Source organism: Actinokineospora globicatena, from assembly GCF_024171945.1.
Lineage (GTDB): Bacteria > Actinomycetota > Actinomycetes > Mycobacteriales > Pseudonocardiaceae > Actinokineospora > Actinokineospora globicatena.
Genome location: NZ_JAMTCR010000004.1, coordinates 865,073 through 1,057,855, shown reverse-complemented (window position 1 = coordinate 1,057,855; position 192,783 = coordinate 865,073). Strand labels below are relative to the sequence as shown.

General features: G+C 72.1%; 166 protein-coding genes, 2 pseudogenes and 2 riboswitches (1 of these 170 running past the window's edge). Of the genes and pseudogenes, 73 read left to right on the top strand and 95 right to left on the bottom strand.

The window, feature by feature from the left end:
- Positions 1 to 552: 552 nt before the first annotated feature.
- Entirely contained in the window at positions 553 to 4,461 is a 3,909-nt protein-coding gene (gene hrpA, locus LV79_RS23620; RefSeq protein WP_253840348.1) for an ATP-dependent RNA helicase HrpA, read from the bottom strand.
- A 129-nt stretch (positions 4,462 to 4,590) separates the two neighbouring features.
- Between hrpA and LV79_RS23615 the strand changes: the two genes are divergently transcribed.
- The 4 genes from LV79_RS23615 to LV79_RS23600 all read left to right on the top strand — a co-directional run bounded on the left by LV79_RS23615 (position 4,591) and on the right by LV79_RS23600 (position 8,479).
- Positions 4,591 to 5,277 carry a response regulator transcription factor gene (locus LV79_RS23615; protein ID WP_253840347.1) on the top strand — a complete coding sequence of 229 codons (687 nt, stop codon included), beginning with the start codon at positions 4,591 to 4,593 and terminating at the stop codon, positions 5,275 to 5,277.
- Between the two features lie 5 nt (positions 5,278 to 5,282).
- Positions 5,283 to 6,308, top strand: a complete 1,026-nt coding sequence (locus tag LV79_RS23610; protein ID WP_372495429.1) for a HAMP domain-containing sensor histidine kinase — start codon at positions 5,283 to 5,285, stop codon at positions 6,306 to 6,308.
- 514 nt (positions 6,309 to 6,822) lie between these two features.
- Positions 6,823 to 8,043 (top strand): NAD(P)/FAD-dependent oxidoreductase, encoded by a 1,221-nt coding sequence (locus LV79_RS23605; RefSeq protein WP_253840346.1) that lies wholly within the window; start codon positions 6,823 to 6,825, stop codon positions 8,041 to 8,043.
- Positions 8,044 to 8,098: 55 nt separating this feature from the next.
- The gene (locus tag LV79_RS23600; RefSeq protein WP_253840345.1) at positions 8,099 to 8,479 is read left to right on the top strand and encodes a response regulator; all 381 of its coding nucleotides are present in this window, start codon (positions 8,099 to 8,101) and stop codon (positions 8,477 to 8,479) included.
- 57 nt (positions 8,480 to 8,536) lie between these two features.
- On the opposite strand, the gene LV79_RS23595 is transcribed toward LV79_RS23600, so the two are convergent.
- Positions 8,537 to 9,757, bottom strand: coding sequence for a GAF domain-containing sensor histidine kinase (locus LV79_RS23595; RefSeq protein WP_253840344.1), 1,221 nt, complete (start codon positions 9,755 to 9,757; stop codon positions 8,537 to 8,539).
- A gap of 178 nt (positions 9,758 to 9,935) precedes the next feature.
- Here LV79_RS23595 and LV79_RS23590 point away from each other — a divergent pair, with 178 nt between their 5' ends.
- Positions 9,936 to 10,352 (top strand): DUF6319 family protein, encoded by a 417-nt coding sequence (locus LV79_RS23590; protein ID WP_253840343.1) that lies wholly within the window; start codon positions 9,936 to 9,938, stop codon positions 10,350 to 10,352.
- 62 nt (positions 10,353 to 10,414) lie between these two features.
- Here LV79_RS23590 and LV79_RS23585 read toward each other — a convergent pair whose 3' ends face one another.
- Positions 10,415 to 11,188, bottom strand: a complete 774-nt coding sequence (locus LV79_RS23585) for an enoyl-CoA hydratase/isomerase family protein (protein WP_253840342.1) — start codon at positions 11,186 to 11,188, stop codon at positions 10,415 to 10,417.
- 132 nt (positions 11,189 to 11,320) lie between these two features.
- Here LV79_RS23585 and LV79_RS23580 point away from each other — a divergent pair, with 132 nt between their 5' ends.
- The 3 genes from LV79_RS23580 (at position 11,321) to LV79_RS23570 (ending at position 13,808) form a co-directional block, all read left to right on the top strand.
- Entirely contained in the window at positions 11,321 to 12,754 is a 1,434-nt protein-coding gene (locus tag LV79_RS23580; protein ID WP_253840341.1) for an SDR family NAD(P)-dependent oxidoreductase, read from the top strand.
- A 65-nt stretch (positions 12,755 to 12,819) separates the two neighbouring features.
- Positions 12,820 to 13,419, top strand: a complete 600-nt coding sequence (locus LV79_RS23575; protein WP_253840340.1) for a hypothetical protein — start codon at positions 12,820 to 12,822, stop codon at positions 13,417 to 13,419.
- Positions 13,420 to 13,502: 83 nt separating this feature from the next.
- Positions 13,503 to 13,808, top strand: a complete 306-nt coding sequence (locus LV79_RS23570; RefSeq protein WP_253840339.1) for a hypothetical protein — start codon at positions 13,503 to 13,505, stop codon at positions 13,806 to 13,808.
- Positions 13,809 to 13,972: 164 nt separating this feature from the next.
- Here LV79_RS23570 and LV79_RS23565 read toward each other — a convergent pair whose 3' ends face one another.
- From LV79_RS23565 to LV79_RS23530, 8 genes are all read right to left on the bottom strand, one after another.
- Positions 13,973 to 14,416: a response regulator gene (locus LV79_RS23565; RefSeq protein ID WP_253840338.1), complete on the bottom strand. Its 444-nt coding sequence runs from the start codon at positions 14,414 to 14,416 to the stop codon at positions 13,973 to 13,975.
- On the bottom strand, positions 14,413 to 16,002 hold the full coding sequence (locus tag LV79_RS23560) for a sensor histidine kinase (protein WP_253840337.1): 1,590 nt from the start codon (positions 16,000 to 16,002) through the stop codon (positions 14,413 to 14,415). The genes LV79_RS23565 and LV79_RS23560 overlap by 4 nt, the downstream gene beginning before the upstream one ends.
- A complete protein-coding gene (locus tag LV79_RS23555; RefSeq protein ID WP_253840336.1) occupies positions 15,995 to 17,182 on the bottom strand; it encodes a PP2C family protein-serine/threonine phosphatase in 1,188 nt (395 codons plus the stop codon). The genes LV79_RS23560 and LV79_RS23555 overlap by 8 nt, the downstream gene beginning before the upstream one ends.
- A gap of 117 nt (positions 17,183 to 17,299) precedes the next feature.
- Positions 17,300 to 18,295: a 1-aminocyclopropane-1-carboxylate deaminase gene (locus LV79_RS23550; RefSeq protein ID WP_253840335.1), complete on the bottom strand. Its 996-nt coding sequence runs from the start codon at positions 18,293 to 18,295 to the stop codon at positions 17,300 to 17,302.
- 55 nt (positions 18,296 to 18,350) lie between these two features.
- Positions 18,351 to 18,656 carry a hypothetical protein gene (locus tag LV79_RS23545; RefSeq protein ID WP_253840334.1) on the bottom strand — a complete coding sequence of 102 codons (306 nt, stop codon included), beginning with the start codon at positions 18,654 to 18,656 and terminating at the stop codon, positions 18,351 to 18,353.
- Positions 18,657 to 18,871: 215 nt separating this feature from the next.
- Positions 18,872 to 19,315 (bottom strand): hypothetical protein, encoded by a 444-nt coding sequence (locus LV79_RS23540; protein WP_372495416.1) that lies wholly within the window; start codon positions 19,313 to 19,315, stop codon positions 18,872 to 18,874.
- 65 nt (positions 19,316 to 19,380) lie between these two features.
- A complete protein-coding gene (locus LV79_RS23535; RefSeq protein ID WP_253840333.1) occupies positions 19,381 to 19,686 on the bottom strand; it encodes a hypothetical protein in 306 nt (101 codons plus the stop codon).
- 111 nt (positions 19,687 to 19,797) lie between these two features.
- Positions 19,798 to 20,223 carry a hypothetical protein gene (locus LV79_RS23530; RefSeq protein ID WP_253840332.1) on the bottom strand — a complete coding sequence of 142 codons (426 nt, stop codon included), beginning with the start codon at positions 20,221 to 20,223 and terminating at the stop codon, positions 19,798 to 19,800.
- Positions 20,224 to 20,391: 168 nt separating this feature from the next.
- On the opposite strand from LV79_RS23530, the gene LV79_RS23525 reads away from it, so the two are divergent.
- Both LV79_RS23525 and LV79_RS23520 read left to right on the top strand, forming a co-directional pair.
- The gene (locus LV79_RS23525; protein WP_253840331.1) at positions 20,392 to 21,000 is read left to right on the top strand and encodes an alpha-ketoglutarate-dependent dioxygenase AlkB; all 609 of its coding nucleotides are present in this window, start codon (positions 20,392 to 20,394) and stop codon (positions 20,998 to 21,000) included.
- 166 nt (positions 21,001 to 21,166) lie between these two features.
- Positions 21,167 to 21,454 carry a hypothetical protein gene (locus tag LV79_RS23520; RefSeq protein ID WP_092780111.1) on the top strand — a complete coding sequence of 96 codons (288 nt, stop codon included), beginning with the start codon at positions 21,167 to 21,169 and terminating at the stop codon, positions 21,452 to 21,454.
- A gap of 22 nt (positions 21,455 to 21,476) precedes the next feature.
- Here LV79_RS23520 and LV79_RS23515 read toward each other — a convergent pair whose 3' ends face one another.
- Positions 21,477 to 22,100, bottom strand: a complete 624-nt coding sequence (locus LV79_RS23515; RefSeq protein ID WP_253840330.1) for a hypothetical protein — start codon at positions 22,098 to 22,100, stop codon at positions 21,477 to 21,479.
- Between the two features lie 190 nt (positions 22,101 to 22,290).
- Between LV79_RS23515 and LV79_RS23510 the strand changes: the two genes are divergently transcribed.
- The 7 genes from LV79_RS23510 to LV79_RS23480 all read left to right on the top strand — a co-directional run bounded on the left by LV79_RS23510 (position 22,291) and on the right by LV79_RS23480 (position 30,809).
- On the top strand, positions 22,291 to 23,037 hold the full coding sequence (locus tag LV79_RS23510) for a response regulator transcription factor (RefSeq protein ID WP_285469900.1): 747 nt from the start codon (positions 22,291 to 22,293) through the stop codon (positions 23,035 to 23,037).
- A gap of 13 nt (positions 23,038 to 23,050) precedes the next feature.
- Positions 23,051 to 24,499, top strand: a complete 1,449-nt coding sequence (locus LV79_RS23505) for a sensor histidine kinase (protein ID WP_372495413.1) — start codon at positions 23,051 to 23,053, stop codon at positions 24,497 to 24,499.
- 109 nt (positions 24,500 to 24,608) lie between these two features.
- Positions 24,609 to 25,067 (top strand): hypothetical protein, encoded by a 459-nt coding sequence (locus LV79_RS23500; protein WP_253840328.1) that lies wholly within the window; start codon positions 24,609 to 24,611, stop codon positions 25,065 to 25,067.
- A gap of 83 nt (positions 25,068 to 25,150) precedes the next feature.
- A complete protein-coding gene (locus LV79_RS23495) occupies positions 25,151 to 27,016 on the top strand; it encodes a glycosyltransferase family 39 protein (RefSeq protein WP_253840327.1) in 1,866 nt (621 codons plus the stop codon).
- A gap of 130 nt (positions 27,017 to 27,146) precedes the next feature.
- A complete protein-coding gene (locus LV79_RS23490; protein ID WP_253840441.1) occupies positions 27,147 to 28,421 on the top strand; it encodes a bifunctional glycosyltransferase family 2/GtrA family protein in 1,275 nt (424 codons plus the stop codon).
- 53 nt (positions 28,422 to 28,474) lie between these two features.
- Positions 28,475 to 30,310: a glycosyltransferase family 39 protein gene (locus LV79_RS23485; protein ID WP_253840440.1), complete on the top strand. Its 1,836-nt coding sequence runs from the start codon at positions 28,475 to 28,477 to the stop codon at positions 30,308 to 30,310.
- 142 nt (positions 30,311 to 30,452) lie between these two features.
- Positions 30,453 to 30,809, top strand: coding sequence for an STAS domain-containing protein (locus tag LV79_RS23480; RefSeq protein WP_253840326.1), 357 nt, complete (start codon positions 30,453 to 30,455; stop codon positions 30,807 to 30,809).
- Positions 30,810 to 30,914: 105 nt separating this feature from the next.
- On the opposite strand, the gene LV79_RS23475 is transcribed toward LV79_RS23480, so the two are convergent.
- Positions 30,915 to 31,556, bottom strand: a complete 642-nt coding sequence (locus LV79_RS23475; RefSeq protein WP_253840325.1) for a phosphoribosyltransferase — start codon at positions 31,554 to 31,556, stop codon at positions 30,915 to 30,917.
- A 122-nt stretch (positions 31,557 to 31,678) separates the two neighbouring features.
- Between LV79_RS23475 and LV79_RS23470 the strand changes: the two genes are divergently transcribed.
- Positions 31,679 to 31,954: a GlsB/YeaQ/YmgE family stress response membrane protein gene (locus tag LV79_RS23470; protein WP_253840324.1), complete on the top strand. Its 276-nt coding sequence runs from the start codon at positions 31,679 to 31,681 to the stop codon at positions 31,952 to 31,954.
- A 112-nt stretch (positions 31,955 to 32,066) separates the two neighbouring features.
- Here LV79_RS23470 and LV79_RS23465 read toward each other — a convergent pair whose 3' ends face one another.
- Both LV79_RS23465 and nudC read right to left on the bottom strand, forming a co-directional pair.
- On the bottom strand, positions 32,067 to 34,244 hold the full coding sequence (locus LV79_RS23465) for an MMPL family transporter (RefSeq protein ID WP_253840323.1): 2,178 nt from the start codon (positions 34,242 to 34,244) through the stop codon (positions 32,067 to 32,069).
- A gap of 186 nt (positions 34,245 to 34,430) precedes the next feature.
- Positions 34,431 to 35,300 carry an NAD(+) diphosphatase gene (nudC, locus tag LV79_RS23460; RefSeq protein WP_253840322.1) on the bottom strand — a complete coding sequence of 290 codons (870 nt, stop codon included), beginning with the start codon at positions 35,298 to 35,300 and terminating at the stop codon, positions 34,431 to 34,433.
- Between the two features lie 161 nt (positions 35,301 to 35,461).
- On the opposite strand from nudC, the gene LV79_RS23455 reads away from it, so the two are divergent.
- From LV79_RS23455 to LV79_RS23440, 4 genes are read left to right on the top strand one after another with little or no spacing between them, the layout of a single operon-like run.
- Entirely contained in the window at positions 35,462 to 36,214 is a 753-nt protein-coding gene (locus LV79_RS23455; protein WP_253840321.1) for an SDR family oxidoreductase, read from the top strand.
- Positions 36,215 to 36,241: 27 nt separating this feature from the next.
- The gene (locus LV79_RS23450; protein ID WP_253840320.1) at positions 36,242 to 37,414 is read left to right on the top strand and encodes an acyl-CoA dehydrogenase family protein; all 1,173 of its coding nucleotides are present in this window, start codon (positions 36,242 to 36,244) and stop codon (positions 37,412 to 37,414) included.
- On the top strand, positions 37,411 to 38,466 hold the full coding sequence (locus LV79_RS23445) for an acyl-CoA dehydrogenase family protein (protein WP_253840319.1): 1,056 nt from the start codon (positions 37,411 to 37,413) through the stop codon (positions 38,464 to 38,466). Before LV79_RS23450 ends, LV79_RS23445 begins: the two co-directional genes overlap by 4 nt.
- A complete protein-coding gene (locus LV79_RS23440) occupies positions 38,463 to 38,648 on the top strand; it encodes a hypothetical protein (protein ID WP_253840318.1) in 186 nt (61 codons plus the stop codon). Before LV79_RS23445 ends, LV79_RS23440 begins: the two co-directional genes overlap by 4 nt.
- An 80-nt stretch (positions 38,649 to 38,728) precedes the next feature.
- On the opposite strand, the gene LV79_RS23435 is transcribed toward LV79_RS23440, so the two are convergent.
- Positions 38,729 to 39,511, bottom strand: coding sequence for a pirin family protein (locus tag LV79_RS23435; protein ID WP_253840317.1), 783 nt, complete (start codon positions 39,509 to 39,511; stop codon positions 38,729 to 38,731).
- Positions 39,508 to 40,011, bottom strand: a complete 504-nt coding sequence (locus LV79_RS23430) for a VOC family protein (protein WP_253840316.1) — start codon at positions 40,009 to 40,011, stop codon at positions 39,508 to 39,510. The genes LV79_RS23435 and LV79_RS23430 overlap by 4 nt, the downstream gene beginning before the upstream one ends.
- Positions 40,012 to 40,121: 110 nt before the next feature.
- On the opposite strand from LV79_RS23430, the gene LV79_RS23425 reads away from it, so the two are divergent.
- Entirely contained in the window at positions 40,122 to 40,565 is a 444-nt protein-coding gene (locus LV79_RS23425; RefSeq protein WP_253840315.1) for a MarR family winged helix-turn-helix transcriptional regulator, read from the top strand.
- Here the strand turns inward: LV79_RS23425 and LV79_RS23420 are convergent.
- A complete protein-coding gene (locus tag LV79_RS23420) occupies positions 40,562 to 41,344 on the bottom strand; it encodes a DeoR/GlpR family DNA-binding transcription regulator (protein ID WP_253840314.1) in 783 nt (260 codons plus the stop codon). The genes LV79_RS23425 and LV79_RS23420 overlap by 4 nt on opposite strands.
- A gap of 181 nt (positions 41,345 to 41,525) precedes the next feature.
- Here LV79_RS23420 and LV79_RS23415 point away from each other — a divergent pair, with 181 nt between their 5' ends.
- Positions 41,526 to 42,428: an ROK family protein gene (locus LV79_RS23415; RefSeq protein ID WP_253840313.1), complete on the top strand. Its 903-nt coding sequence runs from the start codon at positions 41,526 to 41,528 to the stop codon at positions 42,426 to 42,428.
- Here LV79_RS23415 and LV79_RS34080 read toward each other — a convergent pair.
- From LV79_RS34080 to cobN, 5 genes are all read right to left on the bottom strand, one after another.
- Positions 42,425 to 42,556: a hypothetical protein gene (locus tag LV79_RS34080; RefSeq protein ID WP_285469908.1), complete on the bottom strand. Its 132-nt coding sequence runs from the start codon at positions 42,554 to 42,556 to the stop codon at positions 42,425 to 42,427. The genes LV79_RS23415 and LV79_RS34080 overlap by 4 nt on opposite strands.
- 310 nt (positions 42,557 to 42,866) lie before the next feature.
- Complete coding sequence (locus tag LV79_RS23410; protein ID WP_372495408.1) at positions 42,867 to 45,440, bottom strand: bifunctional FO biosynthesis protein CofGH; 2,574 nt, start codon at positions 45,438 to 45,440, stop codon at positions 42,867 to 42,869.
- A gap of 74 nt (positions 45,441 to 45,514) precedes the next feature.
- Positions 45,515 to 46,054 (bottom strand): DoxX family protein, encoded by a 540-nt coding sequence (locus LV79_RS23405; RefSeq protein WP_253840312.1) that lies wholly within the window; start codon positions 46,052 to 46,054, stop codon positions 45,515 to 45,517.
- A gap of 29 nt (positions 46,055 to 46,083) precedes the next feature.
- On the bottom strand, positions 46,084 to 46,587 hold the full coding sequence (locus LV79_RS23400) for a hemerythrin domain-containing protein (protein WP_253840311.1): 504 nt from the start codon (positions 46,585 to 46,587) through the stop codon (positions 46,084 to 46,086).
- 844 nt (positions 46,588 to 47,431) lie between these two features.
- Positions 47,432 to 51,019 carry a cobaltochelatase subunit CobN gene (gene cobN, locus LV79_RS23395; RefSeq protein WP_253840310.1) on the bottom strand — a complete coding sequence of 1,196 codons (3,588 nt, stop codon included), beginning with the start codon at positions 51,017 to 51,019 and terminating at the stop codon, positions 47,432 to 47,434.
- A gap of 49 nt (positions 51,020 to 51,068) precedes the next feature.
- A riboswitch (cobalamin riboswitch) is annotated at positions 51,069 to 51,185 on the bottom strand.
- Positions 51,186 to 51,227: 42 nt separating this feature from the next.
- Here cobN and LV79_RS23390 point away from each other — a divergent pair.
- From LV79_RS23390 to LV79_RS23380, 3 genes are read left to right on the top strand one after another with little or no spacing between them, the layout of a single operon-like run.
- The gene (locus tag LV79_RS23390; RefSeq protein WP_253840309.1) at positions 51,228 to 52,382 is read left to right on the top strand and encodes a ferredoxin-like domain-containing protein; all 1,155 of its coding nucleotides are present in this window, start codon (positions 51,228 to 51,230) and stop codon (positions 52,380 to 52,382) included.
- Between the two features lie 2 nt (positions 52,383 to 52,384).
- A complete protein-coding gene (locus tag LV79_RS23385) occupies positions 52,385 to 53,011 on the top strand; it encodes a precorrin-8X methylmutase (RefSeq protein WP_253840308.1) in 627 nt (208 codons plus the stop codon).
- Complete coding sequence (locus LV79_RS23380; RefSeq protein WP_253840307.1) at positions 53,008 to 54,525, top strand: precorrin-2 C(20)-methyltransferase; 1,518 nt, start codon at positions 53,008 to 53,010, stop codon at positions 54,523 to 54,525. Before LV79_RS23385 ends, LV79_RS23380 begins: the two co-directional genes overlap by 4 nt.
- Positions 54,526 to 55,173: 648 nt before the next feature.
- On the opposite strand, the gene LV79_RS23375 is transcribed toward LV79_RS23380, so the two are convergent.
- The 4 genes from LV79_RS23375 to cbiE are packed head-to-tail and all read right to left on the bottom strand — an operon-like array spanning position 55,174 to position 60,252.
- Complete coding sequence (locus tag LV79_RS23375; RefSeq protein WP_253840306.1) at positions 55,174 to 57,606, bottom strand: DEAD/DEAH box helicase; 2,433 nt, start codon at positions 57,604 to 57,606, stop codon at positions 55,174 to 55,176.
- Positions 57,603 to 58,319 (bottom strand): cobalt-precorrin-6A reductase, encoded by a 717-nt coding sequence (locus tag LV79_RS23370; protein ID WP_253840305.1) that lies wholly within the window; start codon positions 58,317 to 58,319, stop codon positions 57,603 to 57,605. Before LV79_RS23370 ends, LV79_RS23375 begins: the two co-directional genes overlap by 4 nt.
- A complete protein-coding gene (cobM, locus tag LV79_RS23365; protein ID WP_253840304.1) occupies positions 58,316 to 59,059 on the bottom strand; it encodes a precorrin-4 C(11)-methyltransferase in 744 nt (247 codons plus the stop codon). The genes LV79_RS23370 and cobM overlap by 4 nt, the downstream gene beginning before the upstream one ends.
- A complete protein-coding gene (gene cbiE / locus LV79_RS23360; protein ID WP_253840303.1) occupies positions 59,056 to 60,252 on the bottom strand; it encodes a precorrin-6y C5,15-methyltransferase (decarboxylating) subunit CbiE in 1,197 nt (398 codons plus the stop codon). The genes cobM and cbiE overlap by 4 nt, the downstream gene beginning before the upstream one ends.
- A 140-nt stretch (positions 60,253 to 60,392) precedes the next feature.
- Positions 60,393 to 60,563, top strand: a riboswitch (cobalamin riboswitch).
- A gap of 28 nt (positions 60,564 to 60,591) precedes the next feature.
- Between cbiE and LV79_RS23355 the strand changes: the two genes are divergently transcribed.
- The 3 genes from LV79_RS23355 to LV79_RS23345 are packed head-to-tail and all read left to right on the top strand — an operon-like array spanning position 60,592 to position 64,579.
- Complete coding sequence (locus tag LV79_RS23355) at positions 60,592 to 62,598, top strand: putative cobaltochelatase (protein WP_253840302.1); 2,007 nt, start codon at positions 60,592 to 60,594, stop codon at positions 62,596 to 62,598.
- An 11-nt stretch (positions 62,599 to 62,609) separates the two neighbouring features.
- Positions 62,610 to 63,224 carry a cob(I)yrinic acid a,c-diamide adenosyltransferase gene (gene cobO, locus LV79_RS23350; RefSeq protein ID WP_253840301.1) on the top strand — a complete coding sequence of 205 codons (615 nt, stop codon included), beginning with the start codon at positions 62,610 to 62,612 and terminating at the stop codon, positions 63,222 to 63,224.
- Positions 63,218 to 64,579: a cobyrinic acid a,c-diamide synthase CobB gene (locus tag LV79_RS23345; protein ID WP_253840300.1), complete on the top strand. Its 1,362-nt coding sequence runs from the start codon at positions 63,218 to 63,220 to the stop codon at positions 64,577 to 64,579. Before cobO ends, LV79_RS23345 begins: the two co-directional genes overlap by 7 nt.
- Here the strand turns inward: LV79_RS23345 and LV79_RS23340 are convergent.
- Positions 64,576 to 64,965: a DUF6114 domain-containing protein gene (locus tag LV79_RS23340; RefSeq protein ID WP_253840299.1), complete on the bottom strand. Its 390-nt coding sequence runs from the start codon at positions 64,963 to 64,965 to the stop codon at positions 64,576 to 64,578. The two genes, LV79_RS23345 and LV79_RS23340, sit on opposite strands and share 4 nt — an antisense overlap.
- A gap of 63 nt (positions 64,966 to 65,028) precedes the next feature.
- Entirely contained in the window at positions 65,029 to 65,643 is a 615-nt protein-coding gene (locus LV79_RS23335) for a DUF6230 family protein (protein WP_253840298.1), read from the bottom strand.
- Positions 65,644 to 66,141: 498 nt separating this feature from the next.
- Here LV79_RS23335 and lepB point away from each other — a divergent pair, with 498 nt between their 5' ends.
- Entirely contained in the window at positions 66,142 to 66,744 is a 603-nt protein-coding gene (lepB, locus tag LV79_RS23330) for a signal peptidase I (protein ID WP_253840297.1), read from the top strand.
- 54 nt (positions 66,745 to 66,798) lie between these two features.
- Here the strand turns inward: lepB and LV79_RS23325 are convergent, their stop codons facing one another.
- Together LV79_RS23325 and LV79_RS23320 are read right to left on the bottom strand one after the other, a co-directional pair.
- Positions 66,799 to 67,617: a CbtA family protein gene (locus tag LV79_RS23325; protein WP_308208960.1), complete on the bottom strand. Its 819-nt coding sequence runs from the start codon at positions 67,615 to 67,617 to the stop codon at positions 66,799 to 66,801.
- The gene (locus LV79_RS23320; RefSeq protein WP_253840296.1) at positions 67,608 to 67,820 is read right to left on the bottom strand and encodes a CbtB domain-containing protein; all 213 of its coding nucleotides are present in this window, start codon (positions 67,818 to 67,820) and stop codon (positions 67,608 to 67,610) included. Before LV79_RS23320 ends, LV79_RS23325 begins: the two co-directional genes overlap by 10 nt.
- A 226-nt stretch (positions 67,821 to 68,046) precedes the next feature.
- Between LV79_RS23320 and LV79_RS23315 the strand changes: the two genes are divergently transcribed.
- The 6 genes from LV79_RS23315 (at position 68,047) to LV79_RS23290 (ending at position 76,785) form a co-directional block, all read left to right on the top strand.
- On the top strand, positions 68,047 to 68,610 hold the full coding sequence (locus LV79_RS23315; protein ID WP_253840295.1) for a histidine phosphatase family protein: 564 nt from the start codon (positions 68,047 to 68,049) through the stop codon (positions 68,608 to 68,610).
- A 445-nt stretch (positions 68,611 to 69,055) separates the two neighbouring features.
- Positions 69,056 to 70,897 carry a sensor histidine kinase gene (locus LV79_RS23310; RefSeq protein WP_253840294.1) on the top strand — a complete coding sequence of 614 codons (1,842 nt, stop codon included), beginning with the start codon at positions 69,056 to 69,058 and terminating at the stop codon, positions 70,895 to 70,897.
- A complete protein-coding gene (locus LV79_RS23305; RefSeq protein WP_253840293.1) occupies positions 70,894 to 71,550 on the top strand; it encodes a response regulator in 657 nt (218 codons plus the stop codon). The genes LV79_RS23310 and LV79_RS23305 overlap by 4 nt, the downstream gene beginning before the upstream one ends.
- 855 nt (positions 71,551 to 72,405) lie before the next feature.
- Positions 72,406 to 73,611 (top strand): UDP-N-acetylglucosamine 2-epimerase, encoded by a 1,206-nt coding sequence (locus LV79_RS23300; RefSeq protein WP_253840292.1) that lies wholly within the window; start codon positions 72,406 to 72,408, stop codon positions 73,609 to 73,611.
- 666 nt (positions 73,612 to 74,277) lie between these two features.
- On the top strand, positions 74,278 to 75,432 hold the full coding sequence (locus LV79_RS23295) for an MFS transporter (protein ID WP_253840291.1): 1,155 nt from the start codon (positions 74,278 to 74,280) through the stop codon (positions 75,430 to 75,432).
- A gap of 9 nt (positions 75,433 to 75,441) precedes the next feature.
- Positions 75,442 to 76,785 (top strand): GH1 family beta-glucosidase, encoded by a 1,344-nt coding sequence (locus tag LV79_RS23290; RefSeq protein WP_253840290.1) that lies wholly within the window; start codon positions 75,442 to 75,444, stop codon positions 76,783 to 76,785.
- On the opposite strand, the gene LV79_RS23285 is transcribed toward LV79_RS23290, so the two are convergent.
- Positions 76,778 to 77,773 (bottom strand): beta-ketoacyl-ACP synthase 3, encoded by a 996-nt coding sequence (locus tag LV79_RS23285; RefSeq protein ID WP_253840289.1) that lies wholly within the window; start codon positions 77,771 to 77,773, stop codon positions 76,778 to 76,780. The genes LV79_RS23290 and LV79_RS23285 overlap by 8 nt on opposite strands.
- A 419-nt stretch (positions 77,774 to 78,192) precedes the next feature.
- Positions 78,193 to 79,587, bottom strand: coding sequence for a CoA transferase (locus LV79_RS23280; RefSeq protein WP_253840288.1), 1,395 nt, complete (start codon positions 79,585 to 79,587; stop codon positions 78,193 to 78,195).
- A 162-nt stretch (positions 79,588 to 79,749) separates the two neighbouring features.
- Here LV79_RS23280 and LV79_RS23275 point away from each other — a divergent pair, with 162 nt between their 5' ends.
- Entirely contained in the window at positions 79,750 to 80,310 is a 561-nt protein-coding gene (locus LV79_RS23275) for a cadmium resistance transporter (RefSeq protein WP_253840437.1), read from the top strand.
- A gap of 3 nt (positions 80,311 to 80,313) precedes the next feature.
- On the opposite strand, the gene LV79_RS23270 is transcribed toward LV79_RS23275, so the two are convergent.
- Together LV79_RS23270 and icmF are read right to left on the bottom strand one after the other, a co-directional pair.
- Positions 80,314 to 81,171: a 3-hydroxybutyryl-CoA dehydrogenase gene (locus LV79_RS23270; RefSeq protein ID WP_285469948.1), complete on the bottom strand. Its 858-nt coding sequence runs from the start codon at positions 81,169 to 81,171 to the stop codon at positions 80,314 to 80,316.
- Positions 81,172 to 81,222: 51 nt separating this feature from the next.
- Positions 81,223 to 84,441: a fused isobutyryl-CoA mutase/GTPase IcmF gene (icmF, locus tag LV79_RS23265; RefSeq protein WP_253840287.1), complete on the bottom strand. Its 3,219-nt coding sequence runs from the start codon at positions 84,439 to 84,441 to the stop codon at positions 81,223 to 81,225.
- Between the two features lie 125 nt (positions 84,442 to 84,566).
- Between icmF and paaI the strand changes: the two genes are divergently transcribed.
- The gene (paaI, locus tag LV79_RS23260; protein WP_253840435.1) at positions 84,567 to 84,932 is read left to right on the top strand and encodes a hydroxyphenylacetyl-CoA thioesterase PaaI; all 366 of its coding nucleotides are present in this window, start codon (positions 84,567 to 84,569) and stop codon (positions 84,930 to 84,932) included.
- A complete protein-coding gene (locus tag LV79_RS23255; RefSeq protein ID WP_253840286.1) occupies positions 84,929 to 85,411 on the top strand; it encodes a nucleoside deaminase in 483 nt (160 codons plus the stop codon). The genes paaI and LV79_RS23255 overlap by 4 nt, the downstream gene beginning before the upstream one ends.
- A gap of 162 nt (positions 85,412 to 85,573) precedes the next feature.
- On the opposite strand, the gene LV79_RS23250 is transcribed toward LV79_RS23255, so the two are convergent.
- Together LV79_RS23250 and LV79_RS23245 are read right to left on the bottom strand one after the other, a co-directional pair.
- On the bottom strand, positions 85,574 to 87,640 hold the full coding sequence (locus LV79_RS23250) for an ATP-binding protein (protein ID WP_253840285.1): 2,067 nt from the start codon (positions 87,638 to 87,640) through the stop codon (positions 85,574 to 85,576).
- 122 nt (positions 87,641 to 87,762) lie between these two features.
- Positions 87,763 to 88,362 carry a hypothetical protein gene (locus LV79_RS23245; protein ID WP_253840284.1) on the bottom strand — a complete coding sequence of 200 codons (600 nt, stop codon included), beginning with the start codon at positions 88,360 to 88,362 and terminating at the stop codon, positions 87,763 to 87,765.
- 518 nt (positions 88,363 to 88,880) lie between these two features.
- Between LV79_RS23245 and LV79_RS23240 the strand changes: the two genes are divergently transcribed.
- Genes LV79_RS23240 through LV79_RS23230 form a run of 3 tightly spaced genes read left to right on the top strand, consistent with a single transcriptional unit; the run spans position 88,881 to position 91,395 of the window.
- The gene (locus LV79_RS23240) at positions 88,881 to 90,167 is read left to right on the top strand and encodes a class I SAM-dependent methyltransferase (RefSeq protein WP_253840283.1); all 1,287 of its coding nucleotides are present in this window, start codon (positions 88,881 to 88,883) and stop codon (positions 90,165 to 90,167) included.
- Positions 90,164 to 90,934 carry a DUF1295 domain-containing protein gene (locus LV79_RS23235; RefSeq protein WP_253840282.1) on the top strand — a complete coding sequence of 257 codons (771 nt, stop codon included), beginning with the start codon at positions 90,164 to 90,166 and terminating at the stop codon, positions 90,932 to 90,934. The genes LV79_RS23240 and LV79_RS23235 overlap by 4 nt, the downstream gene beginning before the upstream one ends.
- On the top strand, positions 90,931 to 91,395 hold the full coding sequence (locus tag LV79_RS23230; RefSeq protein ID WP_253840281.1) for a peroxiredoxin: 465 nt from the start codon (positions 90,931 to 90,933) through the stop codon (positions 91,393 to 91,395). The genes LV79_RS23235 and LV79_RS23230 overlap by 4 nt, the downstream gene beginning before the upstream one ends.
- Positions 91,396 to 91,656: 261 nt before the next feature.
- Here LV79_RS23230 and LV79_RS23225 read toward each other — a convergent pair whose 3' ends face one another.
- From LV79_RS23225 to LV79_RS23200, 6 genes are all read right to left on the bottom strand, one after another.
- Positions 91,657 to 92,388: a peptidylprolyl isomerase gene (locus LV79_RS23225; RefSeq protein ID WP_372495405.1), complete on the bottom strand. Its 732-nt coding sequence runs from the start codon at positions 92,386 to 92,388 to the stop codon at positions 91,657 to 91,659.
- Between the two features lie 196 nt (positions 92,389 to 92,584).
- Positions 92,585 to 93,826, bottom strand: coding sequence for an LCP family protein (locus tag LV79_RS23220; RefSeq protein WP_253840280.1), 1,242 nt, complete (start codon positions 93,824 to 93,826; stop codon positions 92,585 to 92,587).
- Between the two features lie 229 nt (positions 93,827 to 94,055).
- The gene (locus tag LV79_RS23215; protein ID WP_372495404.1) at positions 94,056 to 95,282 is read right to left on the bottom strand and encodes an SAM-dependent methyltransferase; all 1,227 of its coding nucleotides are present in this window, start codon (positions 95,280 to 95,282) and stop codon (positions 94,056 to 94,058) included.
- Positions 95,279 to 95,959: a DUF1365 domain-containing protein gene (locus LV79_RS23210; protein ID WP_253840432.1), complete on the bottom strand. Its 681-nt coding sequence runs from the start codon at positions 95,957 to 95,959 to the stop codon at positions 95,279 to 95,281. Before LV79_RS23210 ends, LV79_RS23215 begins: the two co-directional genes overlap by 4 nt.
- 68 nt (positions 95,960 to 96,027) lie before the next feature.
- Positions 96,028 to 97,305: an NAD(P)/FAD-dependent oxidoreductase gene (locus LV79_RS23205; RefSeq protein ID WP_253840279.1), complete on the bottom strand. Its 1,278-nt coding sequence runs from the start codon at positions 97,303 to 97,305 to the stop codon at positions 96,028 to 96,030.
- A gap of 21 nt (positions 97,306 to 97,326) precedes the next feature.
- Positions 97,327 to 98,043 (bottom strand): alpha/beta hydrolase, encoded by a 717-nt coding sequence (locus LV79_RS23200; protein ID WP_372495403.1) that lies wholly within the window; start codon positions 98,041 to 98,043, stop codon positions 97,327 to 97,329.
- A gap of 151 nt (positions 98,044 to 98,194) precedes the next feature.
- Between LV79_RS23200 and LV79_RS23195 the strand changes: the two genes are divergently transcribed.
- From LV79_RS23195 to LV79_RS23185, 3 genes are read left to right on the top strand one after another with little or no spacing between them, the layout of a single operon-like run.
- Complete coding sequence (locus tag LV79_RS23195) at positions 98,195 to 99,019, top strand: alpha/beta fold hydrolase (RefSeq protein WP_253840278.1); 825 nt, start codon at positions 98,195 to 98,197, stop codon at positions 99,017 to 99,019.
- Between the two features lie 19 nt (positions 99,020 to 99,038).
- Positions 99,039 to 99,608 (top strand): nucleotidyltransferase family protein, encoded by a 570-nt coding sequence (locus LV79_RS23190; protein WP_253840277.1) that lies wholly within the window; start codon positions 99,039 to 99,041, stop codon positions 99,606 to 99,608.
- 12 nt (positions 99,609 to 99,620) lie between these two features.
- Entirely contained in the window at positions 99,621 to 100,346 is a 726-nt protein-coding gene (locus LV79_RS23185) for a sugar isomerase domain-containing protein (protein ID WP_253840276.1), read from the top strand.
- Here the strand turns inward: LV79_RS23185 and LV79_RS23180 are convergent.
- Both LV79_RS23180 and LV79_RS23175 read right to left on the bottom strand, forming a co-directional pair.
- Entirely contained in the window at positions 100,343 to 101,026 is a 684-nt protein-coding gene (locus LV79_RS23180) for an ABC transporter permease (protein ID WP_253840275.1), read from the bottom strand. The genes LV79_RS23185 and LV79_RS23180 overlap by 4 nt on opposite strands.
- Positions 101,023 to 101,940: an ABC transporter ATP-binding protein gene (locus tag LV79_RS23175; RefSeq protein WP_253840274.1), complete on the bottom strand. Its 918-nt coding sequence runs from the start codon at positions 101,938 to 101,940 to the stop codon at positions 101,023 to 101,025. Before LV79_RS23175 ends, LV79_RS23180 begins: the two co-directional genes overlap by 4 nt.
- Positions 101,941 to 102,062: 122 nt before the next feature.
- Here LV79_RS23175 and LV79_RS23170 point away from each other — a divergent pair, with 122 nt between their 5' ends.
- Both LV79_RS23170 and LV79_RS23165 read left to right on the top strand, forming a co-directional pair.
- On the top strand, positions 102,063 to 103,208 hold the full coding sequence (locus LV79_RS23170; RefSeq protein WP_253840273.1) for a sensor histidine kinase: 1,146 nt from the start codon (positions 102,063 to 102,065) through the stop codon (positions 103,206 to 103,208).
- 91 nt (positions 103,209 to 103,299) lie between these two features.
- On the top strand, positions 103,300 to 103,899 hold the full coding sequence (locus LV79_RS23165) for a response regulator transcription factor (RefSeq protein ID WP_253840272.1): 600 nt from the start codon (positions 103,300 to 103,302) through the stop codon (positions 103,897 to 103,899).
- A 97-nt stretch (positions 103,900 to 103,996) separates the two neighbouring features.
- Here LV79_RS23165 and LV79_RS23160 read toward each other — a convergent pair whose 3' ends face one another.
- Positions 103,997 to 105,847 (bottom strand): ABC transporter ATP-binding protein, encoded by a 1,851-nt coding sequence (locus tag LV79_RS23160; RefSeq protein WP_301321409.1) that lies wholly within the window; start codon positions 105,845 to 105,847, stop codon positions 103,997 to 103,999.
- Positions 105,848 to 106,068: 221 nt separating this feature from the next.
- Between LV79_RS23160 and LV79_RS23155 the strand changes: the two genes are divergently transcribed.
- Positions 106,069 to 107,367, top strand: a complete 1,299-nt coding sequence (locus tag LV79_RS23155) for a glycosyltransferase 87 family protein (protein ID WP_253840270.1) — start codon at positions 106,069 to 106,071, stop codon at positions 107,365 to 107,367.
- Positions 107,368 to 107,393: 26 nt separating this feature from the next.
- Here the strand turns inward: LV79_RS23155 and LV79_RS23150 are convergent, their stop codons facing one another.
- Positions 107,394 to 107,603, bottom strand: a complete 210-nt coding sequence (locus tag LV79_RS23150; protein ID WP_092780245.1) for a helix-turn-helix domain-containing protein — start codon at positions 107,601 to 107,603, stop codon at positions 107,394 to 107,396.
- 187 nt (positions 107,604 to 107,790) lie between these two features.
- Complete coding sequence (locus LV79_RS23145) at positions 107,791 to 109,419, bottom strand: ABC-F family ATP-binding cassette domain-containing protein (RefSeq protein WP_253840269.1); 1,629 nt, start codon at positions 109,417 to 109,419, stop codon at positions 107,791 to 107,793.
- A gap of 183 nt (positions 109,420 to 109,602) precedes the next feature.
- On the opposite strand from LV79_RS23145, the gene LV79_RS23140 reads away from it, so the two are divergent.
- Positions 109,603 to 110,370 (top strand): SDR family oxidoreductase, encoded by a 768-nt coding sequence (locus LV79_RS23140; RefSeq protein WP_253840268.1) that lies wholly within the window; start codon positions 109,603 to 109,605, stop codon positions 110,368 to 110,370.
- A gap of 85 nt (positions 110,371 to 110,455) precedes the next feature.
- Here the strand turns inward: LV79_RS23140 and LV79_RS23135 are convergent, their stop codons facing one another.
- The 4 genes from LV79_RS23135 to LV79_RS23120 form a co-directional block, all read right to left on the bottom strand.
- Positions 110,456 to 110,842 (bottom strand): hypothetical protein, encoded by a 387-nt coding sequence (locus tag LV79_RS23135; RefSeq protein WP_253840267.1) that lies wholly within the window; start codon positions 110,840 to 110,842, stop codon positions 110,456 to 110,458.
- A 44-nt stretch (positions 110,843 to 110,886) separates the two neighbouring features.
- A complete protein-coding gene (locus LV79_RS23130; protein ID WP_253840266.1) occupies positions 110,887 to 111,558 on the bottom strand; it encodes an acVLRF1 family peptidyl-tRNA hydrolase in 672 nt (223 codons plus the stop codon).
- A 95-nt stretch (positions 111,559 to 111,653) separates the two neighbouring features.
- Positions 111,654 to 114,422, bottom strand: coding sequence for a S8 family serine peptidase (locus LV79_RS23125; RefSeq protein ID WP_253840430.1), 2,769 nt, complete (start codon positions 114,420 to 114,422; stop codon positions 111,654 to 111,656).
- Positions 114,423 to 114,682: 260 nt separating this feature from the next.
- On the bottom strand, positions 114,683 to 116,233 hold the full coding sequence (locus LV79_RS23120) for a deoxyguanosinetriphosphate triphosphohydrolase family protein (RefSeq protein WP_253840265.1): 1,551 nt from the start codon (positions 116,231 to 116,233) through the stop codon (positions 114,683 to 114,685).
- 157 nt (positions 116,234 to 116,390) lie between these two features.
- Between LV79_RS23120 and LV79_RS23115 the strand changes: the two genes are divergently transcribed.
- Both LV79_RS23115 and LV79_RS23110 read left to right on the top strand, forming a co-directional pair.
- Positions 116,391 to 117,521 carry a lycopene cyclase family protein gene (locus tag LV79_RS23115; RefSeq protein ID WP_308208959.1) on the top strand — a complete coding sequence of 377 codons (1,131 nt, stop codon included), beginning with the start codon at positions 116,391 to 116,393 and terminating at the stop codon, positions 117,519 to 117,521.
- Positions 117,522 to 117,617: 96 nt separating this feature from the next.
- Complete coding sequence (locus LV79_RS23110; RefSeq protein WP_253840264.1) at positions 117,618 to 119,303, top strand: bifunctional diguanylate cyclase/phosphodiesterase; 1,686 nt, start codon at positions 117,618 to 117,620, stop codon at positions 119,301 to 119,303.
- A gap of 620 nt (positions 119,304 to 119,923) precedes the next feature.
- Here LV79_RS23110 and LV79_RS34075 read toward each other — a convergent pair.
- On the bottom strand, positions 119,924 to 122,611 hold the full coding sequence (locus LV79_RS34075) for an AAA family ATPase (protein WP_285469910.1): 2,688 nt from the start codon (positions 122,609 to 122,611) through the stop codon (positions 119,924 to 119,926).
- Positions 122,612 to 122,841: 230 nt separating this feature from the next.
- Between LV79_RS34075 and LV79_RS23095 the strand changes: the two genes are divergently transcribed.
- Both LV79_RS23095 and LV79_RS23090 read left to right on the top strand, forming a co-directional pair.
- Positions 122,842 to 125,655: a polysaccharide lyase family 8 super-sandwich domain-containing protein gene (locus LV79_RS23095; protein ID WP_253840263.1), complete on the top strand. Its 2,814-nt coding sequence runs from the start codon at positions 122,842 to 122,844 to the stop codon at positions 125,653 to 125,655.
- 71 nt (positions 125,656 to 125,726) lie between these two features.
- The gene (locus LV79_RS23090; RefSeq protein ID WP_253840262.1) at positions 125,727 to 126,683 is read left to right on the top strand and encodes a CE1 family esterase; all 957 of its coding nucleotides are present in this window, start codon (positions 125,727 to 125,729) and stop codon (positions 126,681 to 126,683) included.
- Between the two features lie 104 nt (positions 126,684 to 126,787).
- Here LV79_RS23090 and LV79_RS23085 read toward each other — a convergent pair whose 3' ends face one another.
- The 13 genes from LV79_RS23085 to LV79_RS23025 all read right to left on the bottom strand — a co-directional run bounded on the left by LV79_RS23085 (position 126,788) and on the right by LV79_RS23025 (position 140,650).
- Entirely contained in the window at positions 126,788 to 128,947 is a 2,160-nt protein-coding gene (locus tag LV79_RS23085) for a M4 family metallopeptidase (RefSeq protein WP_253840261.1), read from the bottom strand.
- A 169-nt stretch (positions 128,948 to 129,116) separates the two neighbouring features.
- Entirely contained in the window at positions 129,117 to 130,931 is a 1,815-nt protein-coding gene (gene glmS, locus LV79_RS23080; protein WP_253840260.1) for a glutamine--fructose-6-phosphate transaminase (isomerizing), read from the bottom strand.
- 11 nt (positions 130,932 to 130,942) lie between these two features.
- Positions 130,943 to 131,218: a hypothetical protein gene (locus tag LV79_RS23075; protein ID WP_253840259.1), complete on the bottom strand. Its 276-nt coding sequence runs from the start codon at positions 131,216 to 131,218 to the stop codon at positions 130,943 to 130,945.
- 53 nt (positions 131,219 to 131,271) lie between these two features.
- Positions 131,272 to 131,814 carry a G/U mismatch-specific DNA glycosylase gene (gene mug / locus LV79_RS23070; protein WP_253840258.1) on the bottom strand — a complete coding sequence of 181 codons (543 nt, stop codon included), beginning with the start codon at positions 131,812 to 131,814 and terminating at the stop codon, positions 131,272 to 131,274.
- 362 nt (positions 131,815 to 132,176) lie between these two features.
- Positions 132,177 to 132,554 (bottom strand): metal-sulfur cluster assembly factor, encoded by a 378-nt coding sequence (locus LV79_RS23065; RefSeq protein WP_253840257.1) that lies wholly within the window; start codon positions 132,552 to 132,554, stop codon positions 132,177 to 132,179.
- Entirely contained in the window at positions 132,551 to 133,000 is a 450-nt protein-coding gene (gene sufU / locus LV79_RS23060; protein WP_253840256.1) for a Fe-S cluster assembly sulfur transfer protein SufU, read from the bottom strand. The genes LV79_RS23065 and sufU overlap by 4 nt, the downstream gene beginning before the upstream one ends.
- A complete protein-coding gene (locus tag LV79_RS23055) occupies positions 133,000 to 134,277 on the bottom strand; it encodes a cysteine desulfurase (RefSeq protein ID WP_372495427.1) in 1,278 nt (425 codons plus the stop codon). The genes sufU and LV79_RS23055 overlap by 1 nt, the downstream gene beginning before the upstream one ends.
- 66 nt (positions 134,278 to 134,343) lie before the next feature.
- Entirely contained in the window at positions 134,344 to 135,114 is a 771-nt protein-coding gene (sufC, locus tag LV79_RS23050; RefSeq protein ID WP_253840254.1) for a Fe-S cluster assembly ATPase SufC, read from the bottom strand.
- A 36-nt stretch (positions 135,115 to 135,150) separates the two neighbouring features.
- Complete coding sequence (locus LV79_RS23045; protein ID WP_253840253.1) at positions 135,151 to 135,480, bottom strand: non-heme iron oxygenase ferredoxin subunit; 330 nt, start codon at positions 135,478 to 135,480, stop codon at positions 135,151 to 135,153.
- A complete protein-coding gene (sufD, locus tag LV79_RS23040; RefSeq protein ID WP_253840252.1) occupies positions 135,477 to 136,637 on the bottom strand; it encodes a Fe-S cluster assembly protein SufD in 1,161 nt (386 codons plus the stop codon). The genes LV79_RS23045 and sufD overlap by 4 nt, the downstream gene beginning before the upstream one ends.
- Positions 136,638 to 138,086, bottom strand: coding sequence for a Fe-S cluster assembly protein SufB (sufB, locus tag LV79_RS23035; RefSeq protein ID WP_253840251.1), 1,449 nt, complete (start codon positions 138,084 to 138,086; stop codon positions 136,638 to 136,640). It abuts the gene before it with no gap.
- Positions 138,087 to 138,143: 57 nt separating this feature from the next.
- A complete protein-coding gene (locus LV79_RS23030; RefSeq protein ID WP_372495402.1) occupies positions 138,144 to 138,848 on the bottom strand; it encodes a helix-turn-helix transcriptional regulator in 705 nt (234 codons plus the stop codon).
- A gap of 101 nt (positions 138,849 to 138,949) precedes the next feature.
- Positions 138,950 to 140,650 (bottom strand): hypothetical protein, encoded by a 1,701-nt coding sequence (locus LV79_RS23025; protein ID WP_253840250.1) that lies wholly within the window; start codon positions 140,648 to 140,650, stop codon positions 138,950 to 138,952.
- A gap of 108 nt (positions 140,651 to 140,758) precedes the next feature.
- On the opposite strand from LV79_RS23025, the gene mptB reads away from it, so the two are divergent.
- The 4 genes from mptB to LV79_RS23005 all read left to right on the top strand — a co-directional run bounded on the left by mptB (position 140,759) and on the right by LV79_RS23005 (position 145,503).
- Positions 140,759 to 142,375 (top strand): polyprenol phosphomannose-dependent alpha 1,6 mannosyltransferase MptB, encoded by a 1,617-nt coding sequence (gene mptB / locus LV79_RS23020; protein WP_253840249.1) that lies wholly within the window; start codon positions 140,759 to 140,761, stop codon positions 142,373 to 142,375.
- Between the two features lie 11 nt (positions 142,376 to 142,386).
- Positions 142,387 to 143,313, top strand: coding sequence for an ABC transporter ATP-binding protein (locus LV79_RS23015; protein WP_253840248.1), 927 nt, complete (start codon positions 142,387 to 142,389; stop codon positions 143,311 to 143,313).
- Between the two features lie 34 nt (positions 143,314 to 143,347).
- Positions 143,348 to 144,142, top strand: coding sequence for an ABC transporter permease (locus LV79_RS23010; RefSeq protein ID WP_372495401.1), 795 nt, complete (start codon positions 143,348 to 143,350; stop codon positions 144,140 to 144,142).
- A gap of 404 nt (positions 144,143 to 144,546) precedes the next feature.
- A complete protein-coding gene (locus LV79_RS23005) occupies positions 144,547 to 145,503 on the top strand; it encodes a COX15/CtaA family protein (protein WP_253840247.1) in 957 nt (318 codons plus the stop codon).
- A 93-nt stretch (positions 145,504 to 145,596) separates the two neighbouring features.
- Here the strand turns inward: LV79_RS23005 and LV79_RS23000 are convergent, their stop codons facing one another.
- The gene (locus tag LV79_RS23000) at positions 145,597 to 145,914 is read right to left on the bottom strand and encodes a hypothetical protein (protein WP_253840246.1); all 318 of its coding nucleotides are present in this window, start codon (positions 145,912 to 145,914) and stop codon (positions 145,597 to 145,599) included.
- A gap of 151 nt (positions 145,915 to 146,065) precedes the next feature.
- Here LV79_RS23000 and LV79_RS22995 point away from each other — a divergent pair, with 151 nt between their 5' ends.
- Positions 146,066 to 147,037 carry a quinone oxidoreductase family protein gene (locus LV79_RS22995; protein ID WP_253840245.1) on the top strand — a complete coding sequence of 324 codons (972 nt, stop codon included), beginning with the start codon at positions 146,066 to 146,068 and terminating at the stop codon, positions 147,035 to 147,037.
- Positions 147,038 to 147,404: 367 nt separating this feature from the next.
- Here the strand turns inward: LV79_RS22995 and LV79_RS22990 are convergent, their stop codons facing one another.
- A complete protein-coding gene (locus tag LV79_RS22990) occupies positions 147,405 to 147,866 on the bottom strand; it encodes a MarR family winged helix-turn-helix transcriptional regulator (protein WP_253840244.1) in 462 nt (153 codons plus the stop codon).
- A 108-nt stretch (positions 147,867 to 147,974) separates the two neighbouring features.
- Here LV79_RS22990 and LV79_RS22985 point away from each other — a divergent pair, with 108 nt between their 5' ends.
- Entirely contained in the window at positions 147,975 to 150,023 is a 2,049-nt protein-coding gene (locus tag LV79_RS22985) for an MMPL family transporter (protein ID WP_253840243.1), read from the top strand.
- Between the two features lie 55 nt (positions 150,024 to 150,078).
- Here the strand turns inward: LV79_RS22985 and LV79_RS22980 are convergent, their stop codons facing one another.
- Positions 150,079 to 150,678, bottom strand: a complete 600-nt coding sequence (locus LV79_RS22980) for an FKBP-type peptidyl-prolyl cis-trans isomerase (protein ID WP_253840242.1) — start codon at positions 150,676 to 150,678, stop codon at positions 150,079 to 150,081.
- 240 nt (positions 150,679 to 150,918) lie between these two features.
- Between LV79_RS22980 and LV79_RS22975 the strand changes: the two genes are divergently transcribed.
- From LV79_RS22975 to LV79_RS22965, 3 genes are all read left to right on the top strand, one after another.
- Positions 150,919 to 151,878 (top strand): hypothetical protein, encoded by a 960-nt coding sequence (locus LV79_RS22975; RefSeq protein ID WP_253840425.1) that lies wholly within the window; start codon positions 150,919 to 150,921, stop codon positions 151,876 to 151,878.
- Between the two features lie 4 nt (positions 151,879 to 151,882).
- Entirely contained in the window at positions 151,883 to 152,518 is a 636-nt protein-coding gene (locus LV79_RS22970) for a hypothetical protein (protein WP_372495400.1), read from the top strand.
- A 76-nt stretch (positions 152,519 to 152,594) separates the two neighbouring features.
- Positions 152,595 to 153,269, top strand: a complete 675-nt coding sequence (locus tag LV79_RS22965) for an HD domain-containing protein (RefSeq protein WP_253840241.1) — start codon at positions 152,595 to 152,597, stop codon at positions 153,267 to 153,269.
- Positions 153,270 to 153,314: 45 nt separating this feature from the next.
- Here LV79_RS22965 and LV79_RS22960 read toward each other — a convergent pair whose 3' ends face one another.
- From LV79_RS22960 to LV79_RS22950, 3 genes and pseudogenes are all read right to left on the bottom strand, one after another.
- Positions 153,315 to 153,812 (bottom strand): peptidoglycan-binding domain-containing protein, encoded by a 498-nt coding sequence (locus tag LV79_RS22960; protein ID WP_253840240.1) that lies wholly within the window; start codon positions 153,810 to 153,812, stop codon positions 153,315 to 153,317.
- A 223-nt stretch (positions 153,813 to 154,035) separates the two neighbouring features.
- Positions 154,036 to 154,473 (bottom strand): annotated as a pseudogene (locus LV79_RS22955) (ATP-grasp domain-containing protein); the annotation flags it as partial.
- Positions 154,474 to 155,225: 752 nt separating this feature from the next.
- A complete protein-coding gene (locus tag LV79_RS22950) occupies positions 155,226 to 156,176 on the bottom strand; it encodes a heme o synthase (RefSeq protein ID WP_253840238.1) in 951 nt (316 codons plus the stop codon).
- 319 nt (positions 156,177 to 156,495) lie between these two features.
- Here LV79_RS22950 and tkt point away from each other — a divergent pair, with 319 nt between their 5' ends.
- From tkt to pgl, 6 genes are read left to right on the top strand one after another with little or no spacing between them, the layout of a single operon-like run.
- On the top strand, positions 156,496 to 158,613 hold the full coding sequence (gene tkt / locus LV79_RS22945) for a transketolase (protein WP_372495398.1): 2,118 nt from the start codon (positions 156,496 to 156,498) through the stop codon (positions 158,611 to 158,613).
- Entirely contained in the window at positions 158,610 to 159,719 is a 1,110-nt protein-coding gene (tal, locus tag LV79_RS22940; protein WP_253840237.1) for a transaldolase, read from the top strand. Before tkt ends, tal begins: the two co-directional genes overlap by 4 nt.
- Before the next feature lie 31 nt (positions 159,720 to 159,750).
- Entirely contained in the window at positions 159,751 to 161,376 is a 1,626-nt protein-coding gene (locus LV79_RS22935) for a phosphoglucose isomerase-related protein (protein ID WP_253840236.1), read from the top strand.
- Complete coding sequence (zwf, locus tag LV79_RS22930; protein ID WP_253840235.1) at positions 161,373 to 162,905, top strand: glucose-6-phosphate dehydrogenase; 1,533 nt, start codon at positions 161,373 to 161,375, stop codon at positions 162,903 to 162,905. The genes LV79_RS22935 and zwf overlap by 4 nt, the downstream gene beginning before the upstream one ends.
- 37 nt (positions 162,906 to 162,942) lie before the next feature.
- Positions 162,943 to 164,052 (top strand): glucose-6-phosphate dehydrogenase assembly protein OpcA, encoded by a 1,110-nt coding sequence (gene opcA, locus LV79_RS22925; protein ID WP_253840234.1) that lies wholly within the window; start codon positions 162,943 to 162,945, stop codon positions 164,050 to 164,052.
- Positions 164,049 to 164,765, top strand: a complete 717-nt coding sequence (pgl, locus tag LV79_RS22920; protein ID WP_253840233.1) for a 6-phosphogluconolactonase — start codon at positions 164,049 to 164,051, stop codon at positions 164,763 to 164,765. The genes opcA and pgl overlap by 4 nt, the downstream gene beginning before the upstream one ends.
- Positions 164,766 to 164,824: 59 nt before the next feature.
- Here the strand turns inward: pgl and LV79_RS22915 are convergent, their stop codons facing one another.
- The 3 genes and pseudogenes from LV79_RS22915 to pabB all read right to left on the bottom strand — a co-directional run bounded on the left by LV79_RS22915 (position 164,825) and on the right by pabB (position 168,988).
- Positions 164,825 to 165,802: a glycerophosphodiester phosphodiesterase family protein gene (locus LV79_RS22915; protein ID WP_253840422.1), complete on the bottom strand. Its 978-nt coding sequence runs from the start codon at positions 165,800 to 165,802 to the stop codon at positions 164,825 to 164,827.
- 9 nt (positions 165,803 to 165,811) lie between these two features.
- A pseudogene (locus LV79_RS22910) lies at positions 165,812 to 166,864 on the bottom strand (glycerophosphodiester phosphodiesterase family protein); the annotation flags it as partial.
- A 51-nt stretch (positions 166,865 to 166,915) separates the two neighbouring features.
- Positions 166,916 to 168,988, bottom strand: a complete 2,073-nt coding sequence (gene pabB / locus LV79_RS22905) for an aminodeoxychorismate synthase component I (protein ID WP_253840232.1) — start codon at positions 168,986 to 168,988, stop codon at positions 166,916 to 166,918.
- Positions 168,989 to 169,159: 171 nt separating this feature from the next.
- Between pabB and LV79_RS22900 the strand changes: the two genes are divergently transcribed.
- The gene (locus LV79_RS22900) at positions 169,160 to 170,551 is read left to right on the top strand and encodes a sensor histidine kinase (protein ID WP_253840231.1); all 1,392 of its coding nucleotides are present in this window, start codon (positions 169,160 to 169,162) and stop codon (positions 170,549 to 170,551) included.
- Positions 170,552 to 170,673: 122 nt separating this feature from the next.
- Positions 170,674 to 172,287 (top strand): methyl-accepting chemotaxis protein, encoded by a 1,614-nt coding sequence (locus LV79_RS22895; RefSeq protein ID WP_253840230.1) that lies wholly within the window; start codon positions 170,674 to 170,676, stop codon positions 172,285 to 172,287.
- A gap of 98 nt (positions 172,288 to 172,385) precedes the next feature.
- Here LV79_RS22895 and LV79_RS22890 read toward each other — a convergent pair whose 3' ends face one another.
- The 20 genes from LV79_RS22890 to LV79_RS22795 all read right to left on the bottom strand — a co-directional run bounded on the left by LV79_RS22890 (position 172,386) and on the right by LV79_RS22795 (position 190,773).
- Entirely contained in the window at positions 172,386 to 172,727 is a 342-nt protein-coding gene (locus LV79_RS22890; protein ID WP_253840229.1) for an RNA polymerase-binding protein RbpA, read from the bottom strand.
- 87 nt (positions 172,728 to 172,814) lie between these two features.
- A complete protein-coding gene (gene secG, locus LV79_RS22885; protein WP_092780350.1) occupies positions 172,815 to 173,048 on the bottom strand; it encodes a preprotein translocase subunit SecG in 234 nt (77 codons plus the stop codon).
- 211 nt (positions 173,049 to 173,259) lie between these two features.
- Positions 173,260 to 174,045 (bottom strand): triose-phosphate isomerase, encoded by a 786-nt coding sequence (gene tpiA, locus LV79_RS22880; RefSeq protein WP_253840228.1) that lies wholly within the window; start codon positions 174,043 to 174,045, stop codon positions 173,260 to 173,262.
- Complete coding sequence (locus tag LV79_RS22875; RefSeq protein WP_253840227.1) at positions 174,045 to 175,232, bottom strand: phosphoglycerate kinase; 1,188 nt, start codon at positions 175,230 to 175,232, stop codon at positions 174,045 to 174,047. The genes tpiA and LV79_RS22875 overlap by 1 nt, the downstream gene beginning before the upstream one ends.
- A gap of 12 nt (positions 175,233 to 175,244) precedes the next feature.
- Complete coding sequence (gene gap / locus LV79_RS22870) at positions 175,245 to 176,249, bottom strand: type I glyceraldehyde-3-phosphate dehydrogenase (protein ID WP_092780359.1); 1,005 nt, start codon at positions 176,247 to 176,249, stop codon at positions 175,245 to 175,247.
- Positions 176,250 to 176,832: 583 nt separating this feature from the next.
- Complete coding sequence (gene whiA, locus LV79_RS22865; protein ID WP_253840226.1) at positions 176,833 to 177,819, bottom strand: DNA-binding protein WhiA; 987 nt, start codon at positions 177,817 to 177,819, stop codon at positions 176,833 to 176,835.
- Between the two features lie 64 nt (positions 177,820 to 177,883).
- Positions 177,884 to 178,831 carry a gluconeogenesis factor YvcK family protein gene (locus LV79_RS22860; RefSeq protein ID WP_253840421.1) on the bottom strand — a complete coding sequence of 316 codons (948 nt, stop codon included), beginning with the start codon at positions 178,829 to 178,831 and terminating at the stop codon, positions 177,884 to 177,886.
- A gap of 71 nt (positions 178,832 to 178,902) precedes the next feature.
- Positions 178,903 to 179,787, bottom strand: a complete 885-nt coding sequence (gene rapZ, locus LV79_RS22855; protein WP_253840225.1) for an RNase adapter RapZ — start codon at positions 179,785 to 179,787, stop codon at positions 178,903 to 178,905.
- A complete protein-coding gene (uvrC, locus tag LV79_RS22850) occupies positions 179,784 to 181,736 on the bottom strand; it encodes an excinuclease ABC subunit UvrC (protein ID WP_253840224.1) in 1,953 nt (650 codons plus the stop codon). Before uvrC ends, rapZ begins: the two co-directional genes overlap by 4 nt.
- A gap of 117 nt (positions 181,737 to 181,853) precedes the next feature.
- Positions 181,854 to 182,876 carry a GDSL-type esterase/lipase family protein gene (locus LV79_RS22845; RefSeq protein WP_253840223.1) on the bottom strand — a complete coding sequence of 341 codons (1,023 nt, stop codon included), beginning with the start codon at positions 182,874 to 182,876 and terminating at the stop codon, positions 181,854 to 181,856.
- A gap of 155 nt (positions 182,877 to 183,031) precedes the next feature.
- Positions 183,032 to 183,550 carry a Rieske (2Fe-2S) protein gene (locus tag LV79_RS22840; protein ID WP_253840222.1) on the bottom strand — a complete coding sequence of 173 codons (519 nt, stop codon included), beginning with the start codon at positions 183,548 to 183,550 and terminating at the stop codon, positions 183,032 to 183,034.
- Between the two features lie 648 nt (positions 183,551 to 184,198).
- On the bottom strand, positions 184,199 to 184,546 hold the full coding sequence (locus LV79_RS22835; protein WP_253840221.1) for a type II toxin-antitoxin system PemK/MazF family toxin: 348 nt from the start codon (positions 184,544 to 184,546) through the stop codon (positions 184,199 to 184,201).
- Positions 184,533 to 184,751 carry an antitoxin gene (locus LV79_RS22830; protein ID WP_253840220.1) on the bottom strand — a complete coding sequence of 73 codons (219 nt, stop codon included), beginning with the start codon at positions 184,749 to 184,751 and terminating at the stop codon, positions 184,533 to 184,535. The genes LV79_RS22835 and LV79_RS22830 overlap by 14 nt, the downstream gene beginning before the upstream one ends.
- Before the next feature lie 69 nt (positions 184,752 to 184,820).
- The gene (locus LV79_RS22825; protein WP_253840219.1) at positions 184,821 to 185,228 is read right to left on the bottom strand and encodes a PH domain-containing protein; all 408 of its coding nucleotides are present in this window, start codon (positions 185,226 to 185,228) and stop codon (positions 184,821 to 184,823) included.
- 26 nt (positions 185,229 to 185,254) lie between these two features.
- Positions 185,255 to 185,752 (bottom strand): 6,7-dimethyl-8-ribityllumazine synthase, encoded by a 498-nt coding sequence (ribH, locus tag LV79_RS22820; protein WP_253840218.1) that lies wholly within the window; start codon positions 185,750 to 185,752, stop codon positions 185,255 to 185,257.
- Positions 185,749 to 187,017 carry a bifunctional 3,4-dihydroxy-2-butanone-4-phosphate synthase/GTP cyclohydrolase II gene (locus LV79_RS22815; protein WP_253840217.1) on the bottom strand — a complete coding sequence of 423 codons (1,269 nt, stop codon included), beginning with the start codon at positions 187,015 to 187,017 and terminating at the stop codon, positions 185,749 to 185,751. The genes ribH and LV79_RS22815 overlap by 4 nt, the downstream gene beginning before the upstream one ends.
- Positions 187,014 to 187,631, bottom strand: coding sequence for a riboflavin synthase (locus tag LV79_RS22810; protein WP_253840216.1), 618 nt, complete (start codon positions 187,629 to 187,631; stop codon positions 187,014 to 187,016). Before LV79_RS22810 ends, LV79_RS22815 begins: the two co-directional genes overlap by 4 nt.
- A gap of 12 nt (positions 187,632 to 187,643) precedes the next feature.
- Positions 187,644 to 188,639: a bifunctional diaminohydroxyphosphoribosylaminopyrimidine deaminase/5-amino-6-(5-phosphoribosylamino)uracil reductase RibD gene (gene ribD / locus LV79_RS22805; RefSeq protein WP_253840420.1), complete on the bottom strand. Its 996-nt coding sequence runs from the start codon at positions 188,637 to 188,639 to the stop codon at positions 187,644 to 187,646.
- A 513-nt stretch (positions 188,640 to 189,152) separates the two neighbouring features.
- On the bottom strand, positions 189,153 to 189,821 hold the full coding sequence (rpe, locus tag LV79_RS22800) for a ribulose-phosphate 3-epimerase (protein WP_253840418.1): 669 nt from the start codon (positions 189,819 to 189,821) through the stop codon (positions 189,153 to 189,155).
- A 31-nt stretch (positions 189,822 to 189,852) separates the two neighbouring features.
- A complete protein-coding gene (locus LV79_RS22795) occupies positions 189,853 to 190,773 on the bottom strand; it encodes an NAD(P)/FAD-dependent oxidoreductase (RefSeq protein ID WP_253840215.1) in 921 nt (306 codons plus the stop codon).
- Between the two features lie 49 nt (positions 190,774 to 190,822).
- Here LV79_RS22795 and LV79_RS22790 point away from each other — a divergent pair, with 49 nt between their 5' ends.
- Entirely contained in the window at positions 190,823 to 191,302 is a 480-nt protein-coding gene (locus LV79_RS22790; RefSeq protein WP_253840214.1) for an NUDIX hydrolase, read from the top strand.
- Positions 191,303 to 191,499: 197 nt separating this feature from the next.
- On the top strand, positions 191,500 to 192,783 hold the 5' portion of the coding sequence (locus LV79_RS22785; protein WP_253840213.1) for a peroxidase family protein. Its footprint extends 411 nt past the window's final position; 1,284 of the gene's 1,695 nt are visible here — the first part of the coding sequence; the start codon lies at positions 191,500 to 191,502; its stop codon lies off the right edge, out of view.

Below are 192,783 nucleotides of genomic sequence, written 5' to 3'. Positions count from 1 at the left end.
GGCGGCATTGGTCCGCCAGAACTCCAACGCCAGTATCACCGCCCCCGCCGGCGTGAACCGCCGCCGCGGATCCCATGCCACCCTCGCGGCGAACACCGCACCCAACTCCCGCACCTGGGCATCCGACAACCCGGTGATATTCTGCGACACGCAACAGCCTCTATCGGTCGACGTCTTCCGTGGTAGGAAAACGATCTTACCGACAGGGGCTGTTGCGCTACCCAGAACCCAACCGCAGCCACATCACGCCTGAATAACCCGCATAACCCTCATCGAGCTCTTCGCATTCTCGCGTCAATCCGATGGCGCAGCCGAGGCGTCTACCGCAGCGCAGCGGAGGCACGAGACCCGGACTTCCCCCAGCTCAACGCCTACTCAGCCACGGCCGCCAAGATCAACCCGGCCCAAAGTCCCCCGAATACACAGCCTACCGAGGGGACGCAACGGCAGGAGAGGCTGAAAGTCGCCCCTGTGGACAACCAGTGGCGTTGTGGACAACTCCCCCAGCCCACTCCCCCACCAAAGACCGCCCTTACCCCACCAGAGACCGCCCTACCCGCGCAACGCCTCAATGGCCTTCAGGATCCGCTTGTCCGACACCGCCACCGGTGTCCCCAGCGTCTGCGCGAAATAACTGACCCGCAGCTCCTCAATCATCCACCAGATCCCCCGAACCTCCGGAGTCTCCCGCGCGCTGGGCCGCAATTCCTCCACGGCCCCGTGATAAGCGTCCTCCAGGTCCTGCACCGTATGCATCCAGGCCCGGTCCCGATCCGGCCGCTCCGGCAACTTGTCCAGCCGCCGCTCCACCGCCCGCAAATACCGCTCCACGTCAAGCAACCGCTCAACCCCGGTAGCCGTCACGAACCCCGGGAACACCAGCCCAGCAACCTGTTCCTGAATGTCCCGCAACGGCTCCACAAAGATCGGCCCCCGAGTACGCGACAACCGCGCCTGGACCTCGTTCCACGCCAGCACAACTTTGCGCACCCGATCCAGCACGTCCACCGTCGTCTCGTTCAACGACTTCCGGACGTTGTCGCGCAGAGCCGTGAACGCCGCCTCGTTCCACACCGGCCCGCCAGCGCGCGTCATCAAGTGGTCCACCGCCGCATCAACACAGTCCGCCAGCAACGCTGGTACGCCGCCGTGCGGGTTGTGGGACAGGGCCAACTTGGCCTGGTTGGACAGCGAGCGAACCACGAATTTGGTCGGTGCGGGGACGTTGAGCAGCAAGAGCCTGCGTGTGCCTGTCCACATCGCCGCGCGTTGGTCGGTGGCGGTGTCGAGCATGCGGACCGCGACGGTGGGGCCTTCGTCGACCAAGGCGGGGTAGGCGGTGACGACAAGGCCGTTCTGCGCGGTGCGGGCGACCTTGGGCAGGGTGCCGATCGTCCACGTTGTCAGGCCGTGCTTCTCCAGGTCGACTGTCGCCTCGGCCAGGGACGCGCGTAGTTGGGACTTCAGTTGGTCCTTGAGCGCCACCAGGTCCTTGCCCTGCGCGAGGGTCTTGTCGCCGTCGACGACCTGAAACGTGGTGCGCAGGTGGTCTGGTACAGCGGACAGCTGCCACGCGTCGCGGGGGATGACAACGCCGGTCAGCGCCTTCAGTTCCCGTCCGATGGCCTCCGGCAGTGACTCCTCGACGTCGCCCAGCTTTCGGACGACAGCGCGGGCGAAGTCGGGGACGGGGACGAAGTTGCGCCGCAGCGGCTTGGGCAGCGAGCGGATCAGGGCCGTGACGACCTCCTCGCGCTGCCCCGGTACCTGCAGCGAGAACCCGTCGCCCTCCAGCTGGTTGAGGACCGCGATCGGCACCCGCGCGGTGACGCCGTCGTCCGCGCGGCCCGGCTCGAACCGGTAGGTCAGCGGTAACGTCAGGCCGCGCTGGCTCAGCGCGTCCGGGAAGTCCTGTTCGCGCACGTCGGCGGCGGTGTCGTTGACCAGCATGGTCTTGGAGAAGGTCAGCAGGTCCGGCGCGTCGTGCCTGGTCTTCTTCCACCAGGTGTCGAAGTGCCTGCCGGAGACCACCTCGGCCGGGATGCGCTGGTCGTAGAACTGGAACAGCGTCTCGTCGTCGACCAGGATGTCGCGGCGGCGGGCGCGGTGCTCCAGTTCCTCCACCTCGCGCAGCAGCGCCCGGTTGTCGCGGAAGAAGTGGTGCCGGGTCTGCCAGTCCCCCTCGACCAGTGCGTGCCGGATGAACAGCTCGCGCGAGACCTCGGGGTCGATGCGTCCATAGTGGACCTTGCGGTCGACCACCAGCGGCAGCCCGTAGAGGGTCACCCGCTCGGTCGCGACCACCGAACCCTGGCGGGCCTCCCAGTGCGGCTCGCTGTAGGTGCGCTTGACCACGTGCTCGGCCAGCGGCTCGACCCACTCCGGCTCGACCCGGGCGCAGATCCGGCCCCACAGCCGGGTCGTCTCCACCAGTTCCGCCGCGACCACCCAGCGCGGCGGTTTCTTGAACAGCGCCGAACCGGGGAACACCGCGAACTTCGCGTTGCGGGCGCCGATGTACTCCTTGCCCGCCGGGTCCCGGAAACCGATGTGCGACAACAGGCCCGACAGCAGGGCGATGTGGACGTTGCGCGGCTCGGCGGGCACCTCGTTCGGGGTGACGCCCAGCTGCTTGGTCACCTGCCGCAGCTGCGAGTGGATGTCCTGCCACTCGCGGATGCACAGGTAGTTGAGGAACTCGGCCTTGCACTGCTTGCGGAACCGGTTGCCGGACAGCTCTTTCTGCTGCTCCCGCACGTACTGCCACAGGTTGAGGTAGCTGACGAAGTCGGAGTCCTGGTCGGCGAACCGCGAGTGCTTCTCCGCCGCCGCCTGCTGCTTCTCCTGCGGCCGCTCGCGCGGGTCCTGGATGGACAGTGCGGCCGCGATGACCATGACCTCGGTGACGCAGCCCGCCTTGTCGGCCTCGATGACCATCCTGGCCAACCGGGGGTCCACCGGCAGCTGGGCGAGCTTGCGTCCCAGCGCGGTCAACCGCTTGGCCGGGTCCTTCTCCGCCGGGTCGAGCGCGCCGAGCTCCTGCAGCAGCTGCACGCCGTCGGCGATGTGGCGGCGGTCCGGCGGGTCGATGAACGGGAAGTCCGCCATCTCGCCCAGGTCGGCCGCGCTCATCTGCAGGATGACCGAGGCCAGGTTGGTGCGCAGGATCTCCGGGTCGGTGAACTCGGGCCGGGCCAGGAAGTCGTCCTCGGCGTAGAGCCGGACGCAGATGCCGTCGGAGGTGCGGCCGCAGCGGCCCTTGCGCTGGTTGGCCGAGGCCTGCGACACCGGTTCGATCGGCAGCCGCTGGACCTTGAGCCGGTTGCTGTAGCGGGAGATCCGCGCGGTGCCCGGGTCGACGACGTACTTGATGCCCGGCACGGTCAGCGACGTCTCGGCGACGTTGGTGGCCAGCACGACCCGGCGGCCGCTGTGCGCCTGGAACACCCGGTGCTGCTCGCCGCTGGACAACCGCGCGTACAGCGGCAGGATCTCGGTGTTGCGCAGGTTCCGACCGGCCAAGGCCTCCGCCGTGTCGCGGATCTCGCGCTCGCCGGAGAGGAACACCAGGATGTCGCCCGGTCCCTCGGCGCACAGCTCGTCGACGGCGTCGAGGATGCCCTGGGTCTGGTCGCGGTCCGGGTCGGCGTCGGGGTCCTCCGGGTCGACCAGCGGCCGGTACCTGACCTCCACCGGGTAGGTGCGGCCGGAGACCTCGATGATCGGGGCGTCGCCGAAGTGCCGGGAGAAGCGCTGCGGGTCGATGGTCGCCGAGGTGATCACGATCTTGAGGTCCGGCCGGGACGGCAGCAGCCTGGCCAGGTAACCGAGCAGGAAGTCGATGTTGAGGCTGCGCTCGTGCGCCTCGTCGATGATGATCGTGTCGTAGGCGGAGAGCAGCCGGTCGTTCTGGATCTCGGCCAGCAGGATGCCGTCGGTCATCAGCTTGACCAGGGTCCGGTCGCCCACCTGGTCGGTGAACCGCACCTTCCAGCCGACGGTCTCGCCCAGCGCGGTGCCGACCTCCTCGGCGACCCGCTCGGCCACCGTGCGCGCGGCGATCCGGCGCGGCTGGGTGTGCCCGATGAACCCGCGCACGCCACGGCCCAGCTCCATGCAGATCTTGGGCAGCTGGGTGGTCTTGCCGGACCCGGTCTCACCCGCGACGATCACGACCTGGTTGTCGCGGATCGCGTCGCGGATGTCGTCGCGCCGCTGGCTGACCGGCAGGTCCTCCGGGTACTTCAGCGCGGGCACCGACGAGCGCCGCCGAGCCACCCGGGTGCGCGCGGTCTCGACCTCTTCGGCGATCTTGGCCAAGGCGGCCCGCTTGCGCTGGGGGTCCCTGGTCTTGCGCAGCCCGTCGAGCCTGCGGGCCAGCCGCCGCTCGTCCCGCAGCATCAGCTCGGGCAGGGCGGCGCGCAGGTCGGCGGATCCGACCGTGGTGTCGGTGGTGCTCATTTGCCCCCCAGCCTAGGCAATGGTGCCCGCCGGTCTCACCCCGGTTTCCCCGCCGCACCGCGACCACCTGCACAGAACCTCCACACACCACCCCGCGTGGGCGCACACGCCGCACCTAGAGTGCCCCCCATGGGCAACAGGCGCCGGGTCCTCGTGGTCGAGGACGAGCACACCATCGCCGCATCGATCGCGGCCCGGCTGCGCGCGGAGGGCTACGACGTCGACCTAGCCCACGACGGCCCGGCCGGGGTGGACGCCGCCGAGCGGACCCGCCCCGACCTGGTGGTGCTCGACGTGATGCTGCCCGGGTTCGACGGGCTGGAGGTGTGCCGCCGGGTCCAGGCGCGCCGTCCGGTGCCGGTGCTCATGCTCACCGCCCGCGACGACGAGACCGACCTGCTCGTGGGCCTCGGGGTCGGCGCCGACGACTACATGACCAAGCCGTTCTCCCCGCGCGAGCTCGTGGCCAGGGTGCACGCGCTGCTGCGCCGGGTCGAGCGGGCCGGGCAGAGCGAGCCGGGGCAGGCGCCCACGGTCGTCGGCGACCTGGAGGTCGACGCGGTGCAGCGCCGGGTGCGGCGGGCCGGGGTCGAGGCGCACCTGACGCCGATCGAGTTCGACCTGCTCGCCTACCTGGCCGCCCGGCCGCGCGCGGTGCAGCCCAGGGAGCGGCTGCTGGCCGAGATCTGGGGCTGGGGCGAGCCTGCCGGGACCCGCACCGTCGACAGCCACGTCAAGGCGCTGCGGCGCAAGCTCGGCGCCGACCTGATCCGCACCGTGCACGGCGTGGGCTACGCGCTGGAGGTGGCCGGGTGACCGCCGTGCGGAGCCGGGCGCTGGAGCTGCTGGAACTGCTGCCCCGGCCGCTGGACCCGGTGCGCTCGATGAAGCTGAAGATCAGCATCCTGCTGGTCGCCTCCGGCACCGCGGGCCTGGCCTACTTCTGGGCCGACGTGGGCTGGATCCCGGCGTCGACCTCGGTCACCGCGATCATCGGCGCGGTCGCGGTGTCGCAGATCCTGGCGCACGGCATGACCAGGCCGCTGCGCGACATGACCGCCGCCGCCGGGGCGATGGCCAGGGGCGACTACTCGCGCCGGATCCGGGTCACCGCCCGCGACGAGGTCGGCGCGCTGGGCCGGGCGTTCAACCAGATGAGCGCCGACCTGGAGGCCGCCGACCGCAACCGGCGCGAGCTGATCGCCAACGTCTCGCACGAGCTGCGCACCCCGATCGCCGCGCTGCAGGCCGTGCTGGAGAACGTGGTGGACGGGGTGAGCGAGCCGAACCCGGCCACCATGCGCACCGCGCTGGCGCAGACGGTGCGGCTGAGCAGGCTGGTGACCGAGCTGCTCGACCTGTCCCGCATCGACGCCGGTGCGCACCCGCTGCCGCGCGAACCGCTGCCCGTCGAGCCGCTGCTGGCCGACGTGGTCGCCGAGGCCGAGGTCAACGCCGCGGCGGTCGGCCGGTCGGCGGTCCGGTTCACCACCACGGTCGCCACCGACGCCGTGACCGTCACCGCTGACGGCGAGCGGCTGCACCAGGTCCTGGTGAACCTGCTCGACAACGCCGTCCGCCACGGCCCACCCGACGGCCGGGTGTGGGTCACCGCCGCCCGCTCCCCCGCCGGGCTGCTGCTGGAGGTCAGGGACGAGGGCCCCGGCATCGCCGTCGCCGAACGCGACCTGGTCTTCCGCCGCTTCACCCGCGGCGAGAAGGCCCTCGGCGGCGGCACCGGCCTGGGCCTGTCCATCGCCCGCTGGGTCATCGAACTCCACGGCGGCACCATCGCCGTAGTCGACTCAACCCGCGGCTGCCGCATCCGCATCACCCTCCCCACCTAGCGCCCGCCGATCCACCGCCACGCGCCCACCCCAGCCCCGGCTGCCCTCCCCAGCCCGGCCACCCCCGCCCCAGCCTCGCCGCTCAACGCCCGCCCGCCCCTCGCCCGCCTCACCCATCCGGCCCTTGGCCGCCCACCGCACCACCGCACCACCGCACCACCGCACCACCGCACCACCGCACCACCGCACCACCGCACCGAGCCAAACCCACCACAGGCCCCGCACCAACGGCACGAGCGCCACCGCCCCCTCCGCCGCCGAAGTGCCACGCGCCAACCGAGTTATCCACAGCCCCCACCGCGACCCGCCCATCCCGTCGCCCCCGGCCCGTAGGCTGTATATCGGGGGCTGCTCAGGCCGGTTCGATCTTGGTCGCCGCCGCCCGAACCCACCCCACGAGCCGGATCCCGGCTCGATCACCCCCGGTCCGCGCGGTAGCGGGTGATCGACTGGTGGGCCGGGTGTCCGTGTCGGACGGACCGGGAGTGGGGGGCCGCTGGGTACGGTGGCGGGCGTGGCAACGGAGACCGACATCGTCGTGGTGGGCGCCGGGCTGGCTGGGTTGACCGCGGCCAAGACCCTGGTGGAGGCCGGGCGCGAGGTCGTCGTGGTGGAGGCGGACGAGGCGCCGGGTGGGCGGGTGCGCACGGACCGGAGCCGGGGGTTGCTGCTCGACCGGGGGTTCCAGGTGCTCAACGCGGGCTACCCGGCGGTGCGCGACCTGCTCGACCTCGACGCGCTGGACCTGCGGCCGTTCCTGCCCGCCGCGCTGGTCAGCGACGACGACGGCCTGCACCTGCTGGCCGATCCGCTGCGTGAGCCGAGCAAGCTGCGCGAGACGCTGCGGGCCCCGGTCGGGTCGCTGGCCAGGAAGATGATGCTCGGCGCGTACGCCGCCGCGTTGGCCGCCGCGCCCGCGAAGGCGTTGCGGGACCGCGACGACCGGCCGTTCCGGGTGCGGCTCGCCGACTACGGGATCACCGGCCCGCTCTACGACCGGTTCGTCCAGCCGTTCCTGTCCGGTGTGTTCCTGGACCCGGAGCTGACGGTGCCGAGCCGGTTCGCCGAGTTCGTCGTCCGCTCGTTCGCGCGCGGCGTGATCGGCGTGCCCGCGGCGGGGATGCGCGCGATCCCGGACCAACTGGCCGCGTCGCTGCCGACCGACGCGATCCGCTACAGCTACCCGATCCGCGAGGTCCACCCGGGACGGGTCACCGGCGAGTTCGGGACGGTCACCGCCCGGCACGTGGTGATCGCCGTCGGCGGCACGGCGGCGCACGCGTTGTCCGGCGGCCGGATCGCGGCGCCGCGCACGCGCGGGTGCCTCACCTACTACCACCTCGCGGACTTCCCACCCGTCGCCGAGGCGGCCATCGTGGTCGACGGCGCGCGGCGGGGTCCGGTGGTGAACAGCGTGGTGCTGACCAACACCGCCCCCGAGTACGCCCCGGGCGGGACGCTGGTGTCGTCGACCGTGCTGGGCACCGAGGACCCCGGCGAGCAGGCCGTCCGCGCACACCTGTCGGCCATGTACCACCGCGACACCACGACCTGGCTGCACGTCCGCACCTACCGGATCCCCGAGGCCCTGCCCGTGCACACCGGCCCGCTGCGCAAACCCGTCGCCCTCGGCGACGGCGTCTACGTCTGCGGCGACCACCGCGACACCCCGTCCCTGCAGGGCGCCCTGGTGTCGGGCCGCCGGGCGGCCGCCGCCATCCGCGCCGCGGAGTAGCCGAGACGATTCGGCTGCCGAAACGCGCCGCTGGCCGCACACTGTGGGGATGGGCGTGTCCGAACGAGCAATGCGGGTCCTCGTCGTCGATGACGACCAGGACCTCGTCGACCTGATGGAGATGTGCCTGACGACCTACCAGGGGTGGGACGTGCAGGCCGTGACCTCGGGCACGGAGGCCGTGCACCGCTGCCGCGAGCACGCCCCGGACGCGGTTCTGCTCGACGTCGACATGCCCATCCTCGACGGCCCCGGCGTCCTCGCCGCCCTGCGCGCCGACCCCGACACCTGCGCCGTCCCCGTCGTCTTCGTCACCGGCGCCGCCGAACCCGACCTCAACCAACGCCTCTGCGCCCTCGGCGCCGCCGCCGTCCTCTCCAAGCCCTTCGACCCCCGCCGCATCGGCGCCGAGGTAGCCCTCATCCTCGGCTGGTAACCCCGGCGCGCGTCCGATCTCCTACCGGACCCCAGCCTCTCCGGAGCGCGAGCCCGGCTACCACCAAGGTCGGCCCTCGTCCTGTGGCCCGTCCGCGGGTACCAGCACCTCGAACACACTCCCCCCACCGGACGCGGGCATGGCGCGGATCGTGCCGCCGTGGGCCTCCACGATTCCCCGGGTGATCGCCAGGCCGAGACCTGCGCTGCCCGCCTTGCGCTGCCGGGGGACGTCGAACTGGACGAACGGTTCGAAGATCGCGTTGAGCCGGTCGGCGGGCACGCCGGGGCCGTGGTCGCGGACGGTGATGGTGGTCCAGTTGCCGGTCCGCTCGGCGGCGACCTCGACCTTGGTGCCCGGTTCCGACACCCGGACCGCGTTGGCCAGGAGGTTGGTCAGGACCTGCACCAGCCGGTCGGCGTCGCCGCGGACGTGCAGGGTGTCGGCGCAGGTGACGACGACCAGGACCTGGCCGGTGCGGCTGGCGTGCGCCACCGAGTGCACGGCGTGGTCGACCACCTCGGCGAGTGACACCCGGTCGAAGGTCAGCCGCAGGTCGCCCTTGCGCATGTGGTGCAGGTCGAGCACGTCGGCGGACATCCGGACCAGGCGGTCGGCGTTGCGGGAGGCGATGGCGACGAGGTTGCGCACCCGCGGGTCGAGGTCGCCGAAGTCGCCGGAGAGGGCCAGTTCCAGCGAGCCGCTGATGGAGGTCAGCGGGGTGCGCAGCTCGTGGCTGACCACCGAGACGAAGTCGGTCCTGGCGCGCACGGTGTCGGCCTCCCACTGGGTGGCCTGCACGACCGCGCACTCCAGTTCCACCCACGCCGCGAGGTCGCGCAGGCACTCGCGGTCGGCGTCGTCGAGCACGCGGGGGACCATGTCGACCGCGCACAGCGTGCCGACCAGGTGACCGGACGGCGCCGCGATCGGCTGACCGGCGTAGAACCGGATGTGCGGTTCGCCGACGACGTGCGGGTTGTCGGCGAAGCGCGGGTCGAGGGTGGCGTCCGGGATCTCCATCATGGTCGGCTCGGCGATGGCGTGCGAGCAGAACGAGACGCTGCGGTGGGTCTGCTCGGCGTCGAGGCCCACGCACGACTTGAACCACTGCCGGTCCACGTCGACCAGGCTGACCAGCGCGATCGGCACGTCGAGCACCCGCTGCACGAGCCGGGTGATCCGGTCGAACCGCTCCTCGCGCGGGGTGTCGAGCAGCCGCAGCGCCTTCACCGCGGCCAACCGCTGGATCTCGGAGTCCCATCCCGCACCGGACACGCGCACCCTCCCTGTTCCCCTCCTCCGAGTATCGAGGCGCTGACCAGGCACTTCACCTCCCAACCGGAGATGCGCCCGATCGGGTGACGCCCGCGAGTACCCGACCCGGCGATCCCGCGCAGGCGAACGAGTGTTCTAATTCACCGGATTCACCACGCGTCGTGAGAGGGAGTGGATCTTGTCCACCGAGACCGAGACCGAGCAGGCGGAGACCGTGGCGACCGAGTCGTCGGTGCCCGCCGCCGCGCCCGAGCAGCCTGTCGTCGCGGAGGCGCCCACCAAGAAGCCGAGGGTGCCGCGCGCCCAGAGCACGGCGAAGAAGACCCGCACCGTCGAGCTCACCCTCACCGTCACCGGCACCGCCGATGGCGAGTGGCAGGCCGAGCTCAGCCAGGGCGGCAAGCGGGTGCTGCAGGGGCTGCAGGTCCCCGCGGCCGCCGTGTCCCGGGCCGCGGCCGAGCTGCACGAGGACATCTCGAAGACCATCGAGTCCGTCCTCGACACCGCGCGCGAGCAGCACCGCGCGCGGATGGAGGAGCTCGAGGCGGAGCTGTCCAAGGTCAAGGCGGCCCTGGCCGACCTGCAAGAGGGCTGACCCGCACAGCGGCACACGGGCCGTCCACCCACCCGGGTGGACGGCCCTTCGCGTTCCCGGGGTCAGTTGCCGGTGAAGGTGGCTCGCCCGGGGCCGTCGGCGAGGAAGGAGCGAACGCCTTCCCGCAGGTCGGCGGTGTCGTAGAGGGCGGCGGCGGTGGCCGTGGTGTGGGCGGTGGCCTGGGGGACGCCCCCGGCCTCGAAGTGCCGGAGGATGGCCTTGGTGGCGGCGTGCGCGCGGGTGGGGCCGTCGGCGAGCAGGGTGGTGTAGGACAGGGCGGCGTCGGCGAACCCGGCCTCGGGGAAGACCTCGTTGACGACGTTCCAGGAGTACAGGGTGTCGGCGTCGTACTTGTCGCCGGTCAGCACCATCTCCTTGGCGCGGGCGACCCCGGCGCGGGCGGCGAGGCGCTGGGTGCCGCCCATGGTCGGGGTGAGGCCGATGACGTTCTCCACCAGCCCGAACCGCGACTCCCGCACCGCCAGCAGCAGGTCGCAGGCCAGCGCGATCTCGAACGCCCAGGTGAGGCAGAGGCCGTGCGCGGCGAACACGGTCGGGCAGTCGAGCGCGGCGATCCGCTCCGGCAGCTCGATCATCACGTCGAACAGCGCCTTGGCCTCGGCCGCCGACCGCTGCGCCGCGAACAGCGCCACGTCGACCCCGCCGCTGACGATGTCGCCGCCCGCCTTGATCAGCACCGCCCGCGGTGGCCGGGCCTGCACGTCGTCGAGCGCCACCGCGAAGCTCTCGTGCAGCTCCACGGTGTAGAGGTTCAGCGGCGGGTTGTCCACCGTCAGCACGGCGACCCCGCCGACCCGCTCCACGACCACACCCACAGCGAACTCCCTCACTCGGTCGGTTCCGCCCTAATGGCTATCACGCACCGCCCCACCCCGCCGGACGCCCTGCGGCCCAGGGGGCGGCGACGCGCTTCTACAGTGGGGTCTTCACTCGAGTGGGGATGGGTCATGGTTGACGACGAGGTGGGGATCGACCCGCAGCGGTTGCGGGAGTGCCTCGCCGTGTTGGCGGAGGTCGACGGGTTGCCGCCGGAGCACCCGGACGCGGTCGCGGTGCGGCGGGCGACGGCGCGGATCTTCAAGGAGGTCCGCAAGCAGCGCAAGCAGGCCAAGCGCGCGGCGGTGACGGCGGCGGACGACGCGGTGACGGCGGCCACCGCGACCGGGGCGCCGAACCGGATCGACGACGAGACCCAGGGCATCCCGCTGGTGTCGAGCGCGCCGGGGGCGATCGCGGGCGTGTTGCAGCGCGCGCGGGCCTGCTACACCTGCAAGCGCCGCTACCACCAGGTCGACGCCTTCTACCACCAGCTGTGCCCGGAGTGCGCGGCGTTGAACCGGGGCAAGCGCGACGCGCGCACCGACCTGACCGGCCGCACAGCGTTGCTCACCGGCGGCCGCGCCAAGATCGGCATGTACATCGCGCTGCGGTTGTTGCGCGACGGGGCGCACACCACGATCACCACCCGGTTCCCCAGGGACGCGGTGCGCCGCTTCGCGGCGATGCCCGATTCGGCGGACTGGTTGCACCGGTTGCGGATCGTCGGCATCGATCTGCGGGACCCGGCGCAAGTTGTCGAGTTGGCGGACAGCGTTGCGGCGCGCGGGCCGCTGGACATCCTCATCAACAACGCGGCGCAAACCGTGCGCCGCTCCCCCGGGTCGTACGCACCGCTGGCCGCCGCGGAGCACGATCCGCTGCCGCACGGTCCGCTGCCCGAGGTGCTGACGCTGGGTGAGTCCAGCGCGGCCCACCCGGCGGCGTTGATCGCGGGCGAGCACACACCACACGACGTGCACCCGTTGACGGCGCTCGCGCTCACCGCGGGGTCGGCGAGCCCCGAGCGGGTCGCGGCGAACACCGCCATCGACGCGGGTGGGCTGGTGCCGGACCTGCACGACGTCAACAGCTGGACCCAGCGGGTGCACGAGGTCGACCCGCTGGAGCTGCTCGAGGTCCAGCTGTGCAACCAGACCGCGCCGTTCATCCTGGTGAGCAGGCTGCGCCCGGCGATGGCGGCGGCGCGGGCCAGGCGCAAGTACGTGGTCAACGTCTCGGCGATGGAGGGCCAGTTCAGCCGGGCCTACAAGGGGCCGGGGCACCCGCACACCAACATGGCCAAGGCCGCGCTGAACATGCTGACCCGCACCAGCGCCGAGGAGATGCTCACCGACGGCATCCTGATGACCGCGGTGGACACCGGGTGGATCACCGACGAGCGGCCGCACCCGACCAAGCTGCGGCTGGCCGACGAGGGTTTCCACGCCCCGCTCGACCTCGTCGACGGCGCCGCGCGGGTGTACGACCCGATCGTGCGCGGCGAGGCGGGCGAGGACGTCTTCGGCTGCTTCCTCAAGGACTACGCGCCTTCGGCCTGGTAGCCGCCGCAACCTCTTGCGCGCCAACACGTCTTTGTGGACAAGAAGACGGCGAAGGGGTGGGGACGATGAGCAAGCGGGCACTGGGTGGTTTAGCGGTCGGCGTGGTGCTGGCGGCGGGCGCGGTGGGGTGCACCTCGGTGCAGGCGGCGGACCAGAAGCCGACCGTGGCGACGACGTCCGCGGCGGAGAAGTCGAGCGGGTCGACCGACGCGGGCACCGACTCGGGGTCCACCGAGGAGAGCTCGGCGGCGACGGGCACGCGCAAGCCGACCACGTCCGCCAAGCCGACCACCACGCACAAGCCCACGACCACGACGACCACCGCGGCCAAGCCGATCACCACCGGCGCGAAGGTCGTCAGCTTCACCGTGGTCAGCAAGCCCGCCTGCCCGGTGCTGGCCAAGCCCGGCGCCCCGTACTCCTCCCCCGGCGCCCCCGTGGTGATCGCCTGGAAGGTGACCGGCGCGGACGGCGCGGCGATCTCGGTGGACAGCCCCGGGATGTACGGGTCCTACGGCAGCGACTACGCCGCCTCGGGCCAGCTGGAGCTGTCGTTCCCGTGCGACACCACGCCCGGCAAGACCACGCACACGTACACCGTGTGGCCCAAGGGCGCGAAGACGGTGTCGCAGTCGCTGACCGTCAGCGCGACCAACAACACATGAGCAGCGTCCACAGTGGAACCAAAGCCGCACGGGTGAACCGCGCCGGAACGGGTACCTCCCGGGTACGTCCTACCGAGAGGCCCGTGGTCACCGTGCGCAAGTACTTCCTCGAAGCGTTCCTCGCCACCGCGGGGGCCGCCGCCTGCGGCGCGGTCTCCTACCACTCCGGCGGCTCCACCACTTGGACGGTCATCGCCATGCTCCTCGGCGGCGTCGCCATCGCCTGCTTCGCCGCCAGCCTGACCTCGTCGACCCGCAAGCCCGACGCCCAGGACATCACCATCCCGACCCAGCGCCGCCGCCGCGGCCCGCGCAGGCTCGGCACCCGCCGCCTCTTCGGCAGCAGCCCCACCACCACCGCCGCCCCGCGCCCCCGCCAACTCAACTGACGCCGGGGCCCAGAGCCAGAGGCGAAACAGGGCGGATCGCCACAGCACGCTGGAACAGCCCTGGAAACGCGACCTGCCTCGAGCACGCCTAAACGACCCTCGCAGGGTCTCGTCGGAAGCCGCACGGGCGGCTCGACAGGTGCCGTGACCTGCGACAACAGGGCCTAGCGGGGCAGTTTCACCACGGTCACGAAGAACTCATCGATCTTGCGGATGATCTCGATGAAGCGGTCGAAGTCGACCGGTTTGGTGACGTAGGCGTTGGCGTGGAGCTGGTAGCTGCGCAGGATGTCCTCCTCGGCCTCCGAGGTGGTCAGGACGACGACCGGGATCATGCGGAGTTCGGCGTCGGCCTTGATCTCGGCGAGGACCTGCCTGCCGTCGAAGCGGGGGAGGTTGAGGTCGAGCAGGATCAGGTCCGGGCGGGGGGCGTCGGCGTACTGGCCCTCGCGGCGCAGGAAGCTCACCGCCTGCTCGCCGTCGCGCACCACGTGCAGCTGGTTGCGGATCTTGTAGTGCTCGAACGCTTCCCGCGTCATCAACACGTCGCCGTCGTCGTCCTCGACCAGCAGGACGTCGATGACCTTGATGGCGGTGGGGTCGGTCATGGTTGCGCCTTCTCCGTGGGGGTCTCGCCGAGGGTACTCGCCGCACCGGCGGGGTCGTCGGCGACGGGCAGGGTGAAGCGGAACCGGGTGCCGCCGCCCTCGGGCGGGTCGAGCCAGATCCGGCCGCCGTGGTACTCGACGATCTTGCGGCACATGGCCAGGCCGATGCCGGTGCCCGGGTAGGCGTCCTTGCCGTGCAGGCGCTGGAAGATCACGAAGACCCGCTCGGCGAACTCCGGTTCGATGCCGATGCCGTTGTCGGTGACGGTGAACAGCCAGTGCTCGCCGTCGCGCTCGGCGGAGATCCGGACCAGCGGCGGGTCGGTGCCGCGGAACTTGATGGCGTTGCCGATGAGGTTCTGGAACACCGCGGTCAGCAGCGGCGCCTCCCCCAGCACGGTCGGCAGCTCGCCGACCTCCACCACGGCGTCGGCGTCGGCGACCGCCTCGGCGAGGTTGACCTCCGCCTGGGCCACCAGGTCACCGGCGGCGACCGGCACCCGGTCGCGGGCGTGCCGACCGACCCGGCTGAACGCGAGCAGGTCGTTGATCAGCACCTGCATCCGCTTGGCGCCGTCCACGGCGAAGCCGATGTACTGGTCGGCGCGCTCGTCGAGCTGCCCCTTGTACCGGCGCTCGAGCAGCTGGCAGAAGCTGGCGACCTTGCGCAGCGGTTCCTGCAGGTCGTGCGAGGCGACGTAGGCGAATTGCTCCAGCTCGGCGTTGGACCGCTTGAGGTCCTCGGTGCGGGCGTCGAGCGCGGCGTTGACCTCGCGCTGCACCGACACCTCCGCCAGGATCCGCCGCCGCATGGAGTCGACGTCGCCCGCCAGCTCGGTGACCTCGCGGGGCCCGTTGACCCGCAGTTCGTGCTGGAAGTCGCCGTCGGCCACCCGGCGCACGCCGCCGGTCAGCTGGGCGATCGGCCCGGCGACCGCGCCGCGCAGCACGATCGCGACCAGCAGGAACACCAGCAGCAGCACACCGGCGATGCCCGCGCACACGATGACCAGGGTGTTCGCGGCGTCGGCCAGGTCCGCTCGGCCCGCCTCGCGCGCCAAGTCGAGTTCGCGCTGCAGCCCGCCGACGGCCGCGCGCACCGCGTCGAAGCGCCGCTTGCCCTCCTCGGACTGCTCGTCGCCGCTGACCCCGGAGTCCCGGATGCGGTCGATGGTGGGCTCGGCGTAGTCGACCCGCCAGCGCTCGACATCGGTCTCGATGGCGGTGATCCGGTCGAGCAGGTCGGCGCGGACCACGATGGTGCGGCGCAGGTTCTCGATCGCGGCGTGCTGCCGCTCGATCCCGGAGTCGTAGGGCTCCAGGAACTCCGCCTTGGCCGTCAGCGCATAGCCGCGCAGCCCGGTCTCCTGGTCGACGAGCGAGGTGTCGAGCCGCAGCGCGTGCTGCACCGCGGGGTCGACCCGGTCGACGATGGTGGTGCGCGCCTCGGTCAGGCCGACGATGGCCAGCGACCCGGCGACCACCGCGCCGACGAACACCAGCACCAGCACGCCGATCGCGACCGAGAGCCAGCGGCGCAGCGGCCAGCGGGACCCGCCGACCAGGCGCGGGACGAGCTCAGGCATCGGGGCCGCCCGCGATCCGGCTCAGCAGCACCGCGGCCACGTCGTCGACGAGGTCGCCGTCGTTGAGCCTGCACGCCTCGCGGATGAGGTCGTCGAGCACGGTCCGCCGCCAGCCCGGCCCGGCCGCCGCGAGCCCGCCGACCAGCTCGGCGAGCCGGGTGGAGCCGAGCCGCTCGGAGGTCGTGTCGTCCATGTGGCCCTCGATCAGCCCGTCGGTGTAGAGCAGCACCGACCAGTGCTCGCCCAGCTCCACCGTCGCCGACGGCCAGCTCGCCTTGGCGCGCACACCGAGCGGGACGCCGACGGGCGCGTGCAGCAGGCCCACCTGCCCGTCGGAGACCAGCACCGGCGGCGGGTGGCCCGCCAGGCGCAACCGGGCGGTGCGGCGGTCCGGGGCGACCGAGAGCATGCAGACGGTGGCGAACAGGCCGTCGAGGTGGCGCTCGTGCAGCAGGATCCGCTGCATGGTGGTGAGGACCTCGTCGACGGGGCGCTGCGCCAGCACCAGCGCGCGCCAGGCGACGCGGAGGTGGACGCCGAGCGCCGCCTCGTCCGGGCCGTGGCCGCAGACGTCGCCGATCACCGCGTGCACGGTGCCGTCCTCGGTCTCCACCAGGTCGTAGAAGTCGCCGCCGAGCAGCATCCGCTGGCTGCCGGGCTGGTAGGTGACGTCGCGGTCGATCAGCGGGTCGGTGAGCACCGGGGTGGGCAGCAGGCCGCGTTCGAGCCGGGCCTTCTCCTTGGCGTAGAGGCGTTCCTCGCGCAGCTGGCGCTGGATCTCCTCGCTGCGCACGCGTTCCACCGCATACCGGATGACTCTGGTCAGCAGGTCGCCGTCGACCTGGCCCTTGACCAGGTAGTCCTGGGCGCCCGCCGCGACGGCGGCCACGCCCTGCTGCTCGTCGGCCAGGCCGGTGAGCACGACGACGGCGACGCCGCCACCCGCCTGCTCCAGCTTGCGCAGCCCCTGCAGGCCGCTGGCGTCGGGGAGGCCGAGGTCGAGCAGCACGCAGTCCTGACCGGCCAGCAGCGGCTGCGCCTCAGCCAGCGACTGGGCCCTGGTCAGCCGGATGGGGGCGTCGACGTCGGCGAGCAACTCCTCCACCAGCAGCGCGTCACCGGCGTCGTCCTCCACCAACAGGACGCGAACCACGTCCCGCGACGCCACAACAGCATCCATACACACCGGCTCCAGGCACTCTGGGCGTCTCTTCAGTCGCCAGATGGTAGCCGTGGACCGATCCCGTGACCGGGGGGCGCGCCCTAAACGTGAAACTCGCGACCCCCTGGACCAGGCCTAGATCACCGCGCTGTAACCGTTGATCGCGGGCTGGCCACCCAGGTGGGTGTAGAGCACGGTGTCGGTGCTCGGGATCTCGCCGGTGCTGACCAGGTCGATCAGCGCGGCCATCGACTTGCCCTCGTACACCGGGTCGGTGATCAACGCCTCGGTGCGCGCGGCCAGCCGCATCGCCGAGAGGGTCTCCTCGTCCGGCACGCCGTAGGCACCGGCGTGGTAGCGCTCGTCCAGGATGACCTCGTCGGTCAGCTCGGTCTCGAGCAGCGCGGCGGTGCGGTGGGCGATGCGCTGCACGGCGGCGCGGGTCTCGGCGGGTTTGGCGCTGGTGTCCACGCCGATGACGCGGCGCCGCTCACCGAGCGCGGCGAACCCGGCCAGCATGCCCGCCTGGGTGCTGCCGGTGGCCGAGGCGACGACGATGGTGTCGAACCGGATGTCCGCCGCGCGCTCCTGCTCGACCAGCTCCGCCGCCCAGCGGGCGAAGCCGAGGCCGCCGAGCGGGTGGTCGGAGGCGCCTGCCGGGATCGGGTACGGCTTGCCGCCCGCGAGGTCGATCTCGGTGAGGACCTGCTGGTAGCTCTCCTTGATCCCGATGCCGAAGCCCGCGGTGACGAACCGGGAGGTGGCGCCGAGCAGGCGGCTCAACTGGACGTTGCCGACCTTGTCGTAGACCGAGTCCGGCCAGTCCACCCAGGACTCCTGCACCAGCACGCACTTGAGCCCGAGCCGCGCGGCGACGGCGGCGACGGACCTGGTGTGGTTGGACTGGACGCCGCCGATGGACACGAGGGTGTCGCACCCGGTCGCGATCGCGTCCGCGGCGAGGTACTCGAGCTTGCGGACCTTGTTGCCGCCGAAGGCGAGGCCGGAGTTGCAGTCCTCGCGCTTGGCCCAGACGCGCGCGCCGCCGAGGTGCTCGGTGAGCCGGGTCAGCGGGTGCAGCGGGGACGGGCCGAAGGTGAGCGGGATGCGGGGGTGGTCTGCCAGCGCCATGCGCCGACCATACCCCTGATGGGGGTTATGGCTGGGGTTATTTCGGGTGTACCGGTCACTCGGTGGTGCCCGCGCGGCGGTGGATGTCGGTGAGCAGCGCGGCCAGGCCCGGCGGCAGCTGGTTGGCCGCGTCGGTGGCGCCGGGCAGCCGGGTCGGGATGGGCGACTCGACGACCAGGTCGCGTTCGGCGGCCGGGTGCCGCCAGGTGCCCGCGTGCCCGGCCGGGCACGGCAGTTCCATCTGCGCCAACTCGGTCCCACCGCGACCGTCCGGTCGGGGCTGGTGCCAGCGGATGACGCCGTCGGGTCCGCAGTGGTGCGGGCACGGCGCGCCCGTGCGGTCCGGGGGATCAGGCGGCACGAGGCACCTGGCCGATCCCCCCGCACCGCGGGCAGAAGTCCTTGCGGTTGGGGGCGAGCCCGGAGCCGAGGCACTCCGGGCACTCCCCGGTCCGCACCGGGAGGCGAGGTTGACCGTGCACCGTCATGGTGTTCCGCGCGTGAGTCCGCATGGTCACCAGGATTCCGTACCGCGTCCGGTGACGCCAGTTCCCCCGCCGACCCGGATGGCCGGGCTCACGGGCGGGCCTCGTGGCCCTCGGCGCCCCTGGTGCGGCGGGCTTCCTTCATCTCGGACTCGTACACGTGCCGCCTGCCCTGGAGCAGCTCGTCGCGCGCCGCCTGCTCCGCGGCGCGCACCCGCGCGTAGTAGTCCTCGTCGTACTCCTCGACGATCTGGAAGGTCCACCGCCCCGGCAGCACGTTGCGCCCGACGAGCTCGGTGCGCAGCCGCTGGGCGATCCCGGCGTGCCCGGCCTTGTCGAACAGGTCGGCGGCGGAGCCGAGGTCGAAGTCGGCCGAGCCGGTGAGCTGGTGGAACGAGTACAGGTGCCCGCGGGCGCGTTCGACGGTCTCCAACGCCTCGCTGAGCTTGCCGACGGCCTCGACGGTCAGGTCGTCCACGCCGTGGGGGCGGCGGTGGGCGGTGTCGGGACCGTCCTCGGGGGAGTTCGCTGTCACGGCGTTTCAGTACCCGGTCGTGAGTGGGGACATGCGGGCAACGAGCGCTGAGGTGCCCGGATCGGTCACGGTGCCCGGCGGTCGAGCAGGCCGCGGGCGCGCACCAGGGCGGCGCGGGCGTCGATCTCGCGGTCGGCCATCAGGTGCCCGCGGGCGAGGCCGACCGCTTCGGCGGCGGAGAGCACCAGGCAGGTGTCGCCGGTGGCGGCGGTCCTGGCGAGCGCGCCGAGCAGGTCGTCGGCGATGACTCGGGCCGCCGCCGTACTCGGCGGGGTGATCAGTGCGGCGAGGGCGGTGTCGACCGCGCGGCGGAGGTCGAGACCGGGGGATGGGGTACCGGGGAAGGGCAGCGCGTCCAGTTGCCGTGTCATGAGTTCTCCCAGGGGTCCGGCGCTTCGTTGAGCCAGTCAGCTGAGATTGCCCGCTCAGGTGGCGGGGGCTGAACTCGGAGCGGCAGGGTCCACTCGTCCGGGTTAAGGACGTTAGATCGAACGGCGCTCGAAAGCCGTCGCCGGGCGGGGCAGCGGCAACGCGGGGGCGTCGAGCAAACCGGCCACGGCGTGGTCGAGCGCGGCGCGCGCGGACGCGGTGTCGGCGGCGGCGATGGCGGCGATGGCGTGGCGGACGTCAGCCACCGGACGGGTGAGCAAGCAGGTCTCCCCCGCGGCCGCCGTCCACGCCAGACCGGCCATCAGATCGGCGACGGCGCCGGGGTTCGCGGGATCGGCCTGCACGCGCTGGACCGCCTCGCGCAGACGCGATCCCGGGCGCACGGGCGTCCGCGCTTGGCGGACAGTGCGCTCCCGCACGGGAAGCGCGGTGGCGGACAGGCGCGGCGACGCCTGGGCCGCGGCGGGGTGGGGTAGCGGCGTCGCCCCGGCGCGGGGTGCGGTGATGGGTGTGGCCATGGGGGTACCTCGATCTCTCCCGGTGAACGCGGATGGGCGACAACGACTACCCCGATCGCGGCGGTGCGAAACCTCGTCCCGGTGTGAGGCGCGACGTCACCAGGGGCCAGTCTGCCAGACCGGCGCAAACCCAGTCGGTCGAACGCGTGTTCGACCACACTGCCCCGCATGTCCGTTCCGTTCCAGGCCTCGCTGCTGGATTCCGGCCCTGGCCTGGGAAATCTCGCCCAGGCGCACCGCACCGAGTTGGCAGGCGGGGCGTGGGTCGACGTCCTGCCCGGGTGGTTACGCGAAGCAGACACGCTGTTCACCACGTTGGTGCAAGACGTCCCGTGGCAGGCGGAACGACGCCGGATGTACGACGCGATCGTCGACGTACCGCGACTGCTGGCGTTCTACCGGGAGGGAATGGCACCACCGGATCCGATGCTGGACGCGGCAAAGGAAGCGCTATCCAGGCATTACCGGATCGTGTTCACCACGGCGGGCCTGTGCCTCTACCGCGACGGCCGCGACAGCGTCGCCTGGCACGGCGACCGCGTCGGCCGCGGGTCCACAGAGGACACCTGCGTCGCCATCGCCTCCCTCGGCGCCACCCGGGTCCTGGCCCTGCGCCCCAGAACCGGCGGCCCCGCCCTGCGCTTCCCCCTCGCCCACGGCGACCTCCTGGTGATGGGCGGCTCCTGCCAACGCACCTGGGACCACGCCGTCCCCAAGTCCACCCGCCCCACCGGCCCCCGGGTCAGCATCCAGTTCCGCCCCCGCGACGTCCTGTAGCCCCGCTGCGACCGGGCTCGACCAACGGGCATGGCCGGATCGGTCCCCGGGGCGCACGCGCACGCCCCTCCAGCGCGGGTCACTCCGCGCGATGGCCTCGACACCGACCGTCGGGCGGGAGTATCTTGAATCCTGATACTGGCTACGGCAACGGGGAGCGCCAAGGGTGGATGCCGGGGATGTGGGGCGGTTGCTGTTCGGGCGGCCGAGCAGGTTGCGGGTGGCGCTGTGGATCCACCAGCACGCCGGGCCGCGGTTCTTCCAGTCGGAGCCGCCGAAGACGGTGATCGCGCAGAGCGCGTGCGGGGTGGAGCTGACCAGGTTGGTGGACCTGGGGATGTTGACCGAGCACCGCGAGCCAGCCAACCGGCGGGTGTACTACGAGCGGACGCGCAGTCCACTGTGGTCGATCATCACCGCCGCGTCGAAGGTGGTGGACCCGGTCGACAAGTGACCGCCGGGCCCACCACCAGAGGTCACTCGGTCGGGGGCGCGCCCTCCGGGGCGGTGCCGTCCTCGCGGCGCGGCGGGACGCCCTGCTGCTGGCCACCCATGCCGCCCTGGCCCATGCCGGGGCCACCGGCGCCGCGCTCGGAGATCGTGGTCACCGTGGCGGTGTCGCCGGACTCGGTGGCGATGATGGTGACCGTGTCGCCCTGCTCGACGGACTGGCGGACGGTCGCGGAGTCGATCGTGTAGGTCTTGGTGTAGCCGTCGGTGCTCTTGGCGGTGACCGAGGTGTCGCTGATCTCGGTGACCTCCCCGGTCTGCAAGAGCCGGGTGCCGTACTTGCCGTCGCCCTCGGACACGGTGAACTCGCCGTGCAGGGCACCGGCAACCCCGCCCGCGCCACCCATGCCGCCGCGGCCGCCACCGGGTCCGCCCATCCCGCCGGGGCCACCCGAGCGCCCGCCCGCGTTGTCGGCGGTGGCGTCGCTGGCGGCGTACACGGCGAACCCGCCACCCGCGGCGATGCCCAGGGCGACCACCCCGGCGACGGCGGACTTCTTCCACGACCACCGCTGCTGCTGGGCGCGCTCCGGAACCGGCGCGCCCCAGGCGGCAGGCTGCTGCTCCGGTTGGGGGGTCTGCTCCGTCATGGTTCCTCCTGGGTCGTCCGCGGCCCGGTGGCCTCGGTAGCACCAACGATCGCGATCGACCCTGTGCGCACGCTGTGCCCCGGGTGGGCGTCCGCTATGACCGCCGGGGACCGACAGGAGGGAATCAGACACAGGTGGTACACAGGATCGGCACAGGTACCGCCCAACCGCGCTCGACAAGATCGGGGGCATGACCGTGAACACCTCCTCGAACACCTCTTCGCGGCCGGAGTTGCGCAGGCCCGACGGCCAGCCGGTGCGCGTGCTCGTCGTCGACGACGAGCCGACGCTGGCCGAGCTGGTGACGCTCGCGCTGCGCTACGAGGGCTGGGACGTGCGCAGCGCGCTGGACGGGTCGAGCGCGGTGCGGGTGGCGCGGGAGTTCAAGCCGGACGCCGTGGTGCTCGACGTGATGCTGCCCGACTTCGACGGCATCGAGGTGCTGCGCAGGCTGCGCGCCGAGGTGGACGGGATGCCGGTGCTGTTCCTGACCGCGAAGGACTCGGTGGAGGACCGGATCGCGGGCCTCACCGCGGGCGGCGACGACTACGTCACCAAGCCGTTCAGCGTCGAGGAGGTCGTGCTGCGGTTGCGCGCGTTGTTGCGCCGCACCGGGGTCACCGAGTCCGGTGGCGGTTCGGCTCTCGTAGTCGGCGACCTCACGCTCGACGAGGACACCCGCGAGGTGTTCCGCGCGGGCGAGTCGGTGACGTTGACGGCGACGGAGTTCGAGCTGCTGCGGTTCCTGATGCGCAACCCGCGCCGGGTGCTGAGCAAGACCCAGATCCTGGACCGGGTGTGGAACTACGACTTCGGCGGCCAGGCCAACATCGTCGAGCTCTACATCTCCTACCTGCGCAAGAAGATCGACGCCGGGCGCGAGCCGATGATCCACACGATGCGGGGCGCGGGTTATGTCCTCAAGCCAGCCGGATGAGCCGCGCGGGGCGATGTCCCTGCGCGCTCGGCTGATCGCCGAGCAGTTGGTGCTGCTGAGCCTGGTGCTGCTGGTGGCCGGTGTGGTGACCGTGTTCGGGTTGCGCGCCTACCTGGTCGACCAGCTCGACACCCAGCTGGCGGGCGCGAGCCAGCGGGCCGCGGACTTCCTGTCCCGCCCGCCGCGGCCGGGGTTCGACCCGAACCGCCCGCCGAGCGGGGCACCGGGGCAGGACCTCGGCACGATCAACGCGGCGCTGCGCGGCGGGCAGGTCATCTCGGCGCAGCGGCAGACCACCGCGGAGGAACCGGAGGACATCCCCACCTCGCTCCACGCCACGCTGGCCGCCCTGCCCGTCGACGGCGGCGCGCGCGACCGCGATCTCGGCGACCTGGGGCAGTACCGGCTGATGGCGGTGTCCACGCAGACCGGGGCCGTCGTGGTGACCGGGCGGCCGCTGGCGACGCTGGAGGCGACGCTGTGGACGGCGGGCCTGGTGCTCGGCGGTGTGTCGCTGATCGGCCTGACCATCGCGGGGGTGGCGGGGGTGTTGATCGTGCGGCGCACGTTGCGGCCGCTGGACCGGATGGCGGCGACCGCGCGCCGGGTGGCCGAGTTGCCGCTTGACCGCGGCGAGGTGGCGCTGTCGGTGCGGGTGCCCAAGGCGGACACCGATCCGCGCACCGAGGTCGGGCAGGTGGGCTCGGCGCTCAACCGGATGCTCGGCCACATCGGCGCGGCGCTCTCGGCCAGGCACGCCAGCGAGACCCGGGTGCGCCAGTTCGTCGCCGACGCCAGCCACGAGCTGCGCACGCCGCTGGCGGCGATCCGCGGGTACGCCGAACTGGCGCGCAGGCGCGGCGACGAGGTGCCGCCGGACGTGGCGCACGCGATCTCCCGGGTGGAGTCCGAGGCGCGCCGGATGACCACGCTGGTGGAGGACCTGCTCCTGTTGGCCCGGCTGGACTCCGGACGTCCGTTGCTCTATGAGACCGTCGACCTGTCCCGGCTCGTGCTCGACACCGTCGGCGACGCGAAGGTCGCTGGTCCGGACCACGCGTGGCGGCTGGAACTGCCCGCCGAACCGGTGCTGGCCGTTGGCGACCAGGCGCGGCTGCACCAGGTGCTGGCGAACCTGCTGGCCAACGGGCGCACGCACACCCCGGCAGGCACGACGATCACGGTGGCGCTGCGGGTGGACGGGCCGGAGGCGGTGCTCTCGGTGGTCGACGACGGCCCCGGCATCCCGGCGGAACTGCTGCCGGAGGTGTTCGAGCGCTTCGCCCGCGGCGACGAGTCGCGCTCGCGCGCCCAGGGCAGCACCGGGCTCGGGCTGGCCATCGTCTCGGCCGTGGTCGCGGCGCACCACGGGTCCGTCGCGGTGAGCAGTTCCCCAGGTCGGACCGCGTTCACCGTCAAGGTCCCGGCGGCGAGCGAGTCGATCGCGGCGGGCATCGGCTGATCACCACGATCGGGTGTCTTTCCGGCGATCACATGGCAAGCCCCGCAACAATTCCGGCGATGTGTTCTCGGCGGAAGGACTTGCGGTGAAAGGTTTTCACAGACTGGGTGTGTCGCTTGTGGTCACCGGTATCGCGTTCGGGACCGCGGTGACCCAGGCGACGGCCACACCCCACGCGAACACGGCACCCGGCACGGCCACGGCGCCCAGCACGAGTGCCGCGCCCCAAACCCCGGCGGCACCCCAGACCCCGGTGGCGCCCCAGACGACCAACGCGACCGGCATCTTCGTCTACTACGAGTTCGACGGCGGCCTCGGCATCGTGAACCCGGACGACGACTGGTGCTACCGGCTCGGTTTCACCGTGCGGCACATGGACAACGAGACCAACCGCACCGCGTTGCTGTTCCCGAACGACGACTGCCTCGGGCTGCCCACCGCGTCGATGCGCCCGTTCTCCACGCAGCCCTCCCCCGGGCTCGTCTCGGTGTTGTTCCGGCGCGGCACCAGCCCCCGCTGCGTCACGGTGAAGACCGCCTCCGACGCGTTCGGGCGGCACTGCAACTGAACGGGTAGCCGTCCCGGCGGGCGCACAGCCCCCGCACAGGCGGCGCACATCCTCGGCCAAGCACGCTGCTCGACCGTGGACGCATGACACTCGTCGCTGACCGGCCGGTGGCCGCCCCCACCCCGGGCACCGCGCGCACCCCGCTGCCGCGCAGGCTCTCCGTCGCCGTCCTGCTCCTCGGTACCGCCGCGCTCTACCTCTGGGACCTCGGCGCCTCCGGGTGGGCCAACGCCTACTACTCGGCCGCCGCGCAGGCGGGTGGGCAGAGCTGGTCGGCCTGGTTCTTCGCCGCCACCGACAGCGCGGGCGGCATCACCGTCGACAAGACCCCGTTCGCGGTCTGGGTGATGGGCGTGTCCGTGCGGGTGTTCGGGCTCAGCTCGTGGAGCGTGCTGGTCCCCCAGGCGCTGGCCGGTGTGGGCTCGGTCTGGTTGCTGTACCTGGCCGTGCGGCGGTGGTCCGGTCACCACGCGGGTCTCGTCGCCGGTTCCGCGTTGGCGCTGACCCCGGTGGCAGCGCTCATGTTCCGGTTCAACAACCCGGACGCGGTTCTGGTCTTGCTGCTCACCGCCGCCGCTTATGCCACGGTTCGCGCGACAGAACGCGCCAGTGTTCGGTGGTTGGTGCTCGCGGGCGCATTCGTGGGTTTTGGCTTCCTCACGAAGATGTTGCAGGCGTTCCTGGTGCTCCCCGCGTTCGGCCTGGTGTATCTGATCGTGGCGCCGACCTCCCTCGGCAAGCGGATCGCGCACCTGGCCGCCGCTGTGGGCGCGGTGGTGGTCGCGGGCGGCTGGTGGGTCGCGGTGGTCGAGCTGATCCCGTCGGGCAGCAGGCCCTACATCGGTGGCTCGCAGTCCGACAGCGTGCTGGAACTCGCATTGGGCTACAACGGTCTCGGCAGGCTCACCGGTGACGAGGTGGGCAGCGTCGGCGGTGGCGCGGGCTGGGGCAGCTCGGGGTGGGCGCGGCTGTTCGGCAGCGAGATGGGCAGCGAGATCGCGTGGTTGCTGCCCGCCGCGCTGCTGGCGCTGGTCGCGGTGGTGTGGTTGACCCGCCGCGCGGACCGGACCGACCGCACCCGGGCCGCGGCGCTGCTGTGGGGCCTGTGGCTGGTGGTGACCGGGGTCGTGTTCAGCCTGATGGACGGCATCATCCACCCGTACTACGCGGTCGCGTTGGCGCCCTCGGTCGCCGCGCTCTTCGGTATCGGCGCGGTCACCGCGTGGCGCAACCGGGCCGATCCGGCGGCGGTCGGGTTCCTGTCGGCGGGTATCGCGGTGACAGCGCTGGAGGCGTGGTTGCTGCTGTCGCACGACAGCGACTGGCTGCCGTGGCTCGCGCCGCTGGTGCTGGTCGGCGGGTTGGCCGCGGCGGCGCTGGTGGTGTTCGTGCCGGTGCTGCCGAAGGTGGCCGGGCGCGCGGTCGCGGTGTTCGCGCTGGTGATCTGCCTTGTGGCGCCGGGGATGTACTCGGTGGCGACCGCCGCGCAGGCGCACTCGGGCGCGTTGCCGTCCGTGGGGCCCGCCAGCTCGGGCGGGCCCGGTCGCGGCATGGGCGGCGGCACAGGTGGCGGCGGTGTGGGCGGTGGTATGGGCGGGCTGCTCGGCGCGCCGACCCCGAGCGCGGAGCTCTCGGCGGCCCTGGCGGCGGGCGCGGACCAGTACACCTGGGCGGCGGCGGTGATCGGGTCCAACAACGCGGCCGGGTACCAGCTCGGGTCGGGTGTCCCGGTGCTGGCGCTGGGCGGGTTCAACGGCACCGACCCCGCGCCCACGCTGGCGGGGTTCCAGCGGATGGTGGCCGACGGCGAGGTGCACTGGTTCATCGACAGCTCGTTCATGCGCGGCTCCTCCGGCAGCGACGACGCGCACGAGATCGCCGACTGGGTCGCACAGAACTACGAACCCACGACCGTCGGCGGCGTCACCCTCTACGACGTGAGCCGCTGAGATGAGCACCACCGCTGTCGTTTGCACAGCTGTCGTTCACCCAGCGAGCATTCACACAGGGCGCGCACAGCCACCGCACACCGACCACCCAGCGCGGCGCCCGATCGTCAACGGCATGACCCCCACCGAGATGGCAGCCGCCGACCCCGAGGTCGAGCGGGCCCTCCCCCAGCAGGTGGCCCGCGGCCCGGTGCACACCTCCGGCCCGGCGCCGGTGCTCGACGTCGTGGTGCCGGTGCACAACGAGGAGCGCGACCTGGAGCCGTGCGTGCGCAGGCTGCACGCGCACCTGCACGCGCACTTCCCTTACCGGTTCCGGATCACCGTCGCCGACAACGCCAGCACCGACGGCACCTGGGCGGTGGCCGAGTCGCTCGCCGGGTCGCTGCCCGGGGTGCGCGCGGTGCGGCTGGAGCAGAAGGGCCGGGGCCGGGCGCTGCACACCACCTGGCTGGGGTCGGACGCCGAGGTCCTCGCCTACATGGACGTCGACCTGTCCACCGACCTCAACGCGCTCTCGCCGCTGGTGGCGCCGCTGATCTCCGGGCACTCCGACGTGGCGATCGGCAGCAGGCTGGCGCGCGGCGCGCGGGTGGTGCGCGGCCCCAAGCGGGAGCTGATCTCGCGGGCCTACAACCTGCTGCTGCGCGGCACCCTGGCGGTGCGCTTCTCCGACGCGCAGTGCGGGTTCAAGGCGATCCGCGCGGACGTGGCCAGGGCGCTGCTGCCGCACGTGGCCGACACCGGCTGGTTCTTCGACACCGAGCTGCTGGTGCTGGCGCAGCGGGCCGGGTCGCGCATCCACGAGGTGCCGGTGGACTGGGTGGACGACCCGGACAGCCGGGTCGACATCGTGCGCACCGCGCTGGCCGACCTGCGCGGCATCGCCCGCCTCGGGCGCGGCTTGGCGACCGGCGGCCTGCCGATCGCCGAGCTGCGCGCGCAACTGGGACGCGGCGCCATCACCAGCGACCCACCGGGTGTCCCACGTGGACTGTTGCGGCAGGTGGTGCGGTTCGCCGCCGTCGGGGTCGTCAGCACGCTGGCGTACCTGGTGCTCTACGTGCTGCTGCGCGGCCAGGTCGGCCCGCAGGCGGCGAACCTGGTGGCGCTGCTGGTGACCGCCGTCGGCAACACCACGGCCAACCGGCGGCTGACCTTCGGCGTGCGCGGGTCCGCGGGCGCCGCTCGGCACCAGTTCCAAGGCCTGCTCGTGTTCGCCCTCGGCCTCGGCCTCACCAGCGGGGCGCTCGCGCTGCTGCACGGGCTCACCGCGCCGAGCGGGCTCACCGAGGTCGCCGTGCTCGTCTCGGCCAACCTGCTGGCCACCGTCCTGCGGTTCCTGCTGCTGCGCGGCTGGGTCTTCCGCCGTCCCACCGAACCCGTCCTGGAGAGCGCGCTGTGAGCACCGTGACGACCAAGACCGCGACGACCGAGTCCGCCGAGACCGCCCCGGCCGTGCCGGGCACCGCCACCGACCCCGTCCGCGCCACGACCACCGCCGCCCGGCGGCCGCGCTGGGAGGTGCCCGCCGCGATCGCGCTGCTGGTCACCACCGCGGTGCTGTACCTGTGGGACCTGAGCGCCTCCGGGATGGCCAACCAGTTCTACGCCGCCGCCGCGCAAGCGGGCACCCAGGACTGGAAGGCGCTGTTCTTCGGCTCCCTGGACGCGGGCAACGCGATCACCGTCGACAAGCCGCCCGCCGCACTGTGGCTGATGGCGCTGTCCGGGCGGGTGCTGGGCTTCTCGTCGTTCAGCATGCTGCTGCCGCAGGCGCTGGCCGGGATCGCGTCGGTGTGGCTGCTCTACCGCGCCGTGCGCCGCTGGTCGGGGCCGGGCGCGGGCCTGCTGGCGGGGGCGGCGCTGGCCGCGACCCCGGTGGCGGCGCTGATGTTCAAGTTCAACAACCCCGACGCGCTGCTGGTGCTGCTGCTGGTCGCGGCCGCCTACTGCACGGTGCGCGCGGCGGAGAAGGCGAGCCCGACCTGGTTGGTGCTGGCCGGCACCGCGATCGGCTTCGGGTTCCTCACCAAGATGCTGCAGGCGTTCCTGGTGCTGCCCGCGTTCGCGTTGGTGTACCTCGTGGTCGCGCCGACCAGCCCGGTGCGCCGGGCGTTGCACGTGCTGGCTGCCGGGGTCGCGGTGGTCGTCGCCGCCGGGTGGTACGTGGTGGTCGCGGACCTGTGGCCCGCCGCGTCGCGCCCGTACATCGGTGGGTCGACCGACAACTCCGTGCTCGACCTCGCCCTCGGCTACAACGGCCTCGGCCGGATCTTCGGTGGCGACGGCAACGGCGGCGGGGGCGGGGGCGGCGGCGGCGGGAACACCGGGTTCGGCGGCGAGACCGGCCTGTTCCGGATGTTCGGCGCCGCGTTCGGCCCCGAGGTGTCCTGGCTGCTGCCCGCCGCGCTGGTCGGGTTGGTCGCCGGGCTGTGGTTCACCCGCCGCGCGCCGCGCACCGACCGCACCCGGGCCGGGTTGCTGCTGTGGGGCGGCTGGACCGTGGTGACTGCGCTGGTGTTCAGCTACATGCAGGGCACCGTCCACCCGTACTACGCGATCGCGCTCGCGCCCGGCATCGCCGGTGTCGTCACGATCTCGGCCGTGGAGCTGTGGCGCGGCCGCGGTCACCTGCCCGCGCGGATCGTGCTGGCGTCGATGGTCGCGCTGACGGCGGGCTGGGCGTTCGTGATGTTGGGTTGGGACGGCACCTGGCTGCCGTGGCTGCGCTGGGTCATCGCGGTCGCCGGTGTGCTGGCCGCGGCGGCGATCGCGACGGGTGTCCACCTGGTGCGCGCGGCGGCGGTGCCGGTCGCGGTGCTGGCGTTGATCGCCTGCCTTGGCGCGACCTCGGTGTACACCGTGGCCACCGCCGCGACCGCGCACAGTGGCTCGATCCCGCTGTCCGGTCCGGTCTCGCAGGGCTCTGGGATGGGCGGCGGCATGGGCGGCGAGAGCGGCTCGGTCAGCCAGGAGCTGGTGACCGCGTTGCAGGAGACGACCGGCCGGTGGGCGGCGGCGAGCACCGGGTCGCAGGGCGCGGCGTCGCTGCAGCTGGCCAGCGGCCGCCCGGTCATGGCGATCGGCGGGTTCAACGGCGGCGACCCGGCACCCACGCTCGCGGAGTTCCAGGCGTACGTCGAGTCCGGACAGGTCCGCTACTACGTCGAGGGCGGCCGGGGCGGCGGCTTCGGCGGCGGCAGCGAGATCGCGAGCTGGGTTCAGGAGAACTTCGCCCAGGTCACGATCGGCGGCCAGACGGTGTACGACCTGGCGGTCCGCGCGGGCTGAGCCCGGCTGGGGTCTTTGGACCTGGGACAGCGGCGTCGGTGCCGCGTAGGCTGCCGTCCACTCGGTTCCGACGCCGCTGGGAGGCTCGCCGTGCTCGACAACGCGAGGGCCTCCCTGCCGTCCTGGTCGCACCGGCAAGGTGGTGGCGGCGATCGCTGAGCACCCGCCCCCACCCCGCGCCGAGCGCCTCGCCGACCGGGCCACCCCGGACGGGGTGGTGCCCCGTCAGGGCCGGTTGACCGGGCACGCCGACCTGAGCACCCGCCCCGACTTCGAGCAGTTGCTGGTGGCGCTGTGCACGCAGGCCACCGGCGATGTCCACTTGGACCTCGCCGAGCTGGACTTCATCGACGTGTCCGGTGTGATCACCCTGCTGCGCGCGGCGGGCACGCTGCCCGGGCGGAGCAGGCTGGTGCTGCGCAACCCCCCGGCGTCCATGCGGCGGATCCTGGAACTACTCGGTCCCGCTGTGGCCGAGGCCGGAGTCACGGTCGACTGACCGCAGGAAGCACCGCCGACAAACTCAGTGGCCGAGGCCGGGGTCACAGTCGACTGACCGCTGACAGCGCACGGGGTCACAGTCGACTGACGGTGACCGGTGGGGTCAGCGGGCGAGGAGTTCGCGGACCTCGGCGTCGCCGACCTGGGTGAAGTCCTGGTACCACTGGCCGACGGCGGTCAGGTCGTCCGGCGCGAGCGGGCAGATGACGTCGTCGGCGATCTCGGTGAGCCGGTCGACCACGTTGGCTGGGGCGACCGGCACGGCCAGCACGACCCGCTGCGCACCGAGTCCGCGCACGACCCGGACAGCGGCCTCCACGGTCGACCCGGTGGCGACGCCGTCGTCGACCACCACAACGGTGCGCCCGTCCAAGGAGTGCGGTCGCACGCCGCCGCGCAGCCGGTGGGACCGGTCGGTCAGGTCGGCCTTCACCCTGGCGACGGTGTCGGCGACGTCCGACCAGGACAGTTCCAGCAGGGCGAGCACCGGGTCGGCGCGGACCTCGACCCACTCGGTCCCGTGCCTGCCCTCCCCCACCGCGCCCACGGCGAGTTCGGCGGCGCCGGGCGCGCCGACCTTGCCCACGAGGACGACGTCGAGTTCGGCGGCGAGCAACTCGGCCACCACGGCGGCGACGGGAACGCCGCCGCGGGGCAGGCCGAGGATGACGGGGTCGTCATCGCGCAGGTACAGCAACCGCGCGCCGAGGACCTGGCCTGCGTGGACGCGGTCGGTGTAGTGCATTTCCCCAGTGTGCCCCCGGTGCCGGGTGGTCGCCGGGCGAAAAAAGTTCAGGGGAGCGCGTGAGATCGCCGAAGGCCGGGTATCTCATGGGCAAGACCCCACCGAGAGTTCAAGGAGCGGACATGACCGTCACCGGCATCTTCACCGCGCTGATCATCGGTTTGATCATCGGTGCCCTGGGACGCCTGGTGGTCCCCGGCAAGCAGTCGATCCCGATCTGGCTGACCATCGTGGTCGGTATCGTCGCGGCCTTCCTGGGCACCGCGCTGGCCAACGCGGTCGGTGTCGGCACCACCTCGGGCGTGGACTGGATCGAGATCATCTTCCAGGTCGGCCTCGCCGCGCTCGGTGTGGCCCTGGTGGCCGGGTTCTACGGGCGTAGCCACGTCCACCGGTAAGCGCGCACGGATCTAGCTGAACCTCCTCGCAGGGTTGGGACAGCAGGGCAGGGAACAGGGGAAAGGGCCCCGACCGGGATAGCCGGTCGGGGCCCTTTCACGTCCGCTCGGGTCAGCCGACCGGGTCGAGCTGGCGGGTCTGCTCGGCGTCGACCGGCGCGGGGACCCGGCGGGGCCGCAGCACCCGGGGCACCCACCAGTTGCGCTCACCGAGCACGCCCATCATCGCGGGCAGCACCACGGCCCGGATGAGGGTGGCGTCGAGCAGGATGGCGGTGGCCAGGCCGACGCCCATCTGCTTCATGTCGATGGTGCTCAGGGTGGCGAAGATGGAGAACACGCCGACCATGACCGCCGCGGCGCTGGTGACCACGCCCGCCGAGGACGTGATGCCCTTGGCGATCGCCGCGCGGGTGTCCAACCCGGACTCCCTGGCCTCGCGGATGCGGCTGACGACGAACACGTGGTAGTCCATGGACAGTCCGAACAGGACAACGAAGAGCATCAGCGGCAGCCAGGCGACGATGCCGCCGGTGGAGGTGAAGCCGAGCAGGCCCTCGGCCCAGGTGTTCTGGAACACCAGCACCAGCACGCCGTAGGCGGCACCGGCGGAGAGCATGTTGAGCGCGATGGACGACAGCGCGATGATCGGGGCGCGGAACGTCCAGGTCATGATGATGAAGGTCAGCAGCAGCACGATCGCGATGACCCAGGGCAGCGACTCGTTCATCGAGTCGACGAAGTCGTTCTCCCCCGCCGTCTGGCCGCTGACCGCGAACTCAGCGCCCGACACCGCGCCGACGGTCTGCGGCAGCGCGACAGTGCGCAGCCAGTTGAGCGAATTGTCCGCCTCGGGGCTGGCCGCCGACGACGAGATGGGCGCGTTGAGCAGGAACACCCGGCCGTCGCTCGACCGGTTGACCTCGATGTCGCGGTCGTGGGCGAACCCGGCGTCGGCCTTGATCCGCTCGGTCAGCGCGGTCACCGCGGCCTCGGTCTGCGCGACGTTGTCCGCCGGGGCCCGCACGCCGACCGCGTGGGTGGCGCCGGTGCTGGGGAACGCGGCGGTCATCCGGTCGTAGGACTGCATGATCGGGATGCTGCGCGGCAGGTCGGCGTCCGACGGCGAGTTGAGCTTCATGCTCAGCGCCGGGAGGGCCAGCGCGACCAGGGCGAGACCGGCGACGGTCAGGGTGATGGCCGGGCGGCGCAGCGACGGGCGCAGGATCGCCTTCCACACGCGGGGCTCGCCACCGCGGGCGGAGAGCCGCCACACGAACGGCACCCGGGGCTTGTCGATCCAGCGGCCGAGCTTGGCCAGCATCGCGGGCAGCACGGTGATCGAGCCGATGACCGCGGCGAGCACGACCAGGATGGAGCCGATGGCCATCGAGGTGAAGATGGCGTCGTTGGCGACGAACATGCCCGCCATGGCGACCACGACGGCGAACCCGGAGACCACGATGGCGTGCCCCGAGGTGGCGGCGGCCATCTCCACCGCGTCGAGGTGGGTGCGGCCCTTGGCGCGCTCCTCGCGTTCGCGGCGGACGTAGAACAGCGAGTAGTCGACGCCGACGGCCATGCCGATCAGCAGGATCATGCTCGAGGTGTTGTCCGAGGCCGGGACCAGCTGCGAGGCGAGCGCGGAGAGGCCCATCGCGGCGGCGACCGCCGAGAGCGCCAGCAGCACCGGGATGCCCGCCGCGATGACCGCGCCGAACGCGATCAGCATGATCACCAGGGTGACCGGGATGCTGATCAGCTCGGCCTTGGTGAAGTCGTCGCCGAGCGCGGTGGACAGCGCCTTGTTCAGCGACTCGCCGCCGACCTGCTCGACGAGCAGGTCGGGGTGCGCGGCCTGCACCGACGCCGTCGCGTCCAGCAGCGGCTGCAGGCGCTCGTCGGCGGTCTTGCTCTCGCCCGCGATGTCGACGCTGACCAGGACCGCGGTCCCGTTCGGCGCGGGCAGCGCCTCGCTGACGTCGCCGACCTCCTTGAGGCCCGACATCTTGGCGCGCACCTCGTCGGCGACCTTGGTCGCGGCGGCCTGGTCGAGCGCGCCGGAGCGGGCGGTGATCAGGACGTTCTCGGACGAGGGGCGGTTGAAGCCCGCGTCGTCGACCATCTTCTGGTAGACCGCGAGCTCGCCCTTGGCGTTGTCGTCGAAGTCGGTGGTCTTGGTGCCGACGATGTTGCCGACGCCGATGCAGACCGCGACGAACACCAGCCAGGCCGTGATGGCCCGCCAGGGGTGTTCCGCGCTCCACCGGGCGATCCGCACGGTCGCCATTGGTCTTGCCTGTGCCGTCCCGGCTGTGCCTGACATGTCTGGGTTCCCCCCGCTGACGGAAATGGACCTGCTGCTGTGTTGGGCAGAAGGCTGTCAGCGCGGCGGGCGCGGCGAATCAGGATTCGTCCCCGATCTTGACCAGGGGCCCACCCCCTAGGGGTGACCCCGGTCACCGGGGATGCCTTGTCAGTGTTGGGGACCGACCAGCCAGCGGTCCACTAGGAACGATTCCACCGAGTCCGGCCTGCGGTCACCGAGCGCGGCGACCTCGGCCCTGGTGAACCACCTGGCCTCCTCGAGTTCGTCGCGGTCGACGGCGATGTCCGGGGACACCGCCTCAGCGCGGAAACCGAGCATCAGTCCGGATGGGAACGGCCAAGCTTGGGAGGCCAGATACTCCACCGCGCCCACGGCGACGCCGGACTCCTCGGCGACCTCGCGCCGCACGGCGTCCTCCAGGCTCTCGCCGATCTCCACGAAACCCGCCAGGGTCGAGAAACCCCGGGCGCCGCGGTGACGGCCGAGCAGACAGCGGTCCTCGTGTTCGACCAGGACGATCACCGCGGGTTCGATGCGCGGGAACAGGAGTTTGCCGCAGCCGGAGCACTTGCGGACGTGCCCGGCGTGCGAGTCGACCGCGGCGGACCCGCAGGCACCGCAGAACCGCTGGTTGCGGCGCCAGTGCAGCAGACCGCGCGCGTAGGCGAGCCGGGTCGCGTCCTCCGGACCGAGGTCCGCGAACAGCCCGCGGATGTCGGCGGCGGTGTCCGCCCCCGCGGCCGCGAGGGCGGCCTCTTCGTCCATTTCGGACAAGTCGCGGGCGAACAGGCCGGTGTCGCCGTCGAGCCCGAGGAACACCGCGTCGTCGGTGGCGGCGGTGCGCACGGGTCGGCCGTCGCGGACCAGGCAGCGGTCGCGCCAGAACGCCAGCGCGTGGCCGTGCGGCCGCAGGGTGTCGAGCCAGGCCGCGTCGGTGCGGCGGGCGCCCGCCCGGTCCAGGGCCATGCCGCTGTAGGGCAGCACGCCGACCGGCGGGTTCGGGACAGAGTTCTCCACGCTGAGCCTCCATCGGTGGGTCTCCCCCCACCCTGGCACAGCGGTGCCTCGACGGGCGAACGGTTGTGCCGTGCCCGCGCGCCCCGGACGCGGCGGTGGACACCCCACGTGACCCGGGAGTAACTTCCGGTTCGCCGGGCCGTCGACCAGTGGAGGACTCTGTGACCCAGCGGATCGCGATCGTGACCGGGGCCGCGCGCGGGATCGGGGCGGCGATCGCCACCCGGCTGGGGCGCGACGGGTTCGCGGTGGCGGTGCTCGACCTCGACGCGGACGCCTGCGCGGGCACGGTCGCGGCGATCACCGGTGCGGGCGGCACGGCGCTGGCGGTCGGCGCGGACGTGGCGGTCACCGAGCAGGTCGAGGCCGCCGTGGCCAGGGTGGCCGCCGAGCTCGGGCCGCCGACGGTGCTGGTCAACAACGCGGGCGTCCTGCGCGACAACCTGATCTTCAAGATGACCGACGACGACTGGGACTCGGTCATCGGCGTGCACCTGCGCGGCGCGTTCCTGATGAGCCGGGCGGTGCAGCGGCACCAGACCGAGCAGCGGTACGGCCGGATCGTGAACCTGTCGAGCACCTCCGCGCAGGGCAACCGGGGCCAGGCGAACTACGCGACGGCGAAGGCCGGGGTGCAGGGCCTGACCAAGACGCTGGCGATCGAGCTGGGCAAGTTCGGCGTGACGGTGAACGCGATCGCGCCGGGGTTCATCGAGACCGACATGACGGCGGCGACGGCGGCCCGGCTCGGTGTGTCCTTCGAGGACTTCAAGTCCGGTGTCGCGGCGGCGATCCCGGTCGGCCGGATCGGGCAACCGGAGGACGTGGCCGCCACGGCGGCGTTCCTGGTCAGCGCGGAGGCGGGGTTCGTGACCGGCCAGGTCATCTACGTCTCCGGCGGACCAGCGGACTGAGTCGTGTCGCGGACGGGAGGAGCGATCGTGAGCGAGATCCAGGACCGGGTGGCCGCGCTGCTGGCGGCGAACGACCCGGCGACCACCGACCGGCTGGAGTTCCTGCGGGCGCGGTTCGACGCGGGCCTGGCGTGGGTGCACTTCCCGGTGGGGCTGGGCGGGATGGCCGCGCCGAGGGACGCGCAACCGGTGGTGGACCAGGCATTGGCCGCGGCGGGTGCCCCGGACAACAGCCCGCGCCGCATCGGGATCGGGCTGGGCATGGCGGCCCCGACGATCCTGGCGCACGGTACAGATGAGCAGCGCCTGCGCTTCCTGCGTCCACTGTGGACCGGCGAAGAGGTGTGGTGCCAGCTGTTCAGCGAACCCGGCGCGGGCTCGGACCTCGCCGCGCTGGGCACGCGGGCGCGGCGGGACGGCGACGACTGGGTGGTGACCGGGCAGAAGGTGTGGACGTCGAGCGCGCACAACGCTCGGTGGGCGATCCTGGTGGCCCGCACCGACCCGGACGTCCCCAAGCACGCGGGGATCACGTACTTCGTGTGCGACATGACCGCGCCGGGCGTGGACGTGCGGCCACTGCGGCAGATCACCGGTGAGGCCGAGTTCAACGAGGTGTTCCTGACCGACGTCCGCATCCCGGACGCGCACCGCGTCGGCGAGGTCGGCGCGGGGTGGCGGATCGCGCAGACCACCCTGATGAACGAGCGGGTGGCCATCGGCGGTCGGCCGGTGCCACGCGAGGGCGGCATGGTCGGCGTCGTCGCGGACACCTGGCGCGCACACCCGGAACGCCGGACGGCCGCGACGCACGACCGGCTGCTGGAGCTGTGGGTCGAGTCGGAAGCGTTGCGGCTAGCGGGAATCCGGTTGCGCCAACAGCTCGCGGCCGGCTCACCGGGCCCAGAGGGTTCGGCGATGAAACTCGGTTTCGCGCGGCTGGCGCAAGCGTTGTCCGGGCTGGAGGTGGAGTTCCTCGCCGAGGACGGCCTGCGCTACGACGACTGGACCCAACGGCGCCCAGCCATGGTCGACTTCACCGGCCGCGACGCGGGCTACCGGTACCTGCGCGCCAAGGGCAACTCCATCGAGGGCGGCACCTCCGAGGTACTGCGCAACATCATCGCGGAGCGAGTCCTGGGCCTCCCCACCGAGCCAAGGGTCGACAAGGACGTCCCGTGGAAGGACCTCCCCCGATGAACCTCCTCTACACCGACATCGAAGAAGACCTCCGAGCCAGCGTCGCCGACCTACTCAGCGACCGCGCCGCCCCCGCCACCGTGCTCGCAAGGATCGAGTCCGGGGCCGACACAGCGTTGTGGGGTGAGCTGGCGCGGATGGGTGCCACGTCGTTGCACGTGTCGGAGGGGTTGGGTGGGCAGGGCGCGGGTTACCGGGAGACGGCGGTGGTCGCCGAGGAGTTGGGGCGGTCGGTGGCGCCGGTGCCGTTCCTCGGGAGCGCGGTCCTGGCCACGGCCGTGCTGACGCACCTCGCCGACGACCCTGCCGCTCGTGCGCTGCTCGGTCGCCTCGCCCGGGGTGAGACGACGGCCGCGTTGGTGGTGCCGCTGTCGTCGTGGGAGTCGGTGCCGGACGGGCGTGGGCTGGTGCGTAGCGTCGCCGACGCGGCGGCGGCTGATGTGCTGGTCGTCCCGGTCGCGGGCGTGGTGCACCTGGTCGACGCGCGCGACGCCGTGGTCACGCCGGTGACCTCGCTCGACCAGACCCGGCCCATCGCCGACGTCGACATCACCGGCGCCCCGACCACTCCCCTGGCGGGTCCCGGCGACGACGCGGTGCGCGCGGCATTGGTGGCTGGTGCGGGGATCCTGGCGTCGGAGCAGGTCGGCCTCGCCCAGTGGTGCCTGGACACGACGGTCGCGTACCTCAAGGAGCGGCACCAGTTCGGCCGCCCGGTCGGCTCGTTCCAGGCGCTCAAGCACCGGGTCGCGGACCTGTGGCAGAGCCTGGTGGTGGCCCGCGCGGCCGCCCGGCACGCCGCCGACGCGCTGACCACCGGGGTCGACGTGGACATCGCGGTGTCGGTGGCCAAGTCGCTGTGCTCGACCGCCGCGGTGCGCGCGGCCGAGGAGTGCGTCCAGCTGCACGGCGGGATCGGCATGACCTGGGAGCACCCGGCGCACCTGTACCTCAAGCGCGCCAAGGCCGACGAGATCGCGCTCGGGACGCCCGGCAGGCACCGCGCGACCCTCGCCCCGCTGGTCGACCTGCCCCTACAGTCGACACCATGAGCGCATTCGGCGAGCTGTTCGGCAGCCAGAAGCTCCGCAAGGAGAGCCAAGACGACGCGGGCAACGGCCAGGACCCGGCGCTGGAGCGGGTCGAGGACCTGACCACCGGCCCGATCGACCTGGACGCGGGTGTCCTCTACGTCCGGCGCCCCACTCCCCCGAAGCCCGCCGACAGCGTCTGACCGACCCACCTGCCTGACCGACCCACACACCTGACCGACCGCGTGTGGCGGCCTCAGGCATGTGGGTCGGGTGCGGCTGGTCAGCCCAGGCGGACGGTGGCGTGCATCTCCCACACCAGGATCTCCGCGCCCTCCGGACCGGCGGTGACGCGCTGACCACCGGAGGCGGTGATGCGGGCGGCGTCGCCGGTGCCGAGCGGGCCGGAGCCCTCCAGGGTCACGGCGCCCTGCGGGACGAACACGTGCACGAACGGCGCGTCCGGCAGCGTGACCGTGCCACCGGGGGCGATCCGGGCGGCGTGGAGCGCGGCGTGCTTCTGGCCGATGCGGATCGCCGAGGCGCCGTCGTGCTCGGGCATCCCGGACGCGACGGGCACGAGACCGCCCGCGAGCAGCTCGCTGTCGATCTCCAACTGCTCGTAGCCGGGCGCCTTGCCCGACTCGTCCGGCACCACCCACATCTGCACGAAGTGCACCGGGTCGGCGTGCTTGGGCCCGCCGGACACCCGCCAGGAGTCGTTCTTCTCCGAGTGCAGGATGCCGGTGCCCGCGCTCATCCGCTGGGCCAGGCCCGGGTAGATGATGCCGCTGTGCCCCTCGGAGTCCTGGTGCACCAGCGCGCCGCGCAGCACCCAGGTGACGATCTCCATGTCCCGGTGCGGGTGCGTGTCGAACCCGGTGCCCGGGGTGACCACGTCGTCGTTGTTGACCAGCAGCAACCCGAAGTGCGTGTTGCGCCGGTCCTGGTGGTGGCCGAAGGAGAACGAGTGCTTGGAGTCCAGCCAGCCGATGTCGGTCTTGAACCGGTCCCCGGCGCGCCGGATGTCCACCGCGCTGCCGCCGGTCATGCTGGTGCCCTTCATACGACAACCTCCCCGTACATCTCGCCGAGCGGGTCGGCGATGAGCTCGACGCGGGCGCCGTCGGGGTCGCGGAAGTACACCGAGGTGCCGCTTTCCTCCAGGTAGGCCACGCCTGCGGCGTCGAGCCGCGCCTTGGCCGCCTGCCACTGCTCCGGCGCCATCGAGATCGCCAGGTGGTGCAGCCCGCCCAGGACCTCGGCGTACTCGCCGAGACCGAGGCCGGGCAGGTCGAAGAACGCGACCGCGTTGCCGTTGCCCACGTCGAAGAAGAAGTGGGTCGACCCCGGGTAGTCGCGGTTCTCGAACATCTCGGTCAGCGGGAACCCGAGGACACCCTGGTAGAACTCGACCGTCCGCCGCACGTCACCGGAGATCAGCGCCGTGTGGTGGATGCCGCGGGCGCTGCTCGGCGGGCGCTGACCGCGCTCGTGCAGCAGTTCCGCGCGCAGCCGGTCGCGCTCGGCGGTCAACTCGGCGACGCGGTCCTCGTCCAGTGCCATGGCCCTGCGCCTTCCTCTCCCCGACCAACTAGTTAATGAATTAACTACTGCGACTGTAGCCCGATGTAGTTGCGATGTCAACGAGCGCCGGGCCTGCCTAGACTGGGCCGGTGACGCCCTGGTTGGACGCCGCCCAGCAGCGGGACTGGCGCGCGCTCGTGGAGGGCGCGGGCCTGCTGCTGGCCCGCGTCGACAAGCACCTGCGCGACACCCACGGCCTGACGCTGGCCGAGTACGAGATCCTGGTGCACCTGTCCGAGGGTCACCTGCACATGTCCGAGCTCGCCACCCAGGTCAGCCACTCGCGGGCCAGGGTCACCCAAACCGTGGACCGCCTCGTCCGCGCAGGCCTGGTGTCACGGGCCCCCTGCCCCCAGGACCGCCGCGGCGTGCACGCGGCACTGACCGACCCGGGACGCGCCCGACTGGAGGCAGCCGCCCGCGACCACGTCCTGGAGGTGCGCAGACTCGTGGTCGACGTCCTCGCCCCCGACGAACTCACCGCCGTCGGTTCCGCGCTCGCCAAAGTCCGCGCGGCCGCTCAGGACACCTAGACGATGTGAACCTCTACGCCCGCGTCTTCGAAGGCGGCGACGGCGTCGCTGGGGGCGGCGGAGTCGGTGATCAGCAGGCGGATCGCGGTGACCGGGCAGATCTGGGCGAAGGCGTGCCTGCCGAGCTTGGAGCTGTCGGCGATGACGATGACGCGGCGGGCCCGCTCGGCCATCAGCCGGTTGATGCTGGCCTCGCCCTCGTGGTGGGCGTAGGCGCCGTGCACCGGGTCGACCGCGTCCACGCCGAGGAACACCACGTCCAGGGTGATCTCGTCGAGGATCCTGGTGGCCAGCGGGCCGCTGAGCTCGAAGGACTGCGGTCGGGCGACGCCGCCGGTGACCACGATCTTGACGTGCGGGCGGACCGCGAGCTCGTTGGCGATGTTGAGCGCGTTGGTGACCACGGTCAGCGCCGGTTCGTCGGACTGGTTGAAGTCGGGGCGGATGGCCAGCGCGCGGGCGATCTCGGTGGTCGTGGTGCCGCCGTTGAGGCCGACCACGGTGCCGCGGGCGACCATCGCGGCGGCGGCCTTGCCGATGCGCTCCTTCTCGGAGGCGTGCCGGGCGGTCTTGTAGCGCAGCGGCAGGTCGTAGGCGACGTTGTTGGCCACGGCGCCGCCGCGGGTGCGGGTGAGCAGCTGCTGCTCGGCGAGGTGGTCGAGGTCACGGCGGATGGTGGCCGCGCTCACCCCGAGTTCGTCGGCGAGGTCGTCGACGTCGACCTTGCCGCGCTGCCCGAGCATGTCCAGCAGCGTGCTGAGCCGCTCGTACCGGTCCACCCCTACCCACCTCCGCGCTCGGCCGCGCTCACTCGCGGCGTTGCAAGGTATCGCCCCGTGAACCCACATTCAACGACCGAAACGCTTGGCATCGGCTGACTGATCACGCAGTATTCGGTGCGCGTCCGAGCAGATTCGAGCGCTCGGCCGCCGGAAGACGGACGTCAAGGGAAGGAAGCGCATGGCAGCGGACCAGCACGTGGTCGCGGTGGACGTCGGAGGTACCTCGATCAAGGCCGCCTTGGTCGACCGGGACCTGCGCGCCGTCGAGACCCTGCGCGAGCCGACCAGGCGGGTGGGCGAGGTGGCCGACGTCGGCCAGATCGCCGAGCTGGTCAACCGGCTCGGCGCGGGCCACGACGTGGTCGGCGCGGGGGTCGCGGTGCCGGGCGTGGTCGACGACGAGCTGGGCCTGGTCCGCACGGCGGTCAACCTGGGCTGGCACGACGTGCCGCTGCGCGCCGAGCTGGAGTCGGCGACGTCGGTCCCGCTGCTGGTCCGCCACGACGTGCGCACCGGCGGCCTCGCGGAGTTCACCGTCGGCGCGGGCAAGGGCGCCGCGGACGCCATGTTCCTGCCGGTCGGCACCGGTATCGCCGCCGCCGTCCAGGTCGACGGCGCCATGCTGGGCGCCTCCGGCTACGCGGGCGAGATCGGCCACCTGATCGTCGACCCCGGCGGCGCCGTCTGCGGCTGCGGGGCCCGCGGCTGCCTGGAGACCCTGGCCGCCGCCCCCGCCTTCGCCCGCCGCTACGCCGAACGCACCGGCCGCACCATCACCGACGCCGCCGGAGTGGCGGGCCTGCTCGCCACCGACCCCGACGCCCGAGCCGTCTGGCGCGACGCCGTGGACGCCCTGGCCACCGCCTTGCAGGCCGCAGTGACCCTGTTCGGCCCCTCCGTCATCGTCATCGGCGGCGGCGTCGCGGAAGCGGGCGAGGCCCTGATCGCCCCCCTGCGCGAGGAACTCCTCAACCGCCTCCAATTCCAACGCCGCCCAGACGTCGTCCGCGCAGCCCTAGGCCAAGACGCAGGCCGCGTGGGCGCCGCCCTCCTGGGCTGGCAAGCCGCCGACAAGCTCTAACCCCCGACCGCGCCGCCCTCGTCCAGCGGCGCGGTCCCCCGATATCCGATCGTCCACTCAGGCGGGTTGTCCCGAATCCGGTCCCACCGGTCGGCCAGCGGACCGCGCCAGGTGGTCAGGTCGGTCACACAGCCGAGTACCGCGCAAGCGGCTGTCCGAGGCGACTGTGCCCGAGGCGGCGACCCCGACCGCGCGGTCGGGGTCCTCGGTGCCGAGCCGGTCGAGGAAAGGCCCAATGACCACCGTTCGCCCAGCGCGAACCCGGGTGGACTAGCCCGCCGCGGAGCCGTTGCTGGGCAAGATCAACTCCGCGACCGGGGCCCGCCCTCCCGGGGTCCGGGGTCCCATTTCTGAACTTAGCGCAGCGGTGGGTTTGTCAAGTGGGTCGAGCCTGGGCTGTGGATGGTTCGCGGGGTTGTGGACAGAGCGCCCGCAGGGTCAGAGCAGGGGCAGGAGGTTGGGCTTCCACACGCCGTCGGCGGCCAGGGCGGCTTCGCGGCGTTCGGTGGGGACCTCGCCGTAGGTGGTGGTGCGTTGTTTGGCGGGGCGGCCTGCCTTGGTGGCGAGGGCTTCGAGGTCGGCGATGGTCTTGTAGCTGCCGTTGTCGCTTCCCGCCATGCGGCTGATGGTTTCCTCCATCAGGGTGCCGCCGAGGTCGTTGACGCCGCCGCGCAGGACGTCGGCCACGCCCTCGTCGCCGAGTTTGACCCAGCTGGTCTGGATGTTGTGGACGCGGCCGTGCAGCAGGATCCTGGCCAGTGCGTGCACCGCCCGGTTCTCCAGGTGCGTCGGCCCCGGTCGCGCGATCCCGGCCAGGTACAGCGGCGCGTTGGTGTGCACGAACGGCAGCAACACGAACTCGCTGAACCCGCCCGTCTCGTCTTGCAGCGCGCCGATCAGCTTCAGGTGCGCCACCCAGTGCGCGGGCGTGTCGACGTGCCCGTACATCATCGTCGACGTGGTCGGGATGCCGAGCCGGTGCGCGGTCGTCACGACCTCGATCCACTCCGCGGTCGGCAGTTTGCCCTTCGTGAGCACCCAGCGCACGTCGTCGTCCAGGATCTCGGCCGCCGTACCGGGCAAAGAGTCCACACCGGACTCCCGGGCGGCGGTCAACCAGTCCGAAATGGACAGGTTGGACCTGGTGGCGCCGTTGACGACCTCCATCGGCGAGAAGGCGTGGACGTGCAGCCCGGGCGCGCGCTTGCGCACCTCGGCGGCGATGTCGAAGTACGCGGTGCCCGGCAGGTCCGGGTGGATCCCGCCCTGCATGCACACCTCGGTCGCGCCCACCGCCCACGCCTGCTCCGCGCGGGTGCCGACCTGGTCGAGGGAAAGGGTGTACGCGTCGGCGTCGGTGCGGCGCTGGGCGAACGCGCAGAACCGGCACCCGGTGTAGCAGACGTTGGTGAAGTTGATGTTGCGAGTGACCACATAGGTCACATCGTCACCAACGGCCTCCTTGCGCAGCGCGTCCGCCAACGCCGCCAACGCCTCGATCTCCGCGCCAGGGCCTGCGGACAACAACGTCAACGCGTCCGCGTCCGATAGCCCCGACGGGTTCCGCTCCGCGTGGCGCAGGGCAGTGGCGAACTCAGGCCGCACCGCTCCCCCAGCACCGACGACGCGGTCCGCGTGCACGACCTGCTCGCGCAACGACTCCCAATCGCCGTAGACGGAGTCGAAGTCGTCGCGGCGGTCGGCTGTGCGGCCGGTCGTGTCGATCGTGGCGTGCAGGTCGGTGCGACCGGAGTCGACCAGCGCGACCTCCGGTTCCTGCCACGGCCTGCCGACCAGCGGCGCACCCTCGACGGCCAGCCCGGTGTCCGGGTCGGCGAGGGCGGATACGTGCGCGGCCAGCCGCGGGTCCAGCCAGGGTTCGCCGCGCTTGAGGTACTCGGGGTAGATGGTCAGCCGCTCGGCGAGCCGGAACCCGGCGGCGGCGGTGCGCTCGGCGAGGGTGTCGATCTGCGGCCAGGGGCGTTCCGGGTTGACGTGGTCGGGCGTCAGCGGCGACACGCCACCCCAGTCGTCGATGCCCGCGCGCAGCAGCAGTTCGAACTCGCCGCCGATGAGGTTGGGCGGTGCCTGGATGCGCGCCTTGGGGCCGAGCACGACCCGGGCGACGGCGACGGTGGCGGCCAGTTCCTCGGCCTCGGCGTCGGGCATGCCGCGCATCGCGGTGTCCGGCTTGGCCCGGAAGTTCTGGATGATCACTTCCTGGATCCCGCCGTAGCGGCGGGCGACCTGGCGGATGGCGAACAGCGACTCGACCCGGTCGGCCAGCGTCTCACCGATGCCGATGAGCACGCCGGTGGTGAACGGCACCGCCGAGCGGCCCGCCTCCTCCAGCACCCGCAGCCGCACGGCGGGCTCCTTGTCGGGCGAGCCGTAGTGCGGGCCGCCCTTCTCCGACCACAGCCGCTCGGACGTGGTCTCCAGCATCATGCCCATCGACGGGGCGACCGGCTTGAGCCGCTGGAAGTCGGTCCAGCCGAGCACGCCCGGGTTGAGGTGCGGCAGCAGGCCGGTCTCCTCCAGCACCCGGATGGCCATCGCGCGCACGTAGGACAGGGTGTCGGGGTACCCGGCGGCCTCCAGCCACTCCGCCGCCGCCGTCCACCGGTCCTCCGGGCGGTCGCCCAGGGTGAACAGCGCCTCCTTGCAGCCCATGGCCGCGCCCTGCCTGGCGATCTCCAAGACCTCGTCCGGGCTCAGGAACGGCGCCGGGAGTCGACCCGGGACCGTCGCGAAGGTGCAGTAGTGACACCGGTCACGGCAGAGCCGGGTGAGCGGGATGAAGACCTTGCGCGAGTAGGTGATGATCCCGGCCCTGCCCACCTCGGCCAGCCCCGCGTCGCGCACCCGCGAGGCGGTGGCGAACAGGTCGGCCAGCTGATCACCCCTGGCGTGCAGCAGGATCTCGGCTTCGGTCTGGTCCACCGCGACGCCATCGCGGGCCCGGCGCAGGGCGCGGCGGAGCGCGGAGTCGGTGGGCACGGGCAGGGTCACGACACCTCCAGGGAGTGGCTTCGTCCAACCTATCCACCGTTATGGACGAAAAACCGGCCCTGGTGATTCCGGACTCAGCCGGGCAGCACTCCCGCGACGGCCTTCTTGGCCTTCCCGGGGGCGTTCGCGACGGCGCTGCCGACGGTGCCGCTGGTGTCGGAGATCCAGTCGCCGAGGTCGTGGGTGGCCCGCTTGGCCCGCCACGCGACCGACGGCTTGCCGTGCGTGTCGGCCGAGGCCAGCAGCAGGCCGCCGAGCAGCCCGACGTTCTTGAGGAAGTGCACCAGCTGCTGCTTGCGCTCGGCCGGGTCCTTCTCCTCCCAGAACGGGTGCGCGGCGACCGTGGTCGGCACCACGCTGGCCGAGAGCAGCAGCGCGGCCAGGCGCGGCACCTTGCCCAGCGCCAGCGCCACCCCGGCGGCGACCTTGACGGCCCCGTCGATGCGCACCAGCGTCACCGGGTCGGTGGGCACCTGGGCGGGGAGCTTGCCGCCCGCCTTGGCGAGCAGCGGTTTCGCGGCCTCGGCGTGCGCCTCGGGGGCACGCAGCGCGTTGATCCCCCCGCTGATGAAGATCGCGGCGAGCATCGGTCGAGCCAGCCTGCGCAGGATCATCGGTCTCGTCCCTCTCCTCGGTGGACCGCTCAGTCCACTCGGTGCTTGGTCTGCTCCACCAGGTCGCGCACGTGCGAGATGTCCCCGCACCCGGCCGACACCCGCGCGGCGCGCGCCTTGACGAAGATCTCCCCCAACTCCCGGCGCCGCTGCTCGGGCACAGCGTCCCGCGCGTCGTTGAGGATGGTCCGCTCTTCCTCGTCGAGGTGGTGGTTGATAGCCTTGACCAGCTCTTCGAGCTTCTCGTCCCACGCCTCGGACTCGGGGTCGCCGACCTCCATCAACGCCAACAGCGCCTGGTGGCCCTCGGCGTGCTCCTCGGCCCCGTGCTCGACCTCGTGGTCATCGATGTCCTGGAACCGCCGCAACGCCGGGTAGACCTCCCCCTCCTCGGCCTCCGCGTGCGCCACCAGCAACTCCGCCAGCTCCCGCAACGCCCCCAGCCGATCCGCCGAGTTGTCCCGCAACACCCGGAACAAGTCCTCGAACCGCCGGTGATCAGCCAGGATCAACTCGATCACGTCTCCGGCCACGCCGCACCTCCCACCCTCTCCGTCCACCCGGTCAATACCCCTCCCCGCCGGGGATCAACCCTCTCGGCCACGGTAGGACCGCCCCCACCCCCACCACCCCACACACCACCCCATCAGGCGACTACCACCAGAGCCCCCTTCTCCCAGGCCCCTCACCTCCCGGTTCCTTCGCCCTCTAGGCCCCCTCTAGCACCTTCGCCCCACTCACTTCCTTCACCAAGCCGCCCCGCGCCCCACCACCCCAGCCACTCCCCCGCCCCGCACCCCACCAGGCCCGGCCGCATAGCCACCCACGCCCCACCAACCCCAACCGCCTTGCCCCTAGGAGCCCGCCGACAACGTTGGCCCCCGAGACACCCGCCGACGACGTTGGCCCGCCAACGCCCAGCTGACAACGTTGGCCGCCCCGCGCTCCACCACGGCGCTGGTGCCAACTGCTCGATGGGGCGGACTTGTTTTGTGTGGGGGAGGACCACCCGTAGCGTCGTTGCGCGGACAGGGCCATGCTTTTCGGCCCCTGCTTTGCGGTCCTGCCACGGGTGGTCTCGGGGCCCCGCGCAAAACAAGTTCGCCCCATCGAGCTCGTCGCATTTCTCGCGCCTGTCCGATGCCGCAGGCGAGCCGTCTACCGCAGCGCAGCGAAGGCCCGAAACCCGGACTTCCGCAGCTCAACGCCACCCAACCACGGCCACCAAGATCAACCCGCCCCAAAGACCCCCGAATACACAGCCTACCGAGGGGGCGCGCCGAGCAGAGAGGCTGAAAGTCGACCCTGTGGACAACCAGGACCCATGTGGACAACCAGGTGGTGGGCCACCAAACCAGCCCACCACCCTCAGGCCACCTACTCCGACCCAGCCTCAATATCCCCCTCAACCTGCAAGTACAACTCCCGCAGCGCCGCCAATGTCTCCGGGTCCGGCTCCGCCCACATCTTGCGTTCGGCCGCCTCCAGCAGCCGTTCCGCGATGCCGTGCAGTGCCCACGGGTTGGACTCCGTCAGGAACTTCCGGTTCTCCGGGTCCAGCGCATACGTTTGCGCCAGTTTGTCGTACATCCAGTCAGCCACAACGCCCGTAGTGGCGTCATAGCCGAACAGATAGTCCACAGTAGCCGCGAGTTCGAACGCGCCCTTGTACCCGTGTCGCCGCATTGCCTCGATCCAGCGCGGGTTCACGACCCGAGACCGGAAGACGCGGTTCGTCTCCTCCGACAGCGTCCGCGTGCGGACGGCTTCCGGTCGAGTGCTGTCCCCGATGTACGCGGCGGGAGCGCGGCCGGTCAAGGCGCGGACGGTGGCGATCATGCCGCCGTGGTACTGGAAGTAGTCGTCGGAGTCGGCGATGTCGTGTTCGCGGGAGTCGACGTTCTTGGCGGCTACGTTGATGCGGCGGTAGGCCGCTTCCATGGCCGGGCGGGCGGCGACGCCGTCGAGGTCGCGGCCGTAGGCGAAGCCGCCCCAGACGGCGTAGACCTCGGCGAGGTCGGAGTCGTCGCGCCAGTTGTGGCTGTCGATCAGCGGGAGCAGGCCCGCGCCGTACGCGCCGGGCTTGGAGCCGAAGATGCGGGTGGTCGCGGTCCGGTCGTCAGCGTCGGCATCGGCCAGCACGTGGGCGCGGACGTAGTTGTCCTCATCGGACTCGTCGAGGTCCGCCACCAGGCGCACGGCGTCGTCGAGCATGTAGATGACGTGCGGGAAGGCGTCGCGGAAGAAGCCCGAGATCCGGACCGTCACGTCGATGCGCGGGCGGCCCAGTTCGGTCAGCGGGATGGCCTCCAGGGAGCTGACGCGCCGGGACGCCTCGTCCCACACCGGGCGAACTCCCAGCAGTGCCAACACTTCCGCGATGTCATCGCCGGAGGTGCGCATCGCGGACGTTCCCCACACCGACAGCCCGACCGAGCGCGGCCACTCCCCCGTGTCCTTGCGGTACCGGGCAAGCAGCGACTCGGCCATCGCCGAACCCGTCTCCCACGCCAGCCGCGACGGGATCGCCTTCGGGTCGACCGAGTAGAAGTTGCGGCCGGTCGGCAGGACGTTCACCAAGCCGCGCAACGGTGACCCGCTCGGCCCGGCGGGCACGTAGCCGCCGTCGAGCGCGTGCAGGACGTTGCCGAGCTCGTCGGTGGTCCGCGCCAACCGGGGCACGATCTCCTCGGCGGCGAAGGTCAGCACCGCCACCACGGCCGGGTTCTCCGAGCCGAGCACGTCCGCGCTGACCTGCCGCGCGTCGCCCCAGCCCGCGTCCTCCATCGCCTGGACCAGCGACAACGCGATCGCGTCGATCTCGTCGACCCGGGTTCGACTCTCCGAACCGTCCTCGGCCAGTCCCAGCGCCTCGCGCAGGCCGGGCAACGCGGCCGCCTGCCCGCCCCACATCTGCCGGGCGCGCAGCATCGAGTTGACCAGGTTGACCCGCGCGGCGCCGACGGGGGCGTCGCCGAGGGTGTGCAGGCCGTCGCGGATCTGGACGTCCTTGATCTCGCACAGCCAGCCGTCGACGTGCAGCAGGAAGTCGTCGAACTCCACGTCGTGCGGGCGGTCGTCGAGGCCGAGGTCGTGGTCGAGCTTCGCGGCCTGGATCAGCGTCCAGATCTGGGCGCGGATCGCGGGCAGCTTCGCCGGGTCCATCGCGGCGATGTTGGAGTGCTCGTCGAGCAGCTGCTCGAGCCGGGCGATGTCGCCGTAGCTCTCGGCGCGGGCCATCGGCGGAACCAGGTGGTCGACCAGGGTGGCGTGCGCGCGCCGCTTGGCCTGCGTGCCCTCGCCGGGGTCGTTGACCAGGAACGGGTACACCAGCGGCAGGTCGCCCAGCGCGGCGTCGGGGCCGCAGGACGCGGAGAGCCCGAGGTTCTTGCCGGGCAGCCACTCCAGGTTGCCGTGCTTGCCGAGGTGGACCATGGCGTGCGCGCCGAAGGTGGTCGCGATCCACCGGTACGCGGCGAGGTAGTGGTGGCTGGGCGGGAGGTCGGGGTCGTGGTAGATCGCGACCGGGTTCTCGCCGAACCCGCGCGGCGGCTGGACGATCAGCACCACGTTCCCGGCCCGCAGCGCGGCGAGGACGATCTCGCCCTCGGGGTCGGCGGAGCGGTCGACGAACAGCTCGCCCGGCGCCGGGCCCCAGTGCTCCTCCATGGCGGAGCGCAGGTCCTCGGGCAGCGTGTCGAAGTAGGCGCGGTACTCGGCGGCGGAGATGCGCACCGGGTTGCCGGTCAGCTGCTTCTCGGTGAGCCAGTTCGGGTCCTGCCCGCCAGCCTCGATGAGTGCGTGGATAAGAGCGTCACCGTCGCCGTTGGCCAGACCTGGCAGCGAGTCCTCCGCGCCGAGGTCGTAGCCCGCGTCGCGGAGCGCGTTCAGCAGACGGATAGCGCTAACGGGCGAGTCGAGTCCGACAGCGTTGCCGATGCGCGAGTGCTTCGTCGGGTACGCGGACAGCATCAGCGCGATCTTGCGTTCCGCGGGCGGGGTGTGGCGCAGCACCGCGTGCTTGACCGCGATCCCGGCGACCCTGGCGGCCCGCTCGGGGTCCGGCACGTACACCGATAGCCCGTCGCGGTCCTGCTCCTTGAACGAGAACGGCACGGTGATGAGCCTGCCGTCGAACTCCGGTACCGCTACCTGCGTCGCGGTGTCCAACGGGGACAGACCGTCGTCGCTCTCCAGCCAGCTCGCGCGGTCGGAGGTCAGCGCGAGGCCCTGCAGGATCGGGATGTCCAGGTCGGCGAGCGCGCCCACGTCCCACGCGCCGTCGTCGCCGCCAGCGCTAGCGGCGGCAGGCAGGGTGCCACCGGCGGCGAGTACGGTGACGATAAGAGCGTCGAGCGTGCCGAGGACCGACAACAGCTCCTGCGGCGCGGTCCGCAGCGACGCGCAATACACCGGTACAGCTACCGCTCCGGCGTCCTCGACAGCGTCAGCGAGCGCGGCGATGAACGCGGTGTTCCCGGCCAGGTGGTGCGCGCGGTAGTAGAGGACACCGACGCGCGGGCCCTCGGTGCGGCGGGCCTCGCGCTCCAGGTGCCCCCACGGCGCCAGCTCGACCGGCGCGGCGAACCCGGTGCCGGTGAGCAGGATCGTGTCGGACAGGAAGTGAACAAGCTCACGCAGGTTGTCCGCGCCGCCGTACGCGAGGTAGCGGTGGGCCTCGGCGACGACGCCGCCGGGGACCGTGGACAGCTCCATCAGCTCCGCGTCCGGCACCTGCTCACCCCCGAGGACGACGACCGGTCGCGGCCCCGCGAGCAGCGAGTCCAGGCCTTCCTCCCACGCCCGTCGACCACCCAGGAGCCGGACGACGACGATGTCGGCGCCCTCCAGCAGGCCCGGCAGGTCGTCGAGGTGCAGCCGGGCCGGGTTGGCCAGCCGGTACTCGGCGCCGCTGGCGCGCGCGGAGAGCAGGTCGGTGTCCGAGGTCGACAAGAGCAGGATCATGAGGCCCTTCCTGGGGTCCGCGCCCCGGGTCGTGGGTGGCGACGGCCGGAGTGTCCTGGCTCCCGGATCGCGGCTCGACCTGGCCTTCCGGCGGGCGCCGTGGCGTGTTCAGGCTCTGCTCCCCGGTGACAGTGGCGGGACCGCGCCGGATTCGCACCGGCTTCCTCCGCATGCCATCGCTGCTTCGGACTCACCCTATATTCGCCTGGTGCCTCCCTCCCAGCGCCGAACGGGCGCAGACGCCTGTCCCGGTGCGCTTGACGTGCACCGCGCGGCCGACGGCGGGCTGGCGCGGGTCCGGGTCCCCGGTGGCCGACTGCGCGCCGAGCAGCTGCACCGGCTGGCGGATCTGGCCGTCGACCTGGGTGATGGCGCCCTGGAGCTGACGTCGCGGGCGAACCTGCAGCTGCGCGGGCTGGCCGAGGGCGCCGAGCTGGACCTGGGCGCGGAACTGGCGGCGATCGGGCTGCTGCCGTCGCGGACCCACGAGAAAGTGCGCAACATCATGGCGTCCCCGTTGGGGCCCGGTGACCTGGTGGCCGAGCTGGACACGGCGGTGTGCGCGGAGAGTGAGCTGGCGGCCCTGCCGGGGCGGTTCCTGTTCGCCCTGGACAGCGGTGCCGGTGACGTGGCGTGGTCGCGCGCGGACCTCGCGGCCCTGCCGGTCGGCGACCGCGCAGCCTTGCTGATCGGCGGCGTCGACCACGGCATCCGGCTGGCGGTTGACCAGGTCGTCCCGGCGATGGTCGCCTGCGCGAAGGCGTTCCTGCGGGTCCGGGACGAGCAGTGGCGGATCGCCGAACTGCCGGACACGAGCGTCATCGTGGCCGCGCTCGTCGACCAGGAAGCCCAAGGTCAGCCGTTCGAGGCGCGCATCCCGGTGACGGTCTCGCCAACTGAGCGGGTGACGCCGGGCACACCACCCACCGGTGGGCCGATCGGACCGGTCGTGTTCGCTGACGGCGGTCTCGGTGTCGGGGCGGCGGTGCCGCTGGGGCGGTTGACGGCGGAGCAGGCGCGGGCGCTCGGCGATGTGGTGATCACGCCGTGGCGGGGTGTCGTCGTGCGCGGTGACCTGCCGGAACTCGGGTTGATCACCGACCCGTCGGCGCCGGGCATCGGGGTGACCTCGTGCGCGGGGCGGCCGCACTGCCACAAGGCGCTGGCCGACGTCCGGGCGGCGGCGCTGGCCGTGTCGGTTCCGGGTCGGGCCGTGCACTGGGCGGGGTGTGGGCGCCGGTGTGGACGCCCCGCGGGAGACGTGCTCGACGTGGTGGCCACAACGGACGGCTACCTCGTCGACGGCCGGGCGATCCCCGGCGAGCGGGTGGCCGAGGCGGTCGCCCAAGGAAGGCAGGACTAACGGTGACCGACTACATCAGGGACGGCGCGGAGATCTACCGCCGCTCGTTCGCGACCATCCGCAGTGAGGCCAACCTGGCCGGGTTACCCGAGGACGTGGCCCGCGTGGTGGTGCGGATGATCCACGCGTGCGGCATGGTCGACCTGGTCGACGACGTCGCCTACTCCCCCGACGTGGTCGCCTCGGCTCGGGCGGCGCTGCTGGCGGGCGCGCCGGTGCTGTGCGACGCGCACATGGTGGCGTCCGGGATCACCCGCAAGCGGCTCCCGGCGGACAACGAGATCGTCTGCACGTTGACCGAGCCCGGTGTGCCCGCGCTGGCCGCGGACCTGGGCAACACGCGCAGTGCGGCGGCGTTGGAGCTGTGGCGGGACCGGTTGGCGGGGTCGGTGGTGGCGATCGGCAACGCGCCGACCGCGTTGTTCCACCTGCTCGACATGATCGACGCGGGCGCGGGTCGCCCGGCCGCGATCCTGGGCCTGCCCGTTGGGTTCATCGGCGCCGCTGAGTCGAAGGACGCTCTAGCCGCGCACGGCGGCGGTATCCCGTACCTGGTTGTTCGCGGTCGACGTGGCGGTAGCGCCATGGCCGTGGCCGCCATCAACGCGATCGCGAGTGAGGCAGAGTGACTGGCACCCTCTATGGCGTCGGGCTCGGCCCCGGCGACCCGGATCTAGTCACGGTCAAGGCGGCTCGACTGATCGGCGCGGCCGACGTGATCGCGTACCACAGCGCTCGGCACGGTAGGTCTATCGCGCGTGGGGTCGCGGAGCCGTACTTGCGCGAGGGGCAGATCGAGGAGCAGTTGGTCTACCCGTTGACGGTAGAGACAACGGACCACCCCGGCGGTTACGCGGGCGCGATGGCGGAGTTCTACGAGCACGCCGCCACCAGGTTGGCCGCCCACTTGGACGCCGGTCGCGACGTCGTCGTCTTGGCCGAGGGCGATCCGCTGTTCTACGGCTCTTACATGCACATGCACAAGCGCTTGAGTGACCGGTATCCAACCGAGGTCGTCCCGGGTATCACCTCAGTTAGCGCTGCCGCTGCGGTCTTGGGTCGACCGCTGGTAGAGGGCGAAGAGGTCCTGACTGTCCTACCGGGAACGCTGCCTGGTGAGGCCCTAGCGGAACACTTGGCACGGACTGACTCGGCGGCGGTGTTGAAGCTGGGTCGCACATTCGGCAAGGTGCGGGACGCGTTCGAGCAGGCAGGCAAGCTAGACCGAGCCCTCTATGTAGAGCGGGCCACGTGGTCCGAGGGCCGGAGCCTCCCATTGTCCGAAGTGGACCCCGAGAGCGTCCCGTACTTCTCCCTGGCACTGCTACCCAGCCCGGTCAACGACGGCGTCAGCTCCACACGACCGGCCACCTCGGCCATCCCGGCTCCGGGCGAGGTCGTCGTGGTCGGCACCGGCCCGGCCGGTCGCCCGTGGTTGACCCCCGAAGCGCAGGAAGCCCTATCCCTGGCCGACGACCTGGTCGGCTACAAGACCTACCTCGCCCGCGTCCCGGTCAACCCGCGCCAACAACGCCACGCCTCCGACAACCAAGTCGAGGCCGAACGCGCCGCTTTTGCCTTGGACCTGGCCAAACGCGGCCGCCGAGTAGCCGTCATCTCCTCCGGCGACCCAGGCGTCTTCGCCATGGCCACCGCGGTCCTGGAAGTCGCCACCGACCCCCAGTGGCAGGACGTCCCGGTCCGCGTCCTCCCCGGCCTCACCGCCGCCCAAGCCGTAGCCAGCCGCGTCGGCGCCCCTCTGGGCCACGACTTCTGCGTGATCTCGTTGTCCGACCGGCTTAAGCCTTGGCAGGTCATCACTGGTCGTCTTGCTGCGGTGGCTGCTGCTGACTTGGTCATCGCGATCTATAACCCGGCTTCGAAGACCCGGACTTGGCAGTTGGCTGAGGCGCGGGATCTTTTGCTGCAGTACCGCAGCCCGGCTACGCCTGTGGTGATCGGGCGGGACGTGGGTGGGCCGGAGGAGTCGGTTCGGGTGGTCCCGTTGGGGGAGCTTGATCCTTCGACGGTGGATATGCGGTGTTTGCTGCTGGTGGGGTCGTCGCAGACGCGGCACCTTCGGAGGGCGGACGGGTCGGATGTGGTGTTCACGCCTCGGACATATCCGGGGTCGCTGGGGTGATGGGTTTGGTGTCCTCAGGGGGCTGGGTGTTCGCAGGGGAGGTTGGGTGTCTACAGGGGCTTTGGCTGTCCACATGGGGTTGAGTTGTCCACAGGGTCAACTTTCAGCCTCTCCTGCCTTGCGTCCCCTTGGGTAGGCTGTGTATTCGGGGGTCTTTGGGGCGGGTTGATCTTGGCGGCCGTGGGCGGCAGTGCGTTGAGCTGGGGGAAGTCCGGGTCTCGGGCCTCCGCTGCGCTGCGGTAGACGGCTCGCCTTCGGCATTGCAGTGAGGCGCGAGTTTCGAGCGAAGCTCGATGGGGTGAACTCATTTTGTGCGGGGCCCCGGGACCACCCTGGGAAGGGCTAAAAGCAGGGGGCCACAGAGCGGCCCTCCCCTGCCCCTGACGACGCTACGGGTGGTCCTCCCCCACACAAAACAAGTCCACCCCATCGAGCCGGCCTGACACCAGCGCCCTCGTGGAGCGCGGGGAGGCCAACGTCGTTTGGCGGGCGTGTCGGGGCCGACGGTGTTGGCGGGTGCTTGGGGGCCAACATCGTGGGGTCTTCGCCAGTCGTGGCGGGAGGGTTGGGACTGGGCGTGGGGACTTGGTGGAGCGTGAGGCAGCAAAGTGGGTGGGGACGTCGCCCGTTGTAAGGGAGCGTGAGGGTTTAGCGGCGGAGTTCTATGAGGGTGGTTAGGTCTGTGTCGGATAGTTCGGTCAGGGCGGTGTCGGTGGGGGTGAGGATTGAGTCGGCCAGGTGGCGTTTGGTGCGGAGGAGCTCGGCGATGCGGTGTTCTACTGTGCCTTCGGCTATGAGGCGGTGGACTTGGACTGGGCGGGTTTGGCCGATGCGGTAGGCGCGGTCGGTGGCTTGGTCTTCTACCGCGGGGTTCCACCAGCGGTCGTAGTGGATGACGTGGTCGGCGCGGGTGAGGTTGAGGCCGGTTCCGGCGGCTTTGAGTGACAGCAGGAACACGCCGAAAGCGCCGGTGGTGAAGTGGTCGACTAGGCGTTCTCGTTGGGGGACGGGGGTTGCGCCGTGCAGGAAGCCGCTGGGGATCTTGCGGTCGTGCAGGTGGCGTTCCAGGAGGCGGGCCATGGAGACGTACTGGGTGAACACCAGGACCGACGAGTCCTCGGCCAGGATCGTGTCGAGCAGTTCGTCAAGCAGGGTGAGTTTGCCGGAGCGCGCGGTCAGTCGGCCGTCGCGTTCACGCAGGTACTGGGCCGGGTGGTTGCAGATCTGCTTCAGCGACGTCAACAGCCGCAGCACGTGGCCGCGGCGCGCCATGCCTTCGGCGCCCCGGATCTCCACCATGGCCGAGCGGACGGCCGCCGTGTACAGACCGGCCTGTTCCCGGGTCAACGGCACCGGGTGGTCAGTCTCCGTCTTCGGTGGCAGTTCGGGCACGATGCCCGGGTCAGATTTGCGGCGCCGCAACAGGAATGGGCGGATCAGGCGAGCGAACACAGCCGCCACCTCAGGATCAGCCGCCACCGGCTCAGCCCATCGGACCCGGAACGACGCACGTGACCCAAGCAGCCCCGGCGTGGTCCAGTCCAGCAACGCCCACAGGTCGGTCAACGTGTTCTCCACAGGAGTACCGGTCAACGCCACCCGAGCCTGACCCGGCACAGTGCGCAAAGCCTTGGCAGTAGCCGAATCCGGGTTCTTCACGTGCTGCGCCTCATCCGCGATGACCAGCCCCCACGACTGCCCGGCCAATCGCGCGGCATCACGGCGCAGCACGGCATAAGTCGTCAGCACAATCCCTTTAGCAGCAAGTGTCCTGGACTGCCCGTGATACCGAGTCACCTGAATCCCCGGCGCGAACCGGGCGATCTCGCGCGCCCAGTTCCCCATCAGCGAAGCCGGGCACACCACCAGTGTAGGCTCCACAGTGGACCGGTGCAGGTGCAGCGCGATCACCGTGATTGTCTTACCCAGCCCCATATCGTCAGCCAGACAAGCCCCGAGCCCCAGTCGGGTCATCCGCGCAAGCCACCGCAACCCGCGCAGCTGGTAGTCCCGCAAGACCCCGACAAGACCGTCCGGCTGCTCGACCACCTCCTCGTCCGGCGCCTCGACCCGGGCGCGCAGCTCGTCGAGCCACCCGGTCGCCACCACTGGCACCTCGCGGCCGTCGACCTCGGTGTTCCCGGTGATCGACGCCGCCAGCGCCTCGGCGACGGTGAGCGGCCGAATCGCACGCGGCGTGACGGCCCCGTCGAGCAGCACCCACTGATCGCGCAGCCGCACCGCCTGGGCGTGGGTGGCCGCGAGCCGCTCGACCTCGGCCCGGGTCAGCGGGGTCCCGTCCAGGACGAGTTCCCACTCGGCCGTGGCCATCCCGTAGGCGGACTCGGTGCGGCCGATGACCGCGCGCCTGCTCAGCTCGGCCACCATGTGCCGGGGCCAGTGCACGTCGACGCCGATGCGGGTCGCGTTGACCAGCAGGTCGCCCACCTCGGCCTCGGTGAGCGCGAGGCGGTCCGGGACGTCCTGGGTGAGGAGCCTGCCCAGCGGCGGCCACCGGCGCGCGGCGCGGTGCAGCGCGTCGGTCAGCGCCGTCCGCGCCGCCTCGTCACCGCGCTCCGCGACCTCGGCCGCGTCCACCACGACACCGGCGGAGTGAACCTGGGGGACGCAGCTCCCGTCCGTGTCCAGTCGCAGTGAGAGCCGCAGGCCCGCGGGCAGGCGCAGCACGTCCTCCGGCGGCGGCCCGGCGATGGCCTCGACGAACATCCGGACCACGGCCAGCGGGTCGCAGGTGGTGACGTGCGCGCCGTCGGGCATCCGGTCGGCCAACTGCGCCAAGCGGTCGCGGTCGTCCTGGACCAGCGCGCCGCGGGCGACCTGCCGCAACGCGACGACGACAACGGCGCCCCAGAACGCGGCGGTGCTGTGGCAGCGGGGGTCTCGGCGGGCCTTGGCGAGCACCGGCACGGCGTCGGCGATCGGCACCCGCACCGCGGCGACCCGGCGGCCCGCCAGCACCAGTTCACCCAGGTCAAGCCCGTCCGGCAGCGCGTCGCCGTGGAAGGCGACCAGGTCGGCCGACTCGACGGTGGCCGCGCAGCGGTCGAGGCCGGGGATCACCGCAGCCAGGCCATGACCTGCTCGACGGTCTCGACCACGGCGACGTCGGGTGGCACCGGCCTGCGCACGACCACCACCGCGGTCCCCGACTCGGCCGCCGCGTCCAGCTTCGCCGCCGTGAGCGGTCCACCACTGTCCTTTGTGACCAGAACGTCGATGCGGTGAGACCGCAACAAGTCCAGCTCACCGTCCACTGTGTACGGACCACGATCCAGCAGAACCTCGGAGCGCGCGGGCATCGGCGGATCCGGCGGGTCGACGCACCGCACGAGGAACCACCGGGATGACCCGGCGAACGCGGCGAGCCCTTGCCTGCCAGTGGTCAGAAAGATCCGCTCCCCCAGACCTTCCGCGACCGCACAGGCCTGGTCCAGCGAATCCACCCAATGCCACCCAGGCCGCGGAGCCCACCCGGGACGGCGCAACATGAGCAGCGGAAGACCAGTGAGCTGAGCAGCGTGCGCGGCGGACGAGCTGATCCGTTCGGCGAACGGGTGCGTGGCGTCCACGACCGCGTCGACCTGTTGCGCCACAAGCCATTCGGCCAACTTCGCCGGTCCACCGAACCCGCCGACCCGCACCTCGCCGACCGGCAACCGGGGGTCGCGGACCCGTCCGGCCAAAGAGGACACCACGGTGTGGTCCTGGCAGGCTTCCAGGGCGGCCGCGAGCGCGCGTGCCTCCCCGGTTCCGCCCAGGACCAGGACCTTCACGGGCGGTCCCGCTCCGCTGAGTAGAGGTGGCTCTCGCAGAACCCGCCGGGGTCGAGCACCCGCCCGACGATGATCACCGCGGTTCTCTTGATCCCGGCGGCGTGCACCTGCGCGGCGATGTCGGACAACGTTCCCCGCAGCACGACCTCGTCCGCCCGGGACGCATAGGCGACCACCGCCGCCGGACATCCCGCGCCGTAGTTGGGGATGAGTTCGGCCACGACCTCGTTGACGCGCTGGACGGCCAAGTGCAGCACCATCGTGGCGCGGGACTGGCCGAGTGTGTCGAGGTCCTCCCCCGGCGGCATCGGTGTCGCCCGAGCTGAGGTCCTGGTCAGCACCACGGTCTGGCCCACCGCGGGCACGGTCAACTCCTGCCGCAAAGACGCTGCGGCAGCGGCGAAAGCGGGCACGCCCGGGGTGACGTCGTAGGGCACGCCCGCGGCGTCGAGCCTGCGCATCTGCTCGGCCATGGCGCTGAAGACCGACGGGTCACCGGAGTGCAGCCGGGCCACGTCGTGCCCGGCGGCGTGCGCGTCGATGAGTTCGGCGACGATCTCGTCCAGGGTGAGGTTCGCGGTGTCCACCTTCCGTGCGCCCGGCGGGCACACGGAGAGCAATTCCTCGGGCACCAGCGCACCGGCGTACAAACACACCGGCGACGACGCGATGATGTCCCGCCCGCGCACGGTGATGAGATCAGCGGCACCCGGCCCGGCACCGATGAAGTGCACCGTCATGCTTGCTCCTTCACGGCGACCCATTGCGTCACGGGCATGGCCTGCCGCCACCCGGTGAACCCGCCCACCGGTGCCGCCCGCCCCACCGACAGCCGGGTCAGCGTCCCACCGACCTCGCCGTGCCAGCGCGCGACGAGCACCTCGGACTCCAGCGTCACGGCGTTGACCACGATCCGCCCGCCCGGCCGGAGCGCGGCCCAGCACGCAGACAGCACGCCCTCGGCCGTCACACCGCCGCCGACGAACACCGCGTCCGGCGGCTCCAGCCCGTCGAGCGCCGCCGGAGCGGCCCCCCGGACCAGGACCAGGCCCGGCACGCCGAGCGCGGAGGCGTTGCGGGCGACCCGGTCGGCCCGGTCGTCGCGCGGCTCCACCGCGATCACCCGGCAGGCCGGGTGGGTCCGCGCCCACTCGATGCCGACGCTGCCCGACCCGGCCCCCACGTCCCACAGCAGCTGACCCGGCTCCGGCGCGAGTGACGACACCGTCACCGCCCTGACCTCGCGCTTGGTGATCTGGCCGTCGTGCTCGTAGACGTCGTCCGGCAAGCCGGGCACGCGCGGCAGCCGCCGGGCGCCCGGGTCGGCGACGCAGTCGACGGCGACGACGTTCAGCGGCGACACCCCGTCGAGATCGGTGCCGATCCGCTCCCCCGGTCCGCCCAGCTCCTGCAACACGGTCACCGCGCTCGCACCGAAGCCCCGGTCGCGCAGCAGTGCGACAACGGCGGCAGGTGTCGAGCCATTGGCGCTGAGCACGAGCACGCGGCGTCCCGGGTGCAGCACGGCGTGCAACCGCTCGACCGGTTTCGCAACGGCGCTGACCACGGCGACCTCTTCGACCGCCCAGCCCAGGCGCGCGCACGCCAGCGACACCGACGACGGGTGCGGCCACACGCGGACCTCGGTGTACCTGCTCAACGTCGTGCCGATGCCGTGGAACATCGGGTCACCGCTGGCCAGCACGCACAGCACGCGGTCGCGGTAGCGGTCGAGCAACCCGGGGATCGCGGGCACCAAGGGCGACGGCCACGCAACGCGTTCGGCCGTGACCTCCTCGGGGAGCAACGCCAGCTGCCGGGCCGCACCGATGACGACCTGCGCGCGGTCGAGCTCGGCCCGAGCGGCGGGCGCCAACCCGACCAGCCCGTCCGCCCCGATCCCGACCACGCTCAGCACGCCGATCCCGCCCACCCGCCCTCGCCCGATCCCGCCCCGTGCCGGTTCTCGACCCACCGGCGGTGGGCACCGGCCAAGACCCTAACCGACCCGAGATCCCCACCACGTGCCTTGGCCACCGCCCCCCGGGTCTGCGACGATGCCAGGCAGTCAACTGAAGAGCTCGACAGCAGGGTGAGCGAGGAAGCCGGTGCGATTCCGGTGCGGTCCCGCCACTGTGACCGGGGAGTTTCGTCCCCTCGCGCGCCACCGGGCGGTACCCGGGAAGGCCGGGGCGACGCGGTGATCCGGGAGCCAGGACACTCGGCCCCGCTGCCCCATCGATCCGGGCGCGGACCCGGAGTGAGGAACGACGTGTCCCGTCCAGCCCTGCCCGGCTACCCGTTCGCCGCGGTCGTCGGCCACGCCGACCTGCGGTTGTCCCTGTTGCTCAACGCGGTGCACCCCGGGATCGGCGGGGTGCTGGTGCGCGGCGAGAAGGGCACCGCCAAGTCGACCGTGGTGCGCGCGCTGGCGGCGCTGCTGCCCGCGGCCGAGGTCATCGCCGGGTGCCGCTTCTCCTGCTCCCCCGCCGCGCCCGACCCCGGGTGCCCGGACGGCCCGCACACCGACCCCGAGTCCGACACCCGCCCGGCGCGGCTGGTGGAGCTCCCGGTCGGCGCCACCGAGGACCGCGTCATCGGCTCGCTGGACCTCGAGCGCGCGCTGACCGAGGGTGTCCGCGCGTACCAGCCGGGGTTGCTGGCGGCGGCGCACCGCGGCGTGCTCTACGTCGACGAGGTCAACCTGCTGCACGACCACCTGGTGGACCTGCTGCTCGACGCCGCCGCGATGGGACGCGCGCACGTGGAGCGCGAGGGCGTGTCGATCTCCCACGCGTCGGCGTTCTTGCTGGTCGGGACGATGAACCCGGAAGAGGGCGAACTGCGGCCGCAGCTGCTGGACCGGTTCGGCCTCACCGTGGAGGTGCGGGCCGCGCGGGACGTGGACACCCGCACCGAGGTGATCCGGCGGCGGCTGGCCTACGAGGCCGACCCGGCCGGGTTCGCCGCCACCTGGTCCACTTCGGACGCGGAGCTGGCCACCAAGATCGTCGCGGCGCGCAAGGCGTTGCCGGAGGTCGTGCTGCCGGACCCGGAGTTGCGCCGGATCGCCGCGGTGTGCGCCGCGTTCGACGTCGACGGCATGCGGGCGGACCTGGTGGTGGCACGCACATCGGTCGCGCACGCCGCGTGGCGGGGCGCGCCCGAGGTCGAGGAGATCGACGTGGAGGTCGCCGCGCGGCTCGCGTTGCCGCACCGGCGCAGGCGCGACCCGTTCGACGAGCCCGGTCTTGACCAAGAGCAGTTGTCGCAGGCCCTGCGGGATGCCGCCGACGAGGCCGACCGGGACCCCGATGACACGCCGGATGGTGGCCCGGACGGCGGCGGCGCGCCAGAGCCGGACGACTCCAGTGGTGAGCCCAGCGGCGAGTCGCCCGGCAAGCAGGACACGGAAGCGCCGCAGGGCGGCGACCGGTCGCAGGCGGCTTCACGGCCGGATGAGGCTTTCCGGGCAAGGGTTCTGCAGATCGATGGCGTCGGCGAGGGCGCGCCCGGCAGGCGGTCGCGGTCACGCGCCAGCGGCGGTCGAGCACTGCGCGCGGCGCAGAACCAAGGCACCGGCATCCACGTGGTGGGCACGCTCACGGCCGCCGCGCCGTTCCAGCACACCCGCGGGCGCAGCGGCCCGGGTTTGGTGGTGCGCTCCGGCGATGTCCGGCGGGCGGTGCGGGAAGGGCGCGAGTCGAACCTCGTGCTGTTCGCTGTGGACGCTTCCGGGTCGATGGCGGCCCGCAAGCGCATGTCGGCCGTCACCGGCGCGGTGATCTCGTTGCTGCGGGACGCTTACCAGCGGCGGGACAAGGTCGGCCTGGTGACCTTCCGCGGCGCCGAGGCCGAGTTGGCGCTGCCGCCGACGTCCTCTGTGGAGGCCGCGGTGGCGCGCCTGCGTGACCTGCGGACCGGCGGCCGGACCCCGTTGGCGGACGGTTTGTTGCGCGCTCGCAAGACGCTGGAGATCGAGCGGATGCGGGACCCGCGCAGGCGCGCGCTTCTGGTGGTCGTGACCGACGGCCGGGCGACGGTGGCGGTGAACCGGGGTGGCCGGTCGTCGCACGACGCGGTCGGGGACGCCGTGCGCGCGGCCGCCGCGATCGCCGCTGATGGAGTGGCCAGCGTGGTCGTCGACTGCGAGAGCGGCCCGGTGCGGCTCGGCCTCGCCGACAAGCTGGCGCTCGCCCTGGGTGCGACCGGGTTGCGCCTGGAGGAACTGTCCGCCGACGCGGTCGCCGGTGTCGTCCGCGCCGCTCGCGCCGCCTGAGGGGAACCGCCATGCCGCAAGGGAAACCGGCCGTCGTCCCGCAGGACGGGCTGACCACCCGGCAGCGCCGCAACCGACCGCTGGTCGTGGTGCACACCGGGGAGATGAAGGGGAAGTCGACCGCCGCGTTCGGCCTCGCGCTGCGCGGGTGGAACCAGGGCTGGTCGATCGGGGTGTTCCAGTTCGTGAAGTCGGCGAAGTGGCGCGTCGGCGAGGAGTCCGCGTTCCTGGCGCTGGGCAAGCTGCACGAGGAGACCGGCGAGGGCGGTCCGGTCGAGTGGCACAAGATGGGCGCGGGCTGGTCCTGGTCGCGCAAGGCGGGCACCGAGGACGACCACGCCGAGGCCGCTCGGGAGGGCTGGGCCGAGATCTCCCGCAGGCTGGCCGAGGAGCGGCACGGGCTGTACGTGCTCGACGAGTTCACCTACCCGCTCAAGTGGGGCTGGATTGACGTCGACGAGGTCGTGGCGACCCTGACCGCGCGCCCGGGCCACCAGCACGTCGTGATCACCGGCCGTGACGCCCCGCAGTCCCTTGTGGACGCGGCGGACCTGGTGACGCACATGACCAAGGTGAAGCACCCGATGGACGCGGGCCACAAGGGCCAGAAGGGGATCGAGTGGTAGCGCGCGTCGTCATCGCCGCTCCCGGCTCCGGGAGCGGCAAGACCACGGTGGCGACCGGCTTGATGGCCGCGCTGCGCGGTCGCGGGCACGTGGTGGCGCCGTTCAAGGTCGGACCGGACTACATCGACCCCGGGTACCACACGCTCGCGGCGGGCCGGGCCGGGCGCAACCTCGACCCCGTCCTCGTTGGCACGCACCGGGTCGGACCGCTGTTCCGGCACGGCGCGGCGGGGGCGGACATCGCGGTCGTCGAGGGCGTGATGGGGTTGTTCGACGGGCGGGTCGGGCAGCACGTCGAGGAGGGTGGCCTCGGGTCGACGGCGCACGTGGCCGGGTTGTTGCGCGCGCCGGTGCTGCTGGTGGTCGACGCGCGCGGGCAGAGCACGAGCCTGGCCGCGCTGCTGCACGGTTTCCGGTCGTTCCGGCCGGGCGTCCGCATCGCCGGGGTGGTGTTGAACCAGGTCGGGTCGGACCGGCACGAGCAGGTGCTGCGCGAGGCGTGCGGCGAGGTCGGACTGCCGGTGATCGGGTCGGTGCGGCGCGCGGCCGAGGTCGACGTCCCGTCCCGGCACCTGGGTTTGGTTCCCGCGGCGGAGCACGGGAGCCACGCGACCCGCGCCGTGGCAGCGATGTCGGCGCTGATCGAGTCCTCGGTGGATCTGGACGCCGTGGTGCGTTTAGCCCGGTCAGCGGAACCGCTCGACGGTCCGCTGTGGTCAGCTCACGACGAGGTGACACCCGTCTCGGGGCGCCCCGTGGTCGCGGTCGCGGGCGGGCCGGCGTTCACCTTCGGCTACGCGGAGCACACCGAACTGCTCAAGGCAGCGGGAGCCGAGGTCGTGGTCGTCGACCCACTGCGCGACGAACGCCTCCCCGCGGGCACGACCGCGCTGGTCCTGCCCGGCGGGTTCCCCGAGGCGCACGCGGAAGCCTTGTCCGGCAACGAACTCCTCCGCCACGAGGTCGCCGCGTTCGCCCAGTCCGGCAGGCCGGTCCACGCCGAGTGCGGTGGCCTGCTCTACCTGGCCAAGCAGCTCGACGGGCACGCCATGTGCGGTGTCCTCGACGCCGACGCCACCATGACCCCGCGGCTGCTGCTCGGCTACCGCGACGCCGTCGCCACGGCCCCCTCGGTGCTGCACCCGGAGGGCGCCCGGGTCACCGGCCACGAGTTCCACCGCACCCGCCTGACCCCGGCGCACACCGACCGTCCCGCGTGGACCTGGCGCGACCACGCGGGTGTCGCGCACGGCGAAGGCTTCAGCACCGGTGCCCTGCACGCCTCGTACCTGCACACCCACCCGGCGGGCAACCCAGACGCCATCGCCCGGTTCGTCCAAGCGGGCGCCTGCTAGGCGGCGACGGGCTCGTCAGCGGGGGCCGCCTTGACCTTGCGCGGCGCCCACGACGCGGCCATCGCGCCGCCGAGTACACCGAGCAGCGACCCGATGAAGAACCCGCCCAGGTTGGTCAACGGGAACGCCGCGACGGACACCAGCACCGCGATCAGGCCCACGACGACCCGGGTCTGCGGGGTGAACCAGAGGCTGACCGCCAGCACCGCCATGATCGAGCCGAGCAGCAGCCCGGACACCCCGGCGATGCCGCTGGCCACCAGCACCTTGATCGGCGCGAGCGGCAACACGAAGATCGGGACGGCGCCGAGCAGCACGAACAGCCCGCCCCAGAACGGGCGGGTGTGCCGCCACGCGGTGAACGAACGCCAGAACCTGCCAACCACGGTGGACCTCCTCCGGACGGGGTGCCCGGCGGCGGCTCGACACCGCCGCCGGGACAGGGGGACTCAGCAGCCCGCGGCGCCGGGGACGACGCTGAGGCTGAGGTTGTCGAGCTTGAAGCTGCCCGCGATCTGCGCCGACAGGGCGTCCGCGCGCAGGTCGGAGATGTTGGCGGTGTTGGCCTGCAGGCCGAAGTCACCCGCGCCCTTGCGCACCTCCGCCGGTCCCTTGGACAGCGCGTTGCTGGCCACGCCGAGGTCCAGACCGGTGAACTCGCCGTCGCCGGTGAGGTTCTTGGCGTCGAGCAGCAGGTTGGACGCCGCCAACTCCTTGGTCGCCGGGTCGTCGTCACCCGCAGTGATCTTGAAGGTCACCTGGCCGACGATCGGGACGTTGGGAATGACGCCCGCGCACAGGCCGCTCAGCTGCGCCGAGCTGAACCCCGCGTAGGCGACGCCCTGGCTGCCCGCGTTGGTGACGGTCCCGGCGAACCCGGTGCCCGCCACGCTCTGCGAGGTCAGCGTGATCGGCACCCCGGACACCGCGAACGACGCCGCGAGCAGGCCCTGGGCCATGGCGGCGGTGATCGCGCCGATCACGCCGATCGCGGGGACGGCGACCAGGGCCGTGCGGCCCCACCGGGTCCGGCCCCGCTTGGCGGTCTTGGCTTCCTCTGTCATTGGACGCGAGCCTCCCTAGGTCGTCCGGCCGGCACCCAGTGCGCCGACCGCCCCTCGGCGCGCCCCACCCGCGGCCGGGCAGCCGCCAGCCGCGTTCGTCGTGAGCGAACGCCCAGGTGGGGGCTGCCGCGCGCCGTGCCGCGGGCGGGGATCGGGTACGCCGTGTTGCGTGGGTGGGCAGATGGTGCCCGGGTGTGCGCCAGCCCACAAGCACCCGTCCGAGCCGCCGGACCGGCCGACCGGGCGCCGTGTGTAACGGCGGGTAACAGATACCATGACACAGGTTAGCGACCACCCGCAATCTGAGTCAGATCGAACACCGACCGTGGCCGATGCCCTACAGAGGCGAGTCGGATTCACCTTCTCCCTCTACGGAGAGTTACCCCTGACCACAGGTAACAGTTACGCAACATCGCAGCATCCTGGTGTTCACCTGGTCCACTCGGCAGGGTTTCGTTACGCCCGACCGGACCAAGCACCGGCGCTGGGGAGGATCAGGTGGACGACGTGCCCGAGGACGCGAGGGTCCGGTCACGGTGGGCGAGGGCGGTGCTGATCACGCTCTGCGTCGCGGTGGCGCTCGTCGCGACGACGGCCGGGCTCGGTTTCGCGCTGTCGATGCGGGTCGAGGGCCGCAGCATGGCACCGACGCTGGCCGATGGCGAGCACGTCCTGACCAACCCGTTCGCGGGCGACTACACCCCCGCGCGGCTCGACGTCGTAGTGCTGTCGCCACCCGGGCGCGAGGCGCCGATGGTCAAGCGGATCATCGGTGTCCCTGGGGACCACGTGCGCGTGACCGACGGCCGCGTCCTGGTCCAACCCGGCGGCACCGGCCCGTGGCTGGAGGTGGTGACCAGCGCGGGTGACGCGTGGGGGCGTCCGCCGCGGGAGTGCTGCGAGTCGACGGGGCGCGGTGGCGTCGACGCCGAGGTGTCTGTCCCAACCGGACAGTACTGGGTCGTCGGCGACAACCCGGCCGTGTCGGAGGATTCACGGGAGTACGGCTGGGTTCCCGCCGACCGGATCAAGGCCCGGCTGTGGACGCGGCTCTGGCCACCAGCGGCGATCGGCGACACCCCGGAACTCCGGCCTGCCTAGGAATGGCTCCGGCCCCGCCCTCCATAGTGGAGGGCGGGGCCGGAGAGCACGCGATCAAGCGACGCGGGTGCGGGTCAGCCCCCGGTGCAGCAACGCGGCGAAGGTGATGCCGATGCCCGACCACAGCACCGCGGAGGTGCCCAGCGAGGCGATCCGGAACTCCCACAGCAGTGAGCCGGGGAAGCCGTCGGGCACCTCCTGGAACGTGGGCAGCAGCTTGGCGATCACGGTCACCACGACCGCGTAGCCGACACCACCGACCACAGTGGACCACCAGCCGCCGATCCTGGGCGCCAGCGCCCTGGCGGTGGCGACGGCGGACACCAGCAGCGCCAGCGAGATGGCGACCATCCCGAAGAACAGGCCGGTGCGGTCGCCGATGGTGTCGGGGTTGCCCACGGCGGGCGGGTTGGCCGGGTAGGTCAGGAACGGCACCAGCACCACGGCCAGGTAGCCCAAGCCGGCCACCGCGAGCGAGGTCGCCCGCGGGCTCAGCGAGCCCACGCGCCCGTAGGCGAACGCGAAGGCGAGGCTGAACAGGCCGCCGAGGCCCAGGCCGTACGCGACCGCGCCGATGCCCAGGCCGCCGGTGGACTGGAAGGCGCGCGAGACGACCTCTTCCTCCTCCTCGGCCGGTGCGCCGTGGTCGTGCGCGTCCCCGGTGGCGTGCTCCTCGCCGTGCGAGTGACCGCCGGAGCCCGCCTCCTCGATGGCGATGGAGCGCTCCACCGAGGGCTCGCCGAACGCGGAGGCGAACCCGAACGCGAGCAGCCCGCCGACCAGGCCCGCGAGCAGGCCCCAGACGAGCAGTGAGCGGACGGAGAGGGTGGCCGCCACCGGCGGCGCGTCGGTCTCGGTGTCGGTCAGTGGCACGGGAAGCCCAGCAGGTGGCGCGCGTCGTGGACCAGCTCGTGGACCGTGGTCCCCTCGAAGACCGCGAGGGCGCCCTGCTCGGCGCCGACGAAGTAGAGGGCGATCAGCGAGATGATCCCGGCGAACACCGCGTACGGCAGGATCTGCCGCACCGGGATGGCGGGGACGGGCAGGGCGGTGGGGATGGCAGCGGCTAGCGCCATGGGGAACCTCCTCGGGGCTTCACGCGGCCCGACGGGTGGAGCGGTCGACGGCGAAGGGTCTGACTGCCGGGTCCCGTAGGGCGGTGGTCCCCGGTCACAGTGGCGCGGCCGTGCCGGAGTCCCACCGGCTTCCTTCTACCATCATGGTCGATTCGGCAACGTAGGTCAGCGCGCGACGCGGTGTCAACGCGGTCCATGATCGACTCGGTGTTCTGGTGGGTGGGATATGTCATCGCTGCGGGTGGTGCTGGTCTGCCACGGCGCGACCAGGGCGACGAGGTCCGCCGGGTTCCCGCTCGACGAACCGTTGCTGCCCACCGCGATCACCGGCGCGGGCCCCGGGTTCGGGCACGTCGACAGCGCCCTGAGGGGGCCGACGTTGCGCTGCTTGCAGACCGCTGAGGCACTAGGGCTCGACGCCGAGCCGGACGAGCGGCTGCGCGACCTCGACCACGGCGACTGGAGCGGCCGGGCGCTCGACGAGGTCGCCGCCGCGGACCCGGCGGGCATGGCGCGCTGGCTCACCGACCCGGAGTCGGCCCCGCACGGCGGCGAGTCGCTCGCCGAGCTCGCCAGGCGGGTCGGCGGCTGGCTCGACGACCGCTCCCCCGGCGCGGCGCGCACCGTCGCGGTGACCCACCCGGCGGTCGTGCGGGCGGCCATCGGGCACGCGCTCGGCGCGGGTCCCGCGGCGTTCTGGCGGGTCGACGTGGCGCCGCTGTCGCGCACCACGCTGCGTGGTGGACCCGGTCGCTGGACGCTGCGCTGGATTGTCCGGGGCACCGGCTGAGGATCGGCGCGGGAGTCGGACTCGTCCCATTTCCGCAATGCGCTGACGCGATAACGGGAAATGGTGACGGCCGCAATCGCCTGCGCCATTTGGGCCGAACAGGCCATCAGCCGCGCGTATCGGCGGTGACCGAGCGGCACCGCGGGGTGCGGCGTCCGGGGGGCGCTGCCTCCTTTCCGGGCGCGCGGCCGACACCTCGGGTCGCCATTCGGCTACCCGGGGTGAGCGCCGCCATAAGGCCACCAACCGCGCCGCCGCGGCGAGAGGCGGCAACATCGCTGGTCAATTCGGGGGCATCGCCCGTACAGCCTTGCGCCGTGCCGCAATGTCGTGGACGCTCAACGCACCGATCACACCCGCGGATTTCCCCGGCGCGCCGCCGCGCGGGCGCCACCGGGTTCGTGGTCGGTCGCACACGGGACGGGACGGGCGCGCGGAGAGAGCGGTGACTGCCGTGGTGGAGGCTGGCGCGGGCCCCTCGGGCGGCCCGGACAGGGCCACGCCCGGGTCCGCAGGCACCCCTGCCCGGCAGGCCCCCGGCGCCCGCGCGGCCGCCGTGGTGACCGCCGCGCACCGGGACAACCTCTTCCGCGGCCTCGTCGACCGCGCCGCCGCCGCGGAGGTCTCCCAGGAGCGGATGCGGCACCTGCTCGACGCGGTGCTGTCGGTGGCCAGCGACCTGTCGCTGCCGGACGTGCTGCGCCGCATCGTCACCGCGGGCTGCGAACTGGCCGGTGCCCGCTACGGGGCGCTTGGCGTGCTCGGGCAAGACGGCCACCTGGTGGAGTTCACCCACACCGGGATGGCCGAGCGCACCGAGACCGAGATCGGGTCGCCGCCGGTCGGCAAGGGCGTGCTGGGGCTGGTGATCAAGCACCCGGAGCCGCTGCGGGTGCCTGACCTGGCGCAGCACCCGGACGCCGCCGGGTTCCCGGCCAACCACCCGCCGATGACCTCGTTCCTCGGGGTGCCGATCCGGGTGCGCGGCGAGGTGTTCGGCAACCTCTACCTCACCGAGAAGGTCGACGGCCGGGCGTTCACCCAGGAGGACGAGGACGTCGTGGTGGCGCTGGCCGCCGCGGCCGGGATGGCGGTGGAGAACGCCCGCCACTTCGACCGCAGCCACCGGCGGGAGCGCTGGTTGCGGGCGACCACCGAGGTCACCGCGGTGCTGCGGACCAGCCTGTGCGAGTCGGCCGGGATGGACCTGCTCGCCAGCCGGGCCAGGGAGACCGCGGGCGCGGTGCTGGCCTTCGTCGCGGTGCCCGCCGGACCGGAGTACCTGCGGATGAGCGCGGTCGACGGCGTGCTGGCCGACGAGCTGACCGGCGAGTGTGTGTCCACACTGGACAGCATCACCGGCGACGTGTTCGTGACCGGGCGGGCCAGGGTGCTCACCGAGGTCGCCAAGGCGACGCTGACCCGGTCGCCGACGACGTTCCAGCAGCTGCCGGACCGGATCAGCGAGCTGGGGCCCGCGGTGTTCGTGCCGCTGAGCGCCGGGGCGCGGCCGTGCGGGGTGCTGATGATCGCCCGCGAGCAGGGCGCGCCCCGCTTCGACGAGGACGACCTGCGGATGGTCACCGACTACGCCACGCACGCCGCGCTGGCCATCGACTTCGCCGACGCGCAGCAGGACCGGCAGCGGCTGGCGCTCTACGAGGAGCGCGACCGCATCGCCCGCGACCTGCACGACCTGGTGATCCAGCGGCTGTTCGCGATCGGCCTTGGGTTGCAGGGGCTCAAGCGGGCACCGGCGATCCCGGACGCGCCGGAGCGGCTGACCGGGTTCGTCGCCGAGATCGACCAGACCATCCGGGAGATCCGGCGCAGCATCTTCTCGTTGCAGCAGCCCACCGGTGGCCCCTACAGCCTGCGCGGCGAGGTGCTGCGGGCGATCTCCGAGGCGACGGTGACCCTCGGCTTCGAGCCGACGGTGCGGCTGGAGGGCCCGCTGGACTCGGTGGTGCCCGCCGATGTCGCGCTCGACCTGATGGCGACGTTGCGCGAGGCGCTGTCGAACGTCGTCCGGCACGCGGGGGCGGGCAGCGTCGCGCTGACGGTCTCCGTCGACCGGCACGCGCGCAGGCTGCGGTTGCTGGTGCAGGACGACGGGTCCGGGTTGCCCGCCGACATCGCCCACCGCGGCGGGTTGGCGAACATGGTGCAGCGCGCCCGCCGGTGGGACGGGGACTGCGTGATCGACTCGCCCGGGGTGGGCGGGACCAGGGTCGACTGGGACGTGCCGCTGGCCAGGCACGCCGAGAGCCAGGAGGGGCGTGGATGAGCATTTCCGTGTTCGTGCTCGACGACCACGAGGTGGTCCGGCGGGGGCTGCGGCAACTGCTCGAGGTCGAGCCGGACATCGAGGTGGTCGGCGAGGCGGCGACCGCGGCCCAGGCCCTGGCCAGGATCCCGGCGGTCCGCCCCAGGGTCGCCATCCTCGACGTCCGCCTCCCCGACGGCGAGGGCGTCTCGGTCTGCCGCGAGGTCCGCTCCGTCGTCGACCCGCCCCCCGCCTGCCTCATGCTCACCTCGTTCTCCGACGACGAGGCCCTCTTCGGCGCGATCATGGCGGGCGCCGCGGGCTACATGCTCAAACAGGTCAGCGGCGACGACCTCGTCTCCGCCGTCCGCACCCTCGCGGGCGGCGGCTCACTCCTGGACGCGGGCGTGACCGCCACCGTCCTCGACCGCCTCCGCGCGGGCCGCGTCGAAGACCCCCGCTACGCCACGCTGAGCCCGCAGGAACGCAAGATCCTCGACCTGATCGCCGAGGGCATGACCAACCGCCAGATCGCCGGAGCCCTGTACCTGGCCGAGAAAACGGTGAAGAACTACGTCTCCACCCTCCTGCACAAACTCGGCTTCGACCGCCGAACCGAGGCAGCGGTCTACGCCACCCGCCTCCAGCGCGGCATCGCTCCCGACCGGAGTTGACCGCCGATATTTCCGTCTTCTGGGTGACAGAAGTTATCCACATGTGGATCTCTGCGGGGGTTGGTTCAAGATCGACTGTCGGGGGGTGCCGGTAGACTGGCCCAGGGACGCCCCCCGGAGAGGGTGGGGGCCGGGCTGGGGTGGGACCGCGCGCGGGCGCGAAGCGGAGCGTTGGGGCTGGGTGGCTCGATAGCGCTAAGCGGGGCGGTAGGGCGAGGCTGGCGCGCGGGGGCAAAGCGGGGCGGTAGGGCTGACGCGCTCGGTAGCGCTATGTGGGGGCGGTGGCGCGGTAGACCAAGTGCGCGAAACGGGAGCGGTGCACGAAGTTGGCCAGGTTGAGCGTTGGCGCGGCGGGCCTGGGGCGCGAAGCTAAGCCAAAGCACGGTGGGCAGGTTCGCGAAGCGAGGCCATAGCGCGGTGGGCCATACGCGAACCGGTGGGCGATACAGGGCCGTCGCGCCGAAAGGCTCGAAGCTGGGGCAGTGGCGCGCGATGGTGCGGCGGCGGTGGGGCGGGCTAGAGCGAAGCGGGCCAGTCATCGGGATCCTGAGCGACGGCCGGTTCATGCCACGGGGACTAGCGCTTGGTCGGCACTGTCCGGCGGCTCGGTGGTGTGGCGCTGCGGGGCCTGGGCGAGTGATCGCGCCGAGGGGACGGTTCGGGGTGCCTGGCGGAGGGTGTTGTCAGGGCTTGGGGGCGGGGATCACGGGGGTTGGGTGTGCCTGACTGGGGCGGCGTGTCTTGGGGGTGGGGGACCTGGTGGGAGGTAACGTCGCTGGGGGTTAGGTCTATACCGCAGGCAGAAGACGGGGACGCGGCCGGGGGTGTCCACCGAACACCGGAAGGGGGCGCCCCGTGCCGAACACGCTCGTGCCGTTGCCCACGCCGCCCCCCGCTGGTCGCGCCCCCGAGGTGTGCCTGGTCGCGGGGGACGCGGCCGCGGCGGTGAAGTTGGCGCCGTTGGCCTCGGCGATGCGGGCGCGCAAGCAGGTGCGGCCGGTGCTGCTGGCGTGCGGTGATGACGCGCGGGCGGCGACGGAAGTGCTGTCCGGCTTCGGTTTGGCGACCGACGTGCTGGTCGAGTTGGTCCGCGACGGCCAGGGCACGCCGCAGGTCGCCGCGCAGTTGCTCACCGGGCTCGACCACGCGTTCGCGGACCGGCCGCCCGCCGCCGTCGTGGTCCAGGGCGACTCGGCGACCGCGTTCAGCGCCGCCATGGCCGCGTTCTGGCGACGCGTACCGGTCGTGCACTTGGACGCCGGAGTGCGCTCGTTTGACCTAACGGCGCCGTTTCCGCAAGAGGGCCACCGGCGGTTGATCGCGCAGGTGTCGTCGTTGCACCTCACGGCGACCCCGGACGCGGCGGCCAATCTCGCGCAGGAGTGCCACGGTGGCCCCAAGGTCGTCACCGTCGGCAGCACGGCCGTGGACGCCGGGTTCGACGCGCTGGACCGGTACGTGCGCCACCAGGACGCCCGCGTGCAGGCGGTGGAGAACGCCGTCGTGGCCGGGGAGGTGCGGCTCGGGCTGGTGGTGCTCGACGCCGCGCGGTGGCCGGACGAGACGGCGGCGTCGGTGCTGCACGGGATCGCGGACCTGGTGCTGGCCTGCCCGGACCTGGAGGTGGTGCTACCCATCGCGCGCGGGCACCTCCGGCACCTCGCTTACGACATGCTGGGCAGGCTGGTCCGCGTGACGATCACCGACCCGCTCCCCCAGCCGGAACTCGTCTGCCTGCTCTCCGTCGCCGCCGCCGTCGTCACGGACACCTCGACGCCCGCCGAACAAGCCCCCAGCTTCGGCGTCCCCGCCCTCCTCCTCGGCGGCGAACCCGGCACGTGGACCGAACCCCAGGCCGTCGGCCACCCGTGGACCGCCGGTGGCGACCGCGCCGTGATCGCCCGCATCACCGAGAAACTCGTCCTCACCCACGTCGAGCGCCTCACCGCCTCCCCCACCGACAACCCCTTCGGCGACGGCTTCGCCGCCATCCGCTGCGAACAAGCCGTCCAATGGCTCCTAGGCCTCCGCGACCGCCCCACCGAGTTCACCCCCCGCTGACACCCCCGCGCAAACCCTTGCTTTCAGCAGGCTCCCCGTTCTAACTTCCTCTTCCCCACCCAACCAAGCCCCACAACGCAGCCCCTCCAAGGCCCTGGTCCCCCACGCCCCAGCCCGCGGATCGCCCCGGCCCTACCCGACCACAGCAACTCCGGCATGCCTCGCGACCGACAGCAGTGTCACCGCCCCAGCCACTCCACCATCGCCGCCCATCACACCGCTCCACACCTCGCCCGCCCTCCCGAAACCCCCACCCCACCAACCAGAACACCACCCCACCCAGACCGAACAGCACCGACCCCACCGCCAGCCCCAAGCAGCCCCGCGCAGGTGAACAACCCCCACCCCGACACCCGCCGCAAACCGCCTCGCGCGCGCGAAAGCTCCGAGCCCGGCCCCCACCCTCTCCGGGGGGCGTCCCTGGGCCAGTCTACCGGGACCCCCCGACAGTTGATCTTGAAACGACCCCTGCGGAGATCCACATGTGGACAACTTCTGTCGCCCGCGGTAGTGGCGATTTTCCCACGGTGGAAGGGAAGTGGCAGGTGGACGACGAAGAGGGAGACACGATTGGGGTACTGGCGGGTGGGTCAAACAAAGTCATCCGAGGGGCGATCTTGGGTCCGCAGGACCGGCGCGACCGAGCAGGACTTGAGAGGGGGGTCGATGGGGCAGCCGCAGGTGGGTCGGTGGTGGACGGTGGCGTTCGGGGTGGCCACGGCGGCGACGTTCGTCGGGTGGTACGGGCCGTTGCAGGTGTTGTTGGCCAAGCAGGCCGAGGTGGCGGGTGGGGCGGGGAAGGAGACCGTGCTGGCCGTGGTGGCGGCGGTCGGGGCGGCGTGTTCGATGGTGGCCAACCCGGTGTGGGGGGCGTTGTCGGACCGGTCGGGGCGGCGGTTGCCGTGGATCATCGGCGGCGCGGTCGGCGGGGCGGGTGGGCTCGTCCTGCTCGGGACGGCGACCTCCACGGTGGGCATGATCATCGGTTGGGCGGTGGTGCAGATCGCCTTGAACGCGCCGTTCGCCGCGTTGAGCGCGGTGATCCCGGACCAGGTGCCCACCGACCGCCGAGGTCGGATCGGCGGGTGGTTCGGCCTGGCGCAGACACTGGGGATCATCGCCGGGACAGGTCTCTCGCTCAGCGGCGGAACAGTCCTCAGTGGATATATCGCGTGCGCCGCGGCGGTCGTCATCGGCTCAATCCCGTTCACCGTCATAGCGAACGAGCACGTCCCCAGTAGACAGTCCACAAAGGTCAAAATGACGCCGGACTTCCGATGGGCGTGGGCCACCCGGTTCCTCATCAACCTGGGCAACGCGATCGCCCTGCTCTACCTCCTGTACTACCTCAAGGACGAGGTCCGCCTCCCCGACCCCGACAGCGGCGTGTTCCTGCTGACCGCGATGTACGCCGCCGCCCTGCTCAGCACCGTGGTGGCGGGCGGGGTCCTGTCCGACCGGGGCGGCAGGCGGCGGGTGTTCGTCTGCGCCGCCGGGCTGATCATGGCGGCCGCCGCCGTGCTGCTGGCGGCGTGGCCCACCTGGACCGGAGCGGTCACGGCGGCCGTCGTGCTCGGGGTCGGGTTCGGCGCCTACACCTCGGTCGACTTCGCGTTGGTGACCGAGGTGTTGCCGACAGCGGCCGACCGGGGGAAGGATCTCGGGGTGATCAACGTGGCGAACGCGCTGCCGCAGGTGCTGGCACCAGTGGCCGCCGCCCCGCTCGTTGCGCTCGGCGGGTACCCGATGCTGTACGCCGTCGCCGCGGTGGTCGGCGTTGCGGGTTCAGTGCTGGTGTTCCAGATCAAGACAGTCCGCTGAGGAGGACGCATGCCGTTCCCAGGGTTGCCCGCCGACTTCCTGTGGGGGGTGGCCTCGGCCGCCTACCAGGTCGAAGGTGCCGTCGACGAGGGAGGCAGGGCGAGGTCGGTGTGGGACACGTTCTGCGCCGAGCCGGGCAAGATCCGCGACGGGCACACCGGTGCGATCGCGACCGACCACTACCACCGGTACCGCGAGGACGTCGCACTGTTGCGCGACCTCGGCGTCGGCGCGTACCGGTTCTCCGTGTCCTGGCCACGGGTCATGCCTGCGGGCAAAGTCAACCCGACCGGCCTGGACTTCTACGACCGCCTGGTCGACGAGCTCGTCGAAGCCGGGATCGCCCCCGCCATCACCCTCTTCCACTGGGACACCCCGCAATCGGTGGAGGACGCGGGCGGCTGGCTCGAACGGGACACCACCGAGCGCTTCGCCGACTACGCCGCCGTGGTCGCCGAGCGGCTCAAGGACCGGGTCGCGCTGTGGATGCCGCTCAACGAACCGGTCGTCGTCACCATGTTCGGCTACGCGCTCGGCAACCACGCCCCCGGCAAGTCCCTCGGATTCGGCGCGCTTCCCGTCGTCCACCATCTCCTTTTAGGACACGGACGCGCGGTACAAGCACTGCGAGCAGCGGGATGCACCGGGATCGGGATCGCCAACAACCACGGTCCAGTGTGGTCTGAAACAGACTCCGAAGTGGACGCCAACGCCGCGGAGACCTACGACACCATCGTGAACCGACTGTTCGCCGAATCGGTGCTGCTCGGCACCTACCCGGCCCCCGAACTCGCCGCCGCGATGCCGGGTCCGGTCGTCGAAGACCTCAAGGTGATCTCCGAGCCGCTGGACTTCTACGGCGTCAACTACTACCAGCCCACCCTGATCGGCGGGTCCACATCAGACACCGGCGAGGTGGAAGGTGCCATGCTCCCACCAGGTCTGCCGTTCGCGCCGCGACCGATCACCGGCTACCCCACGACCGACTTCGGTTGGCCGATCGTCCCAGATGGACTGCGCGAGACCGTCGCGACCCTCGTGGAACGCTACGGCGACGCGCTTCCGCCCCTCTACATCACCGAAAGCGGCTGCTCCTACCACGATCCCGACCCGGTCGACGGCCGAGTGCCCGACCCCGACCGCATCGCCTACCACGACGGGCACCTGCGAGCGCTGGCCGAGGCGGTCGCGGCAGGCGCGGACGTGCGCGGCTACTTCGCGTGGTCGGCGACGGACAACTTCGAGTGGGCAGCGGGCTACCGGGAGCGCTTCGGCCTCGTCCACATCGACTACGACACGCAGCGGCGCACCCCGAAGGACTCCTACCACTGGTACCGGCAGGTGGTCAGCTGACCCGCGCGGGCACCAGGGCGGGCATCCGGACCACCTGGGCGGCGTAGGTCAGCCCGGCGCCGAAGCCGACCAGCAGCGCGAGGCCACCCGGGTCGACCTGCCCCTCGGCGACCAGCCGCTCCATGGCCATCGGGATGGACGCCGCCGAGGTGTTGCCCGCCTCGACCACGTCCCTGGCGATCACCGCGTTGGGCGCGTCGAGCTTGCGGGCGATGGCCTCGATGATGCGCAGGTTCGCCTGGTGCGGCACGATCGCGGCCAGGTCGGCGGGGGTGATGCCCGCCCGCTCGCAGGCCAGCCTGGCCACCGGGTGGATCTCCGTGGTCGCCCAGCGGAACACCGCCTGGCCCTGCATGCGCATCCGGCCGCCGCGCGGGATCTCGATCAGCTCGGCGTTGGCCTCGGCGCCGTCGCTGCCCCACACGATCGGGCCGATGCCCGGCTCGTCGGCGGCGGCGACCACGGCGGCCCCGGCACCGTCGGCGAAGATGATCGACGTGCCCAGGTCGGCCGGGTCCACCCAGGTGGACATGACCTCGGTGCCGATCACCAGCACCCGGCTGGCCGAGCCCGCGCGCACGGCGTCGGCGGCGACGGCCAGCGCGTAGCAGAAGCCCGAGCAGGCGGCGTTGAGGTCGAACGCGGCGGCGGTGGCCGAGCCGAGGGCCTTGGCGACGGTGGCGGCGCGGACCGGGACGGGGCTTTGCGCGCTGCAGGTCGCGACGATCACCAGGTCGACCTCGCTGGCGTGCATGCCCGCCTGGGTCAGCGCCCGGGTGCCCGCGGTGACGGCCATCGTCTCCAGGTCCTCGCCCTTGACGACCCGGCGGGACACGATGCCGGTCCGCTCCCGGATCCACTCGCCGGTGCGGCCGAACCGCGCGGCGATCTCCGCGCTGCCCACGGCGGTCGCAGGCCGGTACGACCCGAGCCCGACCAGCCGGGCGCCGACCGCTCCGGCGCGTTGGCGCAAACCGATGACTGTCACCGGGACACTGTGGTCAACTACCCCCGGGTAACGCCTCGCCTGTGATGGATTTCTCACCAAAGGTGTTACGTGCCAGCGACTTCCCACCCGAACCGCCCAGTAGCACTCACCGGTACCCCACACGGGTGGCCCCTGTCCCGTGTGGACACTGGGCGCGCGGCGGTCGTTCAAGATCGAACCGCCGATCCACGACCGGGCCGCCGGGGGCAAGGCGGCGGACGGGTGGTTGGCGGGGAGCGGGCGTGCACCGCGGGTGAGTGTCCAGGCGGGAACGGGTGAGGCGGCCGTGCGGATCGGGTGGTGGTGCCGTCGCGCGCGGGCGGCGCACAAGATCGAACCGGCCTGAGCAGCCCCCGATGTACAGCCTGCCAGGAGGGGGTGACAGGAACAGGGCTTCGGGGGTGGGGGGTGTGGACAAGTCAGGGGTGGAAGGACCAGGGGCTGGTGGGGACGACGCAGCCGTCGTGGGTCAGGGCTTTGGCGAAGCGGGGGTCGGTGGCCAGGGAGGTGAGGTCGGTGCAGACGGGGACCGACAGCGGGGTGGTGCAGGCGCCGCGGCGGGCGTTGAGGGTGGCGGCGGCGGAGAGGAGGGAGGACTCGAGGCGGTGGCCGGTGTGGTGTTCGGCGCGGTGGACCAGGGCGGTGGTGATGGCGCGGGCGAGGATGACGCCCGCGTAGACGGTGACGACGGTCATCAGGGTCGGCGGCAGGCCCGCGTGCGCCTGGACGATCGGGTCGCTGCCCGGCGGTGGCCACGGGCCGAGCGCGGCACCCCAGTCGGTGGCGTGGGCGTGGACCAGGCCGGGGCGGACCGCGGTCAGGGCGTCGGCGTCGAGGGACCAGGCCTCGGCGCGACCGGCGGGCCAGTCGTGGGTGAACACGTCTGCGGTGGACACCAGGTCGCCGACGACGGCGCGGCCGGACGGGGTGGACACGTCGGCGACGACGGACCGCTTGCCCCGGTTCAGCGCGTGTTCCCTGGCCGGAACGTCCCCGACCATCGGCACCCCGCCGGCGGGCGGCTCCCCCACCGGCGGCTCGACCCGCACCACGGTCGCGCCGAGGAAGCCGAGCAGGTGACCGGTCATCCCGCCGTGGTCGCGGCGGCAGCACTCGACCACGCGCAGCCCGGACAGCGGCAGCGTCCCGTCCACCGGCGCGAGGTCGCCGCCGGGGATGCCCAGCGGGTGCGCGGTGTACGGGGCGAGGTCGTCGAGCGGCGGGTGCGCGACGCGGACCAGGGCCATGCCGGTGCCGCGGGCGCACTGCTCAGCCCGGTCGATCGGGGTCCTGGCCGCCACCAGGCCGAGTTCGGCGGGCAGCGGGCAGGTCGCGGTGTGCTCGCGGCGGTGGAACACCGGCCACCCGGCGGCGATCGCGGGCGGCCCGGCGCCCATCGCGTCCCAGAACCGGCGCCACACCGCCGCGTCGACCGCCTCGATCTCGTAGCCGATGCCCTCCACCGACACCAGCGGCGCCCCGCCCGGCCGGTGGATGATCTCCGGGCCCGCGGTGGCCGACGCGAGGTACTGCGACACCGCGAGCAGCGCGGCCTGCGCCGCCGAGGTGGTCGACTCGCGCACCGCGATCCCCCGCGCCCGGCCCAACTCGACCGCCACCGCGCCGGTCTCCCCCAGCTCGGTGGCCAGCAGGCAGGTGTAGTTGAGGTCGAGCCTGCGCGGGGCGCCGAAGCGCCTGCCGTTGACGTGCATGAGCCCGCACGCGGCCTGCACATCGATCTCCCCGGCCAGCGGCAGGTCGACCGGACCGGCCCAGGACGCGCCGTCGCACAAGGCGGAGGTCACCCTCGCCATCACCCCACTCCTGCGCGACACGGCCCCGAGATCGGCAACCACCTTCCCCAGAGACCCACCGGATCCGCGAGACGGGGAACCGTTCTCCACCTGAACGTGTGACATCCGAGCCGGGTGATCACCGCGCGTGCCCAGCGGCGGCGGTCTGTCATGCTGCGCGGCGTGGACCTGGCTGTCATCGGTCGGGCGGTGGTGATGTTCGCGGTCACCAACGTCGACGACGTCGTGCTGTTGGCGCTGTTCTTCGGCCAGGCCACCCGGCGGTCGGTGGTGGTCGCGGGCCAGTACCTCGGGTTCGCCGCGATCCTGCTGGCGTCGGTGCTGGTCGGCCTGGGCGCGGGCCTGCTGCCCGAGCACCTGCTCCCCCTGCTCGGCGTGGTCCCCCTGGCCTTGGGCCTGCGCGCGGCCTGGTCGGCGTGGCGGGACCGCGACGACGAGCCGTCCGTCCGGACCGGTCCGGGGCTGCTCGCCGTCGCAGGCGTGACACTGGCCAACGGCGGGGACAACGTGGGCGTCTACGCGCCGGTGTTCGCCGTCAGCGGGACAGCGGACACGGTCGTCTACGCCGCCGTGTTCCTGGTGCTGGTGGCCGTGTGGTGCGCCGTGGGGCTGTTCGTGGCCAGTAGGCCGGTCGTGGGACGCGCGCTGACCCGATGGGGACACGTGCTGCTGCCAGTGGTCCTCATCGGGATCGGCGTCCTCATCCTCTTCGACCTGCTGTGACCCCTAATACTGGTAGAAGCCGCGGCCGCTCTTCTTGCCGAGCAGTCCCGCGTCGACCATGCGCAGCAGGAGCGGCGGGGCGGAGTAGAGCTGCTCCTTGAACTCGGCGTAGAGCGAGTCGGCGATGGCCTTGGTGGTGTCCAGGCCGATCAGGTCGGTCAGCCGCAGCGGTCCCATCGGGTGCGCGCAGCCGAGCACCATGCCGTTGTCGATGTCCTCGGCGGAGGCGAAGCCGGACTCCATCATCCGGATCGCCGAGAGCAGGTACGGGATGAGCAGGGCGTTGACCACGAACCCGGCCCGGTCCTGCGACAGGATGACCTGCTTGCCCAGCGCGCCCTCGACGAACGCCTTGGCCCGGTCGCGGGTCTCGTCGGCGGTCAGCAGCGACGGCACCAGCTCCACCAGCTTGAGCACCGGCACCGGGTTGAAGAAGTGCACCCCGATGACCTGGTGCGGCCGCGAGGTCGCCATGCCCAGCTTCATGATCGGGATGGACGAGGTGTTGGACGCGAACACCGCGTCGGGGTCCTCGACGACCTTGTCCAGGGTGGTGAACACGTCGGTCTTGACCTGCTCGTTCTCCGCGACCGCCTCGACGGTGAGCTGCCGGTCGGCGAACTCGCCCAGGTCGGTGGTGAACCGCAGCCTGGCCAGGGCGGCGTCGCGCTCGTCCTCGGCCAGCTTGCCGTTGCGCACGCCGCGCGCCAGCGACGCCTCGACCCGCTTGCGGCCCGACTCCAGCGCGCCGCTGCTGACCTCGGCGACGACCACGTCCAGGCCCGCCCGCGCGCACACCTCGGCGATGCCCGAGCCCATCAGACCCGCCCCGACGACCCCGACCCGGCTGATCCCGCTCACCGCGACCTCATCTCCACTCGACACCCAGCACTCCGACAAACCAGGCCAGCATCACACATTGCGACGGTACTGCCCACCGACCTCGAAGAAGGCCTCGGTGATCTGCCCCAGCGTGCACACCCGCGCGGCGGCCATCAGCACGTCGAAGACGTTCTCGTCGGACGCGGCGACCTCGCGCAGCCGGACCAGCGCGGCGGTGGCCTCGTCGCGGTGGCGCTGCTGGAAGTCGCGGGTGCGGTCGACCTGGGCGCGCTTCTCGTCCTCGGTGGCGCGGGCCAGTTCGATCTCGACGACCTCGTCCTCCTCGCCCTTGGCGGGCAGGAAGGTGTTGACGCCGACCAGCGGGAGGCTGCCGTCGTGCTTGCGGTGCTCGTAGAGCATCGACTCGTCCTGGATGCGGCCGCGCTGGTAGCCGGTCTCCATGGCGCCCAGGACACCGCCGCGGTCGGAGATGCGGTCGAACTCGGTGAGCACGGCCTCCTCGACCAGGTCGGTCAGCTCGTCGATGACGAAGGAACCCTGCAGCGGGTTCTCGTTCATCGACAGGCCCCACTCCTTGTTGATGATGAGCTGGATGGCCATCGCGCGGCGCACCGAGGACTCGGTCGGGGTGGTGATGGCCTCGTCGTAGGCGTTGGTGTGCAACGAGTTCGCGTTGTCGTAGAGCGCGCACAGCGCCTGCAGCGTGGTGCGGATGTCGTTGAAGTTCATCTCCTGGGCGTGCAGCGAGCGCCCGGAGGTCTGCACGTGGTACTTGAGCTTCTGCGACCGCTCGGCGGCGCCGTAGCGCTCCTTCATGGCCACCGCCCAGATCCGGCGGGCGACCCGGCCGATCACCGAGTACTCGGCGTCCATGCCGTTGGAGAAGAAGAACGACAGGTTCGGCGCGAAGTCGTTGATGTCCATGCCGCGCGCGAGGTACGACTCGACGTAGGTGAACCCGTTGGCCAGGGTGAAGGCGAGCTGGCTGATGGGGTTCGCCCCGGCCTCGGCGATGTGGTAGCCGGAGATGGACACCGAGTAGAAGTTGCGGACCTTGTGCCGGATGAACCACTCCTGGATGTCGGCCATCATCCGCAGGCTGAACTCGGTGGAGAAGATGCAGGTGTTCTGGCCCTGGTCCTCCTTGAGGATGTCGGCCTGCACCGTGCCGCGCACGTTGGCCAGCGCCCACGCGGTCAGCTCGACCCGCTCGTCGCCGGTGGGCTGCCTGCCGTTGTCCGCCACGAACTTCTCGACCCGCTGGTCGATGGCGGTGTTGAGGAAGTACGCCAGGATCGTCGGCGCCGGGCCGTTGATCGTCATCGACACCGAGGTGGTCGGCGCGGTGAGGTCGAAGCCGTCGTAGAGGACCTTCATGTCCTCCAGCGAGGCGATGGAGACCCCGGAGGTGCCGATCTTGCCGTAGACGTCCGGCGGGGTGTCGGGGTCGCGGCCGTAGAGGGTGACCGAGTCGAACGCGGTGGAGAGCCGGGTGGCCGGGTTGCCCTCGGACAGCAGCTTGAACCGGCGGTTGGTGCGGAACGCGTCGCCCTCACCGGCGAACATGCGGGCCGGGTCCTCGCCCTCGCGCTTGAACGGGAACACCCCGGCGGCGAACGGGAACCGGCCGGGCAGGTTCTCCTTGCGCAGGAACCGGACCAGCGAGGCCTGGTCGTCGAAGCGGGGCAGCGCGACCCGGGGGACCTTGTTGCCGGACAGGGTCTCGCGCCACAGCTGGGTGCGCAGCTCCTTGTCCCTGACCCTGACCACGAGCTCCTCGGCGCGGTACTGCTCCACAGTGGACGGCCAGTCGGCGAGCAGGTCCTCGGTGTCGCGCTCGACCTTGCGGGCCACCTCGCCAGCGAGCCGGTCGACGTCCTCTGTGGACGCACCGGCCGCCTCGAGCGCCTTGTGCGCCAGGGTGAGCGCGGAGTGCTCGCGCACGGCGTCGACCTGCTGGTCGGTCTTGCGGTGGTAGCCGCGCACCGACTCGGCGATGTCGGACAGGTAGCGGGCGCGCTGGGGCGGGACGACGGTGGCCGCCGAGGTGGACACCTTGCCCTCGACGCGCGGGATGACGCCGTCGGTGAACGCGACGCCCTTGTCCGCCAGCAGGGTGCGCAGCTCCTGGTAGAGCGCGGTGACGCCGTCGTCGTTGAAGGTGGCGGCGCTGGTGCCGTAGACCGGCATGTCCTCCCAGGACTTGCCGAACGCCTCCCGGTTGCGCACCAGCTGGCGGGCCACGTCGCGGCGGGCGTCCTCGGCGCCGCGGCGCTCGAACTTGTTGATGGCCACGACGTCGGCGAAGTCGAGCATGTCGATCTTCTCCAGCTGCGAGGCGGCGCCGAACTCCGGCGTCATCACGTACAGCGAGACGTCGACGTAGGGCACGATCGCGGCGTCGCCCTGGCCGATGCCGGGGGTCTCCACGATGACCAGGTCGTTGCCCGCGGCCTTGGCGGCGGCGATCGAGTCGGCCAAGCCGTCGGGGACCTCGGAGCCCGCGCCGCGGGTGGCCAGCGAGCGGAAGAACACCCGGTCGCCGTCGAGGGAGTTCATCCGGATCCGGTCGCCGAGCAGCGCGCCGCCGCCGCGGCGGCGGGTCGGGTCGACGGCGATGACCGCGACGCGCAGCTTGTCCTGCTGGTCCAGGCGCAGCCTGCGGACGATCTCGTCGGTCAGCGAGGACTTGCCGGAGCCGCCGGTGCCGGTGATGCCCAGGACCGGGACGTGCTTGTCGGTGGTCAGCGCGATGTCGTCGGGCAGGGTGCCCGCCTCGATCCGGGAGATCGCCCTGGCCAGCGCGGCGTGGTCGCCCGCGAGCAGCACGTCCCGGGTGATGTCACCCGGTGGGGTGAAGTCGCAGGCCTCGACCATCGAGTTGATCATCTTGGCCAGGCCGAGGCGCTGGCCGTCCTCCGGGGAGAAGATGCGCGCGACCCCGCGCGAGTGCAGCAGCTTGATCTCGTCGGGGACGATCACGCCACCCCCGCCGCCGAACACCTTGACGTGGCCCGCGCCGTTCTCGGCGAGCAGCTCGACCAGGTAGCTGAAGTACTCGACGTGCCCGCCCTGGTAGGCGCTGATGGCCACGCCCTGCACGTCCTCCTGGATGGCGGCGTTCACCACCTCGCGGACCGACCGGTTGTGCCCGAGGTGGATCACCTCGGCGCCCTGGGACTGCAGGATCCGGCGCATGATGTTGATCGCCGCGTCGTGGCCGTCGAACAGGCTGGCCGCGGTGACGAACCGGACCGGGTTGACCGGACGGTGCAGCTCGGCGGACATGGGCCCTCCCGGGGGTGTGCGAGGTAGCCGATTTAGTTTGACGTCCTACTTTCGGACGGGCAAGTACCGTGTGGCTGAACTAACGGTCCTAGGATGGTCGGGTGATACCGGAACCGGTGACCAGGATGCTCGCCGACGACCTCGCGTCGTCCGCGCTGGGCATCAGGCTGCTCGACGCCGGACCCGGCACCGCGGCGGTGACCATGCGGATCACCGAGACCATGGTCAACGGGCACGGCATCGGCCACGGCGGGTACGTGTTCCTGCTGGCCGACACCGCGTTCGCCTGCGCGTGCAACAGCCACGGGCCGGTCACCGTCGCCGCGGGTGCCGACATCACCTTCGTCACCACCGTCCACCTGGGCGACGACCTGGTCGCCACCGCCACCGAGCGGACCACCTACGGCCGCAGCGGCATCTACGACGTCACGGTCACCCGAGGCGCCGACGTCGTCGCCGAGTTCCGCGGCAGGAGCAGGACACTGCGATGACCGCTGAGCGGATGACCGCCGAGCACTGGCTGGCCGAGGCCATCGACCTCGCCACCACCAACGTCGCCCGAGGCGGCGGCCCCTTCGGCGCCCTGGTCGTGCGCGGCGACGAGGTCATCGCCCGCGGCGTCAACCGGGTCACCGCCGACCTGGACCCCACCGCCCACGCCGAAGTGGTAGCCATCCGCACCGCCTGCCAAACCCTCGGCGACTTCCGCCTCCACGGCCTCACCCTGGTCTCCTCGTGCGAACCGTGCCCGCTGTGCCTCTCGGCCGCCCTCTGGTCCCGCCTGGACCGGGTCATCTACGCCGCCGACCGCGAGGACGCCGCCAAAGCAGGCTTCGCCGACAGCGAGTTCTACGACGTCCTCGCCCGCCCCCGCGACACCTGGCCGCTCAAAGTCGACCACCACCGCCCCGGCACCGAATCAGCCCCCTTCACCGCCTGGACCACCCGCCCAGACCGCACCGACTACTGACCCGACGACGACCGCGCACGCGCTCGCCTGAACGGGTGGGACCTCCTGCCGCGAGTTCGCATCACTAGGACGGCGGGTCCGAAGGGTTACCGAGGCTGTCAAAGCTCAAGAGGGCGAGGTTGAGAGGGCAGAGGTCGCGGCCGAGAGGGCGAAGGCACTCGCTCACCTGGGTCGGTCGGCGGTGGCGCGGTGGTCGGGGCCGGAGCGTTGGGGTGGGGCGGTGTGGCTGCGGGCGGGGAGGGTGAAGCAGACGGTGGTGCCGTCTGTTGGACCGGGTTCTATCCAGATCCGGCCGCCGTGGCGTTCGATTATGCGTTTGCAGGTGCTGAGGCCGATGCCGGTTCCTTGGTAGCCGGCGCCTGCTTCTTCGCGGTGGAAGAGGGCGAAGACCTTGTCGCGGGAGGATTCGTCGATGCCTATGCCGTTGTCGGTGGTGCGGATGGTGACCCAGCCGTCGGTGGACTCGGCGGTGATGTGGACCCGGGGGGAGACGTCGGGGGCGACGTACTTGACGGCGTTGCCCAGGAGGTTGGCCATCACCTGGCGCAGGAAGGTGGGTTGGGCGGGGATGGCGGGGAGGTGGTCGTGGGTGATGGTGATGTGGGCGCCGCAGGAGGTGCGGAGTTCGGTGGTGAGGTCGTCGACGAGGGTGCCGAGGTCGACCGACCGCAGGCTCAGCGGTTCGTGGCAGGCCTTGGCGTGGGCCAGCAGGTCGTCGATCATCGAGGTCATCCTGGCGGCGGAGCGGGTGATCGCGGCGACGGCCTTGACCTCGCTCGGCGACCGCTCCCCCAGCTCGGCGAAGACCTCGGCGTAGGCGGTGATCGCGGTCAACGGGCTCTTCAGGTCGTGCGCCACCATGGCGGTGAACCGGTCGAGCTCGTCGTTCGCCGCCGCCAGCTCGCTGTTGGCCAGCGCCAAGCGCTCCCGGGCCGCCTCACGCTCGGTGACGTCGCGCAAGAACGCGTGAAAGCGCTTCTCCCCCTGCCAGGTGAACGGCGCGAGGCTCAGCTCGACCAGCAACGCCGTGCCGTCCCGGCGCCTCGCGGGGACCCTGACCAGCCGGGTGTTGCCCAAAGCGGCGCGGGCCAGCAGGCTCTCGCCGTCGGCGCGCTGCGGGAACACCAACTCCTCCAGTCTGCGCCCACCCGCCTCGATCGACGACCAGCCGAACATCGCCTCGGCCGCCGGGTTCCACCGCGTGACCACGCCGTCCGGATCGGTGACCACGAACGCGTCCTGCGCGGTGTCGAGCACAGTGGTGAGCAGCCGTTCCCGGTCGGCCAGTTCCCGGCGCTGCGCCCGTTCCACGGTCACGTCGCTCATCGCCACGACCGCGCCGAGCGGACTCCCGTCGGCCCGCCGCAGCGCGCGCCCCGTGCACACGACCCGCACCGGCGGACGACCGGCGGGCGCGATGACCATCTCCTGGCCCGCGACCTCACCCTCGTGCAGCGCCCGGTACAGCGGGATCTGCGGCACCGGCAGCGGGGTGACGCCGTCGCGGTCGTAGAGGCTGTAGCGGCCCGCCCAGTCCTCGGCGTCGACCCCGGCGTCCGGCTCGATGCCGTGCCACTCGCGGGCGGCGCGGTTGAACATCGACAGCCGTCCGAACTCGTCGCACACCACGATGGCCACGTCGATCGACTCGTGCACCGCGTCGGTGAGCTGGCGGCGCGCCTCGAGCTGCTGGGCGTACTCCTCGGCCAGCGCCCGCGCCTGCTGGGCCTCCACCGCGAGCGCCTCGGTGACCCTGGCCTGCCTGCGCCGCTCGAACAGCGACAGCACGACCGTGGCGAGGTCCTCCAGCGCGGTGATCTGCTCGTCGGTGAACGCGCGGGCCTCGCTGTCGAACGCGCAGAGGGTGCCGAGCACGTGCCCGGCGGGGGTGATCAGCGGGACCGAGGCGTACCCGCGGACCCTGGCCAGCTCGCCGGTCACCCACGGGTTCGCGGAGAAGCGCTCGTCGGTGCTGGCGTCGGCGACGTGCACGGGGACGCCGGTGGCGACCACGACCTCGCACATGGCGGCCGAGCGCGGCGAGTCGGCGCCCTCGAACCCGAACGTGGTCAGCTGGCACTGGCGGTTCTCGTCGAACAGGTTCAGCGTCGCGGTCGGCACCGTGGCCAGCATCGCGGCGACCCGCACGACGGCGGCCAGCTCGTCGTCCGCGGGCGCGTCGAGCACCCCGTACTCGTGCAGCGCGGCGAGCCGCGCGGCCTCGTCCACCACGTGCGCCTCCCGAGCCGAAAAGCCGAGACCCCCACACGTATCCCATCGACCACACCAGGCAGACCTGAAGCTTTCGCACCCGACAATCGGCCGTTCGGGGGATGGCCGGTGACGCAGCGTCAGACCAGGGGCAGGAAGACCACTCCACCGACCATCGGGCCCACCACCGCGCCCACCACGACCTGCGCCACGGTGTGGTCGCCGAGCACCACCCGCGACCAGCACACCAGCGCGACGGGGAGCACCAGGAGCAGTGACCACGGACCGTGCAGCAGCGTCACCATCGCCACCGCTCCCCCGGCGACCGCCGCGTGCAGCGAGATCTTCCAGCGCCGGGTGATCGCGACGCACACCGTGAGGGTCGCGAACATCGACAACGACAGCGCCAACACCTCACGCGGGGCGTCGGCGACCACCAGGATCGCGATGCCCACGGCCGTGGAACCCAGGCCTACCGCGAGGGGGACGAACCGGTGCTCGCGATCGCGGACGTGGTGGGTGTCCCAACGGCCCGCCCTGGCACCGCGGACGATGAACACCATCGGCAGCACGCTGGAGAACAGCGCCACCTCCAATCCCCACAACAGCGTGCGCGCCACATCGCCGCCGGTGGCCGACCAGGCGACAACAAGCGGCAACAGCAACACCACGACCGCGGGCGAACACACCTCACTGACCACCTTGGCCAGCCGGTTCTCCCGGACAACGACCTCGTTCACCCGCACAGTGTCAATCACGACCCCACCCACCCGCATAGTGCCGACCGAACCCCACCTACGCAGCGTCGACCGCGGCGTCCAGTTCGATGCACACGTCGGACACGTGGCCACCGGCGATCACCCTCGTCGCCGCGGCCCAGACGCGGGTTATCCCCAAGGCCGCCGTTTGTCCACAGGTCCGGCACCAGGGGTATTGACAAGTCCGGCGGAGCGCTACGTTCAGAGATGGGGCCCCGGGCCCCGGGAGGGTGGGCCCCGAGAGCGAAGTTGATCTTGGCCGGGCTCGGTGGCCTGATGGTGACGCCCACGCTGGGGGGTGACGTACGGGCTGGTTGCCTGCGAGGCGTTTCGCCAGCAACGGCACCGCCCGCACAGCGCCGCCCCGACCGTCCGGTGTCGACCATGGCCGCACGATGTCGATCATGGCGCTCTTACGCGCGCGACCCATCCTCGGCGGTGGCTGGACCGAATGACCGGTGGTCGGTGTCAGCTCGGAAGATGGAAGATGGGAGTCGCGCGTGGCCACATCCCCAGTCGCCCCGGTGCTCGTCGAGGTCGCGGAGCGGGTGCTCGGTGGGCCGCTGCCCCTGCGGGTGCGTGCCTGGGACGGCAGCGAGGCGGGGCCGGAGGGCGGCCCGGTGGCGGTCGTGCGGGACCGGCGGGCGTTGCGGCGGTTGCTGTGGGACCCGAACGAGCTCGGGTTGGCGCGCGCGTACGTCTCCGGTGAGCTGGACGTCGACGGTGACCTCGGCGAGGCGTTGTCCCTGTTCTGGGCGATGGCGCGCGGCGGCGGGATCCGGGAGGTCACGGTCAAGGACAAGCTGTCGCTGGTCGGCACCGGCGTGCGGCTCGGTCTGGTCGGTCCCCGCCCGCGCCCACCGGCGGAGGAGGCCCGGCTCTCGGGCCGCAAGCACACCCGGCACCGCGACCGGGCGGCGATCGCGCACCACTACGACATGTCCAACGCCTTCTACGAGCGCGTGCTGGACCCCAACATGGCGTACTCCTGCGCGTACTGGACCTCGGACGCGCCCGACTACGGCGTGGAGGACGCGCAGCGGGACAAGTTGGAGCTGGTCTGCGTGAAGCTGGGGCTCCGGCCGGGCATGCGGATGCTCGATGTCGGCTGCGGGTGGGGGTCGCTGGCGATCCACGCGGCCAAGCACCACGGCGTGCACGTCACCGGCATCACGCTGTCCGAGCAGCAGCGGGACTTCGTGCTGGAGCGGATCGCGGCCGAGGGCCTCGGCGACCGGGTCGACGTGCGGCTGCAGGACTACCGCGAGCTGACCGACGAGCCGTTCGACGCGATCGGCACGCTGGAGATGGGCGAGCACGTCGGCGCCGAGAACTACCCCCAGTACGCCGAGACGCTGTTCAAGATGCTCAAGCCCGAGGGTCGGTTGCTGCTGCAGCAGATGTCACGCGGGGCCGTGGCGCAGGGCGGGGGGTCGTTCATCGAGACCTACATCGCGCCGGACATGAACATGCGGCCGGTGGGGCAGACCGTGGACATGCTGGAGGACACGGGTCTGGAGGTCCGCGACGTCGAGGCGCTGCGGGAGCACTACGTGTGGACGTGCCGGGCGTGGGGCGAGACGATCGAGTCGCGCTGGGACGAGCTGGTCGCGCTGGCCGGGGAGACGACCACGCGGGTGTGGCGGCTGTACATGGCGGGCAGCGCGTTGGCGTTCGAGGAGAACCGGATCGGGGTGCACCAGGTGCTGGCCGTTCGACCGACCGCGGCGGGAGTGGCCGGGCTGCCCCGGACCCGCGCCGAGCTGCTCGCCTCGGAGTCGGTGTGATCCTGCTCGTCGCGCTCGCAGTGGTGGTCGTCGTTGTCGGGGCGACCTTCGTCGTCAGCGTCCGGCGTGGGCGTTGGGACCTGATCGATACGGTGTGGGGACTGGGTTTCGCCGCTATCGCCGTGGTGGCGTGCGTTGTGTCCACAGGGGACTTGGCACAGCGGTTGACGGTGACGGCGATGGTCGTGCTGTGGGGCGTGCGGCTGGCCGCGCACATCCACCGGCGCAACCGGGGTAAGCCGGAGGACCGCCGGTACGTCGAGATCCTCGGCAACGCCAAGGGTGATCCGCGACTGCACATGCTGCGCCGGGTGTTCCTGCCGCAGGCGGCGATCATGTGGTTCGTGTCGCTGCCGGTGCTGGCCGCCGAGCACGGCAGGGTCACCGCGTTGACTTACGCGGGCGTCGCGGTGTGGCTGGTCGGCCTGGTGTTCGAGACCGTGGGAGACTGGCAACTGGCCCGCTTCAAGGCCGACCCGGCGACCAAGGGGACCGTGCTCGACACCGGGCTCTGGCGCTACACCCGCCACCCCAACTACTTCGGCGACGCGTGCGTGTGGTGGGGCGTGTACCTCACCGCGTGCCACTCGTGGCTCGGCGCCGCGACCCTGGCGTCGCCGGTCCTCATGACGTACCTGCTGGCCAAGGGCACCGGCAAACCCCTGACCGAGCGCCACCTGTCGTCCAGCCGCCCCGGCTACGCCGACTACGTGGCGCGCACGAGCGGGTTCTTCCCGCTCCCCCCGAAGAGAGGAACCCGCGCATGAAGACGGGCGACACCGCACCGGACTTCACCCTCCCCGACGACACCGGCACCCCGCGCACGCTGAGCGAGTGGCTGGAGACGGGCCCGGTCGTCCTCTTCTTCTACCCGGCCGCGATGACCGGCGGCTGCACCGCGGAGTCCTGCCACTTCCGCGACTTGGCCAAGGAGTTCGCCGAGGTCGGCGCGCACCGGGTCGGCATCAGCCCGGACGACGTGGCCAAGCAGGCCAAGTTCTCGGAGATCAACTCCTTCGACTACCCGCTGCTCGCCGACACCGACGGCACCGTCGCCACCCAGTTCGGCGTCCGCCGCCGCTTCGGCCCCCTGCTCACCAAGCGCATGACCTTCGTCATCGACACCGACCGCACCGTGCTCGCCGCCATCAAGAGCGAACTCCGCATGGCCGTCCACGCCGACAAAGCCCTGGAAACCCTCCGCGAACGCCTCTCCAAGACCGCCTAGCCGAGCAACGCCCCCCGATCCCGCAACGCCTTGCGAAGCAGGGTCAGCGCACTACCGCTCCAACCGTGCCGCACTGTCCACAGTGATCGGGTGCAGTACGGCGGTTCCTCGTCATTGACGGCAGCTGAAGCCAATCCACAAGGCGCGCTATGCGTGGGCACGGCAGCCGCAGGCGGCGAAGCATCCGAAGTCCTTGAAAGCCAACGGGTCGTGTCCCTTGTGGGGGCACGACCCGTTGGGTGTTTCATGGGGTCAGCGGGATCAGCAGCGGACGTGGGCGCGGAGGAGTTTGGTGGTCTTGACCGGGGTGCCGTCGACGGGGGCGGGGTTGTCTGCGGTGGGCTGGATGCCGCCTGCGGCTACCTTGTCGAGGGTCGCGAGGCCGCGGGCGTCAACCGAGCCGAAGACGGTGTAGTTGGCGAGGAGGCGGGAGTCGCCGTAGACGAGGAAGAATTGGCTGCCATTGGTGGCGGGGCCCGCGTTGGCCATGGCGAGGAGGCCTCGGGCGTAGACCTTGCGGGTGCCGGTGGTGTCACCCGGCCAGGTGGGCAGGTCGGTGGGGAGTTCGTCCTTGTACTTGTAGCCGGGGCCGCCCTCGCCGGTGCCGGTGGGGTCGCCGCACTGCAGGACCTTGAGGGTGGGGTAGGCGGTGAGGCGGTGGCAGGTGGTGAAGTCGTAGTACCGGTGCTCGGCCAAGTGCAGGAAGCTCTGCACCGTGCAGGGCGCCTTGGCCCGGTCCAGGGTCAGGCCGAGCGGGCCCTGGCTGGTGGGCAGGTCGACCTTGACCGTTCCCCGGCTCGGGGTGTGCCGCGGGTCGCGGGGCAGCCCCACCGGGCGGGCGGCGGGGTCGTCCGGGGTCTCGGTGTACTGGCACGGACCCTTGGTCACCTTCGGCGGCTGGTCGACCGAGGCCGACGCGGCACCGGGGACGACCACGGCGGCGGAGAGCGCCAACGCCGCGGCGACTACCCCGCGGATGAGCACGGACGTCACGAGTTCCTCCTAGTCGGCGGCCGGGTGTCGGTCGCCGACGGCGAGGGTAGGGCAGCCCTCCGTCACCAGAACAGGTGCGCACGACGGCACCCCGGCACGGCCGAACGGCCCAAACTCGGCGTTCCCGCACCGTTCCCCGCAGCCTCCGCGGCCGGACCACGCACGCAGGCGGCCCGGTCCACGGATCGCTACGGGGCTACTTCGGCGGCGCGACGATCGCCTCCGGCGGGACCTCGGCGTCGGTGCGCAGCGCGGTGAACAGCTTGCCCGCCTTGGCCTCGTCCCACACGATCGCCGACCCGACGCCCTTGACGCTCTTGGACCCGCCGAACGGGACGGTGGTCGTCAGCAGCCCGTCGCCCGCACCCATGGCGAACGCGAGGCTGGGCAGGTTGTGCAGGTGGTCGCCCTCGTCGATGGTCACCGCCGCGGGCGCGCTGGAGAGCAGCGGGATCACCCGGAACGGGTTGACCAGCGTGCCGAAGCTGGTGGCCTTGTCGGTCAGCGCGCCGATGAACTCGCGCTGCCGGATGACCCGGTCCAGGTCGGCGCGCGGCCCCTTGCGGGTGCGGACGTAGCCGAGCGCGTTGGCGCCATCGAGTTCCTGGCAGCCCGCCGGGAGGTTGATGCCCGCCAGCGGGTCCTCCATCGGGGCAGGCAGGCACATCTCCACGCCGCCGACCGCGTCGACCACGTTGGCGAAGCCGCCGAAGCCGATCTCGACGTAGTGGTCGAGCCGCAGCCCGGTCTCCAGCTCCACGGTCTTGGCCAGCAGCGGCGCGCCCCCGAAGGCGAACGCCGCGTTGAGCTTGTTCTGGCCCTTGCCCGGGATGTCGACCAGCGAGTCGCGCAGCAGCGACACCAGCGTCGGCTTGGTCGAGTTGTCCGGGATGTGCATCAGCATGATCGTGTCGGTGCGCTTGCCCTTGGCGTCACCGGTGGCCAGCCGCGCCTCGTCCTCGGCGGAGAGCTCCTCGCGGCTGTCGGACCCGACGATCAGCCAGTTGGTGCCCGCGCCCGCCGCGGGCCTGCCCTCGTAGTCGGTCAGCGCCTCGACCCGGTTGAGCGCGGTCTCCAGGTACACCCAGAGCCCGGCGAACAGCGCGACGACGACGGCCAGCGCGATCAGCGCGATCCGGCCCTTGCGCCTGCGCCGACGCGGGGGCGGTCCCCCGAAGCCCTTCTGGCCCGGCGGCTGACCGGGCGGCGGCGTGCGCGGCGGCTCCGGCTGGTAGGCGCGGGGCTGCTGCCGCGGCGGTTGCGGCCGGTCGGCGCGGTTCTGGCGCTGCTGGGGCTGGTAGGACGTCGGCTGGTACTGGGGCACCGAGGGTTCCGGCCGGTACGGCGGCGGCCGGTTGTCCGACCCGGGCTGCTCCATCTTCCTGGTCGGGTTGTAGCGCCGCCCCGGCTGCTGCCCAGGGCCCATCCCAGAACTCATCGGAGCCCACCCACCTGGCGCGTCACAGACCGACCCCTCACCCGTGGGATTCTCCCACCTCACCCGTCAGGACGCGGGACGACCGGGATGGGTTGCCCACCGGCGGCGCACCGCGCGCACACCGTAGCCGGCGGGCCCCACCAAGATCACCAGGGGGCGGCGATCACCCGGGGTCAGCGGGCCGATCGAGATCTGCCGGACTCGGCCACCCCTGGGGCACCCACCGCCCTCAACGCCCGATCGAGATCTGCCGAACCCCGATGTACCCGGAGGCGAACCCGGCCTCGCAGTAGGCCAGGTAGAACTCCCACAGCCGCCGGAAGGTGCCGTCGAAGCCGAGCGCGGCGATCTGGTCCCAGTTGGCCAGGAACCGCTCCCGCCACTGCCGCAGCGTCTCGGCGTAGTCGAGCCCGAAGTCGCGGTGCTGCCCGACCCGCAGGCCCGTCCCGGCCAGCGACCGCTCGATCGCCTCCGGTGAGGGCAGGATGCCGCCGGGGAAGACGTACTTGTGGATCCAGGTGTAGCCGCCGCGGGTGGCGCGCAGCCGGTCGTCCGGGATGGTGATCGACTGCAACCCGAAGCGCCCGCCCGGCCGCAGCAACCGGTCCACGGTCTGGAAGTAGGTGGGCCAGTACCGCTCCCCCACCGCCTCGATCATCTCCACGCTGACGACGGCGTCGTAGCTGCCGTGCGCCTCGCGGTAGTCGCGCAGCAGCACCTGCACCCGGTCGGACAGGCCTGCCTCGGCGACCCGGCGCTCGGCGAGGGCCTTCTGCTCGGCGGAGATCGTCAGCGACGTCACCCGCGCACCGCGCTGGGCGGCGCGGATGGCCAGCGAGCCCCAGCCGGTGCCGATCTCCAACACGTGCGTGCCCGCGCGGACCCCGGCGTAGTCGAGCACGCCGTCGAGCTTGCGGTGCTGGCCCGCGACGAGGTCGGTGGAGCCGGGTTCGAACAGGGCCGACGAGTAGGTCATGGTCTCGTCGAGGAACAGCTCGAACAGCTCGTTGGACAGGTCGTAGTGCCGGTGGATGTTGTCGCGCGACCCGGTGAGCGTGTTCTCCTCGGCGGCGGGCTGGCGGCGGTCGACGAGCCTGCGGAACACCTGCAGCGGCACCGGGATCAGCCGGGCCATCCGCGCCGAGAACACCGTCAGCAGCTCCGGCAGCGTGGAGCAGGTCCAGTCGCCGACCATGTAGGACTCGCCGAAGCCGATCTTGGAGTCGACGCCGAGGCGGTGGAAGAACGCCGAGGGCCGCAGCACCCGCATGACCGGGGACCCGGGACCGCCCGCGCCGAGGCGGTGGCCGCCGGGGAACACCACGCGCACCGGCAGGTCGCGCACGGCGTGCTTGAACAGCGCCTTGGCGATCCGCGCGCGGGTGGGGTCGCACGGCGGGGTGAACAGGTCGCCCCAGTCGTGGGCGTGGGCTGGGCGGGTGGTCAGCTCGGTCACTGGACTCCTTCTTGCCGGGCGTGTCGGGGACGGCGGACCACCGGGATCCGGCGCAGCCACAGCGCGATGCCGTGCACGCGGATCAGCGCGGTGACCCGCAGCGTCATCAGCGGTCGGCGCAGCACCATGCGGGCGACCTCGGCCGTGGTGGCCGGGCGGTGGCTCCCGGTGAGGGTGGCGGTGAACGGGACGGTTCCGCCTTGGCGCAGGGTGACTGTGAGCGAGAGCCGACTACCCGGGCGGGGTAACCGCATCTGGTAGTGGCCACCCATCTCCAGGAAGGGTGAGACGTAGAACTCCTTGTCCACCTCGGCGCGACCGGAGCCGTCGGTGCGCAGCAGGTAGCAGTGCCGCTCGCCGTAGGTGTTGTGGACCTCGGCGACAACGCACTCCAGCGCGCCCGCGGCGTCGTGCACCCAGTAGACGGTGAGCGGGTTGAACACGTGGCCCAGGACGCGGGCGTTGGCGAGCATGCGGACCTGGCCGGTGACCGTGATCCCCTGCCCCGCCAGCCAGCCGACGAGGTTGTCCTTGATGGACCGGTCGGGATCACCGAGGTGGTCGCGGGCCTCGAACCGGGCGAACGGCCGCAGCCACCGGGGCAGCCGGGGCAGGTCGTCGAGGTCGACGTACCAGAGGTACACCGGGTGCGCGAAGGCGTTGTCGACCCGCTCCATCCGGACGTGCCGGACGGTCGCGTCGTAGAGCCCCGGGGCGTGGCGGGCGGGGGCGTCGAGGGGAGCCGTCACGTGTCCCACCCGGACCCGAGGGAGCCGGCGGCACGGACACCCGACGCGCAGCCGTCCTCGTGGAAGCCCCAGCCGTGGTAGGCACCGGCGAAGGCGATGACGCCGTCGTTGAGCTCGGGCAGCCTGCGTTGCGCCGCCACGGACTCCGGGGTGTACACCGGGTGGTGGTAGGTCATCCGGTGCAGCACGGACCCCTCGGCCACCAGGTCGCTGGCGTTGAGCGTGACCACGTAGTCCTCGGGTTCGGCCAGGCCCATCAACCGGTTCATGTGGTAGCTCACCCGCACCGGGCCGTCGTGGGAGTCGCACGCGGGCTTGAGGTAGTTCCAGGACGCCCTAGCCCTCTCGGCACGCGGTAGCACTGACGGGTCGGTGTGCAGGATCGTCTCGTTGGTCGAGTACTCGATCGCGCCCAAGACCTCGCGCTCGGCGGCGGTCGGCTCGCCCAGCACGCGCAGCGCCTGATCCGGGTGAGTGGCCACGACGGCGTGGTCGAAGCGGTGCGCGCGGTTGGCGCCGTCGCGGACCTCGACGTGGTCGCCCTGCCTGCGCAGCGCGTGCACCGGCGTTGCGACCAGGACCGAGGTCAGCTGCTTGGCCACCAGGTCCACATAGGTCCGCGAGCCGCCGACCACGGTCCGCCACTGGGGGGACCCGCTGACCGAGAGCAGCCCGTGGTGCTCCAGGAACCGGAACAGGTACCGGGCCGGGTAGCGCATGCTCAGCTCCGGGCCGGACGACCACACCGCGGACACGACCGGGATGAGGAAGTGGTCCACGAAGTACTGGGAGTAGCCGCCGACCACGACGAACCCGCGCAGCGTGATGTCGTCCGGGTCGTCGGCGCGCAGCACCCGCCGCGCGTGCAGGTGGAACCGCTTCACCTCGGCCAGCATGGCCAGGTAGCGCGGGTTGAGCGCGTTGCGCGGCTGGGCGAACACGCCGGGCAACCCCCGGGCGCCCGCGTACTCCAGGCCGCAGCCGTCGCAGCGCACGCTCATCGACATCTCGGTGTCGCGGGTCACCACGCCGAGCTCGCCGAAGAGCCGCAGCAGGTTCGGGTAGGTGCGTTCGTTGTGCACGATGAACCCGCTGTCGACCTGGGTGCTCCCGCCGTCGGGCGTGGTCAGGTCGTGGGTGTGCGCGTGCCCGCCGAGCCGGTCGTCCGCCTCGAACAGCGTCACGTCGTAGCGGCGTTGGAGCAGGTAGGCGGCGGTGAGGCCCGCGACCCCACTACCGATGACCGCCACCCGCCGTCTGTCGCCACCGGCCACTGCTCCTCCTCCTGGTCGCCGCTACAGCGGCACCCGCAGCCCTCCCGGTGAGGGCTGACGCATGGCATTCGTAATCCGGGGGTCCCCCGGTTGGGTGGCGAGCGCGCCGAGGACGAAACCGGTCACCAGCCGGGTCCACTGGTCGGCGCGGCGCACCATCGCGTGCCGCTCGCCACGCACGTCGAACCTGGCCACCCGGTCGGTGACCTCCTTCGCGCGGCGGGCGTAGTCGTAGGACAGCCGCGGGTCGGTCATCCGGTCGAGGACGCCGTGCGCGATCAGCACCTCGCGGTCGGCCAGCTGCTCGACCGGCTCACCCTGGGGCGTCCACGGCGCGAGCGCGCAGACCGCGATGACCGACGGGTCGTCGGCGACGCGCAGCGCGACCCGGCCGCCCATCGAGTGGCCGACGAGGATCACCGGGACGTCGCCGTGGACCCGGCGGACCTCGGCCAGCGCCCACCTGGCGTCCTGGACGGGGTGCAGGTCCGGGGCGTTCCAGCCGCGGAAGCGGTTGCGCAGCACCCAGGCGACCACGCCGTGCTCGGCGCCGTGGCGGGCGATGTCCTTGGCGAAGGGCACCATCCGCAGGTAGGCGAGCTGGTGGCGGCCGACCCGCCCGTGGCCGTGCTCGCGGCCGCCGTGCAGGACCAGGACGACCGCGCGGACGCCCCCGGTGCCGGACCCGTACACGGTGATCTTGGGCTCGGGGCCCGCTGGAGTCGTCCTGGGTGTCACGACACAATCTTCGCGCACGCGCGCGATTCGGCTTGGTGGAGCGGAGCCGTGGGAACGGGGGCAACGGACCGTGGTCACCGAATCGCGGTCGGTGGCTCGCCGTCGGTGGACAGCGGTCGGGGGTGTCGGTCGCGGTCGGTAACCTGCCGCGGTGAGCGAGCACCGGCAGATCACCACCGAGGCGGGGACCTTCGACGCGCTGGGGGCGGGTCCGGCCGGTGGTCGGCCGGTGCTGCTGCTGCACGGCTTCCCGCAGGCCGCGTCGGCGTGGGAGCACCAGGTGGACGTGCTCGGGCACGCGGGTCTGCGCGCGATCGCCTTCGACCAGCGCGGCTACTCGCCCTCGATGCGACCGGACGACGTCGCGGACTACCAGGTGGACGCCCTCGTCGGCGACGTGCTCGCGGTGGCCGACGCGGTGGACATGCCCGAGTTCGACCTGGTCGGCCACGACCTGGGCGCGGTCGTGGCCTGGCACCTGGCCGCGGCGCACCCCGAGCGGGTGCGCACGCTGACGGCGGTGTCGGCGCCGCACCCGGCCGCGTTGGCCGCCGCGCTGCGCGAGGACGAGGACCAGCGGCAGCGCTCGCAGCACGTGCCGGTGCTCAAGGAGCGCTCGGCGGAGCGGCGCCTGCTCGCCGACAACGGCGCGGCGCTGCGGCAGCTGTTCGAGTGGCGGGTGCCGGAGTCGGACGTGACCGAGTGCATCGCACGGCTCTCGGAACCGGGCGCGATGACCGCGGCGCTGAACTGGTTCCGCGCCGAACGGTGGAATGTGGTCCCCGACCCGGTGACGGTGCCGACGATGTACGTGTGGGGCGGCGAGGACGTCGCGGTCGGCTCGACGGCGGCGCTGAGCTGCGGCGCGTGGGTCAGTGGTCTATACCGATTCGAGCTGGTCGAGGACGCGTCGCACTGGGTGCCGCAGGAAGCTCCCGACCTGGTCGCGGGCTTGCTACTCGATCATCTGCGGTAACTGCCTCTAGGCTGCCGCCATGGCGGTTTCGGGCGGCACGCGGGTGGCGGGGTTGCTGCTCGCCGCAGGCGGCGGGTCGCGCTTCGGGATGCCCAAGGCGTTGGCACCGTTCCGCGGCGGTCTGTTGGTGTCGCACGCCTTGCGCGCGTTGGCCGAATGCAAGCCCGTGGTGGTGGTGCTCGGCGCGGGGGCCGAGAAGGTGCCGCCGCTGCCCGCCACCGTCGTGGTCAACAAGGTCTGGACCACCGGGATGGGGTCGTCGCTGCGGCTGGGTCTGGCCGCGCTCACCGACACCGACGCCGACGCGGTCGTCGTGCTGCCGGTGGACACCCCCGGGATCACCACCGCCGCCGTCGCCAGGCTCGCCGCCCTCGCCGCGCCGGACGCGCTGGCCAGGGCCAGCTACGCCGGGGTGCCGGGGCACCCCGTCCTCATCGGACGCGCGCACTGGGCGGGGGTCGCCGAGCTGGCCGTCGGCGACACCGGCGCGCGGCCCTACCTGGCCGGGCGGCCGGTGGTCGACGTCGCATGCGCGGACGTGGCCGACGGCGCCGACGCGGACCGTCCCGACGAACTCAGGTCCACCTAGAAGGAGGCACACATGCCAGAAGACGCCTACGGCGAACAGGTCCTCGCCCACCTGGCGCGGGTGGGCGAGCACAACGCGGACGCGCTCGACGACGTGTCCGACCTCGTGCTCGCCTGCGTCCGCGCCGACGGGCTCGTCCTGACCGCCGGGGCAGGTCACTCGCTGGCCGCGGTCGCCGAGACGTTCTTCCGCGCGGGCGGGCTCGCCTGCGTGCGGCCGCTGTTCACCGAGGAGCTGCAGGTCTTCGGCGGGGCGCGGCGGGCGACGGCGGCGGAGCGGCGGCCGGGGCTGGCCAGGTCGGTGTTCGGGCTGGTCCAGCGCACCGGGCACGAGGTGCTGTTCGTGTTCTCCAACTCCGGGATCAACCACTACCCGGTGGAGCTGGCGGTGACCGCCCTGGAGGCCGGGTGCCCGGTGGTGGCGGTGACCTCGCCGGTCGCCTCGGCGGACACCCCGCCGCGGGCGGGCACGAAGCTCTCGCTCAACGCGACGATCATCCTCGACACCCTGACCGGCCCCGGTGACGTCAGCTACCCCGAGGCGTCCCCGGTGACCGCGTCGCTGTCCACGTTGAGCAACGCCTACCTGTGGAACCAGGTGCTGGCCAGGGTGTTCGACAAGGCCGCCGCCGCGGGCGTCGAGCTGCCGCTGTGGCGCAGCTCGAACGTCGACGGCGGCGACGCGGCGAACGCGAGCCTGCTGGAGCGCTACGGCGACCGGGTGCCCCAGCTCGGCTAGCCCCTGGGGTCCCACCTGGTGTGCCGCAGGCCGAGCACGCAGGCCACGGCGGTCCAGACCACCAGGGCCACCACCGGGCGCACCAGGTCCTCGCCGATCGCCAGCCGGGCGACCGCGCCGCCGGGTAGCGCCGTCGCCCACGGGTTGTCGCCGGCGATGGCCCAGATGGCGCCGCCGAGCGCGGCGAAGAAGAACGGCGCGGTGGTGATCTGCGCGGCCTCGGCCGTGGCGGTGAACGTGGCGGTGAGCAGTCCGACCGCCGCGTTCACCGCCACTCCCCCGAGGATGGCCACGACCAGCCCGAGCGGGTTGCCCGGCACCGGCGCTCCCGTGATCAGCACCGCGGCGCTGAGCACGACGCACTGCGCGACCCCCAGCACCACGAACGGTGTGAGGACGCCCGCGATGATCGCCAGATCCGAGAGCTCCCCGGAGCGCAGCCGCTTGAGCGAGAGGTCCTGGCGGCGGGCAGCGAACGCGCTCGTCGAGCTGATGTAGACGGTCAGCCCCTGCGCGCTGACCAGTTGCATGGCGAGCGCGATCTCCCAGTCCTGCCCGTCGGAGCTGATCAGGAACATGGCGCCGAGGACCAGCGGCAGCAGCAACGCCATCGCCGCGGTCGTCTTGTTGCGCAGCAGCTGCAGCACCTCGGAGCGGGCGAGCGCGATGACCGGGTTCATGCCGGGACCCCCTTGTCCTGGACGTTGTGGAAGACCTCGGTCAGCGAGGCGTGCGTGGCGCGCAGCCTGGCCAGTTGCAGGTCGCGGGCGGCGGCCCAGCCCAGCAGCACGGCCAGGTCGTCCTGCAGGGCGCGGGTGCGGATCTCGACCCGGCCCGCGGCGAACGCGTCGGGGTCGAGCGTGCCGACGAGGGTGGGCAGGTCGACGGCGGTGACACCGGGCGGGACGACGAAGGCGATCCGCGACGCCTCCCGGTCCAGCACGTCGACCAGGGTCCCGCTGACCGCGACCTGGCCCTCGTGCAGGATCGCCAGCCGGTGCGCCAGGTGCTCGGCCTCCTCCAGGTGGTGGGTGGTGAGCAGGACCGTGGTGCCCCTGGCGACCAGGTCGCGCACCAGGCCCCAGGTGCGCCTGCGGGACTCGGGGTCCAGGCCGGTGGTCGGCTCGTCCAGGAACAGCAGTTCCGGGTCGCCGAGGGTCGCCACGGCCAGGTCGAGCCGCCTGCGCTCGCCGCCGGACAGCGCGCTGGCCCGCACGTCGGCGCGGTGGTCGAGCCCGACGGCGGCCAGGGCGGCGTCCACATCGGTCGGCCGGGAGATCAGCGACTGCCACAGCCGCAGGGTCTCCAGCACGGTCAACGCCCCACCCGCGCCGCTGTCCTGCAGGAGGACGCCGGTGCGCGGGCGGATCCGGGCCCGGTCGGCGTCGGGGCGCAGGCCGAAGACCCGCACGGTACCCGCGCTCGGCGCGCGCAGGCCCTCCAGCACCTCCAGGGTCGTCGTCTTGCCCGCGCCGTTGGTGCCGAGCAGGGCGAACAACTCCCCCTGCGCCACATCGAGATCCACCCCGCGCACCGCCTCGAACGGGCCGTAGCGGCAGCGCAGCCCCCGCACCTCGATCACTGGGTTCCTCATGGGTCGAATCCTCTCCGACGCGGTGGGCGGCCGGTAGGAACACCGATCAGCGGCCACCGGGTGATCGACACGGGTCGGGTGTGACAAATGTCAGGCGGCGCGCGGTCCCCTACATTCACCCCGTGGACCGACTGGCGCGCAACACCCTGGACCGGTTCCGGCGCTACATCGTGGGCACCCTGCTGGTGACCTCGGGCGTGGTCGCGCTGGTGCTGCTGCTGGAGCTGATGAGCCTGCGCTACAGCGGGGCAGCCACGGCGGTGCTCGCCCCCGCCGGAGTGCTCGGCATCGCGGCGTACATGCGGATCAGCGGGGCCAGCATGCCCGGGCTGACCCGCGCCAGGGTCCGGCGCTGGGAGATCGTCGCGTCGTTCGCCGTCGCCCTGGGGGCGTGGTGGGTGGCGGCCTCGGAGGTGCCGCTGGGGTTCGCCTGGGCGGTGCCGTCCTCGCTGGTCGTCGCCGCGTACCTGCCGATGGTCGAGCACTGGTGGCGCTGGCCCGCGTCGGTGGTGGCGGGCCTGGTGATCGCGCTGTCGGGCCTGGTGATCGGGCGGCCCACCGAGCCGGAAGCCGTGTCCTGGGTGGTCGTCGTGACGCTGACGGTGCCGTTCTTCACCTTCTGCCAGTACCTGCAGGTGTGGCTGTGGTCCATGGCCCGCGACCTCGACCAGGCCAGGCGGGTGGCGGCCGAACTGGCGGTGGCCGAGGAACGCCTGCGCTTCGCCGCCGAACTGCACGACATCCAGGGCCACCACCTGCAGGCCATCGCGCTGAAGGGCGAACTGGCGGCGCGCTTGATCGGCCACGACGACGACGCGGCCCGCCTCCAGGCTTCCGAGGTGAGCGAGCTGGCCCGCACGGCGCTGCGGGAGACGCGCGCGGTCGTCCACGGCTATCGGCGCTCCAGCCTCTCCACCGAGATCAGCAACGCTGTGGACATCCTGCGCGCAGCGGGAATCGACGCGACTGTGCGAGGCAGCGCTACCGACGTACCGCCGCCGCTCCAGCCGCTCTTCGGGATCCTGGTGCGGGAGGGGACCACGAACATCTTGCGCCACAGTGCCGCCCAGTCGTGCACGGTAACGATCGAAGTGGACGGTGGACAGGTGAAGGTAGAGCTGCGCAACGACGGCGTGGACGACCGTTCGTCGGCACCGGGGAGTGGGTTGCAAGGACTACGGGAACGCTTCGCCACCGTCGGCGGGGTCGTGCGGGCGGAACGGGAATCCTCGACCTTCACCCTCACAGCCGAGGCGGTCACCCCGTGATCACCGGACACATGGCGATGGGACGATCCGGAGACCGACGCGTTTCACCTTGGTGGAAAAGCGGTCGGCGCATGGGCGGGGAGGGTGGCGCGTGACCATTCGGGTGGTGTTGGCGGATGACGAGGACCTGATCCGAGGCGCGCTGGCGGCGTTGTTGGAGTTGGAGCCGGACATCTCCGTGGTGGCGCAGGCCAGTGACGGGGTCGAGGCGGTGGCGGCGGTCGTCGAGCACCGGCCGGACATCGCGGTGCTGGACCTGGAGATGCCCCGCCAGGACGGGATCGCGGCGGCGGCGGAGATCGGGCCGGGCACGGCCGTCGTGATCGTCACCCGGCACGCGCGCCCCGGGGTGTTGCGCCGCGCACTGGCCGCGGGCGTCCGCGGTTTCGTCCCCAAGACCACCCCGGCCTCCCGCCTGGCCGCCATCCTCCGCGACGTCCACGCGGGCGCCCGCTACGTCGACTCCGAGATCGCCGCGAGCGCCCTGACCGAGGACACCTGCCCGCTGACCGCCCGCGAACTGGAAGTCCTCCGCCACACCAGAGCGGGCGGCTCCGTGCTCGACATCGCCACCACCGTCCACCTGGCCCACGGCACCGTCCGCAACTACCTCTCCTCCGCGATGACCAAACTCGCCGTCACCTCCCGCCACGACGCCGCCCGCATCGCCTGGGAAGAAGGCTGGATCTGACCTCCCCCAGCCCCGAAAACCACCGGTTCCGCCGCTCCCGAGACCCCCAGCCAGCCGTTCCAGAGGCCGCCCCCGCGACCCCAACCCCCACCCAGCCCTAGGTCGCGGCCCGAGAGGACCCGTCGGCGAATTGGGTGCGGTAGAGGGTGGTGTAGCGGCCACCTGCGGCGAGGAGGTCCTGGTGCGTCCCGCGTTCCGTGATGGCGCCGTCCTCCACCACCAGGATCAGGTCCGCCGCCCGCACGGTCGACAGCCGGTGTGCGATCACCAGCGCCGTCCGGTCCCGCAAGGCGTCGACCAGTGCCTCCTGCACCGCCGCCTCCGACTCCGAGTCCAGGTGGGCCGTGGCCTCGTCCAGCACCACCACCGCCGGGCGCGCCAGCAGCAGTCGGGCGATGGTCAGGCGTTGCCTTTCACCGCCCGAGAGCCGGTAGCCGCGTTCGCCGACCACCGTGTCCAGGCCGTCGGGTAGCGCTTCGACCACAGTGGACAGTCGGGCGGCGGCGATGGCGGCCGCGATCTCCGACGAGGTCGCCGTGGGGTTCGCGTACCGGAGGTTGGCCATGATGGTGTCGTGGAACAGGTGCCCGTCCTGGGTGACGACCCCGACCGTGCGGCGCAGGTCGGCGAAGGACAGGTCGCGGACGTCCACACCGGACAGTCGGACCGCCCCCGAGTCGACGTCGTAGAGCCGCGGCACCAGCCCGGCGATGGTCGACTTCCCCGCACCCGAAGGCCCCACCAACGCGATCAACTGCCCCGGCGAAGCGCGGAACGACACCCCGTGCAGCACCTCGTGCCCACCCCGGCGGTCCAGCACCGCGACGTCCTCGAGGGACGCCAGTGACACCTTCTCCGCCGCCGGGTAGCCGAACCGCACGTCGTCGAACTCCACCGACACCGGACCGGCGGGCAGCGGCGTCGGGTCCGGCTTCTCGGCGACCATCGGCGCCAGGTCGAGCACCTCGAAGACCCGCTCGAACGACACCAGCGCCGTCATCACGTCCACCCGGACGTTGGCCAGCGCGGTCAACGGCGAGTACAGCCGGGTCAGCAGCAACGCCAGCGCGACCACCGTTCCCGGCGCGATGGCCCCGGTCAGCGCGAGGTACCCGCCGAGGCCGTAGACCAGTGCCTGGGCCAGTGCGGACACCAGTTGCAGCCCGGTCAGGAACCAGCGGCTGGCCATCGCCGTGCGCACCCCGATGTCGCGCACCCGGGCCGCCCGCGCGCCGAACTCGGCCGACTCGTCGTCCGGTCGCCCGAACAGCTTCACCAGGGTCGCGCCCGGCGCGGAGAACCGCTCGGTCATCTGCGTGGTCATCGCCGCCGACAGCCCGGCCGCCTCGCGCTGCAGGTCCGCCATCCGCCGCCCCATGCGCCTGGTGGGCAGCACGAACACCGGCAGCAGCACCAGCGCCAGCACGGTGACCTGCCAGGACAACGTGAGCATCACGCCGAGCGAGAGCACCAACTGGATGGAGTTGCCGACCAGACCGGACAGCGTGGACGTGAAGGTCCGCTGCGCCCCGATCACGTCGTTGTTCAGCCTGCTGACCAGTGCGCCGGTCCTGGTCCTGGTGAAGAACGCCACCGGCATCCGCTGCACGTGCTCGAACACCGCGCGCCGCAGGTCGTGGATCAACCCCTCGCCGACCATCGCCGACTGGTGCCGCTCCGCCAACCCCAACCCGGCGCTGACCACGGCCAGCGCGGCGATCGCGACCGCGAGCCACACCACCGCGGACACCGCGTGCTTGCCCACGATCGCGTCGACCACCTGCCCGGCCAGCAGCGGCGTGGTCACCCCGAGCGCCGAGGACACCACGGTCAACACCAGGAACACCACCAACCGCGGCCGGTGCGGCGCGCTGAACCGCCACACCCGCCGCACGGTCCCCCGGCGCACCCCCTTCGGCGCGTCGGCGGCCCGCATCGCACCAGCCATCACCCTGCGCGGACTGTCCACGCGTCCCCTCTCGTCGGCACACGACCGGGCGCGGCCCGGCACCGGGTGCAACACCGGACCACCCCACGACGTTCCCCCAGCCGTCCCCGGTCAACCGGCGGTGTTCGGATCGCCCGGCCAGGTGCCGCCCACCCAGGTGCGGTCGTCCGGCGCTCGGTAGCCTGGGTGGGCCAAACGGCGCGAGGAGGACGGCGGAGGTTATGCAGGGGGCTCCCGCGCGTCGAGCGCTCTGGCTGGACCTCGCCCTCTACGGCGGCGCCCTGGTGTTCGCCCTCATCACCGCGTTCGCCTCGGAGTTCTACGGCTACCGCGTGTGGGGCAACTTCGCGATCGCGGGCTACTTCGCCGCTCTTGTGCTGACCGGGGGGATCGCCGTCACCGGACGGGGGTCGCGGTGGGTACCGGTGTGGGTGATCGCGGTGGTAGCGACCGCGGCACCGCTGCTGTACCTGGCGTTCCGGCGGTCACCGACGTTCACCTGGGGCCCGTGGCCGTGGTCTTTCCCCGCGCAGCCCGAAGTCTGGGTCATCGAACGATCGGCGCGGGACCTGTTCGCCAACGGCACCCCGTACACCGACCTGGCCACGCTCGGCCGGGCGCCGCACCCGGACGACTACACCCCGTACGGCCCGTCGATGACGGTGTTCGGGTTCCCGCGCGCGCTGTTCGGCGACCACCCGCTGACCGACGCCAGGGTGGCGTTCCTCGTGGTGACCGCCGCGGCGCTGGTGCTGGCCTGGTGGGCGATCGGCAAGCCGGTGCTCCCGGTGCGCGCCGCGCACCTGGTGGTGGCCAGCCCGTTGACCGCGCTCACCCTCGCCGCCGCCGGTGACGACGTCGCGGTGGTGGCGCTGATCGTGGCCGCGGCCGCGCTCGCCTACCGCGCCGACCCGGCCAGTGCGTGGGGCGCGGGCGCGCTCGGCGCGGTGCTGGTGACGATGAAGTTGACCGCGGTGCCCGCGGTCGCGGTGCTCGCCATCGGGGTCGCCGCGACCCGGGGGTGGCGCGCGCTCGGCGCGTTCAGCACCGCGCTCGTCGTGGTCGGGTCGGCCGTGGTGCTCCCGGTGCTGCTGGCCGACCCGACGTCGTTCGTCGAGCACGTGCTGAAGTTCCCGGTCGGTCTCGGCCAGGCGTCCTCACCGGCGTCCAGCCCGCTGCCGGGGCACCTGGTCGCCGGGCTCGGCCCGGTCGGGCACGCCGTCGCGCTCGTCCTGTTGGGACTGGCCGCCGCCGCCACGGCGACCTGGGTGCTCGTCCGTCCACCGAGGACGGCGGGGGACGCGCTGGCGTGCTCAGCGGTCGGCCTCGGACTGGCGATCGTGCTCGCGCCCGCGACCCGCTGGGGCTACCTGGTGTACCCCGCGGTGCTGGCGGGCGCCGCGATCGCGCTCGGCCGGACCCGGGACCGCGTGGACGTGGTCCGGGTGGGAACCGGGGTGCCCGCACCGGCCGAGGACTCCGGTGTGGACAGCCCGCCGGGTGGACCGCGCACGGCCTGAGCCGCCGCCGCCACACCCAGGCGGGGTTACTTCTTCTTCGTCCGCGTCGCCCCGCCTCGCCCGCGCAGCGTCACGCCCGACTCGGAGAGCACTCTGTGCACGAATCCATAGGAACGGCCGGTGCTTTCCGCGAGCGCCCTGATGCTGGCGCCCTTCTCGTACTTCTTCTTCAAGTCGGTGGCGAGCTTGTCGCGCAGGGCGCCAGTGATCCGGGCGCCTTTCTTGAGGTCAGCCACGTTGTCCGCCTTCCGTCACGTGTGGCCGGGGCCACGGGTGGCCCCTACCGCCGCAATGATCGAACACCGCCGCGCGAAATGCCAGACGAGACGCGCAAATGGTTGCTGCCGCCGCTGATCACCGGCGGCGGCAGCTCTGGGACTCAACGTGATCGGCGAATACAAGATCCCAGCAAAACGGCCAATTTCAGGCGAGCTGAACGAGTTCGAGGTACTCGGCCGACCAGTGGTCCTCGCTGCCGTCTGGGAGCAGGATCACCCGCTCGGGTTCCAGTGCCTCGACCGCGCCGGGGTCGTGGGTGACCAGCACGACCGCCCCGGAGTAGCGGCGCAGCGCGTCGAGCACCTGCTCGCGGCTGGCCGGGTCCAGGTTGTTGGTCGGCTCGTCGAGCAGCAGCACGTTGGCGGCGCTGGAGACCAGCCCGGCCAGCGCGAGCCGGGTCTTCTCGCCGCCCGAGAGGGTGCCCGCGGGCTGGTCGAGCTGCTCGCCGGTGAACAGGAAGGTGCCCAGCAGCGAGCGCAGCTGCTGCTCGCCGGTGTCGGGGGCGGCGTGCCGGATGTTGGCCCACACGCTGGCGGAGTGGTCCAGCGTCTCGTGCTCCTGGGCGTAGTAGCCCAGGCGCAGGCCGTGACCGGCGATGACCTCGCCGGAGTCCGGGGTCTCCATGGCGCCCAGCAGCCGCAGCAGGGTGGTCTTGCCCGCGCCGTTGAGGCCGAGGATGACGACCCGGGAGCCCTTGTCGATGGCCAGGTCGACGCCGGTGAAGATCTCCAGCGAGCCGTAGGACTTGCTCAGCCCCTCGGCGAGCAGCGGGGTCTTGCCGCAGGGCGCGGGCTCCGGGAAGCGGATCTTGGCGACCTTGTCCGACTGGCGGACGTCGTCGAGGCCGGAGACCAGCTTCTCGGCGCGCTTGATCATGTTCTGCGCGGCGACCGCCTTGGTGGCCTTCGCGCGCATCTTGTTGGCCTGCTCCATGAGCACGCCTGCCTTCTTCTCGGCGTTGGCCCGCTCGCGCCTGCGGCGCTTCTCGTCGGCGGCGCGCGCGTCGAGGTAGCGCTTCCAGCCCATGTTGTAGGTGTCGACCTCGCCGCGCATGGCGTCGAGGAACCACACCTTGTTGACCACGTCGCCGAGCAGTTCCACGTCGTGGCTGATGACCACCAGACCGCCGCTGTGGCCCTTGAGGAACCCGCGCAGCCAGGTGATCGAGTCGGCGTCGAGGTGGTTGGTCGGCTCGTCGAGCAGCAGGATGGTGCCCGCGCCGCCGCCCGCGCCCGCCTCGGAGGCGGCGAACAGGATCCTGGCCAGCTCGACCCGGCGGCGCTGACCACCGGAGAGGGTGCGCAGCGGCTGGGCGAGGATCCGGTCGGCGAGGCCCAGGTTGGAGCAGATCCGCGCGGCCTCGCTCTCCGCGGCGTACCCGCCGAGCGCGGAGAAGCGCTCCTCGAGCCGCCCGTACTTGCGCACGGCGTTGTCGCGGACGGAGTCGTCGGCGTGCTCGGCCATGGCCGTCTGCGCCTTCTCCATCTCGCGGAGCAGTTCGTCGAGGCCGCGCGCGGACAAGACCCGGTCCTTCGCGGTGACCGACAGGTCGCCCTCACGCGGGTCCTGCGGCAAGTAGCCGAGCTCGCCGGTGCGGCGCAGGTCGCCGCCGTAGGGCTCGCCCTCGCCCGCGAGCACGCGCAGGGTCGTGGTCTTGCCCGCGCCGTTGCGGCCGACGAGGCCGATGCGGTCGCCCGCCTGCACCCGGAGGGAGGCGTCGGCGAGCAGGATGCGCGAGCCCGCGCGCAGTTCGAGGTCAGTCGCGGTGATCAAGGGGAGCTCCGTGGGTGCGGGTGGTGGTGGGCAGGGGTGATCCGCTCGCGTGCCGTGACCCGCGAGCCCGCCCGCCCATCAGTCGGTGAGCACAGCCCTGCCTGCCCCAAACCCATCGTTGAGAACCACGGACCCAGTCTAGCCGCGCCGCGCGAGGGGTTTCCCGCCGGCTAGAGTCCCGGTATGGGAACCGCCGAGTACGCGGGCAGGGCCGCGCTGGTCACCGGGGCGAGCCGGGGCATCGGGCTGGCCATCGCGACGGAGCTGGCCAGACGGGGTGCGGCGGTCGCCATCAGCTCCCGCAAGCAGGACGACTTGGACGCAGCCGCCGCGTCGATCACGGCCGCCGCGCCGGGCGCGCGGGTACTGGCTGTGGCGGGGAACACCGGCGTCGACGCGGACCGCGAACGGGTGGTGGCGCGGACCGTCGACGAGCTGGGCGGGCTCGACGTGCTGGTGAACAACACCGGCATCAACCCGGTGTACGGGCCGCTGGTGGACGTCGACCTGGACGGCGTGCGCAAGATCTTCGACACGAACGTGGTCGCGGCACTGGGCTTCGTGCAGCTGGCGTACCACTCGTGGATGGCCGCGCACGGCGGCGTTGTGATCAACATCGCCTCGGTGGCGGGCCTGCGGTCCTCGGGGGTGATCGCGGCGTACGGGGCGAGCAAGGCGGCGCTCGTGCGGCTCACGGAGGAACTGGCGTGGCAGCTGGGACCGGGCATCCGGGTCAACGCCGTGGCCCCCGCCGTGGTGAAGACCCGCTTCGCCACGGCCCTGTACGCCGACCGGGAGGAAGAGGCGTCCGCGCCCTACCCGATGAAGCGCCTGGGCACCCCGGAGGACGTCGCGGACCTCGTCGCCTTCCTGTGCTCCGACCAAGCCTCCTGGATCACCGGCGAAACCGTGCGCGTGGACGGCGGCCTCCTGGCCACCGGCACCCTCTGACCCAACCCACCCGGCGGCTACCTGCTCGGCGGCCGAGGTCTGGGCGGCGCTGGACGCGAAGTCGCGCTGGTCTTGGCTGGGTTCGTTAGCTGCTGGGGGTGGCGGCCGGGGCGGAGGTCGGGGTGGCACTGGATGGGGTGGGGGCGGGTGGGGTGTTGGGGCGCCTGCCCTGGCCGCCGGGGCGGGGTGGGTGGGGGAAGTCGGGGCGGGCGTGGGGGCCGGGGCCGCCGTGGCGGGAGACGCCTGGAGCGGGGCGGTCGTGGCCGCCGGAGTTGCCGATGGCGTAGCCCGCGATGCCGCCGACGAGCAGGAGTACCACGCCCGCCAAGCCCGCGACCAGCAGGCTGACCGTCCTGGGCGGGGCCTCCACCACGGAGGCGGCCGGTGACTGGGCGACCGGGGGTGCCTCGGTCCGCGCGGGTTCGGGGGTGGGTTCTACCGCGGGCGCTGGGTCGGGCGGGGTCGTGCTCATGGGCATACTGTGCGCCTCGAAGCTGTGTGTCCGCTGTGAACGGTTCAGGGCCGGTCGCGGACGACGATCTCCAGGGCGAAGGCGCGCTCCACCGCGTCCTCCAGCACGGTGCGCCGCGGTTCGGGGACGTCGAGCACGCGATCGATGGCGAGATCGAAGACCGGCGCCAGCCCCCGGTCGGCCCGCAGCACGTCCAGCGACTGCCGATCCCCACCCAGCACCACGGCGTCGAGCTCGCCCACGCGCGGCACCAACACCTCCGCGATGTCCCGCGCGGCCGCCTCCAGCGCGTGCCTGGCCTGCCCCTCCCGCCGCCGGGCGAACCGCTGCTGCGACCACCCACCGGCGGCACTACGCCCGTGCACCAGGTGGCGGTCGGTGCGCGAGACCAACACCCGCCCCGGCTCAGCGATGCCGAGGCTGTGCCCGCCAAGCCGAACCAGCACAAGACCAACCCGCCGACTGACGGCGAGGTGGTCGAGCAGCGGACCGACCTCCAGCCCATCCCGCTCCCCCACCACCGCCAACGGCGGGAACGGCACCACTACCGAGGCCGTAGCCCCATCCGTGGCGGTACACACGACCGAGCCCGCGCTGAGGGACGTGTGGGTGACCCCGCGATGACGGTCACCGAAGCGGGTGAACCACCCCGGCACCCGCTCCACCGGCACCTCAACCGCCCGCCCACCACCCGCCACATCCCGCGTCCGCCCCATACCCAAGACGGTACGTCCGAACCAGGCTCGCGGGAGGACACGGCGAGGCCGCCCGGCACCGGGAGGGTGTCGGGCGGCCGTCGCCGGCTAAGGGGTCAGCCTGCCGGGGGTGGGGTCAGGTAGCCGTTGATGTGGAGGGATACCGCGCGGATCGAGCCGGTGTCGCCGCCCGCGGCGTCGACGACCTTGTAGGTCCAGGTGCCGTCGGCGATGACCGCGGCGAAGCCGGTCAGGGGGGTGGTGGGGCGCCAGCTTCCGGTGAACGGGGCGTTGGCGGAGGTCACCGACGAGAAGGCGGCGGTGGCCGAGTCGGCGAAGACGACCTTGCAGAAGTTGTTGCCGCCGCCTCCGCTGCGGCTGTGGATGGTGGCGACGGCGCCGTTGGGGGCCGTGAGGGTGCCGACGAGGTCGCCGACGAAGGTGTGGTCGAGGCCGACGGTGGTGGCGCCGGTCGCGGTGCTGCACGTGGCGCCGTCGACCGAGAAGCTCACCCGGGACGCGCGGCCGACGCCCGAGACCGGGATGGTGACGCTGGCGCCGAGCGGGTTGTTGTCCGGTACGGCCACGGGTGCGCCGCCGTAGGCGAAGTCCTGAACGGTCGGCGAGGGCCGTCCGACCGAGAACGTGAACGTCGCCTTGGTCGGGGACGCCGCCGCAGCGAAGGTCACCCTGGCGTCGAGCACGACCGGCGTGCCGACGGGGTGGCTCAGCGGGACGGTCACGGTGTATACCTTGCTGACCGTCTGTCCCTTCTGGACGGTGCCGTAGTTCTGCGAGCGCGGCGCGATGGTGACACCGGCCGTCGGCGAGGTCAGGACAACGCTCGTAGACACAGCGTCGGCGTCGCCGGTGTTGCGCACCGGCAGGGTCACCGAGACGGTGTCGCCCGGGTCGACCAGGTCGCCGCCGTCGGTCGGGGCGATGGTCGGGTTCTGTGCCAGGGCACGGGGTTGCGGGCTGGCGCCGGTGTAGGCGAGCACGCGGTCGGCGAGGATGATCCCGGCGCCGGTGCGGCCGTCGAACCCGGCGGGGCCGAGGTCGATGGCGGTGTTGACCAGCGCCTCCCGCACCTCCGCCTGCGCGATGCCGGGGTTGCCGGAGAGCACGAGCCCGGCGATCGCGGCGGCGTGCGGCGCTGCGGCCGAGGTGCCGAAGAACGGGTCGAAGCCGTCGACGCTGGTGAGCACGCCGTCGGCGGCGGTGATGTCGGGCTTGGCGCGGACCTCGCCACCGGTCGCGCCGAAGTTGCCCGGCGTGATCGGGGTTCCGTCGGCCTTGTAGAACACGCGGCGCGGGCCGTCGGAGGAGAAGCGCTCCAGCGGGGACGTCGCGCTGAACGAGCCGGGGTGCGGGCCGCGCGGGTTGGCCGGGTCACCCGGTTCCAGGTCGAACGGCAGCGGACCGGCGGCGGGCGCGGCGGCGACGCTGAACGCCTGCTTGGCCGCCGAGTGCCCCACGGTGACACCGGGGGTGTTGAACGCCTTCAGGCCGTCCGCCGAGTCGGAGAACCGACCGCGCAGAGCGGAAAGCGAGAAGTACCGGTTCTCGCCGTAGAACTTCACGACCGCCAGGCGCAGGCCGGTGCCGCCGAAGGTCGGCGTCTGCAGGATCTCGTACGGGTCCTGCTCGCCGTCCTGCACGTCCTGGCTGAAGGTGACCACGTTTCCGTTGCGGTCGAACAGGTACAGGTCGTAGTCGTTGGCCGACGCGCCCAGCGGGTCCGCCCAGTGCAGCGTCACCGGCACCTGCGCCGAGGACGCGGTGGAGATCGGCTGGAACACCTGGGTGGTCGCCGACGGGTCCCAGTCGTGCGCGGTGCCTGCGAACTTGCCGACGATGCGTCCGGAGTCGCGGAAGTCGCCCTCCCAGTGGCCGGCGGTGCCGTCGACGGTGTTGCCCTCGTTGCCCGCGGAGGAGAAGTAGAGCGCGCCGTCGGCGGTGACGTCGTTGACCGCGCGCGCGATCAGCCCGTCCTGGAACGGCGACTCGACGAAGTAGAGCACGTCGTCGACGATGATGTCGCAGCGCAGTTGTTGGCGCAGGGCGCGGATGTTGTCGGCGAAACTGGCCTCGCTGTTGAACGCCGAGGCGAACCCGAGCGCGGCGCCGGGCGCCAGGTCGTGCAGGATCTCGAGCATCGCGGTGCCCTCGTCGCCCTCGCCCTCCTGGGTGGGCAGCACGTCGACGGCGGGCAGCTCACCGGCGGCCTGCGAGGCGGCGAGCGAGTCGACGCCGTCGGAGAGCGCGCAGATCTTCACGCCGACACCGGTGACCCCGTACTCGGCGCGCGCGGTGTCGGCGTTGTGCGCGCGGTCGCCCTCGCTGGTGACCAGCGCCGCGGTGCCGCGCTGCTCCAGGGCGGACTGGACGCTCGCGGCGACCCTGGCTTCCTTCTGCTCCTTGGTCTCCTTCGTGGCGGGTGCCTTGTCCCGCTTGGCGGAGGCGGTGATCGCGCCGCTCGCGGTCTCGACCTTGCGGACGTCGGCGCGCCCGGAGATGCCGGTGAGCGCGGCGAACGGGACCTCGGCCCGGATCTCCCCCAGGCCCGCGGACACGGCGCGGATCCCGGCGCCGGACTTGGTGAGCGCGCCGAGCAGGTCGTCGGTGACCTCCTCGACGCTGATGTCGACGAGCACGGTGCCGGTCGCGGAGACCTTGACCCCGCTCTGCAGGTACGGGGTGGCCGCGGCGGCGGAGCGGTCGCGGCGCACCCGGGACTCGACCGCGAGCTTGCTGTCCAGTTTGGACTCGGCCTTGGTCTGGGTCTGCTTCAGCCTCTGCAGCGCCGCGATCTGGCGGGCGGAGTTCTCCTGGGCGGCGAGCGGTCCGGCGGGCAGCGCCTGGGCCGAGGCCGGGGTGGTCATCCCGAGCACGAGGGCGAAGGCGGAAACCCCCGCGGTCAGACCGGTTGAGGCGCGTTTGGATAAGAACGAGCGATCGGACGAACGCACGGGTCCTCCCCCGCTAGTGCGTGCCCCGACCCACGCCCACCGACGTCGGGAAGGCTCCCGACCAGGTGAACGTATGGTTCACACCAACGAGGTGACATCTACCGTTCGAGTGATACTCACCGTCCAAGTGTCACGCTCGGTATTTTTCCCACCGCTGCGGAACTGCCGGTGGCTCACAGCACGAAAGCGTCCGACCAGAACTGTCCGGTCCGGCCGGACAACGCCTCCAGCAGCGTCGCGGCCTGCCCGTCGGCGAGCGAGGCGGCGAAGTCGATCACGGCCCGGCCCCTGGCGAGGGCGAGCACCCCGGCCTGCCCCTCGGGGCCCTCCCCGGTCGCGCCGACCAGCGCGCGCGGGTGCTCGGCGGCCAACCAGTCGTACTCGACGCGGGCCAACTCGACCAGGTCGTGCAGCCTGCGCGGCAGCCGGTCGGCCTCGTAGCGGTCGCCGAGCCACTGGTCGAGCGCCTCGACCAGGGTGGTCAGCAGCCGGGCCTGGCCGCGCTGGTGCAGCGCGAGGTCCGGGCGCAGCAGCACGAACCGGCGGTGCACGAACTTGAGCACCTGCACCTCGTGCCACTGCCGGGGGCCGAGCAGCACGTGCCCGGAGCGGGTGGGCGGGTCGGCGACGACGTGCACGCCCGCGACCAGCCGCGCGGTCCACCCGGAGGAGAACCGGCCGAACGCCTGCTCGGCGGCGACCGAGCCGTCGAAGGGCATGGACAGCAGGTCGTCGACCAGTTCCGCGCGCACCCGCGACACCGCGGCGGCGAACGCCTCGTCGTCGACCACCCAGGAGTCGCGCGCGTGCAGCCGCCTGCGCAACCGTTCCAGGGACTGGCCGGGGCGCCGCCCGGAGGCCAGTTCGGCGTCGTCGAGCCGGGCGAACTCGGCGCGGTCGGCCTCCCACTGGCCCAGCTCCGCCGACACCGGCGCGTGCTGCAGCACCCCGATGCGGTGGAAGTCCTCCAGGTCGTGGATGGCGTAGGCGATGTCGTCGGCGTTGTCCATCACGGACGCCTCGACGGTCTGCTGCCACGGCGGCACCAGGTCGTCGAACACCGCGCGGGCCTGGCGCAGGTCGTCGAGCTCGGTGACGTAGGCGGAGAACTTGCTCGACCCGGTGCCGGGGCCCTCAGGTGGCTGCGCGGCGCCGCGCGGCGGGTCGGGCAGGTCGCGCGGGTGCGGGTCGGGGTGCGAGAGCCGGGTCCACGGGTACTTGAGGGTCGCGGCGCGCACGGCGGCGGTGAGGTCGAGCCCGGCGGCGGACGGTCCCCTGGTGTCGGTGGTGGTGATGATCCGGAAGCTCTGCGCGTTGCCCTCGAACCCGTCGGGCAGGCCGAAGCGGTGCCGGGCGAGCCGGTCGAGCACCTGTTCGCCGAGGTGGCCGAACGGCGGGTGGCCGAGGTCGTGGGCGAGCGCGGCGGCCTCCACCACGTCGGGGTCGCAGCCGCCGAGCCGGTCGATCAGCGCCGCGTGGTCGGGGTCGGCGGTGAGCCGCTCGGCGATGGCGCGGCCGATCTGGGCGACCTTGAGGCTGTGCGTGAGCCGGTTGTGCAGCAACCCGGAGCCGCTGGCGCTGACCACCTGGGTGACCCCGCCGAGCCGCGCGAAGAACGGCGAGGCGACGATCCGGTCGCGGTCGGCGCGGAACGGGTTGGCGGTGAGGTCCGTGCCGCCCCGGCCGTCGCGGCGCTCGACCCGGCGCTCGTGGAGATCCGACATGCCGCGAGCCTAGGTGCAGTCCCGGGGGGCTGGCGGGTGGGAGTCGTGATCCACACGTTCCCGGGTGCTTGGGTGGGAAGCCGGCAGTACTGGGGTTTTCCGGCCGCGGCCAGAGGTCGGACTGTCGTGGTGGGGCGGGGCGTGGTAGCGAGAGGGGGTGAGCCGGTTGGACGTGGTCGTGGTCGGTGGTGGCCCGGCGGGGTGGGCGGTCGCGGACGCCTGCGCGCGAGCGGGGCTGACGACCGCGGTGGTCGCGCCGGGCGGGCGACGGGTGTGGCCGGCGACGTTCGGCGTGTGGGCCGACCAGGTCCCAGCGGACCGGTACCCGGGTGTGCTGGCGACGCGGGTGCTGGCGGCGGGGCGGGTGATCGACCGGGAGTACCTGGTGCTGGACAACGCGGCGGTGTGCGCGCGGCTGTGGCGCGGGCCCGCGGTGTCGGTCGACGACGAGGTGGTGGGCGCGGAGTTCGGCCGCCGGGGCGCGACGGTGCGGCTGGGGTCGGGGCGGCGGTTGGCGTGCGCGGTGGTCATCGACGCGAGCGGTGCGCGGCGGGTGGTGTCCGGCGGCCCGGCCCCGGGGGTCCGCGTGGCGCAGACGGCGTACGGGGTCGTGGTGCCTTCGGCCGTCGCCGACGGGATTGTCCGTTCGGGTGACGCGGTGCTGATGGACTGGGGCAGGCCGCCGACGTTCCTCTACGCCGTCGGGGTGTCGGCCGACCGGGTGTTGCTGGAGGAGACGTCGCTGGCGGCCCGGCCCGGCACGGGGTGGGACGAGTTGCGGCGCAGGCTCGGCGAGCGGCTGGGGTCGGTGCCGGACGGGCCGGTGGAGCGGGTCCGGTTCCCGGTCGACCTGCCCCCGACGCCGCCGTGGCACCGCGGGTCGGTGCCGTTCGGCGCGGCGGCCGGGATGGTGCACCCGGCGACCGGCTACAGCGTGGGCGACGCGCTGGCCACGGCCCCGCTCGTGGCGGCGGCGATCGCGAGCGCGTTCGGGCGGGGTCCGGTCGCGGCGGCAGCGGCGGGGCGGGCCGCGGTGTGGTCACCCCGGGCTCGGGTCGTGCACGCGATGCGGTCGCACGGGTTGCGGGCTCTGCTGGCACTGCCGCCGGAAGGGCTCGCCGAGTTCTTCGACGTCTTCTTCGCGTTGTCCCCGCGGCTCCAGCGCGCGTACCTGAGCGGACGGGAGGACGTGGCGGGGACGGCGGCGGCGATGGCGGCGGTGTTCGGCGCGTCCCGGTGGGGAATTCGCGGGAAACTGCTGCTATCGCGCCATTCCCCACCAGGGTGACGGGCGCTCGGCGCTGGTTGGTGCTTCCGGGCACAGCTCGATGAACAGATGGTGACTAACCATCACCTGACGGCGGTCGCCGGGCACGATGTCAGGGTGACCGTCGCACCGGACGTCAGCTTCGCGTTCCAGCCGCTGCTCAGCACCCGTACCGGTGAGGCCATAGCCGTGGAGGCCCTGGCCCGACCGCGCACCGGTGACACCTACGACCTGCTGCGCGCCGCGGGCAAGGCGGGCAGGCTCGTGCAGACCGACATCTCCCTGGCCAGCCGGGCGGTGCTCGCCTCCGTCCGGCAGGACCCGCCGCTGCCGCTGCACGTCAACATCGTCGCCGCGACCGCGACCGCGCCGGACGAGCTGCTGCGGTTCCTGCGCCCCGCGCTGAACCAGACCGGGCGCAAGCCGCGCGACATCGTGCTGGAGATCACCCCGCCGTTCAGCCGGGTGCACCGCGCCGAGCTGATCCGCGGCCTCGCGGTGCTGCGCGAGGCGGGCTACGGGGTCGCCTTCGACGCCATCGGCGACGGCGACCTGCCGCTGTCGCTGCTCACCGACGTCGGCCCCGACCTGATCAAGCTGGACGCGCACCTGATCGCGGGGCTGCCCGACGACCCGGCGTGCCTGGCCGTCGTCGAGTGCCTGGCGCAGTACTGCACCCGCACCGGCACCCGGCTCGCGGCCGTCGGCGTCGAGTCCGAGGAGCAGTTGCTGTGCCTCAACCGGCTCGGGGTGCGGCTCGCGCAGGGCAACCTGCTCGCGGGCGCCAGCCAGGAGGGCGGCATCTCGCTGCCGCTGCCGCGCCCGGTCGCCGAGATCATCGAGCTGAACGCGACCACGGGGGCCGCACCGGTACCGGTGGTGTCGGACTACCTGCGGCCCGCGACCACGATGGCCCAGGACGCGACCTCCGAGGAGGTCCGCGACACCTTCGCCGACAACCCGGCGATCAGCGGCGTGGTGCTGGTCGACGCGGAGGGCAGGCCGGTGAGCACGCTGCCGCGCAGCCGGTTCCTGCTCGCGGTCACCGGCCTGTACGGGCACGCGCTCAACGCCAAGAAGCCCGCCGTGCGCCACGGCGACATCCCCCGCACCATCCGCGGCGACGCCAGCAGCCTGCAGCTGCTGGACCTGGTGGGCGACACCGACTGGGACCGGCACGGCGACGAGGTCGTGGTGGTCGACGCGGACCGGGTGTGCGTCGGCGTGGCCCGCATCTCCGAGGTCGTGCGCGGCGTCGCCGAGGCCAAGATCGAACAGGCCGCGGCGCTCAACCCGCTGACCCGGCTCCCCGGCAGCGACACCGTCGACCGCGACATCGACCGCCGCATCCACGCCGCCGAGATGTTCGTCGTCGCCTGGCTCGACGTCGACTCCTTCAAGCAGGTCAACGACACCGTCGGCTTCGCCGCGGGCGACGACCTCATCCGCCACATCGGCCGAGTCCTCGCCGACGCCGAACGCGACCTCAACGGCACCCGAGTAGCCCACGTCGGCGGCGACGACTTCCTGGTCGTCACCGACCTCGACGAGATCAGCGCCCTCGCCGCCCGCCTGGTCGACCGCCAGTGGGATGCGGAGGGCATGTCCGTGAGCGTCTCGCTGGCATCGTTGGTGTGCGCGGCGGGGTCGGTGCGGTCCTACCGGGAGGCTTCGCGGTTGTTGGCACCGCTCAAGAAGCGGGCCAAGTCCGTTCCTGGCTCTAGCTGGGTGTTGAGCCGGCCGGGCAGCGACCGAGTGGAGGTCCTCCGCGGCTCCCGCCCCGCCCACGCCCGCGTCGGGTAGTCCATTTGGGGTTTGGGCGAGTTCGGGTCTAGCGCTCTCGCTCTTGTCTGGCTTTGGGTGGCGGGGGGCCGGGTGGGGGTTGTCCACATGGGTCCTGGTTGTCCACAGGGTCGACTTTCAGCCTCTCCGCGCTCGCGTACCCCTCGGTAGGCTGTGTATTCGGGGGTCTTTGGGGCGGGTTGATCTTGGCGGCCGTGGGCGGCAGTGCGTTGAGCTGGGGATCTCCGGCTTTCGTGGCCTCCGCTGCGCTGCGGGAAACGCCTCGGCTGCGCCATCGGATTGACGCGAGTTTCGAGCTTTGCTCGATGGGGCGAACTTGTTTTGCGCGGGGCCCCTGAACCACCCGTGGCAGGACCGCAAAGCAGGGGCCCAAAAGCATGGCCCTGTCCGCGCAACGACGCTACGGGTGGTCCTCCCCCACACAAAACAAGTCCACCCCATCGAGCCAGCCTGGCACCAGCGACTCGGGTGGAGCGCGGGGCGGCCAACGTTGTCGGCGGGCGTGTCGGGCCAACGGTGTCGGCGGGCGGTTGGGGGCCAACGTTGTGGGGTCTTCGCCAGTCGTGACGGGTGGGCTGGGACTGGCGTGGGGGCTTGGCGGGGAGGGGTGGCGGGCGGCGTTAGGCGGGTGGGGTGGGGGTTAGTTCGGCGCGGTTGCGGATGCCTAGTTTGCGGTAGATGCGGGTGAGGTTGGCTTCCACGGCCTTGACCGAGAGGTGGAGTGCGGTGGCGATCTGGCGGTTGCTGGCGCCTTGGTGGAGGTGGTCGACGATCTGGGTTTCGAGGGGGGTGAGGGGGGCGTCTTGGGTGTCTAGTTTGGACAGTTCGGTTTCTATGCGGTCGATCCAGGGGGTGCAGCTGGCGGTGGTGTAGCGGCGGAGGGACTCGGTCATGGCTTCTCGAGCGGCGGCTTTGCGGCGGGCGCGGCGTTCCAGGGTGCCGAGGGTGAACCAGGCGCGGGCTAGTTCTAGGGGGTAGGGGTGGGTTGGGGGGAGGTGGGCGCGGAGGGTGTCGGCGGCGCCTCGGGGGTCGCCTGCGGTGGCGGCTAGGACGGCGGTGGCGCGGTCTAGACCTAGGGTGACGACGGGCCTGCCCTGGGCAGCGACCCGGGAGCGCGCGTCCCGCAACACCGCGTCAGCCTGGTCGGATTGTCCTGCCCAGGCAAGGGATTCCGCCAAGTCAGCGTCCACAAGGAACATTGCCGGGTCCGTGTAGCCGACCTCGCGCAGTGTCGCCAAGCAGCTGCCGAACAGCCGGGCGGCGGCACGATGCTCGCCGCGCAGCACGGCGACCCGGGCGCGCAGGCCGCTCGCGTACGCCGCCCACTCCCCGTCCCTGGCCTGTTCGTCGGCCTTTTCCGCCTGGGCCAACAGGGTTGTCGCCTCGTCGAGGCTGCCGGTGTTGAGCTCGGCGACGGCGCGCAGGGTCAGGCCGATGCCGGGGTTCTGGTCGACGTCGACGCGCAGGCGGGCCCCCCGGACGGCGGTGCGGCGGGCGTCAGCGCAGCGGCCCGCGCGTTCGTAGGCGGAGGTCAGCGAGTACAGGACCATGATCAGGTCGCGGATGCGGCCCGCCGCCTCGGTTTCGTGGCGCAGGCGTTCGAGCATGTCGACGGCCTCGGGGGTGTCGCCGCGGCGCAGGCAGATGATGGCGAGGTAGACGCGGGCGTAGACCACCGGTTCGGACAGCGGCAGGCCCGCGGTGTGCCGGGTCAGCCGCCTGCACAGGTCGGTCTCGGTGTCCGGTCCGGACGCGGCGGCGAACGGGATGCGCATGATGAGCGACCGGATGACCAGGGTCGGGTCGTCGGCGCGGGGGGCGAGCACGTCGGCCTGGTCGAGGTACGCCAACGCCTCGGTGGTGCGGCCGGTGTGGGCGGCGAGTTCGGCGCGGCGCAACAGCAACGCGCAGCGCAACCCGGGGTCATCTCCCGCATCGGCGGCGACCTCGTCGAGCAACCCGGCGAAGGCCACGATGTCGCGCCCGGCGAGGTCGAACAGCAGCAGCCGGGCCCATGCCCTGGTCGGTCCGACGGCGATGCGCACGACGGCACGGCACAGGTCGGCGGCGGACGCGGTCAACCCGGCCTCGGCGGCGGCGCGGGCGGCACCGAGCAGGCGTTCGGCGCGGATGCTGGGCGCGGGTGTGCGGTGCGCGGCGAGTCGCAGCAGGTCGGCGGCGGTGGCGGGCGCGCCCCGGGTGGTGGCCAGCCGGGCCGCCTCCACCAGTTCGGCGGCGATCGGCGCGTCCGGACGGGGGGTGGCCAACGCGCGGTGGCGGGCGCGTTCGATCGGGTCGGTGACCAGGGCCGCCATCCTGGCGTGCGCGGCGGTCCACTGCGCGGCGGTGGCCTCGGCGGCGACCACCTCGGCCACCAGCGCGTGGCTGAACCGCAGCGCCCCGTCCTCGTCGGCGACCAGCACCCCGGCGGCGACGGCGGCGTCGAGACCGGGGTCGCCCAGCGGCAGCAGGTCCAGCCCCGGCCGGACCGCAACAGTCACCAATCGCAGCACGTCCCAGGCCTGCGCGGGCAACGGTGCGAGTCGGTCGACCACCAGTTCGCGCAGCTTGCCCGGCACCGGCAGCGGTTCGTCCGCGCCGACCGAGCCGCCGTGCCTGGCCAGCGCGCGGCCCAGTTCGAGCGCGTAGAACGGGTTGCCCGCGCTGGCGGCGACCACCCGGCCGACGGTGGCCGACGACAGCGGCCGGACGAGCCTGGTGCGCAGGAGCTCGGCGACAGCGTCGGCGTCGATGCCGGTCAGCTCCACCTCGGTCACCGGGGACGGGGCCAGGTCCGCGGTCGTCGGCGACCCGTCGGCGCGCTCGGCGACCAGCACCCAGACCCGGTTGTCGACCACCCGGCGGGCGGCGAAGGCCAGCACCTCGGCGCTGGCCGGGTCGAGCCATTGCGCGTCGTCGAGCACGAGCAGCACCGAGTGCCGCTCGGCCAGTTCGCGGAGCAAGTCGACCACGGCCAAGCGCAACGCGAGCGGGTCGACGGGATGTTCGGGGGCGGATCGCAAGAGTGCGGTGTCCAGGGCGGCCCGGAGGTGGGCGGGCAGCTCGACGACCGGCAGCACCTTGGCGAACAGGTCGTAGAGCGCGACGTGCGGCAGGTCGCGGTCAGCGGCGGCCGGGCTGGTCCGCAGCACCAGGTCGGCCCCGGCCCCGGCGACGAGCACGTCGAGCAGCAGGGACTTGCCGATCCCGGCGGGCCCGTGCAGCACCAGACCGCCCCCGTCGGCGAGCGCGCTCCGACAGCGGGCGATCACCTGCGCCCGGCCCAGCACCGGGGGGACGGCCACCACCCAGTGAACGTACCCAACCACTCCCGATCCCGGCGAGACCGAACTACGTCATCGGCGGAAGTGGGACAGCGCACCCGGGCTCCCGGACCAGCGGACGCCCAAGACCGAGGAGTGGGTGATGGCACCCGAGAAGATCCTTATGCCCGTGCAACGCGGGACGGGGGACCCCGCGTGTCAGCCGCGGCAGGCGTTGATCATCAGCGCGGCGGACCAGCGGTGAGGCGGAGCGCATGGCGGTGTCCCGACGGGGGTTCCTGGTGGTGGGGTCGGCGGTGGTCGTCGCGTTGGGGCTCGACATGCCCGCGGTGGCGGCCGCACCGTACGACGGGATGCGGGGCCGGTGGCGCGACCTGCTCACCGGTGTCGGGTACGACCCGGCGGTCGCCCCGTTCACGGCCGCGTTGGCGGCGACCGGCGGTTCGGCGACGAGGTACCTGGCCGACATGACCCCCGAGGGGGACTCACTCTGGGAAGACCACCCGATCGACGGGGACTCGGGCAACGTGACCGCCTGCTTCACCCGGTTGCGCACGATGGCACTGGCCTGGGCGCAGCCGGGCACGGGCCACACCGGCTCGTCGACGACGGCGACGGCGGTGCTCGACGGGCTGCGGTGGATGCTGGACAACGCGTACGGCCCGACCGGGGCGCCGTACGACAACTGGTGGGACTGGGAGATCGGGTCCCCGCAGCGGCTGCTCGACATCTGCTGCCTGCTCACCGTGCCCGCCCCGGACCTGGCGGACGTCCTCGCCGCGGTGGACAACCACGTCCCGGTCTCGCGCCTGGCGACCTACAAGGACAAGAGCACCGGCGCGAACCGGGTGGACCTGTGCCAGGTGATCGCGCTGCGCGGGGTGCTCGGCGCGCGACCCGCGAGCATCGCCGCCGCCCGCGACGGGCTGTCCCCGGTGTTCCCGACGGTCCTCACCGGCGACGGGCTCTACGCGGACGGCTCGTTCCTCCAGCACACCTGCGTGCCCTACGCGGGCGGCTACGGCGCCGTGCTGCTCGGTGGCCTGGCCAAGGTGCTGCACCTGCTCGCGGGCTCGACCTGGGCGGTGACCGACCCGAACCGGCAGGTGCTGTTCGGCTCGGTGGACACGGCGTTCGCCCCGTTCATCCACAACGGACTCATGCTGGACGCGGTCTCGGGACGCGGCATCGCCCGCGAGGACCAGGACGACCACCAGCGCGGGCACAACGTCATGGCGTCGACCCTGCTGCTGGCGAACACCGGGTTGGCCGCGGTGGCCGAGTCGGACCGGTGGCGCGGTCTGGTGAAGGGCTGGATCACCCGCGACACCCACGCGCCGTACCTGGCCGACATGGCGGTACCGGACCTGGCGCGCGCGGTGGCGCTGCTCGCCGACGGCGGTGTGCCCGCCGCGGCGCACCCGTCGTCGAGCCGGGTCTTCGGGGCGATGGACCGCGCCGTGCACCGGCGTCCGCTGTGGACCTTCGCGGTGTCGATGCACTCCGAGCGCACCACGTTCTACGAGACCGGCAACGGCGAGAACCTGCGCGGCTGGCACACGGGCAGCGGCATGACCTACTGGTGGGGCGACGACTACGGCCTCGGTCAGTACACCGACGCGTTCTGGCCGACGGTCGACCCCTACCGGTTGCCAGGTGCGACCGCCTCGCGCAAGTCGCTGGCCGACGCGGCGGGCGGCACGTGGAACGCGACCAAGCCGACCAACACCTGGGCGGGCGGCGCCAGTGACGGCGTCGCGGCCGCGGTCGGCCAGCACGTGACCGGGTTGCAGTCGACCCTCACCGGCCGCAAGTCGTGGTTCTTCCTCGACGATGCCGTGGTGTGCCTCGGCGCGGGCATCACCGCGACCGACGGCGCGTCCGTCGACTCCGTTGTGGACAACCGGAACCTCGGCGCGGCGGGCACGCACGCGCTGGTCGTGGACGGCGCGACCCAACCGACGACGCTGCCCTGGTCGAAGAAGTTCACCGGGGCGCGGTGGGCGGCGATCGCCGGGTTCGGCGGGTACGTGTTCCTCGGTGGGGCGACCGTCACCGCGTCCCGCGCGGCGCGCACCGGTTCCTGGAGCGCCATCGACGACAGCGGCTCGGACGACCCGATCACCCGCCGCTACCTCGCGCTGTGGCACGACCACGGCACCGATCCTGTTGACGCCTCCTACGCCTACCTGGTCCTGCCTGGCGCGTCGAGCGTTGCCACGTCCGCTCGCAGCGCGTCACCTGGCGTGGCCGTGGTGGCGAACACGGCCGCTGTACAAGGGATCTCGGCAGGACCGGTGCGCGCGGCGAACTTCTTCGCGGCGGGCGCGTGCGGGGCGATCACCGCGAGCGGGCCGTGCTCGGTGTTGGCCCGCCAGGACGGGCCGGTGCTGTCGGTGGCCGTCGCCGACCCGACCCGGACGGCACCAACGGTGATCGTCACCTTGCCCGACAACGGTTTCACCGCGGCCTCGGCGGATCCCGGGGTGACCGTGCTGCAGACATCGCCGACCACAAAGCTCCTGGTTGGGGTCGGTGGCACGCTCGGCGGCAGTCGCACGGTCCGACTCGGCGCGGGTTCGCCGGTGTCGACCGGCACGGCATGGGCCATCGCCGCGGCCGCCGACGCCTACGTGCGCGACGGTGGCTCCGCGAGCCAGAACTTCGGCACCGGGCCGCTCACTGTCAAGACAGCGGCGGCCGGGTACAACCGACGCGCGTTCGTCCGGTTCGACCTCGCCCTGCCCACCGCGCCGAAGCGAGCCGTGCTGTGGTTGCACGGCAGGGTCAACGACGACGACAACACCCACTCCACGGTGACCGCGCACCGGGTGACCGGGCCGTGGACGGAGACCGGCGTGACGTGGGACAACCAGCCCACCCTGGGGTCGGTGCTGGCCACCGCCCGGATCAGCCGCACACCGGACTGGATCGGGCTGGACGTCACGGCCGCGTTGACCGCGAACCCGAGCGTCATCACGTTCGGGCTGTCGGCGGGCCAGTTCGCGGTCCAGCTGGACAGCCGGGAGGCCACCGCGAACCAGCCGGTGCTGCAGATCGTGACCTGACCGCACTCAGTCCTATCGGGACGATCCCCGGCCGGGGACGTCCACCGCACTCGCCAACCCATTGAGGTGCCATGAGATCACTCACCACCGCGCTCGCCATCGCGCTCTGCGCGGCCACCACGGCGGCCGTCGCACAGACAGCGGCCGCCGCCCCTCCGCACAACTCCACCATCCCCTCGACGGGGTGCCAGTACACCTCGACCACACTCCCCCTCGGCCAGTCCGTGGCGCAGACGATCGTGACCAGTGGCCAGACCCGCCAGTACCTGATCCACCTGCCCACGACCTACCAGCCGGGACAGGGCAAGCCGCTGGTGTTGGCGTTCCACGGGCGCAAGGGGGACGGCCACGACATCGAGGCCTACTCGGAGATCGACGCGCTCGACACCATCGCGGTGTACCCGATCGGGGCCAAGGGGGAGGACGACGAGCGGGCCTGGCAGGGGGCGCCCTACGCGGCGCCGGTGGACGACGTGCAGTTCGTCAGGGATCTGCTCGACTCGGTGCAGGCCACCCTGTGCGTCGACCCGTACCGGATCTACGCCGTGGGCAAGTCCAACGGTGGCGGGTTCGTGTCCCTGCTCGCTTGCAAGCTCCCCCAACGCATCGCGGCGTTCGGGGTCGTCGCGGGGGCCTTCTACCCGGGCACCCTCTCCGCCTGCGGTAACCCGACCGCGCCGGTGCCGATCATCGACTTCCACGGCACCGCGGACTCCGTCATCGCGTACAACGGCGACAGCAGCAACCACGGCCAACCGCTGCCCACGGTCATGAGTTGGGCGCAGTCCTGGGCCAACCGCAGCTCGTGCTCGCCCACGCCCGCGACGGCCCAGCTCAGCAGCGAGGTCGTCGGGTTCGCCTGGGGTTCGTGCCTGCCGCACAAGGAGGTGCTGCACTTCAAGATCGTTACCGGGGACCACACCTGGCCGGGTGCGCCGGTGTCGAGCGGGCCGGGCAAGACGACCCAGCAGATCAAGGCGACCACCGCGATCTGGAGCTTCCTGACCAGCCACCCGCTCATCCCCTAGGACGGCGGTGACCTCGGCGACCCAGCGCAGTGGTCCTGGGTCGCCGAGGTCGGGCTCCTCCCCGGCGGGGGCCAAACACGCCGGGGAGGAGGCTTGCGGACGGGTCAGCCGACGCTGACGTCGTCGAGGAGGAAGTTGGTCGCGAGGTAGGCGTCCTCCACGCCGGAGAAGCGGATCGTGACGGTCTGGCCCCGGTACGCCGAGAGGTCCACCGCGCGTTGGACGTAGGCGGTGCCCGCGTTGGCGTTCGAGTACGTGACCGCCGTGGTGCCGTTGAGTTGGACGCGCAGCACGTCGTAGGCGGTGCTGCCGGTCTCCTGCGTGGTGACCTTCAGCCAGAACCGGAGCGCGGGCGCGCCGGTGCTGGGCACCCTGACCTGCTGGCTGATGGCCTCACTGGCGGCCCTGCCGTTGCCGAGCAGCCACGCGTAGTACGAACCGCTGCGCGCGGTCTGCTGGGTGCTGTTGGTGACCACAGCGGACTCGCTCCACCCGGTCTGGCCGGACTCGAAGCCGCCGTTGGTGACCGCGTTGCCGGTCGGCGGGACCGTCGTCGTGGTCGGCACGGACGTCGTGGGCCGGGTGGTCGTGGTCGGACCGGTGGGGCTGGTCGTCGTGGTCGGGCGGGTGGTGGTCGTGGTCGGCGCCGGGAGGGCGGTGCCGACGCTGACGGCGGCCCAGGCGACGCTGACCAGGTAGCGCTCCTGGCTGTTGGTGCCGTACAGGTCGGCGGCGGCCTGCAGGGTCGCGGTGCGCGCCCCGGCGTAGTTGGTCGTCGAGGTCATGTACGTGCTCAGCGCGCGGTAGAACACCGCCGCGGCCTTGTCCCGGCCGATGCCCGCGAACGTGGTGCTGTTGCAGGTGCCGCCGACGTGCGGGAGCCCGCCGATGGTCTTGTTCCCGGTGCCCTCGGAGGCCAGGTAGAACCAGCGGTTGCCGATGCCCGACGAGTAGTGCACGTCGACCTGGCCCGCGGTGGAGCGCCAGCAGCCCAGCGAGTTGCCGTCGGCGGCCGGGTTGTCCATCCGGCGGAAGTAGCCCGATGGCATGCGCAGCTTCTCGCCGATGTAGTAGTCGGCCGGGTCGTTCGGGTTGGCCGCGGAGAACTCGACCATGGTGCCGAAGATGTCGGACGCGGACTCGTTGAGACCGCCCGACTCCCCGGAGTAGTTGAGGTTCGCGGTGGCCGCGGTGACGCCGTGGGTCATCTCGTGGCCGACGACGTCGATCTGGGTCAGCGGCGTGTTCTGGTTGGTGGAGCTGCCGTCGCCGAAGACCATGCAGAAGCAGCTGTCGTCGTAGAAGGCGTTGAGCAGGCCGGATCCGATGTGGACGTACATCGTGTGGCCCTGGCCGTTGTTGCGGATGCCGTTGCGGCCGTAGGCGTTCTTGTAGAAGTCCCAGGTCTTGGCCAGGCCGTAGTACGCGTCGACGGCGATGGTCTGCCGGTTGCCCAGCTGCCCGGTGCCCCACACGTTGTCGGCGTCGGTGTAGGCCGTCGCACGCGCGGCCGGGCTGTTCTCGGAACCGCCGTTGCCGTCGAGCACGCGGGTGTTGCCCCGGGTCGTGTCGGTCAGGGTGTAGCCGCCGGACCCGCTGCTCGTGCTGATGTCGACGGTGCCGACGTGGTAGCCGTTGCCGGTCGCCTTGTGCCGCTTCTCGTAGCGGTCTAGTAGCACGCCGCTAGCGGCGTCGGTCACGACGACCTCGGCACCGCCACCCTCCACTGTGGTCCGGTAGGCCAGGACGGGCTTGCGGTTCACCGCGTAGACGACCAGCTCGGGCTTGGCCGCGCCGTCCTTGTTCTCCGCGGTCAACGCGGGCGCCAGCGCGGCGGCCCTGGTGGAGGCGATGGTGGGCGTGACCGACGGGACGGTGATGGTCTCGGTGCTCGCCCGGTCGACGGCGGCGATCCGGTTGTCGGCGGCGCGGTGCAGGACCAGGTCGCCCCCCACGACCGGCAGGCCGTCGTAGGTGCGGTCGTAGCGCACGTGGCGGGTGCCGTTGTTGTCGACGACCACGTCCTTGGCGACGAGCTTCTCCTTGGCGCCCAGCCCCAGGTCCCTGGCGGCCGCGGCGGCCTCGGCACCGGCGCGGTCGAGCTCGGCGGCGCGCTGCTGCGGGCTCAGCGCCCTGGCGCCGGGGGCGGACTGGTCCTGCGCGGCACCGGCCTGGGTGGCGGTCACCGCGATGACCGTCGCGCCCACGGCGGTCGCCGCGGCCACAGCCGCGGCGACCAGCGCCCGGCGACCCTTGCGTGACATGTCGTCTCCTCCACCGGCCCGTGTGGACGGGAGCGCGCACCGTCCACGGTGCAGTGGACGAGGTGGGCTGGCGGACCGGTGGGCGAAAACTAGGTGTCAGATCCGCGTGAATGAATACATGGATTGCCCGGCAAGGGGTCGGCAAGGGGTGGACAAGGGGCGGTCCCGATCACTCCACCGTGACGCTTTTGGCCAGGTTGCGCGGTTTGTCGATATCGCGGCCGAGCGCCGTCGCGGTGTGGTAGGCCAGCAGCTGCAGCGGGATGGTCAGCAGGATCGGGTCCAGTTCCGGCTCCCCGCGCGGCACCCGGATGACCTCGTCGGCCAGCCCGTCGGGCAGGTCGGCGTTGGTGACGGCGATGACCGGGCCGCCGCGCGCCTTGACCTGCTCGATGGTGCCGATGTTCTTGGCCACCAGGTCGTCGGCGGGCACGATGACCACGCTGGGCATCTCGGCGTCGACCAGCGCCAGCGGGCCGTGCTTGAGCTCGGCGGACTGGTAGGCCTCGGCGTGGATGTAGGAGATCTCCTTGAGCTTCTGGGCGCCCTCGCGGGCCACCGGCCAGCCGCGCACCCGGCCGAGGAAGAACATGTGCCGCGCGTGGGCGTACCGCTTGGCGATCCTGGCGATCTCCGCGTCGTCGGCGAGGACCCGCTCGACCTGGCCGGGCAGCGCGCGCAGACCGGTCACGACGCGTGCTCCCGCGGCCGCGCTCAGGTCACGGACCCGGCCCAGCAGCAGGGCGAGCATGGCGAAGGAGACGGTCATGTTCGTCAGCGCCTTGGTGGAGGCGACCGACACCTCCGGTCCGGCGTGCAGGAACACGCCGCTGCCGCACTCGCGGGCGATCGCGCTGCCGACGACGTTGACCGCGCCGATCACCCGGCCGCCCTTGCGCCGCAACTCCTGCACGGCGGCGAGGGTGTCGATGGTCTCGCCGGACTGGCTCACCGCGACGTAGAGCGCGTCCGGGTCGACCACCGGGTTGCGGTAGCGGTACTCCGAGGCAGGTTCGGCGTCGGCTGGCACGCGCGCCAACTCCTCCACCAGGGCGGCACCCATCTGGCCCGCGTAGTAGGCGGAGCCGCAGCCGAGGAACTTGACCCGCTTGATGGCGCGCAACGCCATCGGGTCCAGGCCGAGCCCACCGAGGTGCGCGGTGGCGAACCGCTCGTCGAGCCGCCCGCGCAGCGCCCTGGCGATCGCCTCGGGCTGCTCGGTCATCTCCTTGCGCATGAAGTCGGTGTGTCCGCCGAGTTCGTAGTCGTCGGCGGCGTGCTCGACGGTGGTCGGCGTCTTGCTGGTCCGCCTGGCCTCCACAGTGGACGTGCGGAACCCGGCCGCGGTGACCGTCGCCAGCTCGCCGTCGTCGAGGAACACGACCTGCTGGGTGTGGTGCACCAGCGCGGCGACGTCGGAGGCGATGAACATCTCGCCGTCGCCGATGCCCAGCACGATGGGGCTGCCGTTGCGGGCGACCACCAGCTCCCCCGGCCGGTCGCGGTCGAGCACCACCAGGCCGTAGGTGCCCTCGACCCCGCGCAGCGCGGCCCGGACGGCGTCCTCCAGCGTGTCGGCCCGCTCGCGGGCGATCAGGTGGGCCAAGACCTCGGTGTCGGTCTCGGAGACGAACTCGACGCCTGCTGCGGTGAGCTGGGTGCGCAGCTGCTCGGCGTTCTCGATGATCCCGTTGTGCACCACCGCGATCCGGCTGTCGGCGTCCAGGTGCGGGTGAGCGTTGCGGTCCGAGGGCTCACCGTGGGTGGCCCAGCGGGTGTGCGCGATGCCGACCGTGGCGGGGTTGTCGGTGAGCTTGTCGCGCAGGTCCTGGACGCGTCCGGCGGTCTTGGTGACCACGATGGCGCCGTCGTCGAACACGGCGACCCCCGCGGAGTCGTAGCCGCGGTACTCCAGCCGGTGCAGCCCCTCCACCAGCACGGGCGTCGCCGGACGCACCCCCAGGTAGCCGACGATTCCACACATAGCTTCGCTCCCTAGCCGTAGATGATCCGCCGTAGCTGCCGCTCGCTCAGGACCGGGGCAGCCACCGGGCGCGCGGCCAGCTCCCCGGCCACCCGCGCCCAGATCTCGGCGTTGCGCACCTGCCCGCGCCGCAGCTCGGTGTGCCTGCGGCGCACGTACTGCTCGACGGTCTCCCCGAAGTACGCCAGCACGTCGGAGACGACCCGCGCCGCGATCCCCGGCGGGAGACCGGTGGTCCCCGCGACGTACCGGACGAGGTCGACGGGTGGTTCGCTCACGCCAGACACTGGCACTGGTTCGACCGCCGAGGCAACTCCTGTGCCCGATATCGGGCACGGGGTCAGCCGAGCGAGTCGCGCAGCTGCCCGAACTCGGCGGCGAGGTCCGGGAGCTGGTAGTGCGCGTTGAGCCCGCTGGGGTTGGGCAGCACCCACACCCGCACCGACTCGAACAGCTCCGCCTGCGGCCCGATGACCGCCTTGGGCGCCGCGAACGCCACCCGGTAGGCGGTGATGCCGACGACCGCGACCACCCGGGGCTCGTACTCGGCGACGAGGCGGCGCAGCCGGTCACCGCCGAGGGTCAGCTCGTCGTCCGAGAGCTCGTCGGCGCGCGCGGTGGCCCTGGCGACCAGGTTGGTGACGCCGAGGCCGTAGGTGGGCAGCAGGTCCTGCTCACCGGGGTCGAGCAGCCGAGGGGTGAAGCCGGACAGGTGTAAGGCGGGCCAGAACCGGTTGCCCGGCCGGGCGAAGTGGTGGCCGGTGGCACCGGAGTACAGGCTCGGGTTGATCCCGCAGAACAACACCGCCAGACCGGCACCGATCACATCGGGCACGGTCCGGTCCCTGGCCGCCACGAGCTCGGCGCGAGTAGGTCGAGGCACGCCCCCCATGGGAACAGAAGTCGATCACCCCCGCCACCGACGAACGTCGCCGCACCCCTCCGACACCCCAAGTCCCACCGACCGGACCCGTTGCCCCACAGCCCCTTCGCGCACCCACCCCACCCACACCCGCTCACCACGAGTTGTGACAACACCACAAGAACCCCGCCCAGTCCTGTGGACAACCCACCACCCGACCATATCGTCCGATGTGGACACTAACCGGCCGTTACCCACCCGACGGCGGCCACGCACTCCTCGGACCTGCCGAAGATGTTCTGGTACCAGGCGGGTCGAACCGCCCAGGGAACCGGAACGGCCCGCCTCCGGGAAGGGGGCGGGCCGTTCGGGGAAGGCGCGGGTCAGACTGTGAAGCCGAGGGCGCGGAGTTGTTCGCGGCCGTCCTCGGTGATCTTCTCGGGGCCCCAGGGGGGCATCCAGACCCAGTTGATGCGGAAGTCGTCGACGAGGCCGCCGCTGGTGAGGGCGGCTCGGGTCTGGTCCTCGATGACGTCGGTCAGCGGGCAGGCCGCCGAGGTGAGGGTCATGTCGATGGTGGCGGTGTTGTCCGGCTCGACGCGGATGTCATAGACCAGGCCGAGGTCGACGACGTTGATGCCGAGTTCGGGGTCGACCACGTCGCGCATGGCCTCCTCGAGGTCGTCTAGGGAGGCCACGTCCGCGCGGGGGGCCTGGGTGGGCATCCCGGCGGCGCCGCGCTGGACGTCTGGGTCGGTCATGCCGGTCCTCCTTCGGTGCGGGCGCGGGTAACCGCGTCCTTGAACGCCATCCAGCCGAGCAGGGCGCACTTCACCCTAGCGGGGTACTTGGCGACCCCGGCGAAGGCGATGCCGTCCTCGAGCACGTCCTCGTCCGGTTCCACCGTGCCCCGCCCGTGCATCAGCTCCACGAACGCGTCGAGCTTGACCATCGCCTCGGCCACCGGGCGGCCGACCACCAGGTCGGTGAGCACCGAGGTGGACGCCTGGCTGATGGAGCAGCCCTGGCCGTCGTAGGACACGTCGGCCACCGCGTCGCCGTCGAGCCTGACCCGCAGCGTCACCTCGTCCCCGCAGGTCGGGTTGACCTGGAAGGACTCGGTGTCGAACGGGTCGCGCAGGCCGCGGCCGTGCGGGTTCTTGTAGTGGTCCAGGATGATCTCCTGGTACATCTGCTGCAGCTGCATCAGGCGACCCCGAAGAAGCGGCGCGCCTCGCGCACCCCGGCCAGGAACGCGTCCACGTCCCGCAGGTCGTTGTACACGTAGAAGCTGGCCCGCACCGAAGCCGGGACGCCGAGGCGGCGGTGCAGCGGCCACGCGCAGTGGTGCCCGACGCGCACGGCGACGCCCTGGTCGTCGAGCACCTGGCCCACGTCGTGCGGGTGGATGCCGTCGACGACGAACGACACCGCTCCCCCGCGCGCGTGCCCGTCGACCGGGCCGATGACCCGGATGCCCGGGATCTCGGCGAGGCCGTCGAGCGCGGCGACGGTGAGCAGGTGCTCGTGCGCGGCGACCCGGTCCATGCCGACGGCGGTCAGGTAGTCCACAGCCGCGCCGAGCGCCACCGCCTGCGAGGTCATCGGCGTGCCCGCCTCGAAGCGCTGCGGCGGCGCGGCGAAGGTGGACCGCGCCATCTCCACCATCTCGATCATCGACCCGCCGGTGAGGAACGGCGGCATGGCCGCCAGCAGCTCCCGGCGGCCGTAGAGCACGCCGAGCCCGTACGGGCCGAGCATCTTGTGCGCGGAGAACACCGCGAAGTCCACGTCGAGCGCGTGGAAGTCGACCACCGAGTGCGGCACCGACTGGCACGCGTCGAGCACGACCAGCGCGCCGACCTCGCGGGCCCGCGCCACCAGCGGCTCGACCGGGTTGACGGTGCCCAGCACGTTGGACTGGTGGGTGAACGCCAGCACCTTCGTGCGCGCGTTCACCACCTCGTCCAGGGTGGACAGGTCGAGCCTGCCGTCGTCGGTCACACCGAGCCAGCGCAGGGTCGCCCCGGTGCGCTGGGCCAGCTGCTGCCACGGAACCAGGTTCGCGTGGTGCTCCATCTCGGTGGTGACGATCTCGTCGCCGGGACCCAGGACGAACCGGGCCGCCTCAGGTCCGGCGGTGGCCGCGTTGCCCATGGCGTAGGCGACCAGGTTGATGCCCTCGGTGGCGTTCTTGGTGAACACCAGCTCACCCGGGGTCGCGCCGACGAAGGCCGCGACCCTGGCGCGGGCCGACTCGTAGGCGTCGGTGGCCTCCTCCGCGAGCTGATGCGCGCCGCGGTGCACGGCGGCGTTGTGCTCGGAGAGGAAGGCCCGCTCGGCGTCGAGCACCTGGGTCGGGCGCTGCGAGGTGGCCCCGGAGTCCAGGTACACCAGCGGTTTGCCGTCGCGCACGGTGCGGCCGAGGATGGGGAAGTCGGCGCGCAGGGCGTCGACGTCCAGCGGTGCGGTCACTGCGGTCACTGCGGTCACTGCGGTCACCTGACCGGTACCCCCTTCTGACTTAGACCTGTACCCGGTGCAACGCGCTCAGACGCCCGCGGCTTCCTGGCTGCCGGTGTACTTCACGTAACCCTCGGACTCCAGCACGTTCGCCAGTTCCGACCCGCCGGACTCGACGATGCGGCCGCCCGCGAAGACGTGCACGAAGTCGGGGGTGATGTGGCGCAGGATGCGGGTGTAGTGCGTGATCAGCAGGACGCCGGTCTCGCCGGAGGCCTTGAACCGGTTCACCCCGTCGGACACCACGCGCAGCGCGTCCACGTCGAGGCCGGAGTCGGTCTCGTCGAGGATGGCGATCTTGGGGCTGAGCAGGGCCAGCTGCAGGATCTCGTGCCGCTTCTTCTCGCCGCCGGAGAAGCCCTCGTTGACGCTGCGCTCGGCGAAGGCCGGGTCGATCTCCAGTTCGGTCATCGCCGCCTTCACCTCCTTGACCCAGGTGCGCAGCTTCGGCGCCTCGCCGCGCACGGCGGTGGCCGCGGTGCGCAGGAAGTTCGACATCGACACGCCGGGGACCTCGACCGGGTACTGCATGGCCAGGAACAGGCCCGCGCGGGCGCGCTCGTCGACGCTCATCGCGAGCACGTCGTCGCCGTCGAGGGTCACCGACCCGGAGGTCACCTCGTACTTGGGGTGCCCGGCCACCGCGTAGGACAGGGTGGACTTGCCGGACCCGTTGGGGCCCATGATCGCGTGGGTCTCGCCTGCCCTCACGGTCAGGTCGACGCCCTTGAGGATCTCCTTGGCGCCGTCGTCGGTCGCGACCGAGACGTGCAGGTCCTTGATCTCCAGGGTGGCCATGGTGGTTCTTCTTCTCCTGTGCGGAAAGGGTGTCAGTCAGTTCGGGGGGTGGTTCACGGCGCGGGTCACGTCGACGAGGACGTCGTCACCGGTGATGGTGACCGCGTAGACGTCGACCGGTTCGGTGGCCGGTGGCGCGGAGGGGGCGCCGGTGCGCAGGTCGAAGCACGACCCGTGCAGCCAGCACTCCAGGCCCTTGCGGGACAGCTCGCCCTCCGAGAGCGCCACGGCGGCGTGCGAGCACTCGTCGCGCAGCGCGTGGACCTCGTCGCCGCGGCGCACCAGCACCACGGCGACGTCGTCGACCTCCAGGGCGACCGGCTTGCCGTCGTCCAGCTCGGACAACGCACAAGCTCGGGTGTTCATACCCCGACGGCTTCCAGTTCGGCCTCGATCGCGGCCTCGAGGCGCTCGCGCACCTCGGGGACCTGGATCTTCATCAGCAGCTCGTGGAAGAAGCCGCGCACGACGAGCCTGCGGGCCTGGTCCTCGGGGATGCCGCGGGCCTGCAGGTAGAACAGCTGCTCGTCGTCGAAGCGGCCGGTGGCGCTGGCGTGACCGGCACCGGCGATCTCGCCGGTCTCGATCTCCAGGTTCGGCACCGAGTCGGCGCGGGCACCGTCGGTCAGCAGCAGGTTCCGGTTGAGCTCGTAGGTCTGCGTGCCCTCGGCCGCCGCGCGGATCAAGACATCGCCGATCCACACCGTGTGCGCGTCGTTCCCTTGCAGCGCACCCTTGTAGACCACGTTCGAGGTGCAGTTGGCCTGCGAGTGGTCGACGAAGGTGCGGTGCTCGAAGTGCTGACCGGCGTCGGCGAAGTAGAGCCCGTTGAGCTCGACCTCACCGCCCTTGTCGGCGAACGCCGCCGTCGGCGACACCCGGACCAGGTCACCGCCGAGGGTGACCACCGTGTGCCGCAGCAGCGCGTCGCGGCCGATCCTGGCGTGCTGCGCCGTCACGTGCACCGCGTCGTCCGCCCAGTCCTGGATGGACACCACGGTGAGCTTCGCGCCGTCGGCCAGCACGAACTCCACGTTGTCGGCGTACACGCCGGAGCCGCGGTGGTCGAGCACGACGACGGCCTCGGCGAACCGCTCGGCGCGCACCTGCAGGTGCCCGTAGGCGACCTGCCCGGCGCCCGGCCCGGTCACGGTCACCAGTACCGGCGCGGACGCCTTGGTCTCCTTGGCCACCGTGAGGACCGTGGCCGCGGTGAACGAGCTGTACGCCTGGGCCGCGACCCGGTCGGCGGGCGTGCCCGCCGCGCCGAGCCGGGAGTCCCCGCGCTCGACGGTCTCCACGGTGACCTCGGCGGGCGCGTCGACCACGACGGTCGCCGAGCCGGTCGCCTCGACCCCGGTGTGCAGACCGGCGAGCCGCTTCATCGGGGTGAAGCGCCAGATCTCCTCGCGCCCCGACGGCACCTCGAACGCGTTCACGTCGAACGAGGTGAACCACTCCGCACGGGACGACTCGGGAACGACCGCCCCGTGCGAGTGGGACTTCTCAACTGCCGCGGTCATTTAACCGACCGCTCCTTCCATCTGGAGCTCGATAAGACGGTTCAGCTCGAGCGCGTACTCCATGGGCAGCTCGCGCGCGATGGGCTCGACGAACCCGCGCACGATCATGGCCATCGCCTCGTCCTCGGTCAGGCCGCGCGACATCAGGTAGAACAGCTGGTCGTCGCTGACCTTGGACACCGTCGCCTCGTGCCCCATCGCCACGTCGTCCTCGCGGACGTCGACGTAGGGGTAGGTGTCGGAGCGGCTGATCTGGTCGACCAGCAGCGCGTCGCACTTCACCGTGGACTTGGCGTGGTGGGCGCGCTTGTTGACCTGCACGAGACCGCGGTAGCTGGTGCGGCCGCCGCCGCGGGCCACCGACTTGGAGATGATCGTCGAGGACGTGTGCGGCGCCATGTGCACCATCTTCGCGCCCGCGTCCTGGTGCTGGCCCTCACCGGCGAAGGCGATGGAGAGCACCTCGCCCTTGGCGTGCTCGCCCATCAGGAACACCGCCGGGTACTTCATGGTCACCTTGGAGCCGATGTTGCCGTCGACCCACTCCATGGTCGCGCCCGCCTCGGCCTTGGCCCGCTTGGTGACCAGGTTGTAGACGTTGTTCGACCAGTTCTGGATGGTGGTGTAGCGGCAGCGGGCGCCCTTCTTCACCACGATCTCCACGACCGCCGAGTGCAGCGAGTCCGAGGAGTAGATCGGGGCGGTGCAGCCCTCGACGTAGTGCACGTAGGCGTCTTCGTCGACGATGATCAGGGTGCGCTCGAACTGGCCCATGTTCTCGGTGTTGATCCGGAAGTAGGCCTGCAGCGGGATCTCGACGTGCACGCCCTTGGGGACGTAGATGAACGAGCCGCCCGACCACACGGCGCCGTTGAGCGCGGAGAACTTGTTGTCCCCGTGCGGGATCACCGAGCCGTAGTACTCCTCGAACAGCTCCGGGTGCTCCTTGAGCGCGGTGTCGGTGTCGAGGAAGATGACACCCTGCTTCTCGAGCTCCTCGTTGATCTTGTGGTAGACCACCTCGGACTCGTACTGCGCGGCGACACCGGAGACCAGGCGGGCCTTCTCGGCCTCGGGGATGCCCAGCTTGTCGTAGGTGTTCTTGATGTCCTCCGGCAGGTCCTCCCAGGACTGGGCCTGCTTCTCGGTGGAGCGCACGAAGTACTTGATGTTGTCGAAGTCGATGCCGGACAGGTCGGCACCCCACCTCGGCATCGGCTTGCGGTCGAACAGGCGCAGCGCCTTGAGCCGGGACTCGAGCATCCACTCCGGCTCGCTCTTCTTGGCCGAGATGTCCCGGACCACGGCCTCCGACAAGCCGCGCTGGGCAACCGCGCCCGCGCTGTCGGAGTCGGCCCAGCCGTACTCGTACCGCCCGAGCGTCGCCAGGGTCTCGTCCTGGGTGAGCGGCTGGGGTGTGGTGGTGCGCTGCTGCGCAGCGGCAGTCATGGGACTTCCCTCCATCCGGGATCTGTCGTGCTGTGGTGCTGTGTGCCCGCGCCGGGCCTAGGGGACCGAGTGCGGGACGTGCGTGGTGCACGCCGCGTCGCCCCTGGCGATCGTGGCCAGGCGCTGCACGTGCGTGCCGAGCAGGTCGGCGAACGCCGCCGTCTCGACCTCGCACAGTTGGGGGAACTCGGCGGCGACGTGCGCCACCGGGCAGTGGTGCTGGCACAACTGCTCGCCTGCGCCGACGCTGCGCGTCGAGGACGCGTAGCCCTCCCTGGTCAGCGCCGTGGCCAGGGCCTCGGCGCGACCCGCCGGGTCCTGCGGCGCGGTCACCGCCGCGCGGTGCCGGTCGACCAACGTGGCCACCCGGCGCTGCGCGAACGCGCGGACCGCTTGCTCCCCCCCGCTCTCGGCGAGGAAGCGCAGCGCGGAGATCGCGAGGTCGTCGTAGGCGTGCCCGAACCGCGACCGTCCGGCCTCGGTGAGCAGGAAGAGCTTCGCCGGTCGGCCGCGGCCCCTGGCACCGACGCGGGGCGCGTCACGCGTGTACGCCTCCCCGTCGGCGACCAGTGCGTCCAGATGCCTGCGGACGGCGGTCGGGCTCAACCCCAGCGCCTCGGCGATCGCGACCGCCGTGACCGGCCCCTGCTCCAGCAGCAGCCTGGCCACGCCCTCGCGGGTGCGACCCTCGGCCTGCTGCCCGGCCGCGGCGGGGGCGACGGCCTCCGCGGCGGCCCGCGGAGCGGGAGCGGTCTTTTTCACAACACAAGTGTGTCTTATTTACCGGGGCAGGTCAAAGACGGGGGTCGGTGGCGGTGACCCGGCTCACAAGCGCCGTTCGGGTGACATCCGGTCGGCCCCGGTCAGCCCGCCGCCCCGGCGGCCGCCGCCTGGCGTTCGAGCACCACCATCAGGGTGTACAGCTCGCGCGCGGTGGCGCCGAAGTGCACCCGGTCGGCACGCATCGCGACGGCGAAGGCGGGTGCGGTGACCGCGGTGGACCTGGCGGCGGCGAGCCGGTCACGGGCCGTGGCGGTGTCGCCCCGGTCGAGCGCGGCCCGCGCGGCCGAGCCCAGCGCGTGGCGCCGGGCCGCGGCGGGCAGGTCGTGGGCGGCGAGCCAGCCGTCGATCTCGGCGACGACGTCGAGGTCGGGATCGGCCCCGGCGTGGTCGGTGACCGCTGCCCAGGCGAGCGCGGTGGCGACCGGGGTGCCCGCCGCCTCGAAGGTGGTCACCGCGGTCTTGGCGGCGGTCAGGGCGAGGTCGGCGTTGCCGCGCTCGCCCTGGATCTTGGCGTACCAGAGCGCGAGGTCGCCGCGGGCGGCCAGCCGGGAGCGGTCGAGCTGCTCGTCGACGAGCCCGTCGCGGTCGACGCGCAGGTCCACCGCGGCGAGCAGGTCCTCGGCGACCGCGAGGGCTTGGTCGGCGGTCACCTGCCAGGGCGGGTGCGCGCGTTCGTTGGTCAGCGAGCGCAGCGCCAACGCGCCCGCGGCGTCGGGCAGTGACAAGTCCGGCGCCCCACCGAGGACCCGCTCGCTGACCCAGGTGTCGATCTGCCGGTCGCGGCTGACCTCGCTCAGCGTGGCCAATAGCCCGCTGTCGCCGAGCTGCCGGTTGACCGCGGCGCGCCGGACCGACCGCAGGGCGACGATCACGGCGGGCAGGGCACCGACCACCGCGAACACCAACAGGTCGGACACCGGGTGGAACAGGACGACGCTCGCGGTCAGCACCAGCGCGGCGAGCACGAGGGCCTTGGTGGCGCTGCCGACGACGATCAGGAGCAGCAGCGCAGGCCCCCTGGCGATGCCCCGGCCGATGAGGGTCGCGATCACGGTGAACGCGATGAAGACGAGCACGAGGGCGCGGTACCAGCCCCACCCGACCAGCTCGGGGGTGTCCGCCCACCCGGCGACGACCTCGGCGCCGACCGGGCTGGCCGCGAGCACGGCCACCGCGAGGGCGCCGTTGAGCTCGGCCGACCTGGCGCTCCAGCGGCGCGGTCGCAGCAGCGGCGCCCTGGTCCGGTCGGTGGCGGCGAGGTAGACCGCGATCATGACCGCGCCCAGCAGCCGCAGCCCGGTGTCGACGAGGTCGCCGCCGGGCATCGGCACGCCGAGGACGAACGCGAAGGGCACCAGCGGGGCGACTCGGGCGGCGAACCGCCACCGCGCGTCCGGCCGGGTGCTGTCGCGCACGGCCAGCTCGATCTGCGCGGCCGCGCTGTGGCCGATGGTCAGGAAGTGGTGCAGCGCGAAACCGAGCAGCAGCGGGACGGCGGTGGTCGCCATCAGCTCCGGGTCGGGCAGCCGGAACAGGGAGAACGTGGCGACGGCCGCGAGCAGGCCGAAGCCGGAGAGCCCCAGGACGAACGCGGCGGCGGCCACCCACCAGCCGGGGTCGGCGTCGGTGACCAGACCCGCGGTGCAGGCGAACGCGACGGCGGCGGCGAGGTCGACCCACGGCGGCGGCTTGGTCCAGTCGGCGCGCTCGAGGCGCTTCACCACGGCGAGCAGCCCCGCCACGCCCGCCAGCACCAGGGATAACAGGGTGGGACCCACCATCTCGACCGCCTTTCCCGCGCCGCGCCCACGGTTGATCATGACGGTAGCGGGCGACCGCCGGGCCCAGGTCCGATCGGCCGGGATCGGCCTGCCGCTACCCTTCCGGACGTGGTGGCGGGAGACACGACCCGGGCGGTGCGCGCGGGTGGGCAGCCGGGTGGGGTGGAGTCCGGCCCCCTCGACGAGCGGGAGCGGCGGCAGCTCGACGTCGTGCGCCGCTTCGGCACGGTCGGCTCGCTGCTGCTGACCATCGGCTCGCTCGGCGCGGGCGCGGCCCCGGTGTTCAACCCGGTGTTCCGGCTGCCGGTGCTGGGCCTGTTCAGCCGGATGACCACGGTGGCGCTGGCGTTCGCGTTCACCGGCGTGTTCATGATCGTGCTGGCCTGGCTGGCGCTGGGCAGGCTGTCGCGGCCGGGTCGGGCGCGCGCGGTGTCGGTGCCGCAGATGGCCAGGACGCTGGTGATGTGGATCGCGCCGCTGGTGTTCACCGTGCCCAGCTTCAGCCGCGACGTCTACAGCTACCTGGCGCAGAGCGAGATCGTGGCGATGGGCCAGGACCCGTACACGGTCGGCCCGGCGCAGGCGCTCGGCGTGAACCACCCGCTGACCCAGGGCGTGCCGACGATGTGGCGGGAGACCCCGTCGCCGTACGGGCCGCTGTTCCTCACCCTCGGCAAGGCGGTCAACTGGCTCACCGGCGACCACGTGGTGCTCGGTGTCGCCGCGCACCGGGCGCTGGCGCTGCTGGGCCTGGCGATGGTCATCTGGGCGCTGCCCCGGCTGGCCCGCCGGTTCGGGGTGAGCCCGGTCAGCGCGCTGTGGCTGGGCGCGGCGAACCCGCTGGTGCTGTTCCACCTGGTCGTCGGCGTGCACAACGAGGCGCTGGCGATCGGGCTGATGCTGGTCGGGTTCGAACTGGCGCTGCGCCGGATGCCCAAGGTCACCCCGGACGGGCCGTTCCCGCCGTGGCAGCGCGGCGAACTGCTCTGGTACGCCGTCGGCGCCGCGGTGATCACCCTGGGCGCGGCGGTGAAGATCCCGGCGGCGCTGGCGCTCGGCTTCCTCGGCGTGATGATCGCCCGGCGGATGGGCGGCACCTGGAAGAACGTGCTGGCGGTGGCGGGCGGGCTCGGCGTGGTGTTCGCCGTGGTGCTCACCGCGACCTCGCTGGGCAGCGGCCTCGGCTACGGCTGGGTGGCCACGCTCAACACCGCCGCCACCATCAAGAGCTGGATGGCGCCGATGACCGCGCTCGGCTTCGGCGCCGGGTGGCTGGGCATCGTGCTGGGCCTGGGCAACCACATCGACGCCGCGATCACCGCCAGCCGCACCGTGGGCGCGGTGATCGGCCCGCTGATCGCGGCCAAGCTGCTGCTGGACTCGCTGCGCTGGAAGCTGCGCCCGCTGACCGGCCTCGGCGTCGGGCTGGGCGCGGTGCTGGTGTTCGGCGCGACCGTGCAGCCGTGGTACCTGCTGTGGGCGGCCGTCCCGCTGGCCGCCGGGGCGGGCAACACCCGGTTCCGCACCGCGGCGATGGTGGTCAGCGCGGGCCTGGCGGTGGCGCTCGGCCCCACCGGCGCGACCTTCGACGGCCGGGTGTTCGTGCTGCCCTACGCCTACATCGGGGCGATCACCGTGACGCTGGTCGCGGTGACCCTGGTCCGCAAGCACATCCCGCGTGCCGAGTGGACGCCCGCCGGGGCCGTGACGGCGCCCACGTCCTAGGCTTGACCACTGTGAACACGCCAGCCGTCGAGGTGTCCGACCTGGTCAAGTCGTATGGGTCGACCACGGCGGTGGACGGCGTCGGGTTCGAGGTGACCCCCGGGTCGGTGCTGGCGCTGCTGGGCCCCAACGGCGCGGGCAAGACCACGACGGTGGAGATCTGCGAGGGCTTCCTGCGCCCCGACTCCGGCGCGGTGCGGGTGCTCGGGCTCGACCCGGTCGCCGACAGCGCCCGGCTTCGGCCGCGCATCGGCGTCATGCCGCAGGGCGGTGGCGCGTACCCGGGTGTACGCGCGGGCGAGATGCTGCGGCTGGTGGCCGCGTGCGCCGCGAACCCCCTCGACCCGGCCTGGTTGATCGACACGCTCGGTCTCGCAGGCTGCGCCCGCACCCCGTACAAGCGGCTCTCCGGCGGTCAGCAGCAGCGGCTGTCGTTGGCCTGCGCCCTGGTCGGCCGCCCGGAGCTGCTGTTCCTGGACGAACCGACCGCGGGCATGGACCCGCAGGCGCGCCGGTTGGTGTGGGAGCTGGTGGCGGCGCTGCGCGCGGACGGCGCCAGCGTGCTGCTGACCACGCACCTGATGGAGGAGGCCGAGGCGCTGGCCGACCACGTGGTGATCATCGACGGCGGCCGGGTGGTCGCCGAGGGCAGCCCGGCGCAGCTGACCGAGGAGCGCCCGGAGGCCCAGGCGCTGCGGTTCCGGGCGCGCTCGGGGATGGACACCGGGTTGCTGGTGGCCGCGCTGCCCGAGGGCTGCCTGGTGACCGAGCCCTCCCCCGGCGGCTACCTGGTGACCGGGACCGTCGACCCGCAGGTGGTGTCGACGGTGACCGCGTGGTGCGCCCAGCAGGGCGTGCTCGCCGAGGAGCTGCGGGTGGGCAGGCGCAGCCTGGAAGACGTGTTCCTGGACCTGACCGGGCGGGAGCTGCGCTCGTGAGCCCGTGCCCGCCGACCGGACGAGAGCCGCGCCTGTGACCGACCTGCCGCCGACCGGGCGGTTCGCCCCCGGCACCTTCACCCCCGCGCCCGGCGCGGGCGCCCCGCTGCGGATGCTGCTCACGCACGCCCGCACCGAGGCCGTGCTGACCATGCGCAACGGGGAGCAGGTCCTGCTGACGCTGCTGATCCCGTTGGCGCTGCTGATCGGCCTGACCAAGGTCTCGGTGGTGGACCTGCCGGAACCGAGGGTCGACTCCCTGGTGCCCCGGGTGTTCGCGCTCGCGGTGATGTCGACGGCGTTCACCGGGCAGGCGATCGCGCTGGGCTTCGACCGCCGCTACGGGGTCGTCAAGCGGCTGGCGGCGACCGCGCTGCCGCGCTGGCTGCTGGTCGGCGGCCGGGTGCTGGGCTGCCTGGCGGTGGTGGCGCTGCAACTGGTGGTGCTCGGCGTGGCCGCGGCGCTGCTGGGCTGGTCACCGTCGGCGGTCGGTCTGGTGTGGACGGTCGTGCTCGCGGTGCTGGGCACGCTGTCCTTCGGCGCGATCGGCGTGCTGCTCGGCGGGGCGCTCAAGGCCGAGGTGGTGCTGGCGCTGGCCAACGTCATCTGGCTGGTGCTGCTGCTCGCGGGCGGCGTCGTGCTCACCGCCGACACCCTGCCCCCCGCCATGGCCGACGCCGTGCGCCTGCTCCCGTCCGCCGCCCTGACCGAGGGCCTGACCGACGCCCTGTTCCGCGGCACCGCCCCCGCCCTGTCCACAGTGGCCACCCTCACCGCCTGGGGCACCGCCGCCGCCCTCCTGGCCACCAAGACCACCAAACTCACCTAGCCGGGTCGGCCCCGACCCCTGCCAACCCAGCCACCGCACGGCGAGCCACCCCCACCAGCCGGACACGACACGACACCGTCCTCCGCCAACCCAACCGCCGCACGGCGAGCCGACGCCGCCAAGCCGGGAACGATGCCGGGCGGGGATGTGGGGGCGGGTGGTGGGAGGGAGTGTTACGAGGCTGCCGCCGGCGCGGGTCGTGGGGGTGACCGGTCCGACGGCAGCCGGGAAGGCGGGTGGGGGAGTCCGCACTTCCGCGACGGAGTGTAGTTCGCCATGATCACCGCGTGGGGTCCTTTCGCGAGCATGACCACACTTTCGCCGATCGACCGGTGGTGAGACCCGGCGCACGCTAGGACGGGGCCTGACCACGACTCTCAGTCACCTCGGCCTACCATCGCCCGGTGCCGCTGGAGACGCTGAAGGCCCGCATCGACGCCCTGCCCACCCCGAGCACGCGCGTGCAGCGGGCCGTCGCGATCGCGGTCGTGGTGACCCAGGCGCTGATCGCGGTGACCGGGTCGGTGGTGCGGGTGACCGGGTCGGGCCTGGGGTGTTCGACGTGGCCGCAGTGCCAGCCGGGGAGCCTGGTGCCGGTGTCGCACCCGGAGTTCGCGGCGCTCAACCAGTGGATCGAGTTCGGCAACCGGTTGTTGACCGGGGTGGTGGGCATCGTCGCGTTCGCCGCGTTCGCGTTGGCGTACCTGGCCCGGCCGCGGCGGGCGCGCTACCTGCGGTTGGCGCTGGCGATGCCGGTGGGCGTGGTCGTGCAGGCGGTCCTGGGCGGGCTCACGGTGCGCTTCGACCTGCTGTGGTGGACCGTCGCGGTGCACTTCCTGGTGTCGGCCGTGATGGTGTGGCTCGCGGTGATGCTGGTCGACGCCGTGGACCCCGAGCGGGCGGCGACCGGGCGGGTGCGGGTGCCCTCGGCGTTGCCGGGGCTGCTCACCGGCTCGGTGGTCGTGCTGGTGGGGCTGCTGGTGGCCGGGACGATGGTGACCGGCGCCGGTCCGCACGCGGGCGACCCGGAGACCCCCAGGTTGGCCATCCCGGTGGAGACGCTCGCGCACGTGCACGCCGCGTTCCTGTTCGTGTACCTGGGGATGCTGCTCGCGGCCGGGGTGCTGCTGCGCGTCGGCGGTTCCGACCGGGCGCTGTGGCGGCGCTACGGGGCGCTGGTGGCCGTGGTGGTCGCGCAGGGCGCCCTCGGGTTCGTGCAGTTCTGGACCGGGGTCCCGGAGCTGCTCGTCTCGCTGCACGTGCTCGGCGCGATGGCGGTCGTGGCCGCCACCTCGGCGCTGTGGTGCGCGACCCGCGACCGCGCCGCCGTCGCGGCCCCCGCGCAGCCCGTGCCCGCCTGAGCACTCACCGGTCGAGAGCACTCCCCCAGTAGCGGCCACTCCCCCGGTCGAGCGAACTCCGGTCGGGCGAAATCCGGCGCCCTGACGGGTGGTCTACCCGCGGAAGCGGGAGGCCATCTTGGCCCGGTGGCCCGGACCAATCCGGGTGGCCGCCACGGTCTCGCGGTCCCAACTGGCCCCCTCCAGGCCCTCCACCCGGTCCACCAGCGCCGCACCGGCCTCCGCGCTGGGTACCAGCACGTCGCCCACCGCGCCGTCCTTCCCGATGAGCACCACCCGGACCCCAGCCCGGCCGATACCCTCGACGACACCCCGGGACGGCGTACCGTGCGCCGCGACGAAGGCGGCGGCGGAGCGAAGTGCCGCGTCCGGGACCCGCGTGCTTGTGTTCTCCTGCGCTGAGTTCGCCATGCCCCGAGCCTAGGACGTTGGCGACCACCACACCCGACTCCGTGAGCCGACGCACTCGCGGAGCGCGGGCGATAGGGGTACCCCAGAACGCGCGGCCCCGGTCGGCCGTGAACGGGGATGGCGGATTTCCCGACGCAGAAGGAGAACGACTGTGCCCAAGGCGATCGTGGTTTCGGAGAACGGCGGCCCCGAGGTCCTCACCGCGGCGGAGGTGGACATCACCGGGCCGGGCGCGGGCGCGCTGCTGGTCCGGGTCGCCGCGGCCGGGGTGAACTACATCGACACCTACCAGCGCGGGGGCGCCTACCCCGTGCCGCTGCCGTTCACCCCGGGCCTGGAGGGCGCGGGCACGGTCGAGGCGGTCGGCGACGACGTCACCGGGTTCGCCGTCGGCGACCGGGTGGCGTGGACGCACTCGATCGGCAGCTACGCCGAGCAGGCCGTCATCCCGGCGACCTGGGCGGTGCGGGTGCCCGACGGGGTGGACGACGAGGCGGCGGCCGCGGCGCTGCTGCAGGGGCTGACCGCGCACTACCTGGTCGCCTCCACCTACCCGGTGGCCGAGGGCGACACCATCCTGGTGCACGCGGCCGCGGGCGGGGTCGGGCTGCTGCTCGTGCAGTTGGCGAAGGCGCGCGGTGCCAGGGTGATCGGCACGGTGTCCACACCGGACAAGGAGCGGCTGGCCCGCGCGGCGGGGGCCGACGAGGTCATCCGCTACACCGAGCAGGACTTCGTGGCGCGCACGCGGGAGCTGACCGGTGGCGAGGGTGTCGCGGCCGTCTACGACGGTGTCGGGGCGACGACCTTCGACGGCAGCCTGGCGGTGGTGCGGCGCCGCGGTGTGCTGGCGTTGTTCGGGGCGGCCAGTGGTCCGGTGCCGCCGGTGGACCCGCAGCGGCTCAACGCGGCGGGTTCGGTGTTCCTCACCAGACCGACGTTGGCCGACTACCTGGCCACCCCGCAGGAGAACCAGTGGCGGGTGGACGAGGTGTTCGGCGCGCTGCTCAGCGGCGCGCTGCGGGTCGAGGTGACCGGGCGCTACCCGCTCGCCGACGCCCGCCAGGCGCACGAGGACCTGGAGGGTCGGCGGACCACCGGGAAGCTGCTGCTGATCCCGTGACGGCGGGTTCCCGCTGAGCCGAACAAGTAAAGAAGCCACCGAACAGGAGCAATGCCGGTGAGCGTCGGGGCGAGGACCGCCCGCGTCAGTGGACCAGCAGGGAATGGTGCACCCGCGGGCGGTCTCGGAATTCCGGCCACCATTGCGCCGGTCGCCGCACAAGCGCGGTTCTCGGCCAGAAAACGCACAGTGATCTGCATTACACAGGCACCGGAAATCGGCCGTGAATGGACTTGCGGGCCCAGCGATCACCGGAGTCCGCACTGCCGCGAAAAGAGCAGCGGCTTGGTCGGTGCGGAAGCGCGGGACGCGACCGCGGTTCAGCTCCGGGCGGTCCACCCGGGTCCCGGGTGGCCAGAGCCCCCGACTACCCGCGAGGGTCGGGGCGCGCCGCGGTGGACCGGTCCACGCCGAGCGCGGTGACCAGTTCGACCAGCTGCAGCCGGAAGGCCTCGTAGTCGCGCAGCGCCCCCAGCACCTCGGGCTCGTCGCGCTCGGCCCGCAGCGCCTCGGCGTGCACGTCGCGCCCCCGGTCGGTCAGCGTCACGACGGTGCGGCGGCGGTCGACCGGGTCGGTGCCGCGCTCGACGAACCCGGCGCGGTGCAGCCGCTCCACGGTCCTGCTCATCGTCTGGTCGGTCACCTTGGCGCCGTGCGCGAGCTCGCGCTGGGTGCGCGGCCCCTCGCGCAGCAGGTGCAGCGCGATCAGCCCGGCGTGGGTGAGGCCCCGGGTGGCCAGGAACTCCTGCCACGAGTGCTCGACCAGCCGCGCCGCGACTGAGAGCAGTCGTCCGGTCGGCCACGAGGCCACCGGGTCCGGTCCGGCCACCCGTCCTCCCCCGCTCGGAGTTGCGTTGTTCAGCGTGCTGAACAATAGTGTTCCCGGGCGATGTGCCCCGGCCAGCCCACCACCCATCCCCACCAGCACAGGGACGCGATGACAGACAACCGTACCCGCGCCCGCGCCGCGCGCTGGATCCTGCCCGCACTGCTGATCGTCGGCTGGCTCGTCGTCGGCGGCATCGGCGGTCCGCTGCAGGGCCAGTTGAGCACGGTGCAGACCAACGACAACGCCGCGTTCCTGCCCGAGTCCGCCGAGTCGACCAGGGTCGGCGAGCTGCAGAAGGGCTTCGCCGAGGTCAACGCCCTGCCCGCGGTGCTGGTGTTCGAGCGCCCCGGCGGCCTCACCGGCGAGGACCAGCAGGCGATCACCGCCGCTCTCTCCGAGGTCGCGAAGGTGCCCGGCGTCGGCCCGGTGACCCCGCTCAAGCTGTCCACACAGGACAACGAGGCCGCCCAGTCGGTCGCGCTGCTGCCCACCGGCGGCGAGAAGCCCCGCGAGGTCGTCGCCGACATCCGCGAGCGGCTCGCGGGCCTGCCGGACGGGCTGGCCGCGCACGTGACCGGGCCCGGCGGGCTGATCGCCGACTTCACCGCCGCGTTCGGCGGGATCGACGGCCTGCTGCTCGGCGTCACCGCGGCCGTGGTCGCGCTGATCCTGGTGGTCGTCTACCGCAGTCCGGTGCTGCCGCTGGTGGTGCTGCTGACCGCCGGGCTCGCGCTCTGCCTGGCCGTCGCCGTGGTCTACGCGCTGGCCAAGGCCGGTGTGCTGCTGCTCAACGGGCAGAGCCAGGGCATCCTGTTCATCCTGGTGTTCGGCGCCGCGACCGACTACGCGCTGCTGCTGATCGCCCGGCTGCGCGAGGAGCTGCGCAGGCACGAGAGCAAGGGCGCGGCCATGCGGGCCGCGCTGCGGGCCGCCGCCGGACCGATCGCGGCGTCGGCGGGCACGGTCATCGCCGGACTGCTCTGCCTGCTGATCTCCGACCTGCGGTCCAACTCCAGCCTCGGCCCGGTCGCCGCGATCGGCATCGCCGCCTCACTGGCCGCCGCTCTGACGTTCCTGCCCGCCGTGCTGGTCCTGCTGGGTCGGGCCGCGTTCTGGCCCGCGCGACCGAAGCACGGCACGGTCGACGAGGAGCAGCCGCGCCGCGGGGTGTGGCCCAGGGTCGCGGGCCTGGTCGGGCGCCGTCCGCGCGCGGTCTGGCTGCTCAGCACGCTCGTGCTCGCGATCGGGGTCGGGTTCCTGCCGCAGCTGCGGGCGGACGGCGTGGCGCAGAGCGAGCTGTTCCTCACCGAGGTCGACTCGGTCACCGGCCAGCAGGTGCTGACCCGGCACTTCCCCGGCGGCACCGGCTCGCCCGCGATCCTGGTGACCGCGGCGTCCTCGGCGCAGGAGGTCGTGCGACTGGCCAAGGACACCGAGGGCGTCGCCGACGCGGCCGTGCGCGGGGCGAAGATCGTCGACGGGAAGGTCGAGATCAACGCGGTGCTCAAGGACGCCGCCGACAGCCCCAACGCGCTCGACACGGTGCAACGGCTGCGCGAGCGGACCAGGGACGTCGGCGGCACCCTCGTCGGCGGCGCGACCGCGGGTCAGCTCGACGTGCGCACCAGCTCGCTGCACGACCGGAAGATCATCATCCCGGTGGTGCTCGCGGTGATCTTCCTGATCCTGGCGCTGCTGCTGCGCGCGCTGCTGGCGCCGCTGCTGCTGATCGCCACCGTGGTGCTCTCGTTCGCCGCGACGCTGGGGGTGAGCGCGCTGGTGTTCAACCACGTGCTCGGCTTCCCCGGCGCCGACCCGAGCGTGCCGCTGTTCGCGTTCGTGTTCCTGGTGGCGCTGGGCATCGACTACAACATCTTCCTGATGACCAGGGTGCGCGAGGAGTCGCTGGCGCACGGCACCAGGGAGGGGGCGCTGCGCGGGCTGACCGTCACCGGCGGCGTGATCACCTCGGCGGGGGTGGTGCTGGCGGCCACGTTCGCCGCGCTGGCGGTGCTGCCAATCCTGTTCCTGGCGCAGATCGCGTTCCTGGTCGCGTTCGGCGTGCTGCTCGACACGCTGCTGGTGCGCTCGCTGCTGGTGCCCGCGCTGACCGTCGACATAGGACGCAAGGTGTGGTGGCCGAGCAAGGTCGGCTGAGACGCGCAGGGGCGCGCCCGGTGCGGGCGCGCCCCTCGGCAGAGCAGATCGGTGATCAGGTGACCTTGACGGCGTCGATGACGAACACCAGCGTCTCGTTGGGCGCGATGCCGTTGCCGCCCTCGCCGTAGCCCTTGTCCGGCGGCACGACGAGCAGCCTGCGGCCGCCCTGCTTCATCCCGAGCAGGCCCTCGTTCCAGCCGTCGATGACCTGGGCCTTGCCGACGTTCTCCAGCGGGTAGGGCTCGCCGCGGTCCCAGGACGAGTCCTTCTCCTGCCGGTTGGACCAGGTGACCAGCAGGTAGTGGGTGTCCATGGTGACGCCCGCGGTGACCGCGGCGCCGGTGCCCTCGACCAGGTCCTTGCTCTGCAGCGTCTTCGGCGCGGCGCAGGCGGGCGGGATGGTGATCTTCGGCTTGCTGCCCGGCGCGCCCTCGACCAGGATGTCGTCGACCGAGCACTCCTGGCCGCCGGTCTGGGTGGACACCGCCGCCGAGGCGGTGGTGGTCGGCGCGGCGCTGCTCGAGGTGGGGCGCGGCTTCGCGCTCGCCGCGGGATCCCCTGGCGGCCGGCTGGAGGCCTGCTCGGAGTTGGCGCAGGCGGTGAGGCTGATCCCCACCGCGACCGCGATCATGAACTTGCCGACGTTGCGCATGGCGGGCAGCTTAAATGCCCCGATCACCCCCTGCGCGGGGTGGCCCTACCGCACCGGTCGCGGCCGGGGTGCGGTTCCCACCGCCCTCACCCGATGTTCGCAACCAATTCCCGCCCCGAGCAGCGTAAAGTCACAGCAAGCCCCCGTTCGGACACCCTTCGCTGCCGTGCGGGTGCGCCCAGGGAGGTGACCACCGTGCCCGCGGACGGCAAGAGCCTCCGCGCCCACCCCATCCAAGAGATGTTCTGGACCCGCACCGGTCTGCTGCTGACCGTGCTGCTCGTGGTGTCCGGGCTGTCGATGTGGGTGTCGGGCGAGCTCGACCCCGGCCTCGGCCGCAACCTGCTCACCGCGCTGGGCACCGGCACCCTGGTGTCCGCGGTGGTCGGCTTCGGCCAGACCCTGATCACCGCGAGCGCCGCCCAGCGCGCCATGGTCACCCCGGTGATCGAGGAGAGCCGCAAGGCGCTGCGCGAGCTCTCGGCGGAGTACCGCTCGCTCAACCAGGAGTTCTTCCCCACCCACGTGTTCGAGGCGAGCACCGAGCCGGACCCGGCGTTCAACGCGCTGATCATGTCCGACCTGCGCCAGACCAGGCAGCTGTGGTTCCGCGGGTTCTCCGGCCGCTACGCCGCGGCCAGGATGCTGCTCTCGCCAGCGCAGTGGGAGGTGCGCGCGGTGCTCGCCGACCCACGCGAGCGCGGCGCGATCAGCGGCCGGGCCCGGCACCTGGCCCGGCACCAGGGCGCCAGCGCGGACTTCGAGAAGATCCAGCTGACCCTGCACGAGGAGATCCGCATCGGCCTGGTCGGGTTGTACCTGGCGCGGGCGCGGTGCGCGGGCATCGACGTGACCGTCATCGCCGATCCCCCGCTCGACCGGGTCGAGCTGTTCGACGACTGCGTGTGGATCACCCTCTACAGCGCGGTCGCGGGCGCCCCGTCGCTCTACCCGCGCACGCTGCGCTTCTCCGAGGGCTCCTTCATCTACGACATGCAGCGCGCCGAGTTCGCCCGCGTGCACGCCGCCCGCGACGCGCACCGGTTCGTGCTCACCCCCGACACCACCCGCGCGGAGTTCTGCGCGCACTTCGGGGCGATCACCGGCTCCTCCCTGTCCGAGGCCGAGTTCCTCGACCTGGAGGCGAAGTTCCACCAGTTCCGCCACGAGTTCTCCACCAAAGCCGAGCTTGAGAGCTGATGCCGTGACCTCCCCGGTGCCCGCGCTGTCCCAGCTGGCGCAGCGCATGCGCGAGATCGATGTCCCAGAGCGGCCCTGGTCCGCTGTCCACAGAGGAGTGTCGGACTGGGTGGACGGCGCGGTGCTGCGCGCGGTCCTGCGCCGCCACCTCGCCGACCTCGACCCCCGGCACACCGAGGCGCTGGTGGCCCGCTCGCGCGAGACCACCACGCACTTCGCCTGGTGCCTGCGCGACCACGTCGACGAGCCGTTCACCTTCTGGCTGCACGAGTACAAACCGCGCCACGAGTGGCGGCCCGGCTACGCGGACTCGGTGCACAACCACCGCTACCACTTCTGCACGGTGATCCTGCGCGGCGGCTACCGGCACGAGCGCTACGCCACCACCACCGACCCCGACTCCGGCCTGATCACCGGCGTCCGGCTGACCAGGCGCACCGAGTGCCTGGCTGGCGACTCGGGTTTCCTGACCGCGCACGACTTCCACCGCATCCCGTGCGCGCAGGACGGCACCATGACGTTCCTGGTCAAGTCGCGCCCGGTGCGCCGGTGGAGCCTGTCCTGGGACCCGAGCACCGGGATCGGCCACCGGCACGTGCCGGTGGAGTCGCGGCTGGGAGAGCTGACCAGCAGGCTGTGACGAAGGCAACCGTGCCCGCACGCGCCTGCCTATACCATCGCCCCACCCGTTTGTCCAACGGAAGGGGAAGGTCGGCATGTCCGCCTCGAGCACCGCCGCAGTGTCCGACACCACGGCCACCATCGCGCGACCCGCGATCACCGCCGTCGAGCGCCACGTCCGCGCCCTGTGCGAACGGCACGCGGCGCGGCTGCAGTTCCACGGCTGGCACCACGTCAGCTTCGTGCGCGACAAGGCCGCGGAGTTCGCCGCGGGCAACGGCTCCGACGTCGCCATCGTGGAAACCGCCGCCCTGGTGCACGACGTCAACTACCTGGTCCGCCGCAACTCCACCGCCGCGGCGGGCAGCGGCCTGCGCCTGTCGATCCTCGCCGGGGCCGGTGTCGCGCCGGAGGCCGCGCGGTGGATCGACGCCATCGTCGACGAGGCCGAGATGCGCACCCGCCACCGCGACATCACCCGCGAGGCCCAAGCCCTCAGCGACGCCGACACCCTGTTCAAGGCCCTCCCGGTGACCCCCGTCGTGCTGGCCCACCGCTACCTCGCCGAGAACGGCGTCAGCCTCCGCGAACTCGCCAACAAGATCGTCGGCGAACAACGCGACCCGCACGCCGAGGGCTACTACTTCTACTCCCCCGCCGCCGCGGCCGCCTACTCCCGCTGGGCCACGGCGAACCTGGAACTGTGGCAGTGCATCCAGGAATCCCTCGACGACCCCACCGTCTCCCGCCTCCTCACCGCCGTCGCCTGAGCACCAGGGCGGGGTTCCCGCACCGGACCCCCGCCCTGGCCGCGCTCAGCAGGAGAACGCGCCGGTCACCGCGACAGCCCGACCCAGCGCCGCCCAGGTCCGCGGCCCGACGATCCCACTGGCCTTGATCCCGGCCCGCCGCTGGAAGTCCCGCACCATCCCCTGCAACCTCGGCCCGTACCAGTCCTCCACCCCGGACGCGCCCTGGTAGGGGGAGATCACCAGCAGGTAGGTCCGCAACTGGTCCACCGCCCGCTTGTCCCGAGACCCAGGCAACACCTGCGGCCGGTGCCGAACCCCGATGTCACTGGCGGTGTAGGTGTCGGCCAGCAACGCGTTCCACGTCTTGGGTCCGACGATCCCACTCGGGTTGATCCCGCTCTTGCGCTGGAAGTCCCGCACCGCGGCCTCCGTGTTCCGCTGGTAGTTCCCCGTCCCCACCAACCCATACCCGCGCTGCCGCAGGCCAAGCTGCAACGCCAACACCGCGCTGCCCTTCTCCCCCGGCTTCACCTGCGGCAACCGCGACGCGAAAACCCCCACGCTGTAATCCGCCTGCGTGCACGCCGCGGCCGTACTCGCCCCCGCCACCCCCAACACTGTCGACAACACCACAGCCACCCCCACAACAACCCCCGCACGCTTCCCCATGCGCCCCATCATTTTCCTCTCCCCAATCCCGTTTCCGCCTTCCCCCCGAACACGCCCACCCCCCGCCCCAGGTTGGTCACAGAACGGCCACGCTTCCCGCCCCACCACGGTGCCCTCAACACCCACCGAGGAACGGCCTATCCGCCTCCCGAACCTCACCAACAGGCCCTGCCGACCGCAGGACGGTGTCGAGCGCGCCTCCCGGCTCGGCCTGGTAGGTCCGCGAGAACCACGCCATGTTTGCCTCCACCACCGCCACATCCCGACCTGGCGCTCCCGGGGGCCCGACCAGCCCGATGTCGAGCACGACACCGCTGGGCAGCGTGTCCCCGACCCCACTGAGGAACTCGGCAGCGAACCCGAGCACCCGCGCACCTCGCACGTCCCGCCCGAGCGGCTCCGGGTCGAGCCGCCCCCACGTCGCGTACCTGGACCCGGCCCGCACGACCCCGTCCAGCACGAACAACCGGAACTCGGCCGCGAACTCGACCACCGAGCTGACCTGCACCACGGTGTCCCCAGGCAACCCACCCGTGACCCGCGCCAGCTCGGCAGCGGTGTAGACCCCCCGCCGCGAACTCCTTGCTCACCGGCGGCTTCACGAACTCGCGCTCAACGACCCCCAACGCCTCCAAAAGCGCCATCTGCCGCACACGCCGGGCCAGGTAGTGCTGAGGGACCGAGGGCAACCACCCGACAGCAGGCTCCAACAACCCGATACCGCCGACCCTGGCCGCGAACTTGGGGCCACCGTAGTAGTGGCACGCGTACCCAAGCCCAACGAGCTCCAGCCCCCCAACCACCATCCCCCGCCCACGCGCCGCGTCAACCAGTGCCCCCACCCCACCAACCGCCGTCGGCGAAACCACCAACGCCCGCCCATTCGCCTCCATGCGGCTCACTAGATCACCCCACCCCCAGCTGACGACGCTGGCCCCAGCCCCTCATTGCCACCCGACACCCCTAGTCGACGACGTTGGCCCCAAGACCGCCGGCCGACGACGTTGGCCGCCCACCGCTCCACCAAAGGCGCTGGTGCCAGGCAGGCTCGATGGGGCGGACTTGTTTTGTGTGGGGGGGACGGCACCCGTAGCGTCGGTAGCGGACAGGGCCATGCTTTTCGGCCCCTGCTTTGTGGTCCTGCCACGGGTGTCGTAGGGCCCCCACGCAAAACAAGTTCGCCCCATCGAGCTCTTCACCTACTCGCGCCTAGATGCAATGCCGCAGGCGAGCCGACCCTGCTCGCGATGCCGCAGGCGAGCCGACCCCCGCAGCGCAGCGAAGGCCACTAGAACGGCTGAAGGGCTAGAACGGCCAGCCGGTGATGGGCAGCGAGATCGCCGAGTCGACGGCCAGGGCCACGAATACCGCCGTCAGGTACGTGTTCGACAGGTGGAACAGCTTCATCGGGTTGGTCGGCTTGTCCTGGCGCACCGCGTTGTAGAGCTTGTGGGCGAACAGGAGGAACCAGACACCGGCGAGGAGGGCGAAGGCCGAGTAGACCCAGCCGGTGGCGGGGACCAGGAGCAGGGTCCAGGCGACCATGACCCAGGAGTAGATGACGATCTGCTTGGCGACGTGCTGCGGGGTGGCGACCACCGGCAGCATGGGGACGCCCGCCTTGGCGTAGTCGTCGCGGAACTTCATGGCCAGGGCCCAGAAGTGCGGTGGGGTCCAGAAGAAGATGACGCCGAACATGACCAGGGCCTGCCAGCCGACGTCGCCGGTGACCGCGGACCAGCCGATGACCACCGGCATGCACCCGGCGGCGCCGCCCCACACGATGTTCTGCGACGTCCGTCGCTTGAGGAGCATCGTGTAGACGAGGACGTAGAACAGGATGGCGCCGACGGCCATGGCGGCGGCGAGCAGGTTGGTGGTGGCGTAGAGCCAGCCGAAGGACAGGACGCCGAGCACCAGGCCGAACACCAGTGCGTTGCGGGTCGGTACGGCGTGGCGGGCCAGCGGGCGGGCGGACGTGCGCTTCATCACCGCGTCGATGTCGGCGTCGACCACGCAGTTGAGCGCGTTGGCGCTGCCCGCGGCCATGGTGCCGCCGATGAGCGTGTTGAGCACCAGCCACGGCGACGGGATGCCGCGCGCGGCCAGCAGCATCGCGGGCACGGTGGTCACCAGCAGCAGCTCGATGATGCGCGGCTTGGTCAGCGCGACGTAGGCGCGCAGCACGGCGCGGGTGTCGGTGCGGCGGCCCGCGGGTGCGGGGGTGTCGACGGGCACGGGGGACACCGACGACATCTCGCTCCTCGTTGGTCCTCAGGATCCGCCCGCGACCTGGTGTAACCCCGGTCACCGCGATCGATTCCACGCCGCGGGAACGGCCGCGGCACCGAGGGAAATGTTAACCGCGCGGTATCCGGGTACCCGTATCGGGTGGCCGGGTGTCGCCAGGGGACGGTCGGAGATCACACCACCGCCCCCCGGCGACTAGGCTGGTCACGGACCAGGAGTGACACGCGGATCCGCCGGAGTCGCCGGTTACCGGGATCGATCCAGCCCGGGTGCGGAAGACTGTGCGCGACGATTCCGCCAGACGTGGAAGTAGGAGCCGAAGTCCGTGTCCGTCAGTAGTGAACTGCCCGCCGACCTGACCGAACTCACCCGAGCGACGCTGCCGCAGGACTGGACCGACCTCGACCGCAGGGCGGTCGACACGGCGCGGGTGCTGGCCGCGGACGCGGTCCAGAAGGTCGGCAACGGCCACCCCGGCACGGCGATGAGCCTGGCCCCGGTCGCGTACGCGCTCTACCAGCGCGTGATGCGGCACGACCCGACCGACCCGCACTGGATCGGCCGCGACCGGTTCGTCCTCTCCGCCGGTCACTCCAGCCTCACCCAGTACATCCAGCTGTTCCTCTCCGGCTACGGCTTGGAGCTCGACGACCTCAAGGCGCTGCGCACCTGGGGCTCCAAGACCCCGGGTCACCCGGAGGTGAACCACACCAAGGGTGTGGAGATCACCACCGGTCCGCTCGGCCAGGGCTTGGCCTCCGCGGTCGGCATGGCGATGGCCGCGCGACGCGAGCGGGGCCTGTTCGACCCAGAGGCCGCGCCCGGTGAGAGCGTCTTCGACCACCACGTCTTCGTGATCGCCTCCGACGGCGACATCGAGGAGGGCGTGACCAGCGAGGCCTCGTCGCTCGCGGGTCGCCAGGAGCTGGGCAACCTCACCGTCGTCTACGACGACAACAAGATCTCGATCGAGGACGACACCGCCGTCGCCCTGTCGGAGGACACCGCCAAGCGGTACGAGTCCTACGGCTGGCACGTGCAGGTCGTCGAGGGTGGCGAGAACGTCACCGGCATCCTCGAGGCGCTGGCGGCGGCGAAGGCGGAGACCGGGCGCCCGTCGTTCATCCTGCTGCGCACCATCATCGGCTTCCCCGCGCCGACGCTGCAGAACACCGGCAAGGCGCACGGCGCCGCGCTGGGCACCGACGAGGTCGCGGCGGTCAAGAAGATCCTCGGCTTCGACCCGGAGCAGACCTTCGAGGTCGCGCCCGAGGTGCTCGCGCACGCCCGCGAGGTCGTCAAGCGCGGCGAGGCGGCGCACGCCGAGTGGCAGACGTCGTTCGACGCGTGGAAGGCCGCCAACCCGCAGCGGCACGCGCTGCTGGTCCGCGCGCAGGCCTACGAGCTGCCCGAGGGCTTCGACGACGCGCTGCCCACCTGGGAGCCCGACGCCAAGGGCGTCGCCACCCGCAAGGCCTCCGGTGAGGTGCTCAACGCCATCGGCGGGCTGCTGCCGGAGCTGTGGGGCGGCTCGGCCGACCTGGCGGAGAGCAACAACACCACCATCAAGGGCGCCGACTCGTTCGGTCCGCCCTCGGCCAAGACCGCGCACTGGAACACCACCCCGTACGGCCGCACGCTGCACTTCGGTGTCCGCGAGCACGCCATGGGCTCGATCCTCAACGGCATCGTGCTGCACGGCCCGACCCGCCCGTACGGCGGCACCTTCCTGGTGTTCAGCGACTACATGCGCCCCGCGGTCCGGCTGGCCGCGCTGAGCAAGCTGCCGGTCACCTACGTGTGGACGCACGACTCGATCGGGCTCGGCGAGGACGGTCCGACGCACCAGCCGGTGGAACACCTGGCCGCGCTGCGGGCGATCCCCGGCCTGATCGTGTTGCGCCCGGGTGACGCGAACGAGACGGCCGCCGCGTGGCGGGCGACCCTGTCGCAGCACGAGGCGCCGGTCGGCCTGGCGCTGACCCGGCAGAACCTGCCGGTGCTCGAGGGCACCAGGGAGAAGGCCCGCGAGGGCGTCGCCAAGGGCGCCTACGTCCTGCGCGACACCGAGGGCACGCCGGACATCGTGCTGATCGGCACCGGTTCCGAGCTGCAGATCGCCGTCGAGGCGGCCGACGTGCTGGCCGAGGACGGCGTGGCGGCCCGGGTCGTCTCGGTTCCCTCGATCGAGCTGTTCGACGCCCAGGACCAGGCCTACCGCGAGTCGGTCCTGCCGCCGTCGGTCAAGGCGCGCGTGGTGGTCGAGGCCGGGATCGCCCAGCCGTGGCACCGGTTCACCGGCGACGCGGGCGAGATCGTCTCGATCGAGCACTTCGGCGCCTCGGCCGACTACCAGACCCTCTACCGCGAGTTCGGCATCACCACCGAGGCCGTCGTCGCGGCGGCCAAGCGCTCCATCGACAAGACTGGAGGCGAGAAGTGACCGACAACCTCAAGAAGCTCTCCGACGCCGGGGTCTCCATCTGGCTCGACGACCTGTCCCGCGAGCGGCTGACCTCCGGCAACCTCGCCGAGCTGATCCGGGACAAGCACGTGGTGGGCGTCACCACCAACCCGACGATCTTCGCGGGGGCCCTGTCCGACGGGCAGGCCTACGACGCGCAGGTGCGCGAACTGGCCGCGCGCGGCGCGTCGCTGACCGACGCGGTCCGCGAGCTGACCACCACCGACGTGCGCAACGCCTGCGACCTTTTCCGCGACGTGCACCAGGCCAGCGGCGGCGTCGACGGCCGGGTCTCCATCGAGGTGGACCCCGGCCTGGCGCGCGACACCGACGCCACCGCGACCGAGGCGCTCGACCTGTGGAAGACCGTGGACCGGCCGAACCTGCTGGTGAAGATCCCGGCCACCGAGGAGGGCCTGCCCGCGATCACCCAGACCCTCGCCGAGGGGGTCAGCGTGAACGTGACGCTGATCTTCTCCGTCGAGCGGTACCGGGCGGTCATCGAGGCCTACCTGGCCGGGCTGGAGCAGGCCAAGGCCAACGGGCACGACCTGCGCGCGATCCACTCGGTCGCGTCCTTCTTCGTGTCCCGTGTGGACAGCGAGGTGGACGAGCGGCTCGACGCGATCGGCACCGACGAGGCCAAGGCGCTGCGCGGCGAGGCCGCGGTGGCCAACGCCCGGCTCGCCTACGCCGCGTTCCTGGAGCTGTTCCAGGGTGCGCGGTGGGAGGCGCTCGCCGCTGACGGCGCGAACCGCCAGCGTCCACTGTGGGCGTCGACCGGGGTGAAGAACCCGGACTACTCCCCCACGCTCTACGTCGACCAGCTGGTGGTGTCCGACACGGTCAACACCATGCCGGAGAAGACGCTGCACGCGGTCGCCGAACAGGGCAAGATCACCGGTGACACCGTCACGGGCACCGCCGGCGCTGCCCAGGCGATCTACGACCGGCTCAGCGCGGTCGGGATCGACGTCTCCGACGTGTACCGCACCCTGGAGGTCGAGGGTGTGCAGAAGTTCGACAAGTCGTGGGCCGAGCTGTTGGAAACGGTCCAGGGACAGCTAGACGCAGCCAAGAGCTAGCACGAGGACCCAGGAGAGGCTGACGCCGCAGATGGCAGCGCACCCCGGAGAAGTCGCAATAAGCATCGTTGACGAGCGGCTCGCCGAGGAGGCGGCCCCGCTCGTGCGTCAACTGGTCGAGGACCGGGTGGCGTCCCGGCTCACCGCGCAGGACCCCACGCTGTGGGGGCCCGACGCCGAGTCGGAGGCGCGCGTCCGCCTCTCCTGGACCTCCTTGGCCACCACCTCGCGCCCGCTGCTCGCCGAGATCGACGCCCTGCGCGCCGAACTGGCCGCCGAGGGCATCGATCGGGTGGTGCTGGCGGGCATGGGCGGCTCGTCGCTCGCGCCCGAGGTCATCACCGCCACCGCCGGGGTCCCGCTGGTCGTGCTGGACACGACCGACCCCGGTCAGGTCGCCGACGCGCTCGCGGGCGAGCTTGCCCGTACCGTGCTGGTGGTGTCGTCCAAGTCAGGGTCCACTGTGGAGACCGACAGCCACCGCCGGGTGTTCACCGCGGCGTTGGCCGAGGAGGGCCTGGACCCGGCCCGGCACATCGTCGTGGTCACCGACCCCGGCTCCCCGCTGGAGAAGACGTCGGTGGAGGCGGGGTACCGCAGGGTCTTCCAGGCCGACCCGGACGTGGGCGGCCGGTACTCGGCGCTGACCGCGTTCGGTCTCGTGCCCGCCGGGCTCGCGGGCGCGGACATCGCCGGGCTGCTCGACGACGCGGAGGCCGCGGTCCCCGTCCTGTCGGGTGACAGCGAGGACAACCCGGCGCTGGTGCTGGCGGCGGCCCTCGGCGCGGCGCACGCGCGCGGCGCGGAGAAAGTCGTGCTGGCCGACACCGGTTCCGGCATCAAGGGTTTCGGCGACTGGGCCGAGCAGCTGGTGGCCGAGTCCACCGGCAAGAACGGCACCGGTCTGCTGCCGGTCGTCGTGGAGGGACCGCAGTCGCCCGGGTTCTCGAACGCCGGTGACGACGCGACGGCCGTCTCGATCGGATCGCCCGCCGACGGCGCGAAAGTGGGCACCACCGGCAGCCTGGGTGGGCTGATCCTGCTGTGGGAGTACGCCACGGCGGTGGTGGGCAAGCTGCTCGCCATCAACCCGTTCGACCAGCCCGACGTGGAGGCGGCGAAGAAGGCGGCCAGGGCGCTGCTCGACTCGTCCGATGCCCCGCAGCCCTCGCCCGCGTTCGTGTCCGGGCCGGTCGAGGTTCACCCGTCCGAGGGTTTGTTGCCCGAAGGGACCGACAGCCTGGCAGGTGCGGTGCACGCGCTGCTCGCCAGCGCCCCCGCCGCCGGGTACCTCTCGGTGCAGGCCTACCTGGACCGGCTCGACGACGCGTCCGCGGTGCTGCTGCGCACGCTGCTGGCCAGGGCGTCCGGTCTGCAGACCACGTTCGGGTGGGGGCCGCGGTTCCTGCACTCGACCGGGCAGTACCACAAGGGCGGTCACCAGAACGGGGTGTTCCTGCAGATCACCGGCGCGGTGGAGCAGGACCTCGCGGTGCCGGAGCGGCCCTACACGCTGGGCGGGTTGCAGGTCGCGCAGGCGCTGGGCGACGGCCAGGTGCTCGCCGGGCACGGCAGGCCGGTGCTGCGGCTGCACTTCACCGACCGCGCGGCCGGGTTGGCGCGGCTGGTCGAGGCGCTGGCGGAGGTCGGTCGGTGACCCGCTCCTGGGTGAACCCGCTGCGCGACGAGCGGGACAAGCGGCTGCCGCGCATCGCCGGGCCGTGCGGGCTGGTGATCTTCGGCGTGACCGGTGACCTGTCGCGCAAGAAGCTGATGCCCGCGATCTACGACCTGGCCAACCGGGGCCTGCTGCCGCCGGGCTTCTCCCTGGTCGGGTTCGCCCGCCGGGAGTGGGAGGACCAGGACTTCGGGCAGGTGGTCTACGAGGCGGTCAAGCAGCACGCCAGGACCCCGTTCCGCGAGCAGGTCTGGGACCGGCTCGCCGAGGGCTTCCGGTTCGTGCAGGGCACCTTCGACGACGACGCGGCCTTCGACCGGCTCGCCGAGACCGTCGCCGAGCTCGACGAGCTGCGCGGCACCAGCGGCAACCACGCGTTCTACCTGTCCATCCCGCCCGGCGCGTTCCCGGTGGTCACCCAGCAGCTGGCCCGCTCCGGCCTGGCCAAGCCGCAGAGCCAGGACCAGTGGCGGCGGGTGGTCATCGAGAAGCCGTTCGGCCACGACCTGGCCAGCGCCCGGCAGCTCAACAAGATAGTGAACGACGTGTTCCCCGAGGACTCGGTGTTCCGCATCGACCACTACCTCGGCAAGGAGACGGTGCAGAACCTGCTGGCGCTGCGCTTCGCCAACCAGCTGTTCGAGCCGATCTGGAACGCCAACTACGTCGACCACGTGCAGATCACCATGGCCGAGGACATCGGCCTCGGTGGTCGCGCCGGGTACTACGACGGCATCGGCGCCGCCCGGGACGTGATCCAGAACCACCTGCTGCAACTGCTGGCGCTGACCGCGATGGAGGAGCCGGTCTCCTTCCGCCCCAAGGCGTTGCGCACCGAGAAGTCCAAGGTGCTCGAGGCGACCAAGGCGGTGGGCCCGTTCGGCGAGACCACCGCGCGCGGGCAGTACCTCGGCGGCTGGCAGGGCGGGCAGAAGGTGCCCGGCCTGCTGGAGGAGGAGGGGTTCGACAAGAACTCCACCACCGAGACCTACGCGGCGATCACCCTGGAGGTGAACACCCGCCGCTGGGCCGGGGTGCCGTTCTACCTGCGCACCGGCAAGCGGCTGGGTCGGCGGGTCACCGAGATCGCGGTCGTGTTCAAGCGCGCCCCGCACCTGCCCTTCGACGACACCGCCACCGAGGAGCTGGGGCAGAACGCCCTGGTGGTGCGGGTGCAGCCGGACGAGGGCGTGACCATGCGGTTCGGCTCGAAGGTGCCGGGCAACGCCATGGAGGTCCGGGACGTGTCCATGGACTTCAGCTACGGCCACTCGTTCACCGAGTCCTCCCCGGAGGCCTACGAGCGGCTGCTGCTCGACGTGCTGCTCGGCGAGCCGTCGCTGTTCCCGGTCAACCAGGAGGTCGAGCTGTCCTGGGAGATCCTGGAGCCGGTGCTCAAGTACTGGAAGACCACCGGCAAGCCGGAGGGATACCCCGCCGGGACCTGGGGACCTGAGGCCGCCGAGAAGATGCTGTCCCGCACCGGCCGTCATTGGAGGCGACCGTGATCATCATTACCCGTGTCGACACCCCCGGGGGCCGACGGTGATCATCGACCTGCCCTCGACCACCACGTCGCAGGTCAACTCGAAGCTGGTCCACCTGCGTGAGCAGGGTGGCGCGACCACCCTGGGCCGGGTGCTCACCCTGGTGATCGTCACCGACGACGGCGCCAAGACCGAGGACGCGATCGACGCCGCCAACGACGCCAGCCGGGAGCACCCGTGCCGGGTGATCGTGGTGGCCAGGGGCGCGCGCAAGGCGGCGGCCCGGTTGGACGCCCAGATCCGGGTCGGCGGGGACGCGGGTGCCAGCGAGGTGCTGGTGCTGCGGCTCTACGGCGCGCTCGCCGACGCGGGCGCCAGCTGCGTGATCCCGCTGCTGCTGCCGGACGCGCCGGTCGTGGCGTGGTGGCCGTTCGAGGCACCCGCGCGGCCCGCCGACGACCCGATCGGGCGGCTGGCGCAGCGCCGGATCACCGACTCGGCGGCGGAGCGCAACCCGATCAAGGCGTTGGAGGTCCGGCAGAAGCACTACGCCGAGGGCGACACCGACCTGGCGTGGACCCGGTTGACGCTGTGGCGCGCGGTGCTGGCCGCCTCGCTGGACCTGCCGCCGTACGAGAAGGTCACCGACGCGACGGTGACCGGTGAGGCCGACTCGCCGTCGACCGACCTGCTGGCCGGGTGGCTGGCCGCCCGGTTGAAGGTGCCGGTGCGCCGGGCGAAGGCGGCCAACGGGCAGGGCATCGTGTCGGTGGCGCTGGAGCGCAAGTCCGGCCCGGTGGAGCTGCTGCGCCCGGACGGCAAGGTGGGGACGCTGACCCAGCCGGGCCAGCCCGCCCGCCGGGTGGCGCTGCAGCGGCGCGAGGTCCGCGACTGCCTGTCCGAGGAGCTGCGCAGGCTCGACCCGGACGAGCCCTACGAGGAGACCCTCAACGCGCTGGCGAAGGTGGTGCGCGGTCGGACGCCGGTGAAGACGCCGACCAAGGCCCCGCCGGTCGCGGACGACACCCCGGTGGTGACGGCGGCGACCGCGGAGGCGGTGCTGTCGGCGAAGGACTCCGGCGAGGGCAAGAAGACCAGCGCGGCGAAGAAACCACGCGCGACCAGTTCCACCAAGCAGCCCGCGCGGGCGAGCAAGGGGAAGCCATGAACCACCGCGTGATCGTCTACACCGACCCGCCGCTGCTGGCCAGCGCCACGGCAGCTCGGCTGGTCACGGCCATCACCGACCTGCAGGCCACCCAGCCCTCCGTCGCGATCGCCCTCACCGGCGGCCGCACCGGTACCGCGGTGCTCGAGCACCTGCGGGTCAACACGGCGGCCACGGCGATCGACTGGTCCACTGTGGACATCTTCTGGGGCGACGAGCGGTTCCTGCCCGGCAAGCACCCGGACCGCAACGAGACCCAGGCGCGGGCCGCCCTGCTGGACCACATCAAGATCCCCAAGACCCGCATCCACGCGGTCGCCCCGTCCGACGGCCCCTACGGCGACGACGCCGAACTGGCCGCGGCCGCCTACGCCAAGGAACTCGACGGCGTCACCCTCGACATCCTCCTGGCAGGCGTCGGCGAGGAGGGCCACACCCTCTCGGTGTTCCCCGACTCCCCCGCCGTCCACGAGACCGAGGCCACCGTCGTCGCCGTCCGCGACTGCCCGAAACCACCACCGGTCCGCATCTCCCTCACCCTCCCCGCCGCCCGCCAGGCGTCGCAGGTGTGGCTGATGACCACCGGCACCAGCAAAGCCGAAGCCGTCACCACAGCGCTGTCCGGAGCATCTGAGGTGGACCTCCCCGCCGCAGGCGCCAAGGGCCGCGACCTGACCCTCTGGCTGCTGGACAAGGCAGCCGCCGGGCGCTGACAGTCCCTACGCGACAGTGGCCGCACCTCGCTCGAGGTGCGGCCACTGTCATTTCCGGGCTAGCGCAGCCCGTTGCGCTTGGCTACGGCGATCAGGAGGTCCGGGTCGTCGGAGATGATGCCGTCTACGCCTAGGTCGATGACGCGTTGCAGGGTGGGTTCGTCGTTGACGGTGTAGGGGATGGCCTTGAGGCCCCTGCGGTGCAGGCCTGCCACGTCGGGGCCGTGGAAGTAGGACGGGTCCTGGCGCAGGTACCAGTCGGGGTTGACCACGGTGGCCTGGGCGGGGTCGTGGACCTGCCAGTTGGCCGAGACCGTCGACGCGCCGGACTGGCGGATCAGTGTGGCCAGGTCGCGGGACTTCCACCAGTCGAGGCCGCCGGTCCACGGGGACTTCACCGCAGGGTTGCCGTAGACCGCCTGCAGCGAGCACTCGTCCGCGATGGTCGCGCACTCGGCCGGGCCGTACTGCCACACGAGCGCGACGGTCTCCAGGCGCGGCTGGATGCGCTTGGCGAGCTGGATCGTGCGCCAGTCGAACGACTGCAGGGTCGTGCGGCCGAGCACCCCGGCGCGGGTGATCTCGCCGACCACCTTGCGGGTGAACACGTCGTAGGGCGCGGTGTCGTCGGCGGTGGGGCTGATCTTGGTCTCGATGTTGAACCGGATGTCCTGGCGCACCTTGGCGACCGCGAACACCTCGGCCAGGGTCGGGATGCGCTCACCGGGGACGGCGACCTGGCGCGGGAACTCCGCGAGTGTCTTCGAGCCGCAGTCCAGGGTCTTGATCTGCGCCAGGCTCAGGTCGCGGACCCGCTTGCCCACATACGGGAACTCACGATCGCCCGCGCTGACCGGGGCGGTGTCGACGCAGTGGGAGCCGTTGATGGTGCGGTCGTGGATCACCACAACCGCGCCGTCCTCGGTGATGCCGGTGTCGAGCTCCAAAGTGGACACGGCGGGCACCGACAGCGCGTAGCGGAACGCCGCCAGGGTGTTCTCCGGTCGGACCGCCCGCGCGCCGCGGTGGCCCTGCACGTCGAACGGTGCCGCATAAGCCTTGGGCAGCGTGAACCCGCGCTTGGCCAGCAGCCCGCGCAGCAGGTCGGGGTAGTCGGTGATCAGGCCGTCGACGCCGTCGTCGATCAGCTTGGCCATGGTGGGGACGTCGTCGACGGTCCACGGGATGACCTTGATGCCGTTGCGGTGGGCGTGGCCCACCAGTTCGGCGGTGACGTAAGGCCGGTAGCCGGGGTCGTTGACCGAACCGCCCTGCGGGAAGCCGTGCACCGGGGAGAACGCGGTGGCGCCGAAGGTCTTGATGGCCTTGACCGGGTCGCCGCCGAAGTCATCGATGTCGAGCCCGCCCAGCCACGGCGACTTGCCCGGCTGGCCGGTCTGCAGGAAGTCGTAGTTGGTCAGCGCGACGACGGGCAGCCGGGGCGCGACCTGGCGCATGCGGATCAGCGCGCCCCAGTCGAAGCTCTGGACGCTCACCCGGCGCGACACCCCGGCGGTCTCGATCTCCCGCGCGGTGATCTGGACGAACTTCTCCCGCGGCGCGGTCTCCTGCGGGGCGCCCGCCTCGACCTTGGTCTCGATGTTGAACCGCACGTCGTCGGCGCCGTAGCGCTTGACCAGCGCGAAGACCTCGCGCAGCAGCGGCACCCGGGAGCCGGGGGTCAGCTCCTGGCGCGGGAACCCGGCCAGCGGGGTCGAGCCGCAGTCCAGCGTGCGGACCTGGGCGAGGGTCAGGGTGTTGACGTACTTGCCGACGTAGGGGAACTCCGCGTCGCCGGGGGTGGCGGGCGCGGTGTCGCGGCACTTGCGGCCGTCGACGCGGCGGTCGTGGGTCACCACGGCCTGGTCGTCCTCGGTGATCTGCACGTCGAGCTCCAGCGTGCTGACACCCAGGCGCAGGGCGTTGCCGAAGGAGCTGAGGCTGCTCTCCACGCGCAGGCCGAGGCCGCCGCGGTGGGCCTGCAGGTCGAACTCGCGCTGGTGCGGGTGCGCGGCCGCCGAGCCGGGCACCAGGGCGAGGCAGGCCAGGGCCGCCACCGCCGCCGCACCGGCGCGCGCGAACAGGGAAGGGGTCGTCATGGCCGGATGGTGGCAACCCGAAGGAGACGGGCCGTGACGGGCGGGTGGCCCTCAGCCGAACGACCGACCGCCGGTGGCCGGGACCCGGCCGGGGAACCGCGCGCCGAGCACGTCCACCATGGTCTTGGCCTTCACCGCGGTCTCCTCGAACTCCGCGGCCGGGTCGGACAGCGCGATCACCGCGCCGCCGACGCCGAAGGACACCGCGCCGGGCCGCACGATCATGGTCCGGATCACCACGCTGAGGTCGGCGGCGCCGGTGAGCGAGAAGTAGCCGATGGCGCCGGAGTAGACCCCGCGCGGACCGCGCTCGAGCTGGTCGATGATCCGCATGGTGCGCTCCTTGGGCGCGCCGGTCATCGACCCGCCGGGGAACGCCGCGCGCACGCACCGCACCGCCGACACGCCCTCGGCCAACCGCGCCCGGACCGTGCTGACCAGCTGGTGCACCGTCGGGTAGGTCTCCACCTCGAACAGGCCGGGCACCTCGACCGAGCCGACCTCCGCGTAGACGCCGAGGTCGTTGCGCACCAGGTCGACGATCATCAGGTTCTCGGCGTGGTCCTTCTCCCCGGTGGCAAGGTCGTGGCGCAACCGCTCGTCCTCGGCGGGGGTCGCGCCGCGCGGCCGGGTGCCCTTGATCGGCCGGGACTCCACGACGCCGTCGGCGGTGATCGCGAGGAACCGCTCGGGCGAGGTGCTCAGCACCGACAGGTCCCCCGCCCGCAGCAGCGCGCCGTAGCGGGCAGGGTTGGCGCGGCGCAGGACCCGGTAGGTGTCCCACACGTCGAGATCTGCGGACGCGGTCAGCTCGTTGGTCAGGCACACCTCGTAGGTCTCGCCGTCGCCGATGGCGCGCTGGCACTCGGCGATCATCGCCAGGTACTCGTCGCGGTCGTGCCTAGCGGCCAGGTCGACCTCGATCGCGGGCGGAACCGGTAGCGCTAACGCGGGCGCGGAGGCCAACCGGGCGGCGGTGTCAGCGAGCCACGTCTGCGCTGCCTGCTCATCACCGGCGAGCGCGAGCAGGTAGACCTCACCGGTCTCGTGGTCGAACGCCACGGCGCGGTCGGCGAAGACCAGTCGCGCGTCCGGGTCGAGCGCGCGGTGCGCCTGGTCGCCGCCGCACTCGGCCTTCAGCTCGTAGCCGAGGTAGCCGACCCAGCCCAGGGCGAAGTCGAACGGCAGCGGCGGCGCCGACACCGGGTGCGCGGCGAGGTCGGCGTCGAGCCAGTCCAGGAAGCCGCTCTCGAGCACGGTGACCCCGTCGGCCGCGGTGACCGTCACCGTGCCCGCCACGACGTCGGCCGTGGCGACCCTGGCCAGCGGCCCGCTCGCGTCACCGAGGAAGGAGAACCGGCCGTCGGCGGCGGAGTCCAGCCAGAACGCGTGCGCGGAGTTCCCGTAGAGCGCGGCGAAGGCCTCCTCGGCGGTGACCGGCAGCGTGGTGCGGGCCACCAGCACCCTGGCCACCGGCTCGGGCCGGGCCGGGGGCGGCGCGGGCACCGGCGACGACCGGACGGCCACCGACTCCCGCGGGTGCCGCGTCCACCAGTTCCTGGTCATCGCCTCGAAGTTGGCCAGCAGGTCCACGCCGTACTCGGTGGCGACCGACTCGGGGTGGAACTGGACGCCCCAGGCCGGGCGCTCGCGGTGCCGCACGCCCATCAGGACGCCGTCGTCGCTCCACGCCGTCGCCTCCAACGCGTCCGGCAGGTCTACCGCGGCCAGTGAGTGGTACCGCACAACCCGCATCGGGGAGGGCAGTCCGTGGAACAGATCACGCCCGTCGTGGTGTACCTCCGATAGCCGCCCGTGTCGCACCTGAGGGGCGTGCTCGACCCGAGCGCCCGCGAGGAGGCAGAGCCCTTGGTGGCCGAGGCACACCCCCAGCAGCGGCTGCCGCGCGGCCGCCAGCACGGCCCGGCTGAGGCCGAAGTCACCCGGCAGGCCAGGATGTCCTGGTCCGGGCGAGATGACCACGTTGTCGAAGTCGACCAGCCCGCCGAGGTCCCAGTCCTCGTCGTTGCGGACCACGGTGGGCCGGGCACCGTCGAGGCGGGCGAGTGCCTGGTACAGGTTGTAGGTGAAGGAGTCGTGGTTGTCGACGATGAGCGTGCGCACCGCGGGCGGCTCCTCCCCTCTGCTCCGATCGGGCACCGTGCGTTTGCTCCCGCACAGTTGTTGGGCGGGCGCCGTCCCGGGGCCGGTGTTGTCTGTCTTGATGGGTGACGACAGCACACACGTGGCTTTCCGTAGAGCAGCGCGCGGCGGGTCGTCGCAGGAAGGCGTTCCATGCCACAGCGCCACCGCGGGCAGGCCAAGGACCGGGAGAATGGTAGCGCCCGCGAGGTCGTCCCCTCACCGCGCGCGGGCGGGCACGACAGCCGCCCGCACCCCGACCCGGCCGACGGCGCCGCTGCGGTCCCGAGTCCCGGCCGAGCAGGAGGTGCCGCGGTGGTCACCCCCATGCTGACCCCGGACAGCGTCGGCCACGACGCGCCGGTCGCGGTCACCGCCCCGGCGGCCCGGTCGCGGCTCAGCGCCGCCCGGCTGCCCCGGCTGCGGCTGCCGCCGAGGCTGGCCGACCTGCGCGACAACCGCCTGTTCCGCGCGTACGGCTCCGACGTGGTCGCCCTGGTGGTGGCCGCGCTGGACGTGTGGCTGGGCACCGAGGCCGACGTCGCCACCTACATGGTGTGGCTGTCCTGGCTGGCGGTGCCCGCGATGCTGCTGCGCAGGCACCTGCCGTTCGTGGCGGTGCTGCTGACCGTTCCCGGCTTCTTCGCGGGCTGGGCGCAGCTGGCGGCGATGATCGCGCTCGGCGCGCTGGCCAGGCGGCACCTGGTGAGCTGGAAGACCGCGGTGGGCGCGGGCCTGGTCGGGCTGAGCAGGTTCATGCTCTGGCCGTGGTCGGACTTCGTGGCGCTGACCTGGCGCGACCACCTGCGCGACGTGGTCTACGGGGTGCTGGTGGCGGGCATGCCGGTGGCCATCGGGCTGCTGTTCGCGGTGCGCCAGGAGCTGTCCACCCGGATCAAGGAACTGGCCCGCAGCCGGGAGCGGGAGAAGCGGCTGCACGCGGCGACGGTGCGCTCGGCCGAGCGCGCCAAGCTGGCCAGGGAGATGCACGACGTGGTCTCCCACCAGGTCACGCTGATCGCCATGCAGGCGGGCGCCATGCAGGTCGACGTGCGCGACCAGGCCACCAAGGACGCCGCGGAGACCATCCGGTCGCTGAGCACCAGGACCCTGGAGGAGCTGCGCGAACTGGTCGGGGTGCTGCGCTCCGGGGTGGACGACGACGAGGCCCAGCCCGGCGTGGAGGACATCGGCGACCTGGTCGAGGGCACCGACGTCCGGCTGGTCGTCGACGCCTGCCCGGCCGAGCTGCCCGGGCCGGTCTCGCGCGCGGCGTTCCGGACCGTGCAGGAGGCGCTGACCAACGTCCGCAAGCACGCGGCCGGGTCGCGGGCCTCCGTGCGGGTGGTGGCCGAGCCGAACGCCCTGGTCGTCGAGATCAGCAACGACCCGCCCCAGCGCAGGCACGCGGGCACCCTGCCCTCCGGTGGCCACGGTCTGCTCGGCCTGCGTGAGCGCGCAGGCCTGCTCGGCGGCAGCCTGGACGCAGGCCCCACCGCCAACGGCGGGTTCGAGGTAAGAGCGCGCTACCCGCTGGCGGGCTGACCAGCCCGATAGCGCAATCGGGGCATGTGGGTTGTTTCGCCTCAAGTACCACTGGTGACCGCCGAAGGGCCGGGCGTTCTGAGTCCAGACCGCGGACAACCGCGCTAGTGGAACGGTGGCACATGCTGAAGCGATTCTCGGACCTGCGGGTCGGTGTACGGGTGGGCGCGGCGATGGCCGTGCTGCTGGTGCTGCTGTGCGCCTTGGCCACGGTGGCGGTCACCAGCATGGAGCGCGAGCGCGAATCGGCCCAGGCCATCGCCCGCTCCCGGCAGCTGACCCAGCTGGCCATGCAGGTCAAGTTCCGGTCCGCGGACTTCAACGGCTGGCAGACCGCCTACGCCTTCGACGTGATGCGGACGGTGCCCGACGCCACCTCCGACACCGTCGGCTCCCGCAAGACCTTCCTGGCCGCCGCGGACTCGTTCCGCAAGGAGCTGGCGCAGCTGCAGTCCTTCGGCGTCGACGCCGACCAGGGCACCGAGGTCACCGCCATCACCGGCCTGTTCGACGACTTCATGAAGCTCGACCAGCAGATCGTGGCCGCCTACCGCACCGGCGTGTGGGCCGACTACCTCAAGGCCAACGAACTGGTCGCGGTGGACGAGATCGAGATCTTCAACAAGATCGCCGCCAAGATCGACGTGCTCGTCGCCGACGTGGAGCAGGAGTCGGCCGCGACCATCGCGACCGCCGAGACCCGCGCCGACGAGGGCGTGTTCACCACCATCGTGCTGGCCATCGCCGCGTTCCTCGCCGGGTTCGCGCTCACCCTGCTGCTGGTCCGCTCCATCACCCGGCCGCTGGGCAAGCTGCGCGCCGGGCTGGCCGGGATCGCCGGTGGCGACCTGACCGAGCGCATCGACAACACCCGCGCCGACGAGCTCGGCGAGGTCGCCCGCGGGTTCAACCAGCTCGCCGAGCGCACCCAGGAGCTCATCGGCCGGGTCGCCGCCCGCGCCGAGGAGGTCGCCGGTGCCTCGCACGAGCTGACCTCGGTCAGCGGCAAGCTCGCCGAGACCGCCGGGGAGACCAGCGTGGAGGCCAACTCGATCAACGCGACCGCCACCGAGGTGTCCAACATGGTCACCGCGATGGCCAGCGCCTCGGAGCAGATGCGCGCCGCGATCGACGAGATCACCCAGAACGCCAGCCGGGCCGCCGACGTGGCCACCGACGGCGTGCGCGACACCCAGACCGCCAACGAGGCCGTCGCCGCCCTCGGCGACGCCACCGCCGAGATCGGCGCCGTGGTCAAGCTGATCAGCTCGATCGCCGAGCAGACCAACCTGCTCGCCCTCAACGCCACCATCGAGGCGGCGCGGGCCGGGGAGTCCGGCAAGGGCTTCGCCGTGGTCGCCGGGGAGGTCAAGGAGCTGGCGCAGCAGACCGCGACGGCCACCGAGGACATCATCCGCCGGATCAAGGCCATCGAGCAGGGCAGCGCGGAGGCCACCTCGGCCATCCACCAGATCGGTCAGGTCGTCAGCTCGATCTGCGACACCCAGACCGTCATCGCCGCCGCCGTCGAGGAGCAGACCGCGACCACCGCGGAGATGAGCCGCAACGTGCACGAGACCGCCAACGCGGTGGTCCAGATCGGCAACGGCATCGGTGGCCTGGCCACCGCGACCGAGGACACCAGCTCAGCGGCCAGCGCGGCCAAGCGCACCGCCGAGACGCTCAGCGAGGCCTCCGCCGACCTGCGCACCCTGATCAGCGCCTTCCGCTACTGATCGCCGCCCACCCCTGATCGACCCCCGCTACTGGGTCGACCGCGCACGAACGACGGCCCCGGGTCCAGTGGACCCGGGGCCGTCGTTCGTGTGTTCGCTCAGCCCTCGCGCTTGGCGCGGAGCTTGGCCAGCGCCTCGGCGAGGATGGCCTCGCCGTCGGCGTCCGAGCGGCGCTCCTTCACGTACGCGAGGTGGGTCTTGTACGGCTCGTTGCGCGGTGCCTTCGGCGGCGCCTGCTCGTCGAGGCCCGCGGGCAGGCCGCAGCGCGGGCAGTCCCAAGACTCCGGCTTCTCCGCCTCCAACGCGAACGACGGCTTCGACTCGTGCCCGTTGGCGCACCAGTACGACACCCGCTGCCGAGGCGCGGACTCCCCGCGCTCGGACTCACCCATGGGACCAGCACCGACCCGGGTACCCCGGATCGCGTTACCACCGGCCATTGATGTTCACACCCCCACCACGTGGTCGGACGCGGGGCTGTGCCGCATCCGTGTTGTCTTCATGGCCCGCCGATCCGCCGACGCGGATCAGCTGATCTTGACCAGCAGGCCGAGGCCGATGACGCAGATGATCCACACCGCGCCGACGAACAGGGTGACCCGGTCCAGGTTCTTCTCCACGACGCTGGACCCGGACAGGCTGGACTGCATACCGCCACCGAACAGCGAGGACAGGCCGCCACCGCGACCCCGGTGCAGCAGCACCAACAGGATCAGCAGAAGGCTGGAGGCGATCAGAGCGATCTGCAGCGTCAGAATCATCGGGTCCTCGCGGTCGTGTGGTTGAGGCCCCAGATTACCCGGTGACCCGCCCGTGTTCGACCACCGCCCCGACGTGGCGTGCCCACCCCGTTACCAGTTTCCCGGGAACTCGCGGTGACATGGCCGTCTGCACGTGCACGTGCACGGTCCGGAAAAGCGACCAGGGCACTGGGAATGACCATTCCCAGTGCCCTGAACTGCGACAACAGCGCTACGGCAGCGGTCCGCCCGCGGCCATCGCGCACAGTTTCGTGAACTCGTCGGCCTGCAGGCTGGCCCCGCCGACGAGCGCGCCATCGATGTCGTCCTGGGCGACGAGTTCGCCGATGTTCCCGGATTTCACCGATCCGCCGTAGAGAACCCGCACCGTCGCGGCCACCTCGTCGCCGTGCTTCTCGGCGAGCGCGGCCCGCAGCGCGCCGCACACCTCCTGGGCGTCGGCGGCCGTGGCGACCTTGCCGGTGCCGATGGCCCACACCGGCTCGTAGGCCACGACGACCTTGGCGACCTGCTCGGCCTTGAGGCCCTTGAGCCCGGCCACGAGCTGCGCGACGCAGTGCGCCACGTGCTCGCCCGCCTCCCGCACCTCCAGCCGCTCACCGAGGCACAGGATCGGCGCGATGCCGTGCTTGAGCGCGGCCTTGACCTTGCTGTTGACCAGCTCGTCGGTCTCGTCGTGGTACTCGCGCCGCTCGGAGTGCCCCACGGTGACGTAGGAGCAGCCCAGCTTGGCCAGCATCAGCCCGGACACCTCGCCGGTGTAGGCACCGGAGTCGTAGCGGGAGATGTCCTGGGCGCCGTAGCGAAGCAGCAGCTTGTCGCCGTCCACCATGGTCTGGATGGACCGGATGTCGGTGAACGGCGGCAGCACCGCCACCTCGACCTTGGCGTAGTACTTCTCCGGGAGCGAGAAGGCGATCTTCTGCACCAGGGAGATGGCCTCGAGGTGGTTGAGGTTCATCTTCCAGTTGCCCGCGATGAGCACCTGCCTGGCCATCAACCCTCCAGGGTGGAGACGCCGGGCAGGTCCTTGCCCTCGAGGAACTCCAGGGAGGCGCCGCCGCCGGTGGAGATGTGCGAGAACCCGTCCTCGGGCAGCCCCAGCAGCCGGACCGCGGCCGCCGAGTCACCGCCGCCGACGACGGAGAAGGCGTCCGCGGCGACGATGGCCTCCGCGACCCCCCTGGTGCCCTCGGCGAACGGGGCGAGCTCGAACACGCCCATCGGGCCGTTCCAGAACACCGTGCCCGCGCCCGCGATGACCTCGCGGTAGCGCTCGACGGTGATCGGACCGATGTCCAGGCCCTTCCAGCCCTCGCGGATGTTGGCCGCGAGCACGGTGTGGGTGTTGGCGTCAGCCGAGAACGCGTCGGCGATGACCACGTCGGCGGGCAGCAGGATCTTCTCCGGGTGCTCGGCGAGCAGCCGCTTGCAGGTGTCGATCATCTCGGCCTCGAGCAGCGAGTCGCCCACCCCGAGGCCCTCGGCCGCGAGGAAGGTGAAGCACATGCCGCCGCCGACGAGGATCGCGTCCACCTTCGGCAGCAGCGACTCGATGACCGCGAGCTTGTCCGACACCTTGGAGCCGCCCAGCACCACCACGTACGGGCGGGCCGGGTCACCGGTGAGCGTGCGCAGCACCTCGACCTCGGCGAGCACCAGACCACCGGCGTACGCGGGCAGCTTGGCGGCCACCTCGTAGACCGAGGCCTGCTTGCGGTGCACCACACCGAAGCCGTCGGAGACGAACGCGTCGGCCAGCGCGGCGAACTCGGTGGCCAGCGCGTCCCGCTCGGCGGCGTCCTTGCTGGTCTCCCGCGCGTCGAAGCGCACGTTCTCCAGCAGCGCGACCCCGCCGTCGGCCAACCCGGCGACGGTGGCCTTGGCGGACTCGCCGACCACGTCGGTGGCCAGCGCGACCTCGCGGCCGAGCAGCTCACCGAGCCGCGCGGCGACGGGGGCGAGCGAGTACTTCGCCTCGGGGGCGCCCTTGGGGCGACCGAGGTGCGCGGCGACGACCACCCGGGCACCGGCCTCGGCGAGGCGGGTGATGGTGGGCAGCGACGCGCGGACCCGGCCGTCGTCGGTGATCGTCTCGCCGTCGAGCGGGACGTTGAGGTCGGCGCGCACGAGCACGCGCCGACCGGTCACGCCCTCGGCGAGCAGGTCGTCGAGAGTCTTCAAACCGGGACCCCTCTACAGCTTCGAGGCGACGAGCGCGGTCAGGTCGGCGAGGCGGTTGGAGTAGCCCCACTCGTTGTCGTACCAGCCGACGACCTTGACCAGGTTGCCGCTGACCTTGGTCAGCGGCGCGTCGTAGATGCACGACGCCGGGTCGGTGACGATGTCGGCGGAGACGATCGGGTCGGTGTTGTAGCGCAGGATGCCCTTGAGCGGACCGTCGGCGGCGGCCTGGTAGGCGGCCTGCACCTCGTCGAGGGTCACGTCGCGGCCCAGGGTGACGGTCAGGTCGGTCGCCGAGCCGGTCGGCACCGGGACGCGCAGCGCGTAGCCGTCGAGCTTGCCGTTGAGGTCGGGCAGCACCAGGCCGATCGCCTTCGCGGCGCCGGTCGAGGTGGGCACGATGTTGAGCGCGGCGGCCCTGGCCCGGCGCAGGTCGCTGTGCGGGGCGTCCTGCAGGTTCTGGTCCTGGGTGTAGGCGTGGATCGTGGTCATCAGACCGCGCTCGATGGTGAACGCGTCGTGCAGCACCTTGGCCAGCGGGGCCAGGCAGTTGGTGGTGCAGGAGGCGTTGGAGATCACCGTCTGCGAGCCGTCGTACTGGCCCTCGTTCGCGCCGAGCACCACGGTCAGGTCCTCGCCCTTGGCGGGCGCGGAGATGATGACCTTCTTGGCGCCACCCTCGTCGACGTGCTTGCGCGCGTCGGCGGCCTTGGTGAAGAACCCGGTGGACTCGACGACGACGTCGACACCCAGGTCCTTCCAGGGCAGCTTGCCCGGGTCGCGCTCGGCGAGCGCCTTGATGGTGGTGTCGCCGACCTTGATGCCCTCGGCCGTCACCGAGACGTCCTGGGGCAGCCTGCCCAGGATGCTGTCGTACTTGAGCAGGTGGGCCATGGTCGCGACGTCACCGAGGTCGTTGAAGGCCACGATCTCGATGTCGTGGTCGCTCGCCTGCACGGCTCGCCAGAAGTTGCGACCGATCCGACCGAAACCGTTGACACCTACGCGAACCGTCACCTGGGTCTCCTCGTTTCTGCGACTGGTTGGCCGGGCCGGGGACGGCCCGGCGGAACATCCGCCCTCCCGGGAACCCTAGCGTTCACCCGGCCGCGCGCAGGTCAGGAGGTCAGCGGTCTCTCTTTATCGAATCAGACCGCGCCGCCTGGGACAACTGTTCGACGACCAGACAGTCGGACGCGCGAGGACCCCGGGTGTGACCGAATCGCCGGGGTTCGGAACCAATCAAGTAGGCGCCGCGCGGGAAACAGCGGAGTGGAGTCCGCCAGCCCCCACGCCGGGCGGACTCCACCCCACTCCCCCCACGGGTGCCCCTCCCCCAAGCGGCACCCGCGCTCCCGGTGGTCAAGAGGTCACCGGCAGCGGCCCGGATACCTGGGGAGACCCAGATCACAAGATGGGGTGACGGTTGGTCCACAACCAACACCCTGGCCAGGAAGCCGACCTCCCCAGCCGGGAACGATGCCGGGAGACCCAAAGGTGGTGCAGGCCAGGAGGCCGCCCCACCAAGCCGGGAACGATGCCGGGCGGGGACGAGGGGGCGGGCGGCGGGAGGGAGTGAGTCAGGGAGTGAAACCGACGCTCAGGCGTCGGCTTCGAGCATGTCCGGGGTGACCGCGGACTCGGTGTCGGGCAGGCCGAGGTCCTTGGCGCGCTTGTCGGCCATCGCCAGCAGCCGTCGGATCCGACCGGCGACCGCGTCCTTGGTCATCGGCGGGTCCGAGAGCTGGCCGAGCTCCTCCAGCGACGCCTGCTTGTTCTGCAGCCGCAGCTCCCCCGCCGCGGTCAGGTGGTCCGGGGCGTCGGGGCCGAGGATCTCCATCGCCCGCTGCACCCTGGCGGCGGCGGCGACGGCGGCCCGCGCGGAGCGGCGCAGGTTGGCGTCGTCGAAGTTGGCCAGCCGGTTGGCCGTCGCCCGGACCTCGCGCCGCATCCGGCGCTCCTCCCAGGCGAGCACGCTGGAGTGCGCGCCGAGCCTGGTCAGCAGCGCGCCGATGGCGTCGCCGTCGCGCACCACGACCCGGTCGGCGCCGCGCACCTCGCGGGACTTGGCGGCGATGCCCATCCGGCGGGCGGCGCCGACGATGGCCAGCGCGGCCTCCGGCCCGGGGCAGGTGATCTCCAGCGCGGACGAGCGGCCCGGCTCGGTGAGCGAGCCGTGCGCGAGGAAAGCACCGCGCCAGGCGGCCTCGGCGTCGCACACCCCACCGGAGACGACCGGGGCGGGCAAGCCGCGCACCGGGCGGCCGCGCGGGTCGAGCAGACCGGTCTGCCTGGCGAGGCCGTCGCCGTCCTTGACCACCCGCACCACGTACCTGGTGCCCTTGCGCAGACCACCCGAGGTGATCACGTGCACGTCGGCGTGGTGGCCGTAGAGCTCGTGGATCTCCTTGCGCAGCCGCCGCGCCGTCGCGCCGGTGTCCAGTTCGGCCTCGACCACCACCCGGCCCGCGACGATGTGCAGCCCGCCCGCGAACCGCAGCAGCGAGGACACCTCGGCACGGCGGCAACAGGTCTTGGCCACGGCCAGCCTGCTCAGCTCGTCCTTGACAGCGGCGGTCATCGCCACAGGGTCCTCCTCTCCCGGCCCCGGTTCGGGCGCCGGTACATCCCACCACGAGCGCCGGGTGCGGTCAGCGCGCCCTCACCGACGCGATCGCCCGGCGCAGGCAGGCCGCCAGGGCGGCCGGGTCGTGCCGGTCCGGTCGCGCGGGGGCGGCGACCGGGTCCAGCCACATGTCCGCCCCCAGCACGGAGGCCGCACGTCGCAGCCGGTCCGGGGTGGACACCGAGTCCGCGTCGGCGATGACCGCGTCGACCCGCAGCCGGGGCGCGTGCTCGCAGAGTACGTCCAAGTGGCGCTCCGGGGAGAACCCGGCGGTTTCCCCCGGTTGGGGGACGAGGTTGAGCACCACGACCCGCGCGGCGGCGGTCCGCACGAGCGCCTCGTGCAGTTCCGGCACCAGCAGGTGCGGCAGGACGCTGGTGAACCAGGAGCCGGGCCCGAGCAGCACCACGTCCGCGTCGAGCACCGCCGCGACCGCCTCGGGGCAGGCCACCGGGGGCTCGGTCTTGCGGTTGGCGTTGTGCAGCCGGATCCGCCGGACCCGGCCGGGGGTGGTGGCCACCGCGACCTGGCCGCGGATGCGCCGGACCGTGTCCGGGTCCTCCTCGAGGCCGGTCACCTCGGCCTCGATGTCGAGCGGGTCGGTGGACATCGGCAGCACCCGGCCGGTGACGCCCATCAGCGCGGCCGCCTCGGCCAACGCCCGGACCGGGTCGCCGACGACCTCCAGCAGGCCCGCCAGCAGCAGGTTCCCCACCGCGTGGCCCGCCAGCGCGCCGGTGCCGCCGAAGCGGTGCTCGAAGACGGCGGGCCACGGTCCACCGGCACCGGCCAGGGCCGTCAACGCCTTGCGCAGGTCGCCGGGGGGCAGCAGGCCGAGTTCGCGGCGCAGCCTGCCGGATGAGCCGCCGTCGTCGGCGACGGTGACCACGGCGGTGACGTCGTCGGTGATCAGCCGCAGCGCGCTGAGCGTGACGTGCAGGCCCCGGCCGCCGCCGAGCGCCACCGCCCGCAACGGCCGCCGCGCCGCCGGGTCGGTCGCTGGCGCTGGGTCTCGCGGTGTCCCCGTCCGGTCGGGGTCCGCTGTCACTCGCGCCCCAGGTCGCGGTGCACGACCTTGACCGCCATGCCGTCCTCGTCGGCCAGCCGCCTGGCCAGCTCCTCGGAGATCGCCACGCTGCGGTGCTTGCCGCCGGTGCAGCCGATGGCCAGGGTCAGGTACCGCTTGCCCTCGCGCCGGTAGCCGGCGCCGATCAACCGCAGCAGCTCGTGGTAGCGGTCGAGGAACTCGTCGGCGCCCTCCTGGCTGAGCACGTAGTTGCGCACGTCGGAGTCGCGGCCGGTCTGGTCCTTGAGCTCGGGGATCCAGAACGGGTTGGGCAGGAACCGCACGTCCATCACCAGGTCGGCGTCCATCGGCAGGCCGTACTTGTAGCCGAAGGACAGCACGGTGACCCGGGTGGTGGCCGCGGCGTCGGAGCCGAACGCGTCCTCGATCTTGGCCCGCAGCTGGTGCACCGACAGGGTGGAGGTGTCCAGCACCAGGTCGGCCTCCTCGCGCAGCGGGCGCAGCAGCTCGCGCTCGGCGCCGATGCCGTCGATGAGCCTGCCCTCGCCCTGCATCGGGTGGCCGCGGCGGACGTGCTCGAAGCGGCGCACCAGCACGTCGGTGGTGGCCTCCAGGAACAGCACGCGGGGCCGGTAGCCCTTGGCGTCGAGGTCCTTGATGATCGAGGAGAGGTCCTCGGTGAACGCGCGGCTGCGCACGTCCATCACCACCGCGACCTTGGTGATCACCCCCTGCGCCTGGGCGCCGAGCTCCACCATGGTGGAGATCAACTCGGGCGGCAGGTTGTCCACCACGAACCAGCCGAGGTCCTCGAGGCACTTGGCCGCGGTGCTGCGCCCGGCCCCGGACAGTCCGGTGACGACGGCGACCTCGATGCCGGGGCCACCCGTATCGGTGCTCACTGCTGTTGTTCCTCTGCCTTCGCCTGCGCGGCGGGTTCCCCCGCCAGCGCCCTGTGCACTGCCTTGGCGGTGGTCGCCCCGATGCCGGGCACCCCGCTGATCTCGTCGATGCTGGCCGCCCGCAGCCGTTTCAGCGAGCCGAAGTGCTTGATCAGCACCGCCTTGCGGCCCTGGCCGAGGCCGGGGATCTCGTCGAGCGCCGAGACGGTCATGTTCTTGGACCGCTTCTGCCGGTGGTAGGCCACGGCGAAGCGGTGCGCCTCGTCGCGCACCCGCTGCAGCAGGTAGAGCGCCTCGCTGGTGCGCGGCAGGATCGCCGGGTCGGGGTCGGCCGGGAGCCAGACCTCCTCCAGCCGCTTGGCCAGCCCGATCACCGCGACGTCGGTGACGCCGAGGTCGGCGAGCACGTCGGCGGCGGCGTTGGCCTGCGGTCCTGCGCCGTCGACCACCAGCAGGTTCGGCGGGTAGGCGAAGCGCTTGGGCTTGCCGGTGTCCGGGTCGATGCCCGGGGTGGGGTCCTGGCCGCCGGTCTCGCCGCGGTACTTGGCGAACCGGCGCCGCACCACCTCGGCGATCGAGGCGACGTCGCCCTCGGTCGCGGCCTCGCGCAGCGCGAAGCGGCGGTACTCGGACTTGCGGGCCAGGCCGTCCTCGAAGACGACCAGCGAGGCCACCACGTCGCTGCCCTGGATGTGGGAGATGTCGACGCACTCGATGCGCAGCGGCGCGGTGTCGAGCCCGAGGTTGTCCTGCAGCTCCTGCAGCGCGGCCGAGCGGGCCGTCAGGTCACCGGCGCGGCGCAGCTTGTGCTGGGTGAACGCCTCCTTGGCGTTGCGCTCGACGGTCTCCATCAGCGCGCGCTTGTCGCCGCGCTGCGGCACCCGCAGCGCCGTCCGCGACCCGCGCAGGCCGCTGAGCCAGTCGGTGACCGCGTCGGCGTCGTCGGGCAGCTCGGGGACCAGGATCTCCCTCGGGACCGGGCTGCCCTCCTCGGCGAGCTCGACCTGGTCGCCGTAGAACTGGCTGAGGAACCGGTCGACCAGCGCGCCGACCGGCGACTCGCCCGCGTCGTCGAGCCGGTCGATCACCCAGCCGCGCTGGCCGCGGACCCGGCCGCCGCGCACGTGGAAGACCTGGACCGCGGCCTCGAGCTCGTCGAAGGCGAAGGCCACCACGTCGGCGTCGGTCCCGTCGCCGAGCACCACGGCCTGCTTCTCCAGCGCCCGCTTGAGCGCGCCGATGTCGTCGCGCAGCCGGGCGGCCCGCTCGAACTCCAGCTCGGCGGAGGCGGCGCCCATCTCCTTCTCCAGCCGCTTGACCATCACGTCGGTCTTGCCGGAGAGGAAGTCGCAGAAGTCCTCGACGATGCCCCGGTGCTCGGCCTCGTCGACCCGCCCGACGCACGGCGCCGAGCACTTGTCGATGTAGCCGAGCAGGCAGGGCCGCCCGATCTGGCCGTGCCGCTTGAACACGCCCTTGGAGCAGGTGCGGGCCGGGAACACGCGCAGCAGCAGGTCGAGCGTCTCGCGGATCGCCCAGGCGTGCGCGTAGGGGCCGAAGTAGCGCACGCCCTTCTTGCGCGGACCGCGGTAGACGTGCAGGCGGGGGTAGTCCTCGTTGAGGGTGGCGGCGAGGACGGGGTAGGACTTGTCGTCGCGGTAGCGGACGTTGAACCGCGGGTCGAACTCCTTGATCCAGTTGTACTCCAGCTGCAGCGCCTCGACCTCGGTGGACACCACGGTCCACTCGACGCCGCCCGCCGTGGTCACCATCTGCCTGGTGCGCGGGTGCAGGGACGACACGTCGGCGAAGTACGAGTTCAACCGGCTGCGCAGGCTCTTGGCCTTGCCGACGTAGATGACCCGGCCCCCGGGTTCGCGGAACTTGTACACGCCGGGGGCGTCCGGAATCGTCCCAGCCGACGGTCGGTACGTGGACGGATCAGGCACAGCACCAACCCTACGGCCGACCCCCGACAGTCACCGCACCCACCACCGACCCGGCGCGGTCCGGCGGACGCCGACGGCCCCCGGTCCGGGTGGACCAGGGGCCGTCGACGCGCGGGGTCAGGCTACGGCGTGCAGGTTGCCGTCGGTGCCGACGAGGCAACGGGCGGACGAGGTCGCGGCGCCGATGAACTCGGTGAGGCAGCGACCGAGTTGGGCGTGACCGCGGGCGTTGGGGTGGAAGGATTGCTGGGCCATGTGGATGCCGACGGAGTCGAGGCCGCCGAAGACCCAGGCGTACGGGTCGACGAGGACGCGGTTCTGCCACTCGGCCGCGGTGCTGTCGCCGCCGCTGCAGGCCTCGTGGTTCTCGGTCGCGCGCGAGAGGTCCAGGTAGGACAGTCCGGTGCGGGCAGCGATACCGCGGTATGTGTCGGCGAACTGCGGGACGGCCTCGGTGCGGCCGTAGGCGGCGTCCGCGAGTCGCAGCGGGCAACCCTGGGGGCCGTGGTTGACCGCGTCCATCTTCTCCGTCACCGGTGAGGCGTAAGAGGTGATGACGAACTTGTAGCTGCCGTCAGCGTAACCGGCTTGGCGCATGGCGGTTTTGACGTCGGCCACCGCGCGTTCGACCTTGGGTGCCATCGCGGCGAGGCGGGCGGGCCACTGGACGCGGAGGTCCTTGGCGCAGCCGGAACCGAAGGGGTTGAACCACTTCTTGATGCACCCGACGAGGGTGTCGGCGAAGGCGGGGTCGTCGTTCGCGCCGACCTGCAGCACGACGGCGACGACCCGGTTGGCCTTGGCGACGTCGATGAGCCTGCGCGCCTGGGAGCCCTCGGTGTAGTGCGTGGTGTCGGCGAGGGAGACGTTGGCGGCGTCCGCGCCGGAGCAGGCCAGGTTGATGGTGCGCTGCGCGACCTGGGTCTTGTGGATCAGCGCGTTGGCCGAGCGGTGGCACCAGTTGCCGCCCTCGCCCCGGGTGCCCGGCTCGTAGTCGCCCGCGCCCTCCCCGGAGATCGCGCTGTCACCGAGGGACACGACGGCGGTGGGTCGCTCGTCGGCGGCGGCCTGCGGCGCCGCGAGCAACCCGGCGGCCAGCACCACCCCCGCGACGAGGCCCAGGACACGGATGGACGGCATGGGGGCCTCCCCGGATCAGGTGATGGTCGTCTCTGACCCAACCACGGCGGATCCGGTGAATCCATAACCCGAACGGACCTGGGTCCGGAGGCCGTCCGGCCCACCCCTACCGTCCACTGTGGAGCCTTCGGTCGACAGGGGTGGACCGGGGTTGCTCAGCCGAGCAGCACGCTGTCGCCGCTCACCTTGACCGGGACGGTCTTGAGCCCGGTCTGCGCCTGGCCGCTGATGCGCGCGCCGGTGGTCGCGTTGAAGGTGCTGAAGTGCCGCGGGCAGCTGATGACGCCGTCCTTGGGCGGGTCGACGGTCGCCCCCTGGTGCGGGCACGACGGGTCGAACCCCGCCACGGTGTCCCCGGAGCGCACGAGCAGGATCTGCCCACCCGCCGGGTTGGCCACCAGCACCCCGCCACCGTCCGGGATGGCCGCGACGGTGCTCAGCGCCCCGGCCGCCCCACCGCCGGTCGTCCCGCCCGTGGTCGCTCCGCCGGTGGTGGCCCCGCCGGTGCTCGGGGTGCCGCCTCCGGTCGTCTGGCCGCCCGAGGTCTCACTGCCGGAACTGCACGCCGCCAGCACACCGGGCGCCACCAGGGCGACCATCAGGCCGCACAACACCTGCCTCCGGCTCCGCTCGCTCCGACCGGCCGTCGGGGTGGTGGGATCGACAACAGTCACGCTGGGCCTCCTCACTCAAATCAGTCCAGGCATACACCGACCCCAACGCGACCGCCCCCCGACCGGTTCACCATTCGGGGGTATTCACAGTGCCCGCACAGAAACCCACTCCCCCACCAACACCCGAATCCCCCACGCGCGACCCCACCTCTTGCCCCCACTGGACCCGCTTCACGCTCTGCCTCTACCAGGTCCGCTTCGCGCTCCTGCCCCCACCACGCCGCTTCGCCCGCTTCGCGCCCGCGCGCGGTCCCACCCCCGCCCAGCCCCCACCCTCTCCGGGGGGGGCGGCCCTGGTCCAGCCTACAAGGACCCCCCGACAGTCGATCTTGAACCGACCCCCGCGGAGATCCACATGTGGACAACTCCTGTCACCCAGAAGACGGAATTACGAAGGCCGACGGCGCCGCCCGCAGGCGCGAGTCAGTGCCGGACAGTCGGGTGCTTGAAACTGCGAAACGAGCAGGCCGAACCCCGAAAGTCGCGCGGCGCCGGAACCTGAAAACGAGGACGCCGAGGCTGGAAGGAGGCGCGCCCGGAAGACCCCACAGGACGGCGCGACAAGGCAGGCAGAGCAGCGTGAGAGGCTGGCAAGACGGCACGGAAAGGCCGACAGCGCGGCGCGGGAAGGTGAACAGAAGAGGCGCGTCAGAGGCCGAGGTGGACGCGGAGTGCGTCGTCGAGCGTGGTCAGCAGGCGGGCGGGCACGCGGCCGAGGCGGCGGCCGATTCGGCCGGTGGCGACGGAGCGGATCTGCTCGGCTTGGGCCTTGGAGTCGGCCACCAGGCCGCAGTCGGCGGCGGGGAGCAGGACCTGGAACGGGAACACCCGGGCCGTGTTCGACGTGATCGGCACGACCGTCACCACACCGCGGCCCGCGCGCGTGGCGGCGTGGTTGGCGGCGTCGTTGCTGACGATCACCGCGGGGCGGACCTTGTTGGCCTCGGAGCCGCGGCTGGGGTCGAGGTCGACCAGGTGGATGTCACCGCGCCGCATCGGCGACCGTCGACTCCCACAGCGCGGCGTCGTCGGCGGCGTCCCACTCGGCGAACGCCTGGGCGTACTCCTCGCGCATGGCGGACTCGCGCAGCAGCCCGATGGCCACCTGGATGACCGAGGACCGGGTGGCGACGTCGAACCGGGACAGGTACTCGTCGATGAACTGGACATCGACCTCCGGCAGGCTCACACTCAGCTTCACACCACCGATGCTACCCCGGTTCCCACCACCCGTGCCACCCACTGCCCCCAGCCACCCACCAGCAGAGACCTACCCAGCGGCCCCGGCCCCGGTGGCGGCCCGGTGCAGCCCGCGCAGCTCGCGGATGGCGGCGACCGCGCGCGCCCCGTCGATCGCCTGCACGGCCATGACCGGCACGTACTCGTCGTCGGGCAGTTCGAGCCGCGCCCAGGCCGCGCCGTCGGGGAAGCTGATGCCGACCACCGCCGACCACGGGTAGCGGGTGCGGCCGAGCAGGTTGCGCACGGTGATCCCGGCCTCGTCGGCGGTCACCTTCGGCCAGGTCAGCCAGAGCACGCCGAGCGCGAGCAGCACCCCGATGCCGACCATGGCGACCTGGTCGGACACCTGGAAGTACACCCCGGTGCCGCTGTCGCGCAGCAGGATGGCCACGACCGCGAACACCGCGATGAACACCACCGCGATGGGCACGGTCACCAACCACACCTTGCGCGGCCGGGCGGTCACTCGAAACCCCTCTCCGTCCACGGCTGGCGCAGCCCGCGCACCACCAGGGCGGTCTCCAGGGCCGCGGCGCACGCCTCGTAGCCCTTGTCCTCGGCCGCGCCCGGCACCCCGGACCGGTCGACGGCCTGCTCCAGGGTGTTGACGGTGAGCACCCCGTTGCCGATCGGGGTGGACTCGTCGAGCGCGACCCTGGTCAGACCCGCGGTGACCGCGTCGCAGACGTACTCGAAGTGCGGGGTGCCGCCGCGCACGACCGCGCCGAGCGCGACCACGGCGTCGTGGTGGCGGGCCAGTTCCTGGCACACCACCGGCAGCTCGACCGCCCCGGGCACACGGACCACGGTCGGTTCCTCGATGCCCGCCTCCTGCGCCGCCACCAGCGCGCGGACCAGCAACTGCTCGGTGATCTCACCGTGCCAACGGGTCACCGCGATGCCGAGCCGGATGCCGGTGCAGTCGGGGACGCCCCGCTCCGGCCTGCCCTCGCCGCTCACGCGTCCTCCCCAGCGGTGCCGACGACACCCGCGGAACCGATCTCGTACTGCTCCAGGTTGCCCAGCTCGTGGCCCATCCGGTCGCGCTTGGTGCGCAGGTACCGCAGGTTCTCCGGGTTCGGCCACACCGACAGCGGCACCCGGTCGACCACGGCGAGGCCGTAGCCCTCCAGGCCGACCCGCTTGGCCGGGTTGTTGGTGAGCAGCCGCATCGACTTGACCCCGAGGTCGACCAGGATCTGCGCGCCGGTGCCGTAGTCGCGGGCGTCGGCGGGCACGCCGAGCGCCAGGTTCGCGTCGACGGTGTCGGCGCCGTCGTCCTGCAGCTGGTAGGCCTGCAGCTTGTGCATCAGGCCGATGCCGCGGCCCTCGTGCCCGCGCATGTAGAGCACCACGCCCCTGCCCTCGGCGGCGACCGCCTCGAGCGCGGCGTCGAGCTGGGGGCCGCAGTCGCAGCGCAGCGAGCCGAACACGTCGCCGGTGAGGCACTCGGAGTGCACCCGGACCAGCACGCTCTCCCCGTCGCCGAGGTCGCCGTAGACCAGCGCGACGTGCTCGATGCCGTCGAGGCGGCTGTCGTAGCCGACCGCGCGGAAGGTGCCGTGCGCGGTCGGGATGCGGGCCTCGGCGACCCGGTCGACCTGCTTCTCGGTGCGGCGGCGGTAGGCGATCAGGTCGGCGATGGTGATGATCGCCAGGTCGTGCTCGGCGGCGAAGACGACCAGCTCGTCGTAGCGGGCCATGTCGCCCTCGTCCTTCTGCGAGACGATCTCGCAGAGCACACCGGCCGGTCGCAGCCCGGCCATCCTGGCCAGGTCGATGGCGGCCTCGGTGTGCCCGGGGCGGCGCAGCACGCCGCCCTCCTTGGCGCGCAGCGGCACCACGTGGCCGGGGCGGTTGAAGTCCTTGGCGGTGGACGCCTCGTCGGCGAGCAGCCGGATCGTGTGCGCGCGGTCCACGGCGGAGATGCCGGTGGACACGCCCTCGGCGGCGTCGACGGTGACCGTGTACGCGGTGCCGCGGGCGTCCTGGTTGGTGTGGAACATCGGCGGGAGGTCGAGCCGGGCGCAGTCGGTCTCGGTCAGCGGCACGCAGATGTAGCCGGAGGTGTAGCGGACCATGAAGGCCAGCAGCTCCGGGGTGCACTTCTCGGCCGCGAAGATGAGGTCGCCCTCGTTCTCCCTGTCCTCGTCGTCGACCACCACGACGGCCTTGCCGTCGGCGATGTCGGCGATGGCGCGTTCGATGGCGGCGAAGTCGCTCACCTGCGGTCCCCCTCTTCGGCGGCCAGGTGTGGCCCGGCCAGCTTCTCCACGTACTTGGCGATCACGTCGACCTCGAGGTTCACCCGGTCACCCGGCTCGCGCAGGCCCAGGGTGGTGGCGCGCAGGGTCTCCGGGATCAGGCTCACGGTGAACCAGTCCGGCCCGACCTCGACCACGGTGAGCGAGACGCCGTCGACGGTGATCGAGCCCTTCTCCACCACGTAGCGGGCCAGGTGCGCGGGCAGGCCGAAGCGCACCAGGTCCCAGTGCTCGGACGGCGCGCGCGACACCAGGTCGCCGGTGCCGTCCACGTGGCCCTGCACGATGTGCCCGCCGAAGCGCTGCCCGACCGCGGCGGCGCGCTCCAGGTTGACCGCGTCCCCGGCGGCGATCCCGGCGAGGCTGCTGCGGACCAGGGTCTCGCGCATCACGTCCGCGGTGAACGCCCCGTCGCCGTGGTCGACCACGGTGAGGCAGACGCCGTTGACCGCGATCGAGTCACCCTGCTTGGCGTCGCTGGTGACCAGCGGCCCGGCGATGGTGACGCGCGCGGCGTCGGCGAGCTGCTCGACCGCGACGACCGCGCCGCGTTCCTCCACGATCCCGGTGAACACCGGTGTTCCTCCTCAGTCCCGGACCGGGACGGCGGAGACCCGCACGTCCGGTCCGCTCATGGTGACCTCTTCGACGGTCAACCGGTGTGCCTCGGTGATGGTCGACACGCCGGAAGCGCCCAACGCCCCGGGGCCCGCGCCGAGCAGGGCGGGGGCCAGGTAGAGCAGCACCCGGTCGACCAGGCCCGCCGCGGTGAACGCCCCGGCCAGCGTCGGGCCGCCCTCGAGCAGCACGTCGACGATGCCGCGGGCGTGCAGAGCGGCCAGCACCTCGACCGGGTCGTGGGTGCGCGCCAGCAGCGTCCCGGCGGAGTCGTCGAGCACCTTGGCGGTGTCGGGCAGGTCGGCGTGTCCCACGACTACCCGCAACGGTTGCCGGGGCTCCGGTGTTCCGTCGTTGGCGCGAGCGGTCAGCGCGGGGTTGTCGGTGAGGACGGTTCCGGTACCGACGACGATGGCGTCGACCCGCCTGCGCAGCTCGTGGACCTCGGCTCTAGAGACCGCCGAGCTGATCCACCGGCTGGTCCCATCGGCGGCGGCAACCCTACCGTCGAAGGTCGCGGCGTACTTCCACGTCACGTGCGGCCTACCGTGGCGGACGGCGTGCAACCACGCGCGCAGCGGTCCTTTGCTGACCTCGTCTTCGAGCAGACCGCCCTCTACGACGACCCCGGCGCCGCGCAGTGTTCTAGCGCCCCCCGATGCGACCGGGTTCGGGTCGGACACCGCATAGACCACGCGCGCGACCCCGGCGGCGATGAGCGCGTCGGCGCACGGCGGGGTGCGGCCGTGGTGCGCGCAGGGCTCGAGGGTGACCACGGCGGTACCGCCCCTGGCCCGCTCCCCCGCGTCCGCCAGCGCCACCACCTCCGCGTGCGGCCCACCGGGCGGCTGGGTGGCCCCCGCACCGACCCGCCGACCCGCCGCGTCGAGCACGACACAGCCCACCGGCGGGTTCGGGCTGGTCAGCCCACGAGCGCCCTCGGCGAGCACCACCGCGGACCGCATCGCCGCGACCAGGCTCTCCTCCACGCCGGACAGTCTCCCAGTCCGGCACGACGTCCCCGCACCCGCCCGTCCACAGGGCGAGACTCTCCACAATGGACTTGCCAGCAGCCGCCGGAGTTGTCCCCGGAGTTGTCCACAACCCGCCGAACCATCCACAGGCCAACCGGGAACCCCTTGACAGACCGCCAACTCCGGTACGCTGGAGCGTGGGTGGCCCCCGGGTGGGTGGGGGTCTGCCGTCCGCCGGGCGGGCCGCGCGAGCGGCCGCGAGCAGGTCACGACCGGGGGTCGACTGTTCGCTGGGCGGGCCGTGCAAGAGGTCGCCAGCGAGCCGAAGCCGGAGGTCCGCTGTCCGCGGGGCGGGTCGCGAACGGGGGCAGGGCTGGGGTTTCGCGCCCTGGCGTTAGGGCGGGTCGACGCAGTGTTACCGGCGGGGGCGGCGTTACCGGCTGCGGCGGCGGGGCCCAGGCCACCGTCACGGCGCTTAACGGTGGCCGGGTAGCCGGGTTCCGGTCAGGCCGGGAGGAAGCGGTGGTTGGCGGAGCGGGCCTGTTCGCGCAGGGCGGCGACGGCCTTGGCGGGGTCGGCGGCGCCGTAGACGGCTGAGCCCGCGACGAAGCAGTCGACGCCCGCCTCGGCGGCGCGTTCGATGGTGTCGGCGTTGATGCCGCCGTCGATCTCGACCAGGAGGTTGAGGTGGCCGGTGTCGACCAGGCCGCGGATGGTGCGGACCTTGTCCAGGACGTGCTCGATGAAGCTCTGCCCGCCGAAGCCCGGTTCGACGGACATGACCAGCAGGGTGTCGTACTCGCGCAGCACCTCGAGGTAGGGCTCGAGCGGGGTGTCCGGCTTGACCGAGAGCCCGGCCTTGGCCCCGGCGGCGCGCAGGTCGCGGGCGATGGCGACCGGGTCGGTGGCGGCCTCGACGTGCACGGTGACGTTGTGCGCGCCCGCCTCGGCGTAGCCGACCGCCCAGCGGTCCGGGTCGGAGATCATCAGGTGGCAGTCGACCGGGATGTCGGTGGCCTTGAGCAGCGACTGGACCACCGGCAGGCCGAGGGTCAGGTTCGGCACGAAGTGGGCGTCCATCACGTCGACGTGGACCCAGTCCGAGCCCTTGATGGCGGCCAGCTCGTCGGCGAGCCTGGCGAAGTCGGCGGACAGGATGCTGGGGGCGATCATCGGCGTGGTCGACACGGGGGACCAGTCTAAATCAGACCAGGGCGACGACCGCGTCCGCGCTCCCCCAAGAGTGGCTGACACCCATGCCGCCGTGCCCGTAGTTGTGGACCACGCGCGCGGCGCCCACCTGCTCGGCCTCCAACCTGGGTTTGGCCCGCCACGGCCGCAGACCGACCCGGTGCCCCACCACCGGCGCGTCGGCCAACCGCGCGTCGATCGCGGAGCAGCGGGCGATGATGCCCTCGGCGACCAACGGGTCCGGTGTGCGATCCCACACGTCTGGCCGTGAGATCCCGCCGAGCACTACGACGTCTCCGTGCGGGAAGAACCCAGCCCACTCGTGGCCGAGCACCGCCTCTATATAGAACTCGTCTAGCCCCGGGTTGGTGACCACGACGTGTTGGCCCCACCAGGGACGTAAGCCTTCGTCCCCAGTTAGCTCTCTCGCGCCAACGCCGGTGCAGTTGACTACCACCGCCGCTTCCGCTGCCGGTTCGGTGAGCGAGGTAATCCTGCGCAGCTCGATCTCTACGTCGATTCGCGCGGTCAGGTAGTCCAAGTAGCGCGGCATGTCGACGATCGGCGCCGTGGTGCGCAGCCCGACCAACATGCCCGGCGCCAACTCCTCCGGGTCGAGCATCCGGACGTCGAGCAGCCGGTCGACCCACGGCGGCGGCTCGCCCTGGATGTCGGAGGCCTGGGTGCCCCGGCAGAGCCGGACGCCGGTCGCGGGGTCGGCGGCGAGCCTGGTCAGCTCGGGCTGGGTCGCGTAGGCCCAGGTGCGGCCGGGGTCCGCGAAGTCCGGTCCCCAGAGAGCGGCCGCGACCGCGGAGGTGGTCTCGGCGGGCGGCTCGGCGGCCCACACGCGCACGCTCGCGCCGGACTCGGCCAACCGGATCGCGGTGCTCAGCCCGATGACCCCGGCGCCGACGACGATGACATCGGTACCCATGTCCGCACGCTACCCCTGAACGGACGCGGTTTGGGTAGGTTGACCTCCTGTGAAGCGGTCCCTGAGGGTGGCGTCCTACGCCGTGTGCGTCGAGGCGGAGAAGATCCTCCTGGCCAGGTGGGTCGGTCGCACGGAGAAGAAGTGGACGCTCCCCGGCGGGGGCATCGACCACGGCGAGGACCCGTTGGACGCCGCGGTCCGCGAGGTGGCCGAGGAGACCGGGTACGCGGTCCGGGTGGACGCGCTGCTGGGCATCGACTCGGTGCACCGGGAGTTCCGCGAACGCACCGGGGTGCGCCGGGCGCTGACCAAGGCGGGTAAGGCTACCGACTGGCACGGCCTGCGGGTGATCTACGCGGCCACCGTCATCGGCGGGGAACTGCGGTTCGAGGAGAACGGCTCCACCGACATGGCGGCCTGGTTCGACCTGGCCGAGGTGTCCACATTGGACCGCACCGACCTGGTGGACACCGCCCTCGATCTGGCCACCCGGAAGCCGCCGACCGGTCGTGCGGACGTGAGCGGCTGATTTCCGCATGGTTGCGGGAAAAAGCCACCGGCGAATTCACCCGGAAGCGCGACGCCCTTTTCCGGTAACCTGACCGCGAGGGGGAAGTCGTTGGTACGCCGGTTCTCTGGGGAGGGAACGCGGTACGGCGACCACGGCTCCCCCAATTCCCCGGGCACCGGACTGCGGTGCCCGACCGCACTCGTGGGGGTTCACCAATGGCACACCGCCATGCCAGAGACAGTTTCTTCATCGTCGGCGAGGGCATCGTCGGCGACACCGACATCGACCGTGGCCGTGACACCGGCACCGGCACCGGGGACAGCCCGGACCGGCCGGACGACGCGCCGGTCACCAGGACCGCGTCCGCCGAGGAGGAGTTGCGCCGGTTCCGGTTCTCCCGCCTCGGCCCCAGGGGCAAGCGGACCGACGAGGGGCTGCGCGCCGCGCTGGCGGCCGCGATCACCGACACCGCCCCGGGACAACCGGATGGCACCGTCCCGGCTGGATACACCTACCTCGGCCAGTTCGTCGACCACGACCTGACCGTCGACCGGACCGCGACCCAGTTGGGCTCTGAGGTCACCGTGGACGAGTTGGTGCAGGGCCGGTCACCAGCGCTGGACCTGGACTCGCTCTACGGCCGCGGACCGCACGACCGGGTCGATCGGCGGTTCTACGCCGAGGACGGGGTCCGGCTCAAGGTCGGCACGACCTCGGCGACCGAGTTCCCCGACGACCGGGTCCGGGTGGACCTGGAGGGGTTCGACCTGCCGCGCGCGGGTGGCGCGGCGGGGACGGCGGCCGACCGGCGGGCGCCGCTGATCCCGGACCTGCGCAACGACGAGAACCTGGCGGTCGCGCAGACCCACCTGGCGTTCATCCGGTTCCACAACCGGGTCGTGGAACACCTGGCGCTGACCGGGATCCACGAGCGCCGGTTGTTCGAGGCGGCGCGCGAGCAGGTGGTCAAGCACTACCAGTGGCTGCTGCGCACCGACTTCCTGCCCAGGATCGTGGACCCGGCGGTGGTGGCCGACGTGTTCACCAACGGCCGCCGGTTCTTCGAGGCCCGCGGGCACGGCAGGCAGCCGACGATGCCGGTCGAGTTCTCCGTGGCCGCGTACCGGATGGGCCACAGCATGGTGCGCGAGGCCTACGAGTGGAACCGGGTGTTCACCACCGGCGGCCCGGGTCCGCTGGGCACCCTGTTGCTGCTGTTCACCTTCAGCGGGGTCAGCGGCAACTTCACCGGCGGCGGGCTGCCCGAGTTGGACGACCCGAACTCCGGCGCGGTCGACCGGCTGCCGACGAACTGGATCGCCGATTTCCGCCGGTTGTACGACTTCACCGAGGCGGGCCGCCCCGACCTGGCCCCGCCGCCGGGGGCGGGCAACGTGGCCAAGCGCATCGACACGCTGCTGGTCGACCCGCTGGCCCAGCTCCCGGCGGGCACCTTCGGCGGTCGCGGCAGCTCGTTCCCCGACATCCACCGCAACCTG

Coding starts and splice junctions, on each gene's coding strand:
- LV79_RS23280 (WP_253840288.1), bottom strand. CDS start 79,587: ATGGCGAGGGTGACCTCCGCCTTGTGCGACGGCGCGTCCTGGGCCGGT.
- LV79_RS23320 (WP_253840296.1), bottom strand. CDS start 67,820: ATGGCGCTAGCCGCTGCCATCCCCACCGCCCTGCCCGTCCCCGCCATC.
- LV79_RS23525 (WP_253840331.1), top strand. CDS start 20,392: ATGTCCGTTCCGTTCCAGGCCTCGCTGCTGGATTCCGGCCCTGGCCTG.
- sufD (WP_253840252.1), bottom strand. CDS start 136,637: ATGACCGCGGCAGTTGAGAAGTCCCACTCGCACGGGGCGGTCGTTCCC.
- LV79_RS23065 (WP_253840257.1), bottom strand. CDS start 132,554: ATGACCGACCCAGACGTCCAGCGCGGCGCCGCCGGGATGCCCACCCAG.
- LV79_RS23495 (WP_253840327.1), top strand. CDS start 25,151: ATGACACTCGTCGCTGACCGGCCGGTGGCCGCCCCCACCCCGGGCACC.
- LV79_RS23505 (WP_372495413.1), top strand. CDS start 23,051: ATGTCCCTGCGCGCTCGGCTGATCGCCGAGCAGTTGGTGCTGCTGAGC.
- LV79_RS22980 (WP_253840242.1), bottom strand. CDS start 150,678: ATGCGCAACGTCGGCAAGTTCATGATCGCGGTCGCGGTGGGGATCAGC.
- LV79_RS23530 (WP_253840332.1), bottom strand. CDS start 20,223: ATGGCCACACCCATCACCGCACCCCGCGCCGGGGCGACGCCGCTACCC.
- paaI (WP_253840435.1), top strand. CDS start 84,567: ATGCTCGCCGACGACCTCGCGTCGTCCGCGCTGGGCATCAGGCTGCTC.
- LV79_RS23465 (WP_253840323.1), bottom strand. CDS start 34,244: ATGGCGACCGTGCGGATCGCCCGGTGGAGCGCGGAACACCCCTGGCGG.
- LV79_RS23510 (WP_285469900.1), top strand. CDS start 22,291: ATGACCGTGAACACCTCCTCGAACACCTCTTCGCGGCCGGAGTTGCGC.
- LV79_RS23190 (WP_253840277.1), top strand. CDS start 99,039: ATGGCGGTTTCGGGCGGCACGCGGGTGGCGGGGTTGCTGCTCGCCGCA.
- LV79_RS23220 (WP_253840280.1), bottom strand. CDS start 93,826: ATGAGTTCTGGGATGGGCCCTGGGCAGCAGCCGGGGCGGCGCTACAAC.
- LV79_RS23445 (WP_253840319.1), top strand. CDS start 37,411: ATGAACCTCCTCTACACCGACATCGAAGAAGACCTCCGAGCCAGCGTC.
- LV79_RS23140 (WP_253840268.1), top strand. CDS start 109,603: ATGGGAACCGCCGAGTACGCGGGCAGGGCCGCGCTGGTCACCGGGGCG.
- LV79_RS22935 (WP_253840236.1), top strand. CDS start 159,751: ATGGCAGCGCACCCCGGAGAAGTCGCAATAAGCATCGTTGACGAGCGG.
- LV79_RS23135 (WP_253840267.1), bottom strand. CDS start 110,842: ATGAGCACGACCCCGCCCGACCCAGCGCCCGCGGTAGAACCCACCCCC.
- LV79_RS22835 (WP_253840221.1), bottom strand. CDS start 184,546: ATGCGGCGCGGTGACATCCACCTGGTCGACCTCGACCCCAGCCGCGGC.
- LV79_RS23130 (WP_253840266.1), bottom strand. CDS start 111,558: ATGGGGCGGACGCGGGATGTGGCGGGTGGTGGGCGGGCGGTTGAGGTG.
- LV79_RS23230 (WP_253840281.1), top strand. CDS start 90,931: ATGAAGACGGGCGACACCGCACCGGACTTCACCCTCCCCGACGACACC.
- LV79_RS23565 (WP_253840338.1), bottom strand. CDS start 14,416: ATGACCGACCCCACCGCCATCAAGGTCATCGACGTCCTGCTGGTCGAG.
- LV79_RS23415 (WP_253840313.1), top strand. CDS start 41,526: ATGGCAGCGGACCAGCACGTGGTCGCGGTGGACGTCGGAGGTACCTCG.
- LV79_RS23305 (WP_253840293.1), top strand. CDS start 70,894: ATGAGCATTTCCGTGTTCGTGCTCGACGACCACGAGGTGGTCCGGCGG.
- LV79_RS23560 (WP_253840337.1), bottom strand. CDS start 16,002: ATGCCTGAGCTCGTCCCGCGCCTGGTCGGCGGGTCCCGCTGGCCGCTG.
- LV79_RS23085 (WP_253840261.1), bottom strand. CDS start 128,947: ATGTCACGCAAGGGTCGCCGGGCGCTGGTCGCCGCGGCTGTGGCCGCG.
- LV79_RS23475 (WP_253840325.1), bottom strand. CDS start 31,556: ATGCACTACACCGACCGCGTCCACGCAGGCCAGGTCCTCGGCGCGCGG.
- LV79_RS23180 (WP_253840275.1), bottom strand. CDS start 101,026: ATGAACCCGGTCATCGCGCTCGCCCGCTCCGAGGTGCTGCAGCTGCTG.
- LV79_RS23550 (WP_253840335.1), bottom strand. CDS start 18,295: ATGGCGCTGGCAGACCACCCCCGCATCCCGCTCACCTTCGGCCCGTCC.
- sufU (WP_253840256.1), bottom strand. CDS start 133,000: ATGCAGCTGCAGCAGATGTACCAGGAGATCATCCTGGACCACTACAAG.
- LV79_RS23405 (WP_253840312.1), bottom strand. CDS start 46,054: ATGATCCTGCGCAGGCTGGCTCGACCGATGCTCGCCGCGATCTTCATC.
- LV79_RS23160 (WP_301321409.1), bottom strand. CDS start 105,847: ATGGCTGGTGCGATGCGGGCCGCCGACGCGCCGAAGGGGGTGCGCCGG.
- glmS (WP_253840260.1), bottom strand. CDS start 130,931: ATGTGTGGAATCGTCGGCTACCTGGGGGTGCGTCCGGCGACGCCCGTG.
- sufC (WP_253840254.1), bottom strand. CDS start 135,114: ATGGCCACCCTGGAGATCAAGGACCTGCACGTCTCGGTCGCGACCGAC.
- LV79_RS22845 (WP_253840223.1), bottom strand. CDS start 182,876: ATGCCGTCCATCCGTGTCCTGGGCCTCGTCGCGGGGGTGGTGCTGGCC.
- LV79_RS23025 (WP_253840250.1), bottom strand. CDS start 140,650: ATGGTGGGTCCCACCCTGTTATCCCTGGTGCTGGCGGGCGTGGCGGGG.
- LV79_RS23335 (WP_253840298.1), bottom strand. CDS start 65,643: ATGACAGAGGAAGCCAAGACCGCCAAGCGGGGCCGGACCCGGTGGGGC.
- LV79_RS22965 (WP_253840241.1), top strand. CDS start 152,595: ATGTCCGCCTCGAGCACCGCCGCAGTGTCCGACACCACGGCCACCATC.
- LV79_RS23515 (WP_253840330.1), bottom strand. CDS start 22,100: ATGACGGAGCAGACCCCCCAACCGGAGCAGCAGCCTGCCGCCTGGGGC.
- rpe (WP_253840418.1), bottom strand. CDS start 189,821: ATGATCGCCCCCAGCATCCTGTCCGCCGACTTCGCCAGGCTCGCCGAC.
- cobM (WP_253840304.1), bottom strand. CDS start 59,059: ATGACGGTGCACTTCATCGGTGCCGGGCCGGGTGCCGCTGATCTCATC.
- LV79_RS23575 (WP_253840340.1), top strand. CDS start 12,820: ATGAGCAAGCGGGCACTGGGTGGTTTAGCGGTCGGCGTGGTGCTGGCG.
- LV79_RS23185 (WP_253840276.1), top strand. CDS start 99,621: ATGCCAGAAGACGCCTACGGCGAACAGGTCCTCGCCCACCTGGCGCGG.
- hrpA (WP_253840348.1), bottom strand. CDS start 4,461: ATGAGCACCACCGACACCACGGTCGGATCCGCCGACCTGCGCGCCGCC.
- LV79_RS22975 (WP_253840425.1), top strand. CDS start 150,919: ATGTTCTGGACCCGCACCGGTCTGCTGCTGACCGTGCTGCTCGTGGTG.
- LV79_RS23210 (WP_253840432.1), bottom strand. CDS start 95,959: ATGGAGCGGGTCGACAACGCCTTCGCGCACCCGGTGTACCTCTGGTAC.
- LV79_RS23255 (WP_253840286.1), top strand. CDS start 84,929: ATGACCGCTGAGCGGATGACCGCCGAGCACTGGCTGGCCGAGGCCATC.
- LV79_RS23155 (WP_253840270.1), top strand. CDS start 106,069: ATGCAGGGGGCTCCCGCGCGTCGAGCGCTCTGGCTGGACCTCGCCCTC.
- LV79_RS23125 (WP_253840430.1), bottom strand. CDS start 114,422: ATGACCACCCCGGCCTCGGCCCAGGCGCTGCCCGCCGGACCGCTCGCC.
- LV79_RS23435 (WP_253840317.1), bottom strand. CDS start 39,511: ATGAAGGGCACCAGCATGACCGGCGGCAGCGCGGTGGACATCCGGCGC.
- secG (WP_092780350.1), bottom strand. CDS start 173,048: ATGATTCTGACGCTGCAGATCGCTCTGATCGCCTCCAGCCTTCTGCTG.
- LV79_RS23045 (WP_253840253.1), bottom strand. CDS start 135,480: ATGAACACCCGAGCTTGTGCGTTGTCCGAGCTGGACGACGGCAAGCCG.
- sufB (WP_253840251.1), bottom strand. CDS start 138,086: ATGACTGCCGCTGCGCAGCAGCGCACCACCACACCCCAGCCGCTCACC.
- LV79_RS23095 (WP_253840263.1), top strand. CDS start 122,842: ATGGCGGTGTCCCGACGGGGGTTCCTGGTGGTGGGGTCGGCGGTGGTC.
- LV79_RS22985 (WP_253840243.1), top strand. CDS start 147,975: ATGACAGACAACCGTACCCGCGCCCGCGCCGCGCGCTGGATCCTGCCC.
- icmF (WP_253840287.1), bottom strand. CDS start 84,441: ATGTCCGCCGAGCTGCACCGTCCGGTCAACCCGGTCCGGTTCGTCACC.
- cobO (WP_253840301.1), top strand. CDS start 62,610: ATGCCGCAAGGGAAACCGGCCGTCGTCCCGCAGGACGGGCTGACCACC.
- LV79_RS23555 (WP_253840336.1), bottom strand. CDS start 17,182: ATGGATGCTGTTGTGGCGTCGCGGGACGTGGTTCGCGTCCTGTTGGTG.
- LV79_RS22950 (WP_253840238.1), bottom strand. CDS start 156,176: ATGTCGTCGGTGTCCCCCGTGCCCGTCGACACCCCCGCACCCGCGGGC.
- pgl (WP_253840233.1), top strand. CDS start 164,049: ATGAACCACCGCGTGATCGTCTACACCGACCCGCCGCTGCTGGCCAGC.
- LV79_RS23440 (WP_253840318.1), top strand. CDS start 38,463: ATGAGCGCATTCGGCGAGCTGTTCGGCAGCCAGAAGCTCCGCAAGGAG.
- LV79_RS23615 (WP_253840347.1), top strand. CDS start 4,591: ATGGGCAACAGGCGCCGGGTCCTCGTGGTCGAGGACGAGCACACCATC.
- LV79_RS23000 (WP_253840246.1), bottom strand. CDS start 145,914: ATGGCGAACTCAGCGCAGGAGAACACAAGCACGCGGGTCCCGGACGCG.
- LV79_RS23290 (WP_253840290.1), top strand. CDS start 75,442: ATGCCGTTCCCAGGGTTGCCCGCCGACTTCCTGTGGGGGGTGGCCTCG.
- LV79_RS23175 (WP_253840274.1), bottom strand. CDS start 101,940: ATGAGGAACCCAGTGATCGAGGTGCGGGGGCTGCGCTGCCGCTACGGC.
- LV79_RS23535 (WP_253840333.1), bottom strand. CDS start 19,686: ATGACACGGCAACTGGACGCGCTGCCCTTCCCCGGTACCCCATCCCCC.
- LV79_RS23470 (WP_253840324.1), top strand. CDS start 31,679: ATGACCGTCACCGGCATCTTCACCGCGCTGATCATCGGTTTGATCATC.
- cobN (WP_253840310.1), bottom strand. CDS start 51,019: ATGATCCTGCTCTTGTCGACCTCGGACACCGACCTGCTCTCCGCGCGC.
- LV79_RS22795 (WP_253840215.1), bottom strand. CDS start 190,773: ATGGGTACCGATGTCATCGTCGTCGGCGCCGGGGTCATCGGGCTGAGC.
- LV79_RS23315 (WP_253840295.1), top strand. CDS start 68,047: ATGTCATCGCTGCGGGTGGTGCTGGTCTGCCACGGCGCGACCAGGGCG.
- tpiA (WP_253840228.1), bottom strand. CDS start 174,045: ATGGCCAGGCAGGTGCTCATCGCGGGCAACTGGAAGATGAACCTCAAC.
- LV79_RS23090 (WP_253840262.1), top strand. CDS start 125,727: ATGAGATCACTCACCACCGCGCTCGCCATCGCGCTCTGCGCGGCCACC.
- LV79_RS22900 (WP_253840231.1), top strand. CDS start 169,160: ATGCCACAGCGCCACCGCGGGCAGGCCAAGGACCGGGAGAATGGTAGC.
- LV79_RS23490 (WP_253840441.1), top strand. CDS start 27,147: ATGGCAGCCGCCGACCCCGAGGTCGAGCGGGCCCTCCCCCAGCAGGTG.
- LV79_RS23120 (WP_253840265.1), bottom strand. CDS start 116,233: ATGTCGGATCTCCACGAGCGCCGGGTCGAGCGCCGCGACGGCCGGGGC.
- LV79_RS22890 (WP_253840229.1), bottom strand. CDS start 172,727: ATGGCCGGTGGTAACGCGATCCGGGGTACCCGGGTCGGTGCTGGTCCC.
- ribD (WP_253840420.1), bottom strand. CDS start 188,639: ATGCGGTCCGCGGTGGTGCTCGCCGAGGGCGCTCGTGGGCTGACCAGC.
- LV79_RS22895 (WP_253840230.1), top strand. CDS start 170,674: ATGCTGAAGCGATTCTCGGACCTGCGGGTCGGTGTACGGGTGGGCGCG.
- LV79_RS23430 (WP_253840316.1), bottom strand. CDS start 40,011: ATGGCACTGGACGAGGACCGCGTCGCCGAGTTGACCGCCGAGCGCGAC.
- LV79_RS23580 (WP_253840341.1), top strand. CDS start 11,321: ATGGTTGACGACGAGGTGGGGATCGACCCGCAGCGGTTGCGGGAGTGC.
- LV79_RS23295 (WP_253840291.1), top strand. CDS start 74,278: ATGGGGCAGCCGCAGGTGGGTCGGTGGTGGACGGTGGCGTTCGGGGTG.